The sequence below is a fragment of the Virgisporangium aurantiacum genome, assembly GCF_016863635.1.
Classification (GTDB): Bacteria; Actinomycetota; Actinomycetes; order Mycobacteriales; family Micromonosporaceae; genus Virgisporangium; species Virgisporangium aurantiacum.
This window is the reverse complement of sequence record NZ_BOPG01000011.1, coordinates 1-202,541: the sequence shown is the minus strand read 5'-3', so window position 1 is coordinate 202,541 and position 202,541 is coordinate 1. Positions and strand designations below refer to the sequence as shown.

Annotated in this window: 169 protein-coding genes and 7 pseudogenes; 96 read left to right on the top strand and 80 right to left on the bottom strand. The window is 70.4% G+C overall.

The genetic code is table 11. The annotated features are described in order from the left end of the window. The 5 genes from Vau01_RS08825 to Vau01_RS08805 form a co-directional block, all read left to right on the top strand. Positions 1-171: RICIN domain-containing protein (locus Vau01_RS08825; RefSeq protein WP_203989123.1), on the top strand; the 171-nt coding region annotated here is incomplete at its 5' end. A 26-nt stretch (positions 172-197) separates the two neighbouring features. Beyond that, complete coding sequence (locus tag Vau01_RS08820; RefSeq protein ID WP_203989121.1) at positions 198-3,011, top strand: PQQ-dependent sugar dehydrogenase; 2,814 nt, start codon at positions 198-200, stop codon at positions 3,009-3,011. A gap of 14 nt (positions 3,012-3,025) precedes the next feature. Next, entirely contained in the window at positions 3,026-4,714 is a 1,689-nt protein-coding gene (locus Vau01_RS08815; RefSeq protein WP_203989088.1) for a ThuA domain-containing protein, read from the top strand. Positions 4,715-4,735: 21 nt separating this feature from the next. After that, on the top strand, positions 4,736-7,591 hold the full coding sequence (locus tag Vau01_RS08810) for a glycosyl hydrolase family 95 catalytic domain-containing protein (protein WP_203989086.1): 2,856 nt from the start codon (positions 4,736-4,738) through the stop codon (positions 7,589-7,591). A 346-nt stretch (positions 7,592-7,937) separates the two neighbouring features. Then, positions 7,938-8,393: a VOC family protein gene (locus tag Vau01_RS08805; protein WP_203989084.1), complete on the top strand. Its 456-nt coding sequence runs from the start codon at positions 7,938-7,940 to the stop codon at positions 8,391-8,393. On the opposite strand, the gene Vau01_RS08800 is transcribed toward Vau01_RS08805, so the two are convergent. Beyond that, complete coding sequence (locus Vau01_RS08800; RefSeq protein WP_203989082.1) at positions 8,367-8,855, bottom strand: Lrp/AsnC family transcriptional regulator; 489 nt, start codon at positions 8,853-8,855, stop codon at positions 8,367-8,369. The two genes, Vau01_RS08805 and Vau01_RS08800, sit on opposite strands and share 27 nt — an antisense overlap. Before the next feature lie 114 nt (positions 8,856-8,969). Between Vau01_RS08800 and Vau01_RS08795 the strand changes: the two genes are divergently transcribed. Next, entirely contained in the window at positions 8,970-9,554 is a 585-nt protein-coding gene (locus Vau01_RS08795; protein ID WP_239151430.1) for a dihydrofolate reductase family protein, read from the top strand. 196 nt (positions 9,555-9,750) lie between these two features. Here the strand turns inward: Vau01_RS08795 and Vau01_RS08790 are convergent, their stop codons facing one another. The 3 genes from Vau01_RS08790 to Vau01_RS08780 form a co-directional block, all read right to left on the bottom strand. Further along, positions 9,751-10,146 (bottom strand): VOC family protein, encoded by a 396-nt coding sequence (locus Vau01_RS08790; RefSeq protein ID WP_203989080.1) that lies wholly within the window; start codon positions 10,144-10,146, stop codon positions 9,751-9,753. Positions 10,147-10,246: 100 nt separating this feature from the next. After that, a complete protein-coding gene (locus Vau01_RS08785) occupies positions 10,247-11,044 on the bottom strand; it encodes a helix-turn-helix domain-containing protein (protein WP_203989078.1) in 798 nt (265 codons plus the stop codon). A gap of 53 nt (positions 11,045-11,097) precedes the next feature. Continuing rightward, the gene (locus Vau01_RS08780; protein ID WP_239151429.1) at positions 11,098-12,108 is read right to left on the bottom strand and encodes an aldo/keto reductase; all 1,011 of its coding nucleotides are present in this window, start codon (positions 12,106-12,108) and stop codon (positions 11,098-11,100) included. Positions 12,109-12,331: 223 nt separating this feature from the next. On the opposite strand from Vau01_RS08780, the gene Vau01_RS08775 reads away from it, so the two are divergent. From Vau01_RS08775 to Vau01_RS08760, 4 genes are all read left to right on the top strand, one after another. Then, positions 12,332-14,788, top strand: coding sequence for a helix-turn-helix transcriptional regulator (locus Vau01_RS08775; RefSeq protein WP_203989076.1), 2,457 nt, complete (start codon positions 12,332-12,334; stop codon positions 14,786-14,788). Between the two features lie 106 nt (positions 14,789-14,894). Next, positions 14,895-15,266: a hypothetical protein gene (locus tag Vau01_RS08770; protein ID WP_203989074.1), complete on the top strand. Its 372-nt coding sequence runs from the start codon at positions 14,895-14,897 to the stop codon at positions 15,264-15,266. Positions 15,267-15,297: 31 nt separating this feature from the next. Next, positions 15,298-15,852: a dihydrofolate reductase family protein gene (locus tag Vau01_RS08765; protein ID WP_203989072.1), complete on the top strand. Its 555-nt coding sequence runs from the start codon at positions 15,298-15,300 to the stop codon at positions 15,850-15,852. 17 nt (positions 15,853-15,869) lie between these two features. Next, positions 15,870-16,376 (top strand): GNAT family N-acetyltransferase, encoded by a 507-nt coding sequence (locus Vau01_RS08760; RefSeq protein ID WP_203989070.1) that lies wholly within the window; start codon positions 15,870-15,872, stop codon positions 16,374-16,376. Between the two features lie 27 nt (positions 16,377-16,403). Here Vau01_RS08760 and Vau01_RS08755 read toward each other — a convergent pair whose 3' ends face one another. Continuing rightward, complete coding sequence (locus Vau01_RS08755; RefSeq protein ID WP_239151428.1) at positions 16,404-18,440, bottom strand: AAA family ATPase; 2,037 nt, start codon at positions 18,438-18,440, stop codon at positions 16,404-16,406. A 191-nt stretch (positions 18,441-18,631) separates the two neighbouring features. Between Vau01_RS08755 and Vau01_RS08750 the strand changes: the two genes are divergently transcribed. The 7 genes from Vau01_RS08750 to Vau01_RS08720 all read left to right on the top strand — a co-directional run bounded on the left by Vau01_RS08750 (position 18,632) and on the right by Vau01_RS08720 (position 25,677). After that, complete coding sequence (locus tag Vau01_RS08750) at positions 18,632-19,681, top strand: NAD-dependent epimerase/dehydratase family protein (protein WP_203989066.1); 1,050 nt, start codon at positions 18,632-18,634, stop codon at positions 19,679-19,681. Positions 19,682-19,762: 81 nt separating this feature from the next. Continuing rightward, positions 19,763-20,263, top strand: coding sequence for a pyruvoyl-dependent arginine decarboxylase (locus Vau01_RS08745; RefSeq protein WP_203989064.1), 501 nt, complete (start codon positions 19,763-19,765; stop codon positions 20,261-20,263). Further along, positions 20,260-21,624 carry a guanitoxin biosynthesis pre-guanitoxin forming N-methyltransferase GntF gene (gntF, locus tag Vau01_RS08740; RefSeq protein ID WP_239151427.1) on the top strand — a complete coding sequence of 455 codons (1,365 nt, stop codon included), beginning with the start codon at positions 20,260-20,262 and terminating at the stop codon, positions 21,622-21,624. The genes Vau01_RS08745 and gntF overlap by 4 nt, the downstream gene beginning before the upstream one ends. 4 nt (positions 21,625-21,628) lie before the next feature. After that, a complete protein-coding gene (locus tag Vau01_RS08735; protein ID WP_203989062.1) occupies positions 21,629-22,489 on the top strand; it encodes a 50S ribosomal protein L11 methyltransferase in 861 nt (286 codons plus the stop codon). Positions 22,490-22,909: 420 nt separating this feature from the next. Then, on the top strand, positions 22,910-23,452 hold the full coding sequence (locus tag Vau01_RS08730) for a TlpA family protein disulfide reductase (protein WP_203989061.1): 543 nt from the start codon (positions 22,910-22,912) through the stop codon (positions 23,450-23,452). Between the two features lie 9 nt (positions 23,453-23,461). Further along, positions 23,462-25,267, top strand: coding sequence for an ABC transporter ATP-binding protein (locus Vau01_RS08725; RefSeq protein ID WP_203989059.1), 1,806 nt, complete (start codon positions 23,462-23,464; stop codon positions 25,265-25,267). After that, entirely contained in the window at positions 25,264-25,677 is a 414-nt protein-coding gene (locus tag Vau01_RS08720) for a S26 family signal peptidase (RefSeq protein ID WP_203989057.1), read from the top strand. Before Vau01_RS08725 ends, Vau01_RS08720 begins: the two co-directional genes overlap by 4 nt. Here Vau01_RS08720 and Vau01_RS08715 read toward each other — a convergent pair. The 3 genes from Vau01_RS08715 to Vau01_RS08705 all read right to left on the bottom strand — a co-directional run bounded on the left by Vau01_RS08715 (position 25,670) and on the right by Vau01_RS08705 (position 27,612). Next, entirely contained in the window at positions 25,670-26,131 is a 462-nt protein-coding gene (locus Vau01_RS08715) for a hypothetical protein (RefSeq protein ID WP_203989055.1), read from the bottom strand. The two genes, Vau01_RS08720 and Vau01_RS08715, sit on opposite strands and share 8 nt — an antisense overlap. Positions 26,132-26,201: 70 nt before the next feature. Beyond that, positions 26,202-27,164 carry a hypothetical protein gene (locus Vau01_RS08710; protein WP_203989053.1) on the bottom strand — a complete coding sequence of 321 codons (963 nt, stop codon included), beginning with the start codon at positions 27,162-27,164 and terminating at the stop codon, positions 26,202-26,204. Between the two features lie 58 nt (positions 27,165-27,222). After that, positions 27,223-27,612: a winged helix-turn-helix transcriptional regulator gene (locus Vau01_RS08705; protein WP_203989052.1), complete on the bottom strand. Its 390-nt coding sequence runs from the start codon at positions 27,610-27,612 to the stop codon at positions 27,223-27,225. 97 nt (positions 27,613-27,709) lie between these two features. Between Vau01_RS08705 and Vau01_RS08700 the strand changes: the two genes are divergently transcribed. The 3 genes from Vau01_RS08700 to Vau01_RS08690 all read left to right on the top strand — a co-directional run bounded on the left by Vau01_RS08700 (position 27,710) and on the right by Vau01_RS08690 (position 31,296). Next, positions 27,710-28,375, top strand: a complete 666-nt coding sequence (locus tag Vau01_RS08700; protein ID WP_203989050.1) for an NADPH-dependent F420 reductase — start codon at positions 27,710-27,712, stop codon at positions 28,373-28,375. A gap of 86 nt (positions 28,376-28,461) precedes the next feature. Continuing rightward, positions 28,462-28,863, top strand: a complete 402-nt coding sequence (locus Vau01_RS08695; protein ID WP_203989048.1) for a ricin-type beta-trefoil lectin domain protein — start codon at positions 28,462-28,464, stop codon at positions 28,861-28,863. 159 nt (positions 28,864-29,022) lie between these two features. Then, positions 29,023-31,296: an esterase-like activity of phytase family protein gene (locus Vau01_RS08690; protein WP_239151426.1), complete on the top strand. Its 2,274-nt coding sequence runs from the start codon at positions 29,023-29,025 to the stop codon at positions 31,294-31,296. 377 nt (positions 31,297-31,673) lie between these two features. Here Vau01_RS08690 and Vau01_RS08685 read toward each other — a convergent pair whose 3' ends face one another. The 3 genes from Vau01_RS08685 to Vau01_RS08670 form a co-directional block, all read right to left on the bottom strand. After that, on the bottom strand, positions 31,674-32,114 hold the full coding sequence (locus Vau01_RS08685) for a hypothetical protein (RefSeq protein WP_203989044.1): 441 nt from the start codon (positions 32,112-32,114) through the stop codon (positions 31,674-31,676). 255 nt (positions 32,115-32,369) lie between these two features. Further along, the gene (locus Vau01_RS65195; protein WP_373320205.1) at positions 32,370-33,725 is read right to left on the bottom strand and encodes a LuxR C-terminal-related transcriptional regulator; all 1,356 of its coding nucleotides are present in this window, start codon (positions 33,723-33,725) and stop codon (positions 32,370-32,372) included. A gap of 72 nt (positions 33,726-33,797) precedes the next feature. After that, a complete protein-coding gene (locus tag Vau01_RS08670; RefSeq protein WP_203989042.1) occupies positions 33,798-34,160 on the bottom strand; it encodes a hypothetical protein in 363 nt (120 codons plus the stop codon). Between the two features lie 216 nt (positions 34,161-34,376). Between Vau01_RS08670 and Vau01_RS08665 the strand changes: the two genes are divergently transcribed. Continuing rightward, positions 34,377-34,670, top strand: a complete 294-nt coding sequence (locus Vau01_RS08665) for a hypothetical protein (RefSeq protein ID WP_203989040.1) — start codon at positions 34,377-34,379, stop codon at positions 34,668-34,670. Between the two features lie 4 nt (positions 34,671-34,674). Here the strand turns inward: Vau01_RS08665 and Vau01_RS08660 are convergent, their stop codons facing one another. After that, on the bottom strand, positions 34,675-34,953 hold the full coding sequence (locus Vau01_RS08660; RefSeq protein WP_203989038.1) for a hypothetical protein: 279 nt from the start codon (positions 34,951-34,953) through the stop codon (positions 34,675-34,677). A 242-nt stretch (positions 34,954-35,195) separates the two neighbouring features. On the opposite strand from Vau01_RS08660, the pseudogene Vau01_RS08655 reads away from it, so the two are divergent. Further along, a pseudogene (locus tag Vau01_RS08655) lies at positions 35,196-36,700 on the top strand (alkaline phosphatase PhoX). 101 nt (positions 36,701-36,801) lie between these two features. After that, positions 36,802-37,737, top strand: coding sequence for an acyl-CoA desaturase (locus Vau01_RS08650; protein ID WP_444546022.1), 936 nt, complete (start codon positions 36,802-36,804; stop codon positions 37,735-37,737). Between the two features lie 18 nt (positions 37,738-37,755). On the opposite strand, the gene Vau01_RS08645 is transcribed toward Vau01_RS08650, so the two are convergent. The 4 genes from Vau01_RS08645 to Vau01_RS08630 all read right to left on the bottom strand — a co-directional run bounded on the left by Vau01_RS08645 (position 37,756) and on the right by Vau01_RS08630 (position 41,638). After that, positions 37,756-38,331, bottom strand: coding sequence for an HD domain-containing protein (locus tag Vau01_RS08645; protein WP_203989036.1), 576 nt, complete (start codon positions 38,329-38,331; stop codon positions 37,756-37,758). A 113-nt stretch (positions 38,332-38,444) separates the two neighbouring features. Then, complete coding sequence (locus Vau01_RS08640) at positions 38,445-40,010, bottom strand: alkaline phosphatase D family protein (protein ID WP_203989035.1); 1,566 nt, start codon at positions 40,008-40,010, stop codon at positions 38,445-38,447. A 327-nt stretch (positions 40,011-40,337) separates the two neighbouring features. Next, positions 40,338-41,276 (bottom strand): MFS transporter permease, encoded by a 939-nt coding sequence (locus Vau01_RS08635; protein ID WP_239151425.1) that lies wholly within the window; start codon positions 41,274-41,276, stop codon positions 40,338-40,340. After that, positions 41,201-41,638 (bottom strand): hypothetical protein, encoded by a 438-nt coding sequence (locus tag Vau01_RS08630; protein WP_203989033.1) that lies wholly within the window; start codon positions 41,636-41,638, stop codon positions 41,201-41,203. The genes Vau01_RS08635 and Vau01_RS08630 overlap by 76 nt, the downstream gene beginning before the upstream one ends. Positions 41,639-41,745: 107 nt before the next feature. Here Vau01_RS08630 and mptB point away from each other — a divergent pair, with 107 nt between their 5' ends. After that, positions 41,746-43,278 carry a polyprenol phosphomannose-dependent alpha 1,6 mannosyltransferase MptB gene (gene mptB, locus Vau01_RS08625; RefSeq protein ID WP_203989031.1) on the top strand — a complete coding sequence of 511 codons (1,533 nt, stop codon included), beginning with the start codon at positions 41,746-41,748 and terminating at the stop codon, positions 43,276-43,278. Here mptB and Vau01_RS08620 read toward each other — a convergent pair. Together Vau01_RS08620 and Vau01_RS08615 are read right to left on the bottom strand one after the other, a co-directional pair. Further along, positions 43,264-43,476 carry a hypothetical protein gene (locus Vau01_RS08620; RefSeq protein WP_203989029.1) on the bottom strand — a complete coding sequence of 71 codons (213 nt, stop codon included), beginning with the start codon at positions 43,474-43,476 and terminating at the stop codon, positions 43,264-43,266. The genes mptB and Vau01_RS08620 overlap by 15 nt on opposite strands. A gap of 72 nt (positions 43,477-43,548) precedes the next feature. After that, positions 43,549-44,475 (bottom strand): SGNH/GDSL hydrolase family protein, encoded by a 927-nt coding sequence (locus tag Vau01_RS08615; RefSeq protein WP_203989027.1) that lies wholly within the window; start codon positions 44,473-44,475, stop codon positions 43,549-43,551. A gap of 123 nt (positions 44,476-44,598) precedes the next feature. Between Vau01_RS08615 and Vau01_RS08610 the strand changes: the two genes are divergently transcribed. Further along, positions 44,599-45,054, top strand: a complete 456-nt coding sequence (locus Vau01_RS08610; RefSeq protein WP_203989025.1) for a PaaI family thioesterase — start codon at positions 44,599-44,601, stop codon at positions 45,052-45,054. A 41-nt stretch (positions 45,055-45,095) separates the two neighbouring features. Here the strand turns inward: Vau01_RS08610 and Vau01_RS08605 are convergent, their stop codons facing one another. Together Vau01_RS08605 and ppk2 are read right to left on the bottom strand one after the other, a co-directional pair. Continuing rightward, the gene (locus tag Vau01_RS08605; RefSeq protein WP_203989023.1) at positions 45,096-45,746 is read right to left on the bottom strand and encodes a CPBP family glutamic-type intramembrane protease; all 651 of its coding nucleotides are present in this window, start codon (positions 45,744-45,746) and stop codon (positions 45,096-45,098) included. Positions 45,747-45,928: 182 nt separating this feature from the next. After that, positions 45,929-46,825 carry a polyphosphate kinase 2 gene (ppk2, locus tag Vau01_RS08600; RefSeq protein WP_239151424.1) on the bottom strand — a complete coding sequence of 299 codons (897 nt, stop codon included), beginning with the start codon at positions 46,823-46,825 and terminating at the stop codon, positions 45,929-45,931. Between the two features lie 141 nt (positions 46,826-46,966). Here ppk2 and Vau01_RS08595 point away from each other — a divergent pair, with 141 nt between their 5' ends. Beyond that, complete coding sequence (locus Vau01_RS08595; RefSeq protein WP_203989008.1) at positions 46,967-48,526, top strand: alkaline phosphatase D family protein; 1,560 nt, start codon at positions 46,967-46,969, stop codon at positions 48,524-48,526. Between the two features lie 14 nt (positions 48,527-48,540). Here Vau01_RS08595 and Vau01_RS08590 read toward each other — a convergent pair whose 3' ends face one another. Continuing rightward, positions 48,541-48,912 (bottom strand): hypothetical protein, encoded by a 372-nt coding sequence (locus Vau01_RS08590; RefSeq protein WP_203989006.1) that lies wholly within the window; start codon positions 48,910-48,912, stop codon positions 48,541-48,543. 152 nt (positions 48,913-49,064) lie between these two features. Between Vau01_RS08590 and Vau01_RS08585 the strand changes: the two genes are divergently transcribed. The 13 genes from Vau01_RS08585 (at position 49,065) to Vau01_RS08525 (ending at position 66,131) form a co-directional block, all read left to right on the top strand. After that, a complete protein-coding gene (locus Vau01_RS08585; protein ID WP_203989004.1) occupies positions 49,065-52,061 on the top strand; it encodes an Hsp70 family protein in 2,997 nt (998 codons plus the stop codon). 21 nt (positions 52,062-52,082) lie between these two features. Continuing rightward, a complete protein-coding gene (locus tag Vau01_RS08580; RefSeq protein ID WP_203989002.1) occupies positions 52,083-52,478 on the top strand; it encodes a hypothetical protein in 396 nt (131 codons plus the stop codon). Positions 52,479-52,555: 77 nt separating this feature from the next. Further along, positions 52,556-53,053: a hypothetical protein gene (locus Vau01_RS08575; RefSeq protein WP_203989000.1), complete on the top strand. Its 498-nt coding sequence runs from the start codon at positions 52,556-52,558 to the stop codon at positions 53,051-53,053. Further along, positions 53,047-54,060, top strand: coding sequence for a phosphate ABC transporter permease subunit PstC (pstC, locus tag Vau01_RS08570; RefSeq protein ID WP_203988998.1), 1,014 nt, complete (start codon positions 53,047-53,049; stop codon positions 54,058-54,060). The genes Vau01_RS08575 and pstC overlap by 7 nt, the downstream gene beginning before the upstream one ends. A gap of 12 nt (positions 54,061-54,072) precedes the next feature. Further along, positions 54,073-55,338, top strand: coding sequence for a phosphate ABC transporter permease PstA (pstA, locus tag Vau01_RS08565; RefSeq protein ID WP_203988996.1), 1,266 nt, complete (start codon positions 54,073-54,075; stop codon positions 55,336-55,338). Next, on the top strand, positions 55,335-56,918 hold the full coding sequence (gene pstS / locus Vau01_RS08560) for a phosphate ABC transporter substrate-binding protein PstS (RefSeq protein WP_203988994.1): 1,584 nt from the start codon (positions 55,335-55,337) through the stop codon (positions 56,916-56,918). Before pstA ends, pstS begins: the two co-directional genes overlap by 4 nt. Positions 56,919-56,991: 73 nt before the next feature. Beyond that, positions 56,992-59,508 carry a hypothetical protein gene (locus tag Vau01_RS08555; RefSeq protein WP_203988984.1) on the top strand — a complete coding sequence of 839 codons (2,517 nt, stop codon included), beginning with the start codon at positions 56,992-56,994 and terminating at the stop codon, positions 59,506-59,508. A gap of 178 nt (positions 59,509-59,686) precedes the next feature. Further along, on the top strand, positions 59,687-60,820 hold the full coding sequence (locus Vau01_RS08550; protein ID WP_203988982.1) for a hypothetical protein: 1,134 nt from the start codon (positions 59,687-59,689) through the stop codon (positions 60,818-60,820). An 87-nt stretch (positions 60,821-60,907) separates the two neighbouring features. Continuing rightward, positions 60,908-61,642 carry a hypothetical protein gene (locus Vau01_RS08545; protein ID WP_203988980.1) on the top strand — a complete coding sequence of 245 codons (735 nt, stop codon included), beginning with the start codon at positions 60,908-60,910 and terminating at the stop codon, positions 61,640-61,642. A 1-nt stretch (position 61,643) separates the two neighbouring features. Beyond that, on the top strand, positions 61,644-62,996 hold the full coding sequence (locus tag Vau01_RS08540; protein WP_203988978.1) for an Ig-like domain-containing protein: 1,353 nt from the start codon (positions 61,644-61,646) through the stop codon (positions 62,994-62,996). After that, entirely contained in the window at positions 62,993-63,982 is a 990-nt protein-coding gene (locus tag Vau01_RS08535; protein ID WP_203988977.1) for a sortase, read from the top strand. The genes Vau01_RS08540 and Vau01_RS08535 overlap by 4 nt, the downstream gene beginning before the upstream one ends. Before the next feature lie 16 nt (positions 63,983-63,998). Then, the gene (locus tag Vau01_RS08530; RefSeq protein ID WP_239151423.1) at positions 63,999-64,793 is read left to right on the top strand and encodes a phosphate ABC transporter ATP-binding protein; all 795 of its coding nucleotides are present in this window, start codon (positions 63,999-64,001) and stop codon (positions 64,791-64,793) included. A 135-nt stretch (positions 64,794-64,928) separates the two neighbouring features. Beyond that, complete coding sequence (locus Vau01_RS08525; protein WP_203988974.1) at positions 64,929-66,131, top strand: Ig-like domain repeat protein; 1,203 nt, start codon at positions 64,929-64,931, stop codon at positions 66,129-66,131. Between the two features lie 1,398 nt (positions 66,132-67,529). Here the strand turns inward: Vau01_RS08525 and Vau01_RS63290 are convergent. Continuing rightward, positions 67,530-68,174, bottom strand: coding sequence for a DedA family protein (locus Vau01_RS63290; RefSeq protein ID WP_239151422.1), 645 nt, complete (start codon positions 68,172-68,174; stop codon positions 67,530-67,532). Positions 68,175-68,365: 191 nt separating this feature from the next. On the opposite strand from Vau01_RS63290, the gene Vau01_RS08515 reads away from it, so the two are divergent. Beyond that, positions 68,366-69,265 carry a fatty acid desaturase family protein gene (locus Vau01_RS08515; protein WP_203988970.1) on the top strand — a complete coding sequence of 300 codons (900 nt, stop codon included), beginning with the start codon at positions 68,366-68,368 and terminating at the stop codon, positions 69,263-69,265. Here Vau01_RS08515 and Vau01_RS08510 read toward each other — a convergent pair. Both Vau01_RS08510 and Vau01_RS08505 read right to left on the bottom strand, forming a co-directional pair. Beyond that, complete coding sequence (locus tag Vau01_RS08510) at positions 69,262-70,857, bottom strand: cellulase family glycosylhydrolase (RefSeq protein ID WP_203988968.1); 1,596 nt, start codon at positions 70,855-70,857, stop codon at positions 69,262-69,264. The genes Vau01_RS08515 and Vau01_RS08510 overlap by 4 nt on opposite strands. A gap of 45 nt (positions 70,858-70,902) precedes the next feature. Then, complete coding sequence (locus Vau01_RS08505) at positions 70,903-73,260, bottom strand: NPCBM/NEW2 domain-containing protein (protein ID WP_203988966.1); 2,358 nt, start codon at positions 73,258-73,260, stop codon at positions 70,903-70,905. Positions 73,261-73,828: 568 nt separating this feature from the next. Here Vau01_RS08505 and Vau01_RS08500 point away from each other — a divergent pair. The 6 genes from Vau01_RS08500 to Vau01_RS08475 all read left to right on the top strand — a co-directional run bounded on the left by Vau01_RS08500 (position 73,829) and on the right by Vau01_RS08475 (position 79,622). After that, entirely contained in the window at positions 73,829-75,076 is a 1,248-nt protein-coding gene (locus Vau01_RS08500; RefSeq protein ID WP_239151421.1) for an SGNH/GDSL hydrolase family protein, read from the top strand. Between the two features lie 109 nt (positions 75,077-75,185). Beyond that, a complete protein-coding gene (locus Vau01_RS08495; RefSeq protein ID WP_203988964.1) occupies positions 75,186-76,397 on the top strand; it encodes an extracellular solute-binding protein in 1,212 nt (403 codons plus the stop codon). Beyond that, on the top strand, positions 76,394-77,470 hold the full coding sequence (locus Vau01_RS08490) for an ABC transporter ATP-binding protein (RefSeq protein ID WP_203988962.1): 1,077 nt from the start codon (positions 76,394-76,396) through the stop codon (positions 77,468-77,470). The genes Vau01_RS08495 and Vau01_RS08490 overlap by 4 nt, the downstream gene beginning before the upstream one ends. Beyond that, entirely contained in the window at positions 77,467-78,342 is an 876-nt protein-coding gene (locus Vau01_RS08485; RefSeq protein ID WP_203988960.1) for an ABC transporter permease, read from the top strand. The genes Vau01_RS08490 and Vau01_RS08485 overlap by 4 nt, the downstream gene beginning before the upstream one ends. Then, on the top strand, positions 78,342-79,226 hold the full coding sequence (locus Vau01_RS08480; protein ID WP_203988958.1) for an ABC transporter permease: 885 nt from the start codon (positions 78,342-78,344) through the stop codon (positions 79,224-79,226). The genes Vau01_RS08485 and Vau01_RS08480 overlap by 1 nt, the downstream gene beginning before the upstream one ends. 108 nt (positions 79,227-79,334) lie before the next feature. Beyond that, positions 79,335-79,622 carry a hypothetical protein gene (locus Vau01_RS08475; RefSeq protein WP_203988956.1) on the top strand — a complete coding sequence of 96 codons (288 nt, stop codon included), beginning with the start codon at positions 79,335-79,337 and terminating at the stop codon, positions 79,620-79,622. On the opposite strand, the gene Vau01_RS64570 is transcribed toward Vau01_RS08475, so the two are convergent. Next, positions 79,574-81,280, bottom strand: coding sequence for an acyltransferase (locus Vau01_RS64570; RefSeq protein ID WP_275423927.1), 1,707 nt, complete (start codon positions 81,278-81,280; stop codon positions 79,574-79,576). The two genes, Vau01_RS08475 and Vau01_RS64570, sit on opposite strands and share 49 nt — an antisense overlap. Positions 81,281-81,341: 61 nt before the next feature. Here Vau01_RS64570 and Vau01_RS08465 point away from each other — a divergent pair, with 61 nt between their 5' ends. Beyond that, positions 81,342-82,694 (top strand): glycoside hydrolase family 16 protein, encoded by a 1,353-nt coding sequence (locus Vau01_RS08465; protein ID WP_203988954.1) that lies wholly within the window; start codon positions 81,342-81,344, stop codon positions 82,692-82,694. On the opposite strand, the gene Vau01_RS08460 is transcribed toward Vau01_RS08465, so the two are convergent. After that, positions 82,644-84,920, bottom strand: coding sequence for a glycoside hydrolase family 3 N-terminal domain-containing protein (locus tag Vau01_RS08460; protein ID WP_203988952.1), 2,277 nt, complete (start codon positions 84,918-84,920; stop codon positions 82,644-82,646). The two genes, Vau01_RS08465 and Vau01_RS08460, sit on opposite strands and share 51 nt — an antisense overlap. A 46-nt stretch (positions 84,921-84,966) precedes the next feature. Here Vau01_RS08460 and Vau01_RS08455 point away from each other — a divergent pair, with 46 nt between their 5' ends. The 10 genes from Vau01_RS08455 (at position 84,967) to Vau01_RS08410 (ending at position 96,568) form a co-directional block, all read left to right on the top strand. Then, on the top strand, positions 84,967-86,223 hold the full coding sequence (locus Vau01_RS08455) for a glycoside hydrolase family 140 protein (RefSeq protein ID WP_203988950.1): 1,257 nt from the start codon (positions 84,967-84,969) through the stop codon (positions 86,221-86,223). After that, positions 86,220-87,059, top strand: a complete 840-nt coding sequence (locus Vau01_RS08450; RefSeq protein ID WP_203988948.1) for an NAD-dependent epimerase/dehydratase family protein — start codon at positions 86,220-86,222, stop codon at positions 87,057-87,059. Before Vau01_RS08455 ends, Vau01_RS08450 begins: the two co-directional genes overlap by 4 nt. Beyond that, entirely contained in the window at positions 87,056-88,210 is a 1,155-nt protein-coding gene (dgoD, locus tag Vau01_RS08445) for a galactonate dehydratase (protein WP_239151420.1), read from the top strand. The genes Vau01_RS08450 and dgoD overlap by 4 nt, the downstream gene beginning before the upstream one ends. Before the next feature lie 42 nt (positions 88,211-88,252). Further along, positions 88,253-89,293: a LacI family DNA-binding transcriptional regulator gene (locus tag Vau01_RS08440; RefSeq protein WP_203988946.1), complete on the top strand. Its 1,041-nt coding sequence runs from the start codon at positions 88,253-88,255 to the stop codon at positions 89,291-89,293. Between the two features lie 140 nt (positions 89,294-89,433). After that, positions 89,434-90,702 carry an ABC transporter substrate-binding protein gene (locus Vau01_RS08435; RefSeq protein ID WP_203988944.1) on the top strand — a complete coding sequence of 423 codons (1,269 nt, stop codon included), beginning with the start codon at positions 89,434-89,436 and terminating at the stop codon, positions 90,700-90,702. Then, positions 90,699-91,628: a carbohydrate ABC transporter permease gene (locus Vau01_RS08430; RefSeq protein ID WP_203988942.1), complete on the top strand. Its 930-nt coding sequence runs from the start codon at positions 90,699-90,701 to the stop codon at positions 91,626-91,628. Before Vau01_RS08435 ends, Vau01_RS08430 begins: the two co-directional genes overlap by 4 nt. After that, on the top strand, positions 91,628-92,476 hold the full coding sequence (locus Vau01_RS08425; protein WP_203988940.1) for a carbohydrate ABC transporter permease: 849 nt from the start codon (positions 91,628-91,630) through the stop codon (positions 92,474-92,476). Before Vau01_RS08430 ends, Vau01_RS08425 begins: the two co-directional genes overlap by 1 nt. A gap of 5 nt (positions 92,477-92,481) precedes the next feature. After that, positions 92,482-93,894, top strand: coding sequence for a D-apionate lactonase family protein (locus Vau01_RS08420; protein WP_203988939.1), 1,413 nt, complete (start codon positions 92,482-92,484; stop codon positions 93,892-93,894). A gap of 10 nt (positions 93,895-93,904) precedes the next feature. Continuing rightward, positions 93,905-94,765: a phytanoyl-CoA dioxygenase family protein gene (locus tag Vau01_RS08415; protein ID WP_203988937.1), complete on the top strand. Its 861-nt coding sequence runs from the start codon at positions 93,905-93,907 to the stop codon at positions 94,763-94,765. A gap of 120 nt (positions 94,766-94,885) precedes the next feature. Further along, the gene (locus tag Vau01_RS08410; protein ID WP_203988935.1) at positions 94,886-96,568 is read left to right on the top strand and encodes a discoidin domain-containing protein; all 1,683 of its coding nucleotides are present in this window, start codon (positions 94,886-94,888) and stop codon (positions 96,566-96,568) included. A 125-nt stretch (positions 96,569-96,693) separates the two neighbouring features. Here Vau01_RS08410 and Vau01_RS08405 read toward each other — a convergent pair whose 3' ends face one another. Next, on the bottom strand, positions 96,694-97,767 hold the full coding sequence (locus tag Vau01_RS08405; RefSeq protein WP_203988933.1) for a LacI family DNA-binding transcriptional regulator: 1,074 nt from the start codon (positions 97,765-97,767) through the stop codon (positions 96,694-96,696). Between the two features lie 712 nt (positions 97,768-98,479). Between Vau01_RS08405 and Vau01_RS08400 the strand changes: the two genes are divergently transcribed. From Vau01_RS08400 to Vau01_RS08385, 4 genes are all read left to right on the top strand, one after another. Continuing rightward, on the top strand, positions 98,480-100,840 hold the full coding sequence (locus tag Vau01_RS08400) for a WD40/YVTN/BNR-like repeat-containing protein (RefSeq protein ID WP_275423926.1): 2,361 nt from the start codon (positions 98,480-98,482) through the stop codon (positions 100,838-100,840). An 88-nt stretch (positions 100,841-100,928) separates the two neighbouring features. After that, positions 100,929-101,510, top strand: coding sequence for a PadR family transcriptional regulator (locus tag Vau01_RS08395; RefSeq protein WP_203988931.1), 582 nt, complete (start codon positions 100,929-100,931; stop codon positions 101,508-101,510). 70 nt (positions 101,511-101,580) lie between these two features. Beyond that, the gene (locus tag Vau01_RS08390; RefSeq protein ID WP_203988929.1) at positions 101,581-102,306 is read left to right on the top strand and encodes an ABC transporter ATP-binding protein; all 726 of its coding nucleotides are present in this window, start codon (positions 101,581-101,583) and stop codon (positions 102,304-102,306) included. Then, positions 102,303-104,777 (top strand): FtsX-like permease family protein, encoded by a 2,475-nt coding sequence (locus Vau01_RS08385; RefSeq protein WP_203988927.1) that lies wholly within the window; start codon positions 102,303-102,305, stop codon positions 104,775-104,777. Before Vau01_RS08390 ends, Vau01_RS08385 begins: the two co-directional genes overlap by 4 nt. A 15-nt stretch (positions 104,778-104,792) precedes the next feature. Here Vau01_RS08385 and Vau01_RS08380 read toward each other — a convergent pair whose 3' ends face one another. The 4 genes from Vau01_RS08380 to Vau01_RS08365 are packed head-to-tail and all read right to left on the bottom strand — an operon-like array spanning position 104,793 to position 108,373. Then, complete coding sequence (locus Vau01_RS08380; RefSeq protein ID WP_203988924.1) at positions 104,793-105,977, bottom strand: ABC transporter permease; 1,185 nt, start codon at positions 105,975-105,977, stop codon at positions 104,793-104,795. Continuing rightward, positions 105,977-106,669 carry an ABC transporter ATP-binding protein gene (locus Vau01_RS08375; RefSeq protein WP_203988922.1) on the bottom strand — a complete coding sequence of 231 codons (693 nt, stop codon included), beginning with the start codon at positions 106,667-106,669 and terminating at the stop codon, positions 105,977-105,979. Before Vau01_RS08375 ends, Vau01_RS08380 begins: the two co-directional genes overlap by 1 nt. Further along, entirely contained in the window at positions 106,666-107,742 is a 1,077-nt protein-coding gene (locus Vau01_RS08370; RefSeq protein ID WP_203988920.1) for a peptidoglycan-binding protein, read from the bottom strand. The genes Vau01_RS08375 and Vau01_RS08370 overlap by 4 nt, the downstream gene beginning before the upstream one ends. Beyond that, the gene (locus tag Vau01_RS08365) at positions 107,735-108,373 is read right to left on the bottom strand and encodes a hypothetical protein (protein ID WP_203988918.1); all 639 of its coding nucleotides are present in this window, start codon (positions 108,371-108,373) and stop codon (positions 107,735-107,737) included. Before Vau01_RS08365 ends, Vau01_RS08370 begins: the two co-directional genes overlap by 8 nt. 85 nt (positions 108,374-108,458) lie before the next feature. Between Vau01_RS08365 and Vau01_RS08360 the strand changes: the two genes are divergently transcribed. The 3 genes from Vau01_RS08360 to Vau01_RS08350 all read left to right on the top strand — a co-directional run bounded on the left by Vau01_RS08360 (position 108,459) and on the right by Vau01_RS08350 (position 112,642). Then, positions 108,459-109,100, top strand: a complete 642-nt coding sequence (locus tag Vau01_RS08360) for a response regulator transcription factor (RefSeq protein WP_203988916.1) — start codon at positions 108,459-108,461, stop codon at positions 109,098-109,100. Next, positions 109,097-110,335: a sensor histidine kinase gene (locus tag Vau01_RS08355; RefSeq protein WP_203988914.1), complete on the top strand. Its 1,239-nt coding sequence runs from the start codon at positions 109,097-109,099 to the stop codon at positions 110,333-110,335. Before Vau01_RS08360 ends, Vau01_RS08355 begins: the two co-directional genes overlap by 4 nt. Positions 110,336-110,479: 144 nt before the next feature. Then, positions 110,480-112,642, top strand: coding sequence for an ABC transporter permease (locus Vau01_RS08350; RefSeq protein WP_203988909.1), 2,163 nt, complete (start codon positions 110,480-110,482; stop codon positions 112,640-112,642). On the opposite strand, the gene Vau01_RS08345 is transcribed toward Vau01_RS08350, so the two are convergent. Beyond that, positions 112,639-114,027 carry a sensor histidine kinase gene (locus tag Vau01_RS08345; protein ID WP_203988908.1) on the bottom strand — a complete coding sequence of 463 codons (1,389 nt, stop codon included), beginning with the start codon at positions 114,025-114,027 and terminating at the stop codon, positions 112,639-112,641. The two genes, Vau01_RS08350 and Vau01_RS08345, sit on opposite strands and share 4 nt — an antisense overlap. Positions 114,028-114,110: 83 nt before the next feature. Here Vau01_RS08345 and Vau01_RS08340 point away from each other — a divergent pair, with 83 nt between their 5' ends. Genes Vau01_RS08340 through Vau01_RS08330 form a run of 3 tightly spaced genes read left to right on the top strand, consistent with a single transcriptional unit; the run spans position 114,111 to position 116,712 of the window. Then, positions 114,111-115,340, top strand: a complete 1,230-nt coding sequence (locus Vau01_RS08340) for a glycosyltransferase 87 family protein (RefSeq protein WP_203988907.1) — start codon at positions 114,111-114,113, stop codon at positions 115,338-115,340. After that, positions 115,222-116,013, top strand: coding sequence for a COG4705 family protein (locus Vau01_RS08335; RefSeq protein ID WP_203988906.1), 792 nt, complete (start codon positions 115,222-115,224; stop codon positions 116,011-116,013). Before Vau01_RS08340 ends, Vau01_RS08335 begins: the two co-directional genes overlap by 119 nt. Before the next feature lie 12 nt (positions 116,014-116,025). Then, the gene (locus Vau01_RS08330) at positions 116,026-116,712 is read left to right on the top strand and encodes a response regulator transcription factor (RefSeq protein WP_203988905.1); all 687 of its coding nucleotides are present in this window, start codon (positions 116,026-116,028) and stop codon (positions 116,710-116,712) included. Between the two features lie 3 nt (positions 116,713-116,715). Here the strand turns inward: Vau01_RS08330 and Vau01_RS08325 are convergent, their stop codons facing one another. From Vau01_RS08325 to Vau01_RS08315, 3 genes are read right to left on the bottom strand one after another with little or no spacing between them, the layout of a single operon-like run. Further along, positions 116,716-117,810, bottom strand: coding sequence for an ABC transporter ATP-binding protein (locus Vau01_RS08325; protein ID WP_203988904.1), 1,095 nt, complete (start codon positions 117,808-117,810; stop codon positions 116,716-116,718). Next, positions 117,807-119,357, bottom strand: coding sequence for an ABC transporter permease (locus Vau01_RS08320; protein WP_203988902.1), 1,551 nt, complete (start codon positions 119,355-119,357; stop codon positions 117,807-117,809). The genes Vau01_RS08325 and Vau01_RS08320 overlap by 4 nt, the downstream gene beginning before the upstream one ends. Then, positions 119,354-120,373, bottom strand: a complete 1,020-nt coding sequence (locus tag Vau01_RS08315; protein WP_239151418.1) for an iron ABC transporter substrate-binding protein — start codon at positions 120,371-120,373, stop codon at positions 119,354-119,356. The genes Vau01_RS08320 and Vau01_RS08315 overlap by 4 nt, the downstream gene beginning before the upstream one ends. 82 nt (positions 120,374-120,455) lie before the next feature. Between Vau01_RS08315 and Vau01_RS08310 the strand changes: the two genes are divergently transcribed. Both Vau01_RS08310 and Vau01_RS63275 read left to right on the top strand, forming a co-directional pair. After that, positions 120,456-121,067 carry a response regulator transcription factor gene (locus Vau01_RS08310; protein WP_203988900.1) on the top strand — a complete coding sequence of 204 codons (612 nt, stop codon included), beginning with the start codon at positions 120,456-120,458 and terminating at the stop codon, positions 121,065-121,067. Then, the gene (locus tag Vau01_RS63275) at positions 121,067-122,452 is read left to right on the top strand and encodes a sensor histidine kinase (protein ID WP_239151416.1); all 1,386 of its coding nucleotides are present in this window, start codon (positions 121,067-121,069) and stop codon (positions 122,450-122,452) included. The genes Vau01_RS08310 and Vau01_RS63275 overlap by 1 nt, the downstream gene beginning before the upstream one ends. Positions 122,453-122,524: 72 nt before the next feature. Here the strand turns inward: Vau01_RS63275 and Vau01_RS65190 are convergent. After that, positions 122,525-123,469 (bottom strand): annotated as a pseudogene (locus Vau01_RS65190) (lysylphosphatidylglycerol synthase domain-containing protein); the annotation flags it as partial. Continuing rightward, positions 123,466-124,146: a phosphatase PAP2 family protein gene (locus Vau01_RS08300; RefSeq protein WP_203988896.1), complete on the bottom strand. Its 681-nt coding sequence runs from the start codon at positions 124,144-124,146 to the stop codon at positions 123,466-123,468. The pseudogene Vau01_RS65190 and the gene Vau01_RS08300, both read right to left, overlap by 4 nt. Before the next feature lie 93 nt (positions 124,147-124,239). Here Vau01_RS08300 and Vau01_RS08295 point away from each other — a divergent pair, with 93 nt between their 5' ends. After that, positions 124,240-125,076 (top strand): alkaline phosphatase family protein, encoded by an 837-nt coding sequence (locus Vau01_RS08295; RefSeq protein ID WP_239151415.1) that lies wholly within the window; start codon positions 124,240-124,242, stop codon positions 125,074-125,076. On the opposite strand, the gene Vau01_RS08290 is transcribed toward Vau01_RS08295, so the two are convergent. The 7 genes from Vau01_RS08290 to Vau01_RS08265 form a co-directional block, all read right to left on the bottom strand. After that, complete coding sequence (locus Vau01_RS08290) at positions 125,066-125,956, bottom strand: M48 family metalloprotease (protein WP_203988894.1); 891 nt, start codon at positions 125,954-125,956, stop codon at positions 125,066-125,068. The genes Vau01_RS08295 and Vau01_RS08290 overlap by 11 nt on opposite strands. Continuing rightward, positions 125,953-126,327: a BlaI/MecI/CopY family transcriptional regulator gene (locus tag Vau01_RS63270; RefSeq protein ID WP_239151414.1), complete on the bottom strand. Its 375-nt coding sequence runs from the start codon at positions 126,325-126,327 to the stop codon at positions 125,953-125,955. Before Vau01_RS63270 ends, Vau01_RS08290 begins: the two co-directional genes overlap by 4 nt. A gap of 136 nt (positions 126,328-126,463) precedes the next feature. Further along, complete coding sequence (locus Vau01_RS63265) at positions 126,464-126,937, bottom strand: hypothetical protein (RefSeq protein ID WP_239151413.1); 474 nt, start codon at positions 126,935-126,937, stop codon at positions 126,464-126,466. Further along, the gene (locus Vau01_RS08280; protein WP_203988891.1) at positions 126,934-127,176 is read right to left on the bottom strand and encodes a DUF397 domain-containing protein; all 243 of its coding nucleotides are present in this window, start codon (positions 127,174-127,176) and stop codon (positions 126,934-126,936) included. Before Vau01_RS08280 ends, Vau01_RS63265 begins: the two co-directional genes overlap by 4 nt. Before the next feature lie 154 nt (positions 127,177-127,330). Further along, on the bottom strand, positions 127,331-128,164 hold the full coding sequence (locus tag Vau01_RS08275; RefSeq protein WP_203988889.1) for a helix-turn-helix domain-containing protein: 834 nt from the start codon (positions 128,162-128,164) through the stop codon (positions 127,331-127,333). Positions 128,165-128,167: 3 nt separating this feature from the next. Next, positions 128,168-128,689 (bottom strand): DUF6879 family protein, encoded by a 522-nt coding sequence (locus tag Vau01_RS08270; RefSeq protein WP_203988887.1) that lies wholly within the window; start codon positions 128,687-128,689, stop codon positions 128,168-128,170. Then, a complete protein-coding gene (locus Vau01_RS08265; protein WP_203988885.1) occupies positions 128,686-128,883 on the bottom strand; it encodes a hypothetical protein in 198 nt (65 codons plus the stop codon). The genes Vau01_RS08270 and Vau01_RS08265 overlap by 4 nt, the downstream gene beginning before the upstream one ends. A 219-nt stretch (positions 128,884-129,102) precedes the next feature. Here Vau01_RS08265 and Vau01_RS08260 point away from each other — a divergent pair, with 219 nt between their 5' ends. Further along, positions 129,103-129,537 (top strand): DUF1707 SHOCT-like domain-containing protein, encoded by a 435-nt coding sequence (locus tag Vau01_RS08260; protein ID WP_203988883.1) that lies wholly within the window; start codon positions 129,103-129,105, stop codon positions 129,535-129,537. Between the two features lie 69 nt (positions 129,538-129,606). Here the strand turns inward: Vau01_RS08260 and Vau01_RS08255 are convergent, their stop codons facing one another. Genes Vau01_RS08255 through efeU form a run of 3 tightly spaced genes read right to left on the bottom strand, consistent with a single transcriptional unit; the run spans position 129,607 to position 131,648 of the window. Further along, positions 129,607-130,215: a DedA family protein gene (locus Vau01_RS08255; RefSeq protein ID WP_203988881.1), complete on the bottom strand. Its 609-nt coding sequence runs from the start codon at positions 130,213-130,215 to the stop codon at positions 129,607-129,609. Next, positions 130,212-130,754 (bottom strand): phosphatase PAP2 family protein, encoded by a 543-nt coding sequence (locus Vau01_RS08250; protein WP_203988880.1) that lies wholly within the window; start codon positions 130,752-130,754, stop codon positions 130,212-130,214. The genes Vau01_RS08255 and Vau01_RS08250 overlap by 4 nt, the downstream gene beginning before the upstream one ends. 57 nt (positions 130,755-130,811) lie before the next feature. Beyond that, on the bottom strand, positions 130,812-131,648 hold the full coding sequence (gene efeU, locus Vau01_RS08245; RefSeq protein ID WP_203988878.1) for an iron uptake transporter permease EfeU: 837 nt from the start codon (positions 131,646-131,648) through the stop codon (positions 130,812-130,814). A gap of 124 nt (positions 131,649-131,772) precedes the next feature. Between efeU and Vau01_RS08240 the strand changes: the two genes are divergently transcribed. The 9 genes from Vau01_RS08240 (at position 131,773) to Vau01_RS08200 (ending at position 140,166) form a co-directional block, all read left to right on the top strand. Beyond that, complete coding sequence (locus Vau01_RS08240; protein ID WP_203988876.1) at positions 131,773-132,330, top strand: hypothetical protein; 558 nt, start codon at positions 131,773-131,775, stop codon at positions 132,328-132,330. Beyond that, on the top strand, positions 132,318-132,989 hold the full coding sequence (locus Vau01_RS08235) for an ABC transporter ATP-binding protein (RefSeq protein ID WP_203988874.1): 672 nt from the start codon (positions 132,318-132,320) through the stop codon (positions 132,987-132,989). Before Vau01_RS08240 ends, Vau01_RS08235 begins: the two co-directional genes overlap by 13 nt. Beyond that, positions 132,986-133,630 (top strand): ABC transporter ATP-binding protein, encoded by a 645-nt coding sequence (locus tag Vau01_RS08230; RefSeq protein WP_203988865.1) that lies wholly within the window; start codon positions 132,986-132,988, stop codon positions 133,628-133,630. Before Vau01_RS08235 ends, Vau01_RS08230 begins: the two co-directional genes overlap by 4 nt. Beyond that, a complete protein-coding gene (locus Vau01_RS08225; RefSeq protein WP_203988863.1) occupies positions 133,627-136,275 on the top strand; it encodes an FtsX-like permease family protein in 2,649 nt (882 codons plus the stop codon). Before Vau01_RS08230 ends, Vau01_RS08225 begins: the two co-directional genes overlap by 4 nt. A gap of 84 nt (positions 136,276-136,359) precedes the next feature. Further along, on the top strand, positions 136,360-136,779 hold the full coding sequence (locus Vau01_RS08220; protein WP_203988861.1) for a hypothetical protein: 420 nt from the start codon (positions 136,360-136,362) through the stop codon (positions 136,777-136,779). Then, positions 136,776-136,991, top strand: a complete 216-nt coding sequence (locus Vau01_RS08215; RefSeq protein ID WP_203988859.1) for a helix-turn-helix transcriptional regulator — start codon at positions 136,776-136,778, stop codon at positions 136,989-136,991. The genes Vau01_RS08220 and Vau01_RS08215 overlap by 4 nt, the downstream gene beginning before the upstream one ends. A 139-nt stretch (positions 136,992-137,130) precedes the next feature. Then, positions 137,131-138,129, top strand: a complete 999-nt coding sequence (locus Vau01_RS08210; protein ID WP_203988857.1) for a Bug family tripartite tricarboxylate transporter substrate binding protein — start codon at positions 137,131-137,133, stop codon at positions 138,127-138,129. After that, positions 138,129-138,569: a tripartite tricarboxylate transporter TctB family protein gene (locus Vau01_RS08205; RefSeq protein WP_203988855.1), complete on the top strand. Its 441-nt coding sequence runs from the start codon at positions 138,129-138,131 to the stop codon at positions 138,567-138,569. Before Vau01_RS08210 ends, Vau01_RS08205 begins: the two co-directional genes overlap by 1 nt. Before the next feature lie 70 nt (positions 138,570-138,639). Then, a complete protein-coding gene (locus Vau01_RS08200; protein WP_203988853.1) occupies positions 138,640-140,166 on the top strand; it encodes a tripartite tricarboxylate transporter permease in 1,527 nt (508 codons plus the stop codon). Here the strand turns inward: Vau01_RS08200 and Vau01_RS08195 are convergent, their stop codons facing one another. Both Vau01_RS08195 and Vau01_RS08190 read right to left on the bottom strand, forming a co-directional pair. Next, a complete protein-coding gene (locus Vau01_RS08195) occupies positions 140,167-140,838 on the bottom strand; it encodes a response regulator (protein ID WP_203988851.1) in 672 nt (223 codons plus the stop codon). Then, positions 140,835-142,385, bottom strand: coding sequence for a sensor histidine kinase (locus tag Vau01_RS08190; protein WP_203988849.1), 1,551 nt, complete (start codon positions 142,383-142,385; stop codon positions 140,835-140,837). The genes Vau01_RS08195 and Vau01_RS08190 overlap by 4 nt, the downstream gene beginning before the upstream one ends. A gap of 111 nt (positions 142,386-142,496) precedes the next feature. On the opposite strand from Vau01_RS08190, the gene Vau01_RS08185 reads away from it, so the two are divergent. From Vau01_RS08185 to Vau01_RS08170, 4 genes are all read left to right on the top strand, one after another. After that, positions 142,497-143,480 carry a Bug family tripartite tricarboxylate transporter substrate binding protein gene (locus tag Vau01_RS08185; protein ID WP_203988847.1) on the top strand — a complete coding sequence of 328 codons (984 nt, stop codon included), beginning with the start codon at positions 142,497-142,499 and terminating at the stop codon, positions 143,478-143,480. Positions 143,481-143,548: 68 nt separating this feature from the next. Further along, the gene (locus Vau01_RS08180; RefSeq protein ID WP_203988845.1) at positions 143,549-144,220 is read left to right on the top strand and encodes an ABC transporter ATP-binding protein; all 672 of its coding nucleotides are present in this window, start codon (positions 143,549-143,551) and stop codon (positions 144,218-144,220) included. Continuing rightward, positions 144,210-144,887, top strand: a complete 678-nt coding sequence (locus Vau01_RS08175) for an ABC transporter ATP-binding protein (protein ID WP_203988842.1) — start codon at positions 144,210-144,212, stop codon at positions 144,885-144,887. Before Vau01_RS08180 ends, Vau01_RS08175 begins: the two co-directional genes overlap by 11 nt. Continuing rightward, positions 144,887-147,535: an ABC transporter permease gene (locus Vau01_RS08170; protein WP_308440447.1), complete on the top strand. Its 2,649-nt coding sequence runs from the start codon at positions 144,887-144,889 to the stop codon at positions 147,533-147,535. Before Vau01_RS08175 ends, Vau01_RS08170 begins: the two co-directional genes overlap by 1 nt. A gap of 132 nt (positions 147,536-147,667) precedes the next feature. Here the strand turns inward: Vau01_RS08170 and Vau01_RS08165 are convergent, their stop codons facing one another. The 10 genes and pseudogenes from Vau01_RS08165 to Vau01_RS08120 form a co-directional block, all read right to left on the bottom strand. Next, a complete protein-coding gene (locus Vau01_RS08165; RefSeq protein ID WP_203988838.1) occupies positions 147,668-148,204 on the bottom strand; it encodes a hypothetical protein in 537 nt (178 codons plus the stop codon). A 48-nt stretch (positions 148,205-148,252) separates the two neighbouring features. Next, positions 148,253-148,672, bottom strand: coding sequence for a signal peptidase I (gene lepB, locus Vau01_RS08160; RefSeq protein WP_239151433.1), 420 nt, complete (start codon positions 148,670-148,672; stop codon positions 148,253-148,255). Next, positions 148,672-150,456 (bottom strand): ABC transporter ATP-binding protein, encoded by a 1,785-nt coding sequence (locus Vau01_RS08155; protein WP_239151412.1) that lies wholly within the window; start codon positions 150,454-150,456, stop codon positions 148,672-148,674. The genes lepB and Vau01_RS08155 overlap by 1 nt, the downstream gene beginning before the upstream one ends. Positions 150,457-150,521: 65 nt before the next feature. Continuing rightward, positions 150,522-151,004: a TlpA family protein disulfide reductase gene (locus Vau01_RS08150; RefSeq protein WP_203988832.1), complete on the bottom strand. Its 483-nt coding sequence runs from the start codon at positions 151,002-151,004 to the stop codon at positions 150,522-150,524. 546 nt (positions 151,005-151,550) lie between these two features. Continuing rightward, positions 151,551-151,739, bottom strand: a complete 189-nt coding sequence (locus Vau01_RS08145; protein ID WP_203988830.1) for a hypothetical protein — start codon at positions 151,737-151,739, stop codon at positions 151,551-151,553. 395 nt (positions 151,740-152,134) lie between these two features. Next, positions 152,135-152,419, bottom strand: a complete 285-nt coding sequence (locus Vau01_RS08140) for a hypothetical protein (protein ID WP_203988828.1) — start codon at positions 152,417-152,419, stop codon at positions 152,135-152,137. A 512-nt stretch (positions 152,420-152,931) separates the two neighbouring features. Next, positions 152,932-153,124, bottom strand: a pseudogene (locus Vau01_RS08135) (ISAzo13-like element transposase-related protein); the annotation flags it as partial. Between the two features lie 171 nt (positions 153,125-153,295). Then, on the bottom strand, positions 153,296-153,868 hold the full coding sequence (locus tag Vau01_RS08130; protein ID WP_203988826.1) for a transposase: 573 nt from the start codon (positions 153,866-153,868) through the stop codon (positions 153,296-153,298). Between the two features lie 303 nt (positions 153,869-154,171). Beyond that, positions 154,172-154,648, bottom strand: coding sequence for a hypothetical protein (locus Vau01_RS08125; protein WP_203988819.1), 477 nt, complete (start codon positions 154,646-154,648; stop codon positions 154,172-154,174). A 673-nt stretch (positions 154,649-155,321) separates the two neighbouring features. Continuing rightward, on the bottom strand, positions 155,322-155,594 hold the full coding sequence (locus tag Vau01_RS08120) for a hypothetical protein (protein WP_203988817.1): 273 nt from the start codon (positions 155,592-155,594) through the stop codon (positions 155,322-155,324). Between Vau01_RS08120 and Vau01_RS65185 the strand changes: the two genes are divergently transcribed. The 5 genes from Vau01_RS65185 to Vau01_RS08095 all read left to right on the top strand — a co-directional run bounded on the left by Vau01_RS65185 (position 155,537) and on the right by Vau01_RS08095 (position 170,615). Then, on the top strand, positions 155,537-156,094 hold the full coding sequence (locus Vau01_RS65185; protein ID WP_373320201.1) for a transposase: 558 nt from the start codon (positions 155,537-155,539) through the stop codon (positions 156,092-156,094). The genes Vau01_RS08120 and Vau01_RS65185 overlap by 58 nt on opposite strands. A gap of 84 nt (positions 156,095-156,178) precedes the next feature. Continuing rightward, positions 156,179-162,238, top strand: coding sequence for an RHS repeat domain-containing protein (locus Vau01_RS08110; RefSeq protein WP_203988813.1), 6,060 nt, complete (start codon positions 156,179-156,181; stop codon positions 162,236-162,238). 26 nt (positions 162,239-162,264) lie between these two features. Next, positions 162,265-165,642 (top strand): LamG domain-containing protein, encoded by a 3,378-nt coding sequence (locus Vau01_RS08105; RefSeq protein WP_203988811.1) that lies wholly within the window; start codon positions 162,265-162,267, stop codon positions 165,640-165,642. A gap of 34 nt (positions 165,643-165,676) precedes the next feature. Continuing rightward, the gene (locus Vau01_RS08100; protein WP_239151432.1) at positions 165,677-167,542 is read left to right on the top strand and encodes an FG-GAP-like repeat-containing protein; all 1,866 of its coding nucleotides are present in this window, start codon (positions 165,677-165,679) and stop codon (positions 167,540-167,542) included. A 4-nt stretch (positions 167,543-167,546) separates the two neighbouring features. Then, a complete protein-coding gene (locus Vau01_RS08095; protein ID WP_203988806.1) occupies positions 167,547-170,615 on the top strand; it encodes a discoidin domain-containing protein in 3,069 nt (1,022 codons plus the stop codon). 324 nt (positions 170,616-170,939) lie between these two features. Here Vau01_RS08095 and Vau01_RS08090 read toward each other — a convergent pair whose 3' ends face one another. Further along, the gene (locus Vau01_RS08090) at positions 170,940-172,007 is read right to left on the bottom strand and encodes an ATP-dependent DNA ligase (RefSeq protein WP_203988804.1); all 1,068 of its coding nucleotides are present in this window, start codon (positions 172,005-172,007) and stop codon (positions 170,940-170,942) included. 353 nt (positions 172,008-172,360) lie between these two features. Here Vau01_RS08090 and Vau01_RS08085 point away from each other — a divergent pair, with 353 nt between their 5' ends. After that, positions 172,361-172,564, top strand: a complete 204-nt coding sequence (locus tag Vau01_RS08085) for a DUF6232 family protein (RefSeq protein WP_203988802.1) — start codon at positions 172,361-172,363, stop codon at positions 172,562-172,564. 136 nt (positions 172,565-172,700) lie between these two features. On the opposite strand, the gene Vau01_RS08080 is transcribed toward Vau01_RS08085, so the two are convergent. Continuing rightward, complete coding sequence (locus Vau01_RS08080) at positions 172,701-174,890, bottom strand: WD40/YVTN/BNR-like repeat-containing protein (RefSeq protein ID WP_203988800.1); 2,190 nt, start codon at positions 174,888-174,890, stop codon at positions 172,701-172,703. A gap of 401 nt (positions 174,891-175,291) precedes the next feature. On the opposite strand from Vau01_RS08080, the gene recD2 reads away from it, so the two are divergent. Beyond that, the gene (gene recD2 / locus Vau01_RS08075; protein ID WP_373320200.1) at positions 175,292-177,502 is read left to right on the top strand and encodes an SF1B family DNA helicase RecD2; all 2,211 of its coding nucleotides are present in this window, start codon (positions 175,292-175,294) and stop codon (positions 177,500-177,502) included. A gap of 617 nt (positions 177,503-178,119) precedes the next feature. On the opposite strand, the gene Vau01_RS08070 is transcribed toward recD2, so the two are convergent. Further along, complete coding sequence (locus Vau01_RS08070; RefSeq protein WP_203988796.1) at positions 178,120-178,461, bottom strand: hypothetical protein; 342 nt, start codon at positions 178,459-178,461, stop codon at positions 178,120-178,122. A 251-nt stretch (positions 178,462-178,712) separates the two neighbouring features. On the opposite strand from Vau01_RS08070, the gene Vau01_RS08065 reads away from it, so the two are divergent. Further along, positions 178,713-179,051, top strand: coding sequence for a hypothetical protein (locus Vau01_RS08065; protein ID WP_203988787.1), 339 nt, complete (start codon positions 178,713-178,715; stop codon positions 179,049-179,051). A gap of 24 nt (positions 179,052-179,075) precedes the next feature. Here Vau01_RS08065 and Vau01_RS08060 read toward each other — a convergent pair whose 3' ends face one another. The 4 genes from Vau01_RS08060 to Vau01_RS08045 form a co-directional block, all read right to left on the bottom strand. After that, complete coding sequence (locus tag Vau01_RS08060; RefSeq protein ID WP_203988785.1) at positions 179,076-180,281, bottom strand: sensor domain-containing phosphodiesterase; 1,206 nt, start codon at positions 180,279-180,281, stop codon at positions 179,076-179,078. Between the two features lie 682 nt (positions 180,282-180,963). Continuing rightward, positions 180,964-181,464, bottom strand: coding sequence for a hypothetical protein (locus Vau01_RS08055; protein WP_203988778.1), 501 nt, complete (start codon positions 181,462-181,464; stop codon positions 180,964-180,966). Between the two features lie 294 nt (positions 181,465-181,758). Next, the gene (locus tag Vau01_RS08050) at positions 181,759-182,406 is read right to left on the bottom strand and encodes a fascin domain-containing protein (protein ID WP_203988770.1); all 648 of its coding nucleotides are present in this window, start codon (positions 182,404-182,406) and stop codon (positions 181,759-181,761) included. A 711-nt stretch (positions 182,407-183,117) separates the two neighbouring features. Continuing rightward, positions 183,118-183,627 carry a SigE family RNA polymerase sigma factor gene (locus tag Vau01_RS08045; RefSeq protein ID WP_203988768.1) on the bottom strand — a complete coding sequence of 170 codons (510 nt, stop codon included), beginning with the start codon at positions 183,625-183,627 and terminating at the stop codon, positions 183,118-183,120. A 363-nt stretch (positions 183,628-183,990) separates the two neighbouring features. On the opposite strand from Vau01_RS08045, the gene Vau01_RS08040 reads away from it, so the two are divergent. Both Vau01_RS08040 and Vau01_RS08035 read left to right on the top strand, forming a co-directional pair. After that, positions 183,991-184,221 (top strand): hypothetical protein, encoded by a 231-nt coding sequence (locus tag Vau01_RS08040; protein WP_203988767.1) that lies wholly within the window; start codon positions 183,991-183,993, stop codon positions 184,219-184,221. Continuing rightward, positions 184,218-187,499, top strand: coding sequence for a S8 family serine peptidase (locus Vau01_RS08035; protein ID WP_203988765.1), 3,282 nt, complete (start codon positions 184,218-184,220; stop codon positions 187,497-187,499). The genes Vau01_RS08040 and Vau01_RS08035 overlap by 4 nt, the downstream gene beginning before the upstream one ends. Before the next feature lie 1,470 nt (positions 187,500-188,969). Here the strand turns inward: Vau01_RS08035 and Vau01_RS08030 are convergent. Further along, a complete protein-coding gene (locus Vau01_RS08030; RefSeq protein WP_203988763.1) occupies positions 188,970-189,656 on the bottom strand; it encodes a hypothetical protein in 687 nt (228 codons plus the stop codon). 506 nt (positions 189,657-190,162) lie between these two features. Here Vau01_RS08030 and Vau01_RS08025 point away from each other — a divergent pair. Next, positions 190,163-190,954 carry a YdcF family protein gene (locus Vau01_RS08025; protein WP_239151411.1) on the top strand — a complete coding sequence of 264 codons (792 nt, stop codon included), beginning with the start codon at positions 190,163-190,165 and terminating at the stop codon, positions 190,952-190,954. A gap of 783 nt (positions 190,955-191,737) precedes the next feature. Here Vau01_RS08025 and Vau01_RS08020 read toward each other — a convergent pair. The 4 genes and pseudogenes from Vau01_RS08020 to Vau01_RS08005 form a co-directional block, all read right to left on the bottom strand. Continuing rightward, positions 191,738-192,058, bottom strand: a complete 321-nt coding sequence (locus Vau01_RS08020; RefSeq protein WP_203988761.1) for a hypothetical protein — start codon at positions 192,056-192,058, stop codon at positions 191,738-191,740. Positions 192,059-192,517: 459 nt separating this feature from the next. After that, positions 192,518-192,991, bottom strand: a pseudogene (locus Vau01_RS63260) (cold-shock protein); the annotation flags it as partial. A gap of 69 nt (positions 192,992-193,060) precedes the next feature. Beyond that, positions 193,061-193,252: pseudogene (locus tag Vau01_RS08010) on the bottom strand (cold-shock protein); the annotation flags it as partial. Positions 193,253-193,288: 36 nt separating this feature from the next. Continuing rightward, positions 193,289-193,486: pseudogene (locus Vau01_RS08005) on the bottom strand (cold-shock protein); the annotation flags it as partial. A 683-nt stretch (positions 193,487-194,169) separates the two neighbouring features. Between Vau01_RS08005 and Vau01_RS08000 the strand changes: the two are divergent. Continuing rightward, entirely contained in the window at positions 194,170-194,661 is a 492-nt protein-coding gene (locus tag Vau01_RS08000; protein WP_203988759.1) for an HAD family hydrolase, read from the top strand. Positions 194,662-194,786: 125 nt separating this feature from the next. Here the strand turns inward: Vau01_RS08000 and Vau01_RS07995 are convergent, their stop codons facing one another. The 9 genes and pseudogenes from Vau01_RS07995 to Vau01_RS07960 form a co-directional block, all read right to left on the bottom strand. Further along, on the bottom strand, positions 194,787-195,131 hold the full coding sequence (locus Vau01_RS07995; protein ID WP_239151410.1) for a winged helix-turn-helix domain-containing protein: 345 nt from the start codon (positions 195,129-195,131) through the stop codon (positions 194,787-194,789). Further along, positions 195,128-195,544, bottom strand: a complete 417-nt coding sequence (locus Vau01_RS63255; RefSeq protein WP_239151409.1) for a hypothetical protein — start codon at positions 195,542-195,544, stop codon at positions 195,128-195,130. Before Vau01_RS63255 ends, Vau01_RS07995 begins: the two co-directional genes overlap by 4 nt. A gap of 159 nt (positions 195,545-195,703) precedes the next feature. Continuing rightward, entirely contained in the window at positions 195,704-196,267 is a 564-nt protein-coding gene (locus tag Vau01_RS07990) for a tyrosine-type recombinase/integrase (protein ID WP_203988755.1), read from the bottom strand. Between the two features lie 56 nt (positions 196,268-196,323). Continuing rightward, positions 196,324-197,996 (bottom strand): annotated as a pseudogene (istA, locus tag Vau01_RS07985) (IS21 family transposase); the annotation flags it as partial. Between the two features lie 422 nt (positions 197,997-198,418). Further along, positions 198,419-199,252, bottom strand: coding sequence for an alpha/beta fold hydrolase (locus tag Vau01_RS07980; RefSeq protein WP_203988753.1), 834 nt, complete (start codon positions 199,250-199,252; stop codon positions 198,419-198,421). A 27-nt stretch (positions 199,253-199,279) separates the two neighbouring features. After that, entirely contained in the window at positions 199,280-199,786 is a 507-nt protein-coding gene (locus Vau01_RS07975; protein ID WP_239151408.1) for a DoxX family protein, read from the bottom strand. A 19-nt stretch (positions 199,787-199,805) separates the two neighbouring features. After that, the gene (locus Vau01_RS07970) at positions 199,806-200,651 is read right to left on the bottom strand and encodes an ABC transporter permease (RefSeq protein WP_203988750.1); all 846 of its coding nucleotides are present in this window, start codon (positions 200,649-200,651) and stop codon (positions 199,806-199,808) included. Then, a complete protein-coding gene (locus Vau01_RS07965) occupies positions 200,648-201,613 on the bottom strand; it encodes an ATP-binding cassette domain-containing protein (protein WP_203988747.1) in 966 nt (321 codons plus the stop codon). The genes Vau01_RS07970 and Vau01_RS07965 overlap by 4 nt, the downstream gene beginning before the upstream one ends. A 104-nt stretch (positions 201,614-201,717) precedes the next feature. Further along, complete coding sequence (locus Vau01_RS07960) at positions 201,718-202,311, bottom strand: PadR family transcriptional regulator (protein WP_203988745.1); 594 nt, start codon at positions 202,309-202,311, stop codon at positions 201,718-201,720. Between the last annotated feature and the right edge of the window lie 230 nt (positions 202,312-202,541).

Here is a 202,541-nt window from a genome sequence, read left to right as displayed (position 1 = left end):
TCCTGCACGGGCGGAGCCAACCAGCAGTGGAACGTGAACGCCGACGGCACGATCACCGGTGTCCAGTCCGGCCTGTGCCTCGACGTCACCGGCGCGGCAACCGCCAACGGCGCCGCGGTCGAGCTGTGGACGTGCAACGGCGGCAGCAACCAGCAGTGGATCCGGTCGTGACCGGCCGCCGTAGGAGAACACGCGTGATGGCGGCGGCTGCGGCCGCCGTCCTCTCGGCCGCCGGCATGGTGGCGACCACCGTCGGTGCCGGGCAGCCGGCCGCCGCGCACCCGGTCAACGCGGCCGACTTCCAGCAGGTCGAACTCGCCCGAGGGGTGGCCGAGCTGGGGGAGCCGATGTCGATGGCGGTGCTGCCGGACCGCTCGGTGCTGCACACCGCCCGCACCGGGGTCCTTCGCCGGACCACCGCCGCCGGCGTCACCACCGTGATCGGCACCCTGCAGGTCTACACGCACGACGAGGAGGGCCTGCAGGGCGTGGCGGTGGACCCGGGCTTCTCCACCAACCGGTTCATCTATCTCTACTACGCGCCGCCGTTGTCGACACCGGGCGGTGACGCGCCGGCGACCGGCACCGACTTCTCCGCGTGGAACGGGGTGAACCGGCTGGCCCGGTTCACGCTCAACGCCGACTTCACCCTCAACACCTCCAGCCAGGTGACGGTGCTGGAGGTCGCGACCAGCCGCGGGATGTGCTGCCACGTCGGTGGCGACATCGACTTCGACGCGGCCGGCAACCTCTATCTGTCCACAGGGGACGACTCGAACCCGTTCGACTCCAGCGGCTACACCCCCATCGACGAGCGCACGAACCGGAATCCGGTCTACGACGCGCAGCGCAGTGCGGGCAACACCAACGACCTCCGCGGCAAGGTCCTGCGGATCAAGGTGAACGCCGACGGAACGTACACGATTCCGTCGGGCAACCTGTTCGCACCGGGCACCGCCCGGACCCGGCCGGAGATCTACGCGATGGGCTTCCGCAACCCGTTCCGGCTCAGCGTCGACAAGGCGACCGGCGCGCTCTACGTCGCCGACTACGGGCCCGACGCCGGCACGACCGACTCCTCGCGCGGACCCGCGGGCCAGGTCGAGTTCAACCGGATCACGTCCGCCGGCAACTACGGCTGGCCGTACTGCACCGGCACGAACACGACGTCGGAGACCTACGTCGACTACACGTTCCCGAGCGGACCGTCGGGCAGCCGGTTCAACTGCGCGGCGCCGGTCAACAACTCCCCGCGCAACACCGGCCTGACCAACCTGCCGGCCGCGCGCCCGGCGTGGATCAAGTACGACAACTGTTCGCTGGCCGCGTTCGGCTGCGGTTCGGAGTCGCCGATGGGCGGCGCGGTGTACCGCTACGACGCGGCCAACCCGTCCACGGTCAAGTTCCCCGCCGCTCTGGACGGGCACTACTTCGCGATGGAGTTCGGCCGGCGCTGGATCAAGACCGTCGACGTCAACTCCGACGGGTCGGCCGGGCAGATCAACGACTTCCCGTGGCGCGGCACGCAGGTCATGGACAGCGCGTTCGGCCCCGACGGCGCCCTGTACGTGCTCGACTACGGCACCGGCTGGGGCAGCGGTGACTCCTATTCCGCCCTGTACCGCATCGAGTACAACCAGGCCGGCAACAACCAGTCCCCGCTGGCCCGGGCCGCCGCCAACCGCACGTCCGGCACTGCGCCGCTGACGGTCGACTTCTCCTCGACCGGCTCGGCGGACCCCGAGGGCGGCGCTCTGCGCTATGCGTGGAACTTCGGTGACGGCGGCACGTCCTCGGCCGCCAACCCGAGTCACACCTACACCGGCAACGGCCAGTACACGGTCTCGCTCACGGTGACCGATCCGGCCGGTCTCACCGCCACCGCGTCGGTGGTGGTGACGGTCGGCAACACCGCGCCCACGGTGACGCTGACCGCGCCGGCCGACGGAAGCCTGTTCAACTTCGGCGACAACGTGCCGTACACGATCACGGCGTCGGACCCCGAGGACGGCACGATCGACTGCAGCCGGGTGAAGCTGACCTACTTCCTCGGCCACGACGAGCACGCCCATTCGATCACCTCGAGCACCGGATGCTCGGGAACGCTGCAGATCCCGGCCGACGGGGAGCACGACACGGCGGCCAACCTGTACGCGGTGTTCGACGCCGAGTACACCGACCGGGGTGCGAACGGCCAGCCCGCGCTGACCACGCACACACAGCAGATCCTCCAGCCACGGCACCGGCAGGCCGAGCACCGCGGCACCCAGTCGGGCACCACGCTCGTCAGCAAGACGACCGCGGAGGGCGGGCAGACCGTCGGCGACATCAGCAACGGCGACTGGATCGCGTTCCAGCGCTACGCACTCGCCGGTGAGAGCCGGTTCACGGCCCGGGTGTCCTCCGGTGGCGCCGGCGGCACGCTTTCGGTCCGCGCCGGCTCGCCGACCGGCACGGTGCTCGGATCCGTCACGGTGCCGGTCACCGGTAGCTGGGAGACCTTCACCGACGTGTCGACGACACTGTCCGGAGCCCCGGCCGGCACCACCACCCTGTATCTGACGTTCCACGGCGGCACCGGAACGCTGTTCGACGTGGACGCGTTCACGTTCGGCACGGCCCCCGTCGGTGGCGGAACCGGCCGGATCGTCGGCGCGAGCGGCGCCTGCGTCGACGTCAACGGGGCCAGCTCCGCCGACGGCGCCAAAATCCAGCTGTGGACCTGTAACGGCGGCGCCAACCAGCAATGGACCCGCAACGGCACCACCTGGCGGTCACTGGGCAAGTGCATGGGCGTGGCCGGCGGCGCTACCGCCGACGGCAGCGCGGTGCAACTGTCGACCTGCAACGGCTCCGGCGGGCAGAACTGGACCGCGGGAGCCAACGGCTCCCTGGTGAACCCTCAGTCGGGCAAGTGCCTCGACGCCAACGGCGGCAGCTCCGCCAACGGCACCCAGCTGATCGTCTGGAGCTGCCACGGCGGCACCAACCAACGCTGGACCACGCCATGAGAGGAACCTCGACCATGCGAAAGCTCTTTGGCGTCGCGGCAGCGGCGTTGGTGATCCTGGCGGGCACCGGCGGCACACCCGCGCGCGCCGCGGACGCACCGTACGACGTGCTCGTGTTCTCCAAGACCGCCGGCTTCCGGCACGACGCGATCGCCGTCGGCATTCAGACGATCCGGGATCTGGGCGCGGCCAACACCTTCACGGTGACCGCGACGGAGGACGCGAGCCAGTTCACCGCCACCAATCTCGCCCAGTTCGAGGCCGTCGTCTTCCTCAACACCACCGGCGACGTGCTCAACGCCACCCAGCAGAGCGCCTTTGAGACCTACATCCGGGCCGGCGGCGGGTACGTCGGCGTGCACTCGGCCTCCGACACCGAGTACGACTGGCCGTTCTACGGCGAGCTGGTCGGCGCGTACTTCTCCTCGCACCCGGCGATCCAGCCGGCCACCGTGCGGACGGAGAACCGGGCGCACGCGGCGACCGCCGGGCTGAGCCCGACCCAGACGCGGACCGACGAGTGGTACAACTTCCGCACCAACCCCCGGTCGTCCGCCCGGGTACTGTCCACATTGGACGAATCGAGCTACTCCGGCGGCACGATGGGATCCGACCACCCGCACACCTGGTGCAAGACCTACCAGGGCGGGCGCTCGTTCTACACCGGGGCCGGCCACACCCAGGCCAGCTACAGCGAAGCGGGCTTCCGGGCGCTGCTCCTCGGCGGCATCAGGTACGCGGCCAACCGCACCAGGGCCGACTGCCGGCCGGAAACCGGATACACCACCCTCTACAACGGCGCCACCACCGGCTGGTCCCAGGCCGGGCCGGGCGGATTCAGCAACAGCAACGGCACGCTGACGTCATCCGGCGGGTTGGGCATGCTGTGGTACAGCACGAAGGAGTTCCGCTCCTACTCGCTGAAGCTTGACTGGATGATGCCGGGTGACGACAACTCCGGCGTCCTCATCGGGTTCCCGGCCAGCAGCGACCCGAACTCGGCCATGAACAACGGGTACGAGGTGCAGATCGACGCCACCGACACCGGGGACAGGACCACCGGCGCGGTGTACGGGTTCCAGTCGGCCGACATCGCGGCCCGCGACGCCGCCCTGAACCCACCGGGCGAGTGGAACACCTACGAGCTGCTGGTCGAGGGCGAGCGGCTGCAGGTGTTCCTGAACGGCGTGAAAATCAACGATTTCACCAACACCGACCCGGTGCGGTCGTTGACCTCCGGCTACATCGGCATCCAGAACCACGGCGCCGGTGACGACGTGTCGTTCCGCAACATCCGGATCAAGGAGTCGGGCGGAACGGTTCCCCGGGTCGGTCCGATCACCGGCGCCGCGGGCAAGTGCGTCGACGTCAGCGGCGGAAGCTCCGCCGACGGCACGAAGATCCAGCTGTGGAGCTGCAACGGCGGCAGCAACCAGCAGTGGACGGTCAACGCCAACACGCTGCGCGCGTTGAACAAGTGCATGGGCGTCGCCGGCGGCGGCACCACGAACGGCGCGCTGGTCCAGCTGTCGACCTGCAACGGATCCGGCGGCCAGAACTGGACCCAGGGAAGCAACGGCTCTCTGGTCAACCAGCAGTCGTGCAGGTGCCTCGACGCCAACGGCGGCAGCTCCGCCGACGGGACACAACTGATCATCTGGACGTGCCACGGCGGCGCGAACCAGCGCTGGACCCTTCCGTGACGCGCTGCTGGGAGACATGGCATGACTGACGTGACCCGCAGGAAACTGCTCACCGCCGGTGCCGTCGGCGCCGGAGCCGCGTTGCTGCCGACGGGCTGGACCGCGGTCGCCAGGGCCAATTCGACGCCACCGGCAGGTGTGCTGGCCGCCGGGGACCTGGCGCTCTGGTACGACGAGCCCGCGGGCACCGACTGGTTGCGGGCGCTGCCGATCGGCAACGGACGTCTCGGTGCCATGGTGTTCGGCAACGTCGACACCGAGCGGCTGCAGCTCAACGAGGACACCGTGTGGGCCGGTGGTCCCTACGACTCGGCGAACACGCGCGGCGCGGCCAACCTCGCGGAGATCCGGCGACGGGTCTTCGCCGACCAGTGGACCTCGGCCCAGGATCTGATCAACCAGACGATGCTCGGCAGTCCGGCCGGACAGTTGGCGTACCAGCCGGTCGGAAACCTCCGGCTGGCGTTCGGCAGCGCCAGCGGGGCGTCGCAGTACACCCGGACGCTCGATCTGACCACCGCCACGGTGACCACGACGTACGTGCTGAACGGCGTGCGGTACCAGCGGGAGGTGTTCGCGAGCGCACCGGACCAGGTGGTGGTGATCCGGCTGACCGCCGACCGGGCCAACGCGGTCACCGTCAGCGCCACGTTCGACAGCCCGCAGCGGACGACGGTGTCCAGCCCGGACTCCGCGACGATCGCCCTCGACGGCATCTCCGGAACGATGGAAGGCATCGCCGGCTCCGTCCGCTTCCTCGCCCTGGCGAGCGCGAGCGTCACCGGGGGCACGGTCAGCAGCTCCGGCGGCACGCTGCGGGTGTCCGGCGCGACGAGCGTCACCGTGTTGGTGTCGATCGGGTCCAGTTACGTCAACTACCGCACGGTCAACGGCGACTATCAGGGCATCGCGCGTCAGTACCTCGCCGCCGCCCGCAGTGCCGGGTTCGACCAGCTCCGCGCCCGGCACGTGGCCGACTACCAGAGGCTCTTCAACCGCGTGACGATCGACCTGGGTCGCACGTCGGCGGCCGACCAGACCACCGACGTGCGGATCGCCCAGCATGCGAGCGTCAGCGACCCGCAGTTCTCCGCCCTGCTGTTCCAGTACGGCCGGTACCTGCTGATCTCCTCCTCGCGGCCGGGAAGCCAGCCGGCGAACCTGCAGGGGATCTGGAACGAGGAGATGGCCCCGTCCTGGGATTCGAAGTACACCATCAACGCGAACCTGCCGATGAACTACTGGCCGGCCGACACCACGAACCTGGCCGAGTGCTTCCTGCCGGTCTTCGACATGATCCGGGATCTGGCGGTGACCGGTGCCCGCACGGCCCAGGTGCAGTACGGCGCCGGCGGCTGGGTGACCCACCACAACACCGACGCGTGGCGCGGTTCGTCGGTGGTCGACGGCGCGTTGTGGGGGATGTGGCAGACCGGCGGCGCCTGGCTCGCCACGATGATCTGGGACCACTACCTGTTCACCGGCGACGTCGAGTTCCTCCGGACCAACTACGCGGCCATGAAAGGCGCCGCCCAGTTCTTCCTCGACTCGCTGGTCACCCACCCGACGCTCGGATACCTGGTCACCAACCCGTCGAACTCGCCGGAGCTGCCCCACCACGCGAACGCCAGCGTGTGCGCCGGGCCGACGATGGACAACCAGATCCTGCGCGACCTGTTCACCGGGGTCGCGCGCGCCAGCGAGACCCTCGGTGTGGACGCCACGTTCCGCACCCAGGTACTGGCGGCCCGGGACCGGCTGGCACCGACGCGCGTGGGCTCGCGGGGCAACCTCCAGGAATGGCTCGCCGACTGGATCGAGACCGAACGCACGCACCGCCACGTCTCCCACCTGTACGGCCTGCATCCGAGCAACCAGATCACCAGGCGGGGGACACCCCAGCTGCACCAGGCCGCGCGTCAGACCCTGGAGCTGCGCGGCGACGACGGGACGGGCTGGTCGCTCGCCTGGAAGATCAATTTCTGGGCACGGCTGGAAGACGGCGCACGCGCCCACAAACTCGTCCGCGACCTGGTGCGAACGGATCGGCTCGCGCCCAACATGTTCGACCTGCACCCGCCGTTCCAGATCGACGGCAACTTCGGCGCCACCTCCGGTATCGCCGAGATGCTGCTGCACAGCCACAACGGCGAGCTGCACGTGCTGCCCGCGCTGCCGTCGGCGTGGCCGACCGGCAGCGTCACGGGTCTGCGCGGTCGCGGTGGATACACCGTCGGCGCTTCCTGGAGCACCAGCGGGATCGAGCTCACCGTCACGCCGGACCGCGGCGGTGCCGTCCGGGTCCGCAACGGCATCTTCGCCGGCACCTACCAACTGCGCGACGAGACGAGCGGTGTCACCGTCCAGCCCACGCGGGTCGAGACCGATCTCGTCGAGTTCGCCGGCCAGGCCGGGCACACCTACCGCGCGTCGGCCGTGCGATCGGGACCGGTGGAGACCGGCGTGAACTACCGGTTGGTGGCCCAGCACAGCGGCAAGGCCGCCGACATCAACGGCGCGTCCACCGCTGTCGGTGCGGTGCTGATCCAGTGGCAGATCGGCAGCGGGCTCAACCAGCAGTTCGACTTCCTGGCCTCGGACGGCGGCTACTACCGGATCCGGGCCCGGCACAGCGGCCTGGTCCTGCAGGTCGCCGGCACCGGTACCGGCGCCGACATCACCCAGCAGACCGACATCAACGCCACCGGCCAGCAGTGGCGGGTGGAGGACCAGGGCGGCGGGGTGGTGATCCTCGTCAACCGCCAAAGCGGCCTGGCCATGGACGTGTGGCAGGCGTCCACCGCCGACGGCGCCCGTGTCTCCCAGTGGACCCGCACCGGTGCCGCCAACCAGCGCTTCCAACTCCAGCGCGCCTAGCCCATCGAAGGAGTGGAGACGCTGCGGGCGCCGAGGCGTTCCCGCTACTGTGGCGAGTTGGCGATCGACGCCGACGATCTGGCCTCGTGGGCGGACAGCTCCGGGGTGCCGGTGGAACCGCCCGCGTCTGACGGCGATTGACCATCGCCAGCGCCCACGCCGCGACGTCTCGACATTGGTCATGGACCCCCTGCACGGCTTCTGACATCAATCCGAGACGATTCCATACGCCGGCCTCAAATCGACGCCACGACAACTTCAACGGTACGAGGTGCACGCATCTGGAGTGTCGCCACAGGCAGCGATGCCGGAGTCCGCCCGCACCCGGACGACGTACCATGTCCGGATGGAGCAGCGCATCACGTTGGTCACGCTGGGGGTCTCGGATCTCGGTCGTGCCAAGCGCTTCTATGAAGCCTTGGGCTGGTCCGGCCAGGAGGTCGAGGAGACGGTCTTCTTTCAGGCGGGCGGAATAGGAATCGTTCTGTGGCACCGGGACAAACTCGCACGGGACTGCGGTCTGGAGCCGTCTCCGCCGGTGCCTTTCGGCGGGATAGCCCTGGCACACAACGTCCGGTCCGACGCGGAGGTGGATGATCTGCTCCGAGCCGTCGAACGGGCCGGTGGGACCATCACCAAACCCGCCGCCCGCAACGCCATCGGCTTCTACTCCAGTGCCTTCCTGGACCCGGACGGCCACGCCTGGGAGATCGCCTGCAACCCGTCGTTCACCCTCGCCGAGGACGGATCGGTCACGCTGCCGGACTTCGGCGGTTCAGGTGTTCGGGGCGCGCGTGGGTAGGGCGCCGCTGGTTCGTACCGGGTCGAGTACGAACAGGGTCGTGTAACGCCGCACGTTCGGCGCCTCGTTGAACAGCCGGTGGGCGACCTCGGTGTGGTGGGGCATGCCGCTGCACGCCAGTACCACGACGTAGTCCCAGTCGCCGGAGACGTCGTAGATCTGCTGCACCTCGGTCGCGTCGAGCAATCGCTTGCGGAACGCCTGCTGGTGTCGGCTGGATTCGCGTTCGAGCGTCACTAGGCACACCGCCAGTAACACGGTGGGCAGGTGAATCGGGTCGAGCAGGGTGACCTGCCGCGCAATCACACCGTGTTTGCGGTAGCGGTCTATGCGCCGCTTCACGGCGCTGGGCGACAGCGCAACGATATCGCCAAGTTCGCGAAGGGTCCGACCGGAGTCGCGCTGCAGCAGGCCGAGCAGATGATGATCGACTTCGTCGAGTGCAGGGCTCGAATTCGGCATGCAACAATTTTGCGTCGCGGCGGCAGAATTTTCAATCGCGTTCAGGTCGGCTGCGGCTAGCGTCTGCTGGCAATGCGGTTCGAGGAGCCGCTGCGACGGCGAAGGAGAAGGTCCATGTCCTCATCCGTGCTTTACATGTCGATGTCTCTCGACGGGTACATCGCGGGTCCTAACGACAATCCGAACAACCCCGGCGGTGACGGAGGGGCGGTCGAGCGGCTCCACAGGTGGGGCTTCACCGAGACGGGGGACGTCCTGCGGTCCGGACCGGCCGGCGAGTTGGCCGACGCGATGGAGGCGACCGGTGCGGTGGTGGCCGGCCGCCGCACCGTGGAGCAGGTCGATCACTGGAAAGGCAGCCATCACGGAATGCCTGTGTTCGTGCCCAGTCATCGACCGCCCGGCCCCTCGGTGGCCAACTATCCGTTGGTGACGTACGTGAGCGACGGGATCGCCAGCGCGATGGCACAGGCGAAGGCCGCGGCCGGAGACCGTGACGTGATGGTGCACGGTGCGTACACGGCACAACGGGCGTTCGAGGCCGGCGTGCTCGACGAGATCCAGATCCACCAGATCCCGGTGCTGCTCGGCGCTGGTCGTCGCCTGTTCGACGGGTCGCCCACGCGCATCGAGTTGGAGGTCGTCCGGGTGATCGATACCCCGGAAGCGACTCATATCCGCTACCGCGTCCTCCGCTGAGCCGTCACCCGCATCCGCCTCCCGACGGGGGCGCTGCGGGTCCGCCGGTTCAGGAGCCGAGGAGCCGCTTCCGTTCCGATGCGACGACCTCGCGGGCCAACTGCGCCGAACGGACCAGGCCCGTGCCAACGCCGGCCTCGGCCGCGTCTACCGCACCCTCAACCAACGATCCAACGCCCGGCGGCACCTCCAGCGCTCATCGAAGCTCACCCGTGATGATCCACAGATGGCCGAACGGGTCACGGATGCGGCCCGACCGCTTCCCGAACGGCCAGTTCTGGATCGGCACCACCACCTCGGCGCCGTGAGCGAGCATGCGCTCACCGGTTTCGTCCGGGTCGTCGACCTCGATCTCGAGGAGGACCGGAGAGCCGTTGAGATCGTCCGGCGAGGACCATCCCCACGATGAGACAGCGGGCGAGACCCGGAAGGACGAACGCCCGATGCGGTGATCGACAACGGTGGGTCGGCCGTCGTCGCCCGGCGGCGCACGGAAGACCTGCTCCGCGCCCAGGGCGTCCCGGTAGAAGGCCGACGCACGATCCGGGTCGGACACGATCAGACGAGCGGAGATTTCGGTGTTCTGCATCATGCACCCATCGTGGAACTCCGACGGCGCCGGAGTCTTGAACATCTGGGAACGGTTCGTTACCGGAGCCGACGCATCTCGCCCGACGCGGGCGGCCGACTCCTTACCGGACCAGTCCTTCGGCGCGCATCCAATCGGTAGGCGTGCATCCCGCCATGTCGCGCCATTCCCGGGTGAAGTGAGCCTGGTCGGCGAAGCCCGACGAGGCGGCCACCGCCGCCAGACTGAGCTGTTCGGTTCGGGCGGCGGCCACGAGCCGGCCGCGGGTCGCCTCGAAGCGGATGAGCCGTTGATACTCCTTCGGCGTGACCCCGAGCGCGGCACGAACCGTGCTGCTCAGATGCCGCCGGGAAAACCCCAGCAACTGAGCGGCCTCCTGCACCCGGGTGGTGGCCGACAGGACCGCGAGCGTGGCTCGTAGACCGTCGCGGTTGGCGCGTTCGCCGTGCCGGGCCAGGCTTTCGAGCAGGACCCGTTCGACGACGGCACGACGTTGCGGCCAGGACCGGCAGGCCGCCAAGCGGTCGGGCAGGTCCGCCATCGTCGGGACGACATCGGCCAGGTCGGCAACGTCGCCGGCCAACGTGGACGCCGGGACTCCGAACAGGGTGCTGATGCCAAGGGGGCGGAGGGTCAACCACACACCGCGGCCGCACCCTTCCTGCCTCAGCGCGGCCGCGTCGAGATGGAGCCCGGCCACACCGGCCCGCAGCCGTTGTGGCGAGCCGGGCCGCCCGACCCATGAGATCTCGAGCTGGTCCTGCTCCGGGATCGTGATCGTGATCGTTGACGAGGGAAGCCCGCGATGAACACCGATCGAGTTCGATCCGAGGTCGTACGGACTCAGTGTCACGACGTACGGCGCCAAGGCCGCGGGCATCTGATCGACATTCGCGATCATCCTGCGAACCTACCCCGGAATGGGCGGCGTAACCCTTCGGCAGCCGCGCCTCGTCAGGGAACGGGTACGGGCGCGGTCACGGGCAGCACGCCGGCGTCCTTGAGGTGTGTCCACAAGGCCACGGGTATCGGGTGGGCGAGATGGTCGGCGTTCTGGGCGATCTCGTCCGGTGTCCGGGCCCCGACGACGACGCTGGTGACGGCGGGGTGGCCGAACGGGAACTGGATCGCGGCGGCCAGCGGTGGTACGTCGAATCGCCGGCAGGCGGCCCGCACCGCGTGGATGCGTTGCAGGACGGCTGCCGGAACGGTGTCGTAGCCGTAGGCCTTGCCGGTGCGCGGTTCGGCGAGCAGTCCGGCCTGGAACACCCCGGCCGCCATGACCGTGACGCCCCGCTCGGCGCACAGCGGCAGGAGGTCGTCGAGTCCGGTCTGGTCGAGCAGGGTGTACCGGCCGGCGAGAAGGACGCAGTCGGGGCCCGGCGCCGGTGCGTCCCGTAGAAAGCGGGCCGCGACCTCGGCATGGTTGACCCCCAGGGAGACCGCTTCGATGACGCCGGCGGCGCGCAGCTCGGCCAGCGCCGGGTACGTCTCCAACAGGGCGGTGGTGTAGTCGAGGTCCGGGTCGTGGATGTGCAGCACGTCGACGCGGTCGAGGCCCAGCCGGGCGAGGCTGTCCTCCAGGCTGCGTAGAACGGCGCCGCGGCGGTAGTCCAGCCGTGGCCCGACTCCCGCCGGCGGATCGGCCCAGATCGGCTGGGTGTCGGTGCCACCCGGCTCGATGAGCCGCCCGACCTTCGTGCAGAGCGCGAACGCCGACCGTGGCCGGCCCCGCAGGGCCGCCCCCGCCCTCGTCTCCGACCGGCCGTAGCCGTAGACCGGAGCCGTGTCGAACAGCCGCACGCCGAGATCCCACGCCCGGTCGATAGTGGCGATCGCGACGTCGTCGGCGACCGGTTCGAACATGCCGCCGAGCGAGGCCAGGCCGAGGCCCAGACGGCTCACCGTCAGCCCCGACCGGCCGAGCGGCATCCGGTCGTCGGGGCGGAACGACGACGTCGGCACGATCGACAGCGTACCCACGCCGCGGCGCGGGCGACGGCCGACCGCGCTCGGCGGTTCGACCTCAGCGCGTCCACACCCGAGCCTCAGCGGAGCTTCATTCGAAGCTCATCCGGGGGAGGGAATCCACGGTGCGACAGGTGGCACGAACCGACGGTGAGCGGTAACCTCTTTCGTCCCGTTTTGCGGCTTCTGCCGTCGGGCACAGCGACGTAAGGTCGTCCCCGTGATCGGGCGAGCGGAGGAGCGCGCCGTGATCGGCGACCTCCTCGCGGGCGGACGGGCCGGCCGTAGCGGCGTGCTCGTCCTGTCCGGCGAGCCTGGAGTCGGCAAGTCGGAGCTGCTGGCGCACGCGGTGACGTCGGCCGCAGACATGCGCATTCTTCGCGCGACAGGTGTCGAGACCGAGGTGGACCTGCCGTTCGCCGGGTTGCATCAACTGGTGCGTCCGGTGCTCGACCTCGTCGCCCGGCTGCCGGGGCGGCAGAGCCAGGCCCTGCTCGCCGCGCTCGGCCTGGCCGATCATCGCACTGAAGACCGGTTCCTGGTGGCTGTCGCGGCACTGTCCCTGCTGTCCGAGGCCGCCGAGGACCGGCCGGTGCTCTGCGTCGTGGAGGACGCGCACTGGGTGGACCACTCCTCGGTCGAGGCGTTGACCTTCGCGGCCCGCCGGCTCGGCGCGGAGGGTGTCGTCGTGCTGGTGGCGACCCGCGAGGAGCCGTGGCCCGGACTGCCCGGGCTGCGCGTGCGCGGGTTCAGCCGCGACGATGCGCTCGCCCTGCTCCGGTTGCGCGCCGGTGCGGTGACGCCGCGGGTGGGCGAGCGTCTGGTCGAGGAGACCGGCGGCAACCCGCTCGCCCTGGTCGAGCTGGCGGCGTCGCTGAGCCGCGAGCAGCTCGTCGGGGAACAGACGCTTCCCCAGCCGTTGCGGCTCACCGATCGGCTCCAGGAGGCGTTCCTGGGCCGGGTGCGGATGCTTCCCCGGGACAGCCAGACGCTGCTGCTGTTGGCGGCGGCCGACGACACCGGCGATCCCGCCGTGGTGTTCCGCGCGGTCCGGGAGCTCGGCGTCGACGCCACTGCGCTGGACGCGGCCGAGCGGGCGGCGTTGGCCGCGGTCGACGATAGCGGCCGGATCACCTTCCGGCATCCGCTGGTGCGCGCGGCTGTGTACCAGTCGGCGACGTTCACCGGACGCACGACGGCCCATCGGGCCCTGGCCCACGCGCTGGACAGCGACGTGCACGCGGCCCGACGCGCATGGCACCTGGCCGCGGCGGCCACCGGCCCGGACGACGACGCGGCGCAGGGCCTGGAACGGTCGGCGGAGACGGCGTTGCGGCGCGGCGGATTCGGGGTCGCCTCCGCTGCATTCGAACGCGCCGCCGAACTGTCCGCCGACCGGGCCGGCCGCGCCCGGCTTCTCGTCGCCGCGGCCGAGGCCGCGTACCAGGTGGGGCAGGCCGACCGTGCGGGCGGGCTCGGCGACCGGGCCAGCGAGTTGATCGACGATCCGATCATCGCTGACGACGTCGCCTGCCTGCGTGGCCGGATCGAGCTGACCCGAGGCTCCTCGCTCAAGGCGCATGATCTGCTGGACACGGCGGCGCGGCGCATGGCCGCGCGGGATCCCCGGGCCGCCGCGGCCGAGCTGATCCATGCCGCCCGGGCGGCGTGGAATCTCAACGACGCGGCCCGGCTGGCCGCGACGAGCGACGCGCTGCGGAGCCTGCGACTACCCCCGAACGACCCGCTGTCCGCTCTGACGTCCGCGGCCGTGGCTGTCGGTGAACTGGTCGCGGGGCGGATCCCCGACGCCGTGGCGCGCATTCACCACGCCACCGACGAGTGGCTGCAGCTGCTGTCCGTCGGTGAGGTCGGCGACCTGGAGCCGTGGGTCCTCGAGGCGTGGCTCGCGCTGTCCGGCACCACCCGGATCGGCGGCGGCCACTGGTCCGGACTGAGCCTCGCCGAGGCGGCCGTGGCACTGGGCCAGCCGGACCGGGCCCTCGAACGGCTGCTGGACAAGAGTGCCGGCCCCCTGGTGAACCCGCTGAGCCGGATCCTCACCGTGCCCGATCTGGTCGAGGCCGCGGTGCGCGGCGGTCGACGTTCGGACGTCGACGTCGACGGGTCCATCGCGTGGTTCGCCGACTGGGCGGCCAGTACCGGCCGGCCGTGGGCCATCGCGACGGTCCACCGTTGTCGCGCGATCGTCGCCGACGAGGACGCCGAAACGCACTTCGAGGCGGCGTTGCGTCTGCACGAGGAGGGCGGCTCGACCGATCGGCCGTTCGACCGCGCACGCACCCAGCTCCTGTATGGACAGTGGCTGCGTCGCGCACGCCGCCGCGGCGCCGCCCGCGTCCACCTGGCCGCCGCCCACGAGACCTTCGAGCGGCTCGGCGCTTCGCCGTGGGCCGGGCGTGCCGGCAGCGAACTGCGAGCCACCGGTCAGGTGGTGCGCCGCAACGACCCGGTCGCGACCCGGCTGACCCCGCAGGAGCTACAGGTCATCCGTCTGGTCGCCCAGGGCGGGTCCAACTCCGACGTGGCCGCGCAGCTGTTCATCAGCCCCCGCACCGTCGCCTACCACCTATACAAGGCGTTTCCCAAACTCGGCGTCACCTCACGGTCGGATCTGAGCCGACTGGACATCGACACGCTGATCGCCACCCAGTAGGTCCGCCGGACGACGGATACGGCATCCGGTCCGGTACAGCACCATGACGGATTCGACCCCGCCGCACCACGCCTAACGTCAGCGCCACCCGTCGGAAGGTGTCATCGTGAGGATCGGAATCGGACTACCGAACGCTGTACCGGGTCGTCGGCCCCGTGAGGTGCGGCGGTGGGCGCAGGACGCCGAACACCTCGGATTCCACTCGCTCGCCACGATCAACCTCATCCTGAGCGGGGTGATGACGATCGCGGCCGCGATCGGGTTCGGTCGCGCGTCGCGTGGTTCGAATGCCGCCCGGTTCGTGGCAATGGCGACGGCGGCCGTCGTCGCGGCCGCACTGTCGAGGAGCAGCGTGGGCGTGCCGCTGCTGTGGCTCGCTGTCGTGGCCGGCTGGGCGTGGCTGCTGGCCGCCTCTGCCGGCGCCTACCGAACCGTCCCCCACCCTGAAGTCCACCGGCGCGTCGCGGTCACCACCTGAGACACCTCGAACCAATCGAAGGGAGCGCTCCGTGCGCACGATCATCAACTCCACCTACATCACCCTTGATGGAGTCATCCAGAACCCGCAGGACTGGCCCTCGACGGGCGGTTTCAACGAGGCGGGAACCAGGGTTCAAACCGAACTGCTGGATCGCTGCGACGCGGTCCTCATGGGCCGGCACACGTACGAAGGCTTCGCGCCGGTGTGGTCCACCCGCTCCGGCGATGCGCTCAGCGATCGCATGAACGCGCTTCCGAAGTACGTCGTCTCGACGACGCTCACCGACCCGACGTGGAACAACACGACCGTCGTCGACCACGATCCGATCGAGGCCATCCGTGCCCTCAAGCAGCAGCCCGGTACCGGCATCGTGCAGTACGGATTCGGCCGCCTGTCCCACGCGCTGCTGGAAGCGGGTCTTCTCGACGAGCTGCGGCTCTGGGTGCACCCGTTCATCGTCGGCTCCGGCACATCCGACGACCTGCTCTACCGCGCCGGATCATCGGGCATTTTCGACCTTGCCGGCTCGACCGAGCTCCCCGGTGGCATAGTCGTCCTGACCTACCGGGTCTCGGCCCGCTGAGGGATCGGAGCGAGAGAATGGACTACCGGGGACTTGTCAAGCGCCTGGACCTGCCCACGGGTTGGTCCGCGCCCACCGAACTGACCTACCACGACATCCGGGCGCACGCGTTGACCCGTGACCACCTGGACGACGACGTTCGAGGAATCAACGCCAGCATCGACCTGATCCGTCGAACACGTGGCGGGCGGTGGCCGACCGGACCGGTCACCGCGGAGTTCAACTACGTCGATGCGGTCTGGCATGAATGCGAGTTCCGGGATGGCGGTTCGTTCACCTACGCGGTGTACACCGCCGGCGGCCAGTACCTCGGCTGCTGTTATCTGTACCCGATGGGCCGGCGAACCCCACTCAACGACGACCTGATCACCTATGACGTCGACGTCAGCTGGTGGGTGACGCCCGACGCGTACGACCGCGGCTACTACACCCTCCTGTACACCGCGCTACGACACTGGATCGCCACCGAATTCCCGTTCTCGAAGCCGTACTTCTCCAACCTGGAGCTACCGGCCAGCGGCTGAGCCGTCAGGTCAGCGCGTCAACCGCCGTCATCGTCCGGGTGGTTGCTCGCCGATCTCGACCGCCCAGAGGATGTCGGTGAGGTCGTCGAGGGCCTTGGCCAGGTACCGGCGGTAGGTGCTCAACGGCAGGTCGAGGACCTCGGCGGCGGCTTCCTGGGTGGCGGCGGGGCGTAGGTACGTACGGTGCAGGACCGCCTGCAGCTGGTGGCCTTTCGGCAGGTTCGCGAGCTGGGCGACGGCGTGTTCGATCGTGGCCCGAAGCTGGGCGGCGCTCGCCCCGCCGGTCGTGGCGGCCAACGCGGAGCCGAGCAGCGGGTTGGTGGCGAGTTGGTCGGGCCGGTGCAGGGTTTGCAGCGCGGCCCGGACCGCCGCGTCGAACCGGGGGCGGTTCAGCGCCGGTGGACGCAGCAGCGCGGCCGGTGCCGGTCCGGTGCCGCCGGCGTGCCCGCGCTCGTACATCAGGTCGAGCCAGGAATCGATCGGAAGGCGGCGCCAGTCGATGCCGAAGGCGACGTGCCGCAGGCCGCCGACGTCGACGTGGACCAGCGGGACGAAGGCGATGTAGTCAAACCTGGGTGCCCAGAACTCGACATCGACCACGACGACGAACGACCAGGCCAGCGGCCGGGTGAGCCACTCGATCACGCTGGACACCGGTCCGGCCACCACCATGTACGGGTCGCGCTGGTGGTCGCGGATCCCGCTGGAGAACCGGGTGATCAGGACGCGTTCCCCGGGGCGGATGGCTCCCTCCCGCGCGACGTGGTCGAGTACCGCCCGGACAGCCGGGTCGCGGTCCTCCAACGACGAGCCGCTCGGGCACAGCAGATGGTGGGAGAACCCCGCGACCCGGTCGTCGGTGCGGACCACGTTCAGATGGTCCGGCTGCTCGGCGAGCCAGGCCCGGGCGAGGTCGGCGCTCGCCGGTCCCTCGAACCGTTCGATGGTCGCGCACACCTGGTCGTGCTCGTCGGGACGGGCCGGGACCACCGCGGCGGAGCCCTGCGCCCGCACCGCCGCTATCACGTTGCCGAACGGGCTGTGGCGGTGGACGAAGAACAGCTGATGCATGTCGGGTTGCCGGCTGACGCCGGTGGCGGCGCGCAGACCGGCCAGGGCGTGGTCGTAGATGAGCCGGTCATGCGTGCGGTACTGCTCGGGGGCGCGGCGACGGAACTCCGCGTCCAACACGTCGCGGGCCAGGTCGTGGACGGACAGGCCATGCGGCCCGCAGGTGACGAACGGGAGCCGGGCCAGCCACCGCCACACCGCGGGGGCGTCGGCGCCGACCATCCGCGCAAGCAGGTCCTCGGTGGTCAACCAGGCGATCGCGCAGGTGGCCAACCCGGTCAGCTGCGCCTGGGTCGGCACCTCGCGCAGAAACGACTGCAGCAGTGTCGAGATCAGATCCGGTGCGTCGGCGAGGGTGTCGGGCACCTGTCCGCAGGCGGCGAGGTCGGCCAGCAGGGCCAGGGTCAACGGATGGCCGCCGCCGAGCGTGGTCAGATGCGCCCGGACCGGTGGTGCCACCCCGGCGTGGGCGAGTAGCTGCCCGCTCTCCTGCGGATCGAAGTGGTCGAGGTGGTGCACGGCCACCAGCTGCCGCCATCCGGCGTCGGTGCGCCACGCGGTGGTGGGCGGGTCGCGGCCGGCCAACACGACCACGGTGTCGGCGCCCAGGCTCGGAACGAACCGGCCTCGCAGCCATTCGTCGATCGGGGTCAGCTGTTCGTAGCCGTCGATGAGCAGGACGGCACCGGCCAGCATCGGCCCGCTGTCGGGTTGCGTGCCCGCGACGTCCAGGACAGCCACCCGCAGCCCGTCCGGCGATGGGTCGACCTCCCGCCCGTCGACCTGGATCACGGCCCGGCCGGCGGCCCGCGCGCGGGCCGCCAGCTCTGCCAGCAGCGTGGTCTTGCCGATGCCGCCCTGGCCGTGGACGAACAGCACCCGCTGCGACGTTCGCCCGTCGACGGCGGCGTCGAAGCTGGCCAGCTCGACCCGGCGTCCCACGAACCGTTGCCGCCGGGCGGAGTCCAGCACGTCGCCGAGGAGCGTCGACACGCGGTCACCTCCAGCATCGGATCGCATTGCGACCGGTCAACGCCCACTGTTCGCCGCCGGCCCGGGATTGGACAGCGATTAACAACTATCTGACCTGGAAAGTGAGCACCTCCCGCGCCGATGCTCGCCGCACCGGTTCGTCGGGTTCGGCGGTCCGTCCCGCACCTGCCGAATCAGGATGGATGATCGTCATGAGGGTCCTCGTCACCGGTGGCACCGGGTTTGTCGGCGCGCACAGCGTGGCTGCGCTCGTCGCCGCCGGGCACGACGTGCGGCTGCTGGTCCGCTCGCCCGACCGCATCGGGCCGGCGTTGGAACCACTCGGCGTGAGCGCCGCCGTGGACCACATCGTCGGTGATGTCACCGACCCGGGCTCGGTCCGCCGGGCGCTGCGCGGCTGCGACGCCGTGCTGCACGCCGCCGCCGTGTTCGACCTGGACGCCCGGGCCCGGCCGGCGATCGCCCGTACCAACGTGGTCGGCGCGCAGACGGTGCTCCGCGCCGCCGTGCAGGCCGGTTGCGACCCGGTCGTGCACGTCTCCAGCACCGTGGCACTGCTGCGACGGCATGCCACCGTCGGCCCGGACTCGCCGCTGTCGACCATCCGCGGGGTTTACATCCGGTCCAAGGCGGCCTCCGAAGCCGTCGCCCGGACGTTGCAGGACGACGCCGCCCCCGTGGTGATCGTGCAGCCCGGTGGCGTGCTCGGCCCGCACGACCCGCACCGCGGCGACCAGACCCGCCGGCTGCGGGACATCCTGCGCGGCCGGTACCCGATGTGGCCCGCCGGCGGCTACCACGCCGTCGACGTCCGCGACGTCGCCCGCGTCCACGCCGCCGTCATGACACGGGGTGCGGGTCCGCGCCGCTACCTGGTACCCGGGCATTTCATCGACGCCGACACGATGTACCGCACCCTGCGTGCGCTGACCGGCCGCCGGCTGCCGCTCCTCGTCCTGCCCTCCGCGGCCATGCTGCCGCTGACCTGGACCGTCTCCGCCGTCCAACGGATCACCCCGTTCCACCTGCCCGCCGACCACGAAGGCGTGCTGATCGCGCGCAGCGATACCCGCTGCGACGACTCCGGCGCCCGGGACGAGTTCGGCATCCAGCCGCGCCCGCTGACCGGGACCTACCGCGACACGATCCGATGGCTGCACCGGACGGGCCAGCTCACCACCCGCCAGGCCGGCCACTGCGTCAACGCCGAACGCGATCCGGCCGGCGTGGCCCTGCCCTGAGCCCGCAACAGCCCACCCGCACGTCCACGCACACGATCGCGGTCACCGACGTGGCCGGCGATCCGAAGGGAAACCCATCCGATGATCATCCTGGTGGCGGGCGCGGTCGGCCGCGGCCCGACCCGGTTGGCCGCCTTCGACGCCGCGTTGGTGGCGGCCGGTGTCGCCGACCGGAACCTGATCTACCTGAGCTCGGTGCTGCCGCCGGCGTCGTCCGTCCGGCAGGTCGACCGGATCGCCCACCCACCGGGCGACTGGGGTGACCGGTTGTACTGCGTGATGGCGCAGGCGCAGGCCGCGGTGCCGGGTACGCAGGCATGGGCCGGCGTGGGCTGGGTTCAGGACGCGTGCGGACGCGGGCTGCTGGTCGAACACCACGGCGGCGACGAGGAGAGCCTGCGCGGGCTGGTCCGGGCCTCGCTGGATGGGCTGTGCCGTAACCGCGGCGTCAGCTTCCCGTCGGGTGGAATCGAGGTCGCCGGTGCGCAGTGTGCCGACGAACCGGTCTGCGCCCTGGTGGTGGCGGTGTTCGAGGCCGCCGCGTGGATGTCGGCCAGCCAGCCTGTCGGTGCGGCCGCATGACAACGAACGGGTCGGCCGTGACCGGATGGGTGGCCGGGCTCAGAACCTGGACCATCAGTCTCGCCGCCACGGTGGCATCGAGCTACGCGTTGGACGCCTGGGCGGCCACGGCCGGGGTCGCCGTGGTCGCCTCGGGACTGCTCGCCGGCGTCGACCGGCCGTGGGTGGTGGCGCTGCTCGTGGTCAGCTATGTGGCCTGGGGGTTCGGGCTGCGGACCAACCTGCGGGCGAACCTGACGCTGCTGGCCACGACGGGGACCAGCACCAACGTGCTGTCCAAGGCGGCCTACGACCTGACCCGGCGCACCACGGGCAACGCCCGTGTGCAGCGGCTGGCGGCGGCAGTCGGCTATGTCGGCAGTCAGGTCGCCGCGGAAGGCGTGTACTACGCGGGTGCCTTCGGCGCCGCGACGCTCAGCGACGCCGTCACCGGCACCGATGCGCTTCTTTTCCTTGCCGGGGCGAATCTCGCCGCCGCGTTGTACGAGTACGGGCTCGCCCGCCTCACCGCGACCTTCCTCCGCCGTCGACCGCGCCGGTATGCGTCGTTCGACACGGACTGGGTGCCGGCGGAGTACCTGGCCGGCTACTACCGGGCGGTGGAACCGGACGAGGTGGCGACGATCGCGTTCCTCGTCGAGGCGGTGCGTGGCGCCGAACCCGACCAGCCGGTGCTGTTCTTCGGGGTCGGGCCCACCCTGCACCACGTGTTCGCGGTGGCCGAGGTCGCCTCGGAGATCCACCTGGGTGACTTCCTGCCGGCGAACCTGGCCGAGATCCGTCGGTGGATCGACCGCGACCCGGGTGCCCACGACTGGCGACCGTTCGTCCGTTACACCTTGCAGTGCGAGGGCGTCGACCACCCCACCGACGAGGAGATCGCAGCACGTGAAGACCTCACCAGAACGAAGATCACCGAACTGATCCGGGTCGACGCCCGGCACCGGCGTCCGGTCGACCGCCGCTATCCGACGGTGATCAGCCCGTACTGCGCGGACTCCGCCACCAGCGACCGCGCGACCTGGGAACTGTACATGCGCCACATCACCGACCTCGTCGAGCCGGGAGGCCTGTTCGTCACCGCTGCCCTGCGCCGCTGCCGTGGCTACACCGTCGCGGGAAAGACGTTCCCCGGCGCCGACGTCGACGAACACGACCTGCGCGCCGTGATCGAGTCCGCGTTCGAACTCGTCGACGGGTCGATCCGGGTCCGGTCCACCGCCCAGGACGCGTCGCACGGCTACTCGGCGATCGTGCTCTGCCAGGCACACCGGCGTCCCAACCAGGCCCGGGCCTCCGCGCGCAGGGAGAAGTCCGCGACGACAGCCGCGCAACCACTGCACCACCGAGGGGAGAGGTAACCACGTGCAGGCGATCTGGTCGAACACCGACTTCGTGTACATGTGCCTTCGCGACCGACGCAGGACAGAAGCATTCCGCGCGGCGATCAACGAGATCGTTCACCCCGGAGACCATGTCCTGGAGATCGGCGCCCGCAGCGGCATCCTCTCCTTGTTTGCCTGCGAGGCGGGCGCCGCACGAGTCACCGCAGTGGAAATCGATCCCGCCCTCGCCGAACTCGTGACCGCCACCGCAGCGGCGAACGGGCTACATCACCGCATCACCGTCATCAACGCCGACGGACGCGACCTGAACCTCCCCGCGGTCGACGTGGTCATCGCCGAGTTGATCGAAACCGGGCTGCTCGACGAACCTCAAATACCGGTCATCAACTCGCTCATCCACCATGGGACGATCACCACAACGACCCGTGTCATTCCCGCCGGCTACCGAACCGAACTCCAGCTCGTCACCGTCGACGAACGCATGTACGGCCACACGGTCAAAGCACTTCGCCACGAATGGCCGTTCTACAGCCGCGACAAGAACTGGACAACCGTGCCGGCACGAGACGTGTCCGACCGCGTCGCCGTCTGGTACGGCCGGTTCAACGGCGGCCCGCACGCCACCACCGTGCAACGCAGGCTCCGCTTCACCATACCGGAACCGTCCACAGTGAACGGTCTACGTATCTGCGGCACCGCGCTTCTCACCCCGAATATCGAACTCGGAGCCTGCGATACGCTCAACGGCGACAAGATCATCCCACTGCCGCCACGAACCATCATCGGACCGGTAGAACTCGACGTGAGCTACGAAATGGGCGACGGCCTCGCCAGCCTTGTCGCACGGTGGCGCCCGCTCCGCTCAACAGCCGGTCGGTGACCAGACCGTGAAGCTGGCCTCCTGCCCAGCACGCCGGTCTGTCTTCTGCCTTTCAGCGGTTGGCAGGGTCAGACAGCAATGTGAGAGCGCAATGACAGGGCTACCGGCCACCCTTACCCAGCAATCACGCATGGATGTCCGTCGAATCCGACGGACACAGGGAAGGGAGTCATCGATCTTGCGTATCGTCGAACGGCTGAGCGACCGGCTTCTGTCGCTACTCGTGCCAGGCGTCCGGGCGTCCGCCTCCGCGCGGGCCGTCTGTCCTGGCGCATATCCGTTTTGCGTCGGCACCTGCTGGTGCAACCAGTGCGCCGGGGGTTATGCGCAGAGTTGCTGCTTGCGGCCCGGCGGGGGAACGTACTGCCGGACCTGCAAGGAAGGGTGCTGACGGGAGGCGGTGACCGGACAGGAGGAACGATGGGGTTCGTAGTCGCGGGCCTGGTGCTCGTCGGCCTGCTCGGCCTGCTGAACCTGCTGCTCGTGGCCGGCGTGATCCGCCGGTTGCGTCAGCACACCGAACTGCTCAGCGGTGGCGCCGCGCCGGTCGAGTTGCCCACGACGGACCCGACCGTGTCGGTAGGCTCGCGCCCCGGCTCGTTCAGCGTGATGGCTGTCGACGGCGAGCCGGTGAGCATCCCTGGACCGACGATCGTGGGGTTCTTCGCACCGGACTGCTCGTCGTGCGTGGCGAAGGTGTCCGACTTCGTCCTCGGCGTCGTCGATCTCGGGTACGACCGCGCGAATGTGCTCGCGGTGGCGATCGGCGAGCCGCCGGCCACCGACCGGCTTTCGACGACGCTCGGGCGAGCCGCGCGCGTGGTCGTCGAGCCAATGGACGGGCCGGTCGCCACGGCGTTCGCGGTGCACGGCGTCCCGGCGATGTGCCGGCTGGACGAGACCGGGACGGTTGTCGCCACCGGGCGGGACCTGACCGAGATCAGCGCACCGGCGACCGTCTGAGCGTCCACAATGGATAGTGTCCGGCGCCAGGCGGCCGCCTTCGCGCTCGCGTGGCGGGCGCGGCCGGCGATGCTCATGACGCATGTCGCGGTTTCGCTGGCTGGCGCCGCCGTGCCGGTGGTGGTCGCCTGGCTCACCAAGCTCGCGCTGGACGGCGTGATGGCCGGTACTGACTGGCGACACCTCGCGGTTGTGGCTGGGGGCCTGGCGGCGGCGGGCCTGCTGGCGGCCGTCACCCCGCTGGTCGACCGCTACCTGATGGCCGAGCTCGGCCGCGGCATCGAACTCCTCACCCTGGACCGCCTGTACGGGGCGGTCAGCCGGTTCGTGGGCCTCGGCCGGTTCGAGAATCCCGCGTTCCACGACCGGTTGCGCATGGCCCGCGACGTCGGTCGGACGGCGGCGATCGACCTTGTGACGAGTGCGGTCGAGGTGGTCCGCGCCGGAATCACCGGCGTCGGTCTGGTCGCAGCGCTGGTGGTTCTCAGCCCGCCGATGGCCGTGGTCGTGCTCGCCACGGCGGTGCCGGCGTTGTTCGCGGAGCGATGGCTCGCGCGTCGCCGGGCGACCATGCAATGGGAGATCAGCCCGGCGGTGCGGCGGGAACTGTTCTACGCCGGGCTCCTGACCGATGTCCGGTCCGCGAAGGAGATCCGCGCGTTCGGCATCGGGTCGTTCCTGCGCGAACGGATGCTGGCCGAGCGCACCACCGCCAACCGGGCGCATCGGCGGGCCGATCTCCGCGAAGTGCTCACCCAGGGCGGGTTGGCGTTGCTGCTCGCTCTGGTATCCGGCGGCGGCCTGGTGTGGGCCATCGGCGCGGCCGTGCGGGGAGAACTCACCGTGGGCGACGTCTCGATGGTGGTGCTCGCCGTGGCCGGCACCCAGCAGGCCGTCGCCCAGGTTGTGTCCGCGTACGCGCTCGCGAAGGAGTCGACGCTGTTGTTCGGTCACTACCTCGACGTGACGGGTGCGGGTCCGGAACTCACCCTGGCGCCGGAACCGGTGCCGTGCCCGCCGTTGCGGACGGGCATCGAGTTCCGAAACGTGTGGTTCCGGTACTCCGACGACCATCCGTGGATCCTGTCCGGTCTCGACCTCACCATCCGGCACGGTGGGGCGACCGCGCTCGTCGGGCTCAACGGCGCCGGCAAGAGCACGATCGTCAAGCTGCTGTGCCGGTTCTACGACCCGACCCGCGGCGAGATCCGGTGGGACGGCGTCGACCTGCGCGCGATGTCACCCGAGGACCTGCGGTCCCGGATCGGCACGGTGTTCCAGGACTTCATGGAGTACGACCTCACCGCGGCGGAGAACATCGGGCTCGGTGACATCGGCGCGCTCGCCATCCGCGGACGGCTGGAGGACGCCGGTCGGCTCGCCGGCGTCCATGACACGCTCGCCGCACTGCCGGCCGGATACGGCACGATGCTCAGCCGCATGTTCGCCGGCACCGCGGACACGACGGGCGTGATGCTCTCGACCGGTCAATGGCAACGGCTCGCGCTCGCCCGCGCACTCCTGCGCGGCGAGCGCGACCTGATGGTCCTGGACGAGCCGAGTTCCGGCCTCGACGCGCAGGCCGAGTACGAGGTGCACACCACGCTCCGCGCACTGCGCGACGGCCGCACGAGCGTGCTCGTCTCCCACCGCATGGGCACGATCCGGGACGCGGACACGATCGCGGTCATCGCCGACGGCGGGGTGGCCGAGATCGGTGACCACGCCCACCTGCTCGCCCTGGACGGGCGCTACGCCCAGCTGTTCGCCGCGCAGGCCCAGGGATACCGCGAGGAACCGGTCGACGCGTCATGACGATCGTCGTGGTCGTCCTCATCGCCGTCGCGGTACTCGCGGCCGCCGCGGTGTTGTCGCTGCGGCGCGTGCTGCTGGTCGTCACCGTCGACGGCACCAGCATGGAACCGACGCTGCGCCCCGGCGACCGGGTCCTGGTGCGCCGGACCCGGGCGGTCCGCACCGGCGATGTGGCCGTGCTCGGACGGGCCGGTGCCTACCGCGTGAAGCGGGTGGCCGCGGTACCCGGTGAGACCGTCCCACCGGGTGTCGACGCGATCACCGGCGCCGTATCGACGATGCCGTCGACGGTGCCACCCGGCGGGCTGGTGCTGCTCGGCGACAACCCGTCCGACAGCTTCGATTCGCGCCAGGCCGGACTGTTCCGCATCCACGATGTGGTCGGCGTCGTCGTACGCACGGTCAGGTAGCGACCAGCGGGGTGTTGCACCACTCGTCGGCGTTGAGGTAGACCCGCGCGTACACGCCCTGGTAGACGTCCTTGTTGTGCATGTTCTGCTCCCAGTTCGATCCGGTGTCACCGGTCGCTCCCACGTCGTGCAGGGTGGAGGCGGATCCGCCCCACGCCCGGACCAGCGGCGTCTCGCCGTCATCTGCCCGGAGGCTGATCGCCATTCGCGACGGTGTGAAGCCGCCGGTGTTCCACTTGACCCGGTCGACCGAGAAGAGTTGCACACCGGAGATGGTTTCCCAGCGCAGCCAGAAGTCGAAGGAAACCTGTCGTTCGTGGACGATGCACGACCGATGGTAGGGGCCGGCGGCGGCAGCCGCGGGTGAGACGAAAGTCAGCACCGAAACGGCGGTCAACAGCAGGACGAGCCCGGCCTGGAGCAGGCCCCTGTCCCAGCGAATGAATGACTTCATGGATCCGAGGAAACCAGCGGTGCGTACATTTCGCGTGCATGCCCGGGCGCCACTCCGGCGGGGGTTCGGTTCAAGCGTCGGCGGTGCTGTCTTCGGCGTGGCCGGTGAGGCTGGCCAGGGCGATGCCGCCGTCGTGGTCCCAGAGCAGTAGCTCGTCGGCGGTGACAGTGGTTGCGCCGGCCCAGCCGAACGGGGATCGGGCGTCGGCCGCGGGCATGCGGGCCGTGCTGATCGATCGTCCCGTGGGGTGATCGACCCTGAGCGCGTGGCCTTCCCCGGTAATGACAAGCAGGCACCCGGTGCCGACGTCGACGGCATGGTGGACCTCGTCGTCGTCGCCGACGATGGCGGCGGGGTCGACGCGTCGGATGACATTCCCGCCGGGCAGATCGTGCCAGGCGATGTCCTCACCGTAGGCCCCGGGCACGGTCAGGGCGGTGTCCCGGTCGGCGGTGACACCGGACACCGCCCGGTCCCGCAGCGCCGTGATCTCGGTGGCGGCCAGCGCCCCGTCGTCGGTGATCCACCAGGACCACTGCCCGTCCTGTCCGGCGCCGATGCTCACGAGGTACGCGGATTGGCGCGGATGGGCCCATGCGGCCGGATAGACGTCGTTGGTCACCGGGATAGTGGCCGTCGCGGTGGTGGCCCAGCCGGCGCCGCCATCGACCTTGCGGATCTCGGCGGTGTCCCCGGCTTGGCCGGCGCAGATCGCCAACAGACTGGTGCCATCGGTGGAGAATGTGACCGCGCTGGCGGAGCGGTCGGGCCAGGGTCGCAGCGCGACGGTGGTGACCTGATCGCCGCTGTCGTCGTAGAGGGCGAGGGTGTCGGTGCCGGGAACGGCGAGGAGCTTTCCATCGGGGCTGGCCGCTGCCGTGCCGTTCCGGCCAATCGTCACGCTCTTTTCGACCGCGAACGCGGGGCCAACCAGGACCAGCTGGTTGCCGCAGATCAGGTACCAGCCGCCGCCGTGACGGCGGAACGCCTCGTCTACCCGGGAACGAAGTCTCGCGGTCCTGACCAGCTTCACCAGGTCGATGGTAACGATCATCGAACAGCCCGGCTGATTGCCCGTCAGGGGGTGGATGTCAGGGCTGTTCGTCGACCGTGCCGAGCATTGCCTCGCGGACGGCGTCGCCGTGCCGGTCGACCCAGGCGCCGAGGGCGAGGATCGGGATGAGCAGGTCCCGGCCCGCGTCCGTGAGCCGGTACTCCACGCGCGGTGGCGCCTCCCGGTAGCGGTGGCGTTCCACCAGGGTCATCCGCTCCATCCGGCGCAGGGTCTGGGTGAGCATCTTCTGGCTGATGTCGCCGATGGCCCGGCGCAGTTCGCTCGGACGCTTCGGCCCGTCCCGCAGCGTGTACACGATGACGGTCAGCCACGAGTTGCCGAACAGGTCGACCGCGAGGCGGGCCGGGCAGTCGGCCTCGAACGTCCCGTAGGGCGCGAACCGCGCCTGTTCAATGTCCACCGTCATGCCGCAAAGCCTGCCATCGCCGACGGGCACCCGCGGGTGCCTGTCGGCGTTCCTACCGTGGGCGTCGACACCATTGACAGGAAGTCAAGGAGTGAGCATGCGAATCGGGATCATCGGCGCGGGGCAGATGGCGCGGGCGCTCGGCGGTGGTTGGGCCGCCGCCGGGCACGAGATCCTCATCGGAGGGCGGACGCCGCGTCGTGCGGAGGAACTCGCCACGGCGATCGGCCACGGAGCCCGGGCCGGCGGCATCCGCGACGCGGTCGGTTTCGGTGACGTCGTGCTGCTCGCCGTCCCCGTTCCGGCGCTACCCGACGTGTTGCGCGCGGCCGGTGACGGGGCGTTCGACGGCCGGACGGTGATCGACTGCACGAACGCGTTCGTGCCGGACGGGTCGGCGGGGGAGAGCCTGGTGCTCGCGGAGGACGCGGTGGCCGAGCGGATCGCGGCGTCGGCGCGCGGCGCGCACGTGGTGAAGGCGTTCAACCTGTGTGCGGCGGAGGTGTGGGAGTCCGGGAACCGTGAGTACGGCGGGCGCCGTCTCGTCGTCCCCCTGTGCGGCGACGATCCCGGCGCGCTGGACCGGGTCGGGTCCCTCGTCCGGGACCTGGAACTGCGGCCGGCGGTCGCCGGTGGCCTGCACCGCGCCCGGTACCTGGAGGCCACGTCCGTCCTCGTGGTCGGGCTCTGGTTCGCCGGTGTCGACGCCGGGGCCGCGTTTCCTCCGTTGGAGGCCGCCTTCGCGGTACCCGACGGCGCCTGACGGCTCGTGGTCCTCCGGATGGCACAGCTTCGGAACGGGACGGAACGCCGTGCGGGTGCCACAAGAGAATCACCAGGCTGTTTACCGTGCTGGCGGCTTTGGTACTGACGCTGACCGGCTCGGTCGTCATGGCCGGCAGCGCGAACGCCGACGTGCCCGGCACCGCGTTCCGGAGCATCAGGAACAACGCGTGGGGCCAGTGCGCGAGCACGACCACCGCGGCCGCGGGAAGTCACGTCCTGTTGGGCACCTGCGACACCGGGTACTTCAGGAACTGGGTGAGAGTGCCGACCGGGCAGGCGAACACGATCGACGTCTGCAGCGCGTCGCCCACCCAGACCTGGGTGCAGCTACCGGATCTGAAGCTGTTGCACTTCGGCACCGGGCTGTGCCTCGACACCGTCTCCAACCAGGGCAGCGAGTTGATGCAGTGGTTCTGCGGCCAGGAGGCTCCGGTAGGCGTCCAGTCGTGGACCATCAACGCCTGATTGGCGAGGATGCGTGCTGGACCGACACGTCGTCGGTCCAGCACGTCCGGATCGAGGACCAGGTCGGCCTCCTGCAGTGCACCTACTGTTCGCCCGCCGGCAATGGTGTTCGGGCGGCGGAGTTCGCCCGGCGCTGACGATCATCTGCGGGTGCCGATTGTGAGACGCCCCCTGCCAGCGAGGATTGCCGCCGCCACGTTCACCACCGCCGTCACGGTCGCGTTCGCCGTCGTGCCGGCGTCCGCTGGGCCAATCTCTGCTGGGCCGGTCCGGACCGGCGGACACGGCGACCACGGGACGGGCGCCCGATGCTCCGCCGACGCGTCACTGCTCGGCTTCTCCGACAGCCTCGACAAGACGACGTTCGACGGGACGGCGGTCGCCGGACTCTCCGCCCTCGCGCTGACCCGGCCGGGGCGGGCGCTGGCGCTCGTCGACAACATCGGGACCACGCCGGCGCGCGTCTACGAACTGGGCCTCGACCGGCGCGGTTCGACGGTCCGGACCGGCGTCCGCGACGTCACCGTGTTGCGCCGCACCGACGGAACGCCCTACACCGGAGCCGACTTCGACGGTGAGGGCCTCGTCGCCGAGAACGGCGGCCGCACGATCCTGGCCAGTTCCGAGACCGAGCCGGCGATCCGCCGCTTCCGACTCTCCGACGGCCGCGAGACGGCGAGCCTCCCGGTGCCGGACCGGTTCCGGGTCGCGCCGGCCGGCCAGGCCACGGTCAACCAGACGTTCGAGGCGCTGGCGGCCACGCCCGACGGTCGCGTGCTGTTCGCCGGCATGGAGGGCCCGCTGTCCGCCGACGGCCGGGACGCCGCCGGGCGCGGCCTGCAGCGCATCGTCCGCTACGAGGGTCGTTCGGGGGGACGCTACGAGACGCGCGCCCAGTACGCCTACCGCACCGATCCGGGGCTGGGTCTGGTGGAGCTCGTCGCGGTCGGCGACGATCTGCTGCTGGCGCTGGAGCGCGGATTCACCGCCGGTGTCGGCAACACGGTGCGCGTGTACCGGGTGTCGGCGGTCGGTGCCACCGACGTGTCCACTGTGGACTCGCTGGGCACGGTGACCGATTCGCGGACGTGGCTGGGCAAGCAGTTGCTGGTCGACCTCGTCGACTGCCCGCCGTCGGGGGCGACGGCCAAGCAGCCGCAGCCGAACCCGTTGCTGGACAACATCGAGGGCATGGCGTTCGACGGCCGCAACGAGCTGTACCTCGTCTCCGACGACAACAACGGCGCCGCACAGACCACACGGGTCTACGCGTTGCGGGTCACCGTGCGGCCGTCGCCACGCCTGGACGCGCGTGCGATCCTCCCGGCGACCGCCTACCAGCCCGGGCCGGTGTCCGGCACGCAACTGCCGCCGACCACCGTCAACGGGATCACGCCGCCGTTCCCGGGCCAGCCGATCCCCGGCTTCTCCGCGGTGCTGCCGGCCCGTCCGGGCGGCACGTCGGCCGAGCGGCTGCTGGCCATGCCCGACAACGGTTTCGGCGCGAAGAACAACTCGGCCGACTTCCTGCTGCGGGCCTACGAGATCGAGCCGAACTACAAGCGGCACACCGTCGACGTCCGCGGGTTCATCAGCTTCCGTGACCCCGACCGCAAGGTGCCGTTCCCGATCGTCAACGGCGACACCCCGCAGCGGTTGCTGACCGGTGCCGACTTCGACATCGAGTCGCTCGCCTGGGACGCCCGCGGCGACCTGTGGATCGGCGACGAGTTCGGACCGTACCTGATCCACGTCGACCGCACCGGCAAGGTGCTCAGTGCGCCGGTCCCGCTGCCCGACGGCGGGAAGTCGCCGCAGTCACCGGATCTCGCACCGGGCGAGGCGCCGACCGTGGCCGCCAGTCGCGGCTTCGAGGCGATGGCCGCGAGCAGGGACGGGTGGACGCTCTACCCGATCCTCGAGGGCGCCAAGGTCGGTGACCCCGACCAGCGCCGCCGCATCGTCTACGAGTTCGACGCGCGCCGCGGCGCCTACACCGGCCGCACGTGGACGTTCCGGGTCGACTCGCCGGACCTGTTCGTCGGTGACGCACAGGTGCTCGACGGGCGGCGCCTGCTGCTGATCGAGCGCGACAACGCGATGGGCAAGGCGACCGAGGTGAAGCGTCTCGTCGTCACCGACCTCGACAAGGCCGGCGCCGACGGCGTGCTGCCCCGCCGCACCGCGGTCGACCTGATGCGCGTCGCCGACCCGCGTGGGGTCTCCACGCCGGCCCGGCCGGGGGAGTACGGCGTCGGACCGCTGTTCTCGTTCCCGCTGCAGTCGGTGGAGTCGGTGCTCCCGTTGCGCGGCGACCAGGTGCTCGTCGCCAACGACAACAACTTCCCCGGCAACGACGGGCGCATCCCCGGCAAGGCCGACGACACCGAACTGATCGTCATCACGGTTCCCGGCCTGCGCGACGCGCCGTAGTCATGGTGCGTACACGGGTCCGGTCCCGACTGCTGCCGTGGGTCGTGGCGCTGCCGATGTATGCGGCCGCCTTTGTGGCGTACACGCGCGCGACCCTGCCGGCCTGGCGTCGTGGTCGGCGACGAAGGCCGGGCATGCTGAGGTAGGTGGCGGGGCGAGGACCGCGAGCGGCACCAACGCGTACCGCGGGTAGAACCGGTGTCAGCAGGACTCTTGCCGGCTCCGCAACCGTGTCCGCCGGAGCGTGCACCGCATCCGGCACGGGCGGGTCGTGCTCGCTGTCGACGGCATGGAAGGCATCAACGCCGGCGTCCGCCTCCTGCAAGGCCGCGCGGACGGCTACCGACACCTCGACAACCTCATCGAAATGAGACGCACTACCCGGCCTCTCGTTGGTATCCGCGTGGTGCGACCGGCCAGTGTGCCGAGGCCCGGTCCGCGCCTGATTGCGGCGGCGCGGCGATGTCGCTGGGTTCGTGAACGGGCCGAATCTCAAAGCTGTGTGCCCCGCGATGACGGTATGGCAGGAGGCAGTCGTCGTGCTCGTCGGGATCTCTGCCGTCGCACAACTCGCTCTGGACCATATCGCGGTGTTGTCCGGCCCAGTGCAGCCACCACAGTTGGTTGCCTGCGTAGGCGGCCACGACGAGCCCGACGTGGCGACCCTCGTGTCCGATCGCGAGCTCGCACGTCAGGTCCAGCCGCACCGGATCTACAGGGTCCGGGAGTGCGCCCAGCATCTTGTATTCGGTCATCATGACCTCGGTGGTGGCGGGGCACCGTGTCGACTCGCTGCGGCCGACGTGTTCTTCGATCATCATGCATCCCGGGCGTGCACGGTGACGAGATACGGGCACCGTAACCTGACAATCCCGAACGGGGTAATCGACCAGCCCGCGCCGTGTGCCGGGCGACCGCGGTTGTCGGTCACGCCGAGGCGCGGACTGTACCGCCACCTGGCAAAACACGGTAACCCCGGCTGGCCGGCCACACCAGACCGGCAACGACACCGAGGTCAAGCCGGCGGCCGGCCAGCCCGGCGGCACGGTGATTCACGGCGGTCACCGGTGTGGTCAGGGCGCGATGACGCCGAGTTCGTACGCGCGGTCGACGGCTTCCCGACGCCGCGACACGTCGAGCTTGCGGTAGATGGACTTCAGGTGCGCCTTGACGGTGTAGACGGACAGATCCAGTTCTGTTGCGATCTCGGCGACCGTCAACATCGTCCACAGATAACGGAGAACCTCGACCTCCCGCACGGTAAGGCGCTCCCGCCGGATGCGGGACACCCCGACATTCTCGGTGACGGCCGACATCCCGGACCTCGCCCGGGCCGTCCCGAGACCGGTTCGCCTGTCCGCGGCGCGAGAGGTGGGTGACGTGGGTTGCGCCGAGGTCACCGCCGGCGGCACCGGCGCACGGGCCGCCACCCACTTGGGCATGACGTCCGGGTCGAGCTCGCACCCGCGGTCGACGGCCTCCCGACGCCGCGACACGTCGAGCTTGCGGTAGATGGACTTCAGATGCGTCTTGACGGTGTAGACGGACAGATGCAGCTCGGTTGCGATCTCGGCGACCGTCAACATCGTTCGCAGATAACGGAGAACCTCGACCTCCCGCACGGTGAGACGCTCCGGCCGGATCTGGGATAACCCGACACCCGTGGCAAACCTCGATGCTGCGGACATTGGATGGATCTGCAACAGGGCCCACACGATCTTGCCGTCGTCCAGCGCAGTGGTGCCCCAATGCGTGGCGATGAACTGGACGATCGGCAGGCCCCGGGCCCGATCGGACAACGGCGCCGGCGGGTCCGGCGATACGGCGGTCAGCAGCCGGGGCGTGACCTGGCAGTAGTCCTGCACTGCGATCCGCAGATACCTGCCGACCTGCGCAGCGGTGACCTCGAAGTCTCCGGCGGTGTGCTCGATCGCGTTACTGGCCAATTCGGAGACCACCGTGCGGGCCGAGTAGTACAGGCGCGCGACGTTCCAGGCCAGGCACGCGTCGCCGACCAGGGCGCGGGCCAGTCTCGCGGAGACCGGTGCGGGTGTCATCCGGGCATGCACCCACCGCGGTCGGCCCTCACGCACGGCGGCCAGGGCCTGGCCGTGGCTGGTGTAAACCTGCGCGACCGGATGCGACGTGGCCAGCGGACCGGCGATGGCCCGGCCCGGGGCGCACATCAGGAGCGGCACGCCCCGATCACGGGCGGCTCGCCGCGTGGCGGTGGGGAACACACTGAGCACGCCGGACCGTTCGGCACGTAGACCGCTCAACTCCACGATCACGGCCACCGGGCATTCCATCACGCACACGGCCAGCGCCGCCCGGACGCTCGACATCGTCGCCCAGGTCAAATCACCGCTCAGCCACACCGTGGTGACACCACTGCCAAGATCACGGTCTGTGCGGATCACCACACTCATGACAAGTCCGATCGACAATCAGGCACAGCGGGCCCCAGCGCGAGCAGGGCGCCGCTCAACGACCGGCGAGGACTAGACCGGGAGCCCGCCGGTCGACTGGCGACCGGCGATGGCCGGCAGGACTTCTAACGCTACTCGGCGCCCCACCACACCGATAGCGCCCAGAAGACCTGAACCGCGCCAATTGCGTTGTCCGAACGTGGCACGGTGGCTCTGCGGTGACAGACCTCCGATCGCCCTGGCGGATCCAACCACGTCCTTGAGGCCATGGGTGTGCCGCGCCCACGGCACCACCTCGGTGCGGATCCAGTGGCAGCCGACGTAGTCGACCCGGCAGATGGACGTCTCGACGAACACCCGGTGCCGGCCGAATCCACGAGCGTCGCCTTCATCGCGCGACACCCGATCCAGCCCGACACAAATCACCGAACGCACCCGGCGGGTCAGCGTCGCGCCGGGAACGACAGCCGCACGCCCGGCCGACCGCGAGCGTCCCTCCGACACCCGGACGGGCCGTCGGTCCGGCCGAACGGGTTCTGACCTTCACCGTCCAGGCGGAACGACCGTACCTGGGTCACTGTGCCGCGCCGTCCATGCATACCATCGGCGGGTCGGACAGCGAACGAGGGTCGTCCTGGTCGTGGAGGCGTGGTGAACAACCCGGAACCGGCGGCAGACCAGCCGACCGTCCGCCTGATCCAGATTCTGCGTACCTACTGCACCGGGCTGCGACCGGACGGGCTGGCCGACCTCACCGCGACGGTCAAGGAAGGCCGGTACCCCTGGCTGCGGGCAGAACTGGCCGCCGCCATTCGAAGCGCCGACACCGCGGCGTGGTGGGACGACGCCATCGGTCGTCCGGCGGAACCGTTCAACCCGCGCACGGACGACGAGCGGCGGGCCGAACAGTCTCAACTATGGCGGGCGCTGTTCGGTACGCCGTAGCCGGTCACTGCTCCGGAGGAGAGGGCTCGGCGGCCTGGAACGTGTGGCCGTGCGCCTCCAGACGGTGGATTGCCTCGTTGCGCGTGACCGCGAGCAGGTGCGCCTCCACCGTTGCGTCGCCCCGGAGGTCGGCGAGCGTCTCCCGGACCACCCGGTCGACCACCGCGGGGTCGGTGTTCGGGAAGCGTTCGGCGACCACCTCCACCTCGCGTCGGATGCCGAGCTCGAGGTCGCCGAAGGCGATCATCCCGCTTCGTTCGGCGTTGGTGGCGTCGTCAGACATGGCCGCTCCCGGACGTGAGGGTGGGTTGTCGAACGCTACCCGCCGTCGGTGAGCAGGTGGCCGCCGTCAGGTGAACGGTCGGCTTGCGTTCACATGTGGTGAGCCTTGCCTGAGCACGAACCGCAGTGAACATGGCCCAGCCTACGGGCTTTCGTAACCTTCTGTTCGCCTGCGTGTAAGGCTCGGCTCCGAGGCTCCGGTTGATACCGACCAACCGACTCCGCACTCCAGGAGCGTTCAGCATGACGATCTCTCGTCGCCAGGTTCTCACCAGCGGCACCGCCGCCGGGGTCAGCATCTCCGTCGCCGGCGTGCTTCCGAGCCTCGCCGAGCCCGCGGCGGCACACGGAAACGACGGGCACGACAGCGGTGGGTCGTCCGGCGGGCGTCCGTTCCCGCCGTTGCAGGACGACCCCCAGGGGATCCTCGCCCTGCCTGCCGGGTTCTCGTACCGGATCGTCACCCGCGAAGGTGACACCGACATGTCCTTCGGCCAGGGCAAGACGCCGGCCTACCACGACGGCACCGGCGTCGTCGCCGCGAACCGCAACCGGCTGACGATCATCCAGAACCACGAGATGTCGCCGCACATGTCCCCGTTCGGCGTTCCGCACGTCGCCGGGACGGTCTACGACCCGGGCGCACCGAACGCCGGCGGCTGCACGGTGATCACCACCGACGGCGACGGCAAGCGGACGGGCGAGTGGGTCGGCGTCTCCGGCACCGTGCGCAACTGCGCCGGCGGTGTCACGCCCTGGGGCACGTGGCTGACCTGCGAGGAGGTCTTCATCAACGCCGGCGCCACCTGGTCGGCCGGCGGACAGACGGGCACCTACGAGAAGGGCCACGGCTACGTCCTGGAGGTCCTGCAGTCCGACTCCGCGCACCAGCTGCCCAAGCCGATCAAGGCGTTGGGTCGCTTCGAACACGAGGCCCTCGCCGTCGAACCGAACCAGCGGCACATCTACCTCTCCGAGGACGCCAGCGGCCCCAACGGCCTGTTCTACCGGTGGACCGCGCCGCGCGACGCCCGGCTGGGGGTCGGGCTCGCCGACCGGCTCAGCGACAACGCCGGGAAGCTGGAGGCGATGCAGATCCGCCTCGACGACGGCAGCATCCTGCCCGACGTCGCCTACCTGACCTCGGCGCAGATCGGCCGCCCGTTCAGGGTGACCTGGATCGAGGTGCCCGAGCGTGACGCGGTGACGAAGACGATCCGCACCCAGTTCGCCGACGGCACGGTCACCCGGGGTAAGAAGTTCGAAGGCGTGTGGAGCACCAGCAAGGGCTGCTACATCGTCAACAGCTTCGCCTTCGGCGCCAACGACCTGCCGGCCGACGCGACCAAGCACGACGGCATGGTCTGGTTCTACAACTACTCCGACGAGACGATCACCCTCGTCACGTACTTCCCGCACAACCCGGCCGCCGAGGGCGAGGGTGCGCCGCCGAAGTACGCCGACCTGACCTTCGACGGCCCCGACAACGTCACCGTCACCCCCTGGGGCACGCTCATCCTGGCCGAGGACGGGGTGCGTGCCTCCCACGTGCTGAGCTCCGTGCCGGGCGGCCCGACGTACGCGATCGCCCGCAATCAGCTCGCCATCGGTACGTCGAACGCGCGCCGACCTACTCCGAGTTCACCGGGCCGACGTTCGCTCCCAACGGCAAGGTCCTGTTCGTCAACATCCAGGTTCCCGGCATCACGCTGGCCATCACCGGCCCGTGGGAGCGCTACCTCGACTGAGGCTCGTGCATCGCGGCGGCCGATGGGCGGACATCGGCCGTCCGCGCGGCAGCCACCCGGCGTTCGTCACCCGGCGGCACGTCGGCGTTAGCGTCGCCGGCGTGGCTGAGATCGCTGCCCCGCCTCAATCTCAATCGAAGCCGCTGCTCGGCGGCAAACGCCCGTTGGCGGCACACGTCTCGGTCTACGTGTTCGTCATCGTCCCGCCGCTCGCTCTGCTCGTCGCGATTCCGTTCGCGTGGGGGTGGGGTCTCGGCTGGCACGACGTCGTCCTGGCCGTGATGTTCTATGTGATCACCTGTCTCGGTGTCACCGTCGGCTTCCACCGGTACTTCACGCACGGCTCGTTCAAGACGGGTCGGTGGGTGCGGATCGCCCTCGCGGTGACGGGCAGCATGGCCGTGCAGGGACCGATTCTGCACTGGGTCGCCGACCACCGCCGTCATCACGCCTTTGCCGACCGCGAGGGCGACCCGCACTCGCCGTGGCTGTTCGGTACCGGTCCGGCTGCGCTTCTGCGTGGGTTCTGGCACGCCCATCTCGGCTGGGTCCTCGCCCGTGAGCTGACCAACCAGCGGCGGTTCGCACCCGACCTGATGGCCGATCGCGACATGCGGGTGGTGCATCGCCTCTTCGGCCCGCTGACGGTCGCCACGCTTGCTCTGCCGGCCGTCCTCGGGGGACTGCTGACGTGGAGCGGGTGGGGCGCGGTCACCGCGTTCTTCTGGGCCGGGCTCGTTCGGGTGGCGGTACTGCACCACGTCACCTGGTCGGTGAACTCGATCTGTCACATGATCGGCGATCGCCCGTTCGCCGCGCGGGACCGGTCGACGAACGTCTGGCCGCTGGCGATCCTGAGCATGGGCGAGTCGTGGCACAACCTGCACCACGCCGATCCCACCAGCGCGCGGCACGGCGTGCGCCGAGGCGAGATCGACATCTCCGCACGGGTGATTCGGATCCTTGAACTCCTGCGCCTCGCGCACGACGTCCGATGGCCCGACGCGGCCCGGATCAGCCGCTTCCGCAAGGCGTGACGGCGTGCGCTTTGGTGCTCAGCGCTCGGAGTGGCCGTGCCGGGCGAGGCGACGTTCGATCCGCTCGGCCACCGCACGAAGGTAGGGCTCGCGTTCGGGACGCGCGGCGGCCTGCGCGGAGTCCGGCCCGTGCCGGAGGAGGGCCTCGGCGATGCGTTGGTCGACGCTGACGCGGTGTCCGTCGGGGTCGACGGTCTGGTCCGCGTAGGTCAGCGCGTCCGCCAGTGTCGTCACCTCGCATGGATAGATGGCCAATTCGCCGTGTAGTCCGCGTTCGCGGGCGACGTGCAGCGCGCCGGAGTGGTGGGCGACCAGGGCGGTGATGCGGGCGGGCCAGTGGGTGTGCTGAAGGTGGCGGGCGCCGTCGAGCGGGTGGAACCCGGTGTCGGTGACGGTGGGCGCGTATCCGATGTCGTGGAGCCAGGCTGCGGCTATCAGAACATCCGGGTCGTCACCGTCGAGCGTGTGGATCAGGCCCTCCGCGCGGCGGGCGACGCCGACGGTGTGCCGCCACCGCTGCGGAAGCGGGGCGAGCAGCACCTGTGCCTGGTCCCGCGCGGCATGGATCAGCGGCGGCAAGCCCGACTGGTTCACCCGGTCAGGCTAGCGTTTTCGCCCATATGCTGACGAGCATCCTAATCCAGACACCTTGTGTTTGCCTCCGATTCACCTCGACCGCGGCCCCGCGCGGGCATCGTCCGCCGGGATCATGCCGGCGTCAGGGTGGAGGCGCCGGCGGGGACGACGTAGGACGCGGTCGTGGTCACCGGTGACTGGCGGACCTCGATGCTGTCGACCGTGCGTACGTCGGTGCGCCAGCTGTGCCGGTCGATCGCGCAGCGGAGGTAGCCGCGCCGGGAGCCGTCGAAGTACCGCACGTGGGGGTTGAGGGTCGGGTTGGCCGCCTTCAGGGGCGCGTCGAAGGCGATCGGGAAGTCGGAACTGATGGAGGTGGCGACCATCTCGACGGCCACCGGCCGCTGCTCCGGGCGGTCGAAGTCGACCCGCAGTTCGCTGAGCCAGGTGGAGTGGATGTCGCCGGCCAGCACGACCGGGTTCGACACCCGCAGGTCGGCGAAGCGCTGCAGCAGCCGGGCCCGTTGTGGCGCGTACCCGTCCCACTGGTCGAGGTTGGCGATGACCGGCGGAACGGGTCCGAGGAAGTTGGGGAACCGGATGCGGCTCATCATCACCTGCTGCGCCACGACGTTCCAGCGGGCCGGCGAGTCGGTCAGGCCGGCGGTCAGCCAGCGTTCCTGGTAGGCACCGGTCAGCGTGCCGGCGGTGTTGGCGGTGCCGGCCGCCTCGGGTCCGAAGTCGCTCGGGAAGCCGCCGGGCTGGTCGGTGCGGTACTGGCGGGTGTCCAGCACGTTGAAGCGGGCCAGCCGGCCGAAGTCGAACCGGCGGAAGATGCGCAGATCGGGGCTGCCGGGGCGCAGGTCGGCGCGGATCGGCATGTGCTCGTAGTACGCCTGGTAGGCCGCGGCCCGTTGGCGGGCGAACTCGGCGACGGTCTGCCGCTTGGCGCCGGTGTCGTCGATCTCGTCGATGAGCCCGGCGTAGTTGTTCTCGGTCTCGTGGTCGTCCCACGTGACGATCCAGGGGAACGCGGCGTGCGCGGCCTGCAGCACCGGGTCGGTCTTGTACTGCGCGTGGCGGGCGCGGTAGTCGGCCAGCGTGCGCAGCTGGTCGAGGCCGGGCGTTTCCGGCGTGGTGTGCTGGCGGTCGGCGAACCGGCTGGCCGGGTCGTTCTCGTAGATGTAGTCGCCGAGATGCAGCACCAGGTCCAGGTCCTCCTCGACCAGGCCGAGGTAGGCGGGCCAGTAGCCGTTCTGGTAGTCCTGGCAGTTGGCGATGCCGAAGGTCAGCCGCGATGCCGACCGCGGTGCGGTTCTCGTGCGCCCGACCGGGCTGAGTTCGCCGAGCGCCTTGAACCGGTAGAAGTACCAGTCACCGGGCCGCAGCCCCCGGGCGTCGACGTGCACCGAGTGCGCCAGTTCCGGCCGCGCCAGCGTCCGCCCCGAACTGACCACGTGCCGGAACCGCTCATCGCGGGCGACCTGCCAGGCCACCTCCACCGCCCGGTCCGGCAGGGGATTGCCGGGGCGCAGCAGCCGGGTCCACAGGATCACGCGGTCGGGCAACGGGTCACCGCTGGCGACGCCGAGCGCGAACGGTGCCCCACCACCGGTGGCCGACGCCGGCTGGGCGAGCACGGACGGCGCCACGGCGGTCGCCGCCGCGCCGGCGAGGATCTGACGTCGAGTGATCATGGGTCCTCCATTGGACACGCCGCATTCCGTCACATGCTCGCGCACCGATGGATCCTCGCATCGAACGCCACATGGACACCAGCAGAATCCGGCCACGTGGCTTCTTTTCACGTTCGCACCCGTCGCGAGCAGACCATGGCGTGGAATGGAGACGGACGGTTTCGGCCGGATGAACAGTGTGGCGGGAGGTGGACGCGATGGCGAAGAAGTCGAAGAAGGACAAGAAAGACAAGAAGAAGAACAAGAAGAGCAAGAAGAAGAAGTAGACAGCAGTACCGCCGCGCCGGCCCGCCGGACAACGGGCCGGCGGCGGCCGGTGGACGCCGATCAGACCGCGGCCGGCGAACGCCGCACCGTGTGGCGCAGCCACCCGAGCGGGCGGACCCGTTCGATCGGCAGGAAGCTGAGCATCGCGACCTGTTGCGGCAGGAACGAGATGGTGATGGTCGCGATCGTCATCGCGTGGAACAGATAGAAGAATCCGACGGCAAGGTAGCGCGCCCGGCCGCGGAGAACGAAGACCACCGGGCTGAGGAGTTCGAACGCGAGGATGGCGACCTGCGAGGCGATGAGAACGCCGGGTACCGGCGCGATCGCGTCCGCGAGGTCCGTGCCCCGGCGCAGGAACGCCCGGGCGAGCACCGAACCGGTCGCCCAGTCCGGGCCCGCGTAGCGCATCTTGGCCCAGAACGCCAGGAAGTACGTGCTGACCACGGCGAGCTGGGTGACGCGCAGGCCCCACCCGCCCGGCCGGGTGAGCACGGGATCGCCGTGGCGGGCGGGTCCCGCGGTGGGCAGCACGGCCAGTGCGACCAGGAAGGCGAACCGGTCGTGGTCGACCTTCCCGTAGCTCATCGCGATCAGCATCCATTCGAGGTACAGGACGAGGACCGTCGTACCGAGCACCCGGGGCGCCCGTCCGGTCGCGGCCACCGCCGCGGCCGCGAGCAATGCCCAGAACACGACGTCGACCAGCGTTTCGGTCGGCGTCGGCAGCGGCAGCATCCGGCCGACCAGCAACGGCCGGTACGCGTCGCCGGGCAGGTCGCCGTGGGCCCGCACCCACGGCGTGAACACCACCAGATCGCCGACGACGAACAGGTACACCGCCGTGCGGAACGCGGCAATCCGGCCCAGCGGAACCGGCTCCGTGAGCCACGCGACGGCACGCCGGACTCCCCGCGCCGCGCTCACGGCACCCACCAGGTCGCGACGGTCTCGTCGCGGTAGCGGCCGGTCGGCCGGCTCGCTCTGATCTCGTGCCATCGGACGACGATGCGCACCTCGGTCAGCCGGAGGGCATCGGGGTGGCGTCGACGGTACGCGTCGACAATTGCCGACAACCGCTCCGGTTCGGCGACGTAGCGGTCCCTGTTCTCCTCGATCTCCGCGCGACGGATCCCGGTCGCCTGCTCGTCGAGTGCCACCGTGCGGTGCCCGCTGTCCGTGCCCTCGACGCGAAGGTCCGGCGCGTCCTCGTTCGGGCCGTTGACCCCGGCGTACATCCGGAACGGCCCGAACGGGAACATGTCGTCGGTGCCCACCGTCGTGCCGGCGAGGAGCACGGCGGCACCGAGCAGCGTCGCGACGACCCGCGCCACGAGCCCGCTCCTGGAAACGGTGATCATAGGCCCGGCACCCTACGGGTCCCGGGTGAACGGGCGTCATCCGTTGTTCGCCCGGTGGCCACGGCGAGCGGCCCGCGGTGTTCCCCCGGCCCGCCGAACATCGACGCGTGGCACTGGTCCGGGTACCAGCGGTGCGCGCGTTGTCGCGTCTGGAGCTGCTCCGCTACGCCGGTTTCGGCGCGACGTGCCTCATCGCGGCCGGCGCGTACGGCGCCGGTGCGTTGGCGTCCGGCGATCCGGCGCCGACCCTGCGCGTCGCCGGCCTTGCGTCGACCACCGCGCAGTTCCGGATCGGACTCGTGCTCGTGCTCGCCGGATCGGCGGGACTGATCGCCGTGTGGTGGCGGCTGTCCGACGCGATCCCGGTTCGCACGGGATGGCTTGCGACGACGGGCCTGTTGTGGGCGGTGCCGTTGCTGCTCGCACCGCCGCTGGCCAGCCGCGACGTCTACTCCTACGCCTGCCAGGGATGGCTATACGGAACCGGTCAGAGCCCGTACCGGGTGAGTCCGCTCGACGGTCACTGTCCGTGGACGGACGCGGTCGCGCCGACGTGGCTCGACACTACGGCGCCCTACGGCGCGGCGGGAATCGCAGCGACGGCCGTCGCGGCGTTGCCGTCCCGCCTGGCACCGGCCGACGTTCGGCTCGTGGTCGTCGTCACCGTGCTGCGGATGCTCGTGGTGGCGGCGATCCTGCTCGCCGCGGTGGCGGGCGCACGGCTGGCAAAGCGCTGCGGGGTCCTGCCCGGTCGGGCCGCGACGGTCGGCCTGGCGACGCCGCTGGTCGCCCTGCACGGCGTGTCCGGCGCTCATCTGGATGTGGTCGTGCTCGCGTTGGTGATCGGTGGCCTGTGGGCGGCGACCACCAGGGTCTCGCAGGCGCGCGCGGCCGCTCTCGTCGGTCCCGCGGTCGCCGGTGTCCTCATCGGCCTGGCCGCCGGCGTCAAGGTGGGCGCGGTCGTCGCGCTGCCGTTCGCGGCGATCCTCGCGGCGCAGGCCGGGTCGGGCGACCGCGCGGTGCCGGGCCGCCGTGTGTTGGCCGCGATGCTGCTGACGGTCGGCTGCGCCACGGCGACGCTGACGGCCGTGACCGCCGTTCTGGGCCTGGACGTCGGCTGGGTCACCGCCCTGTCCGGCACCGCGAGTCTGGTGCAGTGGACGTCGCCTCCCACGGCGGTCGGAATGTCCGCCGGCTATCTGCTGCGTATGACGGGGCACCCGGAGCTGTTCGACCCGGCGGTGTTCCTCGCCCGCGTCGCCGGCGTCCTGCTGTTCGCGGCCGCGTTCCTGGCGCTGTTGGCGCGGGCGTGGCGGCGGCGCACCACGACTCGTGCCGTGGTCGCCTGCTGCGGCCTGGCGTTGGTGGCGAGCATCGTGCTCGCACCGGTCTTCTATCCGTGGTACGCGTTGACGCCGCTGGCGATTCTCGCGCTGGCGACGCCCGGCCGGCGTGGCGTTTCCGGAATCATGGCGGCGACGACGGTTCTGATGCTGCTGGTGATTCCCAACGGCCTCGGCGTCGCGACGTTGACCAAGGCACCCGGCGCGTTCGCGGTCACCGCCCTGGTGGTCACGGCCCTGGCGATTCCGCGGGGCCGGTCGACGTCCGCGACCGGGAACCCATCACCCGCCGGTTGAGTGGACCGGTGCGGCGTCGCCGACCTGGGCGAGCAGGCCGAGGGCGGTCGCGGTGTAGTGGCGGCTGGCGGCGACCGACTCGGCCAGGGCGGTATGGCGTTCACCCCAGGCGACCTGACGCGACGCGCACAGCGTACGGCGTACGGCTTCCAGCTGTTGGAGGTGCTGGTCGAGCAACCTCACCACGTCGTCGTGCACGGCTGTCCCCCTGACAACCCCGTTGGGTCACCTTGAACCGCGCCGCCGGGGGATCGCCGCCGCAAGCACAGGTTACTCAGTGCCGCCCGCCGTGTGGTGGACATCGAACGACGCGACGGGGACGCACGGCTCGATGCGGGCCAGCGCCGCGGCGACCTCGTTCCCGACGTGCTCGTCGAAGCGGTTGGCCATGCCGCGCACGCCGAACCACCACTCGGCCGCCACCATCGCGGTCAGACCCGGCACCAGATCCGCGCAGCGGTGCAGGATCCAGCGGGTCCCCTTGGTGAGCATCCACCCGGCCCGCGCGCTCCGGGTCGGTTCGGCGTGCTCCGGCTCCAGCGCCGGAAGGCTTGCCACCGGGTATCCGTCGGCGCCCAGCGCGTCCGCGAAGCACCGGGCCAGGAGCCGGTGACCGCGTTCGCTGGGGTGCAGCCGATCGATGCTCCACATCGGACGGTCGTAGACCGCGGGAAGGCGCGCCAGGTCGGCGTGCACGGTGCCGAAGCGCGCCGCGATCGCGTCGGTCATCTCGTTGATGGCACCGATCCGGCGGCCCAACGGCCGGGCCAGCGAGGCGGGCAGGCGGAGCATGCGGCCCGGCTCGGGCAGCCGCGCGGTCAGCACGACCGCACCCTGCTGGCGCAGCATGGCGACGCATCGACCCAACGCGTGGCCGATCGCCGCGACGTCGAACCGGCCGCGCAAGGTGTCGTTCGCGCCGACGAGGACCGAGGCGATGTCCGGGCGGAGCCGCAAGGCGGCGGTCAACTGCCCGTCGGCCACGTCGTCGGCCCGCGCTCCGCTGGCCGCCAGGTTGTGCAGTTCCACGTCCGCGGGTCCCGACAGCGCCGAGGCCAGCAGCTGCGCCCAGCCGCGCCAGGTACCGTCGGGCATCGGGTCGCCGATGCCCACCGTCGTGGAGTCGCCGAGCGCGGCGAAGCGGATCCGACGCGGAGGACCCGTCACGGGTGCCTGCGTCACCACTGTGATCGACACGCGATCACAGTGATCGACACGGCCGTGGGACCGGCCACACGTCGATGACCACACGGCGAAGAGTTGGCGACATTTCCCGCGTGGGCGATCGGCTGTTAACCCGGCGCGGCCAGCATTCGAACCGTGAACGCCACCGACCTTGTCCGCACCCTGTTCGACGCGGTACCCGTGCATCGCACCCTCGGTCTCACCGTCCGGCACGCGATCGACGGGGTGGCGGCCGTGGAGCTGCTGACCGTACCGGCGCTGCGGAACGTCATCGGCTCGCTGCACTCCAGCGGACTGATCGCCCTGATCGACGCCGCGGGCCTCGGCGCGATCGTGTCGGCCGCGACCGAGCCGGCACAGGTCGCCGACATCGTTCCGCTGGGCGCTGCCGCGTCGCTGACGTTCCGGGCACCGGCCCGTGGGGTGCTGGTGGCCCGCTGCGCGCTCACCGCCGACGAGCGCCGCGAACTGGGAAAGGTGTTCAGCGGCGCGGCCAAGCGGATCCGCACCGTCACCGCGGCAGCGGTCACCGACGACGCCGGGGTCGTGGTGTGCGAGGGCACCTTCGAGTGGAGCGTTCGCCGTAGGTGAGGCGCCGTGAGACCGCACCGGCTGTGGCAGCCGGCGGCCGCTCAGCGGGCGGTGGCGCCGTGGTAGAACAGGTCGCCGAGCCCGACGGTGAACGCGAGCACGCCGTACAACGCGTGTTCGACGGCGGCGGCGAGCAGCGACCGGCTGCGCTGGTACCGGCGTGCGAACAGCCACCCGCCGATCAGCGTCAGCAGCACCGACCACACCGACCCGAACATGAGATGGGCGAACCCGAACGCCGCCGTGCCCGCCGCGGCGGCTCCCCGCGTGTCCGCTCCACCGAACACCGGCCCGTACCGGTGCAGCAGGAACGCCCGGTAGATCAGCTCCTGCGGATACACCGACACCAGCGGGTACAGCACGACGACCGCCACCCACAGCAGGGGCATCCGTCGCGGGAGGTCGAAGAGCCGGTCCGGTGCGACCACGGCGATCGCTACCACGCTGACGACCACGGCCAACCCCCACAGGGCGACGATCGACCGGACCTGGCCCGGCACGGCAGCCGCTCGCAGGAGGTTTGCCTGTTCGAAGGTGGGGTCGCGGCGCAACATCAGCCACGCCGCCACCGCGAGCACGACCAGGGGCGGTATTGGGCCGCCCGGGCTGCCCGCGAGGATGAACAGGCCCACGACGCCGTAGAAGAGCACGAGGTACTCCACGAGTAGCCGCGCATGCCGACGGTCGATCATCCGCCCACCCTGCCGGCTCCGGGAAACGTCGGGTCGAACGGACCGGCTCCCGCCGTTCAGGTCGTGTTCACCGATTCACCGGCACAGGGCCCGGTCGATGGTGGCGCTGACCAGCGCCTGGCGGGCGGTCGCGAGGTCGGGATCGAACGTGTCGGCGAGGTCGGCACCGGGCGCGCTGATCGTCAGTCCTTGACCGAGTCGCGGCCACGCTGGACGACCAGCGGATCCGCGGGGTGGACCACCGAGTCGTCCTTGCCGTCGTAGTCGAACTGGTTGAGGAAGAACCGCATCGCGTTGATGCGGGCGCGTTTCTTGTCGTTGCTCTTGATCGAGGTCCACGGAGCGTGGTCGGTGTCGGTGCACTCGATCATCGTCTCCTTGGCGGCGGTGTAGGCGTCCCAGCGGTCGAGGGACTCGATGTCCATCGGCGACAGTTTCCAGCGACGCACCGGGTCGATCTGCCGGATCGCGAACCGGGTCCGCTGTTCGGAATGGGTCACCGAGAACCACAGCTTGGTCAGCGAGAAGCCGCTTTCGATGAGCATCTCCTCGAACAGCGGAGCCTGCCGGAGGAAGATCTCGTACTCACGATCGGTGCAGAAGCCCATCACCCGCTCGACGCCGGCGCGGTTGTACCAGGACCGGTCGAACAGCACGATCTCCCCGGCCGTGGGCAGCTGGGCGACGTAGCGGTGGAAGTACCACTGGCCGCGTTCGGTCTCCGTGGGCTTGGTCAGGGCGACGACCCGGGCCGCGCGCGGGTTGAGGTGCTCCATGAACCGCTTGATCGTCCCGCCCTTGCCGGCGGCGTCGCGACCCTCGAACAGGACGACGTGCCGGGTGGCGGTGTCCTGCGCCCAGTACTGGAACTTCAGCAGCTCGATCTGCAGCTGGTACTTCTCCGCCTCGTAGACGTCGCGGTCGAGCCGCTCGTCGTACGGGTAGTCTTCGCGCCAGGTCTCGACCGGGCTGCCACCGGGATCGATCAGGTCCGGATCAGACAGGTGCTCGTCGTGCCGCACGCTGTATCCGCTGTTCAGAAGGTGGTCCAGGTACTCCCGGAAGTTCTCACGGATCACGCCCTCAGTATCGACCCGGCGACCCGCCATGAGAACGGCCGTGTTCTGATCGCCAGCCCACGTTCACGGCGGGTACATTCCGGCGCCCGGGTCCGGCGATAGACCAACGGGGACGGTGGTCGCGTGAGGGAGGGGAATCCCGTGGGCTCTTCGGTGTGGAACCGGCGACAGGTTCTTGGGGCGGTCGCGGCGGCGACGGCCGGCTCCGCGGTTCCCGCGGCATTCGGGACGGCCGCCCCGGCCGGCACGACGGCCAGCCCCGCGGCCGCACCGACGTTGGTGCGGGCCGGACGGCCGCGGCTGACGCACGGCGTGCAGAGCGGTGACGCGGTCGGCGACGCCGCCAACATCTGGACCCGGGCCGACCGGTCGGGGCGGATGGTGGTCGAGGTGAGCAGCCGACCCGACTTCCGGCACGCCCGGGTGGTCACCGGCCCGGTCGTGGGCCCGGCCACCGATTTCACCGGCATGGTGCGGGTGCGCGGGCTCCGGGGCGGCGCCCGGACCTACTACCGGGCCTGGGTGACGGCCGACCACGGCCTGGCCGGGGAACGCCTCACCGGTTCGCTCATGATCCCGGGGCGCCGCGACGGTATCCGTTTCGTCTGGACCGGTGACATCGCCGGGCAGGGCTGGGGAATCAACCCCGACATCGGCGGGATGCGAATCTTCCGCGCGATGCGGGCGCTGACGCCCGACTTCTACCTGTGCAGCGGCGACACCGTCTACGCCGACGGCCCGATCCAGCCGTCGGTCACGCTGCCCGACGGCCGGGTGTGGCGCAACGTCACCACACCGGAGAAGAGCAAGGTCGCCGAGACCCTTCCGGAGTTTCGTGGCCAGTACGCGTACAACCTTCTCGACGCCAACCTCCGGGCTTTCCTGGCTGAGGTGCCGCAGATCAACCAATGGGACGACCACGAAGTGACCAACAACTGGTACCCGGGTGAGGTTCTGACCGACGACCGCTACACCGAGAAGCGGGTCGACGTGCTCGCGGCGCGTGCCAGGCAGGCGTTCCACGAGTGGGTCCCGATCACGTCCGGTCCGCTGTACCGGTCGTTCTCCTACGGTCCCCTGCTCGACGTCTTCAAGCTGGACATGCGGACGTACAAGGATCCGAACGACGGCAACACGTACGCCGATCCCGCCCGTGGCCTGCTCGGCGCCGAGCAGCGGGAGTGGCTCGTCCGGGGCCTGCGGCGGTCGCGGGCGACCTGGAAGGTCATCGCCAACGACCTGCCGCTCGGCCTGGTCGTTCCCGACGGCGCGGCGGCGCAGGAGGGTGTCGCCCAGGGCGACCCCGGCGCCCCGCTCGGTCGCGAACTGGAGTTCGCCCACATCCTGCGGGCCGCGCACCGCGCCGGGGTGACCGGCATCGTGCTGCTGACCGCGGACGTCCACTACACCGCGGCGCATCATTACGACCCCGGCCGCGCCGCCGTCACGGACTTCACCCCGTTCTGGGAATTCGTGGCCGGGCCGGCCAACGCGGGCGCCTTCGGCCCCAACGCCCTCGACGCGACGTTCGGCCCGCAGGTCGTGTTCAGCAACACGCCGCCCCAGGCGAACACCTCGCCGATGGATGGCTTCCAGCACTTCGGCGAGGTCGACATCGACGCACACACCCGCGCGATGACCGTGCGGCTGCGCAACCTCGACGGCGTCCCCCTGTGGTCGACCACGATCCCCGCACCCTGATCCGGACCGTGCCCTCAGCCGTCGGGCACCGGCTCGGACGTTGCCGGCTCCGTCCGCCGATGGGCGGTCACCGTTTCGCGGAGCGCCCGGTGCAGCGCTGCCGGCCCGTGCCGGCGGTCGAAGTCGGCGGTCGCCCGGTCCAGAGCGAACCCGCGATGACCGCGGGCGATCTCGGCGGCCGAGCGCAGCGTCCGGTCCAGATCGTCGGAGCCGAGGCGTCGCGCCGCGTCGGCGGCCCGGTCGAAGGCCTCCACCCGCAGATGGTCCAGGGCATAGCTGAGACCTCCGCGGCGCAGCGCCTCGACGGCAGGCACGAGGAGCCCCAGGTCGTCGTCGGCCGATCGGCCACGGTGTGCGTGGTGGATGATCCGGTCCACTTCGTCCACGACAGCCTCCCCGATCCCGCGCCTGCCGGCTCCAGCCTCATTCGGCGATGACGACGACCGGGTGTCGCCGGGATGAACATCGCGTGCACCACAGCGGCGTCGGCGTCACCGGTGACCGCGGAGGCTGGCGACACCCTCATACGATGCGGGTCGTGACGGAGCTGTACCGGCTCGGTGTGGACTTCGGGACGTCGAACACCGCGGCGGTGCTGCGGTTCCCGGACGGGAACGTGAAGCCGCTTGTCATCGACGGTTCGGAACTGGTGCCGTCGGCGGTGTGCCTCGACGAGGCGGGCCAGTTGCTGGCCGGTCGTGACGCCGTGTACGCGGGGCGGGTCCGTCCGGAGGCGTTCGAACCGCATCCGAAGCGCTGTATCGACGACGGCGAGATCCAGCTCGGTGACACCGCCGTGCCGGTGGCGGCCGCGATCGGCGCGGTGCTCGGCCGGGTCGCCGCCGAGGCCACCCGGATCGCCGGCGGCGCTCCCGGTTCGGTGACCCTGACCTGCCCCGCGTCGTGGGGCCCACGCCGCCGCGACACGGTGCGGGCGGCGGCCGCCCGCGCCGGCCTTGCCGATCCGCACCTGATGGCTGAACCGGAGGCGGCCGCGATGTCGTTCACGGCCGTCGCCGGACGCGAGCTTCCGATCGGCGGCGCGCTGGTGGTGTACGACTTCGGCGCCGGCACGTTCGACGCGTCGGTGGTGCGGCGCACCGGGGACGGGTTCGAGGTGGCGGCGACCCGCGGCCTGGCCGAGACCGGCGGTCTGGACATCGACGCCGCCCTGACGGCCTATCTCGGAACCGTCTACGGCGCGCGCGATCCGCACGGGTGGGCCCGCCTGACGGCACCGTCGACGGGAGAGGACCGGCGAGCGGCACTGCAGCTGTGGGACGACGTCCGGGTCGCGAAGGAACGACTGTCGCGCTCCGGCACGGCCACCGTTCACGTGCCGCTGTTCAACGACGACGCGCCGATCGGGCGCGAGCAACTGGAGCAGCTCGCCGGCCCGATCCTGGAACGCACGGTGCGGTCGACACGGGCCGCCGTGCGGGCGGCGGGGCTGCGGCCCGACGAGGTGACGGGCGTGTTCCTGGTCGGTGGCTCGTCGCGGATCCCTTTGGTGGCAACACTGTTGCATCAGGCGTTCGGGCTCGCGCCGACCACGATCGAACGACCCGAACTGGTGGTCGCGGAGGGCAGCGTGCGTCCCGCGTGGCCGGCGGTCGCCCCGCCGGCACCCTGCGTCTCCACCGAGGCCCCGCCGACGCCGGGCGCCTCCACGGAGGCCGGGTCTTCGACAGGGCCGTCGACCGGCGCGGGTACGACGGCGCCGCGGCGCCCAACCCCTGGGCCGGTGCGACCGCCACGGCGTCGGCGCGGCCGGCGGTGGATCGCCGGTCTGGTCGCCGCCGGAGTCGCGGTCGTGATCGGCGTGACGCAGTGCGACCGGCCCGGCGGTCCGGGTCCGGTGGCCCAGGACAACTGCGTGGAGTTCAACCTCGTCTCCTCGGACGAGAAGGTGCCGGCGCTCACCGAGATCGCCCGGCGCTACCGGACCTCCGGGCACGGCGTCGACGGGCGGTGTGTGCGGGCGAACATCAGCACGTACAGCTCGCGGTTGATGGCCGACCTGCTCGCCGACGCGGCGGGCCGGGGCTGGGACAGCGACGCGCACGGTCCGCGCCCGGACGCCTGGACACCGTCGTCGAGCATCTGGACCGAGCGGCTGCGGACCCGCGTCGCCGGGCAGCCGGGACAGGTGACGATCCCCGCCGATCTCGCCTCGGTGACGCGCACGCCCGTGGTGATCGCGTTGCCGGAACCGATGGCCCGCGCGCTCGGCTGGCCGCGGGCCGAGATCGGGTGGGCGGACCTGGCCGGGCTCGTCGGTGATCCGGCCGGTTGGGCCGCCAAGGGCCATCCGGAGTGGGGCGAGGTCACCGTCGGCAAGACCAATCCGAACACCTCGACCACCGGCCTGCACGCGTTGCTGGCCACGGTGTCCGCGGCGGCGGGCGGCGCTCCGTTGACGCCGGAGACGATGCACCGGCCGCAGGTCGTCGACCTCACCCGCGCGATCGAGACGGCCGCGGTGCACTACGGAACCAGCGTCGCGCCCTTCCTGCACAACCTCTACGAGGCCGACCGGCAGGGCGGCGGCACCGACTACGTCAGCGCGATCGCGCTCGAGGAACAGGTGGTCTGGCAGTACAACCGGGGGCACGTCCTGGGCATGGACGGGCAGCAGCCGCCACCGGGAACACGGTTGGTCGCCGTCTACCCGAAGGAGGGGACGATGGCGTCCGACAACCCGTACGCGGTGCTGAGGGCGCCCTGGTCGGAGCCGGTCAAGCAACGCGCGGCGGAGGCGTTTCTCGACTTCGTCCACGAGCCGGCACAGAAGAAACTGTTCCTGGACAACGGGTTCCGCGACGAGGAGGACCGGGCCGGTGGCGCGCTCAAGCGCGACGACGCTTTCTCCGCCACGGCCGGGTACCGGCAGCTACCGGCGCCGGGCGCGTCCATTGTGGACGCGGCGCTGCAGCTGTGGAACGAGGTGCGCAAGCCGGCGAGTGTCCTCATGGCGGTCGACGTCTCGGGGTCGATGAACCAGCGCGTGGCGGGCACCGCGAAGACGAGACTGCAGTTGGCCAAGGAGGCCGCGGTCACCATCCCGGACCGGCTCGCGCCCACCGACGAACTCGGCCTGTGGGCGTTCGGCTCCACCCCGGGGGCGGATCCGTGGCGGACGCTGGTGCCGCGCGGCCCGGTGTCGTCGACGGCGGAGGCGTACCGCGCGGCCGTGCAGGGACTCTCGCCACGGGGCGGGACGCCGCTGTACGCGGTCACCCGGGCGGCCGCCGAGAGCATGCGGCCGACCACGGGCACCGGCCGCATCCACGCGGTCATCGTGCTCAGCGACGGCGCGAACGAGTACCAGCCGGACACCGACCTCGACCGGCTGCTGGCCGATCTCGCGCGGACCACCGACGACCCGGTGCCGGTCTTCACCATCGCCTACGGCACCGACGCCGACCGGGCCACGCTCGACCGGATCGCCCGGGCTTCCCGCGGTGAGGCCTACGACGCCACGAACGCCACCACGCTGACCCAGATCGTCAGCGACGTGCTGGCCAACTTCTGAGCCGGCGCGGGAGGTGGCCGCGTGACCGACGATCCGCCGGGCTGGCGGAAGGCGCTACTGGCCCTCGGCGTCGTGGTGGTGCTGACCGGTGCCCCGGCGGGCGCCTACTGGTTCGAGACCTGGGACGAGGTCCGCCGCACCCGGCCCGGCACGACGGTCGTCACCGGCTGCGACGACGACGGCTGCGCCGGCCGGTTCGCCTCCGACGACGGGGTGGTGGTCCTCGAACCGGTGCCGGTGCCCGGCGCCGCCACACCGGCCGTGCGCATGTGGCTGTCCCCGCGCGAGCGGTACCCGGCTGCGCTGTTCGACACCTGGTGGCTCCTTGACCATCTCCGCACCCGCCGCAGGCGCGAGCCACCCCGGCCGATCGGACAGGACGGCCCCACCGGTTCGGCCAGATCCGGTCCCCGGTAACTGCTGTTCATTTCCTGCATGTCCGGCGTGAGTATTCGGCTGCGTGTGGCGTCATCCGGTCTTCCGAGCCTTTGGCGGTGCAGCAGTCGCGGTTCGTCTTCGTCGCCGTACCGACCGCCTACCCGAATGACGCCGACGCGGTGACCGGCTCCGGCCGGCCCGCCGGAGCGGGTCTCGACAGGATCCTGTGGATCCTGGTCTCCCCGAACAACCGGCCATTGGGGCGGTCGGCGGTCCGGCACGACTCGTACCCCGGCTGCCACGCCGCCGTGCTACGGGTGCGGGCCGACATCGACCGCGGCGCCCCCGTCGTGGCGGTCGAGGAGACCGGGCAGTGGAACTGGCAGGTGCAGCTGGACGGCGAGCCGGTCGCGGTGTCCAGCCGGTCGTACCTGCGGGTGCGCGAGTGCAACTACAACCTGGCCCGCTTCCTCGACACCGTGCCGCAGGCGGCGATCGTGGAGGGCGCGCGACGGGTGCGCCGGGACCGGCGCGGTGACACCGGCCGCTCGGTGAGCGAACCGTTGCCGTCGGACGGTGCCGGCGGTCACCGGCTCGTGAGCGGCCGATGGTAGGCACCGCACTGGCCCCGGCACCGGTCGCGGCCGACCGGCCCCGGGCCGTCCGGTCCCGCGTCTCCGGCGGCGACCGGGTGTTCCGCGTGCTCGCCTACGCCGGTGGCGCCGGGGTCGTGCTCGTGATGCTGCTCGTCGGGCTGTTCCTGCTGCTCCGCGGCTGGTCGGCCGTGCGGGTGGCCGGCATGTCCTTCCTCACCACCGACGCCTGGGACCCCGACTCCGGCAACTTCGGCATCGCCGCGGTGCTGGTCGGCACCGTCCTCATCGCCGCGGTCGCCCTCGCGTTCGCGGTCCCGCTCGCGACCGGCACCGCGCTGTACATCTCCGAGTACGCGCCGGGTCGCTTCCGGCGTGCCCTGATCGCCCTGGTCGACCTGATGGCCGCGGTACCGAGCGTCGTCTACGGCCTGTGGGGCGCGTACCTCCTGGAGCCCGCCGCCGTGCCGGTCGCGCGCTGGCTGTCGACCTGGTTCGGCTGGATCCCGGTGTTCCGCGTCGACGGCGCCGACCCGACCAACCCGTTGGCGACCGTGTCGGTGTACACGGCGTCGACGTTCATCGCCGGCATGGTCGTCTCGATGATGGTGACCCCGATCATCTGCTCGGTGATGCGGGAGGTCTTCTCGCAGGCGCCGGTCGGTGAACGGGAGGGCGCCCTCGCGCTGGGCGCCACGCGCTGGGGGATGATCCGCGCCGTCGTGCTGCCGTTCGGGCGCGGCGGCATGATCGGCGGCACGATGCTCGGCCTGGGGCGGGCGCTGGGGGAGACGATCGCCGTCTACATGATCATTTCGCCGGTCTTCGAGATCAAGTGGCAGGTTCTGCAGAACGGCGGCAACTCGATCTCCGCGCTGATCGCACAGCGCTTCGGCGAGTCGACGGAGTTCGGGCTGTCGGCGCTGATGGCCGCCGGGCTGGTGCTGTTCGTGCTGACGCTGATCGTCAACATGGTCGCCTCCGCCATCATCACGCGGAGCCGGTCCGGTGCGGCGAGCGAGGCGTAGGTGGTTCCGGCGATGACCGCGGTCGACCTTCGCAAGTCCGACCTTCGCAAGTCCGACCTCGACGACCCGGGGCCGACCGTCGTCCCCGAGCCCGCCGTGCGCCGGGTCGAGCGGCGGCGCCAGGTCGGCGGCGTGCGCCGTGCCGACGTCTACGCGCTGTTCGGTGCCGCGGCGGCCGGGTTCAGCCTGACCGCGTTGCTGTTCACCCAGTTGACCCCGTTCACCGGCGTTCTCGGTGCGCTGGTCGTCGGGTACGTCGCGTTCCTGGTCCTCTATGCCCTGCTGGTGTCGTTGGACGAACGCGGACCCGCCGTGCGCGACCGGGTGATGTCGGTGGTCGTGCACAGCGCCGGTTTCGTGCTGCTGGCGGCGCTGCTGCTGGTGGTCGGGTACGTGCTGGTGCGCGGCTGGACGGCGATGCGGCACCTCAACTTCTGGACCGAGGACATGTCGCTGGCGGGTCCGTTGGAGCCGCTGACCATCGGCGGCGCCCTGCACGCGATCGTCGGCACGCTCGAACAGGTCGCGATCTGTCTCGCGATCATCGTGCCCGCCGGGCTGCTCTGCGCGGTGTTTCTCAGTGAACTGCCCGGCCGGTTCAGCCGGTTCGTGCGCACCATCGTCGAGGCGATGACCGCGCTGCCGTCGATCGTGGCGGGGCTGTTCATCTTCCTCGCGCTGATCCTGATTCTCGGCTTCGAGAAGTGCGGCCTGGCGGCGGCGCTGGCGCTGAGCATCATGGGCCTGCCCATCATCGTGCGGGCGGCCGACGTGGTGCTGCGCCTCATTCCGGGAACGCTGCGGGAGGCGTCGCTCGCGCTCGGTGCCTCGCAGTGGCGGACGGTCTGGCACGTCGTCCTTCCCACCGCCCGTCCGGGGCTGGCCACGGCGATCATTCTCGGCACGGCCCGGGTGGTGGGGGAGACCTCGCCGGTCCTGTTGACCGCCGGGTTCGCCACGAGCCTGAACGCCAATTCGTTGTCCGGCCCGCAGGTGTCGCTCCCGCTGTTCACGTTCGACTCGGTGCGGTCGCCCGAGCCGTCGATGATCGCACGCGGGTTCGGTGCGGGCGCGGCGCTCATGCTGCTCGTTCTGGTGCTGTTCGTGCTGGCCCGGATCCTCGGCGGCCGCGGCGCCGGCCAGCTCAGCCGGCGGCAGTGGCGCCGCCGGGCCCGCCGGTCGGCCCGGGACGCCGACCGGTTCGCGGCCCGTGACGCGGACCGCCGTCCGGAACCCGGACATCTCGAAAGCCCTACCGAACCAGGGGAACTCGCATGACCAGCACGCTGGCCCAGAAAGCACGCGCACTGGCGACCGTCGTCCTGCTCGTCGCCGCAGCCACCGCCCTCCCGGCCGCGCCCGCGTCCGCCGCCGAACTCGTGCCGATCGCGGGCGCCGGTTCGACGTGGAGCCAGAACGCGATCCGGCAGTGGGCGGCGAACGTCAAGAAGAACAACATCGAGGTCAGCTACGCCGGTACCGGATCGTCGGCCGGCCGTCGGGAGTTCGCCCAGAACACCGTCGACTTCGCGGTCTCCGAGATTCCCTACGGGTTGAAGGACTCCGCGCTCGGACGGCCGGCCGACAGCCGGCCCACCCGCAAGATGACGTACATGCCGATCGTCGCGGGCGGCACGGCGTTCATGTACAACCTCAAAATCAACGGCCGGCGGGTGACGAACCTGCGGCTGTCGGGCGAGACCGTGGCCAAGATGTTCACCGGCGCCATCAAGATGTGGAACGACCCGGCCATCAGGGCCGACAACCCGGGTCTGACCCTGCCGGCCCGCCAGGTGGTGCCGGTCGTCCGGGCCGACGGATCCGGCACCAGCGCGCAGTTCACGCTCTGGATGAGCAAGCAGCATCCGGACCTGTGGAACGCCTACTGCGCCCGTCACGGCAAGACGCCGCCGTGCGACCTGACGTCGTACTACCCGCAGAAGGCGAGCGAGGGGTTCGTGGCGCGCACCGGGTCGGACGGGGTGGCCGGCTATGTCCGGCAGGACCAGAACGAAGGCACCATCACCTATGTCGAGTACTCGTACGCCAAGAACGCGAGCTTCCCGGTCGCGAAGATTCTCAACCAGGCCGGCTACTACGTCGAGCCGACCGCGCGCAGCGTCGCGGTGGCCCTGTTGAACGCGCAGATCGAGACGTCGAACCCGAACTCCGACGACTACCTGACGCAGAAGCTCGACAACGTCTACGCCAGCAACGACAAGCGTGCGTACCCGCTCTCGTCCTACTCGTACATGATCCTGCCCACGGCGGTCGAACGGCCCATCACGCTCGACAAGGGGTTCACGCTCGCGAAGTTCAGCTACTACCTGCTGTGCGAGGGGCAGCAGCAGGCCGAGTCGCTCGGCTACTCGCCGCTGCCGATGAACCTGGTGCAGGCCGGATACGCGCAGGTGAAACGGATCCCCGGTGTGGTGGAGGAGCCGGCCAACCTGCGAACGTGCAACAACCCGACGTTCTCCACCAACGGCCAGAACACGCTGGCGGTCACCGCGCCGCAACCGCCGGAGTGCGACCGCAAGGGCGGCCCGCAGCAGTGCTCCACCGGCACCGCTGGTGCGACGGAGGAGACGACGACCGGTGGCGGCACGGGCGCCACCACCGGCCCGAGCGGTGCGGCCGATCCGAGCGGCGAGGCGGTCGATCCGGTCACCGGCGAGCCGGCCGGTGGTGGTTCCGGTGGCGAGTACGTGGCCGGGGTGCCGGTGTCGCTGGACGCCGCGCGCGGCTGGCGCACCCACCACACGATCATGGTGGTGGCCGGCCTGCTGCTGCTCGCCCTCGTGCTCGGTCCACCGTTGATGGCGCGGCGGTTGCGGCGGCCGGGCGGTCGGCCATGACCGAGCGGAGCGAGGGCATCATCGGGCAGAGCCCTCCCGGTCGGGGCGGGTCACCACGAAGTGGGGACCCGTCATGACCGGGCGGGTTCTCCGCGCCGTCGCGGCGGTCGTCGCGGTGGTGAGTGCCGTGTCCCTGTTCGCGCTCGCGCCCGGCACGACGAACCGGGCCACCGCGGGTCCGGACGACCCGACGGATTCGGCGCTGACGCTCACCGGACGCCCGAGCCGGCTGGGCGACGACTTCAGCTCGCTGACGGTGACCGTCTCGCAGACGAAAGCCCTGTCGAATCAGGCGATCTCGGTGACCTGGACCGGCGGTGCGAAGAGCGCGTTCTCCGGCCGGGACATCATGACGAACTATCTGCAGATCATGCAGTGTTCCGGTGCCGACCCGCAGGCGCCGGACTTCCGCGAGACGTGCGTGTGGGGCGCGGGCATCCGGGAGGTCGGTACGACGGTTCCGCGGGAGGAGAACCGCAAGCCGGTGGAGGAGGCGGTCGTCCCGGACGCCCTGCCCGCGGACGCGCGCATGATCCCGTTCTACTCGCAGCTCGACCGCGCCCGCACCCCGGACGGCAGTTCCACGAGCCCGTTCCCGGACAGCAAGGTGGCGGGGACGACCGGCCCGGCCTACAACTGGGAGGTCCTGTCGAACTACTTCACCCCGTACACCACGAACGAGGTGAGCCAGGTTCCCACCGGCGGCGACGGCACGGGTCGGGCGACGTTCGAGGTCCGCAACGCCAGCCGCGACCCGCATCTGGGCTGCGGCAAGGTCGTCGGCGACGGTCCGCGCGCCTGCTGGCTCGCGGTGGTGCCGCGCGGGGCGCACGACGTCGACGGCTCCGTGCTCGCGGCCCCGCGCCACCGCAGCCCCTTGACGACGGCCGTGTTCGGCGACGCGTTGTTCTTCCCGCTCGAGTTCGTCCCGGTCGAGGCGGCCTGCCGCTCGGGGGCCGAGCGCCGCACCGTCGGCACCCAGTTCATCGGCGCCGCCATGCAGTCCTGGCAGCCCGCGCTGTGCGCCGGCAACGGGCCGATCTTCGGCTTCTCGCACGTCGGCGACGCCGAGGGCGGAGCCCAGGTGCTGGAGCCCTTCGACACCGCTCCGGGGTTGGCGTTCACCGCCGAACCGGTGGTACCGGCCGAGGGCCAGTGGGGCATCGTGCACGCACCGGTCGCGGTGTCCGCCGCGGTGATCACCTTCAACATCGACTTCCGGATGGATCCGGCTCAGGGGGAGCCGCCGGCCGAGGTCGCGGGTTTGCGGGGGACCCCGGTGCGCGATCTCCGACTCACCCCGCGCCTGGTGGCCAAGCTGCTGACCCAGTCGTACCAACGCGACCTGCCCAACGGCGAGAAGGTCGAGCACCTGAAGGCCAACCGACGCTCCATTGTGGACGATCCCGAGTTCCTCCAGTTGAACCCGTCGCTCGCTTTCGTCGCGCCGTCGCACCGTCCACTCGGAATCATGGTGCCCAACGGCAACTACGCGTACGCCCGCGAGGTGTGGCGGTGGATCCTGGCCGATCCCGAGGCGAAGGCGTGGATGCAGGGCACGCCGGACGAGTCCGGGATGAAGGTCAATCCGAACTACGCCGACTTCGTCGCCGCGCCGGCCGAGTACTTCCCGAAGGCGGACCAGACCTGCGCGCCGCCGCCGGAGCTGCCGAACCTCCTGCCGTACCAGCGGCCCGACGTCGGGCCCTGCGCGTTCGAGTACACGCCCTACACCTCGACGATCGAGGACACGGCGTACCAGACGCTGCGGGCCGACACCAAGCAGCAGATCCTGTGGGAACCACCGGCGAACGAGGGGCAGACCGGCAACTACAAGGCCGACGCGCCGCAGGAGATCACCTACCGGTTCGTGATGGGCATCGCCGACTCGGCGTCGGCCGCACGCTACGGGTTGCACACCGCACAGTTGTGCCGCCCGGCCCGCGGCACCGACGGCACGCTCCGCCCCGACGACTGCCGCTCCGCCACCACCGCGTCGATGGTGGCGGCCACCGACGCCATGGTGCCGACCGACATCGACAACGTGCGGGCCATCGACCCCGCCAAGGTCGCCGCGACGACGGGCGCCTACCCGCTCACGATGGTGACCTACGCGGCGGCCGCGCTCAACGCGGACACGGCCGGCCGCAAGGACTACGCGACGCTGCTGCGGTACGCCGCCGGCGCCGGCCAGACACCGGGCTTCCAGCGCGGCCAACTACCACCGGGGTACGCCCCGCTGCCGCAGGCCATGCGGGCGCAGACCGAGCGGGCCGCGAACGAGATCCAGAACTTCGTCTACGTCCCGCCGACGGAGGAACCCGGGGCGGACACGGGGACGCAGGCGCCCGCGGGCGGGACGACCCCACCGGCGTCCGTGCCGAACGCGGGTGTTCCACCGCCGTCGTCGGGCGGTTCGTCCAGCGCCCCGCCGGCGGTCACCACCTCCGGGGTGGCGCCCGGCAACCCGCTCGGCGTCATCCGGATGGTCCTCGTCGTGCTGCTCGTGGCCGGCGGAGTCGGCGCGGTCGCCGGGCCGGGACTGCTCGCCTACGCGCGCGCGAAACTCCGGCGAGCGGGGGTGGGTTAGGTGCCACGCCGAACGTTCATCTCGCCTAAGTGCGGGCGATGAAAAGCGCACGGAACGTTCGCCGAAGTCAGGTATCCCGACCGGCTCCGGCACCGGAAGGCTTTCGGTCAGCCGTGTTGTCGCAGTGCGGACACGGTGGATTTCTCCACTCACGAAGGCTCTCGGAAAGGGAGAAAGCGTGAACGTAAAGTCACTTCGACACGTGGCCGGAGCGAGCCTGGGCGCGCTCGTCCTGCTGCTGACCGCCACCCCCGCGCTCGCCGACCCGTCCGCCCCGACGGCGCGGCCGATCGCGATGGTCGGCTCCGACACCACGCAGGACCTTGGTAACGCCCTCGCCGAGACCGTCGTCGCCAACGGTGGCAAGGCCGTCGCGTCGTGGGACGCCCGTCCGCCGGTCGGCGGCACGACCCGCGTCACCACGAAGGACACCGGCTGCTCGTTCACCCGGCCGAACGGGTCGGGCGCCGGGCGGCAGGCGCTGCGGGCCGCGCTGGGCCAGGATCTCGGCGCCGGCGCCGGGATCTTCCAGGGCGACAACGTCGTCGGGTGTGTCGACGCGGCGCGCTCGTCGGCGTACTCCGGCACCGTCGCGGGCACGACCGGTTCGCTGACCTACATCCCGGCCGGTGTCGACGCCGTCGCGCCGGCCATCAACCGGAACAGCGACTTCCCGCGCAACAACTCGTTCGCCCGCATCCAGCGGGTGTTCAAGTGCTTCGACAACAACATCACCGGCCTGCCGGCGCAGCCGGTGATCCCGCAGGCGGGCTCGGGCACCCGGCAGTTCTGGCTGCAGCAGATGGAGATCACCGAGCAGGAGATCACCCTCGGCGACGTGCCGTGCCTGACCGCCGTTGCGTTCCCGCAGGAGCACGACGGCTCGGTTCTCACCGGCAACCCCAACCGGATCGTGCCGTTCTCGGCCGCGCAGTTCATCGCGCAGACCAACAGCGCCGCGATCACGGCCGCGATCCCGTCGGTCACCGTCCAGGACCGTCGGGGAGACGCGATCCTGACCGGCATGAACCGGCCGGGGCAGCCGGTGCAGCAGCCGGTCGTCGGCGGCGTGCTCAACCCGAACTACCCGCTCAACCGGGACGTGTACCACGTCGTCGGCACCAACCGCCTCGCCGAGCCGCTCATCGACCAGGTGTTCGTCGGCTCCGACGCGCTGGTGTGCAACCAGACGGTGAACGTCGGCGGCAACCCGCGCCGCGTCGTCGAACTGCTGGGCTTCGGCGTGCGCACGACCACTACCGACCTGTTCCACCAGACCTGCGGCACGACCGACCTGAAGGCCAACTCCTGATCACCGGGTGACCCGCGCCGGGTCGGGCGGCCGTCCGGTCGCCCGACCCGGCGACCCGTTCGAGACTCTTGCGGAAAGGCATTGCCGATGACCGTGATGACGATCCGTCCGGTGGCCGCCGGGCTGGTGGCCGTGTTGCTGGCCGTAACGCTGACGGGGGTCGTGGCGACACCGGCGCGCGCCGCTCCGCTCGGCGCGGTGACGATCGGCCAGGCGTCCGGCACGGTCACCGACGCGCCGATGTTCACCACCGCCACCACGTCGGCGCCGTGCCCGGCCGGATTCGGCGCGAACGCGCTGATCCGGATCGGCCGGCCGGAAGGCCCGTTCACCAACCTGGCCAAGCCGTTGGCGGCCGGTGGCTACGACCGGGCGCCGGTGACCTTCCGGCCGGACCGGTCGTTCGCGACCGCGCTCGGTGGGCGTCCCGCCGACGGCGAATGGCTGGTCGTCGTCGAATGCTTCAGCCCCGATGCCGGCCGGATCACCGAACGCTTCGTCACTCCGGTCACCGTGACGGGCACCGCGTGGCGGCTCGGTTCACCGCCCGCGGGCGCCTCTGGTTCCGCTCCCGGGCGGCCGGGCGACGGCGCGGCCCCCACGACGTCGACAGCCGCGTCGACGGCCACGTCGACGGGCGCACCCGGACCGGGTTCCGGACCGGACGGGGAACGCACCCGCACTGCGGCCGAGCGCCGCGCCGGCCCGGGCGGCGTCCCGATCGAATTCCTCGCCGGTGGCCTCGTCCTGCTGATCGCGCTGGCGACCGGCGGCGTCATGGCGCGGCGCAGGCGGGCCGGTTCGGCCGGCGGAAGGAGCTGACGTGACCCGCCGGACTCTTCAGGTCGCCGGTCGGATCTCGGCCGCCCTGGGCGCCGTGCTGATCGTGGTGGCCGGAACGCTCGCGTTCGCGGTGAACAACGCCGCCGCGGCCGCGCTCGGCACGGTGACCCTGAGCCACCAGTCGGGATCGGTCACCGACACCCCGATGTTCACCGGCGCGACGACCTCGGCGCCGTGCCCGGCCACGTACGGCGAGGAGGCGGCGTTGCGGGTCGGTCCGGCGGAGACCGGGCCGTTCGCGAACCTCACCCCGTCGCTGGGTGGTGGCGGCTACGACACCGCCCCGGTGACGGCGGCCCCCAACCGTTCCCTGGCGCAGGCGCTGGGTGCGCCGCCGGCCGACGGCGTCTACTGGGTCGTCGTGGAGTGCTTCAGCCTGACGGCCGGCAAGCACCCGGACCGGTTCGTCACCCCGGTCACGGTCACCGGGTCCACCTGGAGCACGGGCATCGAATCGGCACCGACGACCCTCGCCCTGACGGCCGCGCCGCAGGGCACCCAGGCGGCCGGCCAGAACGTGACGCTCACCGCGACCGTGACCCCGGCGACGGCGGTCGGCACGGTGCAGTTCCGCAACAACGGCGAGCCCGTGGGCGACCCGGTGCCGGTGGTGTCCGGCACCGCCACCCGGACGGCGAACGACCTGCGGGTCGGTGGCAAGTCGTTCACGGCGTCGTACACGCCGGCGGGCCCGTACGACCCCGCCGAGTCCGGTTCCGTGCCGTACGAGATCACCGGAACATCCCCGGGTCCGGTCGAGACCGCCATCCACGTGGCCGCCACGCCGCGGTCGCCGCAGGTACCGGGGACCGAGGTGACGCTCACCGCGACGGTGATTCCCGCCAACGCCGTGGGGAAGGTGGCGTTCTTCGACGGCACCGCGCAGATCACCTCGCCCGTCGACGTCGTGAGCGGCACGGCCGCGATCAAGGTCACCTGGAACCAGGCCAACAACAGGTCCGTCACCGCGGCCTTCGTGCCGACCGACGACGACGCCTACGAGGCGTCGACGTCGCCGGTCCTCGTGTACGTCGTGGAGGGAACGAACCCGACCCCGTCGTCGTCGACGTCCACCACACCGACGGCGTCGAGGTCGACATCGACCACCCCGACCACCACGGCGACGGCGACGCCGTCCGGAACCGATGATCCGACCGTCGACCCCACCGAGTCGACGGGCCCGCTACCGACCACGGGCATGAACATTCCGCTGATCTCCACCGCCGGTCTCGCGCTCATCGGCGCCGGCATCGTGGCGATCCTGGGCGCCCGGGTCGGCTCGCGCCGCGCCGGCCGCCAGGCGAAGGCCAACCGCGACGGCACGGACACATGACGCTCGTGGCACCCGCGCCCGACGTCGAGCCGGCCGAACCCGGCGAAACCGTGGCGGAGGTCGGCCCCGATCCGGACGACGCCGGAGAGCCGGACCTTCCGGCGGAGCCGGTCGACGCGGCGGACCCGGCACCTGTGCTGCCGCTGGCGCTGTATCTGCCGGGTGCCGCGCTCAGCGTTCTCGCGGTGCTGATCCTGGGGTTCCTGGCCCAGCTGACCCTGGTGTCCCAGCTCGCCTTCGAGCGCCGGCAGGAGGTCACGCTCGCGGACTTCCGGATCGACCTGGCCACCGGAACCGCTCCGGTCGGGCAGGCCGATCAGGACGGGCGCCTGGTGCCGCCGGGCACGGCCGTGGCGGTGCTCCGCATTCCCGCGCTGAAGCTGCGCACCGTCGTGTTCGAGGGCACCACCGGTGGCGTGCTGCAGGCCGGGCCCGGACACCGCCGGGACACCGTCCTACCCGGACAGTCGGGAACCAGCGTCGTCATGGGGCGGCGCGCCGCGTACGGCGGGCCGTTCGGCCGGTTGAACCGGCTGCTGCCCGGTGACGGGATCCACGCGGTGACCGGCCAGGGCGAGCACACCTACCGCGTCACCGCGGTGCGTCGGCCCGGGGAACCGCTGCCGGCCCCACCCGAGTCCTCCGACGGGCGGCTCGTGCTCGTCACCGCGGACGGGCCGCGCTGGATGCCGACCGACCTGCTCTACGTCTACGCCGACCTGACCTCGCCGGCACAGCCGGCGGCCGCGCGCCGGTTCGGGACGGCATCGCTGCCGCCGTCGGAGCAGGCGTTGGCCACCGACCGCGACGCGTGGATGCCGCTCGTCCTGTGGACCCAGTTGCTCCTCGTCGCCGCGCTCGGGCTCGCCTGGGCGCGGGTCCGCTGGGGTCGCTGGCAGGCGTGGATCGTCGGCGTGCCGGTGCTCCTGTACGTCGGGGCGTCCACTGTGGACGCCGCTGCCCGCCTGCTACCGAACCTGTTGTGACCGCGAGGAGAACCGCATGACCCAGCAGCTGATGACGCTCGCCGAGCTGCACGCCGACGCGGTCTCGGCGTGGTTCGGCAGCCACAAGGTCCTCGACCAGGTGTCGCTGGTCATGCCCGCCGGTCGCGTCACCGCACTGATCGGGCCGTCCGGCTGCGGCAAGTCGACGTTCCTGCGCATCCTCAACCGGATGCACGAACTGGTTCCGGGTGCGTCGCTGGCCGGTGAGGTGCGCCTCGACGGCAACGACATCTACGAGCCGCAGCGGCGGGTCATCGACGCGCGGCGCCAGATCGGCATGGTGTTCCAGAAACCCAATCCGTTCCCGGCGATGTCGGTTTACGACAACGTCGTCGCCGGTCTGAAGCTCACCGGTGTGCGGGTGACCCGCCGCGAGCGCGACGACCTGGTGGAGGAGTGCCTTACCAAGGCCGGCCTGTGGCGCGAGGTCCGCGACCGCCTGCGCGACCCCGGCGGCGCGCTGTCCGGTGGGCAGCAGCAGCGGCTGTGCATCGGCCGGGCGCTGGCCGTGCGGCCGCGGGTGCTGCTGATGGACGAGCCGTGCTCGGCGCTGGACCCGACCTCGACCCGGCGCATCGAGGAGACCATCGCCGAACTGGTGACCGAGGTGACGATCGTGATCGTCACGCACAACATGCAACAGGCCGCGCGGGTGTCGGACGAGTGCGCGTTCTTTCTCGCCGAGCACGGCTCGCCCGGTGCCATCGTCGAGCACGGGCCGACGGGGTCGATGTTCGACAGTCCGCAGGACCAGCGGACGTCGGACTACGTCCACGGGCGGTTCGGATGATTCGCGAACACCCATTGTTCGCCTGTCGCATGTCCGGCGTCAGCCATGGCCTGCCTCCCGGGTCACGGCGCATCCCGAGGCTGAGCGGGAACCGGGGTTGCTGTTCCCGGTCACAACTTTGAGAGGACGTGATCAATGACTAGGCGTCTGCTCACCCGGGCAGTCACCGTGGCCGCCGGTGCGATCGTCGCCGCGGGTGCGCTCGTCGTGGTTGCCACGCCCGCGCAGGCCGCTCCGCTGGGCACGGTCAACCTGTCGCAGCAGTCCGGCACGGTCACCGCGACGCCGATCTTCGCCAGCGCCACCACGTCGGTGGCGTGCCCGGCGACGTTCGGCGAGGAAGCGGCGTTGCGCATCGGGCCGGCCAACACCGGTCCGTTCACCAACCTCGCGCCGTCGCTCGGTGGTGGCGGCTACGACCAGAGCCCGGTCACCGTCAACCCCAACCGGTCGTTCCAGACCGCGCTCGGCCAGGCTCCAGCCGACGGCGAGTGGTGGGTCGTCGTGGAGTGCTTCAGCCTGACCGCGGGCCGGCACCCGGACCGGTTCGTGACCCCGATCTTCGTGCAGGGCGGCACCTGGACCACCACGCCGCCCGCCGGCGCGGAGGCGACCAGCACCGCGCTGTCCGCGAGCCCGACGTCCCCGCAGCCGGCCGGGACGCCGATCACCCTGACGGCGACCGTCACGCCGGCCGCCGCGGGTTCGGTGCAGTTCTTCCGGGCCGACGTGTCTCTCGGCACGGCGACCGTCACGGGTGGCACCGCCGTGCTGTCCAATGTGGTGCTTCCGGACGGTGTGTCGGCGCTGACCGCCGCCTTCACCCCGGCGGACCCGGCCGCGTTCAAGGCTTCCACCTCGGCGGCTCTGAACTACTCCGTGACGCCGGCCGGTGGCCAGTCGGTCAGCCAGCCGCTCAACGCCACGATCGAGGCCGGTGCGTTCTCGATCGAGTCGTCGGCGGCACCGGTCGCGTTGGCCGGCACCGTCGGCGGTAGCGCCACCGGTTCGCTGAACGACGTGACCGTGACCGACTACCGGGGTACCAACGCCGGTTGGAACGTCACCGGCCAGTTCCCCGGCTTCACCCAGCAGGGCGGCTCGGGTGCGATCCCGGCCGGCAACCTCAGCTGGGCGCCGTCGGGCAACACCACGAGCGGCGGCGGCACCGTGCAGGCCGGCCCGTCGGCGAACCTCGGTGCCCCGACCGTGCTGTGCCGGGGTTCGGAGGGCGACAGCGCGGGCGTGTTCGCCTGTGACGCCGGGCTCACGCTCACCGTTCCGGGCGACACCGTTCCGGGCACCTACACCGGCACGTTGACGCTGACGCTGATCTGAGCCGGCACTGAGGAAAGACCGATCCGTGACGAGGTACCGCGGCGACCCGGCCGCGGTACCTCGTTGCCGTGTTCGAGCTCGCGTGTTCCGACCTCGCGTGTTCCGAGGTCGCCCGTGTCCGACCTCGCGTGTTCCGACAAGACGCCCCCTGGAGCGACCGATGCCATCCCGGACCGCCGCACTGCTGATCGCTGCCCTTGTCGCCGGCCTCGTCGCCGGCCCGGTCGCCGCGCCGGCGCCGGCCCCCGCCGCGCCGGACGACGACGGCAGCAAGTGGTCCGTGCTGCCCGTGTCGGCGGCCGGACAGCCGCCGCGCAACGCGTTCGACTACCGGCTCAAGCCCGGCGAACAGGTCACCGACCACGTGTCGATCAACAACCTGGGCACCACGCCGCTGACCGTCGCCGTGTACGCCACCGACGCGTTCAACAGCCCGGACGGCGCCTACGCACTCCTCACGGCGGCCCAGGAGCCACGCGACATCGGCACCTGGGTGACCCTCGCCGGCCGCGACCACACGGTGCCGCCCCGGACCCGGCTCGACATTCCGTTCACGCTGCGCGTGCCGGCGAACGCGGCACCCGGCGACCACTCGGGTGGGATCGTCGCGTCGATCACCACGCCGCAGACCACCCCGGAGGGGCAGACGGTCAACGTCGAGCGCCGGGTCGGCACCCGTCTGCACACCCGGGTCAACGGACCGGTCCGCGCGGTCGCGCGGATCTCCGCGGTGGACGTGCGCTACGACAACCCGCTCAACCCGTTCGGCGGGGGCGGCATGACCGTCACCTACCGCGTCGTCAACGAGGGCAACGTGCGGTTGAAAGGGAAGGCGGTGATCAGCGTCGACGGACCGTTCGGCGTGGCACTGGCCGACAGCGGACCGATCGACGTGCCGGAGCTGCTGCCCGACTCCGAGGTGCGGTTCACCCGGCGGGTGGAGGGGATCTTCCCGGCCGGGCCGCTGTCGGCGACCGTGCGCGTCAACGCCGAGTCGGCGGAAGGCCCGATCGAGCTGCTGACCGCCGAGCGCTCGGTGTGGGCGATGCCGTGGCTGCTGCTGGCCGTGGTGCTGATCGTGGTGCTCGGTGGGCTGGGATTCGTGTTCCGGCGCCCGGTGCGGCGGCTGCTGCGTCGCCGTCCGACCCCTGCCACGGCGACGGTGCTCCTGGTGCTGGCGGTGCTGACGACGGTGCTGACGGCGGGGGCGCTGCTGGCGGTGTGGGCCGCACCCGCGGCCGCCGCCGACCCGAGCGACAGCGCGCACTCGAACGAGCTGAGGGTGACCATCGGCCCGGCGACGTCCAGCCCCACCACCAGCGCGACACCGACGCCGACACCGACGCCGACGGTGACACCCACCGCCGATCCACCCACTGGTCCCTTGCCGCGGACCGGTTACTCCATCGTCGCCCTCGTCGTGGGCGGTGCCGGGCTGGTCGCCGGCGGAGCGGGACTGCGGCTGCTCGTGCGCCGGCGGACCAACCGGCGACCGGCCTCGACGGCGATCGACAGCCCCGACGCCAACAGCAGACCCCCGACAGCGCCCGGGAGTGCGCTGTCGAACAGCGCACCGCCGAGGTAGCCGATCGACGTCGTGTACGTGCCCCACGCCACGCCCGCCACGGCGGTGAACACCCAGAACCGTCGGATCGGGTAGCGCAACGAGCCCGCGCTGACCGTCGCGAGCGTGCGGCCACCCGGTATGAAGCGCGCCACGATCAGCGTCCCGCCGCCCCAGGCGGCCATCGCGTCGCGGATCCGCGCCGCGGTGGCGTTCGCCCGACCCGCCGACGCGCGGCGGAGCGGACGCACCAGGTAGCGGCCCAACAGGTAGGCGATCGTGTCGCCGACGAACGCCCCCGCGGCGGCGGCCGCCAGCACGCCGCCGAACGTCGGGTCGCCGGCCGCGGCGAAGGCGCCGAGGGTCACCACCAGGACACCGCTGGGCACCGGTGGGAAGAACGCGTCGACGGCGGTGACGACGAAGACGATCAGGTAGATCCACGGCGAGGTGATGAAGGGCTGGACCTGGTCAGGCATCGCGCGCTCCTCGCGGCTCGGCCGTGCCTCCAGCACAGCCGACCGGACCGTCGCGGCGTCGACCGGAGCACGATGACCGGGTAATCAGCAGGCGAACTCCGGTTCACGTCGATGTCAGTCGGGTCTGCGAGGGTCGGCCTGTGGCACTCGGTCGTTCATCCACCGTCGTCGGACGCGATGCGGGTGACCGCTTGTCCGCTCTGTTGATCGGCTGCGGCGCGGTCGCCCTGCTGCTCCAACTCGCCGTCGTCCCGCTGTGGTTGCTCCCCGCCGGGTCCGCCTGGGGCTGGTTGCTGGTGCCGCTCGCCCTGCTGAGCACGCCGCACTGGTCGCTCATCCACGAGGCGATCCACGGCACCCTCCTGCGCGACCGCAGGTGGAACGACCGCTGCGGGCGCCCGCTCGCCGTCGGCTACGGCGTCCCCTTCGCGCTGCTGAAGACCGGTCACCTCCTGCACCACCGGTACAGCCGGACCGCTCGGGAACGCACGGAGGTGTACGACCCCGCCGCCACGACGTGGGCCGCCACCGCGCCGGGTTACTACGTGCGCCTGTTCGGTGGGCTGTATCTCGCCGAGGTCGCCACCGTCGTGCTCGCCGTGGCGCCACGGGCGTTCTGGCAACGTCTGGCCCGCCGCATGGAGTCACCCGACTCGGTCACCGGGATCCTCCTCGACCGCGTCGGTGGGCGACTGCTGCGGCAGTTCCGCGTCGACGCGGCGGCTGTGGTCGCCGTCCACGCCGCTTCGCTGCTGGCGTACGGCCGTCATGCCTGGATGCTCGGCGCGGCGATCGCCGCCCGCGCGGTCATGATCTCGGTGGCCGACAACGCCTACCACTACGGCACCGAACTCGACGCGCCGCTGGAGGCGATGAACCTGCGCCTGCCCCGCGTTTTGGAGACGTTCGTGCTCGCGTTCAACCTGCACGCCGTCCACCACCGCCACCCGGGGCTCCGCTGGCACCACCTGCGCGCGGCGTTCCGGGCCGACGGGGACCGCTTCCACCTCGGCTGGTTCACCGCGGTCGCGAGACAGGTACGCGGTCCGGTGCCGGACGAGCGTTCCGGCACCGGACCACCACATCGTTAGCTGCGGGCACAGGTCAGGGTGGGGGCGGAGTTGGTGCCGTTCCAGGTACCGGTGAACCCGAACTGGGCGCTGGCGTTCGGAGCCAGGTTGCCGTTGTGGCTGACGTTGCGCACCGAGTGGCTGGCGCCGCTCGGGGTGTCCTGGCCGTTCCACATCTGCGTGATCGTCTGGCCGTTGGCGTAGGTCCAGGTAACGGTCCAGCCGGTGCTCGCGGTCGAGCCGTTGGTCACGGTCACCTCGCCCTGGAACCCGCCCTGCCACTGGCCGACGATCCGGTAGGTGGCGGTGCAGCCGGTGTTGCCGCCACCACCGCCGGCCGGCGTGGTGACACCGACCGCGCCCGACCGTGTCGACCGGTTGCCCGCCGCGTCCCGCGCGTAGACCGCGAACGTGTACGCGGTCGACGGAGTGAGTCCGGTGAGCGCCGCCGAGTTGGTGGACGGGCTGCTGATGGTCGTTTCCGTTGTGCCTTGGACCCGCACGACGGTGTATCCGGTGACGCCCACGTTGTCGCTCGACGCACTCCACGCCAGGTTCACGCCGGTCGAGGTGAGGTTGCTGGCCGTCGGGGTGCCCGGCGTGGTCGGCGCCTGACTGTCCGGCGTTCCTGTGCCGCCGCCGTAGATCGTCGCCTCGCGCGAGGTCGCCGCGATGCCGTTGGCGCCCGCGATGAACCGGGTGCCCCAGCTGGTGCGGCTGGCCGGGTTGAAGTTCTGCACCATGTCCAGGTACTCGACGCCGCCACCGTTGCCGCTCCACGACCAGCCCAGGTAGCCGATCCGGTTGGCCTGGGCATACGACATGATCGTGTCCTCGTCCGGGTTGCCGTCGGAGTGGTTGTTGCCGAACTCGCCGACCGCGATCGGCAACCCGCGGCTGATGAACGACGACAGGTAGGCCTGTACCTCCGCGGCGGTGTCGAACACCCCGTACATGTGGATGCTGAAGACCGTGTTGCCGGTTGTGTCGGCCGCCTTGACGGTGGGCGCGTTGTCGCGCATGGTGAACGTCCAGTCCTGGCCCCAGTTCGGGGCGTCGACCATGATCGTGTGCTGGAAGCCCGCTGACCGCAGCCGCCGGATGGCGTTGGCCGTGTCGGTGGTCCAGGCGGCGTACCCCTGGTTCCCGTACGGCTCGTTGCCGATGTTCAGGATGACGTAGTTCTCCTGGCCGGTCAGCGCGCTCTGCACGCTGATCCAGTAGTCGACGGCCTGCGCGAGCGTCGCGGCACCGCTCTGCTCGCCGTAGCCGGTGGTGTCATGGGCCTCGAGCACGCAGATGAGCTTGTTCTGCTTGCACAGCGAGATCACGCTCGACACCTCGCTGGCGGGAGTCGGACCCCAGCGCTGGCCGCTGCCCAGGACGACCCGGACCGAGTTGGCGCCGGTGGCCTTGATGTTGGCGAACGAGCTCGTCTGGCTCTGGTACCAGACGTGGGCGTGGTTGATGCCGCGCAGCACCAGTTCGGTGCCGTTCGCCTCGACCAGACGCCCACCGCTGATCCGGATCCCGGTGGCGGCCTGCGCCGGGCCGGCGGTGAACACGACGAACAGAGGAGCGAGAATCAGGAGCAGTGCCAGTCGCGCTCTCATGTGGGGGTGACCTCCGAGTGGGGCGGGCGAGCGTGGACGGATTCGTTACTCGGCGCGGACGTTGTCGATGTAGACCTCGCCTCCGTTGAGGAACACCCACACGGCCCGGATGTCGGCGGGATTCATCGCGACGTCGCCGGAACATCCCAGCTCGGCGAAGTCGGCGGTGACCGTTCGGCTGGAGTTCGGGTTCGTCCACGCCCATCGGCCGCCCTGGCACCAGGTGAACGAGTCACCGATCTGTACGGCGATCTCGCCGGAGGTACCCGTGGCGGCGGTGCGGACGTCGAACTTGAGCCGGGTCCGCCCGCTCAGATCCAACGGTGTGGCCAATGTCCGTCCGAACCAGTTGCCACCCGACGGCGTGGTGACCTGCAGCCCGTGCGTGCCGTCGGTGTGGAAGGCCTCGGACTGCACCACGCTGCCGCCGTCGGCGGTGTTGGCGATGGTGAAGTCGTCGGTGCCTGTCTCGAAGGAGAACACCGTCTGTTCGGTCGGCAGTACCGGATCGGCTGGACCGGCGGTGCCGCAGGTCAGTACGGGTGCGGCCCAGTCGGTGTGGTTGTTGATGGTGGTGCCGTCGGGCGCGGCACCGCTGCCGGCGGTGACCAGACGCAGCCAGGTCGCGCCGGTGAGGTCGGCTGTCAGTGTCCGGGGTGCCTCGCCGGAACGGACGTCACCGCTGGCCGCCACCGCCACGTCGTCGGCGTAGACGGTGAAGGTGGACGGAAGGGTGCTGACCGACTCGTCGTCGACGCCGACGTCGGTGACCAGTGTCGCGCAGCGCCCACCGAGGTAGTACAGGATCTCGCTCGGCGCGGTGGTGCCCAGACCCCGGGTGTAGAGACGTCCGGCGACGGTGATCAGCGCGCCGTCGCCCGGGGCGTCACCGCCGTTGCTCTGGTCAGGTTCGACCGGGCCGCGGGCGTTCGTCGAGCGCACCGGCGACACGGAGCTCAGATGCCGGCGTCCGTCCGCCGGCGCGGTCACGACGGTGCTCACGAGTTCACTGGACGCGGTGGCGGTTCGGTGTCGCGTTCCCCAGCGGTAGGTGGCCGTCACGGTGATCGGATAGTGCCCGGCCGGGGTGCCCTCCGGCGCCCGGATCTGCCAGGTCGTCTGCAGGGAGGCGTTCGTCGCCAGGCTCCGGCGTGTGGTGGATGACGACGCGGTGACCGTCCAACCGGCGGGCGCTGTGGCGGCGACCCGGACGTCGCGGATGGTTCCGAGGCCGTGGTTGGTCACGGTCGTCGTCAGCGTGGCACCGTCGGGACCGGGGACGACGGTGGCCATGGCGGCCCCGACGGTGACGGCGGGGGGCACCGTGATGGCGTTGTGCTGTGGGCGGACGCGGTAGACGACGGTGCCGTGCGCCGGTACGGCCGCCGCGATGGTGTTCTTCGCTTGGCGGACCTCACCGGTCCAGACGTCCTGCAGGCGGTAGGCGTCGGCGCGGCGCAGGCCGGTTGCCGAGGCCGGAACGCCGACCGTGGCCAGTGCGTCGGTGGAGTTGTACAGCGCGATGGCGTGGTCGCCGTTGGCCAAAGGCTTGTCCAGCACCATCAGGCCGCCGTCGTCGGACACGATGGCCCCCTGGATGCCCAGCCGGTCCTGGTCGATGGCGATGATGTCGCGGTTGCCGAGGATGGCGAGCGTCTCCGGCGACGCGGTGCGCACGTCGGTACCGATCAGCAGTGGCGCCGCCATCACCGCCCACATGCTCATGTGGGTGCGGTACTCGATGCCGGTCATTCCGCCGTTGCCGATCTCCATCATGTCCGGGTCGTTCCAATGGCCCTTGCTGGCGAACGGTGCCAGTGTGGCGTTCTGCGCGATGATGGAGCGCAGGCTGGGCCAGTTGTCGCCGATGTCGCCTCCGGTGCGCCACAGGTCGGCGATGCTCGCGGCCCATTCCCACGGTTGGGACTGGCCCCACTCGCACATCGCGTACACGATCGGGCGTCCGGTCCGGTCGAGCGCGTGGCGCATGGCGGTGTAGCGGCGGACGAAGTCCTCCCGCGTTCCGTCGGACTGGTTGTTGCAGTTGTCGTACTTGAGATAGTCGACGCCCCAGTCGGCCCAGGTCTGCGCGTCGACGATCTCGTGGCCGAGGCTGCCCGGGTATCCGGCGCAGGTCTTCGTGCCGGCGTCTCCGTAGATGCCCAGCCGCAGCCCCTTGGTGTGGACGTAGTCGGCGACACCCTTGATACCGCTGGGGAACTTGACCGGATCAGGAACCAGCCGCCCGTCCGATCCGCGATCGCGTAGCGACCAGCAGTCGTCGATGTTCACGTACCGGTAGCCGGCGTTCGCCAGACCGGTCGACACCAGGGCGTCGGCGGTCTCCTTGATGAGGGTTTCGTTGACGTCGCACCCGAATGCGTTCCAGTTGTTGAATCCCATCGGTGGAGTCGGCGCCAGCGTCCCGGGACGGCTCGGCACGACGGTGGGCGGTGTCGCACCGGCAGGGGTCGCCGGGACGGCTGTCGCGGCGTTTCCCGACAACATGATTGTGCAGGCGAAGGCGGCAACCGCGGTCGCCCGGCGAATGTTTCGGTGATTCACGCATGCCTCCAGCGAGATTCGCCCCGGCGGTTCCGTGCGGCGGGCATGGTGACGCTCACCAGCGGCTCCGTCTCGCGGGCGGCGTGAGCCAGGAGCAGATGGACAGTGGCGGCTATCGATCGATACACAGATAGAAGCACTTAACCGCTTAAGTCGCAAGCCTCACACGCGGCCATCCCACGATGACCGGCAGCGCGTGCAGCGTACCGACCCGGTCCCCGAGCAGACCGACGGCACTCATGCCCAGCAGCATCGTGACCGGGACGAAGGTTTGATGGATAGATAAGCTTGACTATGAAGCGGTTAAGTGCTCGACTTCGATGAGCATTGGCCGACTGGAGGCACCGACATGGACGTCGAACCGAACCCTGTGCGCGCGACCGCCTTGACCCGCCGGGGCGATGTCGTGAGCTCGCGACCGCGAGCAGTCCGGTGGCGTGCCGGCCTGTTCGTGGCGCTGGCCGCGCTGGCCGCGCCGTTCGTCATGGCCACTCCGGTCGCCGCGTCGGCAGCGCCGTCCGCGGGCCCGCCCTGGACCGGTGCCTGGGCGACCAGTCCGCAGCGGGAGGTGGGTCCCGCGTTCTCGAACCAGACCCTGCGGATGCTGGTCCATCCGACGATCGGCGGTTCGTCGTTGCGGATCCGCCTGAGCAACGGCTTCGGCGACCGGGACGTGACCTTTAGCGCTGTCAGCGTGGCCCGAGCCGTCGCGTCCGGGGCACCCGATCTGGTGTCCGGCAGCAGCCGCCGGGTCACCTTCCATGGCCGCAACACCGTGACCGTCAGGACCGGCACCGCGGTCTTCAGTGATCCGGTGCAGCTCAGTTTCGACTACGGCCAGGATCTCGCGGTCGATCTCTACGTCACCGCCGGCGGCGACGCGAGCGCGATCACCGGACATGACGCCGCCCAGGGCACCCAGTTCGTGGCGGCCGGCAACCATGCCGGTGACACGGGCCTGCCGTTCACCGGCACCGTCAACTCGTGGTTCTGGCTCGACGGCGTCGATGTGCGACCGTCGCATTCGGTCCGCGGCAGCATCGTGGCACTCGGCGACTCGATCACCGACGGTGCCTACACCACCTGGAACGGCAACGACCGCTGGACCGACATCCTCGCGGCCCGCCTCCACGCGCTTCCGTCCCACCGCCAGTTCGGCGTACTCAACCAGGGAATCGGTGGCAACCAGGTGCTCACCGACCGCACCGATTGCTGCGGTGCGGGCACCAGCGTCTCCGGCTTGAAGCGCGAACGGCAGGACGTTCGGCTGCAGACCGGCGTCCGATACCTGATCCTCGCCGACGGCATCAACGACATCGGCTACAACGCCGACGCCGACGCCCTGATCGCCGGGATGAGGACGATCGCGGAGCGGGCACGTCGAGCCGGCATCAGGGTCGTCGGGGCAACGATCACGCCATACGGCTGCGACGCCGGCTGCTTCGGCGTCGAGCAGGAAGCCACACGGCAGAAGGTGAACTCGTGGATACGCACAAGTCGCGTATTCGATGGGGTAGCAGACTTCGACGCCGCGATCCGCGACCCGCAGAACCCGAGCCAGGTGCGTCCGGACTACCAGGCCGACCACCTGCATCCCAACATCCTCGGCCAGCGGGCGATGGCTGACTCGATCGACCTGAACCTGTTCCGCTGATCGGACCGGCGATCGGTCAGGCATTGACCGGCTCGAATCTTGAGCCTATGGTTTCGGAAAGTTTCGATGGGTCGATCGGTACGTAGGCCAGCCCTCGAAGGGAACCGTCATGTCCCTGATTCGTCGCCCCCGCGCCGTCGCCGCCGCGTCGGTGGTCGCGATCCTCGTGTCCGCGTGCGGCGCGCCGGAGTCGAAAGGACCGGCCGACTCCGGTGGCGCGGTGCCCGACAAGCCCGCCTCGGCGGTGAGCTTGAACATCCTCGACGTGGCGGGCAACCTCCAGCTCACCCAGGGGATGATCGACGCGTACGTGGACAAGAACAAGAGCATCATCGAGAAGGTCACCTACTCCAAGGGCCCGTCGCCCGAACTGGCCGGAAAGATCAAGGCGCAGCAGGACGCGAACCGGGTCGACATCGACCTGGTCCTCACCGGCGTCGACGGCCTGGCCGCCGGCATCGAGCAAAGCCTGTGGGAGCCGTTGCTGCCGACCTATGCCGCGCGGCTGCCGGGCATGAAGGAGTACCTCCCGGGCGCCGAGGCGATGCAGAAACTGGCCGGCGACTTCGGCGTGACCATCACCTACTACCCGTCCGGGCCGCTGATCGAGTACCTGCCCGCGAAGGTCGCCAACCCACCGACCACGGTGCAGGGTCTGCTCGACTGGGCGAGGGCCAACCCGGGCGGCTTCCAGTACGCCCGGCCGGCGAACTCGGGCCCCGGCCGCACCTTCCTCATGGGCCTGCCGTACCTGCTGGGCGACAGCAACCCGAAGGATCCCGTCAACGGCTGGGCGAAGACCTGGGCATATCTCGCGGAGCTGAACAAGTACGTCACCCTGTACCCGTCGGGCACCGGGGTCACGATGACCAACCTGGCCAACGGGTCGGCGAAGATAATCGCGAGCACCACCGGCTGGGACATCAATCCACGGGTCCTCGGCCAGGTGCCCAAGGACGCCAGGATCGGGACGTTGCAGGGCTTCCACTGGGTCACCGACGCCCACTACGCCGTGGTGCCCAAGGGCGTCTCGACCGACAAGCGCGCCGCGATCCTCGACCTGATCCGGTGGATGCTCACCAAGGAGCAGCAGGCGAAGGCCTACGACAAGGGCTACTTCTACCCGGGACCGGCGGTCAAGGACGTCCCGTTGGCGATGGCGCCCGCCGACAGCCGCAAGGCCGTCGAGGAGTTCGGCCGCACCGAGTACGAAGGCCTCATCGCCGGAAACCCGCTCGAGGTACCGCTGGACGCCAAGGCCCTGGTCGAGGCATTCAACCGGTGGGACCGCGAGATCGGCGGAGCCAAGGTCGCCAAGTGACCTTCGACCAACTACGGCTCGAAGGCGTCACCCGCCGCTTCGGCTCGCACGACGCCCTCACCGATCTGACTCTGACCATCGAGCGGGGCGAGTTCATCGCCCTCCTCGGCCCGTCCGGTTGCGGCAAGTCCACCGCGCTCAACTGTCTGGCCGGGCTGCTGCCGCTCAGCAGCGGGCAGATCTGGCAGGACGGCACCCGGCTGGATCCGCTGCCACCGGAACGGCGCGGGTTCGGCATGGTGTTCCAGAACTACGCCCTGTTCCCGCACCTGTCCGTCCGCAAGAACGTCGCCTTCGGATTGCAGATGCGCGGGCTGTCGCGGGCCGAGGTGCGGCGGCGCACCGACGAGGCGATCCGCCTGGTCCATCTCGAGGACCAGACGGGCAAGCTCCCGGGCCAGCTGTCCGGCGGCCAGCAGCAGCGAGTGGCCATCGCCCGCGCCGTCGTCCTGGAACCCGCACTGGTCCTGATGGACGAACCACTGTCCAATCTGGACGCCAAACTGCGGTTGGAGATGCGCACCGAGATCCGCCGGCTGCACCAGTCCCTCGGGCTGACGACGGTGTACGTCACCCACGACCAGGAGGAGGCGCTGTCGATGGCCGACCGCCTCGTCGTGCTGCGCGGCGGCCGGGTACAGCAGATCGGCACGCCGGAGGACCTGCACACGCGACCGGTCAACCGGCACGTGGCCGACTTCATGGGCTTCCGCAACCTGTTGCGGCTGCGGGCCGACGCGGCGGCGGCCGAGGGGACCGGCGTCGTCGTCGAGGGTGACGGGGTGCGGTTGCGCGGCACCACGGTCGGTGCCGTGGCCGCCGGTGCCACGGTGGTGGCGGCGATCCGTCCGGAGGAGCTCTCCGTGGTCGAGGACACGACAGGGGACGGGGTGGCGGCGACCGTGGAGGTCGTCGAGTACCGCGGACGGGAGTTCGCCGTCGAGGCCCGCACCGGGTCCGGTATCCAGCTCAACATCCGCACGAGCGTCCGCCCCGTCCCCGGCGACAAGATCACGGTGACCGCGGACCCGGAGCACCTGCTGGTTTTCCCGGACGACGGTGACGACACGTGAGTGCCCTCCGGCACCGCCTGGCCGACCGCGGCGTCGACCGGCAACTGCTGTTGCTGGTACCGGCGGCGGCATTCGTGCTCATCCTGTTCGTGTACCCGTTCGCCTACGGCGTCGGGCTGTCGTTCCAACCGGCCGAGGGCGGCGGGCCGTTCGCCGACTACCAGCGGTTCTTCGGCGACGCCTACGACCGCGACACGATCTGGACCACGCTGGGCCTGTCGCTGCCGGCGGCCCTGCTCAATGTGGGCGCGTCCGTGCCGATCGCGTACCGGATGCGCGGCAGGTTCCGGGGCAAGCGGGCGCTGACGGCCGTGCTGGTCGTGCCGATCACGCTCGGCACCGTGCTGACGGCACAGGGCCTGCTGAACTTCCTGGGACCGAAGGGCTGGTTCAACCGGACGTTGCTGGCCATCGGTCTCGTCGACTCGCCGGTGCGGTTGACGAACAACTACTGGGGCGTGTTCTTCTCCCTCGTCATCACGGGGTTCCCGTTCGCCTTCCTGCTGATCCTGTCGTACCTGTCGGGCATCGATCCGAGCCTGGAACGGGCCGCCGCGACGCTGGGCGCGTCGTGGTGGCCGCGGTTCTGGCGGATCACGTTGCCGTTGCTCGCTCCGGGTCTGGCGACCACGTTCTGCCTGACCTTCGTGCTCGCGTTCAGCGTGTTCCCGTCGGCGATTCTGGTCGGCGACCCGGCGGGGGAGACCCGGGTCATCTCGATCGCCGCCTACCACTACGCGTACGAGCGGTACGACTATCCGATGGCGTCGACCGTCGCGGTGATCATGGGCGTGGTGGAGTTCGCGGTGATCGGGATCGTGCTCGGCCTGCGCTCGCTGCTCTACACCGGCCCGACCGGAGGAAAAGGCTGATGGTCGACCTGCGCGAACCGATCGACACCGCTCCGCCCGTCGGGAAGCCGCGCCGCCGGCGGTTGACCGCGTCCCCGGCCGCCTGGCTGGTCTGGGGAGTCGTCGCGTTCTTTCTCGTCAGCCTGGCCGGGGTGATCGGTTCGGTGGTGGTCAGCTCGGTCGGCCGGCGGTGGTTCGACACCTGGCTGCCCGACGGCTTCACCACGAGCTGGTACAGCCAGGCGTGGGACGAGTTCGGGCTGTTCCAGGTCCTGATCGTGACGGTCGAGGTGTCGCTGCTGGTGATCGGCATCTCGGTGCTGATCGGGGTTCCGGCGGCGTACGTGCTGGCCCGCCGCCCGTTCCCCGGCCGGCGGGTGGCCTACCTGCTGTTCCTGCTGCCGATCCTGATGCCGCCGATCACCTACGGCATCCCACTGGCCACGGTGCTGTACAAGTACGGCTTCGCGGGCCATCTGTCCGGCGTCGTGCTGGCCAACCTGGTGCCCTCGGTGCCGTTCGTGATCCTCACCATGACGCCGTTCATCGAACAGATCGACCCGACGATCGAGCGGGCGGCCCGCATGTGCGGCGCCCGCACGCGGCACGTGTTCCTCCGGATCCTGGCCCCGTTGCTGTTGCCCGGCATCCTGGCCGCGTCGATCCTGGTGCTGGTGCGCACGGTCGGCATGTTCGAGCTGACGTTCCTCACGGCCGGCCCGGACTCGCAGACACTCGTGGTGTCGCTCTACTACTCGATGTCCGCCGCCGGCATCCGGGCCCAGCAGTCCGTCGACGCGATGGCCGTGATGTACACGTCGATGATGATCGTCCTGCTGCTGACCGCGCTTCGCTTCGTGAACCCGACCCAGTTGGTGGCGCGGGTGAAAGACGACCTGGACTGAGGGCCTGTTCAGGTCGGGCAGAGGTCGATAGTCTTCGATACAGCGATCGAGAATCGCACCGAAACTTTCGAAACGGCTCCCGTCCCGCCACCGTCCTTGGGGATCCGCATGCCAGCCACGCTCATGAGGTCGCTCCTGGTTTGCGTCCTCGCCCTGCCGGTCACCGCCCTGCCCGTCACCGCCGCGCCGACGCACGCCGCCGCCCGCACGGGCGGTGACCCGTCCGGGTACGTGGCCTTCGCCGCGCGGCCCGGCGCGGCCGGTACCCATGTCGTGAAGATCTGGATGGTCGATCCGACCATCGTCGTGCAGAAGGTCGTGATCGACACCGGTGGACTGCGACCGAGCTACCTGGGTCCGCCGGAGAGCTTCCGGCTCGGGGCGGGCCACGACTGAGACGGCTGTGCCGCCGGTTCCGGCCGGTGGACGCCGCGCGGCCGGTAGCCCAGGGAGTCGGCGACTCCGACCAGGTCGGCGAGCAGCCACACGATCGCCAGCCACATCTCCGTCCCCTGAAGACCCGGCCCGGTGGCCGGATCACCGCTCGCGGCCGGGTGCGGCGCCCGGAAGCCGAAGCCCCGCGCGTCGGTCCAGTGGCCGAGCGCGTCGGCCAGGAGCCCGCGCGCGAGCCGGACCGTCTCCTCCTCCCGGTGGCCGGTATGCCGGGTGAGCCACAGCGGGTGTGCGATGTCGAGGATGTTGCAGGCGTTCTGCCGATCGGGCCGCACGACGCGGGGGTCGGCGGCGTGGGCGAGTACGGTGTCGACGACCCGCTCCGGGTACGGCACGGGCAACCCGAACTGGGCGAAGGTGCCCCGGGACGCGCGGTAGAACCCGTTGACCACCTGCAGCAGACCGTCCTCCGGGCGGGGTGAGCCCCACACACCGGTGCGCGGGTCGGCGTGGGCGAGCAGCCAGCCGAACAGCGCCTCGGTGGCGCCGGGTCGCCCCGGCTCGCCGAGGCGCCGGTTCCAGTGGATCGCCGTACCGAGAACGTCGACCCAGTCGCCGGCCGACCACGCGTTCGTGGTCCACGGTTGGCTCTCCAAACCGGCGACGATCCGGTCGGCCGTGGCGTCCGCGACGACCCGGACCGGGTGGTCGAACGCGGCGCCCAGCAGGTCGAGGGCGTATCCGGCGCAGAGCACGTGGTACCGGGCGGCCGCGTCGAACAGGCCGGGCTCCGGGGTGTGCCGGCTTCCGTCGGGACGCAGCGCGCCCACCATGCCGGTCGCCGGGTCCTGCCACATGGTCAGGCGGGCGATCTGGTCGGACGCGGGAAGCTGGTCGGGTGCGCGGCGGAGGAGCAGGTCGGCGATCTCGACCGCGTCGCACTGTGCCCGCACGGTCGGCGCCTGTCCGGGCCGGTCGACGAACAGCCCGGAGGCGGGCACGAAGCACCGGTCGAGGATGCGCTCCGCCTGGGCGCGGGCGGTATCGGCGAACGCGGCCACGGCGCCGGCGAGGTCGCCGGTCACCCGTGCCCCCGGCGGCGGGGTCGCCGTCGGGGGCACGCGCCATTTCAGGACGCGGGCCGGGTTCCCGCCGACGACCGCACCGCCGGGGACGTCCTTCGTGACGACCGCTCCCGCCGCTATCACCGACCGGTCGCCGACGGTGACACCGTCGAGGATCACGACGTGCGAACCGATCCACACGTCGGTGCCGACCCGGATGCCCCGGCTCGTCAGCGGCTGGCGGAAGATCTCGACATCGGGGTCGGTGAAGGTGTGGTCGAAGGCGAGCAGCGACGTGTGCGCGCCGATCCGGACGGCGTCGCCCAGGGTGATGTCGCCCCGCACCACCGCATAGGGGTTGATGGTGCAGTCGCGGCCCGCCCGCAGTTTGCCGGTCAGGTACGCGCCGGCGGCGATGTAGGACCGGGGACCGAGGCGTAGTTCCTCGTTGTCCACCGACGCCAGCTCCGAGACGAAACAGTCCCCGCCGATCTCGCAGCCGGGGCGGGCGTTGAGCCGCGCCTGCAGTTCGAGCTGCCGCGAGCGTTGTGCCTCGTCGGCGTCGGCCCAGAACCGCCACGGTGAGTAGTCGAACACGGCCACTCCCTCAAATCACCTGGTGACACCGTCCGGCGACCGTGCTACATAGATGGGCATGATGTCACTTGAACCGGTTCAAGTACACGTTCGACGGAAGACGCTGTCGGTCGGTGCCCTCGCCGCGGTGCTGATCCTCGGCGTGGCGACACCGGCCGCTGCCACCGACCCGGCGAACAGGACCCCGGTCACCCTCAATGTCGCCGCCCCGGCACAGGGCGCGACGGTCCACGACACCACAACGGTCACCTTCACCGGCACCAACCTGCGAGCGGTGACGGTGTACCGGTTCCTCGATCCCGTCGGAACCGCTGCCGTCACCGCCGACGGCACCGCCGCCACCGTCGACATCGACACGACGCGGTTCAGGAACGGCACCGTTCACCTGACCGCCTACGGCTACGGCGCCGGCTCGTCGCGGCCACGGGCGGCGCGAACCGTGAAGCTGACCGTCGACAACGCCACCGGCGACCGGCACCTGCCCGGCTACCGGCTCATCTACGGCGACGAGTTCGGCGGAAGAACGCTCGACAGGTCGAAGTGGTGCACCCGCTATCAGTACGACGGTGGCACCGAGTCGCCCGAGGAGCAGGCGAAGATCCACCCCGGCTGCCTCGGCCGCGACCCGGCGACCGGCACCACGCTGGGCACCCTCGACAGCCTCGGCATCGCCGTCGACGAGCAGGGCAATCCCCGCCAGGGCCAGGAGGACCAGGTCTACCGCGACGTCAACACGGCCGGCCGGACGATGCACACCGTGCGGGACGGCTTCCTGTCGATGCACGCCACGCCGACGTTCGCCGACCCCAGGTACCCGTTCCTGAAGTACGAGTCGGCGATGATCCGCAGCAAACGGGAGTTCCAGCCGACCGCGGAGCACCCGCTGTACATCACGGCGCGGGTCCGGCAGCCGGACGTGATCGGCAGTTGGCCAGCGTTCTGGCTCAACGGCGGATACGGCGACGGGCATGTGCGCCCGCCGTGGCCGCCGGAGATCGACATCCTCGAGGGGGTCTACAACGGCGTCGGCAACAACGCGAACATGGTCTGGACGGCCGTACAGACCTGGCCCTACTCGTGGGCCGACGCGCCGCAGGGCCCGGTCTCGAACACCTACACGCATCCGCAGTTCGACGGCAACTCGTTCGTGGCAACGGAATCGCTGAAGAACAGGTGGATCGAGATGGCGATCGAGTGGCATCCCGACCGCCTGTGCCTGTACCTCGACGGGCTCAAGTTCCGGTGCACCAACTACACGTGGGTCGCCGCCGACGGCCCCGCGAACACCAACCCGGCGACCATCCTGCTCAACCTCGGCGTCGGCGGCCCGTGGGCCGGATCGAACGGCGTCGACGTGGCGAAGCTACCGACCGACAGCTACGACGTCGACCACGTCCGGGTGTACCGCAAGTAGCGTGACCCGCACCGGGTCGACGGGCTCGCCCGCTCCGGTGACGGACAGCCAGAAATCCAGTGTCCCGGCGGAACGCGCGTCGAGGCCGAGCGCCGGCAGGGCGTCGGGCTCGACCTCGACGCGCACGGTCTCCGCCGCGCCGGCGTCGAGGGTCACCCGGGTGAATCCACAGTGGACGGCGCGGCGGGGGAGCAGCCCGGGTATCAGCGCCCGGGCGTACAGCTGCACGATCTGCGTGCCGCGTCGCGGCCCGGTGTTGGCCAGCGTGGTGGTCAGGCTCAGCCCGGGCAGAGCGGCCGTCGTCACGGTGTCGTGTGACGCGCGTGCGGGCCCCACCGACCAGGTGGTGTACCCGATCCCGGCCCCGAACGGGAACTCGGCGGCGGCGTGCGCGTCCACGTAGCGAAGGGTCGTCTCCAGCCGCTCGTTGTACACGACCGGCAGCACCGCGCTCGACCGGGGCAGCGACACGGGCAACCGGCCGACCGGTTCCCGGTCACCGAGCAGCAGGCCGGCGATCGCCTCCGCGCCGGCCGGCCCGGGGTACCAGGCGTAGATCACGGCGTCGCACACGTCGGCGACGTGGCCGATCCCGTGCGGGCGCCCCGACACGATCACCGCGACCACCGGTGTGCCGGCGGCGACGACCGCGTCGGCCAGCTCCCGTTGCGCGGGCGGCAGTTCGACCTCGGCGGCGTCGAAGCCCTCACCCGTGGTGGCCGCCGGCCTGGCACCACCCAACCGGGCGGCGCCGTTGGCCTCGAAGTCGTCGTCGTAGTCGCGAACGCCGGTGCCGCCCAGCACCAGCACCACCAGATCGGCGTCCGCGGCGAGGTCGGCGGCGCGCTCGCGGCCACCGTCGATGGCGTCCAGGTGCGTGCACCCGGGTGTCGTCACGGCGTCGCCGACGATCGCGCGGACCGCCTCGAAGACGGTCGTGCCGGCGCCGGGCGGCAGCGGCGGCACGTAGTCGCCGAGCAGGCACCGCACGTCGTCGGCGTTCGGACCGATCACCGCCACCCGGCGCGGCCGCACTGTCAGCGGCAACAGATCGCCGCGGTTGCGCAGCAGGACGGCCGTCGACGCCACGAGTTCGGATACGGGATCGGGCGGTGGAAACGCCGGCAGCGGCGCCGGTTCGTCGAGCAGACCGAGCCGGACCTTGAGCGCCAGGACCCGCCGGCACGCACGGTCCACATAGGACTCCGCCACCAGCCCGTCGGTGACGGCCCGCTCCAGAGCGGTGTAGGAGACGTCGCACAGGCTCAGGTCGACGCCCGCCCGCAGTGCCAGCGCGGCGGCGGCGGCCGGCGACTCCGTGACGCGCATGAGCCGGTCGACGGCGAACATGTCGGCCATGACGATGCCCTCGAAGCCCCACTCGTCGCGCAGGACACCGGTGAGCAGACGCTCGTGCGCGACGCACGGGACGCCGTCGATGTCGTTGTACGCGGCCATCACGCCGAGCGCGCCGGCGTCGACTCCGGCCCGCGCCGCCGCCAGGTGCACCTCGGACAGTTCGCGTGGACCGATCGGCGCCCCGGAGCTGTTCCGGCCGCCGATCGCGGCGCCCTGCCCGATGAGGTGCTTGAGTACCACCGCGATCCCCGGTTCGGTGTGCATGCCGCGGACGAGGGCGCGGGTGCACAGCGCGGCGAGCAGCGGGTCCTCGCCGAAGCACTCCTCCGACCGTCCCCACCGCGGGTCGCGCAGCACGTCCAGCGCCGACACCATCGCCACGTGGGCGCCCCGCGCGCGGACCTCGCGCGCGACGTGGGCCGCGGCCCGCTCCACCAGATCGGGACGCCATGCGGCGGCGGCGCCGAGGCTGGTGGGGAACAACTGGGACCCGAGCGCCTGGTGACCGTGCGGTGCCTCCTCGACGAACAGCGCCGGAATGCCGAACCGGGACGCCGTGACGACCCGCTCCTGCACCGTCGCCGCCACCTCGCGGGAGAGGTGCGGATCCGCACCGTTCGTCCAGTCCCGCCCGGACCAGGCATCGGCCCGCAGCAGGCCGTATACGGCGCCGAGGCCGCCCCACCGCTCGGCTTCCTCGTCGAGCGCGTCGGTCGTGGCGATCCGGCCGCCGGTGCGCCGCCAGGCGGTCCACCCGAACAACCGCTGGTTGAGCTGGCCGACCTTCTCCCGCAGGGTCAGGCGCGGGAGCAGGTCGTCGACGCGCTCGCCGACCGGACGGGTGGGATCCTGGAACACCTCGGCCATCGGTCACCCCTTCCGGGCCGGATCCCGGTCACGCTAACCTCTGGGGGTGAACCGGTTCAACCCGCGGTTGGGCGTGGACCCGTCCGGAACACACCTCATCGCGGACGGGGAGTTCGTCCCGCTCATCATCGACACGGCCTGGAGCGCGTTCGCCGACCCGTCCGAGGACGAGTGGCGGACGTACCTCCGCACGCGACGGCGCCAGGGTTTCACCGCCGTCCTCGTCTCGGTGCTGCCGATCCCGCACGACCGCGACGTGCGGCCCGCGGCGCGGGAGCCGCACACCCACCGGTTCACCCGCCTCGACGACACCTTCTTCGCCGCGGCGCGCCGGTACACGCGGATCGCGCACGAGGAGTACGGGCTGCGTCTCATGATCACCGTGCTCTGGAACAACTACCTGCCCGGCACCTGGGGCGCCGGCCTGACACCGTGGGCCGTGATGCCGGCGGACGCCCGGCGCGCCTACGTCGCGAAGGTCGCCGAGACGTTCGGCGACCTCGAACCGATCTTCGTGATCGGCGGCGACGACCACTACGCGCTCGACAGCGCGAACGAGGCCTACCTGCAGGCCCTCGCCACCCTGCGCGCGAGCGCGCCGACCTGCCTGTTCACCACGCACACCGCCCCCAACGCCACACTGCCCGACGAGATCGCCGACCGGCTCGACCTGCACCTGCACCAGTCCGGGCACAACGCGGAGAACCAGGAGCTCACCTGGCGGCAGCCGGCCCGCTACCTGGCCCGTTCGCCGCGCAAGCCGCTGGTCAACTCCGAGCCGCCCTACGAACAGCACGGCATCGTCAACGGGCACGGCCGGTGGAGCCGCGAGGAGGTGCGCCGGGCCAGCTGGACGAGTGTGCTCGCCGGCGCCACGGCGGGCATCGGGTACGGCGCGCACGGGGTCTGGATGTGGCACACGCCGGCCGGAGAGTTCCAGGCCCGGGCCACCTCGCTGGAGCCCTGGCCCTGGCAGGAGGCGTTGGCGTTCCCGGGCGCGCTGGACGTCTCGCTGATGGCCCGGCTGTTCGTCGACCACCGCCTGCACCGGTTGCTGCCGGCGCAGGACCTGCTCGTCGACCCGCGCCTGCGGCTCGCCGTCAGCCCGGACCGCGCGCTGGTCGCGCTCTATCTGCCGTTCGCGGTCGAGGCCGAGGTGCGGCTCGATCTGAGCGATCACCGGGTCACCGGGTGGGACCTGGCCGAGCGGGCGCCACTGGTTCCCGACCTCGTCGGTCGCACCGTGTTCCGGCAGCTGACGAGCCGGGGCGACCAACTGTTCGTCGCGGAGCGCCGGACGTGACGCGCATCCTGGTGACCGGGGCCGAAGGGATGGTCGGCTCAGCCGTCGTCGCCCGCCTGCGCGCCGCCGGACACGAGCTGACGACGCTGACCCTGCCCGACGCGACGCCGCACGACGGCGTGCGGGTCGTCCGCGGAGACGCCCGTGACCCGGACGCGGTCGCCGACGCGGTGCGGGACGTCGACGCCGTCGCACACCTCGCCGCCATTCCGAACCCCTGGCACGATCCGGCGCAGACGGTCTTCGCCAACAACGTCACCGCGACCTTCACCGTGCTCTGGACGGCGGCCGAGTGCGGCGTGCGCCGGTTCGCGATCGCCAGCAGCGTCAACGCGACCGGCCTGATCATCAACCCGCATCGCCGCGTGCCGCCCCGGTACCCGATCGACGAGTCGGTCGAGCCCGACCTGGCCGACCCGTACTCGCTGTCGAAACAGGTGGACGAGCACACGCTGCGGACGGTGTGCCGCCGGTTCGACGCGTCGGGCGTCGCACTGCGACTGCCGCTGATGATCTCGCTGGACAACGGGCCGGGCATGCGCCGCTGGTACGAGGCCAACCTCGACAACGGTGTCTGCGAGGGATGGTCCTGGCTCGACGTGCGCGACGGCGCCGAGGCGTTCCGGCTCGCCCTCACCGCCGACTACGACGGCGCGCACGTGGTGCAGGTCGCATCCCCGGAGACGTTCGTGTCCGTGCCGACCGCGGAGTTGATCGAGCGGTTCGCGCCGGGCGTCCCCGTCACCGGATCCTTTCCCGGACGGACCGCGCCGGTCGACACGAGCCGGGCGACCGACCTGCTCGGCTTCGTCGCCCGTCACTCTGGAGCTGAATGAAGATCACCACAATCGAGACGTTCGTGCTCGGCGAGCGGCAACTGCTCGTGCGCATCGGCACCGACGTGGGCCTGGCCGGTTGGGGCGACGCCACGCTGGAACACCGCCCGGGCACGGTCGCCGCGGCGATCCGGGAGATGTCCGGTCACCTGATCGGCACCGATCCGCTGCCGGTCACGCGGCACTGGCAGCGGCTCGCCCGGGGCGGCTTCTACCGCGGTGGTCCGGTGCTCGGCAGCGCGGTCGCGGGGCTCGACATCGCGCTGTGGGACCTGCGCGGACGGTTCTACGGCGCGCCGATCCACGAACTGCTCGGCGGGCCGTGCCGCGACCGGGTCCGGTTGTACACCCACGCGCTCTCGGCCCGGCCCGAGCACACCGGCGAACCCGACCGGGCCAGGGCGCTCGTCGCGGCGGGCTACACGCTGGTCAAGGCGGCCATCTCCGGCCCGGTCGGGTTCCTCGACTCACCGCGCCAAACGGCCCGGTTCGTGCGCGACCTGGAGGCGTTGCGGGAGGCCGTCGGCGACGAGGCGGACTTCGGCATCGACCTGCACGGGCGGGTGTCGCCGCACCACGCCCGCCGGTTGGCCGACGCGGTCGCGCACACCGGCCCGGCGTTCCTCGAGGAGCCGCTGCGTCCCGAACACTCCCGGCTGATCGGACAGCTGACCGCCACGACGAGCATCCCGATCGCGACGGGGGAGCGGCTGTACTCGCGGGAGGAGTTCCTGCCGGTGCTGCAGGCCGGCATCGCGATCGCCCAACCGGACCTCGCCCACGCCGGCGGCATCACCGAGGTGTTCCGGATCGCGACCCTCGCCGAGTCGTTCGACGTGCAGGTGGCGCCGCATTGCCCGCTCGGGCCCGTCGCGCTGGCCGCGTGCGTGCAGGTCGATCTGGCGGTGCCCAACTTCTACGCCCAGGAGCACGTCATCGACCTGCGGTCGGCGGACTCCCGGGACCTGCGCCTGTTGACCGGGCCCGAGGTGCTCGTGCCGGTCGCGGGGCACCTCGACCGGCCGACCGGCCCGGGCCTGGGCATCGAGATCGACGAGGACGCCGTGCGTGCCGCGCACCGCGACGACCTGCTGGTGCCGCGGGGCACCCCGCGGTGGAGCCACCCGGACGGCGGTTTCGCCGAGTGGTGACCACGTAGCATCTCCCTCTAACGGCGGAGGAAGCGAAGGTTGATGAGCGAAGCGTCGGGCCGGCGGCGGGCCGTACGGATCAGCGATGTCGCGCGGGCGGCCGGCGTCAGCAAGACGCTCGTGTCCTACGCCCTCAACGACGTGCCGGGGGTCAAGGAGTCCACCCGCGCCCACATCGTCGAGACCGCCCGCAGCATGGGCTGGACGCCGAGCCTGCGCGCCCGCTCGTTGTCGGTGTCCCGGGCGTACGCGGTCGGTCTGGTCTTCCAGGTCTCACCGGAAGCGCTGGCCAGCGACCAGTACTACACCAGCCTGATGGCCGGCCTGCAGAGCGTGCTGTCGGCGTCGAACTACTCCCTCGTCACCGAGGTGGTCGACAGTCCCGAGGCCGAACGCCACGCCTACCAGCGGCTCGCCCGTGACGGCCGGGTCGACGGCATGGTCATCGTCGACCTTCGTCAGGACGATCCGCGCTTCGACCTCGTGCGGGAGGCCGGTCTGGCGTACGCGAGCCTCGGCTGGCCGCCCGAGCCCACCACCATGCCCGTGCTCGTGTACGACGAGAGCCAGGCGATCACCGACGTCGTCAGCCACCTGGCGGCGCTCGGTCACCGCCGCGTGGCCCAGGTGGTCGGGCCGCAGACGGGCGCGCCGGCCCGGCTGCGGCGTGAGCTGTATCAGGAATCCCTGCGGGAGCACGGCATCGACGACGCCGGCTGGATCGAGAGCGACTACACCGCCGCCGGCGGACGCGCGGCCACCGAGCGGCTGCTCGACGCCGAGGGCGACACGACCGCGATCGTGTACTCGAACGACCTCATGGCGGTGGCCGGGATGAGCGCCGCCTTCGCCCGTGGCCTGCGGATCCCCGACGACATCTCGGTGGTCGGGTGGGACGACGTCACGGTGTCGCAGTACCTGCATCCGGCGTTGTCGACGGTGACACAGCACCCGTTCCAGGACGGCCAGCTCGCCGCCGAGCTGCTGCTGGAGGCGATCGGTGGTCGGGAGTTCGACGAGCCGGTCCGCACGCCCGATCCCCGCTTCGTGCCCCGCGAGTCCAGCGGTCCCGCTCCGCGCTGAGTCGCGGGTATTTCCGACCTTCGCTTGACACCCGGGCGACACGCGGCCAACATGCATTTGAACCGGTTCAGATGGTCCGTCGCGCATCGACGGCCCGTCATATCACCCTGTTCTCCCCGCCGCCGTTAGGGAAAGTCCACATGACACCTCGATCACTTACGGCTCTTGTTCTGGTCTCGATCCTCACGGCGGGCTCCCTCGCCGCCTGCACGGGCGACGACGACAGTTCCGACCCCGGCACGCTGACCATCCTGTCGTCCTTCACCACGGGCAACGCGACGGGCGATCATTTCGCCAAGTTGAAGCAGAAGTTCACCGACGAGACCGGCATCAAGATCGATGTGGAGGAGGCGAACACCAACGACATCGGCAACGTCTACGAGGCGTCGAAACTGGCCAACAAGGAACGCGACATCGTCATCCTCAACTTCACGCCCACCACCAGTGACTGGCTGCCGCAGAGCCAGGTCGTCGACGTCAAGAAGTACCTCGACCAGTGGGGCCTGACCGACCAGATCCTGCCCGAGGCGATGAAGTTCTGGACGCAGCCCGAGGGCGTGGCCGGATTCCCCTACATCGGCTTCAACTGGCCCGTCTGGTACAACACCGACCTCCTCAAGAAGGCCGGCGTGAACGACGTACCCAAAACCGTCGACGACCTGATCTCCGCGTCGCAGAAGCTGAAGGCGCAGGGCGTCGGTGGGATCGTTCTCGGCGGTGCCGAGTGGCCGGTACAGAACTGGATCACCTGGATGATCCAGCAGTACGTACCGGCCGACGAGGCGCAGAAGATCTTCGAGAAGGGCGGCTACTGCGCCAGCGCGGGCGCCGTCAAGGGTCTCAATCTGTTCGGCCGGCTGCGCGACTCCGGCGTGTTCATCGACAACGTGCAGGGCTACACCGCCGACCAGATGACCACCACCTACCGCACGCAGAAAGCGGCGATGGTGCCCAACGGCTCGTGGGCCTATCCCGACACGCCGGCCGAGGTCGCGAACGTGACCAGGCTCGCCGGCTTCCCCGTGGTGTCCGACGGCATCTACAAGAAGCCGACGGCGTTCCAGGGGCACTCCAACGGATTCTTCCTCTCCCCGAACGGCGAGAAGAAGATCGCGTCGGTGGAGAAGTTCATCAGGTTCATGTACCGGCAGGACGTCGTGCAGAGCTGGGTCTCCGACGCGGCGCAGATCATGAGCGTCAAGCCCGACCTGCTCGGCGCCGCCCGGTCGAGCCTGCCCCTGGTGCAGCAGGGCGCGAGCCTGGCCAAGGATGTCGACTTCATGTTGCTGCCGGACTCGTACCTGCCCTCCGGTATGGACTACCAGCCGGCCGGAACGAAGTTCATCGGCAGCCGGGGAATGAAGGGCGAGGAGTTCTGCAAGGACCTCGACAAGCTGTATCAGAAATGACAGCGCTCCTCGAGCCGGACACCACCACCGTCGAGCCGCCGCGCCACCGGGCGCGGCGGCGCCGCACCCGCGACCGGGGTCTCATCCTCTTCGCGGTGCCGTCGCTGGTGTGGTACCTCGTCTTCACCATCGGGCCGCTGGTGGCGATGTTCGTCGTCGCATTCATGGACTGGGCCGGCCTCAACGCGCCGGCCAGCGTCAACGGACTCGACAACGTCGGCCGCCTGGTCGAGGACGAGCGCGTCTACACCGCCGCCCGGAACACCGCCGTGCACCTGTTCATCTCCGTGCCGGTCATCATGGTCGGCTCGTTCATGCTCGGGTACTTCCTCAATCTCAAACTCCCCGGACACCGGGTCCTGCGCGTCATCATGTTCATTCCGGCGCTGATCTCGCTGTCGTCGCTCGGCATGCTGTTCGTCGCGGTGCTCGGCCCGACCGGTCTCATCAACTCGTTTCTCGGCCAGATCGGCATGGGTGACCGGGCGACCGCGTGGCTTGCCGACCCCACGTGGGCGATGCCGTCGCTCATCGGCGTCACGATCTGGTCGGGTCTCGGGTTCACGGCGATCCTGTTCGCCGCGCGGCTGTCCGCCGTCGACGGGGAGATCTACGCGGCGGCCGAACTCGACGGCGCCAACCACTGGCAGAAGATGTGGCGCATCGCCTACCCGATCTGCCGCGACTACTTCGGCGTGCTGACCATGCTCCAGTACCTGTGGACGTTGTTCGGGTCGGCCGGCCTGGTGCTGCTGCTCACCCGTGGCGGGCCGGGCGAGGCGACGTCGACGCTGTCGTGGCTGGTGTACCACTTCGGATTCCGGTCCAACGACGTCGGGTACAGCCAGACGATCGGCCTGGTGCTCTTCGTCCTCGGCATCGTCGGACTTCTCATCATCCGTCGGGCGTTCCGGGCGAGGTACTGATGGCCACTCTCAAGAGACGGCGCTTCACCCCGGCCGTCACCGGCTCCTACGTCCTCGTGGTGCTGTACGCGCTGACGATGGTCATTCCGCTGTACTGGCTGCTGATCTCGGCGTTCAAGTCCCAACTCGACACCGTCGACCAGCCGTTCCTGCCGACGTTCTCGTCGGGGATCGACCATTTCACCGAGGTGTGGAATCTGCTCAGCATGGGCGAGGCGATGCTGAACTCGCTCTACATCACCGCCGTTTCACTGGTGTTGACGATCGTGGTCGCCGTACCCGCGGCCTACGCCCTCGCCCGTTCGCGCGGCCGGATCGCCACGGTGTTCGAACGCGTCTACGCGATGGGTTTCCTCATTCCGGGCTTCGCCGCGTTGGTGCCGACCCTGCTGCTGGCGATCGAGCTGAAGCTGTTCTACACGCGTGAGTTCATGATTCTCTACCTGCCGGCGTCGGCCCAGCCGCTGGCCGTCATCCTGCTGACGCAGTTCATGCGGACGGTTCCCGCGGAGTTGGAGGAGAGCGCCACCATCGACGGTGCCGGCCGGTTCCGGATCCTCCGCAGCGTGTACCTACCGTTGACGATCCCCGGAATCGCCACGGTGTCGATCCTGAACTTCATCGCGTTCTGGAACGAGTACCTCTACACCCTCGTCATCGTGGGCATCAACCCGGAGCTGCGGACCGTGCAGGTCGCACTGCCCACGCTGCAGGGCAACCAGGGCATCACCGACTACGCACTGGTCTGCGCCGGCACGGTGATCTCGGTGCTGCCGGTGTTCCTCGTCTACGCGGTGCTCAACCGCCGGATGGAGAACGCGCTCGTGCAGGGCGCCGTCAAGGGTTGAGGTCCATGTTCTCGACGCGCGAGGACCGCAGCGACGGGCTCGACCTGCGCACCGTGCGGTACGGCCCGGAGGAGGTGTGCTCCCGGCTGTACTTCGCGGTGCGCGACCGATGGTGGCGCACCGCGCCGCTGTCGATCGTCCGGAGCCGTCGCGGTGTCACCGGAACCGGGTTCGTGCACGAGATCGACGCCGTCACCGGCTGGGACTCGCACCCGGTCGAGGTCGCGCTGCGGTACGTGGCGGACGGCGCCGAGCTGACGGCCGAGGTGACGGCGACGGCGCGTGGATCGTTCACCTACGGCCGGATCGGGTGGTGCGTCCTGTTCCCGATGGGCGCCTACAGCGGCCGGCCGGCCGTCTCATGGCGCGCGGGCGTCGCGACGGAGTTCGGTTTCCCGACCGAGGTCGTCACCCGTGACCTGAGGACACCGGCGTCGACGCGGTTCCACCGACCGTTCGACGTCGTCGACACGACGCTCGCGCCAGGTACCCGGGTGCGGTTCTCGTTCCAGGGCGCCGAGTTCGAGTTAGAGGACCAGCGCAACTGGACCGATGCGTCGTACAAGGCCTACTCGATCCCGCCGCCCGGCGCGCACCGTCCACTGTCCACTGTCGACGGTCAACGGTTCACGCAGCGGGTGCGGATCCGGGTCGAGCCGGCGGGTCTCCCGGATGGTGCGCGTGATCCGGCGGTGAGCGTCGGCGCCCCGGTGGCGGTCGTGCCCTCGATCGGGCTCTTCGACGGTCGTCTGTCACCACGGTCCTTCCGGCCCGGCGGCGGGTTCCACGACCTCAACGCCCGACCGCTCGGCCCGGCGGACCTGGCCACGCACGACTCGATCGAGCTGCCCGTCAACGGTGCCGTGCACGCCGCGGACGACGATTCGGTGCTGGAGACCACGGCGATGCACGGCATCCTGGTCGCGCAGATCCGGGCCACCTACCCGGACGTGCCGGTGCGGCTGGCTCCGGTCTCGTTCCGTGACGTCGCCGGCGACTGGCTGGATCGGGCCGACCGCTATGCGCCCGAACCACCGGACGGGCCGCTGTCCGACCGCCTGCTGAGCGGGTTCGCGGCGACCTGGGTCATCGCGAGCGCCGCCCGGGCCCTTCCCGAGGGTCCGGACATGCTGCGCTACTTCGACGCCGCGATGCCTCCGGACACACCCGCCGCGCGCGCCGTGGCGCGACTGCACGCGCTGCGTGGCCGGCCGGTGCTGACCGTCCGAGCCCTCGAGCCGCTGGCGGCGTTGGCCGTCGGCACCGACCACGGAATCACTCTCGCCGTGGCGAACACGGGGCCCGACCCGATCCGGTTCCGGTTGCCGGACGGCCGCGACGGCGCCCTGGACGCGTTCGCGTCCGCGTGGTTCGACCTGTCGCACGTGCCCCGCCCCACGACCCGGACCGCACGCTGAGGAGGCGTCGATGAAAGTTCTCACGCACGACGACGTGGAGCACTTCCTGGAGAAGGGCTACGTCCGGCTCCGCGGCTGTTTCACTCCGGCGGCCGCGCAGGAGTACGCCCGCCACATCTGGGAGCGGCTCGGGTACCGGCCCGACGATCCGTCGACGTGGGAGCGCCCGTCTGTACACATGGCGTCGCACCGGGACATCGATGTCAAGGAGTTCGCGCCCCGGGCGTGGTGGGCGGCCTGTGACCTCGTCGGTGGCGAGGAGCGCATGGCGACCGACAAGCCGTTCCCGTGGACCGACGGGTTCATCGTCAACCTGTGGCAGGACGCCGACCGGCCGTGGCGGGACCCGTCGGCCGACTCACCCGGGTGGCACGTCGACGGTGCCTTCTTCCGGCACTACCTCGACTCACCCGAGCAGGGCCTGCTGGCCTTCGTTCTGTGGTCGGACGTGGTGCACCGGGGTGGCGCGACGTTCGTCGCCACCGACTCGGTGGCCCCGGTCGCGCGGTACCTCGCCGACCATCCCGACGGATGCCTGTCCGGCGGTCGACCGGTGGACGGCGTCCCGGTCATCCCGTACGACGACCTGGCCCGGCAGTGCTCGGAGTTCATCGAGGCAACCGGGGACATCGGCGACGTGTACCTCCTGCATCCGATGATCCTGCACGCGAAGTCACAGAACGTCCTGCGGCGGCCGCGGGTCATCACCAACTCGACGCTGTTCCTGTCGGAGCCGATGCGGTTCAACCGACCGAACGTCGACGACCACTCGCCCGTGGAGCGTGCGGTGCTCCGCGCGTTAGGCGTCGACCGGTACGACTTCGTCGCGACCGGTCCGCGGGAGCGCCGGAACACCGAACCCGCGGCATGACTTGAACCGGTTCAGAAACCGACTTACTCTCATCTATATCCGCTGCCGGCAGCCACCAGTCACGACCCGGGCCACATCGACCCGCGCCGCATCTCCTCCCCGCCGAAGGATGGTTGCTCCATGCCCAGACGAAGGTTCCATGCCGCGTTCGCCACGGTGATCGTCGCGACCGCGGCGGTGCTGAGCGTCCCGTCGATCGCGCACGCCGCCACGAATCTCGCGCTCGGAAAGAGCGTGACGGTCAGTTCGACCGACGGCAATCCCGCACCGAACGCCGTCGACGGCAACGCGTCGACGCGCTGGTCGAGCGCGTACGACGATCCACAGTGGATCGTCGTCGACCTCGGCTCCGCGCAGACCGTCGGCTCGGTCACGCTGCGGTGGGAAGCCGCCTTCGGTCGCGCCTACCAGGTCCAGACGTCCACCGACAACAGCACGTGGACCAACCGGTTCACCACCACCGCCGGCGACGGCGGTGTCGACACCGCGACGTTCACCCCGGCGCAGGCCAGGTACGTGCGCATGAACGGCACCCAGCGGGCCACCGCGTACGGGTACTCGCTGTACGAGTTCGAGGTCTACTCCGGGAGCGCCGTCACCAACGTCGCCCTGAACCGGCCGGTGGCCGTCAGTTCCGACGACGGCAACCCGGCGGCGAACGCGGTCGACGGCAACGCGTCGACACGGTGGTCCAGCGCGTACGGCGATCCACAGTGGATAGTGGTCGACCTGGGCACCGGCGCCACCATCGGCGCGGTGACACTGCGCTGGGAGGCCGCCTTCGGCCGTGCGTACCGGATCCAGACGTCCGACGACAACACGTCGTGGACCGACCGGTTCAGCACCACGACCGGCGACGGTGGCGTCGACACCGTCACGCTGTCTCCGGTGTCGGCGCGCTACATCCGGTTGTACGGCACGCAACGCGCCACGCAGTACGGCTACTCGTTGTACGAGTTCGAGGTCATGGGCACCGGCGGTGGGGGTCCCGTGGATCCGCCGCCCGCCGGCGACGGGCCGGACATGACCGGCTACGCCGCGGTGTACGACTACCGGTTCGGCACCGCAGCCGGCCGGTTCTCGAACCTCGCCGCACGGTTCAACCCGTACGGCATCGCCGGCACCTCGGTCATCAACAACGAATGGCAGCGCTACCAGGCCTTCAACGGCACCAACCACCGGCTGACCGCCGACAGGCTGGAACTCACGGCGGTGGCCAACCTCGGCGGTGTCTACAACGGTGGCGTCTCCAGCGGCCAGATCACGACCAAGGACACGTTCTACCCGCGCAACGGCAAGCGGTACATCTTCAAACTGCGCGCCAAGGTGCCGCAGAACAAGCGCGGCGCCTGGCCCGCGTTCTGGATGTACGCCCGCCAGGCGCCGAACACCAGCAGTGAGATCGACATCGTCGAGATCTTCGATACGCCGACCCAGAACACGTTCGACTGGACCGGCTACGACCACGGCGAAGGCGTCGGTTCCAACTTCCACAGCATCATGACCAACCAGTGGGTGTGGCACCCCGGGTTCGACTTCGCCGCGGACTACCACACCTACACGCTGGTCTGGGAGGAGGGCCGGATCTTCAAGTGGGTCGACGACTACTGGGTGAAGGGCACCAACTTCACCTGGCAGGGGTCTGACCCGCAGGTCCTCATCAACCTCGCCATGGGTGGCTCGAACAACAACAACCCCAACTCCGCGTCGTTCCCCGCCGTGTTCAGCATCGACAGCTTCCAGGTCTACGTCGACTGTCCCGGCGACGCGGTCACCACCAGCTGCCACGTCCCCACCGGATGACGCGTCACATCCGCACTGCCGCTGGAGCGGTCGTGGTCGCGGACGCCCGGCCCGATCGGTGCGGAACAGGGCCGGGCGTCCGCGCCTTCGCTGGGGAACGTCAGATCGGTAACACCGCAGCGGAGTCAGCTTCCGGCTCGGCGCAACGGCCGGGTCGACTGGCGCGGGTTCAGCGTGCCCGCGGGCAGCGTGGTGTGGCTGGGCTCGCCGCCGTCGAGCATTGCCAGGAGCGCGCGTGCCGCGAGTTCGGCCTGATGCGTGGGTTTCTGCTGGACGGCGGTGATCGACGGCACGGTGATCTCGCACAGGTCCGAGTCGTCCCACGCGACGATCGAGACGTCCTCGGGAACCGAGAGCCCCATCTCGTGCATCACCTTCAGCGACGCGGCCGCCATCACGTCGTTGTCGAACACGATCGCGGTGGGCGGTTCGGCGACACTCAATAGTTCGCGTGTCGCGCGCATGCCGGCGATCGCGCTGTAGTCGGTGTAGACCACCCGGTACACGCCACTGTCCAGGCCGGCCGCGGCGAGCGCATCGAGGTAGGCGAGGTCGCGCTGCCCGGTGTGGACCAGTTCCTCGGTGCCGGCCACACGGGCTATCGCACGGTGGCCGAGCGCCATGAGATAGCCGACGACGGTGCGCGCCATGGGAGCCGGATCGGCGTCGACGGTGGAGAACCCGTCGATCCCGGGGCCGCCGCCGATGACGGCGCCGGGTAGGCCGATCTCCATCAGGGCGTCCAGCCGCGGGTCGCGCTTGCGCAGATCGGTCAGGATCACGCCGTCGACGTGTCGACCGGCCCACCACTTGCGGTACACGTCGACGGTGTCCTCGATCCTGTCGACCAGATGCAGCACCAGCGCCATGCCGTTGCGGTTCAGCTCAGCCTCCACCCCGCTGAGCATCTGGGTGAACCACGAATCGATGATCATCTGCCGGGGCGGACGGACGATGACGAGGCCTACCGCGCTGGCACGCGAACTGCCCAGCGAGCGGGCCGCGAGGTTCGGGGCCCAGCCGAGATCGCTCGCTGCGGCGAGCACGCGCGCCCTCGTCTGCTCCGACACGCCCCGGCGACCGTTCAAGGCGTACGAGGCCGCCGCCTCCGACACACCCGCATGGTCCGCGACCTGCCGGATCGTGACGCGCGCCGGCCCAGGCGCCTCCACTGGCTCATCTCCCGCTGCAGCCACCACCTCGTGCACTGTACTGCCTGGCCAGCGGGGGTCAGGACAACTGCCGACTTGACGGGCCGAGGCCATGGCTGCGGTGTGCCCCGAGAGCAGATGTGCGGTGCTGTTGCTGGTGTTGCTCGGGTCGTTGTACCTGTGGACGCGGTGGCCCGTCATAGTCCGGGTAGAACGAGCCATCGTCGATCCTCGACGTCAACAGCCAGAACTGGTCGCCGGTGCCACCGCCGTCGCGGACCGCGTCGGTCCACGCCCGGTACGCCGCATCCCGCGCCGCGACGTCGGAATGCCGGTGCTCGCGTTGATGGATACGCCGACTCCACGACCATCCGCTCGCTGGATCGCGCCAGCTCGAACAACGGCTACATCACCGCCGCCGCGACCCACGCGAGCAACCCCTACGGCATCCTCGTCACCCGGTCCACCCTGACCAGCAGTGCCGCCGCCAACACCGTCGCCCTCGGCCGGTGCTGGCACGCCGGCGGCGCCGCCGACGCGATCGGCCAGGTCCTGATCCGCGATTCCGCGCTCGGTGGCCACCTCCGCCAGACCGGAGCCTGGCAGGACATGAGCGGCTTCTCCTGGAGGACCTGCCGGTTCACCGAGTACAACAACACCGGAGCTTCGTGCCCACCGGCCGGCGAGGCGTCGTCGATCGACATTTTGTATGGACGCCAAACTATTGACACCACCGTCGGCGCTGGGTACGAATCGACGCATGACCCCCGAGCGCCCCCGCCTGTCCCGTCGGAACGTGCTCGCGGCCGGTGCCGCCGGTGGCGCGGCCCTGGTGATTCCCGGAGGTCCGGCGGGTGCCCACCCGTCCGGCGCGGGCGCAGTGGACGCCGCGGTGGAGGCCGCGGCGGGCCCCGCCGGCTCGGGGAGGCCCGGTACGCGCCGGTACGTCTGGCGCAATGTCGAGATCGTCGGCGGTGGATTTGTTCCGGGCATCGTGTTCAACCAGCGCGAGCGCGGCCTGGTCTACGCCCGCACCGACATCGGGGGTGCCTACCGTTACGACCGCCGAACGGAACGCTGGATCCCGTTGCTCGACTGGGTCGGCTGGGATCAGTGGGGATACACAGGCGTCGTCAGCCTCGCCACCGACGCCGTCGACCCCGACCGGCTGTACCTGGCCGTCGGTACGTACACCAACGGTTCGGATCCGAACAACGGTGCCATCCTGCGCTCGCGCGACCGGGGCGCGTCGTGGCGCGTCAGCGAACTGCCGTTCAAACTCGGTGGCAACATGCCCGGGCGGGGCATGGGCGAGCGCCTCGCGATCGACCCGAACGCGAACCGGATCCTGTACCTGGGTGTCCGCGGCGGCCACGGCCTGTGGCGCAGCGAGGATCACGGAGCATCGTGGGGCCGGGTGACCAACTTCCCCAACCCGGGCAACTATGCCGACGACCCGAGCGACCCGTCCGGGTACTCCAGCGACAACCAGGGCGTCCTGTGGGTGGCGTTCGACCCGCGCACCCGAAAAGGCGGCCCCGGCCGACCGACCGGGACGATCTACGTCGGCGTCGCGGACAAGGCGAACATGCTGTACCGGTCGACCGACGCCGGCCGTACCTGGGAACGGGTCCCCGGTCAGCCCACCGGGTTCATCCCGCACAAGGGCGTCGTCGACGCGGGCGGCACCCTGTACGTGGCCACCAGCGACACCGCCGGCCCGTACAGCGGCGGCAAGGGCGACGTCTGGAAACTCGATCCGGCCGGCACCTGGACCAGAATCAGCCCGGTGCCGTCGGACAGCCCGGAGGACACGTGGGGCTACAGCGGCCTGACGCTCGACCGGCGCCGCCCCGGCACGCTGATGGTCGCCACGCAGATCTCCTGGTGGCCCGACACGATCTTCTTCCGCAGCACCGACGCGGGCGCCACCTGGACCCGTGCGTGGCAGATCACCAACTGGCCGGAGCGGGTCAACCGCTACGAGATCGACTACTCCGAGGCGCCCTGGCTGACCTGGAACAGCACTCCGGCGCCGCCGGAACAGGCCCCGAAACTGGGCTGGATGACCGAGTCGGTGGAGATCGACCCGTTCGACTCCGACCACCTGCTGTACGGCACCGGCGCCACGATCGACGGCACCCGCAACCTTACCGCCTGGGACACCGGCGGAACTGTGCGGATCTCGGTGCGGGCCCGCGGCCTGGAGGAGTGCGCGGTCCTCGACCTGATCAGCCCGCCCACCGGTGCGCATCTGCTCAGCGCTGTCGGTGACGTGGGTGGCTTCGCGCACCACGACTTCGCCAACCCTGGTCGCATGTTCGCCGACCCCACGCTCAGCAGCGGCACGAGCATCGACTTCGCCGAGAACGCGCCGTCGGTGGTCGTGCGTACGGGCAACGGCGGCCCGCCGCGGTTCGGCCGGTCCACCGACGGCGGGGCGACCTGGACCCCGGCCGCGACCGAGCCGCCCGGCACGTCGGGCGGCGGCCTGGTCGCGGTGTCGGCCGACGGCGCCCGCGCGCTGTGGGCGCCCACCGGCGGCCCGGTCAGCTGGACGGGTGACGGCGGCGCCACCTGGACCGCGTCCACCGGGGTTCCGGCCGGTGCCGCCGTCGGGTCCGACCGCGCCGACCCGTCCGTGTTCTACGCGTTCGCCGCCGGCACCTTCTACCGCAGTGTCGACGGTGGTGCCACGTTCACGGCGACCCCGGCGACCGGTCTGCCCGCGACCGGGAACGTGCGGTTCACGGCGGTGCCGGGAATCGCCGGCGAGATCTGGTTCGCCGGCGGCGCCACCGGTGGCACGTACGGCCTGTGGCGGTCGACCGACGGCGGCGCGTCGTTCGTCCGTCACCCCGGCATCGACGAAGCCGACACCGTCGGCTTCGGCCGGCCCGCTCCCGGATCCCGTTTCCCGGCGGTCTTCAGCAGCGCGCGTATCGGCGGCGTCCGTGGCATCTTCCGGTCCGACGACCGCGGGCGGACGTGGGTGCGCGTGAACGACGACCAGCACCAGTACGCGTGGACGGGCGCAGCGATCACGGGCGACCCGCGGGTCTTCGGGCGGGTCTACGTCGCGACGAACGGACGGGGAATCATCTACGGCGATCCGGCCTGACCCTCCGCGACGGCCTCCCGCCGAGGGCCTAGATCCTCGCTATTATATCGAGTATGCTACTCGACATGATATCTAGTTTGATCGCGCCATGAGTGTCCGACACGCGCTGTTGGCGCTGCTCAGCGAGGGTCCGAAGTACGGGCTGCAGTTGCGCGAGGAGTTCGAGGCCCGCACCGGCGAGGTGTGGCCCCTCAACGTCGGGCAGGTCTACACCACCCTGCAGCGGCTCGAGCGCGACGGGCTCGTGGAGTCCGACGACGATGTCGACCCCGGCCCGCAGAAGGGGTTCCGGATCACCGCGACCGGCGCCGAGGAGTTGGCCGGCTGGTTACGCACCCCGCCCGATCTCGCCTCCCCGCCACGCGACGAGCTGGTCATCAAGATCCTCGTCGCGGTCCGGCTGCCCGGTGTCGACGTGCACGAGGTCATCCAGGCGCACCGCCGCTACATTGTGGAGCTCATGCAGGAGTGGACCCGGCTCAAGGACGAGGAGGGCGACCTCGACCTGAGCCTGGCGCTGGTGGTCGACGCCGAGCTGTTCCGCCTCGACTCGGTCGTGCGGTGGTTGGACACCGCCGACGGCCGACTCAAGCGGGCCGCCCTCGAGCCGCCTGCCCCGGCCCGGACGCCGGCGTCGTTGATCCGCCGGCGGGCGGGGGTGCGCCGATGAGCGAGCGTCAGCGAGCGAATCATCAACTCAGTGCCTGCGAATGCATCGCCGAGCGGAGCGAGGCGATCGCATGAGCGGTGTGCTGCAGTTGCGCGAGGTGTCGAAGACCTACCTCGACGGCGCCGACGAGGTGCACGCGTTGCGCGAGGTCGACCTCACCGTGGAGGCCGGCAAGATGGTCGCCGTCATGGGCCCCAGCGGCTCGGGTAAGAGCACGCTGCTCACCATCGCCGGCGCCCTGGAGACGCCGACCTCCGGCGAGGTGCTGATCGGGGGCCAGCCGTTGTCGGCGATGTCCCGCGACGACCGGGCCCGGTTGCGCCGGCGGGCCATCGGATACGTGTTCCAGGACTTCAACCTGCTGCCCGGCCTCACCGCCGCCGAGAACGTGGCCCTACCGCTCGAACTCGACGGTCTGGGCGCCGGCAAGGCCCGCACGGCCGGCCTCGCCGGTCTGGACCGGCTCGGCCTCGCCGACCGCGCCGAGCACTTCCCCGACCAGCTGTCGGGCGGCGAGCGGCAGCGGGTGGCGATCGCCCGGGCCGTCGTCGGCGACCGGCGCCTGCTGCTGGCCGACGAGCCGACCGGCGCGCTGGACTCCGAGAACGGCGAGGCCGTCATGCGGATGATCCTGACCGCCTGCAAGCACGGAGTCGCCGCCGTCGTCGTCACCCACGACGCGCAGCTCGCCTCCTGGGCCGACCGGGTGCTGTTCATCCGCGACGGGCGGGTCGTCGACCGGACCGCGCCGCGCCGGGGACCCGACTCGCTGCTGGCCGAAGAGGCCGCCCGGTGAGCGTCGCCCTGCAGGACCGGCCGTTGGTCCTCGGCACCGGCAACGGCGGGATGCCGGCCCGGCGGGCCGTGGTGCGCTGGGCGTGGCGGCTGTTCCGTCGCGAATGGCGCCAGCAGACGATCGTGCTGGCGCTGCTGCTGCTCGCCGTCGCGTTCACCACCGTCGGGCTCGGGCTGGCCGCCAACACCCCGTCGCAGGCGGCGATGTTCGGCACGGCGAATCACATCGCCACCGTCAACGGCACCGGCCCGCAGGCCGACGCCGCCGTCGACCAACTGCGCGGCAACTACGGCACCGTCGAGGTCGTCGAGCACGCCAGGAAGGTGGCGGTGCCGGGCACTGCCAGCGGCGTCGACCTGCGCGCCCAGGACCCCCACGGCCCGTACGGCCGCCCGATGTTGCGCCTGGACCGGGGCCGGTGGCCGCAGGGTCCTGACCAGATCGCGGTCACCGACCGCGTGCTGCGGCTGGCCGGCCTGCATCTGGGCGGCACCTGGGTCGCCGCCGGCCGGACGTGGACCGTCGTCGGCGTGGTGGAGAACCCGCTCAACCTGGCCGAGGCGTTCGCCCTCGTCGCGCCCGGCCAACTCGGCGCCGCCGTCGACCGCGTCGACGTGCTGCTGAAGGTGTCGCGGGCGGAGTTCGTCTCCAAGCCCCGCCCCGACGGCGTCTCGACCCAGGAGCGCAACGAGGACGGCGACCCGGCCACCATCCCGGTGCTCATGCTCGCCACGATCGGGCTGGTCTTCGTCGGCCTGCTGTCCGTCGCCGGGTTCCACGTCATGGCCCAGCGGCGGCTACGCGCGCTCGGGATGCTCGGCGCCATCGGCGCCAGCCACCGGCACATCCGCCTCGTTCTGTTGGCCAACGGCCTGGTCATCGGCGGCGTCGGCGCGATCGCCGGCGCGGTCGTGGGCGTCGCCGGCTGGGTCGCGCTCGGCCCGTTCTTCGAGCCGATGCTCGGCCATCGCGTCGACCGGTTCACCCTGCCGTGGACGCCGTTGCTGCTCGCCGTGGCGCTGGCCACGGTGACCGCCGTCGTCGCCGCCTGGTGGCCGGCCCGGGCGGCCGCCCGCGTGCCGGTTGTCGCCGCTCTCTCCGCCCGGCCGGCCCCGCCGCGGCCGGCACACCGGTTCGCGGCCGTCGGAGCGGTGCTGCTCGCGTCCGGGCTGACCGCCCTGTACCTGTCGGAGCAGACGAAGCCGCCGTACATCATCGGCGGCGTGCTCGCCACCGCGCTGGCGCTGCTCCTGCTCGCTCCGGTCGGCGTGGCCAGCATCGGCGCCGCCGCCCGGCACGCTCCCCTCGCGACCCGCCTCGCCATGCGCGACCTGGCCCGCTACCGCGCCCGGTCCGGCGCCGCGCTGGCCGCGATCGCCCTGGCCATCGGCATCGCCGCCGTCGTGGCGCTGGGCACGGCCGTGACCGTGGCCAAGGCGTCGGCACCCACCGGCGGCGCCATCCCGGCCGACCAGATGATCGTCTGGCTCGGCCGGGAACGGATGACCGGGCCGGTGCCGGTGGTCACGGCCGCGCAGCTGGCCGACTTCCGGAAGCGAGCCGACATCATTGCCGCCGAGCTGCACGCCACGGTGCTGCCGCTGACCGGCGCCGTCGACCCGAACGCGCCGATCGAGCGCGACACCGGCGGTCGCCCACCGACCGTGCTGGGCATACGGCGCGCTGCCGGCCCGGGCGAGCCCGGCGGGGTCATGTACAACGGCAATGAGATGGTCGCGCTCTACGTCGCCACCCCCGAAGTACTCACGCACTACGGCATCGACCCGGCGAGCGTCGGCGCCGACACCGACGTGCTCACACCGCGGGCAGATCTCAACGGATACGACATCATCCCCGGTGGCGTCCCGCGCTGGCAGCCGGTCCTGCAGCACGTCGACCTGCCGGGCTACCAGTCCCTGCCGAATGTCCTTCTCACCCGGCGCGGCATGGCGAAGCTCCACCTGACCGAGATCCCGGTGGGATTCCTCATCGACGCGCCGGGCAAGCTCACTGCGGCGGACGTCGACCGCGCGCAGCAGTCCGCGGCCGCCGCCGGGCTCTATGTCGAGTCCCGCCCGACCGGCGCCGACGAGATCCGCCTGGCCGCCTGGTTCACCGCTGCCGGCATTGCCGTCGCACTCGGCGTGCTCGCGATGACCGTCGGCCTGATCCGCAGCGAGACGGCCCGCGACCTGCGCACCCTGTCGGCGGCCGGCGCGCGCCGGCGCACCCGCCGCGCCCTGACCGCCGCGACCGCGGGTTCGCTCGCGCTGGCCGGCGCGATCATCGGCATCGCCTGCACATACCTCGCGGTGTTGGCCTGGTTCCACCAGGAGCTGCACTGGTTGGCTCATCCACCGTGGACCAATCTGGCGGCCATCCTGGTCGGCCTGCCGGTCGTCGCGTATCTCGGCGGGTGGCTGCTGACCGGACGAGAGGCGCAGGAGATCGCGCGCCAGCCGCTCGACTGACGCGACGGCCGGCGGTCATAGCGAGCGGAGCGCTTCGGTGGGGGACAGCCGGGCGGCCCGTGCCGCCGGGTACATCCCCGCGAGTGCGCCGATCAGGAGGGCGGCGGCGAGTCCGGCCAGCACCGCCACCGGCGGGACCGCCAGTGGGTTTCCGGCCAGTCGTGCCGCGACCGCCGTCGCCAGGACGCCCAGCCCGATGCCCGCAATACCTCCGGCCGCCGCGAGCAGGGTCGACTCCAGCAGGAACTGGACGGCGACGTGCCACCGGCGGGCGCCGAGGGCGCGCCGCACACCGATCTCGGCACGCCGCTCCAGCACCGAGATCACCATGATGTTGGCGATGCCGACCCCGGCGATGAACAGCGCGATGCCGCCCAGACTGAGGAACAGCCCGACGAACGTGCCTTTCGCCTTGATCCGTGCCACCAGCAGGTCGGAGGGCCTGCCTACCTGGACGTCGCGGTCGCGGGCCGGTGACGCGGTGGCCGGAAGCACCGCGGCGACCGCCGCCACCTGGTCCGGGTCGGCCCGCAGGTAGACGCGGGTCGGACCGTCGGCGCGTCCGAACAGGTCGGCGGCGACACCGAAGCTGATCATCGCGGCGACGTCGAGCTCCGGTGCGATCGCCACGGGTGCCAGCACTCCGACGACCGTGAAGTACGTCCCCCCGACGAGGACCTGCGTCGGTTCGGCCAGGGTGGCGATGCCGAGGATCCGGGCCGCCTCGTAGCCCAGAACGGTCACCGGATACCTCTCGGCGGTCGCGTCGAGGTAGTGGCCGCGTAGCATCCGCGCACCCAACGTGTCCACAAGGGACGGTCGGGCGGCGAGCACGTTGATGCCGCTCGTCTTGACGACCGGGATCGCGGCGCTGCGTCGCACCGTCACGTTGTCGACCGTGCCGACAGCGGTGACCGTACGCACCGGCGGAATGCGCGCGACCATCGGCTCGACGGTTGCCGGCAACGGGACCGTCCGGCCGTTGGTCGTCTGCGCCGAGGCGACCGTGAGCAGGTTGCCCTGCTCGCCGAGCTGGTCGAGCAGGTCGGCCTTGGACGACTCGGCGATGCCGAGCACGGCGACGACCGCCGCGATCGCGATGGCGATGCCCAACGCGGAGAGGGCTGCCCGGATGCGCCGGGCCCGCAGGCCCGTGCCGGCCATGGTGACCGCGTCGCGCAGGCGCAGCCGCGAGCCCATCAGGCACCGACCCGGGGCGCGGAGTCCGCGACGATCCGACCGTCGCGCAGGTGCACCTGCCGCGCCATCGCGGCGGCGACGTCGACGTTGTGGGTGATCAGAACGACGGTCGTGTGGTCGTCGGCGAGGCCGGCCAGCAACGCGGTGATCTCCGCGCCGGTGGCCGAGTCGAGGTTGCCGGTCGGTTCGTCGGCGAGCACCACGGCCGGCCGTCCGACGATCGCGCGGGCGATCGCGACCCGTTGCCGCTCCCCGCCGGAGAGCTGCCCGGCCCGATGACCGATCCGCCCGGTCAGCCCGACCTGATGCAGCGCCTCGGTGGCCCGCTCGCGCCGTACCCGCGCCGGTGCACCCCGGTACACCAGGCCGGTCGCCACGTTGTCGCGCACGCTGAGGTGATCCAGCAGGAAGAACTGCTGGAAGACGAAGCCCAGGCTGGTCGCCCGGACGCCGGACAGCTCCCGGTCGGACATCGCCGACGTGTCGGCGCCCGCGATGCGGACGCTGCCGCTGGTCGGTCGCTCCAACGTTCCCAGGATGCCCAGCAGTGTGGACTTGCCGGCGCCGGAGGCGCCGGTGATGGCCACCGTCTCGCCCGCGGCGACGACCAGGTCGATGTCGGCGAGCGCGGTGACGGCCGTCGGTGGCGGATAGACCTTGCTCACGCCGGACAGCTCCAGTGCGACCCTCATACGGCTGGCACCTCCACCGTCGCGCCCTCGCGCAGATCCGGACCGTCGACCTGGACGAGCGTGTCGCTGAACAGGCCGGGGGTGACCCCGACGAGCCGCCGGGTGCCGTTCTCGACGAGGTACAGCCCGTACCCGCCGCCGGCGAGCGCGACGAGGGCGGTGACCGGTACGGCGAGCACCCCGGTGACGGTCCCGCTGGTGATGTCGACCTGTACCGGCGCCTGGTCGAGCGTGCCCGCGGCGGCCGGGTTGTCGAGCGTGACCGTCGCGGGCACGCTCGCGGCGTCCTGACGGCCCATGTTGTTCTCGGGCGGCGTGCTCGCGACCGTCGACAGCGCGCCGACCTTCCCGGTCACCTTCTTGCCGTCGGGCAGCGTGACCCTGACGGCGTCGTTCGGGTGCACCAGGTGCGTCCGACTGACGGGGACGTCGAGCGTCACCGCGGCCGTGTTCGACGTTCCCGACAGCAGCGGGTCGGACCCGCCGGCCGGCGCGCCGACCTTCGCCGTGACCGTGGTGACCCGAAGCGGGCCGGGCTGGAACGAGACCGCACCGAGTTCCAGCCGGCCGGTGACCGGCTGTCCGGTCGCCCGCTGCCAGCGTCGCAACGCCGCGGCCGTCGCCTGGTTGAAGGTGGCGTCGACGGTCAGGTTCGCCGCTGTGGCGTGGCCCAGCGCGACGAGGTTCGCCTCGACCGCCTGCACATCGGGGCCGGCGGTGACGCCGCTCGACAGCGCCCGCCACGCGGGCCGGTCGCCGATGAACAGCCGGACCGGTCGGTTGTCGACGGCGTAGACCGGCTCGCCCCGGTTGACCACCTGGCCGGGCTGCGGCAGCCAGGTCACCGTGCCGTGGTCCGCGGCGGCCCCGTACACCTCGTACGCGCCGACGAATCCGAGGGTGCCGGGCATGGTGGTCGTGGTCGACAGGTCCGTCCTGATGATCGTTGTGGTGCCGGTCGACACCTCTGTCGCGGCCGGCACCGGCGGCCGTTCGCGCAGCCACCACCCGGCGCCCGCGGTTCCGGCGAGAGCGGCCGCACCGGCCCCGGTCAGCAGCGCCCGCCTACGCATTGGTCAGGTTTCCGAGGCTCGACACGCGCTGCTCCTCGTCGAGGATGCTGCGGCACTCCGTCAGGGCCCGCTGCACGGTCGGGTCCGCCTTGCCGTCGGCCGGAAGCTCATCAGGGTTGAGACCGAAGCCCTTGCCCGGAATGAACGAACTGCTCGCCGTCGGGTCCTTGACGTTGGGCAGCCCGTGGGCGCGCAGGCACTCGGCGGACTTGACCCCGGCCCGGATCACGGCCGGCGGCGGGGGCGCCTGGTCGGCCATGCCGAAGTTGGCCGCCCGGATGAGTTCGGCGCAGGCGGTTTGCAGGGCTTCCCGCTCCGGCTCGTCGAGTTCACGCAGCGCCACCTCGTCGGTGTAGACGCGACCGTCGGCGGTCAGCACCGGATCCTGGTAGTTGGGTGCGCCGTTCTCCCGGATGCACTGCGCGGCGGCGTGCAGCTTGGTCCGCCGCTCCGCGCTGCCGTCGCCGTTCGCGGCATTGGGGTTCCCGCCGGCGCCGGCGCTGGCGTTTGTGCCGGCGCTGCCGCCCAGCGTGGGAACGCCCGGCGATTCCGGCTTGTCGGAGCACGCGGTCGCCAGCGTGCCAAGGCTGAGTGCGGCGGCCATGACGGCCACCAGTCTGCGTACGGGCATGGAGCAGGTGTACCGGGGCGGCGGTGACACCAGCGCTACGCGGGATGTTGGACCGATGTCATGTCCCACCACGCACAATGGCGGCATGCGCGTGCTGGTGGTCGAGGACCACGTGACGTTGGCCGCCCGCATCGGCGAGGGACTGCGGGACGCGGGCATGGCCGTCGACGTGGTCCACGACGGTGCGGCGGCGCTCGCCGGTGCGCGCGACACCGAGTACGACGTCATCGTGCTGGACCGTGACCTGCCGGTGGTGCACGGCGACCAGGTGTGCCGCTCGCTCGCCGGCGTGGCGCGGATCCTGATGCTGACCGCGGCGGCCGCCGTCGACGACCGGGTCGACGGCCTGGAACTCGGCGCTGATGACTACCTCGGCAAACCGTTCGCGTTCACCGAACTCATCGCGCGGGTGCGGGCGCTGGCCCGACGCGCGCCGTCGGCGCCGCCGGTGGTCCGCCGCGGCGGGCTCACCGTCGACCGGGCGAGGCACCGGACGGTCCGGGACGGCCGGGTGCTGTCGTTGACCCGCAAGGAGTTCGGCGTCCTGGAGATGCTGATAGCGGCCGACGGCGCGGTGGTCAGCGCGGAGGAGCTGCTGGAGCACGTGTGGGACGCCAACGCCGATCCCTTCAGCAACGTCGTCTCGGTGACGTTGACCCGGTTGCGCCGCAAGCTCGGGCCGCCGCCGCTGATCGAGACGGTGGTCGGTCGGGGATACCGGCTGTGAGGGTGTCGCGGCCACGGCTGACCGTGCGGGTGCGGCTGACCCTGCTGTACACCGGTGTGTTCGCGGTCTGCGGTGCGATCCTCGTGGCGATCACCTACGGCCTCGTCGCGGGAACCCTGCCGATGCCGACCGACCCGGAGCCGAAGGACAAGCCTGCGACGGCGCAGACGGTCGAGAAGCGCGAGGGGGTGACGGACGAGTTCATCGTGGCGTGCCGGACGGCGCTCGGCGACCCGACGGCCGACCCGCTCCTGCGGAGGAAGTGCCAGGCGGCATACGAGGAGGGCCTGCTGGTCGGTGCGCAGACCCAGCGCGAGGCGACGCTGAGCGACCTGCTGGGATATTCGCTGACGACGCTCGCCGTGGTCGCGCTGCTGGCCGCGGTCGCCGGCTGGATCGTCGCCGGCCGGGTGTTGCGCCCGGTACACCGGATCACCGCGGCAGCCCGCGACGCGTCCGAGAACAGCATGGCGGCCCGGGTGGCACTCAGCGGTCCCCGCGATGAACTGCGCGAGCTGGCCGACACCTTCGACGCGATGCTCGACCGGTTGCAGACGGCGTTCGAGGGACAGCGCCGGTTCATCGCGAACGCCGGTCACGAGCTGCGCACCCCGCTGACCGTCATGCAGGCCACCCTGGACGTGGTGCTCGCCAAGCCCGAGCCGACCAACGCGGAGCTGCTCGGCATGGGCCAGGAGGTGCGGGCCGAGGTCGACCACGCCAAGGCCCTGATCGAGGCGCTGCTCACCCTCGCCCGCACCGACCGGGGGCTCGGCGGGTGCGATCCGGTCGACCTCGCGACGTCCGCCGAGGACGCGATCGACGGCGCGGCGCTTCCGCTCGACGCCCCGCGACTGACCACATCGCTCGCCCCGGCACCGACGAGCGGCGACCCGATTCTGCTCGAACGCCTGGCCGCCAACCTGATCGACAACGCGGTGCGCTACAACGTGCCCGACGGCGAGGTCCACGTCTCCACCGCGACGGTCGGCGACCGGGCGCTGCTGACGGTCACCAACACCGGCCCCGTCGTCCCGGCCGACGCTGTCGAGGGCTTGTTCGAACCGTTCCGACGGCTGCTCGATCGCACCGGCGACGGCGGGTTCGGGCTCGGCCTGGCGATCGTCGCCTCGATCGCGGCGGCGCACGGCGGTGAGGCGGCGGCCCGGCCCCGACCCGAGGGTGGATTGAGCGTCACGGTGAGCCTGCCCGCCAACCGGACCGGGGTGGGATGACGGTTGCCCGAGACGGGCGTCGGTGCCGGGAGTCCGGCGGCCCCCAAGATAAACTCTCAGGGTATATACGCGAGGTATACCCCGAGGGTATTTTGTCGGCATGACCGCAACTGCCAGGGCGCTGCACCCCGTGCAGGTGCACTCGTGATCCGCCTCGCGATGCGCCTGGCCGTCGCCGGCGGCCGCGAGGCGATCCTCCGGTTGGCGATCATCGCCGTGGCGGTGGCGCTCGGCGTCGGAATGCTGCTCGGCATCCTGGCCGGGCTCAACGCCGTGCAGTTGCAGGGCGACCGGTACGCGATCCTCAACACCGGCGAGGGGACACCGGGGGAGCCGGGCGCCGATCCGCTGTGGTGGTCGCTGCGGACCGACATGTTCGACAACACGGTGATCGACCGGATCGACCTGGCCGCCACCGGGCCGAATTCGCCGGTGCCGCCGGGGATACCGCGGCTGCCCGGGCCCGGCGAGTACTTCGTGTCGCCGGCGCTCGCCCGCCGGCTGGCCACCACGCCTGCCGACGAGTTGGGCAACCGCTATCCGGGCCACCAGGTGGGCATCATCGGGCGCGAGACGCTCGCCAGCCCGGACCGGCTCATGATCATCATCGGGCGGACGTCGGACGAGGTGGCCGCCATCCCGTTTGCGGCCAAGGTCAACGGCATCGAGACCGACGCGCCCGACGTGTGGATCTGGGCACTCAATCTCATCCTGGCGGTCACCGGCGCCGGTCTGCTGTTCCCGGTCCTCATCTTCATCGGCACCGCGACCCGGCTCGCCGCGACCCGTCGTGAGCAACGATTCGCCGCGATGCGCCTGGTCGGCGCGACCCCCCGGCAGATCTCGACGATCGCGGCGACCGAGGCGACCGTCGCCGCGATGGTCGGGACGGCGCTGGGATTCGGGCTCTTCCCCCTCGTCCGCGACTGGCTGGCCGGGATCCCGTTCACCGGCGAGGTGTTCTATCCCGACGAGGTGGCCCTGACCCCGCTCGGCGTCGTCGGGGTGGCGGTCGGGGTGCCGGTCGCCGCCGCGGTCGCGGCGCGGTTCGCGCTGCATCGGGTGCGCGTCTCGCCGCTCGGTGTCAGCCGCCGGGTCACCCCGAAGCCGCCCCGTGCGTACCGCCTGCTCGTGCTGGTGGTGGGCCTCGCGGAACTGGGCTACTTCATCGGCAACCGGCCCGAGACGGGGATCGGCCAGACCGCGGCGTACCTCCCCGGCCTGCTGCTGATCATGGCGGGACTCGTCGTGGCCGGCCCCTGGTTCACGATGCTCGGTGCCCGCATGCTGGCCCGGCGGGCGAACCGGCCCGCCACGCTGCTGTCGGCCCGCCGGCTCGCCGACAACCCGCAGGCCGCGTTCCGCGCCATCAGCGGCGTGGTACTGGCATTGTTCGTCACCACCGTCGCCACCGCGGTGATCACGACGATCGTCGCCAACCGCGGCAGCCACATGCAGGGCGCGGGTGCCAGCAGTGCCGTGTTCAGCTACATGGACAGCGACACGGTGGAGGTTCCGGCGAGCGTCAACGCCGACCTCGCGGCGACGCCCGGCGTCGGCAACCTGCTGGTGCTGCGCAGCGACCCGGACGCCGAGCGGGGCCGGATGCCCACCGTGGTCGCCTGCGCCGACCTGGAGAAGACGGCGGTCTACGGACACTGTGAAAGCGGGGCACAGGTCGCCTCGATCTGGCCGGGGCTCGACTGGGACGACAACCGGTCGACGGTGTGGCCGACGTCGTCGATCCCGCTCGCCGACCTGCCGACGTTGCCGGTCTACGCACTGCTCGTGCAGACCGACGGGTCGCGGCTGGCGATCGAGAGGACCCGCACGGTGCTGTTGACGACGTTCCCGGCCGAACGGAACCCACCGATCACCGGTGACGAGCACCAGGTCGACTTCGTCAGCACGCTCACCGGCTGGAAACGGTTGGCCAACCTGATCATCCTGGCGAGCCTGCCGATCGCCGGCTGCAGCCTCGCGGTCAGCGTCGCCGGCGGGCTCAGCGACCGCCGCCGCCCGTTCAGCCTGCTGCGGCTCAGCGGCGTGCAGGTACGGGTGCTGCGACGGGTGGTGGCCCTGGAGAGCGCGGTGCCGCTGCTGCTCGTCGCGGTGGTGGCGATCGCGGCCGGCCTGCTCACCGCCGAGCTGTTCCTGCAGGCGCAGCTGGGTTACACGCTCGTGCTGCCCGGCGGCGACTTCTGGTTGCTGATCGGCGGGTCGCTCGTGGTTGCGCTGGCGGTGATCGGGTCGACGCTGCCGCTGCTGGAACGGATCACCGGCCCGGAGACCGCCCGCAACGGCTAGCGGGGGAGAACGACCTTGAACTGCGCGCCGCCGCCGGGGGAGGTCGAGATGGTCACCGTTCCGCCGTGCGCGACCACCAGTTCGCGCGCGATCGGGAGGCCGAGCCCGGCGCCGCCGCGCTGGCGGGAGCGGTCCTCGTCGAGGCGGACGAAGCGTTCGAAGACCCGTTCCCGGTCGGCGTCCGGGATCCCCGGCCCGTCGTCGGCGACGGTGATCTCGGCGGTGCCGTCCGGCTTGGCCAGGGTGAGCGAGACCGCGTGTCGGGCGTGCCGGGCGGCGTTGTCGACCAGGTTGCGCAGGATCCGGTGCAGGTGGTGCGGATCCCCGCTGACCCGCACCGGAGCGGCGTGCACCTCGACGGCCAGGTCGGGCCGGGCGGCGGCGATCCGGTCGCGCTCGGCGTAGACCAGGTCGTCGAGGTCGACGTCCTCGCGGCGCAGCCCCAGCCCGGACTCGTCGACGCGGGCGAGCAGCAGCAGGTCGTCGATGAGACGGGCCATCCGGTCGCTTTCCTTGTGCATGCGGGTCACCTGTGCGGCGACGTGGTCGGAAAGCTCAGCGGCGCCGAGGATGTCGAGCCCCGCGTGGATGGTCGACAGCGGGCTGCGCAGTTCGTGGCTGGCGTCGGCGACGAAACGACGTTGCGCGGCGGCGGCTGTCTCGATGCGGTCCAGCATCGTGTTCATAGTGGTCGCGAGGGCGCCGACCTCGTCGGTGGCGGTCGGCACCGGCAGCCGCCGGTGCAGGTTGGTCGCACTGATCACCGCGGCTTCGCGTCGCATCGCTTCCACCGGACGCAGGCTGCGCCCGACGAACACGAACGTGGCCACGCCGACCACGGCCGTCAGCAACGGCAGGCCGACGAGCAGCGCACCGGTGGCGGCGTAAGTGCCGTCGTCGATCGCGTCCATCGACTGCGCGACCAGCACCACGTGGACGCCGTCGGCGGTACCCACGCCGACGGCGACGACCCGGAACGGCTCCCTTTCGGCGATGGCCAGTTGCCGCTCCTCCCGTACGGTCCGGCCGGCGTCCGGGCGCAGCGGCGACACCGGACCCGCCCCGGTGACCGACGCCGACGCCGCGACCACCGTCCCGGCCGGGTCGAGGACCTGGACGACGGTGCGGTCGCCCGGAACGGAGCCTACCGCGGCGGCGAGATCCGGATCGGTGCCGTCGCCGACCACCGCGGCGACCTGGGCGGCCCGCTGGCCGGTGGTCTGGTCGACGCCGCCCTCCAGGATGTAGTGCGCGGTGACGACCAGCGCGATTCCGGTCAGCACCGATGCGACCGCGACCACGCCCGCCGCGGCGAGCGCGGTCCGCAGCCGTACACCGAGCCGTTGTCGCAGCCACCCGACCAGCCGTCGTCGCAGACCGTTCATGGTGACGACTATCGCGCAGCGCGTCCTGAAAGCGAGCTGAAGTTCAGCGGACCTTCAGCCCGGCGTTTCTACCGTGCGCGGCCATGCAGACGATCGCGGCGCGGCACGGGCGGACGATCCTTCTCGCGGTGGCCGGCTGGTCGCTGGCGTGGTTCGTGACGATGGTGTGGCAGGGCGGAAGTTCGTGGCACTTCTTTGTCCAGGGCGCGCGGGCGTTGGCCGATCTCGACGACCCGGTGCGCGGCGGCCTGCACCTCTACGCGGCCGCCCCGGACCTGCAGTTCGGGCCCGTCGCCGTCGTGGCCACGCTGCTGGCGATGCCGTTCGGACCGAACGGTGCCCTGCTGATCTGGCAGATCCTCGGCGCGGCCGGCGGTCTGTTCGTGATGTGGCAGATCCGTCAGATCGCCGCGCTGACCCGCCCGGATCTCGACCGCAGCCAGATCACGCTGCGGACGGCCGCGGCGGCGGTGTTCGTGATGCCGGTCTGGCTGTTCCTGACGGTCGGGGTCACCCACGTCGACGACACGCTGGCACTGGTGCTCACGGTGAGCGCGGTGCGGACGGTGGTTTCCGGACGGCCGTTGCTGGCGGGTGCGCTGGTCGGGCTGGCGATCGACGCCAAACCGTGGGCGGTTCCGTTCGCCGTGCTGCTCCTGCTGATCGGCGACCGGCGGAAGGTTCTCGCGGCCGGTCTGGTGCTCGCGGCAGTGGTGGCGGTCGCGTGGCTGCCGTTCTTCCTCGCCGACGCCGGCACGGTGCACGCGCTGCGGTACACGATCCGGAACACGCAACTGTCGGCGTTGCGGGTGCTGGGCGTCGACGATCCGCGGACGCCGCCGTGGGTCCGGCCGGCGCAGGCCGTGCTCGGCGTGGCCCTCGGCCTGCTGGCGCTGCGGCGCCGGCGCTGGGCGGCGGTGGTGCTGCTGGCGGTCTGTGCCCGGATCGTGCTCGATCCGGGGACGAACAAGTACTACGTCGCCGGTGTCGTGGTCGGAGCGGCGCTGTGGGACGTCGTGGGGTCGCGGCGGTTCACGCCCTGGTGGACCGGTGCCGCGTACTTTCTGCTGTTCAACGCCCGTTGGGTGCCGATGCCCGATCGGCTGCACGGCTGGTTGACGCTCGGATACGTCGCCGCCACGCTCGGCCTTGTCATTAAGCGACCCTTCAGGTCCGGGCAGCCACTCTCCGTTCATGCAGATCATCTGGCCGGATACGGCGAACGCCTCGGGACTTCGACGCCTCGCGAACAAGGTTCCCGAGGTCACGATCTTCTTCTGGATCATCAAGATCCTGGCGACCACCGTCGGTGAGACGGCTGCCGACCTGCTCAGCGTCGACGTGGGCATCGGCCTGACCTGGACGAGCGTGGTGATGGCCGCGCTGACCCTCGCCGCCCTGGTGGTGCAGCTGCGGTCGGACCGGTACGTGCCGTGGCGGTACTGGCTGGTGGTGATCCTGATCAGCGTGATGGGCACCCTGGTCACCGACACGCTCGTCGACTCCGCCGGTGTTCCGTTGACGGTCACCACGGCCCTGTTCGCGGTCGCGCTCGCCGCCACGTTCGCCGCCTGGTACGCCCGCGAGCGGACGCTGTCGATCCACGCCATCACCACCCGGCGGCGCGAGCTCTTCTACTGGACGGCGATCCTCGTCACCTTCGCCCTGGGTACCTCGGCCGGCGACCTGGTCGCCGAGCGGTTCGCGATCGGCTACCTGCCGTCGGCCTGCCTGTTCGCCGCGGCCATCGCGCTGGTGGCGCTCTGCCTGCGGCTGCGGCTGATCGGTGCGGTCCTGGCGTTCTGGACGGCGTACGTGCTGACCCGGCCGCTCGGTGCGTCGCTGGGCGACTGGTTGTCGCAGTCCCGCGACGATGGTGGCCTCGGACTGGGTACGGTCGGGCCGAGCGTGGTCTTCCTGCTGGCGTCGATCGGGCTGGTGGTCTACCTGACCCGCAGCCGTCGCGACGTCACACCGGTCGTGTGAGGAGGGGTTCCGATGCGCGTCCTCCTGGTCGAAGACGAGGAGAACCTCGCCGAGACGGTCCGGGACGGCCTGGTCGCCGAGGGGTTCACCACCGACGTGATGGCCACCGGCGTCGACGGCCTGTGGGCGGCCACCGAGATGCCGCACGGCGCCTACGACGCGATCGTGCTCGACATCATGCTGCCGGGCCTCAACGGTTACGAGGTGTGCCGGCAGTTGCGGGCGCGCAAGGTGTGGACGCCGGTGCTGATGCTCACCGCGAAGGACGGCGAGTACGACCAGGCCGACGCACTCGACCTCGGTGCCGACGACTACCTCACCAAGCCGTTCTCGTTCGTGGTGCTCGTCGCCCGGCTGCGGGCGCTGATCCGGCGCGGCGCCCCGCAACGCCCGGTCGTCCTCACCGCCGGCGATCTTACGGTGGACCCGGCCACGAAGCGGGTCCTCCGGGCCGGCACCCAGGTCTCCGTGACGCCGCGCGAGTTCGCGATGCTGGAGTTCCTGATGCGTAACACGGGCGTCGCCGTCACCAAGACCCAGATCCTGGAGAACGTGTGGGACTCGGGATTTGACGGTGACCCGAACATCGTCGAGGTGTACGTGGCCTACCTCCGCAAGAAGATCGACCATCCGTTCGGCCGCACCGCGATCCGCACCGTCCGCGGCGCCGGCTACCTCCTCGACCCCGACGGCGGTTGATCTTCACGGGTCGCGGACCGGCCGGACGCTGCGGATCGAGGGCGCCAACTGGTCGCCGGTGAGCGGCACTTCCGCCGAGTCGTCGGCCGTGGCGTCGAGCGCGGTTCCGGACAGGCGGAGGCCGGTCCGCTCGCCGGGCACCGGCAGCAGGTGACCGGCGGCGCGGGCCATCACCTCGAACGGCGGTCCGTCGGTCGGGTCGACCCGGAGCCGGACCAGCCCGTCATGGCCGTGGAAGTCGACGGCGAGCACCACGGCGCCGACCGTCCCGTCGAGCGTGATCTGCTCCGGCCGGACCACGACGGTCCCGGCGCCGTGCCGCGGCCGCGGCAGCGCCACGCGGCCGAGAAGAGAGTCGGCGTGGTCGCCGGACAGCAGTGCGGGAACCGAGCTGAGCTCGCCGACGAACGCGGCCACCCAGCGGTCGGCGGGCTGCCGGTAGAGCTCGTGCGGGGTGCCGGCCTGGACGACCCGGCCGTCGCGGAGCAGGGCGACGCGGTCGGCCAGCGACAGCGCTTCGGCCTGGTCGTGGGTGACGAGCACCGTGGTCGTTCCGGTCTCGCGTAGCGCGGACGTGACGGCTCGGCGGGTCTCCGCGCGCAGGTCGGCGTCGAGGGCCGAGAACGGCTCGTCGAGCAGGACGAGGTCGGGCGCCGGCGCGAGAGCGCGGGCGAGGGCGACCCGCTGCTGTTCGCCACCGGAGAGTTGGTGGGGGAAGCGGCGGGCGTGGGCGCGGTCGAGGCCGACGAGGTCGAGCAGGTCGTCGACGGTGCGGCGGTCGCGGCGGCGCCACGGCAGTCCGAAGGTGATGTTGCCGGCGACGGTCAGGTGCGGGAACAGGTCACCGTGCTGGGTGACGTAGCCGATCCGCCGCTGGTGCGCGGGCAGCGGGCCGAGGTCCCGACCTCCGACGGCGACTGTGCCGGCGTCGGGACGGTCGAACCCGGCGACCAGTCGCAGCACGGTCGTCTTCCCGCAGCCGGATCGGCCGATCAGGGCCGTCAGGGCGCCGGCGGGTGCTGTCAGGTCCAGCCCGGCGAGGACGCGTATCGTGCCGAACCGCTTCGACAGGCCGCTGATGGCCAGGTCGTCGCTCATCCCGGCACCTCCCGGGCGTGGCGGCTGAGCAGGTACGCCGCCGGCGCGGACACGACGATCATGAGCAGCGCGTACGGCGCCGCCTGTCCGTAGTGGAGCTCCGACGAGTTGGCCCAGAACCCGGTGGCCAGCGTCCGGGTGCCGATCGGCGCGAGCAGCAGCGTCGAGGTCAGTTCGGTGACGACGGCGAGGAACACCAGTGTCGCGCCGGCGCCGATGCCGCGCGCGACCAGCGGCACGGTCACCCGCATCAGGACAAGGACATGGGGGACGCCGAGGGAACGGCCGATGTCGTCGAGCTCCGGCGGGCACTGCGCCAGGGCGGCCCGCAGACTCACGACGGCACGCGGCATGAACAGCACCGCGTACGCCGTGAGCAGCATCGGTGTCGTCTGGTACAGCGCCGGCACCGCCTGGAGCCCGATCGTGATCAGCGCCAGCGCGACGACGATGCCGGGTAGCGAGTTGCCCGTGTACGTGGCCCGCTCGATCAGCCGGCTCACCCGGCCCGGCCGCCGGACCGACAGCCAGGCCACCGGCGCCGCCACAACCGTGGTGACGGCCGCTCCGAGCAGGCCGAGCGTCACCGACGTCCCGGCGGCCCGGGCCAGATCGGCGGCTGGGAACTCCGTCGACGCGCTGGTGGCCAGCCAGTAGCCGACGCATCCCAGCGGCACCCCGAGCGCGGCGGCGGCCAGTCCGGCCAGGCCGAGCGTCGCCGCGGTGACGGCCACCGGCCCGAGCCGGTGCCGCAGCGGTGGCCGGGCCGCTCCGCCGCCGACCCGCGCCACCCGGTACCGGCCGATGACGGCCAGTTCGCCGCCGAGCAGTAGCAGGCACAGCAGGATCAGCACTCCGGCGAGCGCGGTGGCGGCAGAACCGTTGAACGTCGACTGGTACTGGTCGTAGATCGCGGTGGTGAACGTGTCGAACCGCAGCGACTGCAACGCCCCGAACTCGGCCAGCAGATGCAGCCCGACGAGCAGGCCGCCGCCGGCCATCGCCGGCCGCAGCTGGGGCAGCACCACCCGCCGGAACGTGGCCCAGGACCCGTTGCCCAGGCTCCGGGCCTGCTCCTCCAGCGCCGGGTCGGTGCCGCGCAGCACCGCGGCGACGGGCAGGTAGACCAGCGGGTAGTACGACAGCGTGGTGACCAGTAGCGCGGCGTCGAGCCCGGCGAACGACGGCGACAGCGAGAACCAGCCGAAGCTGTTGACGAACGCGGGCACCGCCAGCGGCGCCGACATCAGCACCGTCCACAGTGGACGAAGTGGGATCGAGGTGCGTTCGACGAACCACGCGGCGCAGGTGCCGACGGCCACGCACGCGGCCGTTCCCACCGTCACCAGCAGCACGGTGTTGCCGAGGAGAACGGCCACGCGGGGACGGTCGAGCAGGCTTACCACCGTCTGCGCGTCCCCGAGAATGTGCGCCAGGACGTATCCGGCCGGCAGCAGCGCGACAACAGCGACCACCGCGGCGAGCGCGCCCACGGACGCATGGCCGAGCGGTGGGCGCCGGGCGCCCACCGCGGCCGGGAGGCTCACAACAGGCCGACCCGCTGCATCTCGGCGACGACCTTCGGACCGTTGAGGGTGTTCAGGTCGACGGTCGGCGCCGCCAGATCCGCAAGCGGCTTGAGCTTCGGGTTGGCGGGGACGTTCGAACCGACGCTGTACTCCATCGAGGTGCCGTCGGAGAGCAGTTTCTGCCCCTCGGCACCGGTCATGTAGGCGAGGAACTGCTGTGCCTGCGCCGTGTGCTTGCTGGCCTTGAGCACACCTCCGCCGGAGACGCTGAGGAACGCGCCGGCGTCCTTGTTGCCGAAGTACTTGAGCTTCGTGTTCCTGCTGTTGGCGCCGCCGTCGGCCTGGTCGCCGTACCAGTAGTAGTGGTAGATGACGCCGCCGGGCACCTCGCCGGAGTTGGCGGCCTTCATGATCGTGCTGTTGCCACGGTAGATCTTCGCGTTGTCCTTGATTCCCTGCAGCCACGCCGCGGCCGCCGTTTCGCCTTGCACCGCATAGACGGCGCTGACGATCGCCTGGAAGTCGGCGCCGCTCGGGGAGATGCCGAACCTGCCCTTCCACTCCGGCTTGGCCAGATCCATGATCGACTGGGGCAGTTGGGCGTCGGTCAGCGTGGTGCTGTTGTAGACGAAGACGGTCGAGCGTGCCGCGACGCCGACCCAGTCGCCCTTGCTCGACGAGTGCTGGGCCGGCACCTGGCCCCTGGTCGCCGCGTCGACCGGCGCGAACAGGTCTTTGCTCGACACCAGCGACATGGCCGGCGAGTTTTCCGTGATGAACACGTCGGCGGGGGAGGCCTTGCCCTCGGCGACGATCTGGTTGGCCAGTTCGAAGTCGCTGCCGTTGCGGATCTCGACCGTGATGCCGGTCTTCGTCGTGAACCCGTCGGCCCACGCCTTGCCGACCTCCTCGTGCTGGGCGTTGTACAGCACGAGCGTGACGTCGTCGGGTGCGGTACCGCTGTCGGTGTCGCTGCCGCACGCGGCGAGCGTGATCACCATGACGGCGGCGAGTGCGGTAAAGGCGCTGCGCAACGGGGCTCCTGTCAGGTCGAACGTGCTCCTCTCTGCGAGGTTAGGCTTCCCTAACTAAGGGCGGCCTCCCTAAAATTGGGGGGTGCCCGCCCTGCCCGTCCTGCTGCTTGACGACCACCGCGTGTTCACCGACGCGCTGGCGCTGAGCCTCGACGCCGAGCCCGACCTGCGGTGCGTGGCCACCGCCGGAACACTCCGCGACGGGCTGGCCCGGGCCGCCGCGATCGACTTCGCCGTGGCCGTCGTCGACCTCCAGCTCCCCGACGGCGACGGGCTGGACGCCGTCACCGGTCTGCTGCGGCTACGCCCGGCCGCCCGGATCGTGGTGCTCACCGCCCACCCCCGGCCGGACCTCGCGGACCGGGCGCTCGCCACCGGCGCGGTGGCGTTCCTCGGCAAGGACGCGCCGCTGGCCCGCATCCTCGCCGCCGTGCGCGCGGCCACCGCCGCCCGGCCGGTCGTCGACGGCCTTGTCGCGTCACGGGTCGACCTGACCGACCGCGAGTTCGACGTGCTACGTCAGCTCGGGCAGGGACGAGACGCCAGCCGCGCCGCCGCCGCGCTCGGCATCTCGCTGCACACCGCCCGCGACCACATCAAGGGCCTGCTCGCCAAGCTCGGCGCACACAGCCAACTCGAAGCCGTTGTCGCCGCGCAGCGGCTCGGTCTCATCACCATCGGCACCCGGTACTGATGTCCCGGCGGATCGTGGTGCGGCACCTGCTGGCCGCCGTGGCGCTGTGTCTCGTGGTGGCCGGGCTGGTCGTGCTCGGCGCCTGGCGGCTCGCCGTGTCCGACGCCCACCGCGACGCCGAGGCGTCGGCCCGCCGGGTCGCGACCGCCGTTCTCGCGCCGCTGGCGGGCCAGGACTTCGGCCGGCCCGACCGTGGCCGGGTCCTCGACCACATCGAGCCGTTCCTCGCCGCCGGCACCGTGCAGCGGGTCAAGGTCCTCACCGTCGACGGCGGCACGTCCACCGTCGTCTTCTCCGACGAACCCCGGGTCGAGGGCCGCCCCGGCCGACTCGATCCGGACCTGGCCGAGCGTCTGGCCACCCGGAAGGTCACCGTCGGTGCGGTACCGGACGACAACGAGCACCGCTACGAGAACGGGCTCCCCGGCACCCGCCTGGAGGTGTTCTTTCCGTTCCGGGACGCCGCCGGCGCCGAGGTCTACCTGGAGCTCTACCTGCCGGTCGACGTCTCCGGTACCGCCCGCCACACCACCCTCGTGCTGCTGCCGGTCGTTCTCGCCGGCCTGACCCTGGTCCTCGCCGGCACCATGCCCGTCTCGATGGTCGCGGCCGGGCGGGCCGAGCGCCTGCTGGCGGCGCATCGGCATGGCCTGGCCGCCGCCGACGGGGCGCGGCGCGAAGCCGCGCGGCAGTTGCACGACGACGTCATCCCGAACCTCGCCGCGGCGAGCCTCCTGCTCCAGCAGGCCCGGGCGCGGCCCGGCGACGAGCACACGCTCAGCCGAGCCGCCGACGCGGTGACCGGTGGACTACGGCGGCTGCGCGGGGTGCTGGCCGACGTGGTCCCGGCCGGGACCGACGACCGGGTCGGCCCCGTTGGCGGCGGTGGTCTGGCCGCCGTTGGCGGCGATGGTCTGGCCGCCGTTGGCGGCGATGGTCTGGCCGCCGTTGGCGGCGACCTCGGTTCCGCGTTGCGGACGCTGGCCGAGCGGATGCGCGACGGCGAGGTCGCCGGTCCGGTGGCTGTCGCCGTCACGGTGACCGGGCCCGATTCCACCGTCGCGGCCGCCGGCACCGCCGACGCTGCCACTGCGGCGACTGCGGCGACCGCGGCCGCCGTGCGGCAGATCGCCGGCGAACTCCTCCGTAACACCTTCCGCCACGCCGACGCGAGCACCGTCGAGGTCACCGTCGTCGCGTCCGGGTCGTCGGTGACCCTGACGGTCGCCGATGACGGCGCCGGTTTCGACCCGCGGCGCGCCGCACGCCCGGGGCACGTCGGGCTCGCGCTCGTGCGGCAGACGGCGCGGGAGCGCGGCGGACGGCTCACGATCGTCTCCACGCCGGGCGCCGGCACGACCGTCACGGTCTCGCTGCCGACCTGACCGGGCGAGTCGGCGGGCGACGAGCCAACCGACGAGAACCCCGCCGCCCACCGGGATCTCGGCGACGAACACGAACGCCCGGAACAGCAACACGCTGGCCAACGCTCCGTTCGGATTGACCCCCAGCGCGATCAGCGCGCCGGCGGTGCCGGCCTCGACCAGGCCCGCGCCGCCGGGAGTGAAGGCCACCAGCGTCATGGTCCGTTCGACGAGCAGGCCAGCGAGCACCACCGGCGCCGACGCCGGCGCGCCGACAGCCGCCATGCACAGGCCGAGCAGCACCCCCTGGAGCAGCCAGTACCCACCCGTGCCACCGGCCAGCTCGCGCCACCGGTGGCGCACCAGCCGACCGGCGCCGTCGAGCAGGGTGCCGGCAGCGGTGGTCCAGCCGGCCCGCCGGGGCAGACGCGTGACCGTCCAGGCCCGCTCCGTCCACCCAACGACCCGCAACAGCGGCCGGGCCCAACCCACGAGCCCGGCGACGACGATCCCGCCGACCGCCGCGGACAACGCCGCCGACAACGCCGCCGCGGAGAACCACGCGGCCGAGGCACCGGGTGCGGAGGCGTCGCTCACGAGCAGGCCGGCGACCACGATCATCGGAAGAGCCAGCTTCGTCACCAGGTCGCAGGCCTTCGACACCACGACGAACCGGACGAACTCGGGCGTATGGTGGCCCCAGGCACGGGCCATCGCGAGGTTCACGGCGGTTCTGGCGACCGCGCCGAACGGCAGCAGCTTCGTCACGGCACTGCCGGACAGGCTCAGCGTCAGGGCCCGTCGGCGCGTCAGCCCCGGCATCGACGCGGCGAGCGCGACCGTGTGCACGGCCTGGCCGAGCAGCCACACGACGGCCAGCACCACGGGCCAGGTCCAGGACAGGCCGAGGATCGTGTGCCACGCCGCTGACCACGACACTCCCGCCGCCGACAGACGTCGCCCGGCCCAGACAGCGACGACCCCGGTCGCCAGCAGCAGGCCGGCCCGAAGCAGCCAGGAGGGACAGCGCCGGGTCACGGTCGAGCAGCGGTTCGGGCGAGCGCGATCGGACTTGCGGCGACCGTCACCGCGACCGCCAGCAACCAGCCGGCGATGACGTCGGTCGGCCAGTGCGCGATCAGCGCCACCCGGCTGACGCCGACCGTCACGGCCCACGCCGACGCCGCGACGGCGACCACCGCGACGACCGGGCCGCGGCGCAGCAGGGCGAGGGCGAGCACGATCAGGACGCCCGCGGTGAGCGTCGAGTATGTCGTGTGCCCGGACGGGAACGCGTACCCGGCCGACGGCGTCAACCGGTCCGCCGGACGTGGCCGGGCGACCAGATGCAACAGCCCCGTCCGCGCCGTCACACCGACGACGGCGGCCACGCCCACGAACAGCAGCTCCATCCAGCGGCGCCGGACCGAGAGCGCCACGACCACCAGGGCGGCCAGGCCCAGCAGCACCGGCGGATCGGCGCTGTGTGTCACCACAGACATCGCCGACCGCCAGCTGGGATGCGATCCGGCGACGTCCCGGGCAATGGAGCTGAGACGCCCGTCGACGGAGGTGAACCCGGCGGCCACGGCGATCGTCAGCGCCAACAGCGCGATCGACGCCACCGTCGCGACCACGACCACCACCGGCCATAGCCACCCCGGGTCGCCCGCCGCGCGGTCCGGGTAGGGGCGCCCGGTTCGAAGCGTTGCCATGTCCCCAGGGTCGCGGCCGGAACCTGAAGATTCGCCGAACGCGACACGGGCGCAGTACCGGACAAATCCGCCTATCTCCTACAAGATGTAGGTGTGCGGAGATCAACGACTCTGATGATGCTCGCCGCGTGCGCGGCAGCGATGTGCGTCACCGTTCCGGTGCTCGCCGATACCCGGCCGCCATCGGCGCGGCCGGACCACGTGCTGATCGTGGTGATGGAGAACAAGCGGTACGACGCGGTGATCGGTCACCGGTTCGCGCCGTACGTCAACGAGTTGGCCCGGCGCGGCGCGAACTTCACCAACGCCTACGGCGAGACCCATCCGAGCCAGCCGAACTACCTCGCGCTGTTCTCGGGCTCGACGCAGGGTGTCACCGACAACCGGTGCGGCCACGCGTTCCGGTCGGTGCCGAACCTCGGTCGGCAGCTCGTCGACGCCGGCCTCGGCTTCGCCGGCTACTCCGAGGACCTGCCGGCACCCGGCTGGACCGGCTGCGCCGACCGGGACTACGTGCGCCGGCACAACCCGTGGGTGAACTTCGACAACGTGCCGGCGGAGAGCAATCTGCCGTTGCGTGACTTCCCGACCGACTACGGCCGGCTGCCCGCCGTGTCGTTCCTGATCCCGGGGCTGTGCCACGACATGCACGACTGCCCGAAAGCCGAGGCCGACGCGTGGCTGCGGCACACCCTCGACGGGTACGCGACGTGGGCCGGGACCCACAACAGCGTGCTGATCCTGACCTTCGACGAGGACAACCGCACGAACGGCAACCACATCCCGACCGTCGTCGTGGGCGAACACGTCGCGCCGGGCGACCGCCACGAGCGGATCGACCATTACTCCCTGCTGCGCACGATCGAGGACTGGTACGGGTTGCCGCCGCTCGGCCATGCGGCCGACCGCGCACCGATCGCTATGCGCTGAGCCAGGTCGCGGCCACGCCGACGAAATCGACCAGCGCGGCGCCGCCCGCGACGAGAGACACCGCCACCGTGACCGCGGTGGCGGTCGCGCCTCCACCCGTTCCGCCGGGCGGGTCCAGGAGCGCCTCGACGCGGCGGACCGTGTCCGACGCGGCCATCCCCAGCCCTCCGGTGCCGCGCGGGCCGGTGGCCAGCGCCACCGTGCCGATCGCCCGGGCGACCAGCACACGGTCACCGGCCTCGGCCGCGGCGTCCTCGTCGGCACCGCGCTCGACCAGCAGAGCGACCCGGTCGGTCACCGGACGGAGCAACGGGTTGAGCGCCGCCGCCGCGGCGGTGACCGCCACGATGTGGTGGTGCCGACGGCTGAGATGGGACCGTTCGTGTGCCAGCACCGCGGCCCGTTCGGCCGGATCGAGAAGGCGAAGGAGTCCGCTGGTCACCAGAACGAAGCCGGCCCGACCGGCCAGGGCCGGCACCGCGACGGCCGCCGGCCGCGACCACGCCGCGACCAGGATCCCCTCGTGCGGGGTTCCGCATGCGTGCAGGTGGCGGGCCGCCGCGACCCGGCCGCGGTGCTGCCGGACCGACCGACAGGCGAACCAGACGAGAGCGGCGGCCGCGGCCAGGGCGACCGGTCCCGGCACGGGCTCGGGCAGGGTGAAGTTGGACCGGTGCTCGCGCACCTCCATCGTCGGCAGGTCGTCCAGCAGCGTCAACGCCAGCAGGACGAGGCTCGCGGTACTCGCCGCCGCGGCCATCGCCGCAACCGCGGCCAACCACCGCGCGACCCGCTCGGGCCGGCCGGTGGCGGCAAGCCGAACGGATCCGAGCGCCAGCAGGCCGGGCAGCAGCAGCGGAAGGTAGACGAGGAACGTCATGCCTCGCCACTCCGGCGACGGGTGCGGCGGAGCAGCGCTCTGAGGGTCTCGGCGTCGGCGTCGTCGAGGTCGTCGGTGAACCGGCGCAGCACCGCGCTCCGGTCACCCGGCCCGTCGAGGGCGGCGCGCATCTGCCGGGCCGCGGCGGTTGCCGCGTCGTCGGCCGGCCAGTAGACGTGTCCGCGTCCGGCGGACCGGCGCTGCACCAGGTCCTTGTCGAACAGGCGGATGAGGATCGTCTGGACGGTGTTGTAGGCGAGGCCGGCGCCGAGCGCCTCCTGCACCTGAGCGGGCGTGAGCGGCTCGGTGCTGGCCCACAACGTCGCCATCACCTGTGATTCCAGGGATCCGGGAGCACGCCGTTCCGCCACCGCGTCACGATACCCGGCCCCATCGCGGCCGTGGCCGTGTCCCCGGCCGACAATGCGCTCGCGACGACCTGACCGATGCTCGCCACGCTGTTCTTCGCAGCAGGCGCCACGCCAGACTCGGAGGAGCGGATCTCGGTCAGCCCTGGATCGGCACGATCGCCCATACCAGTTCCTGCTTGGCGGGCAGGTGATGCGACCAGTGGACAACGCGGTTGTGGCGGACGATTTCGCACAGCACGTCGCAGGGCCCGTAGCCACACGTGTGAACCAGATCCGGATCCGGAACCTGCCGGTGGTCGAGATAGCCGAGGAGCCGACCGAGTCGCTCCTGGTCCGCAGGCACCAGCCGTGGCGCCCACTGGGCGGCTTCGTCCCGCAGCCAGGCGACCGCGTCATGCGGATCTGTACAGGTTTTGACCAGCATTGACCGGGGCTTGTTCAACCAGTCCCGCACCAGCAGCGGCGGTGTGGGGGATGCCGGGTCGCGACGCTGCCAATCCGGTACGACCGCCCCGGTCCAGCCGTAGCACCGCCAACGGTCGGGCTGTGGCGGCCCCGAGTCGTTCGAGGACGCCCCAGCCGTCGACCTGTTGATGAGATCGGTGCTCACGCCACCCGGGCCATCTGCGTCTTCAGGAACTCGTTCCACTCGGCCGCGGTGAACCGCAGTTCGCCCGCGTCCTCACGCTTCGAGTCCCGCAGGACGACTGCCCCGGGTACGCCGGGCACGCCGGTGATCAGCACGCAGCTCTCGCCGTTCTCGGTGCCCTGGTTGCAGCCACACGGCCGGTCGAACGCCACTGAACTCACCTTGATCGCGTACAGGTCGTCGATCTTGTTGTCGCTCACGACAACGCTCCCTTCTCGAACACCTAGCTCCAAAGGCGATCGCCGAGCGGTGCCGGGAATCTCGATCTAGCCCTTGGTGACGACGTGCGCGCGCACCAACGACGCTATGTAGTCACGTGGGAGCGGTCTAGAAATTTGCTGCAATTTGCTCGAACTAGCGGTGAGAATCTGTCGCCAGTTCGATCACCGCACGGGCCTCGGGGCCGTAGACGGCAAGAGCGGTCAGCCTCTCGAATGCTCGCGCGTACGTCGCGATCTCGTCGGGCCTGGTGAGAGACAGTTCGGCGGTGTAGGTGTCGAACTGGACGAGTTTGTCGTCGAGGATCCAGAAACCGTTGTGGAGCGGCACGCGGTAGGCCGCGTCGAGCGGGACCACACCGAGACGAACCTGCGGCAGCTTGATTGCCGCGGACAAGCGCTCGAGTTGGTTGCACATGACGTCTCGCCCGCCGACGTTGGTCCGGAGGGCCTGCTCGCCGACCAGGATGTGGAAGCGTCGGTCTCGGTGGGTCAGGATCGCCTGTCGGGCGAGTCGAGCCTCAGCGCCCTCGTCGGCGTCATCGGGGATCTGGAAGAAGTCGATCGTGACGGCGAGGACGGCCTGCGCGTAGTCCCGTGTCTGGAGAAGACCGGGTATCACGGCGGGCTCGTAGATACGAAAGAGGCGTGCCCGCTCGTGAGCGGACGCCGATGCTTGACGGAGTTTGGTGCCGGCTCGGAGTATGCGGCGCCACTCGGCAAATTGGGTCTCGATGGAGCGAACGGCTGCGACGAGGTCCGGAAACTCGGCCATGGCGCCGCAGGATCGACACCACGCTTCAAGATCTTGCTCGGTCGGGGTCTGCTTGCCGTGCTCGATCTTGCTCACCTTCGACGACAGCCATGAGTTCGCTGCGGCGAGCCGGACGCCCGACAGGCCCGCGTCTCTTCGAATGTCGCGCAAGCGGACACCCAGAGCGGCGCGGGCCTGGTCAGCGTTGGTGGACATCGTTCAGTTGATCGAGGCCAGGTACTCGCTGTACGGGGTGGCGCGAGCCCACACCTCGTTCCGCACTGTTTGGCACTGTGCCAGCAGTCCGGGGTCATCGGCCGAGGCGAAGCCGCCCTGGCGGCCGTCATCCGAGAACACGCTCAGGATGATCCGTTCGTCGTCGAACAGCCAGAAGTCCTCTTTCGGAAACGGGATATCCAGGGCTTGTTCACGCGGAAGGTATCGAATGTCTTCCCCTGCCCGCGTCAGCGCTGCCGCACACGCAAGGCCCCAGCTGGTGTAGTCGCTGTGAGGCAAAGTGACGAGACGGGCTCGCTGGACCACGGTTCCGCGCGCCGTGACCTCGGCGATGAAGCCGAGCCACTCGCCAAGCCACGAGTAGTCGTCGTGCTCGCCGGCCAGGAAGCGCGCAAACGGGTCGTCCTCGGCCTCGACGTTGTAGGTGTCGCTCATCTCGATGTGCCACGCGCGGCGGCTCGCACGAATCGCCGCCTGGAACTCTCCGTAGGCGATAGGTGTCACCCGGGGTCCTTCGGCAGGTGCTCCATCAGCTTTCTTGGTACGCGAATTACCAGCTCGCCAGCAGGAAGAGCTCCCACCTCGGCCAGCGTGGCGGTATCCAACTCGAACCCCTGGATCACGTAGTCGTCCCCATCGGCCCACAGTGTCGGCGAATTGCCGCTCTGCGTCTCCTTGCCGAGAAACCGTAGCGCCATCGGTTTACCTCCACTCGGAAAGTTGCCTGAGTTTGCTCAGGTTTCCGATAGTGGCCGCCTCGCCGGCCGTCGTCAAGCGAGGGGACATAGACCCGACGGGAACCTCGTGCAGGAGCCGGAGCAGCTGCTCGTCCGGCTCGGCGCTTTAAGCGCTCTTTCAGGACGTGTGTCGCACCATCGTTGGAAAACAAGTCGAAGAAGCTCAGCGAGGTGTGTGCCATGACCGATTCCGTTGCCGTGCCGACGACCAGGGGCGTCCGCTGTTCCGACGCCGACCGTGAGCGGACGTCCGCACGCCTGCGTGACTCCGCCGGCGCCGGATACCTGACGATGGACGAGCTCGAGGAGCGTCTCACCCGCGTGTACGCCGCCCGGTACGGGCACGAGCTCGACGTCCTGGTTCTCGACCTGCCGTCCGCGACCAGGTCCGGTTCCGGGACCGCGTCGGGATGGCTGGCGGTTCTGGCCGTGGCCTGGACGCAGGTCGGGATGGACCTGGCGCTGCTGTTCGGGCGCCGCGGCACCGGATGGAACCGTCGTCGCGTTGTTCTGGCGGTGGTCGCCGGGGTGGCGGTGGTCGCCGTGATCGGGTTCGTTCTGAGCGGCTTCGAGCACGAGGGCTTCGAGCGACACGGGTTCGAAGGCCACGAGTGACCGTCCACTCCGCGATGCGGGAGAAGCGGGTTACGCCGGCCGCACCCTTCGGTGTGGGGGCCGTACCCCTCACCGGCGGGCCCGGAGACGGGACCGCAGCAGTTCGATCCCGATCGGCACGACGGACACCACTACGATTCCGATCAGGATGAGTTCGATGTGCGATTTCACGAATGTCACCTGGCCGAGGAAGTAGCCGGCGACGGTGACACCGGTGCCCCACAGGATCCCGCCGATGATGTTGTAGAGGACGAAGGTGCGGTAGTGCATGTGTCCGGCGCCGGCGATGATGGGCGTGAACGTCCGCACGATGGGTATGAACCGGGCCAGCACGATGGAGCGGGCGCCGTGGCGGTCGAAGAACGTCTGTGCCCGGTCGAGGTTCTCCCGTTTGAACAGCCGCGAGTTGGGGCGACGGAACAGGGCCGGTCCGACCCGTTTGCCGAACAGGTAGCCGATCTGGTCGCCGGCGATCGCGGCTGTCGACACCAGCAGGCACACCAGCCATAGCGGCACGTGCAGGTATCGGCCGTCGGCGACGAGCAGGCCGGTGGTGAACAGCAGCGAGTCGCCGGGCAGGAAGAAGCCGATCAGCAGGCCGGACTCGGCGAAGACGACCACCAGGATGCCGAGCAGCCCGAAGGTCGAGACGAGCCATTCCGGGTCCAGCACGTTCACGCGGTCTCCTTGACTGTCAACGGTGCAGCTCCGGTGCGGATCCGATTTGCGGTCAGGACGGCCGTTACGGCGAGCACCGCGATCGCGAGGCCGGCCAGGATGTCGCCGGGGTAGTGGACGCCGACCCAGATCCGTGCCAGTCCGACGGCTGCGGCGGCGACGAGCAGGGCGATGCCCCACCCGCGGTGCAGGAACACCGCGACGGCGAGGGCGACGGTGAACGCGGCGGTCGCGTGGTCGCTGGGGAGCGAGACGCCGTTGCCGTGCGCGATCAACTGGTGGACGTGGTGGGTCTGGAACGGTCGCTGTTGCCCGTTGAGGTGGCTGAGCGCCCGTGCCGACACGAACGCCACCGCCAGGGCCACCGCGGTGTCGCCGACGCGGGCGCGGTCACCGCGACGCACCGCCAACACCATGGTCACGGCCGCTGCCGCGAAGATGCCGAATATGAGCCACGTCGCGGCGAACTCCATGGCGTCGTCGAGTGGGTCGAGCCGTCCGGCCAGGTCGTTGATCGCCTGGAACAGCTGGTAGTTCATCCGGTGTCCACCTTCCGTGTCGGGTGGCAACCTAGGGACCCGTTCCTGAAAATCCGGTTAATGCCGGTCGGCCCGGGCGAGGACCGGCGACGGCCGGAAGAACTGCGCGAGCATCAGCACGGCGTAGCCCAGCCAGGCGACGATCTCCAGCACGCTGGCCCGTGGGGTCAGGTTGACGGTGCCGGCGAGCACCGTGGCGTACCACGAGGTCGGGTCGACGGTGGTGCTCAGGTCGAAGGCGTCCTGGTTGCCGCCGGGCAGGACGCCGGCGCTCTGCAGGCCGTGGACGCCATACTTGAGGATGCCGGCCGCGACGAGGATGAGCAGGGCGCCGGTCCAGGTGAAGAAGCGGCCGAGGTTGACGCGCACGGCGGCGGTGGTGACCGCCCACCCGACCGCGACCGCGACGGCTACCCCGGTGATCATTCCCACGAGCGGCGCCGCGGAGTCGCTGGCGCCCTCGGCGGCGGCGAAGACGAGCAGCACCATCTCCACGCCTTCGCGCACGACGGCGAAGAAGGCCATCGTGGCGACCGCGAGTCCGCCCATGGCGAGAGCGGTTTCGAGGCGGCCGGCCAGTTCGCCCTTGAGCGTGCGGGCCGTGCGCCGCATCCAGAAGATCATCCAGGTGACGAGGGTGACCGCGACGAGCGAGGTCACCCCTTCGAACAGTTCCATCCGCACGCCGCTGCCCAGTTGGGCGGCGACCGAGGTCAGCAGCACACCGACCGCGGCGGACACCAGGACGGCTGCGGCCACGCCGAACCACACCTGACGCAGCCGGTCCCGACGCTCGGCCTGGCTCAGGAATGCGACGAGGATGCTGATCACCAGTGCGGCCTCCAGGCCGTCGCGCAGGCCGATGAGAAAGCTCGCGAAGAAGACCGTTCCCATTGACGCGCTCCAGGTAAGGGTTGCCTGACCTCGAAACACTCCTACAACTTGTAGGAACAGTCAAATCGGGGACGTCGGAACCATTCAGGATGCCTTAAGGTCCGCCGACCTAGCGTCGCCGACCATGCGACACAGGCTGCCCATCGCGCTGTTGACGGTGCTGCTGACGGGACTCGTGACGATCGCCGGATGCGGTGGCAAGCCGGCCGACTCCAGTGGCGTCGGTGACATCCCCGACAACCAGGCCTTCGTGGAGTACCGCCCGCCGGCCGGGCGGTACGCGGTGAAGATCCCGGAAGGGTGGGCCCGCACGGAGTCCGGCGACACCGCGACGTTCACCGACAAGCTCAACACCGTCACGGTGACGTCGGTGTCTCGGGCGAGCGCTCCGGACGTCGCCGCGGGACACGCCGACCTGGACGCGTTGCGGGCCACGGCCAGGGGCTTCACCCCCGGCGATGTGACGATGGTGCACCGCAACGCCGGGGACGCGGTGCGGCTGACCTACCGGGCCGACGCCGAACCGGACCCGGTCACCGGCAAGGTCGTCAACGATGACGTCGAACGGTACGCGTTCTGGCACGACGGCCTGCTGGTGACGCTGACCCTCGCCGGCCCGCACGGTGCCGACAACGTCGATCCGTGGCGGACCGTGACAGATTCCCTGCGGTGGCTGCCGTGACCCCCGTGCTGCGGGCCGAGCGGCTGTTCCGGTTCTTCCACGCCGGCGATGAGGAGGTGCTGGCCCTGTGCGGGGTCTCGCTCCAGGTCGAGGCCGGGGAACTGGTCGCCGTGACCGGCCCGTCCGGCGCGGGAAAATCGACCCTGCTGTCGTGCCTGGCCGGAATCGACGAACCGGATGGCGGCAGTGTGTGGGTCGCCGGCCGGCGGCTGTCCCGACAGCCGGAGGCGGTGCGGGCGACACTGCGGGCCCGGCACATTGGGGTGCTGTACCAGCACAGCAATCTGCTGGAGCACCTCACCATCGGCCGGAACATCCGGCTTGCGCAGCAGCTCCGCCAGCGCCGGGCACCGCATGACGGCGTCGACGCGCTCCTCGCCACGGTGGGTCTGGACGGGCGCGGATCGGCGCTGCCCGGTGATCTGTCCGGCGGTGAGAGCGTCCGGGCCGGGCTCGCCGTCGCCCTGGCCAACGACCCGGCGATGCTCATCGCCGACGAGCCGACCGGTGAGCTCGACGAGATCACCGAGCGTCTGGTGCTGCGGCTGCTGGTGGCCCGGGCGGCGGCCGGCACCGCGGTGCTGGTGGCCAGCCACAGCCGGGCCGTCACAGCCGCCGCCAGCCGCGTCGTCCACCTGCGCGACGGGCGAGCCGCATGACGGCGGTGTTCACCGGGGTCGATCTGAGCCGACGCTTCGGGACGCTCACCGCGCTGCACGACGTCACCTGCACGGTGCCGTCGGATGCCCGGATCGCGGTCACCGGCCCCTCCGGATCCGGTAAGTCGACCCTGCTGCACCTGGTCGCCGGCCTCGACCGTCCCAGCGGGGGAACCGTGGCGTGGCCGGCGCTGGCGGCGCATCCGCGTACCCTGCCGGGCCGGGTCGGCGTGGTCTTCCAGGCACCGTCGCTGCTCGACGTCCTCGACGTGCGGGAGAACGTGGAACTGCCGCTGCTGCTCGGCGGCCGCGGGGTCGGCACGGCGGCCGACGACGCCCTGGCCCGCCTGGGTCTCGAGCACCTCGCCGAGCGGCTCCCGCACGAACTGTCGGTCGGGCAGGCGCAGCGGGTCGCGGTCGCCCGCGCCCTGGCGGCCGGTCCGCAGCTGCTGATCGCCGACGAGCCCACCGCCGCGCTCGACAGCGCCACCGCGGCGCAGGTCGTCGACGTCCTGATCGCCGCGGCCGATGAGGCCTCCGCCGCGCTGGTCGTCGCCACCCACGACCCCGATGTCGCCGGCCGGTTCGCCGAACGGTGGCGTATGGTCGGCGGCCGGATCGACCGGGAGACCCCGGCGTGATCATCTGGCTCACCGGGCTGGCCCGGCACCGGTTCGGACGGGTGGCCGGTCAGGCCGCCGGCATCGCGGTCACGATCGCGCTCCTCACCAGCCTCGGGACGTTCCTGGCCGCGTCACGCGCCCAGATGACCACGGCGGCCGCCTCGACCGTGCCGGTCGACTGGCAGGTCCATCTCGCCGCCGGCGCCGACCCGGCCGCCGCCGCCGCGACGACCGCCGGCGAACCCGGTGTCGCCACCGTCCTCCCGGTCGGCTACGCCACCGTTCCCGGACTGTCCACACAGGACAATCAGGCCGCACGGACCACCGGTGCGGCCGTCGTCCTCGGCCTTCCACCCGGCTACCGGGACACGTTCCCGGCGCAGGTGCGCACGCTGTCCGGCACCGGCGCCGGGGTCCTGCTCGCCCAGCAGACCGCGGCGAACCTGCACGCCGCACCGGGCAGCACCGTCGTCATCGAACGGCCGGGGATGTCACCGGCGCGGGTCGCGGTCGACGGCGTGGTCGACCTGCCGCACGCCGACGCGCTGTTCGCCCCGGCGAGCACCGGTACCGCGATCGGTACCGCTGCCGGTACCGCTGTGAGCGGTGCGGCGGCGCCGCCCGACAACGTGCTGATCCTGCCAGCCGACACGTTCCACGCCCTGCTCGACCCGCTTGCGGACGGCAGGGTGGGCGTCCAGTTGCACGTGCGGCGCGACCGGCGGCTGCCCACGGACCCCGCGGCGGCCTACACCGCCTCGTCCGGCGCGGCCCGCCACCTCGAATCCCGGCTCGCCGGCGCCGGTCAGGTCACCGACAACCTCGCGGCCGCGCTGGACGCGGCCCGCACCGATGCCGCGTTCGCCACCGTGCTGTTCCTGTTCCTCGCCGCGCCGGCGGGCGCGTTGGCCGTCGTTCTCACCGTGACCGTCGTCGCCGCAGGCGCGGTCCGGCGCCGGCGCGAACAGGCACTGCTGCGCACCCGCGGCGGCGGCACCACGCAGATCCTCGGCACAGCCGCGATCGAGGCCGGCCTCGTCGCCGTGGTCGGCGCGGTCGCGGGGGTCGCCCTTGCCGCGGCGATCGCGCCGGTGCTGGACGGGCCGGTCGTTGCGTCACTGTGGTGGGGTGCCGCGGTCGTGGCCGGAGCCGTGGTCGCCGTGGCCACCGTCGTCCTGCCCGCATGGCGGTCACTGCGCGCCGATGCCGTGCGGGTCGGGCGGATCGCGGCACCGTCGGCGCACCGTCCACTGTGGATGCGGCTCGGCGTCGACGTCGTCGCGCTGGTCCTGGCGGTCGTCGTCGTGGCGGCCACGTCGCGCGGCGGATACCAACTCGTACTGGCGCCCGAGGGCGCGCCGCGCATCTCCGTCGACTACTGGTCGTTCACCGGGCCGGCCCTGCTGTGGCTCGGTGCGGCACTGCTCACCTGGCGGCTGGCCGTCACCGCACTGCGGCACGGCCGTCCTGTCCTCACCCGCCTCCTGCGTCCGCTCGCCGGTCCGCTGGCCGGCACGGTCGCGGCGGTGCTGCGCCGCCGACAGCGGCCGATCGCGACCGCCATGACCGTGCTGGCCGTGGCGACCGCGTTCGCCGTGTCCACCGCGACATTCAACGCCACCTACCGGCAGCAGGCCGAGGTCGACGCCCGGCTCACCAACGGCGCCGACGTGACGGTCACGGCCGGACCGACCACGGCCGACCTGCGCGGCACGCTCGCCGCCACGGCCGGGGTGCGCCACGTCGAGACGATTGAGCACCGCTTCGCCTACGTCGGCGCCGACCTGCAGGACCTGTACGCCGTCGATCCGGCCACCGTCGTCGCCGGCGCGCACCTGACCGACGGCTACGTCACCGGCGGCACCGTCGACTCGCTCATGCGCACGCTCGCCCGGGAACCGGACGGGGTGCTGGTGTCGGCGGAGACGGTGCTTGACTACCAGTTGCGCCCGGGCGACCGGATCACCCTGCGCCTCACGGGCGTCGGCACCGGTGCCGGTTCCGGCCAGCCGGTTGCCGTGCCGTTCCGGTTCGTGGGGGTCGTCAAGGAGTTCCCGACCGCGCCGACCGACAGCTTCCTCGTCGCCAACCGAGACTACGTGCGGTCCGCCGTCGGCGTCGGGCCGAGCACCTACCTGGTCGACACCGGCACGGCCGCCCCGCGCGTCGCTGCCGGTCTGCGCCGGCGGCTCGGCCCCGACGTGACCGTCACCGACATCGGGACCGCCCGCGCCACCGTCGGTTCCAGCCTCACCGCCGTGGGCCTGCGCGGCCTGACCCGGGTCGAGCTGGGCTTCGCGCTCGCCCTCGCGGCCGCCGCGGCGGGGCTGGTGCTGGCCCTCGGCCTGGCCGAACGGCGGCGGACGTTCACGATCGCGGCCGCGCTGGGCGCCACCCGACGGCACCTCGCCGGATTCATCGTGGGGGAGGCTGCCGTCATCGTCAGCGCGGGGCTGGTCTTCGGCGCGGCGATCGGCTTCGTCGTGTCCCAGGTGCTCGTCGTCGTGCTCACCGGTGTGTTCGATCCGCCGCCCGAGCGGCTCGCGATTCCCTGGGGATATCTCGGCGCGGTCGTCGCCGTGGTCGTGGGAGCCGTTGTCGCCACGGTGGCGGCGGTGCTCCGCCGGACCGGCACGCCCGACATGAGTCTGCTGCGCCGGTGAGGCCGCCGCCGAGAACCGTCAATCACCCTTGTCCTTTTGACAAGTGTCCTTGACATCAAGACAAGCTCCCTTTACGTTCTTCGCATGAGGAAGAGGCTGGAGAACCGCCAAAGTCGAAGCGACAAGGTCCGCACCCGCGCCTGGTTCCTTGACTGGCTACCCGCACTTGTCGCCCTCGGGATCCTGAGCGTGATCTCGGAGCTCGGCCTGTTCGGTTCGGACGGCTCGTGGAAGCTGTTCTGGTCGCTGCTGTATCTCGCCCCTGGGCTGTGGATCGTCCGTGCCGTGATAAGGAGCCTGCGCCGCGCCGACGAATACCAGCGCCGCCAACAGCTCGAGGCATTGGCGATCGGCTTCGGCGTACTGGTCATGGCGATCTACGCCATCGGACTGCTCCAGGCCGCAGACGTGGGCGACCTCAGGCAACAGGTCCAGATCAGCTTCATCGGAAGCATCCTGACCTGGATCGCGGCCCTGCTGCTCAAGACCGCACGAACGCGATGAAGAACCGGCTCAGAGAACTACGAGCGGCTCGCCGCTGGAGCCAGGCCGACCTTGCCGACCGCCTCGACGTGTCCCGGCAAACGGTCTACGCCATTGAAACGGGTCGCTACGACCCGAGCCTGCCGCTCGCATTCAAGATCGCTGCGGTATTCGGAGAACCGATCGAGGATCTGTTCGTTCCGGACGACGGCACGGACTCCGAGCACCCCTGATCCGGACTTCGCCGGCCGCACGACTGACCGAAACGAACAAAAGCTTCTTCCCCACCACAAGCGTGACCCACGTCACCGGCGGCACGACCATTCCCCTTCACATGTGCGTCACATTCCCGCCGATGAAGGGGCGCCCAGAATGAGGAAGACCGCCGCCGCGTTCGTCGCCGGCCTGGTCCTGACCGTCACCGCGGCATGCGGTGACACTACGAACAAGGCCGACACCGTCGAGTACCCCACCCGAACCTTGCAGATCATGGCGCCGGCCGGTGCGGGCGGCGGGTGGGACATCACCGCCCGCACCATGCAGAAGGCGCTCAAGGACGGCAACCTCGTCTCCGGGGGCGTCGAGGTCACCAACGTCACCGGCGCGGCCGGCACCGTCGGCCTCGCGCAACTGGCCACGAAGCACAAAGGCGACCCGCACCAGTTGATGATCACCGGGCTGGTGATGGTCGGCGGCATCGTCACCAACAAGTCGGCCATCGACCTCGGCCAGACCACCCCGATCGCCACGCTCACCGCCGAGGACGAGGTGATCGTGGTTCCGGCCGCCTCGCCGCACAAGACGTTGAAGGACCTGGTCGAGGCGTTCAAGGCGGACCCGGCCGCGGTCAAGTGGGGCGGTGGTTCGGCCGGTGGCACCGACCAGATCCTCGTCGGCCTGCTCGCCAAGGCCGCCGGTGTCGACCCGAAGAAGATGAAGTACATCGCCTACTCCGGCGGCGGCGAGACCAAGGCCGGCCTGCTTTCCGGCGACCTGACCGCCGCGGTGTCCGGCGCGAGCGAGTTCAAGGATCTCGTCGCGGCCGGCAAGGTGCGGGCGCTGGCGGTCTCCGGGGCCAAGGGCGTGGACGCCGGTGCGGGCTCGCCGGCGCCGACCATCAAGGAGTCCGGCTACGACGTCGAACTGATGAACTGGCGCGGAATCGTGGCTCCGCCCGGCATCAGCGCCGGCGAGAAGGCCGCCGTCATCGCGCTCGTCGACCGGCTGCACGGGTCGTCGCAGTGGAAGGACGCGATGAAGCAGCTGGGCTGGACCGACTTCTACCGCAGCGGCGACGAGGCGGCGGCGTTCTACGACAGCGAGGCCAAGCGGATCCGGAGCGTGCTCGTCGAGGCCGGGGTCGTCTCCTGATGGACGCCGTCCGGGCCCGTCTCGTGGGGGTCGTCCTGCTCGTGTCGGGGCTGTCGCTCGGCGCCGTCGCCGTGTGGGAACTCGACGGGGCGGCCCCCGCGGTCGACGGGCCGCGCTTCGCGCCGATCGCCGTCACCGCACTGTGGACCGTCCTCGCGCTCGTGTACGTGCTCCGACCGTCCGATGTGGACACCGAGCCGGTGGTGCACCGGTGGGCACCGGTGCTGCTGGTCGTGGCGCTGGTGGCCTACGTCGCGGTGCTGGAACCGGTCGGCTTCGCGCTGGCGAGCACGGTGTTCTACGTCGGTGCCGCGCGGATCCTCGGCAGCCGGCAGTGGATGCGGGACGTGCTGGTGGCCGTGCCGCTCGCATTCGGCGTGTACCTCGCATTCACCCGGTTGCTGGACATCCGGCTGCCGGCGGGGGTGCTGCCGCTGTGAGCGAGCTTTGCGAGCGAACCATTGGCTCAGTGAGCCGCGAATGCGTCGCCGCGCGGAGCGGGGCGGCGCCATGAGCGACCTGCTGAACGGGTTCGCGACGGTGCTGACCCCGACGAACCTGCTGTTCGCGATGATCGGTGTCACCGTCGGCACGTTCATCGGCGTCCTGCCGGGCATCGGGCCGGCTCTCACCATCGCGCTGCTGCTGCCGATCACGTTCAGTCTCGACGATCCGGTCGGCGCGCTCATCATGTTCGCCGGCATCTACTACGGCGCGATGTACGGCGGGTCGACGACGTCGATCCTGCTGAACACGCCGGGGGAGTCGGCGTCGGTGGCGACGTCGATCGAGGGTCACCAGATGGCGCGGCGCGGCCGGGCCCGCGCCGCGCTCGCGACGGCGGCGATCGGATCGTTCGTGGCCGGGACGATCTCGACGGTGCTGCTGACCGTGATCGCCGAACCGGTCGCGTCGCTGGCGACGTCGTTCCGGGCGGCCGACTACTTCGCCCTGGCGGTGCTGGCGATGGTGTGCGTCACCGCGTTGGTCGGCCGCTCGGTCGTCCGCGGCCTGCTGTCGTTGGTGTTCGGGCTGTTTCTCGGCCTCGTCGGGATCGACTCGCTCACCGGGCAGTCGCGGTTCACGTTCGGCAGCCTCGAACTGCTCGACGGCGTCGGCATCGTCGTGGTCATCGTGGGGCTGTTCGCGATCGGCGAGACGTTGCACGCGGCCGCCCGCGGGGACACACCGTCCACAGTGGACCCGGTGGAGCCACGCGGGTTTCTCGGCTGGCTCAGCCGCGACGACTGGCGGCGGTCGTGGAAACCGTGGCTGCGCGGCACGGCGTTCGGGTTCCCGCTCGGGGCGCTGCCGTCGGGCGGTGCGGAGATCCCGACGTTCCTGTCCTACACCTACGAGAAGCACCGCTCGCCGCACAAGGAGGAGTTCGGCAACGGGGCGATCGAGGGCGTGGCCGGGCCGGAGGCGGCGAACAACGCGTCGTTCTCGGGCGTGCTGGTGCCGTTGCTGACGCTGGGCATCCCGACATCGGCGACGGCGGCCGTGCTGCTGGCCGCGTTCCAGATCTTCAACGTGCAGCCCGGCCCGCAGTTGTTCGAGCGGTCACCGGAGCTGGTGTGGGCGCTGATCGCGTCGCTGTACATCGGCAACGTGATGCTGCTGCTGCTGAACCTGCCGCTGATCGGGCTGTGGGTGAAGGTGCTGCGGATCCCCCGTCCGCTGCTGTACGCGGGGATCCTGCTGTTCGCGACGCTGGGCGTGTACGCGGTGTCGAACAGCGTCGTCGAGGTGCTGATCGCCTACGGCATCGGGGTGATCGGGTTCTTCATGCGCCGGTACGACTTCCCGCTGGCGCCGGTGATCCTCGGCGTCATCCTCGGGCCGCTCATGGAGGAGCAGTTCCGGCGGGCGCTGGTGATCGCCGACGGCGACCTCACCGTGTTCGTGACCCGGCCCCTGACCGTGGTGCTGCTGATGTTGGCGGTGCTGGCGCTCGCGGTCCCGTACCTGCCGCGCCTGGTCGCGCGGGCGCGGGGACGCAGCGCGGAGAAGTTGGCGTTCGCCGAGGACGACTGATCAGGGACCGGTCCAGTAGTAGCGCCGTTCCGGCCGTCCGGTTCCGCCGTAGCGCAACCGGACGGCCGCCGTGCCGGACTCCACGAAGTATTCGAGGTAGCGGCGGGTACTCACCCGCGACAGCCGGGCCACGTCGGCGCACTCGCTCGCCGACAGGTCGCCGACGGCGGCGATCAACGCGGTGCGGACCAGGTCGGCGGTCGGCGCGGTCAGCCCCTTCGGCAGGCTGATCCTGGTCGGCCGCAACGCCCCGAACAACCGGTCGACGTCGTCCTGCGCCACGTCACCGTCGCCGGCGAGCCGGCGGTGCGCGGCGCCGTAGCGGTCCAGCCGCTCCCGCAGCACCTCGAACGTGAACGGCTTGATGAGGTAGTGGATGACCCCGCCCCGCAACGCGGTGCGGATCGTCGCCACGTCCCGGGCCGCGGTGATCGCGAGGACGTCGACCGGCGCCGCGCCCTCCCGGACCCGGCGCAGCACCTCGAGGCCGGAGATGTCGGGCAGGTAGATGTCCAGCAGCACCAGGTCCGGACGCAACGACCGCACCGCGTCCAGCGCCTCCGCCCCGGTGTGTGCGACACCGTCCACCGTGAACCCCGGCACCCGTTCCACGAAGCCGCGGTGCACGCGCGCCACCATGAAGTCGTCGTCGACGACCAGGACCCGGATCATCGGGCCGCCGCCCGGACCCGGGGGACGACCGCCGTGAACGCCGAGCCGTCGACGGTCGCCGACCCGCCCCGCCGCACGCAGATCGAACGGGTCAGCGCCAGCCCGAACCCGCGGGTGCCGGCGGCGTCCTTCGTGCTGAAGCCCTGCCGGAACACCTCGTCGGCCTGAGCCGGGGCGACGCCCGGGCCCGAGTCACGCACCCTGATCACGACGCCATCGCCGTCCGTGATCGAGACCGACACCCAGCCACCGGGTCCGGCGGCGTCGATGGCGTTGTCGACGAGGTTGCCCACGACCGTCACCAGGTCGGCCGCCAGCTCCTCGTCCAGCGGCCCGATCGCCGCCGCCGGATCGATGCGCAGGTCGACGCCGCGCTCCGCGGCGAGGCTGGCCTTCGCGACCAGCAACGCGGCCAACGCCGGATCGCTGATCCGCGACGTCACGTCGCGCAGGCTCTCGTGCCGCCGGCTGGTGCCGTCGACGTACCGGACCACCTCGTCGTACTCGCCCAGCTCGACCAGCCCGGCGATGGTGTGCAGCCGGTTGGTGAACTCGTGCGCCTGCGCGCGCAGGGTGTCGGTGGCGAGCCGGCTCACGTCGAGTTCCCTGCGCAGCGCGGTCAGTTCGGTGCGGTCCCGCAGCGTCGTCACCGAACCGACATCGCGGCCGCGGACGATCACCGGCATCCGGTTCAGGACGAGGACCCGGTCGTCGCGCAGCACCACCTGATCGGCACCCGCCGTGCGGCCGGTCAGCACGTCGAAAACGCCGTCGGCGAGGCCCAGCTCGGTGAGCGGCCGGCCGACGGCGTCGGGCGGGAGCCCGAGGAGCCGGACCGCCTCGTCGTTGGCGAGCGTGACCCGGTCGGCGGCGTCGGTGCCGATCACCCCCTCCTTGATGCCGTGCAGCATCGCCTCCCGGTGCTCGACGAGGCCGGTGATCTCGGTCGGCTCCAGGCCGAGGGTCTGCCGCTTGACCCGCCGGGCCAGCAGCAACGATCCGGCGACGCCCAGCACGAGCCCCAGCGTCAGGTACACCAGCAGGCCCGGGGTGGCATTCGCGAGTTGACCCGCGAACGTCGGATAGGTCAGCCCCACCACCACGAACCCGACGATCTCGCCGTTGGACTCGGCCAGAACGGGCACGTGCGCGACCAGCCGGCGGGCACCGTCGTCGAGGACGCCGACCCAGGCCCGGCCGCGCAGGACGTCGCTGTCGCCGAGGTCGGCCGGTCGGCCCGCGCCGGGGCCGGTGACGAGGACACCGGCCCGGTCGCCGATCACCACATATGTCGCCCCGGCCACCGCCCGGGCGCTCTCCGCCCGGGCGGCCAGCGCGTCGTACCAGAGCGGGTCGGTGATGCCGGCGCGCACGGTGCTCTCCGCCGCGAGGTTCTCCGCGACCGACCGCAGGCGGCGGCCCTCGTCGGTGCGGAACGCCGCGTCGGCCTCGGCGAGGGAGACGGCGCCGACGGCCACGACGACGGCCAGCACGATCCCCAGCTGGGACAGCAGGAGCTGCCCGGCGAGGGAGAACCTGCGGCGCATGGTCCCAATAAAGGCCCCGGGACGGCCCGAGGCAACCCTCCGGCGGGGACGAACCGCGACCAAAACGACCACAACCGGTGCCGACCCGACGCCGCGTGGCAGGCTGGCGCCATGTCCCTGCGGCGGCTCCCGGTGGTGGCGGCGGTCGCGGCGGTCCTGGCCGTCGCGGTGACGCTGCTGCTGGTCGTCGACCGGGACCGCGACGACCTCGCGGGCCTGCGCATCATGGTGCCCAACGCACCCGGAAGCGGGTACGACGTGACCGCCCGCACCGTCGCGAAGGCGTTGGAGGACGCCGGGCTGGTGCGCGGTGTCGAGGTCTTCAACCTGCCCGGCGCCGGCGGTTCGGTCGGCGTGCGACGGCTGGTCTACGAACGCGGCAGCGGCTCGCTGGTCATGCTCATGGGGCTGGGCGTCGTGGGCAGTGAGTACGGCCGACCGGCCCGGAGACTGACCGGGACGACCCCGGTCGCCCGGCTCATCCAGGAGCCGAACATGGTCGTGGTCACCGCCGACTCGCCGTTCCGGACCCTGAACGACCTCGTCGCGGCCTGGCGGGCCGATCCACCGGCGGTCGCCGTCGGCGGCGGCTCGTCGCCCGGCGGCCCCGACCACCTGGCCCCGATGTTGTTCGCGCGGACCATCGGGATCGCCCCGCCGGTCGTGCGGTACGTCCGTTACGACGGCGGGGGAGACCTGCTGGCCGCGATCCTCGGCAAGCGGGTCGCGTTCGGCGTCGCCGGCGTGGGTGAGTACGCCGACCAGGTCCGGTCCGGCCAGTTGCGGGTGCTCGCCGTCACCGGGCCGACCCGGGCCGCCGGACTCGACGCGCCCACCCTCCGCGAGGCCGGGGTCGACCTGGAGTTCACCAACTGGCGCGGGATCGTCGCACCGCCCGGCCTGTCCGCGCGTGACGCCCGCGCACTGCGCGACGTCGTCGGCCGGTTGGTCCGCTCGGCGGCGTGGCGGGCCGCGCTGACCCGCAACGGCTGGGCCGACGCGTACCTCGGCGGGCCGGAGTTCGGCCGCTTCCTGGCCGACGAGACGGCCCGGCTCGACTCGGTGATGGCCGACCTCGGACTGGCACCGGCGTAGCCCGTGAGCCGTGCCGCCGGCTCGGTCGTCAGCCTGCGTTCAGCGACCGTCCCCTATCGTCGCCGCTCATGACAGTCGCGGGCGCCGGCCTGTACCACATCTACCGCGAGGGCGAGATCGAGACGGTGGCGTTGCGTGGCGCGGACATCGTGCTCGCACCGTCGTCGTGGACCAGCCTGATGGGCCCGTCGGGGAGCGGGAAGAGCACGCTCCTGCACATCCTGGCCGGGCTGCTCACCCCGACCGCCGGTTCGGTGATCGTCGACGGTACCGACCTGACCAAGGCGGACCCCGTCGAGAAGGCCCGGCGCCGACGGCGCATCGGCGTGGTGCTGCAACGGGACAACCTGCATCCGGGTCTGGACGTCGTGGACAACGTCGCGCTGCCGTTGCGCCTGGACGGGCGTCCCGGCGGGTCGGCCCGGGAGCGGGCCCGGCAGTTGCTGGCCGAGGTCGGCCTTGCCGGGTACCGCCGCCGGCGCGTCGGGCAGCTGTCCGGCGGTGAGTCGCAGCGGGTGGCGATCGCCGTGGCGCTGGCGTCGCGACCCGCCGTCCTGCTGGCCGACGAACCGACCGGGGAGCTCGACGAGGACACCGCGGCCGGTGTGCTGGACGTGCTGGAGACGGTTCGCGTGCGGGAGAACACGGCGATCCTGACCGTCACCCACAACCGGCAGGTGGCCGAGCGGGCCGGCCGCCGCCTGCTCATGCGCGACGGGGTGGTCGTCGATGAGCGCTGAGGCCGCCCTCCAGGCGATCGAACTGACGCGCCGGTACCGCCGGGTGGCGGCCCTGTCCGGGGTGTCGATCGCGGTGGCCCGGGGAGAAGTGGTGGCAGTGACCGGACCGAGCGGCTCGGGCAAGAGCACACTGCTGCACCTGCTCGGCGGACTCGACCGCCCCGACGCCGGGCGGGTGCTGATCGGCGGGGTCGACTGGCGGACGCTGGGCGGGGCGGCACGGTCGCGGTTGCGCCTGCGGTCGTGTGGGTTTCTGCCCCAGGGCATGAGCCTGCTCCCGCAGGCGACCGCGGCCGAGAACGTCGAGGTGCCGTTGCTGCTCGGTGGTGCACCGCGGGCCGAGCGGTACGACCGGACGCTGCGGGCACTCGACCGGGTCGGGCTCGCCGAGCACACCGACAAGCTGCCCGACCAGTTGTCGGGCGGCCAACAGCAACGGGTCGCCATCGCCCGGGCGCTGATCGCCGAACCGGTCGTCGTCCTGGCCGACGAGCCCACCGGCAGCCTGGACTCCGCCAACGCGCAGGCCGTCACGCGCCTGCTGATCGCCGCCGCCACCGAACGGCGGGCCGCCGTCGTGCTCGTCACCCATGACCCGGCGGTCGCCCGGCACGCCGACCGGATCGTCACCCTCCACTCCGGACAGTTGAACGGGGAACCGTCGTGATGCTCTGGTTGTTCGCGCGAACGGTCCGCCACTCGCTGGTCCGGTTGACGCTCGCCGCTGTCGGCGTCGCCTTTCCGGTCGCCGTGCTCGGCGCCACGCTGCTGTTCATCGACGGCGCGGTCAGCCAGATGACCGCCCATGCGCTGGCACCGGTCCAGGTGGAGATGCGTGCGCTGGCCACGTCGCTGGACGTCGACATGAACGCGGTCGGTCGGGGGCTGGCCACCGTGCGCGGCGTCGGCCGGGTCGACCGGTTCGCCACCGCGGACGTGGTGGTGTCGGCGCCGGGGACGGGACGGCTGCCGGCCCGCCTCTACGCCGTCGATCCGTCCTATCTGGACAGTCACCCGTGGGTGCGGGCGTCCACCCGCCCGGGTGGCGGAGCTCTTCTGTCGACGCCGCTGCCCGGCGCCCCGGCCGCCACGACGATCACCGTCGATCTGCCGGGGGAGACACCCGAGGACGCGCAACCGCTCGCGTTGTCACTGCCGGTCCGCGGGGCCGTCGACGTCCGTTCGGCCCACACCTGGTCGGCGATCCCGCTGGGTGAGGTGCAGGGCGACATCGCCGTCGTGCCGCGCGCGGTCCTGGTCGACTACGCCACCTTCGAGTCCCTGGTGCTGCCCGCGGTGAAACGCCTTACGGTGGACGGCGGCACGGGGGTGTTCAACCAGGGCGCCACGGACCTGCCACCGGTCAGCGTCGAGTTCCACGTGGCGGTTTCGCACGACGCGTACCCGACCGATCCGGCCCGCGCCCTGGCCTGGTCGACGGCGTTGCGCCGGACGCTGGAACGGCAGGTTCCGGGTGCGGTGGTGGTGGCCGACAACGCGGCGGAGGTCCTCACGATGGCCACCGAGGATGCCACCAACGCCAAGATTCTCTTCCTGCTGCTCGGCATCCCCGGCGCGTTGGTGGCCGGCGGGCTGGGCGTGGCCGCGGCGACCGCGATCGGCGCGGCGCAGCGGCGGGAGGAGGCACTGCTGCGCCTACGCGGCGCGACCAGCGGCCAGTTGGCCCGGCTGAACGCCGCACACACGGCGCTGGCGGGAGCGGTCGGCGCGGCCATGGGGTTGGTGGTGGCCGGCCTCGCCGTCGCCTGGTCGAGCGGCCGCGAGGTATGGCGCGAGGTCCCACCGGACCGGTTGGCCGTGACCGGGCTGATCGCGGTCGCCGCCGGCCTGCTGACGACGGTGACGCGGCTGGTACCGCTCGTCCGGGCCGGCCGGCACGTCGACGTGGTGACGGCGCGGCGGCCCGTCGAGCGACGCGCCCCGACCGGCGTCCGTCGGGATGTGGTTCTCGTCGCGGTCGCGCTGGCGATTCTCGGCATCAACGCCCTCGCCGGCGGCCTGCGCCAGACGACGATCGAGGGTCAGACGCTCGCGCTGGCGTTCTACGTTCTCCTCGCCCCGATCCTGCTGTGGTTCGCCGTGACCATGCTGGTGATCCGCGGCCTGCGTACGGTGCTGGTGCGGCGGACCCGACGGCCCGGTCCGCTCGGCACCTGGCCGGGTGCCGCGTTGCGGTGGTTGGGTCGTCGGCCGGCGCGCACCGGCGCGGCGCTGGTGCTGGGAACGCTCGCCGTGGCGTTCGGGACCAACGTGGTCACGTTCACGGCCACGTACCGGGCCGCCCGGCTCGCCGATGCACGGGCCGCGTTCGGCTCCGATCTGCGCTTGACCCCCGCCGACGCTTCGGTGGCCGCTGCCGCGGTGCCGCCACGACCGGGACCGGCGGTCGTGGCGACCACCCCGGTGCGACACGTGCCCGCTCGGGTCGGCACCGACCGGAAGAACCTGCTCGCCATCGACGTCGCGACCTACCGGCGGACCGTCACGATCGCGCCGTCGATGCTGGTCGGCCGGGGGGTCGAGGCGCTGGCCGAGAATCCGAACGCGGTCCTGGTGAACTTCGAGATCGCCGACGGCTTCGCGGTGAGCCCCGGTGACAGCCTGACGTTGACCGTCTTCCCGGACGATCCGAACCGCACCAGGAACCTGACCCTCCTGGTCGCCGGCGTGTACCGGTCCTTCCCGCCCGACGACCCGTTCGCCGAACTCGTCACCGCGGCGGCGGCGATCCCGGGGCCGCCGGTACCGGTCGACTTCCATCTGGCCAAGGTGCGGCCGGGCACCTCGGCTGCGGACCTGGCCCGGGCCAACCCGGGTTACACCGTCACCACGCTCGGGCAGCAGGTCGTCCAGGAACAACGCAGTCTCACGACGTTGGACCTGCGTGGCCTGAGCCGTCTGGAATCGCTGGCCGCCGCGACGGTGGCCGCGGTCGGTGTGGCGGTGCTCGGTGCCTTCCTCGTCCGGGAGAGAGGCCGTGAGACGGCGATCCTGCGCGCCGGCGGCGCCACCACGGCGCAGGCGTTGACCGCGCCCGCGGTCGAGGGTGCGATCGCTGTCGTGGGCAGTCTGCTCATCGGGATCCCCCTCGGCATCGGACTCGCAGCGCTGGGCATCCGCGTGCTCCAGTTGTTCTTCATGCGTCCGCCCCCGCTGATCGTCGTACCGGTCGGCGCGTTGGCCGGGCTCGCCCTGTGCATGGTCGTCCTGTCGGCGGTGGCGCTCGGCGGTGCGCTGCGCCGAGCGGCCCGTCAGGACACCGCATCCGCTCTGCGCGAATCCGACGGCCAGTGACGGACTTCAGTGCTGCCCGCGATCGCCACTGGCAGGTTCAGCATCCGTTCAGGTCGGCGTCGGCGACCATGACGGCCATGGCCCTTCTGGACGAGCCGGCCACGAAGGTCGAGGCGATGGGCAAAGCGCTCCTCAGCCAGAAGGGCGTCGGACTGGGCTACCGCGTCCCCGTATGCGGGTCCCCGGGACGATCGCCGGTGGGATCGGAGTGACCGGCGTAGGCGGCGGGGTAGCCGTCGAGAGGCGCCGAAGGGGCGCGTTCGGGCGGCGGTAGAGCAGCGTGGGATCCGGCAGACCGTCGAGATCGGGTGATGGGTGAACGGGCGGAGTTCCGGTTTGCGGCAGGAACGGCAGCAGCCGCTCGTACACGGCGAATGCGTCCTCGGGACGCTGGTCGGGCGCCTTGGCGAGCAGGTCGAGCGCGAGCCGCTCCAGAGCTACCGCGTCGAGAAGTTCGTCGACCGCCACGGGCCGCCGAGGATCACCCTGCACAAGGTCAGGCACCTCGCCGCGAGCCTCCAGATCGCCGCCGGCGTCGACATCGCGATCGTCAGCAAGAGGCACCGACACAGCTCGATCAAGATTACGAACGACACCTACGGCCACATGATCGGCACCATCAGCCGCCAGGCCGCGGAAGCCGCGGCCGCGCTGGTTCCGCTGCGACACGCGAATGGACGTGTCCGCTTTGAGGCCGAGGTGGCTATGCGCCGAGGATCACAGTGTGCGTACAACTACGCCGAGGACCTTGTCTGCGGCGAAGTATCCGTTCAGGCGGGAGTCGTAGCTGGCCGTCGGGTTGTCGCCGAGCAGCACCAGCCGGTCGGGCGGGACCGCCCGATCGGTGGCCGGCAGGATCGGGAACCGATCCGTCGGGACCGGGTCGCCGGGAACGGCAACCGCCCGCTTCACCAGCCAAGGCGGAGCGCCGTGCGTGTGTGGCGGTGGCATCTTGATGACCACCATGTCGCCGGGCCCAACCCGCGCCAGCTGAACGCGGCGCACCAATACTCGGTCACCATCGCGCAGCGTCGGCGTCATGCTCGTACCGTGGACCCGCACCACGATGTAGCACCTTCTGAGAACGGCGACCGTTCCGGCCAATGCGGTCAGGGCAAGGCCTCCGGCGAGCCACATCATCGCGACACCACCGGGCCGGCGTTGGTCGACTCGTCGCGGTAGCCATCGGCCTGCAGCCCGAACTGGTCGGCGTAGTCGCCACTTGCGGCGATCAGCTCGTCATGGCGACCCTGCTCGATGATCCGGCCATCGGCCAGCACGACGATCCGGTCAGCGTCGCGCACGGTGTTCAACCTGTGCGAGATCAGCAGGCTGGTGGCACCTTCACGCCGGTCGCGTAGCCGGTGGTGGATGTCGTGTTCTGCAGCGGGGTCCAGGCCGGAACTCGGTTCGTCGAGGATCAACAGGTCGCGCCGGTCGCGCATGAACGCGCGGGCGAGTGCCAACCGCTGACGCTGGCCCCCGGACAGCAGGAGACCAATGTGCGTTTCATCGTTGTCGGTGTCCAGGAATATTCGAGACAGCAGCGTGTGGTAGCCGCGGGGCAGGCCGCGGATCGTCTCGTGCAGGCCAGCCCGACCGGCTGCGGCCTCGATCCGCGCGGTGTCGAGCAGCGCCGTCACCTCACCCACGCCGATGTTCTCGGCGATGGAGACCTCATATTCCATGTGGTCCTGGAACACCACGCCGATGTGGTCGCGCAGTTCCCTCACCGACAGGTCACGCAGGTCCACCCCGTCCCACAGAATCGCTCCGCGTTCCGGGTCATAGAAGCGGCACAGCAGCTTGACCAGCGTGCTCTTTCCGGCGCCGTTGCGGCCCACGAGCGCGACTGCGGTGCCATGCGGGATGTACAGGTCGATGCCGCGCAACACCCACGGCTGGTCAGGTGCGTACCGGAACCACACGTCCCGCACCTCGATGCCCCGCCGCAGCGTCGGCACCGGCCGCGGGTCGACGGCCACGGCCAGATCTGGCTCGACTTCCAGAACGACGCGGTAGTGGTCATACATGATCAAAGCCTGGTAGCCGTCCGCGACCCGCGCGACTGCCACGGTGACGCCAGCCAGTAGCGCCGCAACTGCGCCCGCAAAAGCCGATACATCCCCGATCGTCAGCCGGCCCCGGCCAGCGGCCCCGATGGCCCACACCAGACCGCCACCAAGAAGCGACGCCGACATGATCCCCAGTCCGACCTGCACGCATAGCTCGCGGCCGTCGATACGGCGGCGCTGTTCGTCCGCGGCACCCAGTTCGGCCAGCATCCGGCCCCGAAACAACGCGGACAGGCCGAGCAGTCGGAGCTCCATCGCCGCGGTCAGGCTGACCAACAGCTCCGAGTAGAAGAACTCACGGCGCATCAATGGGCTGATCCGCCAATAGGTACGGGCCGCCGCCCTGGCCAGCTGGATCTGCGCAGCCAGTGCCGGTGCCAGGCCGAGCAGCGCCACGCCGGCCATCGTCGGGCTGATCGACCACAGGACACCGATCATCCCGGTCAACGACAGCAGGTCCCGGCCAGTACCGAGCACACCGTCCAGAACATTGCCAGGACCGGTACGACCGGCCTGCTGAGCCAACCGTAGCCGGTCCCGAAACGACGGGTCCTCAAGCCTGGCCAGGCCATCCAATCGTTCGGTGGCCAGATATAACTCCGCTTGGGATCGCCGGCCGATCACCCGCCCCAGGTGCGCGTTGACGTACTTGTGCACCGCAGGCAGTACCGTGGTCGCCAATCCGACCACGACCAGACCCCCGGTGATCAACGGCAGCTCCGCCGACCGGCGACCGCTGATCGCGTCGAGAGCCGCTTTCATCAACCACACCGAAATTACCGGCGGCGCCGCCAATGCCACGTTCAGTACAACCTGCAACGCGACCCATGCGGGCGCCGTACTCACAGCTAAACGGAGCGCGTGCCAAGATCCACCGAGAACACGACCGAGTGCAGGAGTTTCGCCAGCGGTCATACCGACGTGCTAGCCGCCAGGGCGGACGGCGCGAACCCGCTCGCCCGCACCACGCCACCAGCGTCCAGCAAGCCGAACGTCGGGAACGCCTGGATGTCGAACGCGCCGGCCATCGGACCACCCACGGGCTCCGCTACAACCGTGGCGATGCCGTCAAATGCCCGGGTCATCGCAGCCGCGTCAGCACCGCTGCCTACCACTACACAAAGGACCGGGCCGGCGTGTTCCTCGGCGAACCTGACGAGCTCCGGCAACCGCTCAACACACGTGGGACAGGCGGTGGATACGAAGCTGACCAACGTGCCTGCGCCGAGGCTCCGCCGCGAAACCGCCTCGCCATCGACAGCCACCACACTGAACTCGCCAACCGTGCCACCGGCCAGCATCATCGCGCGGTCCGGCCGAGAGTTCCGTCGATTCAGAATCTCGGTATGCTCCCGTAGACGTCGAATCACGCCGAATGAGAACACCAGATTCACCACGCCGAGCGTCCGATGCCGATTATCGCAGCGACTGAGAAAGCCACTGGCTCTGCCTCCCACTCAGCAACGGCCGAGATACACGCAGTTCGCGTACTCGCACTTGCAGGTCAACTCGCATCGCCACAGGAAGGTTTCTTTGCAAACGATTCGCGTGCCTCCATCGGGGCACGGGCAGGCACCGGCGGTCGTGCGGGGAACTACCAGGGCGAGCAAACGATCGGCGACCCCACCGAGAGCATTTCGCATCTGCGATGTCCTTTCGTTGGTAAAGGTCCGACTGTGGAATTGAAGGCTGGCATATACACCCTTTCACGATGCTTTCACGTGTCTGACTGAACAGTCCGACGACTCTGCCGTTGGGTCTCGACGAACGAACACTCGCCGTTGACCTGCTCGTGCAGCTTGGCCTCGGGCAGGAGCCGGCGCGGTCGAGCGTCGACTCCCACTGCGTCTCGATGGCATCCGGGCAGCCCGGTAGTCGACGGAGGCGCGGCGTCGCGTGCCAGCACCCGCGTGGGATGCCGCCGGTAGCTCGGCCTCGATTTAGCCAGTCACGTCGACGTCGTTGACAACGACACGCTCGAACGCGCCACCGAGGTGGACGTCGCCCCATAGCAGTCCACGATCTTTCAGGCCGCTGACCTCGCAATCGCGAATCTCAAGACCGGCAAGATCGCACAGGTGGATGCGGGCACCACGGAACTGGTCACTCTGGGCGTACACAGCAGGCACCGGGACAACATCCCGCATCCGTCAACGGATAGCACAGTGTGAGGGTAGTCGTACAGCGGGCGGCGGGTGGAGCTGATATGGACGGGGTCCGCGCTCGGGGTGCGGGTCAAGCCCGGCGGGTCAAAGGACAGCCGCCTCCGTCGGCGAGACTCCGTCGGCGAACCACGTCGCCGCCTGCATCCGTACCGCCTCACGCTTGTCACGCGCCCGGGTGGACAAGCCGCCACAGTCGTGATACCTCATGATCCCGGAATGCGCCCATCTGCGGTCACGCCCGGTGCGGCACGCCACATCGATCCCTGCGAGAGACCACGCGACAAGTATTGGCACGGTACGGGGAGAGGGATGCAGCAATGCATCCCTCCTACCCGATTAGTGCTTACCTGATCGGCCTTTCATGACCAGTAAACGAAGTACCACGCCATCTTGATCGGGTTCCAGTCGCACGGGCTGGCTTGCCAGCCGTTGTTGATGTTTACCTGCCGCTCGTAGTAGCACTCCCAGTAGTTGTCGAACGGACCGTCAGTGAACGGGCCGGCCTTGACCTGAACAGACTCAATAGACGACCCTGCCGGTAGGCGGAACGGTTCGGCATTGGCCGCGCTGGCTGGACCCACCGGACTGAGTGTCATGGTGACTGCGACAGTAGAGCCGACGATCAACCGTTTCAACAACCTCATGCAGTTGTGCCTCCTCACCACTGATCATCCACTTCGCTGTATCGATTCGATGCCGGATCATTCCAACACAGCCAATCTGTCACGTTGCTTTCATCGCAGTCGGTTCAAGATCGATTAGTGCGAGCGGCTGGGGCGCGCAGGTCACTCGCGAACGAGTGAAGCGACAACGGTGGCGCGATCTTCACGTACTGGTGTGCCGAATGCCGATGCTCCTCACGGGAGGCTCCTTGATCTGCCCTGGCGCGAACTGGACACCAGCGCAGCCGGGCTATGGCCATATGCAGTTCTGCGTAGGCTCAATCACAAGTGAGCCGGCGGCCGGGTTCCTTGGATGCACCCGTGACTTCGGCGCTCCCTGTGTGCACGAGTACAGCGGCATACGCTGTCCACTCCTGCGACCGGACCCGGCCCAAATGCCGCGCCTGCAAGAGATCCGCGACAACCACCGCCCGCGTCCCCGAGGCTCACCGGCGAAGGCTGGTTCGGCGAAGTCGCTGGGTTGGAAGCCACCCTGGTCGCCGCCGACCAGAAACTGCAAGGCATGAACAGATCGTCCGTTTGGTGTTGCCCTGCAGACTGAACACGTTTGCCCGAACAGATCGGCGACCGTGTCGGCCGAAACCCGATGGCCTTGTGAGAGGTGAGTGCGGCGGCGAGATTGCTAGTGGACGTCGTCGTCCATCGCAGCGGTGACATCGGATCGCCGACCCGGGTGTGTAACCCAACCGCGAAAGCTCACCAGCGAAACCATCGGCATACTCGGCCAGCGGTCCAGCCACGCGCGGACCCAAGCGACCACCCTTGATCGCCCCCTCTCACCAACTTCGAGAGAATGACGCCCGATCACATCGCCGGAATACGCTGACCCAGCAGCAGTCACTCCAACGAGTGGACCGGCACCCGCCGCCACGTCGGCATAAGCCGGACCTCGGCGTAATGGGTCTTATGCCGACGTCGGCATAAGACCCGGTTCCGCAACGCCTCAGGGTGCACGCCGAGCTGCTCGGCCAGCTTGCGAATCGTCGGCTTCGGATCCGACTCTCGGTACAGCCGCACTGCACGGGCTTTCAACTCATCCGGGTACTTCTTCGGTGGTGCCACGGTGGGACTCGGCCAGTCGGTCGGCGGCCGGTGTGATCGTGAACCGGTCGAGGAGTGCGTGGACTTGGTCGGTGGTGAACCGGCGTTTGCGGGCGAGGTGCACGTGGGTGGCGTGGCCGGGGTGACGAAGAATGCCGCCCAGCGTGGGTGGGGGAGTAGCCGGGACAGGGCGGCCAGCACCACCCGGTCGGCCGGTTGAAGGTCGGGGCGGTGTACCTGGCGGCGTAGTACCGCGACCTGGTGGCGGAGGACCAGCAGCTCGACGTCTTTGGCTCCGCCGTCGCGGACGAGTTGGTTCAACATCTGCAACACCTGGCGCAGCAGCAGGTACACCAACGAAGCGCTCATGGCCGTGATCGTCGCAGCAAGCTCGACACCGGCTTCGCGCAAGTCGCACGTCAGACCATCTGAACCGGGTTTACGAGCCCCGCAGGCTTCCGGTCTCGGCTCCCGCCTGCGGTCCCGACCTCAAGCGGTGCAGACAGATCCCACGGTGCACGCACGCGGTATCCCCTACCAGGGCTCGACCGCGAAATTGCACCCCACGCAGCGAACTGTGTTGTTCGTCCGGGCCTTCTACGAGGACATCGCTCAGTCCAAGACGACCTCAAGGGCTCGTTCAACCTTCCACTGACTTCTGGCGATGCGGTTTTACTGGCGAGTGGCTCGTATCATCGCCTTCAAGCTTGAGGAGACAATGGTTCGTAGGTGCTCGGCTGACGTGTAAAATTGAACGCGAAGCGGCGCGATGTCAAAGTGCAGCTCCGTGCCGGCCTTAGCTACCAATAGGATGTCCATGTTTTCGTTGCCCACGCCATGGGCATAGCCCAGCTCGTAGTATACGTTGGGTCTCTCGTCGGTGAGGTCACAGACAATGAACTCGGCGCGCTCGATTAGTTCGACAACCTCTCGGATCACAAATCCTGATCCCGCGTACTCATCTGCCCGACGGGTATTGAGGCGTAGCTTGCGGCATTCATCCTGAACCGCAGCGTAGACTTCCGTCATCTCGATGCCACGAAACGGCATGATCACGAAAACAAGGTTCTTCTCAAAGTCTCCGCCGTCGTCCGCATCAAACGCCGGAGTGCGAAATTCGCGATCCATAAATGAGTGTTTGCGACCCATTAACGGCTTCCTTCCGGAGGGAACACCGAAAGTTGATCTTGACGACACGCTGCGAGATGCGCCACGATATCACGAGGCCGGAGTTGATCGCGCCACAGGAGACAGGAACTCCAACGGCCCAACTGATCAATGCGAGTACGCGAACTTCGTTCGGGTTGGGCGGCACGATTCCGCGGTCAATGCTTCGGCGACTACGACGCCTGGCGCGACGGGACAGTCGGGTGTGCTCGCGGCATCCTGGCGAAGGCTGGCCAGACCGCGGCCTGCCGCTCTTGTCGGATCTCTCCATTGGCGGCGCCTTGCCGCCAGTGACCCTCTCGGGCGCCCGGTTCGCCTTTGAGATCGGACGCCGGCTCGGCCAACCCGACTACCGGCCCAAGACCGTCGCTGACCCCATCGCACACATCATGCCCGGCGCGGTAACGCCGTAGGCGGGCCGGCTCCCGTGAGGAGACCGGCCCGCCTACGGCGTTAGGGGTTCAGTGGTAGACGATGTACGAACCCACCTTCAGCGGTCTGCCTCCGGAGCGCGTGTCGACGATCCGGAACTGGTAGTCGTCGGTCGGAAGGTCGCCGAAGTAGAACCAGTCGACGGTGTCAGGCAGTACATGATCTCCTCTGCCATGAGCTGCAGGGTGTCCGCGTTGATCACCTGGACCTTGGGGTTCGCGCTTCAGAAGTTGAAAAAGATGTGTGCGTCGTAGCCGTCCCTGAGGTTGGTCCAGCGATACGAGTAGAAGGTCGAGTTCGCGGGTGCGTTCGAGATCCTGTGAGGTCCCATGACGCCGGCGTGAGCGGCCGACGCGGGAACGATCGCCGCCACGGCGGCGACCAGGGCCACGACCATCACGCGCACGTCGAGCCGACGTATCAACGGCCATTTCATCGTTGGATTCCCCCGGACTGTGTGGGCATCGGCGGTCCGCCGGGTGGCGGCGCCGGTCACAGCGTCGCGAACCGGGTCACGCGCCGCGGCGGCCAGCTGCGAACGTCCACGACTCGCAGGTCATGGTGGCGTTGCTGGACTCGATCGCCCCGATCCGCTCCCGCCGGGGCGGGCCGCGGCACCGTCCCGCCAAACTCCATGCGGACAAGGCCTACGACGTTCCGGCCCTGCGGGCGGAGGTCCGCAGACGCGGGATCGCCGTGCGGATCGCCCGCAAGGCGGTCGAGAGCTCCAAGCGCCTCGGCCGGCACCGCTGGGTCGTCGAAGCCTGCCTGTCCTGGCTCCAGCCCAACCGTCGACCGGGCCGCCGCTACGAACGCAAAGCCGAGCATTTCCAAGCCTTGCCGACCTCGGCTGCGCCCTACTCGCCTACCGACGACTCACCAAGGTCACCAAGTGCCATCAGCCCTGAAGTTGCGCCGATGCCGCGCAGGCCCGCCCGCGCGGCATCCGGCCATCGCGGGAGTGAGCGTCCCCGAACGCAGAGAGCGCATCGATGATCAACAGATGATGAACCTGTGACGAAGCTGCGTAGCTTTCGCCGCACGGTTGGCTTCGGGGCGAGGTCGAATGCGAGGTGCGCCATGGGAAGCAGGCGGCCGTGGGCCGATGTCGCGGGGTTGGTGGCGTCGACGCGACCAGCCGGGAACCGGGCGCCGCGCGGGCGCATCCGAACGGTCGTCGGTGTGGCGGTGGCGGTGGTGCTCGGCGTGCCGGTGGCCGCCGTGCTCGATCCGGTCGCGGCAGCCGCGCAGGACCGGCCACGCCCGCAGGTGGACGGGACGGTCCCGGCCCGGGTGGCGGGTGCCGGCCCCGGCCCGGTCGCGAGTGCGGTCCGCCCGTTCACGTTGCCCGCGCCCGTGTGGCCGGCGGCGGGTGTCGCCGAGAAGGCCTCCGGGTCCTCCCTGTTGCGGGTGGAGACGCTCGATCAGAAGGCCGCCCGCAGCGCCGGTGTCGACGGCGTGCTGCTCCGGGTCCGCCCGACCGGCGGTGCGGCCGCGACCGGCACGGCCGCCGCGACAGGTGACGCGCATCTGGATGTGGACTATTCGGCGTTCCGCTATGCCTACGGCGGCGACTGGTCGGCCCGGCTCGGTCTCTATGTCCTGCCGGAGTGCGCGCTCTCGACGCCGGACGCGGCCGGATGCCGGCGTGTTCCGGTGGCCTCCCGCAACGACATGCGCGCCGGTGTCGTCTCGGCCGACCTGCCCCTGACCGCAGGCGAGGACACGTTGATCGCGCTCGCGGCGGGACCGGATGGTTCGGCGGGTGACTATGCCGCCACCCCGCTGTCGGCGTCGTCGACCTGGGCGGTGGGCGGCGGCTCGGGCGCCTTCGTGTGGGCGTATCCGATGAAGGTTCCGCCGTCACTGGGCGGGCCAGAACCGGGGCTCTCCCTGAACTATGCGTCCGCGAGCGTCGACGGGCGGATGGCCGCGTCGAACAACCAGCCGTCGTGGATCGGGGAGGGCTTCGAGTTCAGCCAGGGGTTCATCGAGCGGCGCTACCGGCCGTGCGCCAAGGACGGCGGCAACGGGGCGAGCGCCGGTACGAACAGCGGTGACCTGTGCTGGAAGACCGACAACGCGGTCCTGTCGCTGGGCGACCACTCCTCCGAGCTGATCAAGGTATCGGACACCGAATGGCATGCCCGGGCCGAGGACGGGCTACGGATCGAGCGGCGCGACGGCATCGTCAACGGCGACAACAACGGTGAGCACTGGGTGGTGACCGACACCGACGGCGTGCAGTACTGGTTCGGCAGGAACCGGTTGCCGGGCTGGCAGACGAACAAGGCGGAGACCGGCTCGGTGTGGACCGTGCCGGTGTACGGCAACCAGTCCGGTGAGCCGTGCAATGTGTCCCCGGGCTGGTGCCAGCAGGCGTGGCGATGGAACCTCGACTACGTCGTGGACCCGTTCGGCAACACGATGGCGCTCTGGTACGCCAAGGAGGGCAACAAGTACGCCCGGAACATGAGCGGGTCCACCCTCACCGAGTACGTCCGTGGCGGTTTCCTGGACCGGATCGACTACGGCGCGCGCAGCGACACCGCGTACGGAACGGCACCGATGCAGGTCGAGCTGACCGAGGGCGACCGGTGCACGGAGAGCTGCGGCAACCGCAACGCGTGGCCCGACACACCGTGGGACCTGGAGTGCACTGACTCGTCCTGTCTGATCGGCAGCCCGACGTTCTGGACCTCCAAGCGGCTGGCCAAGGTGGCCACCCGGGTCTGGACGGGTTCGGGTACCAACTACCGCGAGGTCGAGTCGTGGACCCTGACCCACGGCTTCCCGAACCCGGGTGACGGTAACCACGCTGGCCTGTGGCTCGACCGGATCTCCCACTCGGGTGGCGGCACCTCGTTGCCCGACATGAGCTTCGTCCCGACCGCGCTGCCGAACCGGGTCGACGGAACCGACCACGCGCCGGCGATGAACTGGTGGCGGATGGCGCACATCAACACCGAGTCGGGTGGGTCGGTCTCGGTGACGTACTGGCCGCAGGACTGTGCGACCGGCACGCGGCTGCCGACGGCACCGGAGTCGAACACCCTGCGCTGCTACCCGGTGAACTGGAAGCCACCGGGCGCCAGCAAGCCCGTCACCGACTATTTCAACAAGTACGTGGTCCGGGCGGTGACCGAGTCCGACCTCGCGCTACCGTCCGACGCACGCGGGCCCGGCGTGGTCACCACGTACGACTACCTCGACGACCCGGCGTGGCACTACACCGACGACGACGGGCTGATCGCCGACGAGGACAAGACCTGGGCGGTGTGGCGCGGCTACGGGCGGGTGCGGACGATGCGTGGCGAGGGCTCCACCCGTACCCGCACCGAGACGGTCTACTTCCGCGGGATGCACGGCGACAAGCTGCCGAGCGGTACGCGGTCGGTGTCGTTGCCGGCGGCGGGTGGCGCGGCCACCGTCGCCGACGAGGACGAGTACGCCGGGCTGGTCCGCGAGCAGATCGTGTACGACGGGCCGTCGGGTGGAGAGATCACCGCGGCGGTGCAGGAGCCGTGGCGGTCGGATCCGACGGCGTCGCGGACCATCGGCGGGACGACGGTGTACGCGCGGCACGTCGACATCGGCGTGACCCGGACGCGGACCGCGCTCGACGGCGGGCGGGGCTTCCGGCAGACCCAGACCCGGACGACGTTCGACGCCTACGGCATGCCGGTACGGGAGGAGGACCTCGGGGACGAACGGGCCCCCGGCGACGAGCAGTGCGTGCTGACCACGTACGCCCGGAACCTCCCGGCGTGGCTGGTCGAGTACGAGAGCCGGAAGCGGACCCTGGCGACCGACTGCACCAGGGCCACCGGCACCGGGCTCACCGAGGCCGACGTCATCGACGACACCTACACCGGTTACGACCAGCAGGGCCGCGGGGTCGCCCCGACCAAGGGCGCGGTGAGCATGATCGAGGAGCTGACGGGGTGGCCGTCGACCTACCGGACGACCGCGCGGGCGACGCACGACGAGTACGGCCGCGTCCGGCAGGAATGGGACCCGCGCAACGTCCTGACGACGACGGCGTACACCCCGGCGGCGGGCGCACCGGTCACCGGGATCACGGAGGTCAACCACCTCCGCTCGACGGTCAATCCCGACGGCTGGACCACGACGACGACGCTCGACCCGGCGTGGGGCCACCCGACGCTCACGGTCGATCCGAACGGCAAACGCACCGAGCTGGCCTACGACGGCCTGGGCCGGCTCACGGCGGTGTGGCTGCCCGGCCGGGCCCGGTCCGCGACGGCCAGCCGCACCTACGGCTACCGGGTGAACAACAGGACCTCCAGCACGGTGACCACCAGCACGCTGAACGCGTCCGGCGGGTACACGACCGAGGTGACCCACTACGACGGTCTGCTGCGGGTGCGCCAGACACAGTCGTCGGAGGCCGGCCCGGGCGGTGGGCGGGTGCGCACCGACACGTTCTACGACGCGGCCGGGCGCACCGTCCGCGAGGACTCGGGCCTGGTCGTGGACGGGCCGCCGAGCACCACCTACCTGCTGCCGGTGCCCGACGCGCAGGTGCCGACGCAGACCCGCACCCGCTACGACGGGGCCGACCGGGTCCGGGCGTCGGTCTTCGCCAGCCGCAACGTGGAGAAATGGGCCACCACCAACGACTACGGCGGTGACCGCACCGACACCACGCCACCGCCCGGCGGGATCCGCACCTCGACGTTCACCGACGCGCGCGACCGGACGACGCGGCTGCGCCAGTACACCGGCACCGGCACCTACAACGACACGACCTACGGATACAACGCCAAGGACCAGTTGGTGTCGATCACCGACCCCGTCGGCAACGTCTGGCGCTACACGTACGACCTGCGCGGTCGACAGACCACAGTGGACGATCCCGACGCGGGCGAGTCCAGGACGACCTACAACGACGTCGGCGACGTCGTGTCGCGAACGGACGGCACCGGCAGGACCGTGGCGTACACCTACGACGCGTTGGGCCGCCGCACGAGCATGCGCGACGGCACCGTCACCGGCGCCAAGCGCGCCGAGTGGGTGTTCGACCGGCTCGCCAAGGGCCAGTTGGACCGGTCGATCCGCTACCTCGGCACCGACGCGTACGTCAACGCCGTCACCGACTATGACGACGCCTACCGGCCGGAGGCCCGGGAGATCACGATCCCGATCGGTGAGGGCGCGCTGGCCGGAACCTACACCTACCGCTACACGTACAGGCCCGACGGGAGCCCGGCCACCACCGTGCTGCCCGCCGTCGGTGGGCTGCCCGGGGAGCGGCTCAGCCACGGCTACAACGCAGCAGGCATGCCGGAGACGCTGCAGACCAATCTGTCGCCCACCGGTGACGACGCGTACCTGGTCGACGGCACCGGCTACACCCGGTTCGGTGAGCTGGCGATGGTCGGTCGCCGGTACGCCGGCGGGTCGACACTCGACACGCTGTTCCTCTACGAGGACGGCACCCGCCGCCTGGACACGGCGACCACCACGCGGCAGGCGACGCCGGCAGTGCTGGCCGACCTGAACTACCGCTACGACGCGGCCGGCAACGTCATCCGGATCTCCGACCGGACCGCGGGCGACCACCAGTGCTTCGCCTACGACGCCCTGCGCCGGCTCACCGAGGCCTGGACGACGGCGGCCACCGACTGCGCGGGCGCCCCGTCGGTCGGCGGTCCGACGGGACCGGCACCGTACTGGCACTCGTTCACCTACGACCGGGTGGGCAACCGGACCGGTTCGGTCGAGCGGATCCCGACGTCGACGTCGACGCGCAGCTACACCTACCCGGAGGCGGGCGCCGACCAGCCACACACCACGCGCACGGTGACCACGACAGGTGCCGGCACGGTCAACTACACCTACGACGCCGCCGGGCGCACACTCACCCGTCCGGGTCCGACGGGCACCCAGACGTCGACCTGGGACGCGGAGGGGCGCCTGGACAAGGCCACCGAGGGAAGTAGCCAGACCAGTTTCGTGTACGACGCCGACGGCAACCGGCTCATCTCCCGTGACCCGGCCGGCCGGACCCTGTACCTGCCCGACCAGGACCTGCGGGCCACCACGAGCGGTGCCACGACCGGCGTCCGCTTCTACCGGCACGCCGGCCAACTCGTCGCGGTGCGCACCGGCGCCGGGCTGTTCTGGCAGGTCGACGACCACCAGGGCACCGCGCAGATCACGGTCACCTCGTCGCCCGACCAGACGGCGGCGATCCGCCGGCAGACCCCGTTCGGTACCGCGCGCGGCCCCGCCGCCGCCTGGCCCACCACCCGGGGATTCGTCGGCGGCACGAACGACCCGACCGGCACCGTCCACATGGGAGCCCGCGAGTACGACCCGGGCCTCGGCCGGTTCACCGCGGTCGACCCGCTCGTCGACAACGAGGACCCGCAGCAGATGCACGGCTACGGGTACGCCAACAGCACCCCGGTGACGATGAGCGACCCCGACGGCCTCAGCCCGGTCGGCGATCCGCAGCAGAAGAAAAAGAAGTCGGGCAACAGCAGCGTCAGCGACCACAAGTCGAAGAAGCCGACCAGGAGCGTCAGCAACAACCAGAAGAAGAAGCGGCAGAAGATCGACTACCGCCAGGTGATCAGGCGCGCGCCGAAGGCGGCACTCGAACGCTACAAGCAGACCGACATGTACAAGCGGTCCAAGAAGAAGCCCCAGCCCAGCCTGAGCAAGGTGCGTCCGTCGAGGTCCTCGGCGGGAGAGACGTTCAACTTTCCGATCGGACCGGGGGCCGGCGCGCCGGGCGAACCCGGGGAGCCGGGTGCGCGTGAGGGGTTCGGAATCTGCAACCCCCTGGTGACGCGCACCCCGGAGTGCCTCAAAGCGAACGTCGAGTACTACTTCGGCGACGCGATCGAGAAGGGCGTCCTGGCCTGGAAGTACGTCAACGAGAAGCAGACCGAGGTCATCATCTGGGCCGCCAACGGGTTCAACGCCTTCCAGAACTGGTTCTGCGGCCTGAGCGAAGGCGAAAAGCTGATCTTCGATGCAGGGGCGATCGTCGTGTCGCTACTACTCACCAAGAACCCGATCGCCGGGGGTGTCGTTACCGGAGCGGTCTTCGGACTCACCGTCAACTGCTGGCTCATCAAGAACTACTACCGGAAGTGGTGGCCCTGACGTGAGACTCTCGACAGGAGAGCGCGATGCGCCGTAGACCAGCCCTTGCCATGGTGACCGCTCTGGCCGTCACCGCCGCGACGTTGACCGTCCCCGCATCACCGGCCGCGGCGCGGGAACCGGTGGCCGAGGCCCCGCAGGCGACGGCCCAGGACGCGGACCAGGCGGCCACGCAGGCGCGACGGACCGGTGTGGCGGTCGAGGTCGAGTCGTTACGCACCGAGCGGGAGCGGCGGCTGGTCAACCCTGACGGGACCTGGACCCTGGAGCAGTCGGTCGAACCCGTGAGGGTGCGCCGGTCCGACGGGACCTGGACCGCCGTCGACACCACGCTGCGGCGGGCCGGCGACCTGGTCCGGCCGGCGGCGGTGACGGCCGACGTGGCATTCTCGGCGGGTGGCACCGGGCCGATGGCGGTTCTCGGCACGGGGCGCGGCCGGCTCGCGCTGACCTGGCCGGGCAACCTGCCCACGCCGACGCTGGCCGGCGACACCGCCACCTACGCCGAGGTGTTGCCCGGGGTCGACCTCGTCCTGAGGTCCACTGTGGACGGATTCGCGCATGTGGTCGTGGTCAAGAACCGGGCCGCGGCAACCGATCCACGGCTGGCGACGCTGCGCTTCGGGATGAGCGGGGGCGACCTGCGGCTGCGGCCGACGGCCGTCGGGGACCTCGAAGCGGTCACCGGTTCGGGAACGGTCGCCGCCACCGCCGGTGGTGCGCTGATGTGGGACGCCGGCCCCGGCGACCTGCGCTCCACAGTGGCCGTGGCCGGCGAACGGGCCCGGCGGGCCGCCCCGCGCACCCGGGTCGAGGGCGCCGACCTCGTCATCGAACCCGACCTCGCGATGCTCACCGACCCGTCCGCGCGTTTCCCGATCTTCATCGATCCCTCCTACGCCAAGGGCTACCGGGCGTGGGGCTACACGAACTCGGCCAACGAGAACAACGACCAGACCGTGGCGCGCGTGGGCAGAAGCCCCGACAGCGGTGCGGTCTACCGGTCGGCGTTCCGGTTCGACGTGAACCAGTTGCGGCACACCCGGATCCTCGACGCGAAGCTGCAGACCACGCTGACCCACTCGTGGTCGTGCGCGGCCACGCCGGTGAACCTGTACCGGTCGGCGAGCTTCGGCGCGGGCAAGCTCGCCTGGGCCGGCCCCGCGCTGCAGGTGTGGATCGACGAGCGCAGCGGCAACGCGCACAAGGGCGCCAACGACTGCGGGAACCAGCCCGACCTGCCGATGGAGTTCTCCCGCAACCTCAAGGCCGACGTGCAGGCAGCCGCGAACGCGAACTGGGGCAGCTACCACCTGGTGCTGTCGGCCCGCAAGAACGACGGCAGCGGCGAGTCGACCGAGTCGTGGTGGAAGAAGTTCTCGCCGTCCGCGACCAAGCTCGTCGTCGTCTACAACTCCGCGCCCGGTGTCCCGGGCAGCCTCTCCGCCGACGGGGCCGGCTGCGGCACGGGCAACGGTCGGCCGCTGGTCTCCACTGCCAACCCGACCCTGCGCGCGCTCGTCACCGACCCCGACGCCGACGAGACCGACCTGCGCGCCTCGTTCGAATGGCAGCGCTACGACGGCGCCGCCTGGGTCGCGCTCGGTTCCGGCCAGCAGACCGCGCTGCGCACCGGCGCCACCGCTCAGTTCCGGGTCAACACCACCCTTGCGCACAACGGGATCTACCGCTGGCGGGTGAACGCGATCGACCCGTACTCGCACGCGGGTGTGAGCGGCGTCGACGAGTCCGGGTGGTCCGCGTACTGCGAGTTCGGGGTGGACCTCGTCGGCCCGGGCAGCCCGCCCGGTGTCTCCTCGGCGGTGTACCTGCCCAACCTCGACCAGTCCTACGGCGCGGTCGGCCTCAGCGCCGACTTCACCTTCACCGCGGCTGGAGTGTCCGATGTGGCCGGTTACAAGTGGGGCTGGGCCGACCCGCCGACCACGCTGGTGAGCGTGGCCGCGGGGGCCTCGGCGACGCTTCCCCTCACTCCGCCACCGATCAGGGCCGATCCGACCTCCGGCGGACCCATGACGCTCTACGTGGTCAGCGTCGACGGGGCCGGGCGGGCCAGCCCGCTCAGGACGTACACGTTCCGGGTGGGCCCGGCCACCGGCCCGGTCGGGGTCTGGTTGCTCAACGAGGCGGCCGGAGCCACCACGCTCGCGGACACCAACCAGCGCGGCACCCAGCGCCCGGCCACGCTGACCAACGGCACCGCCGGTGTGGCCGGCCTGGAGGTGGGCAGCCCGGCGAGGGCCGCCGCCACCGCGGTCCGGTTCAACGGGTCGACCTCGACCGCGGCCACCGCCGGCCCGGTCGTGGACACCAGCCGGAGCTTCAGCGTCTCGGCGTGGGTGCGGCTGAACAATGCGAGCGCCCCATTCCAGACCGCGGTCGGGCAGGCGGGTACGGCCGGCAACGCGTTCTTCCTGCAGTACAACAACGGCCGCTGGGCCTTCGCCGCGCCCGACGCCGACGTCGCGAGCCGGCCGCTGTCGTCGGCCAACACTCCGGCGGGGACGCCGACCCGATGGACGCACCTGATCGGCGTCTACGACGCGCAGGGCAGCCAGATGCGGCTCTACATCAACGGGGCGCTCGCCGCCACCGCGACGCGGACCAACCCGTGGAACGGCAGCCGGTTCCTCACGATCGGGCACGTCAGGTACGGAGCCACCACGGCGGACGCGTTCAACGGCGAGATCGCCCAGGTGCGCGTCTGGGACCGCGTCGTCTCCGCCCGGGAGGCCGCGCCGATGGCCGCGACCCTCGTCGGCCGGTGGCGGCTGGACGGCGACGGCAGCGACGCGACCGCGTACGCGCGCACCGCGGCCCCAACGGCCGGAGTGGCCTGGGCCGAGGACCGCGATTTCCTTCCACTCTCCGCCGCCGGGCTCGCCGCCGCCGACTCGCTCACTACGGCCGGGCCGGTCGTGCGCACCGACCAGTCGTTCACCATGACGGCCTGGGTGTCGCTGGACAGCACGGCCGCCGGGGCGCAGATCGCGGTGAGCCAGTCCGGCACCCGCGTGCACGCGGCCCGGCTGGGCTACTACGGGACCGGCACCACGTACCGGTGGCTGTTCCGGACGGTGCCGGGCGACGCGGACACGCCCGGGTCGACGCTGTACTCGACCACCCCGGCGGAAGCGGGGGAGTGGGTCCACCTGGCCGGGGTGTGGGAGGCGTCGACGGGCACGCTCCGGTTCTACGTCAACGGCCTGCTGGAGGCGAGCGCCGTCACCGGGGAGCCGTTCGCCTCGACCGGCCCGATGACGATCGGCCGCAACCTCGTCAGCGGGGTCTACGGCGAAAGCTGGCGGGGCGCCGTCGACGACGTCCGCCTGTACGCCGGCGCGCTGCCGGCCACCGAGATCGCCACGTTGTGCGCCTGCTGATGCCTACCGGATGGAGGGACCTGTCGTGACGCGAATGCCGCGCGGGCTGATGGTCGTGATACTCGCGTTGACCACGACGCTGGTGGTGGTGGCGCCATCCACCGCTCAAGCGAGGCCGACGCCGAACGCCGGTCAGGTTGAGGTCGGCAACACGGCCTGGCTGGAACTGGCCCAGCAGGCCGCCGCGGAGTCGGCCACCGCGATGCCGTTCGTGGAGGACTCCGGCCAGAACATCCCGGTGTGGTGGATCGCGCCGGTCGCCTGGTACTCCGGCAAGACGTTCGGCTGGCAGGCCACCGCCACCAACTTCTGGATGGGCCGGGTCTACGCCCGGCAACTGCCCAGCGGCGGCTTCGGCCTCGGCTACGCCTGGGACTGGCGCAACGACGGCTCCGTCAACCCGGCCGGCACCGCGTACACCATCACGACCGCCGGCCACGTCGGGCGGATGCTCATCGAGGGCTACGACGACGGTGGCGTGCCCCGGGACCGGGTCCTCCGCGCAGTCACCTCGCTGCTGAACACCTCCACCACTGCCGGCGGCCGGTGCATCTCCTACTCCGACTCCCCGAACGACGCGAACAAGCCGTGCGTGTTCAACGTGAACGCGACGGCCGCCTGGTTCCTGTGGAGCGCCTACCGGCGGGGCATCGTCCCGTCCGGCCGGGACGCGGAGATGAACGGCAAGTGGCGGACCTTCCGGGACTACAACTGGACCCATGGCTTCAGCGACGACCTGACCGGCTGGAACGGCGCCCCCGGCTTCCCGTACGAGCAGGGCCAGACGACGCTTCAGGACCCGTGGCACCACGCCGCCACGGTGTGGCCGCTCTACGAGATGGATCCGGCCACCGGCATCAAGGGAATGAACGGCCACTTCGCGAACTACTCCTCCAGCGCCAACGCCGACCTTGTGGTCTACGACTGTTCCCGGATCTCCTCGAGCCTGCTGGGGCAGGCCCGTACGCACGCCTTCCCGGCCTACAACAGCCAGGCCGAGCGGCTGCAGAGCCGGTCCCGGTGGACCATCATGGCGTTGCGCGTGCACCGCGCCTGCTACAGCGTGGCCGGCGAGCCGACGAACATGGGTGACTTCGACAACGACGGCCGCGCCGACTTCGCGTTCCGGCGCCCGTCGGCGCACACCTGGTCGATCCAGTACTCCGGCGGCGGAACGCTCACCGACCACCCGTGGGGCGGCAGTTCGGACGACGTCCCCCTGGTCGGTGACGTCGACGGCGACGGCCGCGACGACCTGGTGATCTGGGCCCGGGCCGCCGCGACGTGGTCGGTCTGGTACACCTCCGGCGCGCCGCCGCGTCAGAACGTGCAGTTCGGCCAGGCCGGCGACGTGCCGCTACTGGCCGATGTGGACGGTGACGGTCGCGACGACTTCGTCGTGCGGCGGACATCCGACGCCACCTGGTCGGTGTCGTACGCGAACGGCTCGCCACCGTTGCTCGGGCTTGCGATGGGTGCCGCGAGCGACCTGCCGCTCGCCGGCGACCTCGACGGTGACGGCCGCGACGACCTCACCCTGTGGTCGCGCAACGGGCTTTGGTCGGCGCGGCTCTCCGCGGGTGGCTCGCTCAGCCAGCAGTGGGGCCTCGCCGGCGACATCCCGTTGCTGGGCGATGTCAACGGGGACGGCCGTGACGACTTCGTCGTGCGGCGGCCGTCCACCCGGTCCTGGTTGGTTCAGCACACCTCGGGCGGCTCCACCGAGTACGGCTGGGGCGGCAGCGTCGGCGACGTGCCGCTGCTGGGCGACGTCGACGGTGACGGCCGTGACGACCTGGTGATCTGGGCCCGTGGCGGCGGATGGTGGGTCTACTACACCTCGGGTGCCCCGCCGCTGAACCGGTACCAGTTCGGCCAAGCCGGCGACATCCCCGTCTAGCGCGATGGGCATCCGGGTCCGGGCCGCGCTGCTCGCGGTGGTGTGCGCCGTGACGACGGTGGTCGTCGCCCCACCGGCCGCGCGGCCGGCCCGCGCCGCCGTTGCACCGGAGGACGGGCCGGCCGCGATCTACCGGCAGGCGCTGCTGCTGAACACCCCGTTCATGGAGAGCACCTGGGACGCCGCGGCCGGCACCTACCGGATCCCGGACTTCTACTTCGGCGGGGTGCTGGGCAACGCGGTGCTGCTCACCTTCGGCGGGTACGACGAGCGGGTCGCGATGGTCAGCGCCGCGACGCTTCGCGACCACACCGTGCGGACGATCCGGACGGCGGCGGCGCAGAGCCGGTGGGTCACCTCCAGCGGAACCTGGGGCGGCCGCGTCTACTGGGACTCGACGTTCGAAAGCTACTTCGTGGCCGCCGCCCGGCTGCTGTGGTCCGATCTCGACGTCACGACCCGGACCCGCGTCGACACCATCGTCCGAGCCTCGGCCAGCAACATCGTCAGCGTCGGCTCGGCCGACGTCGACGGGTGGTCGACCAACGGGTTGGCGGGCGGCTACGCCGGCGACTCAAAGATCGAGGAGATGGGCATGCGCAGCATGCCCCTCGCGGTGGCACTGGCGTGGCTGCCCGGCGACACGCAGGCCGCGCAGTGGCGCGAGTGGAGCACCCGGTGGCTGTCCAACATGGGCGGGCTGCCAGTGGCCGACCGGGCCAACCCGACCGTCCTCAATGGACGCGCCGTCTCCGCGTGGAACACCGCGCACAACACGTGGGACACGTTCCTGGTCGAGAACCACGGCTCGTGGTCGCCGATCTACCAGCAGTCCGCCGGCGGCTATCCGGGCCGCAACGCGGTGCACTACCTGCTGGCCGACCGGCCGCTGCCGGAGGAACTGCGACAGGTGACCAACAGCGACGAACTGTGGGACACGATGGGCCGGCTCGCGACCGACTCCGGCGTGGCGCAGAGCTTCACCGTCGCCGACCGGCACCACCTCTACGGCCGGACGCTGCTCCCGATCACCGCCCGGGCCATGCTGACCGGTGATCGGTACGCCGCCCGCGCCGAACAGATGCTCGCCGACCGGCTCGTCCCGTACGTGCAGTACGCCCCCGCGGGCCGGCTGACCAAGTTCAGCGGCGAGCCGAAGTACGAGCCGGAGGCGCGTGCCGAGATCGCCATGGCCTATCTGCTGCACGTGTGGCGGGACCGGCTGTCCGGCGACGTCACGCCCGTCAGCGAGGCCGAGTACTTCACCCGCTTCGCCGGAAGCGTCGACCACGGCGCCGGCCCGGGCCTGGTCGCGCACCAGACCCCGCGCGCCCTCGCCGCCGCGGTGACCAAACCCGGCTTCGTCAAGTTCGCGTACATGCCGCAGCACGACGACTGGTTGTTCAACGTCGCCGGGAGGAGCGCCGCCCTGCTGCCGTCGGTCGACACGCAGGTGTCGGCGCGGAACGCGCATGCCTACACCCGCCTCCGGGACGGCGTCGACGCCTCGGCCACCGCGGTGCGCACGCCCACCGGCGTCGCCGGGTTCACCACGTTGCCCGACGGCAGCATGGTCTACGCGACGTCTGGTGTGGCGGCCGGCGAGGGCCGGCTCAACCTGTACAACCTGAGCATGCCGGGCGTGCCCGGTCTCGACGGGAACCGCACCTTCACCTGGGCCGGCGGCTCGGCGGACCTGACCGGCGCGGACGGTGGCGGGGTGCACGACGTGCGGTTCGCGGCGACGTCGGCGCGGTACGTGCGGATGTCCGGGGTGACGGCGGCCACCCAGTACGGGTTCTCGGCCTGGGAGATGGCCGTCCACAGTGGAACGGGTGGGAACCTGGCGGTCGGTCGGCCCACGTCGGCGTCCTCCGCGGACCCGCGGTTCCCGCCCGCCGCGGCGACTGACGGCAACGCGACGACGCGGTGGGCGGTGGCGATCGACCAGCGGTCGGCGCCGGGTTGGCTGACGGTGGACCTCGGCACCGTCCGTTCCGTCGACCGGGTGGTGCTGAACTGGGAGACGGCGTACGCGTCCCGGTACCGGGTGGAGGTCTCCGCCGACGGCCTGGCGTGGCAGACGGCGGCGACGGTCTCCGACCGCGTGGCCGCCGCCGGCGACTGGCTCAACGTCGACGGCCGGGCCGGGTTCGTGGTGCGTGGCGGTATCAACCCGATCACCGTGGCCTCGACCGGCGTCGTGCTGTCCGACGGCCCGGCGAGCGGCAGCGCCGGCATCGTCGTCGAGGGCTTTCCGGCACAGTCGCCGGCCGAAACGGCGCAGCGCGCCGCCGCGCCGTCGCCCCGGGACCTGCCGGCCGGGCTCGCCGCCAGCCTCGCCGGTGGGCACCTGAGCATCTTCAACCTCGGCGCGAGCGGTGCCGACGGCGCCTACTTCACCGTGCCGCAACCCACCGCGGAAACCGTGCTGTACCAAGGGGTGCAGCAGGTCGCGACCGGCGACACCACCCGGTACATGGTCACCATCGCGGCGGCGGACGCCCGCGTCACGCCGGCCCGGTTCGCCGCCACCGGCCCGTCCGGCGCAGCGCTGCGACCGGGGACGGGCATCTACGTCCGGGGCTCCGGCACCGTCGACGTCACCGCGCCTGCCGACGCGGGCGTCGAGGTCCGGTTGCGTTCGCTGGTGACCGGCGAAGCCGTCACCGTCACCGCGGGCGCCGGCCAGACCGTACGCGCCGACTTCGCCGGCCCGCGTACGCCGGCGTCCGACCTGGCCCGCGGCCGACCCACCTTCCCGACCTCACCGCTTCCGCCCGGCATGACCGATCCGGACCACGCCGTCGACGACGACCCCGCCACGTCGTGGACCCCCGGTGCCGCCGGCCGGCGTATGGTCGTAGACCTCCGTTCGGTCCGCGCGATCGGCGGCGTGTCGCCCACGTGGTCCTCCGCTGTCGCGCCGGCCACGCGCATCGAGACCTCCACCGACGGGCTGACGTTCCAGCCGTACGTCACGGGCACCACCGTCAGCGCCCGCTACGTGGCGGTGACCGCGACGACGTGGCAGTCCGGCGACGGCCTCACCAGCCTTGTCGTGACGGCGTGACGCGCGGCGCGCTAATCAGTTAGGGGTGAGGGGTGCCACTTCAGGGTGAGGCTGTGACCTGGGGCGATGCTGGCTGGCATCGTGGGTTGTGTGGTGGTCCGGACGGTGGCGTTGATGGCCCTGCGCCGGCAGGTGGCAGCATACGAACCCGCTTTGCTGCCGTCCTGAGCTGCAGTTTCTCACCTCCGCTGGTCCGCGAGCGACGCTCGGGCCGGGCGTAGAGGCGTTGCAGCGAGGCCGCGCCGCCAGGTACTGGTCCTGGACCGCCGGCAGGTTGAGGTCCGGACGGTGGCTGAACGCACGCGTCCGCATCGGAGTTGAGGGTCAGTTGCTGGTGAGGACGTCGGCGAGGTTGAAGCTGACGGGGCGTTCGAGTTGGTCGTAGGTGCAGGAGCGGGGGTGGCGGTCCTCGCGCCAGCGGACGAACTGGGTGGTGTGCCGGAACCTGGGTCCCTCCATGTAGTCGTAGCGCACCTCGATGACCCGTTCGGGGCGAAGCGGGATGAAGGACAGGTCCTTGCCGTTGTTCCAGCGGCTTCCCTCGTTGCGTCGCGGGGTGCGTTCGCCCTGCATGTGGGCGGCCCAGTTCCACGGGTGCGCGTCGAAGGTGGTGACGAGGGGCTGCAGCTGGGTGAACAGCTCCGTCCGGGTGGCCATCGGGAATGCGCCGACTACGCCGACGGAGGCCAGCGTGCCGTCGGCGGTGTAGAGCCCGAGCAGCAGTGAGCCGATGCGGCCGTCGCCGGACTTGTGCACCCGGTAGCCGGCGACCACGCAGTCCACGGTCCGCACATGTTTGATCTTGGACATGACCCGCTTGTCGGGCTGGTAGGTCAGGTCGAGCGGTTTGGCGATCAGCCCGTCCAGGCCGGCGCCCTCGAACATCTGGAACCAGCGCCGGGCGGTGTCGACATCGCGGGTGACCGGCGTGAGGTGCACCGGTGGCCGGGCGTCGGCCAGCGCCCGTTCCAGGATCTCCCGCCGCTCGCCGAGGGGCCGCCCGGTCAGGTCGTCGTTGTCCAGGGCGAGCAGGTCGAACGCGATGAAACTGGCCGGGGTCTGCTCGGCCAGCAGCCGGACCCGGCTGGCGGCGGGATGGATGCGCTGCTGCAGAAGCTGGAAGTCCAGCGTGTCGCCGGCGGCGGCGACAACGACGATCTCCCCGTCGATCACCGCCCGGGGCGGAAAGTTGGCCAGCACCGCGTCGACGACCTCGGGAAAGTAGCGGGTCATCGGCCGCTCGTTGCGGCTGCCGATCTCCACCTCGTCACCATCGCGGAAGATGATCGACCGGAAGCCGTCCCACTTCGGCTCATACAACTGGCCGGCAGGAATCTCACCGACGGGCTTGGCCAGCATCGGCGCCACCGGCGGCATCACAGGTAGATCCACCACGTCATCGTCCCCGCTCCGCGTTCGACGTGTCGAGGACGGACCCGACAAGCCCGGGCCACGGAGAACCTCCCTGTCCTGGAGATCGTCGGTCGCCGTCTCCGTCTGATTCCGGCCTTCTGTGCGACGTTGTGGACGTCAAGGAACCCCTGGCAGATGGCGCTCGGAGACGGTTTCGGCGATCGGACGATCTCCTGGGACAAGTGGTGACCTCCTGACATGTCATTGAGTCGCAGTGCCCGCATCCGCGATGCTGGGGGTGGGAGGCGGGGCAAATGATCACGTTCTACCGAGCTCGGGACATTGTCATCACCGCAGAAGCGATCGAGTCGTTCGACGGATCGACCTGCCGCTTGAGCGAACTTCACGACATCGGCAGGCTGATCACCCGCGAGGGTTGGCGCCGGCGGCGGATCTACGAACTCCGGGCGGTGCACCGCGGACGGGAGATCGTGCTGTACCGCACCGCCGACCGCATCGTGTACGGGCAGGTCACGCGGGCGCTCGTGCGGGCGCTCGAGGAAGAGCAAAGGGGGATCACCGGCAAGACCCGTTGACGGTTGACAAACAGCCCGCGGGTTCCTGGGTGAGCCGCGGCCGTGAGGGACATGCGGCGCGGCTGGGACTGGCCTTTCTTGGCCGTCGCGGTGGCCGGGCTCGACTGCTGGCGTTCCGCGTCAGGCTCCGCCCGGGTCAGGGCACCCGGATCTCGTACAGGCCCCGGCCGAACGTCGCGGCCACCAGTCGGTGGTTGCTGTGGTCGTACTCGATGTCGTCGACCGGTACCAACGGCATGCCCCGGCCCAGCCGTCGCCAGGCCCAGCCGCCGGTGTGGCTGACGAATACGCCCTGGTCGGTGGCGATGTAAAGCGTGAATGCCGGCCCGATGACGAGGTCGTTGACCGGTGCCTGGGGCAGCTGGCCGGTGATGTCGGTGAAGTGCTGCCCGCCGTCGATCGAGGCAAGCACGTAGGGCCGGTTGGAGCCGGCCCGGTAGGCCGACAGCGTCACGTACACCCGGTTCGCCCACCGCGGGTCCACCACGATCCGGGTGACCCACGGCTGCCCAGACAGCAGCAGCGTCCAGGTCGCGCCGAGGTCGCGGGTGACCCAGACCCGGCCATCGTCCGTTCCCGCGTAGACCGTCCGCCCGTCACCGGCCGGCGCGATCGTGGTGATCGTGCCGTAGTTGGTGTAGATCGGGTCCGGGCCGGGGCCGCCGGTCAGGTCGCCGCTGATCGCGGTCCAGGTGCGGCCGCTGTCGGTGGACCGGTTGAGCACGTTGGCGCCGTAGTACATGACGGCCGGGTTGCGGGGATCGAAGACCAGCGGGGTGAACCAGTTGCGGCGGCTGGCGACCACCTGGTCGCCGAAGTAGGTCATCGTGTCGCCGCCGTCGGTGGAGTGGAAGCAGTTGCCGTACTGGTAGCAGGCGTACACCTCGTCCTTGTTCAGCGGGTTGATCTGGTTCTCCTCGCCGTCGCCGCCGAGGTACTCGTTGAACGCCGGCCCGTTCCACGACCGCAGCGACCCGTTGTCCTGGGTTCCGCCGGAGACGCGGGTGGTGTCCTGCGGGGTGATTGCGGCGCTGTAGAACTGGGTGTACGGCTCGTGCACGGCCTTCACCCAGCCGCCGTACCCGTCGGCGTCGGACCGGTAGGTGCCGCCGTCGTTGCCGAGGTACACCCGGCCGGGCCGGCGCGGATCCCAGATCAGCGCGTGCTGGTCGACGTGGATGGTGGTGCTGTCGGCGGTCCAGGTCTGCCCGCCGTCCTTCGTGCTCATCAACGGCACGCCGGCCACGTGGACGTTCTGCGGCTGGTCCGGGTCGACCCACACCTTGCCGAACCACCAGCCGAACGAGGACTGCGACGCCCGCAGCTCCGGGGTTTCGGGCAGCCGCGTCCAGGTGTCGCCACCGTCGACGCTGCCGTAGAAGCCGGCGAACGGCCCGCTCGTCTGGTTCACGATCGCGTACAGCCGGTCGGGTGCCGACGGTGCCTGGCCGAGCCCGATCCGGCCCACGTCGGCGGTGCCGCCCGGCAGCCCGCCGGTCAACCGCTGCCAGGTCGTGCCGCCGTCGGTGGAGCGGTAGACGCCCGATCCGACCCCGCCGTACGTGCGCAGGTCCGGCTCGCGCCGGTGGTCCCACATGACGGCGTAGAGCCGGTTGCGGTCACGCGGATCGAGGAGCACCTCGGTGGCGCCGGTGAACCCGTTTGCGCCGGCCAGGACCCGCTGCCAGGTTCGGCCGCCGTCGGTCGTCCGGTAGACGCCCCGCTCGCCGCCGGCGTTGTACAGCGATCCGGCCGCCGCCACGAACATCCGCCGCGGATCGGCGGGGTCGATCGTGATCGCACCGATCGCGCCGGAGTCGCGTAGCCCCAGCGGGCGCCAGTTACGGCCGCCGTCGCGGGAGGCGTACAGACCGGTCCCCTCGTAGGTGATGCTGCCGCCACCCGGGTTGACCTCACCCGTCCCCGCGTACACGGTGCCGTCCGGTGCCGTGGCCACCGCACCCATCGCCTGGGTCAGGTCGGCCGGCCAGGCCGGTTCGAAACGCTGACCGGCGTCGCGGCTGACCCACAGGCCGCCGCTGGCCGCCGCGGCATACACCGTGTCCGGCCGGCGCGGGTCGAGTGCCAGCGACGTGATGCGTCCACCGATGTTGGTCGGGCCGATCAACGTCCAGTCGCCGCCGGCCGTAGGCAGCCGCCGGGCCGCATCGGCCGCGTTCGCGTACGCATGCCTGGGCAGCGCCTCGCCGCGCACCGTCTTCTGCTGGTAGCGGAACTCCGCGGGGGCGGCCGGCCCGCGCACCGGCCGGTAGTCGTCCACAGGGGGCGGCGGACCCGCCGCGGCAGGGGAGACAGCGGCGCTCACGCCTGCTGTCAGTGTCACAGTCAGGACGACCAGGACCCGGCGCGCTCGCATCATTGCGGTCCCCCTCGGGGCGCGGGCGAAGTTCCAGACAGGACGAAACTTATGACCGTCAATGTCCGGCGTCAACCCGCTCCGGTGCCTTTCCCCGCGGCTCCGCTTCCCGTGGCGCCGCTACCCGACGCTGCCACGACGCGCCGCAGGGGGCTGCGCGACGGCGCAACGACGCGTCGGCCACGCGGCGTCGACCGGGGCTGACCGTCGCATCGCGGTGGGCATACGGGCCTACACCGCACGGCCCCGACATTGTCGGATGGAACCCGACTCGCGATGGCTGTCGTCGGCTCGTCGGCGGGTGGCGGCTGATCTTTGCCCGTGTGGCGGGGTGCGGGCAGGATGGTGTGGTGCCGTCGTCGATCGCGTCGCGGCCGGCTCCGCAGGTGTTGGAGGCGGTCCTTGAACGGCTCACGTATGTCAACGAGGAGACCGGATACACGGTGGCCCGGGTCGCGACCGGGCGTGGGTCGGACCTGCTGACCGTGGTCGGTGCGCTGTTGGGTGCGCAGCCGGGGGAGAGTCTGCGGATGCGGGGCTGGTGGTCCTCGCACCCGCAGTACGGTCGCCAGTTCGAGGTCGCCTCGTACACGACGGTGCTGCCGGCGACGATCCAGGGCATCCGCCGCTACCTCGGGTCGGGGCTGATCAAGGGGATCGGGCCGGTGTTCGCCGAACGGATCGTCGCCCACTTCGGCGTGGACACGCTGCAGGTCATCGAGGAGGAGCCGGGCCGGCTGGTCGAGGTGGCCGGGCTGGGCCCGAAACGCACGGCGAAGATCAACGCGGCGTGGCAGGAGCAGAAGGCGATCAAGGAGGTGATGGTCTTCCTGCAGGGCGTCGGGGTGTCGACCTCGATCGCGGTACGCATCTACAAGAGGTACGCCGAGAAGTCCATCGAGGTGGTGAAGGCCGAGCCGTACCGGTTGGCCGCCGACGTGTGGGGGATCGGGTTCAAGACCGCCGACACCATCGCCCAGGCGGTGGGGATCCCGCACGACAGCCCGGAACGGGTGAAGGCCGGGTTGCAGTACACCCTGTCGGAGGCCACCGACGACGGACACTGCTACCTGCCCACCGACCGGCTCGTCGCTGACGCCACGAAGATCCTCGACGTTCCCGCCGACCTGGCCGCCCGCTGCCTCGACGACCTGGTCACCGAGGAAGGCGTGGTCCGCCAGACCGTGCCCGGACCCGACGGCACACCGGTGGCGGCGATCTACCTGGTGCCGTTCCACCGGGCCGAGCAGTCCCTGGCCGGTTCGCTGCTGACGCTGCTGCGCGGCCCGGCCGACCGGATGCCGCACTTCGCCGGCGTCGACTGGGGCAAGGCGCTGGCCTGGCTGAAGAAGCGCACCGGCACCGACCTGGCGCCCGAACAGGAACAGGCGGTCCGGCTCGCGCTCACCGCCAAGGTCGCCGTACTGACCGGCGGTCCCGGCTGCGGCAAGAGCTTCACCGTCCGCTCGATCGTGGAACTGGCCGCCGCGAAGAAGGCGAAGATCCTGCTCGTCGCACCGACCGGCCGGGCGGCGAAACGCCTCGCCGAGTTGACCGGCCAACCCGCGGCCACCGTGCACCGGCTCCTCAAACTCCAACCCGGCGGCGAGGCCAGCTACGACCGGGACAACCCCCTCGACGTCGACCTGCTCGTCGTCGACGAGGCATCCATGCTCGACCTGATCCTGGCCAACAAACTCGTCAAAGCCGTCCCGCCCGGCGCGCACCTGCTCCTCGTCGGCGACGTCGACCAGCTACCGTCCGTCGGCGCCGGCGAAGTCCTCCGCGACCTCCTCGCCGCCGACACGGTCCCGCGGGTCCGGCTCACCCAGATCTTCCGGCAGGCGGCCGACTCCGGCGTGGTCACCAACGCCCACCGCATCAACGCCGGGAAACCGCCGATCCTGCCGGGGATGCGGGACTTCTTCCTGTTCCCGTGCGAAGACACCGACGAGGCAGCCGCGCTGACCGTCGACGTCGCCTGCACCCGGATCCCGGCGAAGTTCGGGCTCGACCCACGCCGCGACATCCAGATCCTGACCCCGATGCACCGCGGCCCCGCCGGCGCCGGCGCCCTGAACACCCTGCTCCAGCAACGACTCACCCCCGCGCGGGAGGGCCAGCCCGAACGGCGGGTCGGCGGCCGGGTCTTCCGGATCGGGGACAAGGTCACCCAGATCCGCAACAACTACGACAAGGGCCAAGCCGGGGTATTCAACGGCACCCTCGGCGTCGTCACCGCCCTCGACACCGACGAACAGACCCTCACCGTCCGCACCGACGAAGACGAATCCATCGACTACGACTTCGACGAACTCGACGAACTCGCCCACGCCTACGCCATGACCATCCACCGCTCACAAGGCTCGGAATACCCGGCCGTGGTCATCCCCCTGACCACCAGCGCCTGGATGATGCTCCAACGAAACCTGCTCTACACCGCCGTCACCAGAGCCAAACAACTCGTCGTCCTCGTCGGCTCCCGCCGCGCCCTCGCCGCCGCCATCCGCACCGTCAGCGCGGGCCGCCGCCACACCGCCCTCACCCACCGCCTCACCTAACCGAACCTGGATAAAACACGCTGACGCGGTGGGTTCGTCGTTGCCGGAGTTCCTTGCCTCGCCCGCCAGCCAACGTGCACGCAAGCATCTGCCGAACAGCAACGTCCGCGCTGTCGATGAGCTGTGCAGGTAGAGGTGCTACTCGCCGCTGCCCACATCGATCCCTCGCGAGGGCGGAGCGCAGGTTCGAATCCTGCCGGGGACACAGAACGTCCCACTCGCTTGACGCGCCAGGTCGAGCGCGCAGACCCATTGGCGAGCGGCAGGTCCGCCTCTGACGAGGGTCCAGCACTTGCTCGTCGGCCACGAGCGGGCGGCTGCGAGAAGTAGCGAACACCGGCCATGCATTGCTCGGCGATGCTGAAAATGCCGATGTCGCGGGCGATTTTCGGGCGCTGGCGACTCCAATGCTGCCTCACGCCCGGCGTCGTTTGATGTGGGGCGGCACCGTGTCGACGGTTCGGTCGTCAAACTGGCGGCCTAACTGGTTGGGCCCGGCTCGCCACGGCTCGACCGGTCTCGCAGATGGCCAGTTCCGGCGCGGCTACCTCACCTACAGTGACGACCCGGTGGGCGCCCTGAGCGTAGTCGGCCGCAGTTCCGCTCGCGGCACGCGATCAGTGGCACACGATCAGTAGGCCGAGACAATGGCATGAGATCAGAATCGTCAGGGTGAGCACGCATGTTGCTCGAAGCGCGACGTCGGCTGCACGTCGGCGCCGCGAGGTAGCCAGTAACCCCACCTCAATGAAGACCGCACTGAACCATACGATCACCGCCAGCACGAGATAGCCGTCCCAGTTGGGATTGTCGAATGCGCTTGCGTTGCCGGCCGAGTTGGGGCAGTCCTCCTGTCGTGTGACCGGGTCGAGCGCAAGCAGGGTCGATGTGATGGCGGTGCCACCGACTATGAAGGCCCAGAAGCCGTCTACAACGGACAGGCGGCGGCGTTCGACCATCAGCGCAGGATAGGGAGACGCGCTGGCGGAAATCGGTAGGAACGTGTGTCGATCTGGTGAAGGTCGATGCGCGCATGCACGGGCGTGAAACGCGACAATCGACGAGTCGATATCCGCTTACCTGCACATCCGTTCACCGCTTGGCCGCCAGCGGCTTGATCCGCAGGCGACGGCTGGTACTACTCCACCGGCGACCCGGTACCCGCTCGTCGGTGTCTGGAGGGGCAGCCAGCCGCCGCTATGATCGCGCGGTGACCATCGATGCCACCCGATCCGAGCGCCGCTCCGCCCTCTCCTTCTCCATCGCCGCGCTCGGCGCGCTTGTCACCCTGATCATGCTGTTCCTGCCTATCTCCGTCGACCGGCCCGGCGATCACGAGGCTCAGTTGGCCTGCGGCAACGCGTTTGACATCGAGGTCATCTTGAACGTCAACTCCGATTCGCCGGAGTCCTACTGGCGAGCCGGCTATGACCGCTGCACCGGCGCGCGCGGCGACCGGCTCGCCAAGACCGTTGCGGCGCTGGCGGTGACGGTACTGCTCACCGCGGCCGCCGCCGTGTGGCCGCGCCGCGGCGCCCCGGATCGGTGACACGGATCCGGCCGCGATGAGCGGCTACCTGAGCCGCGACAATTCCCCGGCGGGGATCACGGACCGGGCCAGGTCCTCCGGCGGACCGGGCCGCCCGTAGTGCCAGCCCTGGCCGTAGTCGACGCCGATCGCGCGCAGTGCCGCGGCGTCGTCGGCCGTCTCGATGCCCTCGGCGACGACGTGGCTGCCGCACCCGCGCGCGAACGCGACGAGCGAGGCCACCAGGGTCCGCAGCACCGGGTCGGTGCTGACGCCGGCGACGATGGCGCGGTCGAGCTTGATGACGTCGGGGGTGGTGAGTACGACGTGCCGCAACGACGAGAAGCCGGAGCCGACGTCGTCAACGGCGAGGCGCATTCCCGCACCGCGCAACGGAGCGAGGATCCGCTTCAGCCCGTCGTAGTCCTCGACCGGGTCGTGTTCGGAGAGTTCCAGCAGCACCCGGTCAAGCGGCAGGTCGGCGAGCAGGTGTTGGCAGTCGTCGGTGAGCAGGGTCGCGGGGGAGACGTTCATGGAGACGTAGCCGTCGACGCGGTGGAGGAGGTCGGCGGCGCCGCGCAATGCGAGGACCTCGAGGTGGTGGCCGCGACCAACCCGGTGCGCCTCGGCGAAGCACACGTCGGGCGCCTTGCCCCAGTCGCGCGGGAACCGGCTCAGCGCCTCGGCGCCGACCCGGACATCGCTCGCGATGTCGACGATGGGCTGCAGCACCACGTCGGGTCCGCCGTCTGCGACGACCTGGCTCATGCGGCCCTCGATCTCGGACCGCTCGGCGGTGTCGCGGACGCCGGGTTCGATAACGACGGCCGCAGCGTGGGCAAGTACCTCCATCAGCGCCCGGTCGCGCTGGCTCAGGCCGTTGTCGGAGGTGAGGCCGGCCGCGCAGAACGTGCCGTAGAGGGTGCCGTCGCTCAGAACCACCGGAACAGACACGAAGCTGCGGATCCGAGGCATTCTTGCGGCCGGTAACTTCATCGCCTCGGGAAAGTCGCGCAGATTGGGAATGACGTTCGGGAGCTTCCCGTCCTGGATCGCTTGGCACAGCGACGTCGCCTGCGGCCGCGTGACCCCCTCGCGGAACAGCAACGGCACCGACGACTCGACGACCTCCAGGTGCTGCGTGGTGCCATCGAGGCGGCTGAGGAAAGCGACGCTGAGGCCCAGCGCCCTTTTCGCGGTCACAAGGAGATCCGCGACCTGCTCGCCGGCCTCCGACCTGGGCTTTCCCACGTCGGCTCATCGGCCGTCGGCGCGTTCTACCTGAGTGATTCGGGGGAGATCGGCGAGCCGGCGGTCCTCGCCGCTCGTCCAGGTCTCGAAGAAGGTGTCGTCGGACAGGTTGGCCGGAGCCGGTTGGCCCCTTGACTCCGTCACCGCACCTGCTGGTGGGGGTGGCTTGTTCCACATGTGAGTTCAGTCGGGGGATCAGGGCTGCTATGGCTTGCCGGAGGTCCGCAAGATCTTCGCCGGGCCGGTGGGCTTGAGCTTCACCGGTTCACCGGTGACGGGGATCAGGCGAGGGGGATCCGGTGAGTGGGCGGTCGCGCGCCGAGGAAGCGCGGGGTCGATGGGTATCCCCGCCGCGTCCGTGGCGGTGCTGTATCCGTCGGCCCGCGCGCGGGCAGCACAGGTAGACGTCAGGTCCTTTGATCAACGCGATCCGGGGGTGACCCAGGTCGAGTAGATGCCGCGTGGCGGCCAGGCCGCCGTTCCAGGTTATGGCGCCGACGGACGGCATGCGGTGCAGGGGCACCACTCGGATCGAGGATGACCAGTGGGATCGCCGCGGTGGACAACTGAGCCAGTTGCTGCCCGGTGAGCTCTGCGGAGACGGCGACGACGCCGGCGAGGCGGCGTTTGAGGATCTGATCGGACCAGCTCCGTCCGGGAGTGAGTCGACCCTCCATCCCGGTCAGCGCGACGGCGAGGTCATGCCGCTGGCTGCCGGCGTGGCCTCTGCAATCAGTTCGACCTGGTGCGGTCCGGTATCTCCGCGGTGGTGGACAGACGGGGCCAGCGTGACCGAAGTCAGATGGGATGGCCGTCGTGACCGTCGCCGTTCGGGCGCGGTATTCGCACGGCGTAAGCGCGGTCGCTGCGCCCTGCCCGTTCGTCGGATGCGGCCGGAGCGCAGGATTGCGGCGCCGATGAACAGTGCTGTGACCGCCAGTGTCAGGCGCCACCATATGGGCCTTGGTCCCCGCTCGACGTCGCGGTCGCGCACCTGGGCGCCGGTGACGAGGGCCTCCGCCAACTGGACCTCGCCGGGGCGGCCGAGGCCTGAGACGCCGTCGGGGATGCGGCTGAGCCGATGACGTGGGCCGCCCGCGACCGGTACCTCGATGATCCCTGCAGCGTCTGCGCCGGCCCGGACGAGCCGGCGGTACGTGCGCCCGTCCACGCCGATGACCACGTCCTGACTGGTGCCCAGACGGGTGCCGAGCCCCCTGCCGGTACAACGCGATCGCCGGGCCGGGCGGCGCGTCGGACACGCTGGCGGTAAGTAGTGACATGCCAGCGAACTCGGTCGGCAGCACCGGGGTGCCGGCCGGCACCCCGGTGCTGCCGGAGCCGCGACCCGGTCCGGGAAGCGCGCTGAACCAGGAGAACCCGGGGAGCACCACCGCGGCGGCGGTCAGGGCCGGCGCCCGCCCGTGGGGCCTGCACCAACCGCGTCGCCTGACGACTCGCGACGCCCGCGGGTCGGTCACCAGGACTGGAGATTCAGCCAGAACCCTTCCCATTCACCGGGCGTGTCGGCCCGGGCCCGCAGGACGTCGGCGGTGTCGCCCGGGTACCCCGACTCGTGGGAAACGTACTTGCCGTTCTGGTACGACCGGAGCGTGTAGACGCCCAGGTAGTTGCCCGGGTCCTCGATGCTCACCGGGTGCCGGGCGGCGAAGAACAGCTCCCACGGGCCCACCGATGTGGCCCGGGCACGCAGCATGCCGTTGAGGTCGCCGGCGTAGTTGACCTCGACCGATACGAAGTAGAACCGCTGGTCGCGGTCGAACCAGTACTGGAGGTAGTAGAGCCCAGTCGCGGCGTTCCGGCAGATGACCGCGCGCTCCCAGTCGCCCTGGCCGCCGTACGAGCGGGCCCGGAGCATGCCTTTGTTGCTCCCGCCGTACAGGAACTCCGCCGCGACGGTCCGGCCGGCATGGAACCCGCCGCCGTGCCCGTCGATGTAACGCTCGCGGCATTGGTCGGCGGCGTCGAGCTTCAAGGGTTGGGCGTCCGCGACGCGCCGCGGACGGCTGTCCGCGGCGGCGGGTCCGGCGAGCGGGACGATCATCGCCGCCGCGGCGACGAGCGCCGCCGCCAGCCGGGCTTGCATCGATACGCGTGTCTGCATGTGCCGAGTTTGCGACGGCGCGCTTGCAGAGTTCCTGCAGAGGATCCTAAACGGCTGGTGGGCCGCGTCCCGGGTCGTCGGGCAACCGGACCGGGATCGGCGATGGGGGGATCGGTCAGGGTACTGGCGTGCCTGTTCGATCGCTGGAAACCAGCGTCAGCGACAGACCTACTAACCGAACAGCCGGAAACACCGATCCTGGCACGGACCCCGGGCTCATCATTGTCAGACGAACCGGGCGTGGTGGCTTACCGGCTGACTATCGCACCCCCGACGCGGTCGGCAGTGGGGTCGGGTTACTCGATGCGGTCGGCGGTGGGGTCGGGTTGGTCGACGCGGTCGGCGGTGGGGTCGGGTTGGTCGACGCCGTGGGCGGTGGGGTCGGGTTGCTCGATGCGGTCGGCGGTGGGGTCGGGTTGGTCGACGCCGTGGGCGGTGGGGTCGGGTTGGTCGACGCCGTGGGCGGTGGGGTCGGGTTGCTCGACGGGGTCGAGGGTACGGCCGGACGATGGTTGTCGGATCTGGTCGCAGCGATTGCAACCGGCGCGGCGATGAGTACTGCGGCGAGCGCGCCGGACGCCCCCAGGGCCAGGGTCGTGCGGCGGCGCAGCCGGGCCCGTCGCTGTGCTCGGCTGAATTGGTCTGCCACTGTTGGTGCCTCCTCGGCTAGTTCGGAAAGGGTCGAGCGGATGAGGTCTTCAAACGCGGTGGTCACCGCATCACCTCCAGGCGGTGATCGTCCGGCAGCAGTTGGCGTAGTCGGCCGATCGCACGATGCGTTCGGCTTCGCACGGTGCCGACGGAGCAGCCCAGCGCATCTGCGATCTGGGCCTCGGTCAGGTCCTCGTAATAGCGCAGGACCAGAACCGTGCGCTGCGCCGGCGGCAGCCGACGCAACGCCGTCCGCATGGTGAGCCGTGTGTCGGTATCACTGCTCGGATCCGGTTCGATCCCCTCATGCGCGGTGGTCCGTAGGATCTCCCGGTATCGGCGTAACCGCCGCCACAGGCTTACCTGCTCTCGGTACATCACTGCCCGGACGTATCCCTCCGGGTCGGCGTTGCGCAGGGTCGGCCACTTCGCGATGGTCTTGGCCAACGCCGCTTGAAGGAGATCCTCGGCGCCGCGTGGATCTCCCGTGAGCAGGTATGCGACCCGCATCAACGCGGGAGTACGGCTTGTCACAAACTCGGTCAGTAGTGCGCTGTCGTCCTTGTCCAATCGACCCGCCCCTTTGGTCGTCGATCACCTATACAGACGCCTCGGGTGAGCAGACCTATCCATTGCCTCGTCAGATTCTGAAACCTCCAGGTAGGGCGAGCGGCGCTCGCCGTTCAGCGTCGCAAGGAGATCCCTCTTCCGCCGCGACGCGGCCGGTCAGGGAACCACGGCCGATCCCCGCGTTTCAGCAATGCCGGATCTACATCGGGGACGAAGCCGGTCGGGCGGCCGGTGCCGACCCTGCAGGAGGCCCCGCCGGCAATGACCAACTCGCGGGGCTTCGGGTGTAGGACGCGGTGACGGCCGCTCCTGGCGGCGCCCTGGCCATCACCGGGCCGGTGCCTGGGGGCGATGGAGGAGGCGATGGCTGAGATTCACCCCGGCGGCGGCGCCGTCACGCCGTTGACCGAGTCGAACCGCCAATCTGCGGCGGCCGCCGAACTCGACGGGCGCTACCTGAAGATCATTGAACGGTCAATGGAGATCTGTCCATATTTACGAATGCTGAACAAGGCGCTGCCGCCGCACAACAGACTGGCCGGAAGAGGAGGTTTCCAGAGCGAACGTGTCCTCGATCAATTGGAGTACGGATGAGATTTCGAGATCGCCTGCTCGGCGTTCTGCTCGCGGGCGGTGTCCTCACGTCCTCGGCACTCCCCGGTGGCGCGGTCGCGACGGCCGGCAGCCGGCCCGTCGCGGCGTGGCCAAGGGTGGCGCCGTACACGGTGGCGCCGGCCAGCGGATCGAAACCCGTCATCGTTACGCTGATCACCGGTGACGAGGTCATCGTGTCCGGTCCGGACCGGGCGAGCATCGAACCCGGTCCGGGCCGGCGACACGTCACGTTCACCGCAAGTCGCGCCGACGGACATCTGAGTGTGGTGCCCTCCGACGTGCTACCGCTGCTGCGGGCATGCCGCGTCGACGAGCGCCTGTTCGACGTCACCGCACTGATCGAGTTCGGGTACGACGACCGGCGGGGCGACCTTCCGCTGATGGTCACGGGCCCGGCAGCCGGCGCACGTTCGGTCATCGCAGGGGCCACCGGCATCCGTGGAATTCCGGGCGGCACGGCGATGCGGGTTGCAAAGGCCGGCCTCGCTTCGGCTTGGCAGGGCATGTCGGCCGGTGTTCGCGCGGACGGCACGGCCTGCGGTGGTCAGGCGTCGAAGATCTGGTTGGACGGTGTACGCAAGCCCCTGCTGACCCGCAGCGTGCCGCAGATCGGTGCTCCCGCCGCATGGGCTGCCGGCTTCGACGGCACCGGCGTCAAGGTGGCCGTCGTCGACTCCGGCGTCGACGCCGACCATCCGGACCTCGCCGGACGCGTCGTCGCCCGCGAGACCTTCACCGAAGACGGTGACCCGCTCGACCGGGCCGGCCACGGTACCCACGTTGCGGCCACGATCGCGGGCACCGGCGGGGCGCCGGGCGGATACAAGGGCGTCGCGCCGGGGGCCTCGCTACTCGTGGCGAAGGCCTGCGAGGAGTGGGGCTGCCTCGACTCGTCGATCCTGGCCGGCATGCAATGGGCCGTCGAGCACGACGCGAAAATCGTCAACCTCAGCCTCGGCCACACCGACACTCCCGACCATGATCCGATCGAGGCGGCCGTCGAACAGTTGACGGCGCGTTACGGAACTCTGTTCGTCGTCTCCGCCGGCAATGAACGGAAGGAGGGCATCAGCTCGCCTGGAAGTGCGGACGCCGCGCTCACCGTCGGCGCGGTCGACTCGGCCGGTGCCCTGGCCGAGTTCTCCGCTGGCGGCCCGCGCCTCGGCGACTCCGCGCTCAAACCCGACATCACCGCACCCGGCGTGGAGATCACCGCCGCGTTGAGCTCGGACGCCGCGGGCGCTCCCGCCGGCCAGCTGCACGTGGCCATGTCCGGTACCTCGATGGCGGCGCCACACGTGGCCGGCGCGGCGGCGATCCTGGCACAGCAGCACCCCACCTGGAAGGCCGCCGAGCTGAAGGCCGCGCTGATGGGATCGGCGCAGCCGAACGCCGCCGCCGCGGTCTACGACCAAGGTGCCGGACGGGTCGACGTGGCGCGTGCCATCACGCAGACGGTGACCGCCGACCCGGCGAGCATCAGTTTCGGCCTCCAGCAGTACCCGCACGGCGACGACCGGCCAGACACCCGCACCCTCACCTACCACAACGTCGGCACCAGCGACGTGACGTTGAACCTCAGCCTCACCGGTGACGCACCGACCGGGCTCTTCAGCTTGTCAGCCACCCAGGTCACCGTCCCGGCCGGCGCCACGGCCGGCGTGTCGCTGACCTCCGACACCCGGACAAACGTGCCCGACGGCCGATACGGCGGTCATGTGGTCGCCACGACCGGCGACGTCCAGGTGGTCACTCCGTTCGCCGTGGACAGGGAGACCGAGAGCTACGACCTGACGATCGACCGACTCGACCGCGCCGGCCAGCCCACCGCCGACGCATCGGTGTACGTGGTGGACCTCGACAACGGCGGATATCTGCGGCCCGATCCCGCCGAAAAGAGTGCCCTGCGGTTGCCAAAGGGCCGGTACAGCGTCTGGAGTGTCGTCAACGACGGCGACGCCCGCTCGGTGGTGGTCGACCCGCTGGTCACCCTCGACCGGACGACGGCCGTGACGCTCGACGCGCGGATGGCCAGGCCGATCTCGCTGACGGTGCCGGCCGCCGACGCCGTGCCGACGCTGGGCGCGGTCGACCTCCATGTCACCGGCGCCGGGTGGGAGTTCCAGTACACGGTGCTCGACGGGACCTTCGACAACCTGTACGTCGGCCAGCCGGATCCGACCGAGCGGCTGCCGGAACTGTCCACGATGTTCACCGGTCACTTCAAGCAGAGGCCGGGGCAGGACCCGACCACGCCCAGCCCGTACGTGTACAACACGGTGGCACCGACCACCGGACACGCCCCCAGCGGATTCGTCAAGCGGTTCACCGACGGGGAGTTGGCCAGAGTGGAGGCGGCCTACGCGGGCCAGGGTGTCGCCACGGGCAACGCGGGTGCGTACGCGCACGTCAAGGACGGACCCGTGTCCTGGGCGACGCTCCTGCCGGTGGCACTGCCCGGCAAGCGCACGGAGTACTACGCCATGCCGCCGACGGTTTCCTGGAGCCGGGAATTCCTCGAAGGCGGGTTCATCTCCGGCGGAAGTCGGCAAGGGTCTTCACCGACCCGGTTCCCGACCGGCAGGACCACGAGCGAACGGATCAACCTGGCGGCGTTCGGTCCCGGCTTCGGGGGCATCAACAAGGTCGAACGCTCCGGTGACACCCTTCTCCTCAGCCCAGGGATGGTCTCGTCAGCCGGCGACTGGTCCGGCAACACGACGAACTTCGCCGGCCGGCTTGTCCTCGAACAGGCCGGCCGGGTAGTGGCCGACGCGCCATACACCAGCGTGAACGTGACCGGCCTACCCGCCGCCGAAGCGCCGTACACACTACGGGTCGAGGCGACCCGGGGCGCGCCGAACCGGCTGTCGACAACCGTCAAAGCCGAGTGGACCTTCCGCTCCGGTGCCACACCGGCCGGCCCAGCAAGACCGCTCGCCCTGTCGGCCGTGCGGTTCGCACCGCCGGTCAGCGACACCAACACCGCCCCGGCAGGACGAGTCTGGACGGTACCGGTGACGGTGCAGCAGCAGCCCGGTTCGGCCGCGGGCAAGGCCAGAACGCTGACCGTCGAGGTCTCCTACGACGACGGCACGACCTGGACCAGAGCTCCTGTCACCGGGTCGGCCCAGAATGGCGTGGTGACCCTGAAGCACCCGGCGCGGACTGGTTATGTGTCACTACGGGCCGCGTCGACCGACACGGCCGGCAACACGGTCACGCAGACGATCATTCGCGCGTACGAAATCGCCTAGAACCGACCCCCCGTCGACGGCAGGTGCCCAGGCAATCCCGATGGGTTTCCTGGGCGCACGCGGTTGTCGACCTTCAGCCCGGCAAGCCGAGTTTCGCCCTTCTCGAGAAGCTCAACCTTGTCCACATCCCCGGCACCAGAAGTCCGGCCGATTCCGTTACAACGGCTTCCATCTCCTGTCGGAGCCTGCGCCGCCCCGCGCTGGAGGCCGCGGTAGTGCGCCTGTCCGACGCGACGGCGGGGGTGCGCTTTCTCATTGGTCAGTGCGCCGCCGGCGGCGGTCGACGAGAAGGCGGTGCGGGCGTTGGCCGAGGCGATCGTGCGGTCAGCGGTCCCCGGCTGACCGGGCGGCGCCGACCAACGACATCCTCCGTGGCGGCTTCGGCACGCCGGCGGACGGGTGGGTGTTGAGGTGGCTCAACTCCGGGTTGTCCAGGGCCGCGCTGGGCTATGAGGCGACCGTTCGACGCCTGGAGGACTTGCTCGTCACGTGCCACCCATCGTCCTGGAGTTGGTCTAGCCATGCAGTCTCGAATCGGGGGTTGGAACGCGTTGTGAGCGACCCGGCTGCGCACCATCGGCGGCCAGATGTGTGCGTTGCGCGAGGCCCCGGGCGCGGCGGTGCTATGGGTTGGCGCCGATGAGGTGGGCCAGGGCGTGACCGTCGGGAGGTCCGGTGCGGCGATGGCTGTCCACACTGCGGTCTGTGCGCTGACGGCGATGGCGACCCGCGCGGCCCCTTCGAAGCGGTACACGGCGTCGCAGTCCTGGTTCATGGCCCAGCCGTAGGTGGTTGGCAGCGCGGTGAGGCGGCTGGTCAGCGTGCCGAGCGCGGCCGGAGCGAGTGGATGGTCGAAGTCGGTGAGCGGGTCGGCGCGCCACAGTTGTGCGTCCCAGGAATGGGCGTAGGTGTAGTCGGAGAACCTGTCCGCGTACCACGTCCGGGTCAGGCAAGCCTCGTCGTCCGGATCGATGAGATAGACAGGCGGGTCGTCGTCCGTGCCGGAGGCCGCGACAACCCATCGACAGGAATGCTGGCTGTCGGTCTCCAACAGCACGGAGCCGGCCCTCACGAACCGGTCCACCGTCCCCGATGAGAGATCGTCGGCCCGGGTGATCATGTTGGCGCTGATCGCGGCGAGTCGGGCCGCGCCGCCCCGAACGAACCACTCCCGGACAGCCGCCGGCAGCCGACCGCCACCAGGCACGTTCCGGTCATCGACGAGATCGGAACGCCCCGCTGGCGGCTCGGTGTCCGCCCCGCCAAGCACCTCGTACGCCGCCGCGTTCCACTGCACGAACCTGATCTCACCACATCGCACGTGCGACACCGTCCCTGGCCAAGCCGTCCACACGAGCGGCATCTCCCACGCCGCGTAACGAGCGATCTGCGGCAGAAGCGGATTCCAAGATTGCGCGCTACGGCCACCTTGGCGTCTAAGGGCAGGCTGATTGGGCCCGGGTTGTCGGGTTAGCTCGATGGCTGGTGGCAGCGCGCGGATCGCCAGACGTTCGTGGCCCAGCGCGCGTCTTGCCGGTCGTCGTACATGCACGTGACCGCGAGCACGGCGCCGGGCGCCGCGACGTGGCCGTAGAACTCGTGCTGCGGTCGACCGTTCACGGTGGCGGCGAGCCAGAACGCCCGGCGGAACAGGGGGCCGTCGCGTTCGAAGAGTTCACCGTCGGGCGGCGGCGCACCCTCGATCATCGTTGCGATCACGTCTTCCGCGCTGGCCGCAGTCGGCGTGTTGAAGGGTTCGAGATGAACGGTCCGACCCGGCCCGGCGAAGATCATGAGGCCGTCGGAAACCCGAAGCGCCAGACCGACGGTGCGCTCTACCGACCACTCCGCGGTGACCGGCTGCCGGATCGAGACGGGCAACGGATCGCGGTTACAGCCCAACACGTCATCGCGGTCCCACTGCTGACTGAGGACCCGGGACAGTACCGTGCCCTCGGCGCCGATCAGGTACGGCAGGCTGCCGGTATCGCGGACCTCGGCCCGGGCCGGTTCATCGAACACCTCGGGCCAGGGCAGGACCGCGTTGGCTATCACACCGTGCAGCCTGAGTTCGGCGTAAGCGGACGTCTCCCAGGCCGCGCGCGCCTGCCCTAGGTCGTCGGGATGCACTTTCAGCCACACCGAGTAGGTGACCATCCCGGGCCCGGTCAGCCGTACCGGCATCAGGCAACGGACGAACGCGCCGACACCGTCGGCCTGCTGAAAGTTCCGATCTCCGACGACTCGCGCACCGGATCCGGAAACTTGAAGCGAATGTCCAGGTCAACCGGATCCAGCGGCGCACCGCAACAGGAACAACCCGGAACATGATCTGGCATCCGCGCACCCTACGACACCGACCCGACCAACGGACAAGCCCGGCGACAAAGATCGTCGGACGCCCTGCCAGCCGCAACCGGCTACCGTGTGTCATCAAGCTGCGAGTCAGACATAAGCACGACCGGCGGCAGATCCGGACGCCTCGATGTGGCTACGTTCGCTCCGGGACGTTGTCGGAAAGCCCTCTCGCCAAGACGGTTGACGATCCGCGCACGGGATCAGGACGCGCGTCGCCATTCGGGCAATCGTGTCGCGATCCGTGTCACCGGCAAGTGCGGCTTCACCGTTGTCAACCCGCAGTCCCGACCGCCATGCTCCTCAGCGTGGAAGTTTCCGTCGCCGCGCAGCTCAACACCCTCGTCGACTTCTGCGCGCGGCGTGACGTCGGCACGTTGAGCCGCCTTGTGGTCGAGGAGGCGGCGGGTGGACGGGTCGACGTCGGGATTCTCTTCGGTGGCAGCATTCTCGCCGGCGGCGACCTGTTCGCCCGGGCCATCGCCGACGACCTCGCCACCCATTTCATGATCGTCGGCGGCCAGGGCCATTCCACCGACGTCCTGCGCGCCGCGATGCGCCACCGTATGGGCTGGGACGACGTGGCCGACCATACCGAGGCCGCTCTCTTCGACCGCTACCTCGCCGAACGGTACGGAGTTCGCGCCGACCTGCTGGAATACGAATCCACGAACTGTGGCAGCAACGTCCGCAACGCCCTGGAATTGCTCGAGGCCTTTGACATCCCGTGGCGACGCATCCTGATCATCCAGGACGCGTCGATGCAGCAGCGCATGGACGCCGGATTCCGCCTGCACGCTCCTGACGCTCGGGTCGTAAACTTCGCCGCGCACCGGACCCATGTCGAACTGGTCGACGGCGAACTCGGTTTCCGGACCCCGCTCGACGGTATGTGGCCGATGGACCGGTACATCTCCCTCCTGATCGGCGAGATCCCCCGACTCACCGACGACGCCAACGGATACGGCCCGGCCGGGCAGGGATTCATCGCCCACGTAGACGTACCGGACGACGTTACGCGGGCATACACGTCCCTTCAAAACGCGGGAGTGGGAGCGCCGCGGACGGCCGATCAGCGTTGGGCCGACACCGTCTCCTGACGTTTGTAGTGCTCCCGGCCGCAAGCGCCACCGGCATCGCGGATCACATTGTCGGGATTGGCGGAGACGCTGAGTGGCCAGGCTCAGGACATGTAGATCGGGGACCAGGTCGTGGATCCGTTCGGGGGCTGGCGGCAGAAGGGCGACTTCGCAGCCGGACCCGGTCGCGCATATGCTCCAGCATCGCCAGCGCCGCCAGCGTCAGGTCCCGACCCACAGACCGCGACTTCGCCGAGCGACGATGGGGCGTTCCGCGCCCGATACGGCGCCGGCAACAAACCGCCTTCGACACAACAACAGCGGCATGTCCGGGCCGCACCTGTCCGTTCGATTATTTACAGACCGGAAGCGAGGAAATAGTAGTGGACCCTACGCCGTTGATCGCGACCGCGCTTGGTGGCTTCCTTGTACTTGCGGGGGACCTTACATCGCGAATATCGGCAAGGCGGCAATCCGACCGCATGCGCATGGTGGCGATCGAAGACGTCGAACGCGGGCAGTTGCTTCAGATCGAATGCGGTCAGATTCAACTGCTACAGATGGCTCGGCGCCCTGGTTCGAGACGAGCGAGAGGTACCCGAGCCCACAACGGCGTGGAAAGTTCAGCTTGGAGAGATTACCCGCCGCCGGTGAGCGGTTCCGGTCGAGAGTGCACGCGGACGGATTCGAACTTGAGGACACACTCGATTACCTTCTTTAATGTTCGAAACGCTTGATCACGTAAGCGCTCATCGGCATAGCGGGCGAGCTCGGGGCCGGGTATGAACGACGGACCGCTGGGAGCTAACCGCGCTCCCGACCCGGCAGGGGTGCCCCGCGGAGGAACGCTTCGTATACCTCACGGATATCATCGTCGATCTCGGGTCGGATGTTGCTGTAGCGAGTGTCGACCTGGTCACGGTGCGGCCCGGAGAGCCAGTATTCCTCGTGCGTTTCGACGTCGTAGAAATTGGCGTCGAACATGCCCGACCAGCGACGGAGGGTCTTGCCGTGCCAGTAGGCCGTCTTCCAACTCTTGTTGAAGCGCACACGGCTGATCCAAGCGGGTCCTTTGTCGGTGTTGTGACCGGTTTTCAACTGTACGAACATCACTCGCTCGGCCATGAACAACATCGTCCTGCGGATCACCCCGGCGCGCATCGCCATTACGCGTGCGGCGCTTCATCGGCCACGTCCGCCTCTCGCCCGCACGCTCATCGCAGATGTGTGACGGCGCCTCGGGCTATTGTCCGCATGCAGTCTGAGCTGCCGGTGGATATACGAGATCACGTTGTCGGGATCGGCGAGTGAGTTTGGCCGCTTTGGTGGATGGTCGCATCGAGCGCGACCCGCGTCTGGTACTCAACATCGACTGTATCGACGTTCCGTTCGAGCTCGGCGCGTCTGGTTGGCCTCGGCCGGGTGCGAATCAGCTCGGCTTGTAGGTCGCCGAGGGCATGGAGACGAGGCCCCGCGCTTGGGTAGCTGTCCCCAGGGGTAAATCTTCGGCGGGTCGGTCTTCGGCTACGTTGGCGCCACGTCGCGAGCAAGCCCCGGGCACCATCGAGTGGGAGTAGGAGCGCCTCAGAGGCGCTCCACGCGGTCGGCCTGCGGGCCCCGGTCGCTCTGACGCACCGTGTACCGGACCTGGTCGCCCTGCTGCAGCGGTTCCGACCCGGCGACCACGGATACGTGGACGAACAGGTCGTCACCTCCGGCGTCCGGGGTGATGAACCCGAACCCGCGGTCGCCGTGGTAACGTGCGACGACGCCCTGGCCCGCGCGTGCGGGCACGCCCCGTGACGGCGGCTTACTCCTGGCGGGTGCCGGCCCGGCCGGTGCCGGGCGTCGCGGTGGCGGTGCGGGCTCGGCCCCTCGGACCAGCTGCACGTCGCGTGCCTGCGGGCCCTTGTCGCTGCTGACCACCTCGTACGCCACGCGGTCGCCCTCTGTCAGCCAGGTGAGGCCCTCAGCCAGGGACCGGGCGTGGACGAAGACGTCCCCGCCGCCGGAGTCGGGGACGATAAAGCCGAAGCCCTTGTCCTCGTCGTACCAGGAGACGGTTCCGTCCGCCCCGTCCGCCCCGTCGGCACCGCCGGCCCCGGCGGACAGGCCAGCCCCGGGACCGAGCGGGACCACGTGCGCGGCCTGCGGGCCGCGCTCGCCCTCGACGACGACGAAGGCCACCCGCTGCCCGTCGCTGACCACACCGCCGGTCACGATGGCCGAGCTGTGCACGAAGATGTCGGGGCCGCCGCCGTCCGGCGAGGCGAACCCGTACCCCTTGGTCGGCTCGTACCAGTTGACCGTTCCGAGCAGGCCCACGGCTCCGCCGGCGGCCTGCTCGGCGGTGACGCGGACGCGCAGCGCCTGGGGACCGCGGTCGTTCTTGCCGGCCTCGAACTCGACGGCCTGGCCCTCGCGGAGCACCGTCGGGCCGCCGTCCCCGACGATCTCGGAGGCGTGCACGAACACGTCTGGTGATCCGTCGTCAGGCGCGAGGAAGCCGAACCCCCGTTCGGCGTCGAACCAGCGGACGATCCCGTGCGGCATAGGAAAGCTCCAGGTCGTTAGAGCGGCATTGCTCCCAGTCTCGCTGACGTCGTCGTGCCCGGGACCACCGGGACCGGCCACGGTCAGCCGGTTGTCAGGAGGTCGTAGGCGGCCAGGACGCGGGTGGCGGTCGCGAACGACTCCGACCGGCTCGTCGCGCCGGCCCGCCCGCCGCGCGGCCGCTCGACGTGGCCGACGATCAGATCGACTCCGTGGCCGAGCGCGTCGTTGCCTGGTGGGCCCGCTCAGCGCCGACGGTGACCGGTCCAGACGCGCCGACACCGTGCCCGGCATGCAGCGCTGACCTGGACCAGTCCACCGACCCCCAGCACACGCTGCTCAGCGTCTGCTACTGCGGTCATCCCCGCTTCCTACGACTACAAGCACCAGGACGAGGCGTGCCCCTGCCTCATCGCGCGCAACGTGACCAGCCCTCGATAACCAACGACGCATTGACAGCAGCAAATCAGTGCGTCATGGTCGTGAGCGCGCTCCGGTGAGTACCGTTTCGTCGTGCTCCGTGGAGCGGTCTTCTTCGACGTCGACGGGACTCTGACGCCGGTCAGTAGCGGCCGTCATCTGGCCGAGTGCCTCGGCAATGCCGGGGTGATCCATGCGGTCCAGAAAGCGTACGGTGCGGGGATCCTGAGCAGCCGGGATGCGGCCATTTCCGAGGGTCGGGTGTGGACGGGACGTACACTGCGCAAGCGCACGCGGCTCTGGAGTCGCTGCCGCTGGTGGACGGCGTCGCCGAGACGGTTCTGTGGTGCCGCCGACGCGGGCTGCTGCCCGTACTCGCTACGCTGGCGTGGGAGGTCGTGGGTACCCACCTGTGCGACCGCTTCGGCTTCGACCGCGCGTGCGGGCCGCGGCTGCAGATGGTCGACGGCCGATACGACGGCCGGGTCGCCGAGTACTTCGACGAACTCTGCAAGCGCGACTACGCCCGGAGCGTGGCCACCGACCTGGGAGTCGACCTCGGTCGGTGCGTCGCCGTCGGCGATGGTCGCTCCGACGTGCCGCTGTTCGCCGACGTCGGGCTGGCCATAGCCTTCAACGCAACACCAGCGGCTCGCGCAGCCGCTCATGTACACGTCGATACGACCGATCTGCGGGCTGTACTGCCCCATATCGCCGCCTGGCTCAACGCCGCCCATACGTCGCCATCGGATTGATCAACCCTCTCGACCATCTGACCGCCCGGAATCGGCAAGCCGCGCCCGCTCGGCGGCAGAACAGGATGCGGGCAAACGGCTCCGATTGGCGTCGAAGAAGCTGCGGGCGACGCGCGGAGTGCGGGTTAGGAACTCTCGGTGCTGGTCCCGCTGCGGGCATCGCTTCCGGCTTGGATGATGCGCTGCAGTATGTGCTGGTAGTTGTTGAAGGCGGCGGTTCCAGCGGCGGTTAGCAGGATCCATGTCTGCGTTCGCCGTCCGAGGCGTCCTTTGCTGATCTCAACGTAGCCGGCGTTTTCCAGCGCGGCCAGGTGCTTCGACAGCAGCGAGTCACTGACCTCGACGGTGTCTCGGAGGAGGCGGAAATCCATCCGGTCTGCCGCGGCGAGGGCCGCAACTATCGATAGCCGGACGGGCGCATGGATGACCTCGTCCAGTTGGTAGCGAGGGTGGGAGCCGGTGCCGATCACCGCAATCGGGTCCAGGCGATGGCGGCCAACCCTGGCAGTGTGGGCAGGATGGCGACAGCAATCGTCTGGGGGGACAGACTTGCGGGCATGAAGTCCACCAGCACGCCGGAGGCGAGCACGAGCATGAAGGTCGTGGGCCATACCGCGTGGATCCATCGTGAGGGCGCGCGGTGGACTCGGCGTCGCCACAGGTGGATCGCCAGAGCAACGCCGGCGCAGACGAAGTAGACGACGGTCCAGCGCCACCCCAACTGCGGCCATTCGTGCCGGCCGATGACCAGCCCAGCGGAGCACACCCCGACTATCAGCGATTCGCCGGCGTGCCAACGGTCGCTGACGGCCCGGACGCGCCGATCAACCCGACCGATCGTTTCAATGACGTCCTGCTCGTTCAAAGTGTCGACCGGCTCCACCCTTAGCCTCCAATGCAATAGCTTGAAACTATAGCAACCGCTTGAATGAGATTCAAGTATCCCTTCCACGGAGGCAGAAGCGCTCGCCAAGGCGCAACCTCGGAGCCCATGCCGTGCCGCACTATCATCGGCAAAGCCGTGAGATGATCAGCCTGTCGGTCATGTGCCGGAAGCCATGAAGGCGGCGAGGATGTAGTTGGCGTGCCGGTCGAGATTCTTACGAGCTCGGTCGTAGCGCATCGTCGTCCGCGGGTCGGCGTGGCGGGCGGCGATCTGGACATCGCGGAGGCTGACGCCGGCGTCGAGCATGGTCGTGACGAACGTGTGCCGGAGCATGTGAGGGTGCATGCGCGGCATCCGGATCCCGGCGGTCGCGGCCAAGTGCTTGAGCCGGCGGGTGGCAGCATGCCGGTCCATCCGGCCACCGAGCATGTTACGGAGGATCGGACCGTCGTCCCGATCGCCGACCGCGCGGTCGATGGCCCGACCGACGATCGACAACCGCCGCGACACCGTCGAGGGCTGAAACCGCCGGACCTCCTGCAGCCAGCGTACGTAGCGCTCGATGTCGGTCCGGACCGCTGACAGCGGGAACAGCTTCTGCTCGTCGCACCAGCGCAGAAAGATCCGAAGGTCCGAGTTGGTGTGGAGACGGGTCTGGCCGCGGTAGCGGCCCAGATATGCGGCGACCGCCGCCCGCAGCACGAGTTGATCAGACGACACGACGACGGCGTCGGAAACTGGGAAGGCAGCCATATCTGACCGTGCGCCGCCCGCCACGCCAGCGCCACCACGTTCGGGGTGTCACGTCGGCTTGCCAACAGCTGGTCGTACTTCTCCACGCTCGGCAGCGGCCGAGTGTCGGCCGGGATGTGGGCGCGGAGCCGGCGCTCGGTCAGCGATCGCACGGCAGGGATCTCGCCTTCTCCGCGTGCCCTGTCGCCGCTCATCAGGGACTGGTGGTCCGCTGTCGTGTCGTCGGCTCCGCCATCTGCTGTATCGCTGTACTTGCGCGCTTCCAACGCGACAGCGTCCGCGGTGAGCGCGCCTGCACGCAGCGCCGTCGCGAGTCCGGCGACGACGTGGTCGTGTGGAAGGTGCCGGTGCAGCATCAGGACCTCAATGAGGGCACGGGTGCCGTCGGCGTCACCGTGGGCCTTGCAGGCCGCGGCCCACCAGGCGTCGTGAACGGGCGTGAACCGCCCGGATGCCCTGGCCTGCTCCAGCGCTTTCGCACCGGGTAGCGCGCCCGGTTTGCGGAGGAGGACCTTGAGATAGTGGTCCAGGTCGACCCGGGTCGAGCCCTTGGTCATGAGCCGTTCGTGGCGGGCGATCTCGGTCCTGCCGTCGAACACGACCAGGTCGCTGGCGTTCAGGAGCACCCGGGCTTGACGGCCGACCATGCGCGCGGGCACGGAGTACTTGTTCATCCGGACCGTGACCTGGGCGTACCGGTCCACGCGCGGGGTGAACCAGCGGCCGGTCTCGAACGGCTCGGTCGGAAGGGGCGCGAGGAGTGGCTGCTCGGTGGCGAAGTGTTCCCCGACCGTGCGGGCGCGGGACCCGATCCGCCGGGCGTCGTCGGCTTCGTCCCAGGCGTCGACCATAGCGTTGAGCTCGGCGAGGGAGTCGACTTCTGGGATGGGACGAGGTGGTTGCGTCGGAACCAGCCGATCTGCCCCTCGACGCCGCCCTTCTCGTGCGCACCTTGGATTCCGGGCTGGCAATAGAAGGCTTCGATGCCGTAGTGGGAACGGACGGCGGTCCACCTGTCGGCCTCGACCCGCTGGCGGGAGAACCCGATCACGCTCGCGACGGCGGCCTTGAGGTTGTCGTAGCGGATCTTCCCGGTCGGCACCCCGCCGAGCACGTTGAAGGCGTGGACGTGACCCTCGAAGAAGGCTTCCTGCCCAGCCGAGGCACTGACCCTGTGCACGGCCTTGCCCGAGTAGGAGAGCCGAAGGCTGAACAGCGCGCAGGTTACGAGCTCGCCGCGCAGGCGGATGGCGACGTCGCCGAAGTCAACCTCGGCCTCGCGGCCCGGGAGGTGCTCTTGCGGGATGTACGCGTTGGCAGGTTCCCGTCCGACCTCGACGCGAATCTCACGGCGTCGGGTGGCGACGTACTCGCGGACCATCCAGTACGACACCACCCCGGCCCCGTCATGTTCGTCAAGCAGTCGATCGAAGATCCGCTTCGCCGTGTGTCGCTGCTTCCGCGGCGCGTCGAGGTCCGAGCGCAGCCAGTCGTCGATCACCACTCGGTACGCGTCAAGCCGTGAGCCGCGTTTGGGCGGTTGCTTTCTCTCCTTCAGCCATACAGATTCCAGCGCCGCTGTCACGGTTCGGAAGCCGACGCCGTGCTTGCGCTGCAGCGCGCGGTTGGACATCCCAGATCGGGCATCCCGTCGGATCGCCGCGTACAGGTCGACCCGGGAACGCGGCTGCGTCATCGGTGGCACTCCTGACGTGAGCACACCGTGGGCACCACCTTCGGCACCGGGCCACCGCCCGGGAGCGGTGACCGCATGCGACCCACAGCCCGGAATGACTGGCCCTACCGAGGTGCCAGATCATGTGCTGCGCAGGGCTTCGGTGGGCGGTACTGAGTCGGCCCGGAGTGCGGGGTACGACCGACGACGGAGCCGATGAGCAGCGAGTAGGCCAGGTCGAGTCCCACTGAAGCCCAGGTCAGTACGACGGCCCGGCCTTGCGTGGTGACGAAGACGTTGGTGACGAGCACGCCCAGGATCAGGCCTGTGATGCCGCCGACGACATCAACCTCGACACTACCTGTCCGCCCCGTGTCCCTGGCGCGACGAAGATCTGCTTGCGCGGTGCCTAATCGGCCTTCCCGCAACACCTCGCGGGCCCCTCAGTGTTCGGTGCTGAAGAACCGTAGCAACAGCGGGCCGACGGTCTGTGGGTCGACGACGTGATCCGGCCCCTCGAGGGTCTCCCGTTGAGCGTGGGGTAGTAGGTCTGCAAGCTCGTCGGCTGCGCGGTCGAAGAAGTCCGAGGGCAGGCCTGCCATATAGGGGACCGTGATCGGTCCTCCGGTGGTGACCAGGACCGGTTGGGTGACCGTTGCCAGTCGATCGGCCGGCAATTGGTAGCGGTTGAGGAAGACGCTGTCGTGGACCAGCGTGGGCGCGAGGGCGACCGAATGCGCCCAATGCGCCGTCTGCTTGCCTGCCGCTTTCCTGGCCGCGATGTTGTCGTCGGAGGCGCCGGTCATGCGCATGAACAGTTCGAGAACCTCCTCGTCTCGCCCGGCGTCGAAGGCGCGTCGGGTGTCTGCGATGTACTCCTCGAATCGCGGGCGTATGTCGTCCCCGACCGCGTAGGGCACCTCCCAGACGGCGATCGTGTCGATGGCTGACCCGGCCGCGGCGGCTTCCAGCGCCAGCGCGCCGCCTGAGGACGCCCCGAACAGGTGTGCCGAGCCGCCCGCCTCCGCGATCAATGCATCCAGGTCCTCGATCTCCCTTTCCACGGCGTACGGCTCGGTGAAGCCGCTCGCGCCGCGTCCCCGACGGGCATAGTTGTAGACCGTGAAGTGCTCGGCGAGAGCCGGCGCCAAGGGAGCGTTCTCCACCCCCTCGTCGAGTGCTCCGCCCACCAGAATGACGGCCGGACCGCTTCCTTCCCTGTCGTAGGCGATGGTGGTGCCATCGTTTGATGTCACGCGAAAGGCCATCTCGTTCATCTCACATCTCCGTTCGAGAGGTTTGTTTCAGCGCCTGAGCAGCGTGCCGACGACGGCCTCGGTGCGCGACCACCGCGTCCTTGCGATCACGGCCGCCACGACGAGTAAGGCGAGCGGCAGCCAAGGGCTCTGCTCGAGCACGAACTGATCGGTGATGACAGCACCGGTCAGCAATGCCGCCAACCCGAGACTGGCCAGGCCCGCCAGAGCCGGGATCAGAAGTCCAACCCCTCCCGCGACCTCCAGCGCTCCGACCAGGTACCGGAGCCACTGGCCAGCCCCGATGTCGGCGAACATGTCCACCATTGCCGGGTCGCCGGCGAGCTTCGAGATTCCGCCGCCGGCGATTATCGCCGCCAGCACGACTTGCAGAATCCAGACCCCGATGCTGCTCGCCCGCCCGGGCGTGTGCGCAACGGTTTCCGAGTTGTTCTTGGGGATGGTGCTCATTCGGCTCTCCTTGTCGTGTCCGGGCCTGGTACCGGTGATGGCGTTGGCCGAGTGGGCCGGGTTGTCGGAGTTGATTTCGACCAAGTGCTCGCGGTAGCGGCATCTACTTCTTGTTGCGGTAGAGGACCATGGTGATGGGACCGAAGACCGCGACGAGAAGTACGGACGAGACCAGCACCCAGCCGATTTCCCCGGCGGGCACCGAGCCGTGCATCAGGCCGCGTACCGCGGTCGCCAGGTGGGTGATCGGGTTGACCTCGACGACCGCCTGCATCCACCCGGGCATCGTCTTCGGGTCCACGAAGATGTTGCTCACGAACGTCAGCGGGAACATCACCATCATGCTGACCCCCGCCACCGAGTTCGGCGTGCGCAGGATCAGGCTGAGCATCGTCCACAGCCACGACAGGCAGAACGAGAACACCAGCAGCAGCACCACCGAGAGCACCACGCCGACGGCGCCACCCTCCGGCCGGAACCCTAGGACCAGTCCGAGCGTGATCACGATCGCCGACCCGATCGAGTAGCGCATCACATCGCCGAGCAGGGCGCCGACCAGCGGCGACGGTCGCCACACCGGAAGTGACCTGAACCTGTCGAACACCCCCTTCTGGATGTCGGTGTTCAGCGTTATGCCGGTGTTCATGGTGATCATGACGTTCGCCTGCACCAGGATGCCGGGCAGCAGGAACTGTAGGTACGCCTGTGTCGACCCGGCGAGCGCGCCGCCGAACAGGTAGGTGAACATCAGCGTGAACATGATCGGGAACATGGTCACGTCGACGAGCTGCTCCGGGACGTGTTTGATCTTCAGCACAGCGCGCCAGCCGAATGTCAACGAGGTGAGCATCGGGCCGGGGCGAGACGGCCGCTCACCGGCCAACAGCACACTGCGCAGCGCGTCCTCGGTGACCGGCGCCGACGCCGGTTCTGCGGTCGTGGCATTCATGCGGCATCCTCCTCGGGTGTCTCCTCGGCGGCGTGTCCGGTCAGGGTGAGGAACACCTCGTCCAGGCTCGGCTGACCGAGTGCGAACTCGGTGACGTCGATGCCGCTGCGGGACAGCTCGGCCAGGGCGCGGGCGACCCGCTCGGGGTCGGAGATCCTTGCGGACAGCGCGGCCGGGTCGGCGGACGGCTCGGCCGGCACGTCGAGGACGCCGGCGAGGACCCGTTCGGCCTCGGCCCGCTGCTCGGGCGCACGTAGCCGTACGTGCAGCGAGCCGGCGCCGACCGATGCCTTGAGCTGGCCGCTCGTGCCCTCGGCGATCACCTTCCCGTGGTCGATCACCGCTATCCGGTTGGCCAGTTGGTCGGCCTCGTCGAGGTACTGCGTGGTCAGCAACACGGTGGTGCCTTCGGCGACCATGCCTCTGACGATCTCCCAGACCTGGTTCCTGCTGCGCGGGTCGAGCCCGGTCGTGGGCTCGTCGAGGAAGATCAGTTCGGGGGTGACGACGAGGCTGGCCGCGATGTCGATGCGCCGGCGCATCCCGCCGGAGTACTTCTTCACCTGCCGGTCGGCCGCCTCGGCAAGACCGAACGCGTCGAGCAGGTCGGTCGCCCGCTCCCTGCCTCGGCGGCGTGAGTAGCCGAGCAGTCTGGCGAGCAGCAACAGGTTCTCCACCCCGGTGAGGTCCTCGTCGACCGACGCGAACTGCCCGGTGAGGCCCACCCTGCTCCGCACCGCCTGGGCGTCACGCACGACGTCGTAGCCGAGCACTTGCGCCTCTCCGGCGTCGGGGCGCAGGAGCGTGGCCAGCATGCGGATCGTGGTGGTCTTGCCCGCCCCGTTCGGACCGAGCACGCCGTACACGCCCCCGGCGCTCACGGCCAGGTCGACACCGGCGACCGCGTGGGTCGTGCCGAAGCTCTTCTTCAACCCGCTCGTCTCGATCGCGAGCTTTCCCATGGGTTCGATTCCTTCTCTCGGTGGTGCGAACGGATTGGTAGAGACTAGTCAAGTTTGACTACTTGGCCAGAGTGCATGAGGAGGAAACATCTAGTCAAGTTTGATTAGAAGCGCATCTTGAGGGGATCGGGGACCGTTCGCCACGAACCCGGATCATCGGCCATGGTGTAGGCGCCCTCAGACAGTCGTTTGCTCAGGCTCTTCGCCCACTCCAGTTCGGTGCGTGCGTGTCCCGCCCACAGTTCGGCCTGATCGCGGACGTGCTCGGGGGTGTCCCGATTGGGGTGCTCCCGCCACTTGGCCTGCACTACGAGCTCCGCTTCCAGGCGCGCGACCCGCTCGTTAATGTGCGCGATGGCATCTGTCCTGGTCAGCATGGGCAACATGGCGATGGACGCGTTGAGCATGTCCGGGTCGTGGGTGCGCCGCAGACCGTCGCGGACCAGTTCGACCATCTCGTCACGTCCCCGAGTTGTCGCGCGGTACAGAACGCGCTCCGGCCCGGAGTTGCCCGGCTCGGCGTGTTCGGTGAGGAGGCCATCAGCCGCCGCCTTCTTCAGCGCGTGATAAATCGAGCCGGGCTTGATCTTGGCCCAACTCTCCGCACCCCAGCTCTGCAGTTCGGACCGCACCTGGTAGCCATGCGCGCCGCCGGAGAGGTGCACGATACCGAGTACCAGGAGCTTCGTCGCCGACACGCGCCCACCTCCGCTCAACCCTCTCGTCTCGATCGCGAACCTTCCCATGGGTTCGATTCCTTCTCTCGGTGTTGCGAACGGCTTGGTTGAGACTAGTCAAGGTTGATTACTTGGCCAGAGTAAACGAGGAGGAAACGTCTAGTCAAGGTTGATTAGAAGCGCATCTTGAGGGGATCGGGGACCGTTCGCCACGAACCCGGATCATCGGCCATGGTGTAGGCGCCCTCAGA

Excerpts from the sequence above, each read along its gene's own strand:
- Vau01_RS08820 (WP_203989121.1), top strand. The coding sequence starts at position 198 with ATGGCGGCGGCTGCGGCCGCCGTCCTCTCGGCCGCCGGCATGGTGGCG.
- Vau01_RS08815 (WP_203989088.1), top strand. The coding sequence starts at position 3,026 with ATGCGAAAGCTCTTTGGCGTCGCGGCAGCGGCGTTGGTGATCCTGGCG.
- Vau01_RS08810 (WP_203989086.1), top strand. The coding sequence starts at position 4,736 with ATGACTGACGTGACCCGCAGGAAACTGCTCACCGCCGGTGCCGTCGGC.
- Vau01_RS08805 (WP_203989084.1), top strand. The coding sequence starts at position 7,938 with ATGGAGCAGCGCATCACGTTGGTCACGCTGGGGGTCTCGGATCTCGGT.
- Vau01_RS08800 (WP_203989082.1), bottom strand. The coding sequence starts at position 8,855 with ATGCCGAATTCGAGCCCTGCACTCGACGAAGTCGATCATCATCTGCTC.
- Vau01_RS08795 (WP_239151430.1), top strand. The coding sequence starts at position 8,970 with ATGTCCTCATCCGTGCTTTACATGTCGATGTCTCTCGACGGGTACATC.
- Vau01_RS08790 (WP_203989080.1), bottom strand. The coding sequence starts at position 10,146 with ATGATGCAGAACACCGAAATCTCCGCTCGTCTGATCGTGTCCGACCCG.
- Vau01_RS08785 (WP_203989078.1), bottom strand. The coding sequence starts at position 11,044 with ATGATCGCGAATGTCGATCAGATGCCCGCGGCCTTGGCGCCGTACGTC.
- Vau01_RS08760 (WP_203989070.1), top strand. The coding sequence starts at position 15,870 with ATGGACTACCGGGGACTTGTCAAGCGCCTGGACCTGCCCACGGGTTGG.
- Vau01_RS08750 (WP_203989066.1), top strand. The coding sequence starts at position 18,632 with ATGAGGGTCCTCGTCACCGGTGGCACCGGGTTTGTCGGCGCGCACAGC.
- Vau01_RS08745 (WP_203989064.1), top strand. The coding sequence starts at position 19,763 with ATGATCATCCTGGTGGCGGGCGCGGTCGGCCGCGGCCCGACCCGGTTG.
- gntF (WP_239151427.1), top strand. The coding sequence starts at position 20,260 with ATGACAACGAACGGGTCGGCCGTGACCGGATGGGTGGCCGGGCTCAGA.
- Vau01_RS08730 (WP_203989061.1), top strand. The coding sequence starts at position 22,910 with ATGGGGTTCGTAGTCGCGGGCCTGGTGCTCGTCGGCCTGCTCGGCCTG.
- Vau01_RS08725 (WP_203989059.1), top strand. The coding sequence starts at position 23,462 with ATGGATAGTGTCCGGCGCCAGGCGGCCGCCTTCGCGCTCGCGTGGCGG.
- Vau01_RS08720 (WP_203989057.1), top strand. The coding sequence starts at position 25,264 with ATGACGATCGTCGTGGTCGTCCTCATCGCCGTCGCGGTACTCGCGGCC.
- Vau01_RS08715 (WP_203989055.1), bottom strand. The coding sequence starts at position 26,131 with ATGAAGTCATTCATTCGCTGGGACAGGGGCCTGCTCCAGGCCGGGCTC.
- Vau01_RS08705 (WP_203989052.1), bottom strand. The coding sequence starts at position 27,612 with ATGACGGTGGACATTGAACAGGCGCGGTTCGCGCCCTACGGGACGTTC.
- Vau01_RS08700 (WP_203989050.1), top strand. The coding sequence starts at position 27,710 with ATGCGAATCGGGATCATCGGCGCGGGGCAGATGGCGCGGGCGCTCGGC.
- Vau01_RS08685 (WP_203989044.1), bottom strand. The coding sequence starts at position 32,114 with ATGATCGAAGAACACGTCGGCCGCAGCGAGTCGACACGGTGCCCCGCC.
- Vau01_RS65195 (WP_373320205.1), bottom strand. The coding sequence starts at position 33,725 with ATGAGTGTGGTGATCCGCACAGACCGTGATCTTGGCAGTGGTGTCACC.
- Vau01_RS08660 (WP_203989038.1), bottom strand. The coding sequence starts at position 34,953 with ATGTCTGACGACGCCACCAACGCCGAACGAAGCGGGATGATCGCCTTC.
- Vau01_RS08640 (WP_203989035.1), bottom strand. The coding sequence starts at position 40,010 with ATGATCACTCGACGTCAGATCCTCGCCGGCGCGGCGGCGACCGCCGTG.
- Vau01_RS08635 (WP_239151425.1), bottom strand. The coding sequence starts at position 41,276 with ATGGCACGAGATCAGAGCGAGCCGGCCGACCGGCCGCTACCGCGACGA.
- Vau01_RS08630 (WP_203989033.1), bottom strand. The coding sequence starts at position 41,638 with ATGATCACCGTTTCCAGGAGCGGGCTCGTGGCGCGGGTCGTCGCGACG.
- Vau01_RS08605 (WP_203989023.1), bottom strand. The coding sequence starts at position 45,746 with ATGATCGACCGTCGGCATGCGCGGCTACTCGTGGAGTACCTCGTGCTC.
- pstC (WP_203988998.1), top strand. The coding sequence starts at position 53,047 with ATGGTAGGCACCGCACTGGCCCCGGCACCGGTCGCGGCCGACCGGCCC.
- pstA (WP_203988996.1), top strand. The coding sequence starts at position 54,073 with ATGACCGCGGTCGACCTTCGCAAGTCCGACCTTCGCAAGTCCGACCTC.
- pstS (WP_203988994.1), top strand. The coding sequence starts at position 55,335 with ATGACCAGCACGCTGGCCCAGAAAGCACGCGCACTGGCGACCGTCGTC.
- Vau01_RS08555 (WP_203988984.1), top strand. The coding sequence starts at position 56,992 with ATGACCGGGCGGGTTCTCCGCGCCGTCGCGGCGGTCGTCGCGGTGGTG.
- Vau01_RS08545 (WP_203988980.1), top strand. The coding sequence starts at position 60,908 with ATGACCGTGATGACGATCCGTCCGGTGGCCGCCGGGCTGGTGGCCGTG.
- Vau01_RS08535 (WP_203988977.1), top strand. The coding sequence starts at position 62,993 with ATGACGCTCGTGGCACCCGCGCCCGACGTCGAGCCGGCCGAACCCGGC.
- Vau01_RS08530 (WP_239151423.1), top strand. The coding sequence starts at position 63,999 with ATGACCCAGCAGCTGATGACGCTCGCCGAGCTGCACGCCGACGCGGTC.
- Vau01_RS08525 (WP_203988974.1), top strand. The coding sequence starts at position 64,929 with ATGACTAGGCGTCTGCTCACCCGGGCAGTCACCGTGGCCGCCGGTGCG.
- Vau01_RS63290 (WP_239151422.1), bottom strand. The coding sequence starts at position 68,174 with ATGCCTGACCAGGTCCAGCCCTTCATCACCTCGCCGTGGATCTACCTG.
- Vau01_RS08510 (WP_203988968.1), bottom strand. The coding sequence starts at position 70,857 with ATGAGAGCGCGACTGGCACTGCTCCTGATTCTCGCTCCTCTGTTCGTC.
- Vau01_RS08505 (WP_203988966.1), bottom strand. The coding sequence starts at position 73,260 with ATGGGATTCAACAACTGGAACGCATTCGGGTGCGACGTCAACGAAACC.
- Vau01_RS08495 (WP_203988964.1), top strand. The coding sequence starts at position 75,186 with ATGTCCCTGATTCGTCGCCCCCGCGCCGTCGCCGCCGCGTCGGTGGTC.
- Vau01_RS08480 (WP_203988958.1), top strand. The coding sequence starts at position 78,342 with ATGGTCGACCTGCGCGAACCGATCGACACCGCTCCGCCCGTCGGGAAG.
- Vau01_RS08475 (WP_203988956.1), top strand. The coding sequence starts at position 79,335 with ATGCCAGCCACGCTCATGAGGTCGCTCCTGGTTTGCGTCCTCGCCCTG.
- Vau01_RS08465 (WP_203988954.1), top strand. The coding sequence starts at position 81,342 with ATGTCACTTGAACCGGTTCAAGTACACGTTCGACGGAAGACGCTGTCG.
- Vau01_RS08460 (WP_203988952.1), bottom strand. The coding sequence starts at position 84,920 with ATGGCCGAGGTGTTCCAGGATCCCACCCGTCCGGTCGGCGAGCGCGTC.
- dgoD (WP_239151420.1), top strand. The coding sequence starts at position 87,056 with ATGAAGATCACCACAATCGAGACGTTCGTGCTCGGCGAGCGGCAACTG.
- Vau01_RS08440 (WP_203988946.1), top strand. The coding sequence starts at position 88,253 with ATGAGCGAAGCGTCGGGCCGGCGGCGGGCCGTACGGATCAGCGATGTC.
- Vau01_RS08435 (WP_203988944.1), top strand. The coding sequence starts at position 89,434 with ATGACACCTCGATCACTTACGGCTCTTGTTCTGGTCTCGATCCTCACG.
- Vau01_RS08430 (WP_203988942.1), top strand. The coding sequence starts at position 90,699 with ATGACAGCGCTCCTCGAGCCGGACACCACCACCGTCGAGCCGCCGCGC.
- Vau01_RS08425 (WP_203988940.1), top strand. The coding sequence starts at position 91,628 with ATGGCCACTCTCAAGAGACGGCGCTTCACCCCGGCCGTCACCGGCTCC.
- Vau01_RS08420 (WP_203988939.1), top strand. The coding sequence starts at position 92,482 with ATGTTCTCGACGCGCGAGGACCGCAGCGACGGGCTCGACCTGCGCACC.
- Vau01_RS08415 (WP_203988937.1), top strand. The coding sequence starts at position 93,905 with ATGAAAGTTCTCACGCACGACGACGTGGAGCACTTCCTGGAGAAGGGC.
- Vau01_RS08410 (WP_203988935.1), top strand. The coding sequence starts at position 94,886 with ATGCCCAGACGAAGGTTCCATGCCGCGTTCGCCACGGTGATCGTCGCG.
- Vau01_RS08400 (WP_275423926.1), top strand. The coding sequence starts at position 98,480 with ATGACCCCCGAGCGCCCCCGCCTGTCCCGTCGGAACGTGCTCGCGGCC.
- Vau01_RS08395 (WP_203988931.1), top strand. The coding sequence starts at position 100,929 with ATGAGTGTCCGACACGCGCTGTTGGCGCTGCTCAGCGAGGGTCCGAAG.
- Vau01_RS08390 (WP_203988929.1), top strand. The coding sequence starts at position 101,581 with ATGAGCGGTGTGCTGCAGTTGCGCGAGGTGTCGAAGACCTACCTCGAC.
- Vau01_RS08380 (WP_203988924.1), bottom strand. The coding sequence starts at position 105,977 with ATGGGCTCGCGGCTGCGCCTGCGCGACGCGGTCACCATGGCCGGCACG.
- Vau01_RS08375 (WP_203988922.1), bottom strand. The coding sequence starts at position 106,669 with ATGAGGGTCGCACTGGAGCTGTCCGGCGTGAGCAAGGTCTATCCGCCA.
- Vau01_RS08370 (WP_203988920.1), bottom strand. The coding sequence starts at position 107,742 with ATGCGTAGGCGGGCGCTGCTGACCGGGGCCGGTGCGGCCGCTCTCGCC.
- Vau01_RS08365 (WP_203988918.1), bottom strand. The coding sequence starts at position 108,373 with ATGCCCGTACGCAGACTGGTGGCCGTCATGGCCGCCGCACTCAGCCTT.
- Vau01_RS08360 (WP_203988916.1), top strand. The coding sequence starts at position 108,459 with ATGCGCGTGCTGGTGGTCGAGGACCACGTGACGTTGGCCGCCCGCATC.
- Vau01_RS08345 (WP_203988908.1), bottom strand. The coding sequence starts at position 114,027 with ATGAACGGTCTGCGACGACGGCTGGTCGGGTGGCTGCGACAACGGCTC.
- Vau01_RS08340 (WP_203988907.1), top strand. The coding sequence starts at position 114,111 with ATGCAGACGATCGCGGCGCGGCACGGGCGGACGATCCTTCTCGCGGTG.
- Vau01_RS08335 (WP_203988906.1), top strand. The coding sequence starts at position 115,222 with ATGCAGATCATCTGGCCGGATACGGCGAACGCCTCGGGACTTCGACGC.
- Vau01_RS08330 (WP_203988905.1), top strand. The coding sequence starts at position 116,026 with ATGCGCGTCCTCCTGGTCGAAGACGAGGAGAACCTCGCCGAGACGGTC.
- Vau01_RS08325 (WP_203988904.1), bottom strand. The coding sequence starts at position 117,810 with ATGAGCGACGACCTGGCCATCAGCGGCCTGTCGAAGCGGTTCGGCACG.
- Vau01_RS63275 (WP_239151416.1), top strand. The coding sequence starts at position 121,067 with ATGTCCCGGCGGATCGTGGTGCGGCACCTGCTGGCCGCCGTGGCGCTG.
- Vau01_RS08300 (WP_203988896.1), bottom strand. The coding sequence starts at position 124,146 with ATGGCAACGCTTCGAACCGGGCGCCCCTACCCGGACCGCGCGGCGGGC.
- Vau01_RS08290 (WP_203988894.1), bottom strand. The coding sequence starts at position 125,956 with ATGACGTTCCTCGTCTACCTTCCGCTGCTGCTGCCCGGCCTGCTGGCG.
- Vau01_RS08275 (WP_203988889.1), bottom strand. The coding sequence starts at position 128,164 with ATGTCCACCAACGCTGACCAGGCCCGCGCCGCTCTGGGTGTCCGCTTG.
- Vau01_RS08265 (WP_203988885.1), bottom strand. The coding sequence starts at position 128,883 with ATGGCGCTACGGTTTCTCGGCAAGGAGACGCAGAGCGGCAATTCGCCG.
- Vau01_RS08260 (WP_203988883.1), top strand. The coding sequence starts at position 129,103 with ATGACCGATTCCGTTGCCGTGCCGACGACCAGGGGCGTCCGCTGTTCC.
- Vau01_RS08250 (WP_203988880.1), bottom strand. The coding sequence starts at position 130,754 with ATGAACTACCAGCTGTTCCAGGCGATCAACGACCTGGCCGGACGGCTC.
- efeU (WP_203988878.1), bottom strand. The coding sequence starts at position 131,648 with ATGGGAACGGTCTTCTTCGCGAGCTTTCTCATCGGCCTGCGCGACGGC.
- Vau01_RS08240 (WP_203988876.1), top strand. The coding sequence starts at position 131,773 with ATGCGACACAGGCTGCCCATCGCGCTGTTGACGGTGCTGCTGACGGGA.
- Vau01_RS08230 (WP_203988865.1), top strand. The coding sequence starts at position 132,986 with ATGACGGCGGTGTTCACCGGGGTCGATCTGAGCCGACGCTTCGGGACG.
- Vau01_RS08220 (WP_203988861.1), top strand. The coding sequence starts at position 136,360 with ATGAGGAAGAGGCTGGAGAACCGCCAAAGTCGAAGCGACAAGGTCCGC.
- Vau01_RS08215 (WP_203988859.1), top strand. The coding sequence starts at position 136,776 with ATGAAGAACCGGCTCAGAGAACTACGAGCGGCTCGCCGCTGGAGCCAG.
- Vau01_RS08210 (WP_203988857.1), top strand. The coding sequence starts at position 137,131 with ATGAGGAAGACCGCCGCCGCGTTCGTCGCCGGCCTGGTCCTGACCGTC.
- Vau01_RS08205 (WP_203988855.1), top strand. The coding sequence starts at position 138,129 with ATGGACGCCGTCCGGGCCCGTCTCGTGGGGGTCGTCCTGCTCGTGTCG.
- Vau01_RS08200 (WP_203988853.1), top strand. The coding sequence starts at position 138,640 with ATGAGCGACCTGCTGAACGGGTTCGCGACGGTGCTGACCCCGACGAAC.
- Vau01_RS08195 (WP_203988851.1), bottom strand. The coding sequence starts at position 140,838 with ATGATCCGGGTCCTGGTCGTCGACGACGACTTCATGGTGGCGCGCGTG.
- Vau01_RS08190 (WP_203988849.1), bottom strand. The coding sequence starts at position 142,385 with ATGCGCCGCAGGTTCTCCCTCGCCGGGCAGCTCCTGCTGTCCCAGCTG.
- Vau01_RS08185 (WP_203988847.1), top strand. The coding sequence starts at position 142,497 with ATGTCCCTGCGGCGGCTCCCGGTGGTGGCGGCGGTCGCGGCGGTCCTG.
- Vau01_RS08180 (WP_203988845.1), top strand. The coding sequence starts at position 143,549 with ATGACAGTCGCGGGCGCCGGCCTGTACCACATCTACCGCGAGGGCGAG.
- Vau01_RS08175 (WP_203988842.1), top strand. The coding sequence starts at position 144,210 with ATGAGCGCTGAGGCCGCCCTCCAGGCGATCGAACTGACGCGCCGGTAC.
- Vau01_RS08170 (WP_308440447.1), top strand. The coding sequence starts at position 144,887 with ATGCTCTGGTTGTTCGCGCGAACGGTCCGCCACTCGCTGGTCCGGTTG.
- lepB (WP_239151433.1), bottom strand. The coding sequence starts at position 148,672 with ATGTGGCTCGCCGGAGGCCTTGCCCTGACCGCATTGGCCGGAACGGTC.
- Vau01_RS08140 (WP_203988828.1), bottom strand. The coding sequence starts at position 152,419 with ATGAGGTTGTTGAAACGGTTGATCGTCGGCTCTACTGTCGCAGTCACC.
- Vau01_RS08130 (WP_203988826.1), bottom strand. The coding sequence starts at position 153,868 with ATGAGCGCTTCGTTGGTGTACCTGCTGCTGCGCCAGGTGTTGCAGATG.
- Vau01_RS08125 (WP_203988819.1), bottom strand. The coding sequence starts at position 154,648 with ATGGGTCGCAAACACTCATTTATGGATCGCGAATTTCGCACTCCGGCG.
- Vau01_RS08110 (WP_203988813.1), top strand. The coding sequence starts at position 156,179 with ATGGGAAGCAGGCGGCCGTGGGCCGATGTCGCGGGGTTGGTGGCGTCG.
- Vau01_RS08105 (WP_203988811.1), top strand. The coding sequence starts at position 162,265 with ATGCGCCGTAGACCAGCCCTTGCCATGGTGACCGCTCTGGCCGTCACC.
- Vau01_RS08100 (WP_239151432.1), top strand. The coding sequence starts at position 165,677 with ATGCCGCGCGGGCTGATGGTCGTGATACTCGCGTTGACCACGACGCTG.
- Vau01_RS08095 (WP_203988806.1), top strand. The coding sequence starts at position 167,547 with ATGGGCATCCGGGTCCGGGCCGCGCTGCTCGCGGTGGTGTGCGCCGTG.
- Vau01_RS08070 (WP_203988796.1), bottom strand. The coding sequence starts at position 178,461 with ATGGTCGAACGCCGCCGCCTGTCCGTTGTAGACGGCTTCTGGGCCTTC.
- Vau01_RS08050 (WP_203988770.1), bottom strand. The coding sequence starts at position 182,406 with ATGCAGACACGCGTATCGATGCAAGCCCGGCTGGCGGCGGCGCTCGTC.
- Vau01_RS08040 (WP_203988767.1), top strand. The coding sequence starts at position 183,991 with ATGGCTGAGATTCACCCCGGCGGCGGCGCCGTCACGCCGTTGACCGAG.
- Vau01_RS08035 (WP_203988765.1), top strand. The coding sequence starts at position 184,218 with ATGAGATTTCGAGATCGCCTGCTCGGCGTTCTGCTCGCGGGCGGTGTC.
- Vau01_RS08030 (WP_203988763.1), bottom strand. The coding sequence starts at position 189,656 with ATGGTCACCTACTCGGTGTGGCTGAAAGTGCATCCCGACGACCTAGGG.
- Vau01_RS08020 (WP_203988761.1), bottom strand. The coding sequence starts at position 192,058 with ATGGCCGAGCGAGTGATGTTCGTACAGTTGAAAACCGGTCACAACACC.
- Vau01_RS07980 (WP_203988753.1), bottom strand. The coding sequence starts at position 199,252 with ATGAACGAGATGGCCTTTCGCGTGACATCAAACGATGGCACCACCATC.
- Vau01_RS07970 (WP_203988750.1), bottom strand. The coding sequence starts at position 200,651 with ATGAATGCCACGACCGCAGAACCGGCGTCGGCGCCGGTCACCGAGGAC.
- Vau01_RS07965 (WP_203988747.1), bottom strand. The coding sequence starts at position 201,613 with ATGGGAAAGCTCGCGATCGAGACGAGCGGGTTGAAGAAGAGCTTCGGC.